The organism is Achromobacter animicus (genome assembly GCF_902859585.1).
Classification (GTDB): domain Bacteria; phylum Pseudomonadota; class Gammaproteobacteria; order Burkholderiales; family Burkholderiaceae_B; genus Achromobacter; species Achromobacter animicus.
Map to the genome: position 1 here is coordinate 172,068 of NZ_CADIJM010000005.1, position 201,545 is coordinate 373,612.

Sequence of the window (201,545 nt, forward strand, 5' to 3'; positions counted from 1 at the left end):
TTCCGCCTGAACGCGGCGACCGGCGCGCTGACGCATCTAGGCACGCTCACCGGCAGCCAGACGGTGGAGAGCATCGCACTGTCCGCGGATGGCAAGGCGCTGTTCGTGACCCTGGCCGACGGCACGCTCAACTACTACGCCACGGCAACGCTCAATCTGATCAGCTCGCAGAGCGGGCTGGCCGGGGCCGGTCAGATTGCGGTGTCGGCCGATGGCGGCGTGATCGTGGTGGGCGACGAACTGGACGTCCTGAACGCCCCGCCGGCCCCGCAGCCCGTCTACATCATCGACGGCGATGGCGTGCCGGTCGCGCCGACGCTTGCGCTCTCGGACGCCGAACTGGATGCGGCGAACAACTATCAAGGCGCCAGCGTCACCCTCGGCGGACAAGCCGGCGACCGCTTCGGCTTCCTGGCCGGCGACGGCTACACGCTCGCCGGGGACGTCATCTCGTTCAACGGCCAGCCCATCGCCACGCTGACGCAGACCGGCGACAACGCGACGCTGCGCTTCACCGGCGCCGTCGACCGCGCGCAGGCCAATGCGCTGCTGCACCGCGTGACCTACGCCAGCACCGGCGGCACGCCTGGCACGCGCAGCGTCACGATCACGCTCAACGACGGCGACATCGTCAGCGCGGGCTATGACGTGGACGTGACCGTCCGCCTGCCCAACCAGGCGCCGGTCGCGGGCGCCGACCCGTACACGCCCGAGACCGCGCTGGCCGGACGCAATTACACGGTGACCTTGCCGGAAACGCTTTTCAGTGATCCGGAAGGCGGCAAGCTGACGTGGAGCGTCAGCGGCCTGCCTGCGGGGCTGACCTTCGATCCGGCCACCCGCACGATCTCCGGCGTGCTTGCCGCGACGGGGCAATACACGATCGTCATCACCGTGACGGATCCCGAAGGCGCATCCGTGTCGCGCGACGTGATCTTCGAAGCCGTCGAGCCGCCGAACACCGCGCCCGTCGACAGCGGGATCGCGCTGACACCGGGTGTCGTCCAGGTGGGCGAGCCCTACGCATACACGTTCCCCGCCGGGCTCTTCACCGACGCCGACGGCGATGCGCTCACGTGGCGGATTGACGGCCTGCCGGAAGGACTGACCTTCGATCCGGCGACCCTGACCATCCGAGGGACTGCGACAGCCGAAGGCAGCGTTGCCGTGGTCGTGAGCGCCACCGACACGTCGGGCGCCAGCGTCTCGCGCATCATCACGCTGACGGTCGCCACCGCGCAGCCCGAGCCGAACCCGGGCACGAATCCTGGCACGGATCCTGGGTCCAATCCCGGCACGGATCCGGGCACGCAGCCCGACCCCAACGCCAACCCGAATCCCGGCAACCCCGCCGACGTGCCGCCGCCGGATCTGAGCGCGTGGCAGCGCGACCCGGTGTTTGCCTCCGGCACGACTGCCGACGACACGCGGGACGACGCGTTCCGATCGCTGCGCCAGGCGCTCGGCGGTATTCCCGCACCATCGGTCGATGCGTTCAGCGTTCCCATCCGCGACGGCCTGTCGACGCCGCCGCAATGGACATCGACGGCGCTGCTCGACGAACTGCTGGCCGACTCGCTGGAACGCCGTGACGCCGACGCGGCACGCCCGTTCACGATGGATGCGGGCGGCGGGGTCCGTTCGCCGCTCGTGGTCCTGGCCAGCCCCGACTCGCCCGGGCTCTCGTTCGCCAGCGCCGCGATTACGGGCCTCTGGCGCGCCGACGTGGCGGGCAACCGGCAGACCTACGCCTTGCCGCACGGCCTGATCCGCAGCAGCGGTCCCATCGCCTCGCTGGCGTTGCGCATGGCGGACGGCTCCGATCTGCCGCCGGGCGTGCGGCTCGATGCGGCGCGCGGCCTCATCGTGGCGCCGGGACTTGCCGACGCCCAGACGCTATCGCTGCAACTGGTGGTGCGCGCGGCCAATGGTGAAACCCGCGCCATTCCCGTCACCGTCTCCGCCGAGCGCGTGGGCGCCTGGCACGGCAGCGATGCCGTCGCCAAACGTGACGACACCCATGACGACACCCTCGCCGCCGACAAGCCCGCGCTGACCCAGCAGCTTCGCCACAGCGCCGCGCACGACGTGCTGGAAGCGGCGCGGCAGTTTCTCGCTTCCCTGGACGACGGCGCCGCGGGCGGCGCCTCCGACACGGCCGCCGGCGCCCGGCAGGCCATCACCATCAATGCAGCAAGCTGATTCCAGACATGACTCCTACCTTTGATTCCGCCACGCCCATGACACATCGCGCCCGCCGCTTCGCCCTGACCGTGCTCGCCACGGCCGTTCTCGCCGGTTGCGCCGTCACGCCGCCCGAGAAGCTGAGCACGCAGGACCTGCTGCAACTCGACCAGGCCGACCGCGGCGCCATGTTCGCGCAGCAGGAACCGGTGACGGGCCCGATTACGCTGGACGAGGCAATCGCCCGCGCCGTCAAATACAACCTGCAGCAGCGCCTGGCCCTGATGGAGCGTGCGCTGGAAGACGACCTGACCGACGTGCAAAAGCAGGGCATGCTGCCCAAGCTGACCGCCCGCGCCGGCATGCGCGCCCGCAACAACGATTACGGTTCGTCCAGCGAGTCGCTGGCCACCGGCACGCAATCGCTGGTGCCGTCCACCAGCCAGGAACGCGACACGCACACGGCCGATCTGCAACTGACGTGGAACGTGCTGGACTTCGGCCTGAGCTACTTCGGCGCCAAGGCGCAAGGCAACAAGGCGCTGGCGGCCGAAGAGCGCCGCCGCCGCGTCGTGGCCGACATCATCCGGCAGACGCGCACGGCGTACTGGAACGCCGTGACCGCGGAACGCCTGAAGGACCGCGTGTCCTCGACACTGGCCGAAGCGCGCCAGACGCTGGAATACGCGCGCCAGACGGAGCAAAAGCGTCTGGTCGCGCCCATCCTGGCGCTGCGCTACCAGCGCGATCTGCTGAACATGGTGCGCCAGACCGAGGCGCTGGACAACGAACTGGCGCAGGCTAAGGCGCGCCTCGCCACGCTGATGAACCTGCCGCCCAGCGCGGACTTCCAGCTGGCCACGCCGGACGCCGCCACCATGGCGCCGCCCGTGCTCGCTTACGAACTGCAGGACCTCGAAGCCCTGGCGATGGTCCGCCGCCCCGAACTGCGCGAAGAAAGCTACCTCGCGCGCAACGCCGTGCTGGAAACGCGCATGTCGCTGCTGCGCCTCTTGCCCAACGCGTCGCTCTTTGGCGGCCTGAACTACGACAGCAACAAGTATCTGGTCAACAACAGCTGGGCGGACGCCGGCATGCAGGTGAGCTGGAACCTGCTCAGCGTGCTGTCGTGGTCGTCGATCACCCGCGCCGGCGAGTCGCGCGAACAGGTGGCCGAACTGCGCCGCCAGGCTTTGCGCATGACCGTGCTGAGCCAGGTCCACATCGCCTGGCTGGAACGCCAGCGGGCCGAGACCGCCTTCCGCCGCGCCGATGAACTGAGCCGTTTGCAGGACGCGATTCAGGTGCAGACCGAGAACGCCGCGCGCAGCAGCGCCGAGACGCATCTGGAAGTGGTGCGCGCAAAGGTCGAGACCCTGCTCGCCACGCGTGCCCGCGACCTGAGCTATGCCGAACTCGTCAACGCGCAGAACACGATCTACCAGGCCGCCGGGATCGATCCCCTGCCCGAACGCATCTCCGATGAAAGCCTGACCAGCCTGGCGCGCGACATCGCCGAGACCAACCAGCAGATCGAACGCGGCCACGTCGACATTCCGCGTCTGGCCGTGGCGCCGCAAGCCATCGACACGAACGGACAGGCCATCGCGACACCCGTGATCGACCCCGTTGCGTCCGTGACCGAACCCGCCGCGCCGCCCGCACTGCGCACCGTCTCCGGCAATCTGTGGAGCAGCGTCGGTTCCGTCGCCAGCGCCGGCAGCGCGGACAACCAATCGGTGAAAGCGCGCTGACATGCCGATTTTGCAAGCCTCCGTATCGCGGCATGGCGCGCGCCTGCTGCTGGCAGCGGGCGTTGCCGCGTCCGCGGCCGTCCATGCCCAGACGCCGCCGCTCGTCCCCATGACCGCCCCGGCCGCCGCCGACACGGCCCGCGCCCAACTCGTGGCCGCGCGGCGCGCGGTGATTTCCAGCAGCCTGTCCGGCAAGATCGACGCGCTGCCGTTTCGGGAAGGCGACCGCTTCAAGAAGGGCGACGTGCTTGTCGCCTATGACTGCGCGCTGAACCGCGCCCGGCTGGAACGCGCCGTGCTGGCCGAATCTGCCGCGCGCAAGAAGCAGGCGGTCGCCGAGCAGCTGGAAGCGCTGCGCTCCATCAGCCGATCCGACGTCGAACAGGCGCGCGCGGCGGTCGCCGTCGCCCGTGCCGAAAGCAACGCCGAAAGGGTACTCGTGGATCGCTGCGTCATTGCCGCCCCGTTCGCGGGCCGGGTCGGCGAAACCTATGCGCGTGCATCGGAAAGCGTGGCCGAAGGCGAGAAGCTCGTCAGCATCTACGACGACTCCGCCTTCGAACTGGAAGCGATCGTGCCTTCGCGCTGGCTGGCGTGGCTCAAGCCCGGTTCGCCGCTGCGCGTCACCGTCGACGAGACGGGACGCACGTACGAGGCGTCGGTCTCGCACATCGCGGGCGCCGTGGACCCGGTCAGCCAGTCGGTCAAGATCATTGGCCGCCTCGCCGACGCGCAGAACACGGCCGCCGAACTGCTGCCCGGCATGAGCGGCAGCGTGCGCGTCGACCTGCCCGCCGCGGGAACGCCGTGACGGACATTGCTACACGAGAAAATCTGCTGGCCGCGCTGCTCCAACTGGAAAAGCGCGCACGGGCCTGCGCGGACGCGCAGGCGCTGGCGTTCCTGATGGTCAACGACACGCATGCGCTGGCGCCGTATCGGCAGGCGGCGCTGTGGCTGCCGGGCGCCGGTGGCGACGGCGTCATCTCCGCGCTGTCGGGCCTGGCGGTGCCAGACCCGAACGCGCCCTATACCGTGTGGCTGGCCGGCCTGCTGGCAAGCCGCGCGCGCGAGGGCGCAAGCGGCCCCTTTGACGCGACGTCCGACGAGCACGCGATGTGGGCGGAGCATCTGCCGCGCCACGGCCTGCTGCTGCGCCTGCCTCTGGGCCACGCGACAGCAAGCGATGGTCTGCTTGCCCTGTGGCGCGATACGCCGTGGACGGGCGCGGAGATTGCCGTGCTGGGTCTGCTGGCGGACGCCTACGCGCACGCCTGGCGCGCGTTGGCGCCCACGCAGCGCACGGGCCGCGCGGCCGGCTGGTGGGGCCGCCTGCGCCATGGCGAACGCCGCACGCGCTGGTGGCTGGCGCTGGGCGCGGCCGTCATCGCGCTGATGTTCGTGCCGGTTCGCCAATCCGTGCTTGCGCCGGCCGAGGTCGTCGCGCGCGCGCCCATGGCCGTGCGCGCGCCACTGCAGGGCGTCGTCGACGAGATCGCCGTCACGCCCAGCCAGACCGTTGAGAAAGGACAACTGCTGGCCGCGCTGGACGTGCGCGACCTGGAAGGTCGGCTGGAAAGCGCACGCCAGGCGCTGGCCGTGGCCGACGCCGAGCTGCGGCAGAACCAGCAGCAGGCGCTGGTCGATGACCGCAGCAAGGCCACGTTGGCGCTGGCGCAAGGCAAGCGCGCGCAGGCCGCGAGCGACGTGGACTTCTATGCCAAGGCGGTGGCGCGCACGCAGCTACGCGCCGAGCGCGACGGCATCGTGCTGTTCGACGACCCCGCCGATTGGATCGGCAAGCCCGTGGCACTGGGCGAACGCATCATGATGGTGGCCGACCCGGCGGACGTCGAGCTGGAAATCCACTTGTCCGTCGGTGACGCGATTGCGCTGCCGGCCGAAGCGCCGATCCGGCTCTTCCTGAACACCGCCCCCGCCGATCCCTTGCCCGCCACGCTGCTGCGGGTGGGCTACCGCGCAGCGCCCACCGCCGACGGCGCCATGGCCTATCGCGTGCGCGCACGCCTCACCGACGACGCGCTCGCCACGCAGCCGCGCGTCGGCCTGAAAGGCACCGCCAAGCTGTACGGCGAATCCACGCCGCTCTACGGCTACCTGCTGCGCAAACCCCTGGCGACGCTGCGCGTATGGCTGGGACTGTAAGCGGCGCGCTGCCCGCGCTGCGCGAAGAGCTGCTGCTGCATCGCGCGCCGTCCAACCACGACGGTTCGCCGGCCTGGACGCTGGAGGACCCCGGCCGCGGCCTGTTCTTTCAGATCGGCTGGGCGGAAGCGGAGATGCTGGCGCGCTGGCGTCTGGGCAGCGCCGACGCGATTGCGGGTGCGGCGGCCAGTGAAACCACGTTGGAGCTCAGCGCGGACGACGTCGAGGACTTTGCAAAGTTCCTGCAGCACAACAGCCTCGTGCAACTGCGCGGCCCGGACGCGATTGCCCGCTACGCCAAGGAGGCCGATGCGCGCCGCAGCAGCCACTGGTTGAAAAGCCTGATCCACCAGTACCTGTTCTTCCGCATTCCGCTGGTCCGGCCCGACGCGTTCCTGACCCGCACGCTGCCTGCCGTGCGGCGCCTGTTTCTGTCGCGCGCCTTCCTGCGGTTGACGGTGGCGGCCGGCGTACTCGGCCTGTTTCTCGCAGCGCGCCAGTGGGATCAGTTTCTCCACACGTTCCTGCACTTCTTCACCCTGGAAGGCGCACTGGCGGCCGCCGTCACGCTGGGCGCGGCCAAGGTGCTGCACGAACTCGGCCACGCCTACGCGGCCAAGCATCACGGCTGCCGCGTCGCCACCATGGGCGTGGCGTTCATGGTGATGTGGCCGGTGCTGTACACCGACAGCTCGGGCGCCTGGCGGCTGTCCAGCCGCCGCAAACGCATGTCGATCGGCGCCGCCGGCATGCTGGCCGAAACCGCGCTGGCCGCGTGGGCGACGTTGGCGTGGAGCTTCCTGCCCGACGGTGTGCTGCGCAGCGCCGCGTTCACGCTGGCAACGACCACCTGGCTGCTGACGCTGGCCGTCAATCTGAATCCGCTAATGCGCTTTGACGGATACTTTTTGCTGACCGACGCGCTGAACGTGCCCAATCTGCAGAATCGTTCCTTCGCGCTGGCCCGATGGAAGCTGCGCGAATGGCTGTTCGGACTGGGCGACGAGCGCCCCGAAGTCTTCGCGCCCTGGCGCGAACGCACCCTCATCACCTACGCCTTCTGCGTCTGGATCTACCGCTTCTTTCTGTTCCTGGGCATCGCCCTGCTGGTGTATCACATGGCTTTCAAAATGCTTGGCATCGTGCTGTTCGCCATCGAGATCGTGGCGTTCGTGCTCAAGCCCATCTACACCGAACTGCGCGCATGGCGCGAGCGCCTGACCAGCCGTCCCGGCGGCGGTTGGAACCGGCGCAGCCGCATCACCGCAGGCGTCGCGCTCGTCGGCGTCCTTGCCGCCGTGGTGCCGTGGCGCACGCGCATCGAGGCCCCCGCGCTGATGCACGCGGCGCAGCAGGCCCGCATCGTCGCGCCCGCCGGCGCCCGCATTCAGCGTATCGACGTGCACGCCGGGCAAACGGTCAGCGCCGGCGCGACGCTCTTCGTGCTGGACGCGCCCGACATGAGCCACGAGATCGACTCGCTGACGCGCCGCATCCAGGTGCTGCAATGGCAGCAGTCGTTCCAGGCCATGACCCGCGACACCGCCGCCGCCGTGCCCGTTGCCGCCGGCGAACTGCAGGCGGCGCGCGAACGCCTCGACGTGCTATCGCGCCAACGCCAGCAGCTCACCATCCGCGCGCCGTTCGACGGCATCGTCGCGGAACTGGCCGAGCCCCTCGCGGCGGGAGAGTGGATCGCCGAAGGCGAATGGCTGGGGTCGCTGGCCGATCCGTCAGAGGCGGTCGTGCAAGCCTATGCGGCCGAAGACGATCTGCACCGGCTGCGAGCGGGCGGCCACGCGCGCTTTCTGTCCGAAGATCCCGGCGAGCCCGCCGTCGCGCTGGTTGTGTCAGACATCGCCGCCACCGCGACGCGACGCCTGGCGGCCGCGCCCGAACTCAGTTCGACAAACGGTGGCGCCGTGCCCGCGACGCAGGCGCCGCGCGGCGAAGCGCGCCCCGATCCCGAATCGCAGGGCCTTGTGCCGGAACGCGCGGTGTATCGCGTGATCCTGCGCCCGGCGGATACGTCAAACGCCGCCATGCCGCGCCTGCAGGCCATGCGCGGCACGGCCATCATCGAAGGCGACGCCGAAAGCCTGTTGCTGCGCACGTGGCGCCGCGTCGCCGCGCTGCTGGTGCGCGAAACCGGCTTTTGAGGGACATGCTTCGACCGCCGCATTTCCAACGCCATCCTTTACACGCAACCGTGTACGGCATCGCTCGCACGGACACGTTTCTTAAGCATCTTTAACGTGTCATTCGGCAAGTCGTACGAAATAATAAGACTCATCATCATCCATCACCGATGGATCGCCTTCACCCATCACCCACACCGACGATGACCACCGAAACCCTCGAACGTCCCTCGCTGTCGCAGCGCCTGAAATACGAAACCGCGGCGCAGCACGAACGCATGCACCAGCTCATGGAGCGCGGCGCGCCGTTCGCAAGCCGCGATGCGTACGCCCGCTTCGTCGCCGCGCAGTATCTCTTCCAGCGCGACGTCGAATTCCTGTTCCAGGACGACGCCGTCAAGCAGGCGGTGCCTGACCTGGAAGCACGCGGCCGCGAAGACGCCTCGCTCGCCGACCTGCGCGATCTGGGCGCCGCCGCCCCCGAGGACGGCATTGCCAGCATTGGCGTGACCATGCCCGAAGCGCTGGGCTGGCTGTACGTGTCCGAAGGCTCCACGCTGGGCGCCGCCTTCCTCTTCAAGCAGGCGCAATCCGACCTGGGCCTGTCCGCCGACTTCGGTGCGCGCAACCTTGCCGCCTACCCGGATGGCCGCGCCACCGTGTGGCGCCGCTTCGTCGCCTCGCTGGACAGCGATACGCTCGACCCCGCGACGCACGATGCCGTCATCGCCGGCGCCAACGCGGCCTATGACCGTTTCGGCGCATTGCTCGAACGGCACTTCGAACTCGGCGCATGACGCCACGCAAACCGTGGGTGCGGGCGCTGTATCTGGCGCTCGCTATCGTCAGCATCGCAGTGGCCGTCGCCGGGGTCTTCATCCCCGGCCTGCCCAGCACCGAATTCGTCCTGCTGGCCTCCTGGGCCGCCGCACGCAGCTCGCCCCGCCTGCACCGCTGGCTGCATGAGCATCGCTGGTTCGGCCCGATGCTGCACAACTGGCACAACGGCCGCATGGTCACGCGCCGCGCCAAGGTCACGGCCACGGTGTCGATGACGGTCTGTATGGTCGTAATGACGCAGACCATCCCCCATCCGTGGGTCGTCTGGCCGCTGTGCCTGACGATGGTGGTGGTGCTGGTGTGGATCTGGCAGCGACCCGAGCCGCCGGGCACGCAGCGCGGCGAACCGGCTGGATCGCCGGTCCTGCGCGACGCGCATCGTTCCTGAATCGACGCGGGCGCAGCGGCCGTGTCAGCGTGCGCTGGCCACCGCTGCCAACGGCAGGTCCAGCGCCGCCCGGCGCGACAGCCACGCGCTGGGGCGATACCGGGGTTCCAGATAGCGCGCGTGCAACTGCTCGAGAATCCGCAGAATGGTGCGCGCCCCCAGCGCATCCCCCAACGCGAATGGCCCTAGCGGATAGCCCAGCGCCAGCGTCACCGTCTGGTCGATGTCCTGAGGCGTGGCGATCCCCTGCTGCGCCATGGCGCAGGCATTGTTGACGATGGTCGCCACAATGCGCTGCGCGATGAAACCCGGACTGTCCTGAATGCACGTCACCGCCACGCCATCCTCTTGCAGGATCGCGCGCGCCTGTTCCCGCATGGCCGCGGACGTCACGGGCGTCAGCATGATCGTGCATCGCGTGCGGGTGAACAGCGGGTCGACGGCGACCACGCGCCGCGCGTCCAGTTCCAACCGAACGCACGCTGCCGTCGCGTCATCGCCCACGGGCAGCACCAGACAAAGCGCCGCGTCGGACGGCGTTTCCGCGGTCTCGAGCGTGGCGCCGCTTGCGGCTACGCGCGCCGCCAGTGTGGCGCGGAAAGGAAGCGCGGACGGCGCGATCCACACGGGGATGCGCCGGTCCGCCACCACGGCCGCGCTGTCGTCGCCCTCTGCCTCCACGCGCTTTCCGTCCTCGTCGTACCGATAGAACCCCTGACCCGTCTTGCGCCCCAGCACCCCGCCCGCCAGGCGCTGCCGCGTGATGATGGACGGTTGATGCCGCGCCTCGTCGAACCATTGGCGATAGATCGATTCCCCGGCCGGATGCGACACGTCGAGCCCGGTCAGATCGAACAGTTCGAACGGCCCCATGCGAAAGCCGCACGCATCGCGCAGGATGGCGTCGATGCCGGCGAAGTCGCAGATCTGCTCGCCCGCAATGCGCAAGGCTTCGGGCTGATAGCCGCGGCTGGCATGGTTGGCGATGAAGCCCGGCGTATCGCGCGCCACGACCGGCGTGTGGCCCACGCGCCGCGTGAACGCAGCCAGGGTGTCCGCCAAGCCTGGCGCGCTGCGCAGGCCGGGAATGACCTCCGCCAGCTTCATCCGAGGCACGGGGCTGAAGAAGTGCAGACCGCCTACCCGCTCCGGCAAGTCGCATCCGCTGGCCACCTCGGTGACCAGGAGCGAAGACGTGTTGGTCGCCAGCACGCATTGCGGCGTGACGACCGCTTCCAGCTCGCGGAAGAGCGCCTGCTTGGCAGGCAGCGACTCGACAATTGCCTCGATCACCAGTTCGCAATCATGCAGATCCTGCAGCGCGTCCGCGGCGATCAGACGCGCATCGGCGCCTTCGGCCTGCTCCCGCGGAATCTTGCCGCGCGCGGCCAGCGTCGCGAGCGACGCCAGAATGTCCTGCCGCGCCTGGCTGGCGGCGCCGGCGCGCGTGTCGTGCAGGCGGACCACGTATCCCGCCTGCGCGGCCACCTGCGCGATGCCGCGGCCCATCAGGCCCGCGCCCACCACGCCTACCTTCACGCCTGGCCGGTCCAGGTCGGGAAGACCCGTCGTCGATTCGCTACCCATATGCCTCAGTCCAGTTTGATGTTTGCGTCTTGAATGACCTTCTTCCAGCGTGCCGTCTCGTCGGTCACGAAAGTCCCGAATTCGGCCGGCGTGGACGGGGTGACGATGTAGCCCAGCGGTTCAACCGTCTTGGGAAAATCGGCGCCCTTCAGCACCTCGTTCAGCGCGCTGTTCAGCTTGTCGATCACGGGCTGAGGCGTCCCCGCCGGCGCCACCAGGCCGTACCAGCCGGACACCTGGAAGCCGGGCAGGCCAGCCTCGGAGATGGTCGGCACCTCCGGCGCAAGCGACAGGCGATCCTTGCTGGCAAAGCCCAGCACGCGCACGCGGCCGCTCTGCACCATGTTGAGCGAATGCGGGCCGTCGAAGAGCCCGGACACTTCACCGCCCAGCGCGGCGGTCTGGGCCGGGCCGCCCCCCTTGTAAGGCACGTGCAGCAGATCGATGCCGGCGCTGGTCGCAAAGAGCTCGATGGCCAGATGCGTGGTGTTGCCATTGCCCGAGGAAGCCAGGGTCACCTTGCCGGGATTAGCCTTCGCATAGGCAATCAGCTCGCCCACCGTCTTGGCCGGAAACTGCGAGTTGACGTAGAGCGCCATCGGCAGGTCGGCGATCTTGCCGACCGGCGCGAAATCCTTCTCGGTGTTGTACGGCAGGTTCTTGTACAGGCTGGGATTGATGGCATGCGCCGCCAGCACCAGGCCGACGGTGTAGCCATCCGGATTGGCGCGCGCCACGGCCTGCGTGCCGATGCTGGAACCGGCGCCGGGCCGGTTCTCCACCACGATCGGCACGCCCAGCTTCTTGCCCAGCAAGACGGAAAGCGGACGCGCGACGACGTCGGCCGACCCGCCGGGCGGATAGCCCACGATGAGCTGGATGGGGCGCTCGGGGTACTCGGCGTGCGCCGTGGCCGATACGGCGGCCAAACCCAGCGTCATGGCGGCAAGAACGCCGCCCGTCTTGAACTTGTGCAACAGGGTCATGATGTCTCCTTCACTCGTTTTTATTGCGCGCGTTGCGCGTCAGGGTTCGATAAACGTCACTTCATCGGCGTAGGACAGGGGCGCGGAAGTGGCCGCCTGCAACGCTTCGCGCGTCAGGCCGCGCAACATGCGGCGCACGACGAAGCCGCGCGCCGGGTCGATGTCGATGACCGCCAGATCCGTGTAGATCACGTCGGCCACGCCTGGACCGGTCAGCGGCAGCGTGCAGGCGCTGACCAGCTTGGAATTGCCGTCGCGGTCGCAGTGCTGCATGGCCACGGCAACGCGGCGCGCGCCCGCCACGAGGTCCATCGCGCCGCCGATGCCGGGCACGTCGCCCGGCAGGCCGAGCGACCAGCTCGCCAGGTCGCCGTTGGGCGCCACCTGAAAACCGCCCAGAATGGTCAGGTCCAGATGGCCGCCGCGCATCATGGCGAACGACGTGGCCTGGTCGCAGATCGAAGATCCCGGCAGCAGTTGCACGGACACCTTGCTGGCGTTGATCAGGTCCGGGTCGGGCGTCTCGCCTTCATGCAGGCCGCGCAGGCCGAGGATGCCGTTCTCACTATGCAGGATGATCTCTTTGTCCGGCGCGATGCAGCCCGCCACCAGCGTTGGAATGCCGATGCCGACATTCACATAGCTGCCGTCGGGAATGTCGTCCGCGACAATTTGCGCCACGCGCTGGCGGGAGAGGGGTTTAACCGTCATGGCGTGCCTCCAGGCGTACGACGCTTTGAACGAAGATGCCGGGCGTATGCACGGCGTCGGCGGCGAGTGCGCCCAGCGGCACGATCTCGTTGACCTCGGCAATGGTGTGACGCGCGGCCATCGCCATGACCGGCCCGAAACCGCGCGCGGCCAGGCGATAGGTCAGGTTGCCCCAGCGGTCCGCCTGATCGCCCTTGAGCAGCGCGAAGTCGGCGGGCAGCGGGTTCTCCAGCACGTAGCCCACGCCTTCGTAGATGCGCTGCTCCTTGCCGTCGGCCACGGGAGTGCCGTAGGACGTGGGCGTGAAGAACGGTCCCAGCCCGGCGCCCGCCGCCCGCATGCGTTCCAGCAGCGTGCCCTGCGGCACGACTTCCAGTTCGATCTTGCCCGCGCGGTACAGCGCGGTGAACACGTCCGATCCCGACGACTTCGGATACGAGCAGATCACCTTGCGCACGAGGCCCGCGGACAGCAGCGCCGCCAGCCCGTAGTCGCCCGTGCCGGCGTTGTTACTCACGATGGTCAGGTTGCGCGGCCCCGCGTCCTTCAACGCGTGCAGCAGCGCGCAAGGCAGACCCGAGTCGCCGAAGCCGGCCACCATCACGGTGGCCCCGTCGCCGATCACACTGACCGCCTCTTGCAGCGAGGGAGATATCTTGTCGATCATGAACTCAGCCCGCGGCGCGCGACACGCCGCAGGACTCCAGGTTGGATGAATGGAATCAGAGCGCGGCCGCGGTGCCCAGCACGGCGGTGGACTGGCTGGACAAGGTGGCGCCGTTGCCGTGGACCAGCGCGATGTCGGCGGACCGCTGACGCGCCCCGGCCTGGCCGCGCAACTGCGCCACCGCCTCCAGCACCAGGAACACGCCGTACATGCCAGGATGGCCGAACGACAGCCCGCCCCCGTTGGTGTTGACCGGCAGCGAGCCGCCCGGACCGATGCGGCCGCCTTCGACGAACCGGCCGCCTTCGCCCTTGGGGCAGAACCCCAGGTCTTCCAGGAACAGCAGGACATTGATGGTGAACGCGTCGTACAGGCAGACGAGATCGACGTCCGGCACCTGCAGGCCGGCCTGCGCCAGCGCCCGCGGTCCCGAGCGCGAGGCCGCCGTGACGGTCAGGTCCTGCATCGAGGAGATCTGGCGGTGCCAGACTTCGGTGGCGTTGCCCAATACGTAGACGGGCGGCTGCGCCAGATCGCGCGCGCGGTCCGACCGCACCAGCACGAACGCCCCCGCGCCATCGGTCAGCAGGCAGCAGTCGCGCACCGTCAGCGGATCGCACACCGGCCGTGCGGCCAGCACCTGATCGAGGCTGAGCGGATCGCGCGACCAGGCGTCCGGATTGAGCTGCGCCCACTCGCGGGCAGACACGGCCACCTGCGCCAGCTGCTCGCGGGTGGTGCCGTATTCGTGCATGTGGCGTGCGGCGGCCAGCGCGTACGCGGTGATGGGCTGCAGCGGCTCGTACGGCGCTTCGAAGGGCTGCGGATCCAGCGCCGCGCGCATCTTGCCGACGGCAGCGCGGTTCATCGTGCCCGAGCGCTGCGTGCTGCCATAGCAGACCAGCACCGCGTTGCACTCGCCGGACATCAGCGCGTGGACGGCGGGCGCCAGATGCGCGACGAAGCTCGAGCCGCCCAGCATGGTGCTGTCGATGAACGTGGGCTTGATGCCCAGGTATTCGGCCACCGGCATCGCCCACATCGTTGCCGACGCGCTGCACGTGCAGAGGCCGTCGATGTCGCTCATGCGCAGGCCGGCATCCGCCACGGCGCGCGCGCTCGCCTGCGCCAGAATCTCCATTTCAGTGAAGCCGGCGGCGTTTCCCAGGCCTGCGTGGCCGATGCCGGCAATCGCGGCCGCGCCGCGAAATGTGTTGTCTTTCATGCTTGCTCGTCCAGACTGAACACGACGCGGTTGGCGTCGCCATGGGCGCGCACCACGGCGCGCACGGCGTCGCCAATGCAGGGCCGGGTGGCAGGGGCGTCTTCGACGCGGCTCATCATGCGAAAACCCTCTTCCAGATCAACGAGGCACACGTTGTAGTCGCCGCCCGCCTCGGGCGGACGCCGGACTGTGGTGGTCGAATGAATGACGCCGCGGCCGCTCGGCTCGAACCAGTCAAAATCCCCGCCGCCGCACTGCGGGCAGATCTGGCGCGGATAGAAGACCGCCAGACCGCAACCGCCACAGCGCGGCACGCGCCACACGCCCTGCGCCAGCGAAGTGAAGTACGTCTGTTCCACGCCGACCGGCGCGTCCGTCTTGTGCACGGTGCTCATGCGCGGGCCTCCTGATGGGGATAGCCCAGCGAGCGCGAGCGGGCGCACGCCTGGTCGGCCAGCGCGGGCGCCTGGCCCAGATAGTTGGCGGGGTCGGTGATGCGGGCCAGCGCCTCGCGGTCGAAATGCTTGCTGACCTCGGGCGAATCCAGCAGCGCTTCGGCCAGGCTGCACCCGCGCCCCAGCGCCGCGCGGCAGGCGTCATAAACGATGTGATGCGCGTTGTGCCGGCCCAGCGCGGGCGCCAGTTCCATCATGACGGCCTCGGCCACGATCAGGCCGTGTGTCAGGCCCAGATTGGCGCCCATGCGTTCCACGTCCACGCTCAGCCCGCCCAGCGCGAATCGGGCCTGATGCAGCGCGCCGGCCGTCAGGATGAAACTCTGCGGAATGGCGATCCATTCCGCATGCCAAGGCCCCGTTGCGCGTTCAAAGTCCTGCACCGCGGCATCCAGCATCAAGCCGGCATGCTGGCGCACGGCCTTGGCCGCCGCGAGCATCAGTTCGCTAGAGATGGGATTGCACTTCTGCGGCATCGTGCTGCTGGCGCCACGGCCCTTCACGAAGGGTTCGCGCAGCTCGCCGAATTCCGTGGACGCCATGATCATCACATCGGTGGCGACCTTGCCCAGTGAACTGGCGATCAATGCCAACAGGTTGACCACCTCGGCCAGCGAGTCGCGCGCAACGTGCCAGGTCGTGGCCGGGACGGCCAGGCCCAGTTCCTTGGCCAGTTCGCGCTGCACCGCCAGTCCGTGCTCGCCCATGGAAGCCAACGTGCCCGCCGCCCCGGCAAGCTGCACGCACAACACGCGCTCGCGCAGCTGCGCCAGCCGTTCCTGATGCCGGTCGAACATCGACAGCCAGACGCCCGCCTTGTAGCCGAACGTGATGGGCAGCGCATGCTGCAAATGCGTGCGCCCGGCCATCGGCGTCGCGCGGTGACGCTCGGCCAGCCCCGCCAGCACTGCGCGCACTTCGGACAAGTCTCGTTCGATCACGTCCAGGCCGGCGCGCACCTGCAGCACGATGCCGGTGTCCATGATGTCCTGCGTTGTCGCGCCCCAATGCAGATATCCGCCCGCGTCGCCGCATTGCGTGGCAAGCTGCTCGACCAGCGGGAGGATGGGGTAGCCCACGATATCGGTCTGCTGACCCAGTCCGGGCAAATCCAGTTCGCCGGGTTTTACGCGGGCGGCGATCTGGTCGGCGGCCTCGGCCGGAATCAGCCCGAGGCGGGCCTGCGCGCGGGCCAGCGCGACTTCGACCTCGACATAGCGCGCAAGCGTCGCCTGATCGGAGAAAATCTCGCGGGCTTCGGCGGTGCCGAAGGCGTCACGAAAGAGAACGGAGTCGAGAACCGTGGTGGCCCCGCCCAGCAGAGAAACCGGCATGCTAACCTCGCTGAAACTACGAACATATCAATATGTTCGAACATATTGGAAGTCTAGGCATGCTTGGCGGACCGGGATATCGGGGTATACCCGCGGGTGCTTTGGAAAAGACTAGGAGCAATCCATGACACGGATGACAGCGGCGCGCCTGACGGCGGCGCTGAGCGAGGCGATCGTCGCGGGCCATCACAAGGTCGGCGACCTGCTGCCCACTGAACTGGAATTGGCGGCGCAGTTCGACACGAGCCGGCACACGGTGCGGCTGGCGCTGCAAGAATTGCAGCAACTGGGGTTGGTATCGCGCCGCAAGAACGTCGGCACGCGTGTTGAGTCCGCGCGGCCCGCGGCCAACTACAAGCAGGCGCTGACTTCAATCGAGGGCGTGGTGCAGTTCGGCAAGGCGCACATGCGCGAGGTCATCGACGTAGCCGACGAGGTGGCCGACCTGACGCTGGCGCAGACCCTGGGCTGTGCCGGCGGCTCGCGCTGGCTGCGCATCTCCAGCCTGCGCCGCAATCGCGACGATGTGGCAAATCCCATCGGCTGGACGGACGCGTACCTGGACCCGGCCTATCGCGACATCATTCCCCGCGTGCGCGACAACCCTCAGGAATTGATCAGCAGCCTGATCGAAGCGAACTACGGTGTGAACATCGTGCAGATCCGCCAGGACATCGAAGCGGTCGCACTGCCGGCGCGCGTAGCCGGCCCCTTGAATGCCGAGGCGGGCTCGCCCGCGCTGCGCATCCTGCGCAGCTACATCGATACGACGCGCCAGACCATCGAGATCAGCGTGACGTACCACCCCGCCAGCCGCTTCCGGCTGACGATGTCGCTGGATCGGCATACCGACTAAAGCAAAAAAGGTAGGCCACGCACCGTCACGGTGGCCTACCAAGGCCGACATCGTTGCAGCCTGCGCATCGCAGGCCGCGCATTGCAGCCCTTTCCTTGCAGCCCAATTACTTCGGCATCACGACGGTGTCGATGACGTGGATGACGCCGTTATCCGCCACCACGTCCGTCTTCACGACCTTGGCGTTATCCACCATGACCGTCCCGCCATTGACCGTCACCGTCAGCGGGCTGCCTTGAACGGTTTTCACCTGGCCTGCCTTCACGTCCTTGGCCATAACCTTGCCCGGCACGACGTGATAGGTCAGGACCTTGGTCAGCGCCGCCTTGTCCTTCAACAGCGCGTCGAGCTTGTCCTTCGGCACCTTGGCGAAAGCCTCATCGGTCGGCGCAAACACGGTGAACGGCCCCGGTCCCTTCAGCGTGTCCACCAGGCCGGCCGCCTGCACGGCGGTCACCAGGGTGTTGAACGACCCCGCGGATTTGGCGGTGTCGACGATGTCGGCGGCCTGCGCCGTGCCCAGCGCCAGGGTGAGCGAAATACCTGCCAGAAGACGTTTCATGATTGACTCCTTGTCCCGTGAACATCCGCGAAAAGCGGGGTTTGCGCAAAGCGGCGTTGAGATCGAAAGTGAACCGCTTGAGGAGAAAATTTACGCGTCGGACGGCTTCTCGTCCATGTTTTGAACCGCTATTATTCAAACTTATCGGTTCAATATCGGGTCAACTAAAACCATGGAATCCAAGCAACCGGATGACGGCCGCATCACCTACCGCAGCGGCGTGGCGGCGCGGCTGGCGGGACTGTCGCCCGAAACCTTGCGCGTCTGGGAACGCCGCTACAACCTGTCGGGCGCGGAACGCTCGGCGCGTGGCCAGCGGCTCTATTCCGCCGAGCAGGTCCGCCGGCTCAGCCTGCTCAAGCAGCTGGTCGATCAAGGTCACGCCATCGGCGTGCTTGCACCCATGTCCGTGGATCAGTTGCAGGAACTGGCGGGCGCCGCCGCGCACCAGCCCAAGGCGCACGGGCCGTTGAGGCTGGGCGTGGTCGGCGCCAACCTGGCGCGGCGCATTGCCGGCAGCGGACGCGATGGCCTGGACGTGATCGTCCAACATAGCTGGCCCCACCTTGAACAGGTCGCGCTCACGCCGCAGGACACCGGCGTCGAGGTACTGGTGATCGAACAGTCCGAATTGCACGAGAGCGCCTTGCCGCTGATCGTGGCCGCCGCGCAAGCATGCGGCCAGGCGGCCGTCGTGGTGCTGTACCGGTTCTGCGCCAGCGCGACCATCCGCGCGTTGCGCGCGCACGGCTGCCTGGCCGCCCGCGTTCCCGCCGACACCGGCGAGCTGCTGCAGTTGTGCCGGTCCGCGCTGGCGGGCGAGCGGTTGCCGACCGCGCCGCAGCATCCGACGCTGGAGCTGCGCTTTGACGAGCATGCGCTCCTGACCATCATGGCGTCCGGTAGCGGCCTTGCCTGCGAATGCCCGAAGCACCTGGCCGACCTGTTGCTGATGGTGGGCAGCTTTGAACGCTATAGCGTCCAGTGCGCGTCCCGCAATGAAGACGACGCGCAACTGCACAGCGAACTCGGGCGCGCAGCCGGGCAGGCACGCGCCATCCTGGAAGTTGCGATGGAACGCCTGGCCAGAGCCGAAGGGCTGCCGTTGCCCGCCGGGATGCCGAAGACAGAAGCCCAAAAGAAAACGCGCTGAGGGCAGGGCCGTAAGACCCTGCCCTCAGCGCGTGGCGCGTGCAAAGGAACGAACCCGGATCCCAGCCCGTTGCCGTTCAGGCATCGGCATTGAACCGGCCGCGCTCCCTGCGCCTTAGAAGCGCGTCATCAGCTTGAACATGCCCGACTGCTGGCGATTGCCGCCGCCAAACTGCGCGTCGTACGCCACGCCAGCCGTCGTGTTGCGCGTGATCGCCACTTCGGCGCCCAGGCCCAGCACGGCCGCGTTCTGCGCGATGGGAACGCCCGACACCGTGAAGGTGCTGCCGCCCTCGAAAGCCAGCTTCTGCGTGGGTTTGACATCGCCCATCGCATGGCGCCAGCCCACCGTTGCCGTCAGGCGGCCCGGTGCGCTGTCCGTGCCGATCAGCATGGCGCCGCGCAAGCCCAGCGTGGTGCTCGTCACATCGTCCGTGCTGCCTTGACCGCGCAGGGCCGCGCTGCCGCCCGTTTCCTGGAAGTCGCGCGTGCGGACCTGGTTCCATGCCACGCCGGCAAAAGGTTCGATGGCGTAGGCGTCGCCCAGCGGCAGCTTGTAGCCCAGTTCCGTGAACACTTGCGTCGACGACGCGTTATACGACGACTCGAGGCGCTGGTTCAGGCTGCCGGCCGCAATATTGCGCTTGGAATCGATCTCGTGCCAAGTGTAGGCCACGCCCGCCATGAAGCGCACATGCCCGGGACCGGCTTCGAAATTCTTGCCGCCGAAGACCGTGGCCGTGTAGCTGTCCACGCTCATGCGCGACGACACGTCGGAGATCGAGTTGTGGCTGCCGGTGTACCCGACCGCGCCGCCCAGACGCCAACCGCCGCCCACGTCGCCGTCGCCGCCGACAAAGAGACCGCCCGCGGACTGATGCACGGTGGATGCGTTGCCGTCGCCACGGAAGGTGCTCCAGTTGCCGAAGGCCTGCGCCCAGATCGGCGATGCGCCGCTTTGCGGCAGGGCGTCTGACGACGACGCGCCCAATTGGGCCGTCGGCCGGCCGGCGCGCATCGGCGCGTCGAGGTTGCCGCGCAGATGCGACAGCGGCAGGGTGGTCACCGCGTCGCCCTGGGCCTGCAGCACGCTGCCGGTGCTGGCGTACGCTTCGCCGGACAGTTGCTTCAAGGCCGCGCGCGCTTGCGCGGGAGACATGGCCAGCACGGCCGCCGTCACCTGGCTTGCACCCGTCGTCTTGCCTGCGCCATTGCCGCTGGCGATCAGCGACGAGTCGGCGCCGGGCGTGACGGGCGTGGTGACGACCGGGGCGGATTCATTGCCGTTGCCGGCGCCGGTGCCTGCCGCCGCCGAGCCATTGCCCGTCGTTGCCGATCCGTTGCCCGTCGTTGCGGAACCGTTACCCGTCGACGCCGAGCCGTTGCCCGTCGACGCGGAACCATTACCCGTCGACGCCGAACCATTGCCCGTCGACGCCGAACCATTGCCCGTCGATGCGGAGCCGTTGCCCGTCGATGCGGAGCCGTTGCCCGTCGATGCCGAGCCATCGCCCGCCGCTGCCGAGCCGTTGCCCGCCGATGCAGAGCCGTCGCCAGCCGACGCCGAGCCATTGCCCGTCGACGCGGAACCGTTACCCGCCGAAGCCGAGCCATTACCGCTCGAAGGCGGCGCTTCCTGATCCAGCGCTCCACCGACGTTCGTTTCGTTCTCCGAACCGCCTACGCTGCCGATCGGCACGTCGTTACGCGAGAGCGTCATGAAAGCATTCTTCGCGTCATAGCTGAGCGACGGCGTCAGGAACGCGTAGTTGCTCGACACGCCCGTGAACCGGCCTTGAATACCGCCGTCCGCGGTCAGGATGTTGTACGTCGTGCGCGGCGCGTAGTTGCCATTGGGCCCCACATGCGCGACCGTGCCGTCCAGCGTGGCAACGCCGGTCACATGGATGCGGTCGCTCAGCGTGCTGGTCGGATCGGCGTGCACGCGATAGATCGTGTCCTGGCCGAAGTTGAGATTGCCGTTGACCGTCAGCGTGCCCATCGGCGTGCCGTCGTTACCCGGCGAAATCACCGCCGTGGGGTACAGCGTCGTGCTGCCTACTTGGCCGACACCTGCCAGCACCACTTCGCGGCCGATGTCCATCGGACCGTTCAGCTTGCCGTTGATCTCCAGCGCGCCGTCGGCGATGAAGATGGGGCCGGTCAGGTTGCTGCTGTCGCCGTTCAGGATGATCGAGCCGACGCCCGTCTTCACAAAGCCTTCCGTGCCTTGCAGCGGGTTGTCGATGATGTCGACGAACTGGCCGGCCGCATACGTGCCGTCGCCGACGACGATGACGGGCGGGTTGCCGCCCGTGCCCGCCAGCGTGATCGGCGCGCCTTGCAGGCGATAGCGATCCGTGGCGAACTGCAAGCCCGACGCACGCACCGGACCGGCGCTGCCGTCCACGGTGACCGTGCCCGCCGCGCCCGTGAAGATCGCGTAGCCGCCGCTGGGCAGGGCGCCCGTGGCGTTGGTCGGGCTGCTCCAGTTGCCGCTCGCCGCGGTCCACGTGCCGCTGCCGCCGCCCGCAGTGGCCGCGGAGGCCGCGCCATTGCCGTTCCACAGATTGGTGGTGCTGGGACCCAGGACCAGGTTGATGTGCTTGTCGCCCGTCAACGTCTGGATCGTCGCGGCCGGCGCCGAGTCGCCGGAGACCGTGCCCAGCGTCAGGCCGCTGCCGCTCAGCGTGCCGCCGTACGACATGATGCGGTAAAAGCCCGCGCTGACCCCGTGCGTGCTGACCTTCACGTTCAGCGTCGCGTTGTTCAGGGCAACATTGCCGCCCACCTTGATGTTGTCGCCCGTGCCGGGTTGCGTGATGGGCAGTCCGGCGTAGCCGGTTTCGAAATCAAAGACGCCGTTGTTGATCGACAGATTGCCGTTCACCACGAGATTGCCGTTGGAGACGCCCGTCGGCGTGTCCACCCAGTATCCCGGCGCAACGCGGGAATTTCCCGTCACGTTCAAGTCGCCACCGATCGACCCGAAACCCGCCACCGTGCCGTTCGACATGGCATTGACGTTGCCGCCGATCGCCACGCCCGCACCGCCGCCATTGCCGCCGATAACCGCCGTGCCGCCGTTGACATCAATGCCGCCGGGAAAGTTGGCCGACCCGTCAAACACTTGCGTATTACCCGACCCGATGGTCAGGTCCGCAGCGGTGACGTTCCCCACGTAGGACGCGCTCAGGGCGAGCGTCGCCGTCAGCCACTTCTTTGTGCCGTATGCCAAAACTTCAATCCTCCGGATTAATCGAGCTTCCTTTCACACATTGCCGATATGTTTAAAAAGTATCGGCAAGTAATAATGCAGCCGGCGTGAATTTAGGGTCAGCTCTCGAAAAAAGGAGGCACTGTATAACGGTTCTTTTTACGTCCCCGTTAATAAACGGGGTTATATCCCGTTAATTATCAAAATAGGTCTACGGCATACGACCGATATTTGTATAAACCACGACGTATGGGCTATCCGAAGTATTTATATTCGTTGAATGGATACCATCTCCGCGCGGCATAACGCTCGATGTGGATACCATCCTTGTCCTGCCTGTGCCAATTACCGGAACGCGATTCACATACGTTTCGGAAACAAAATGACACGACGGCGCGGTCGACCATTACCTTTTTGATTAATCCGGCCGGCGCTGCGTACCCAAGCTGAAAATGCGTTTCAGTCGGCTGATTAATGCCGCTGGTGAAGAAGCCGTACGGATTCTCACGGTTCTGGAGCCGCATTCAGGACACCGCGTGGAAGTGCCGCGCCCCGCCATCAAGCGTTCCACGGACCGCTTCAGTCCACCATTTCGCTGCTCAAGCTGCCGGATCCGCTGCAAGTCGTCCCGGTTTTGGACGGCTCGCAGATAAGCGCGCAGCCCGTCGAACGGTGGCCGTGTTTCACTGCGGCAGTCGGGCGTATCCATGTTCTCTCCACCCGCCTATTCCGCGGGTGAGGCGGCGGCCACGGCATCAGGCAGCGGAAACGTCACGCTCAAGCACACGCCACGCCCCTCGGCGCCGTCCTCCAACGTGACGCGCGCATTGTGCGAGCGGGCGATCCTTGCCACCAGGGCCAACCCCAATCCACTGCCGTGGCTTGGCGCACCGGGCCCGCGGTAGAAGGGGTCGAAGATGCGCTCGCGCAGCGGCCGTGCGATGCCCGGACCGTTGTCCGACACCGCCAACGTGACGCTGTCGGCCGCCCGCTCCACCGCTACCCGGATCGAACTGCCGTCGCCGCTGTACCGGCCTGCGTTGTCCAGCAGGTTCCGGACCAGGATGCCCAGCGCGTCGACCTGGCCCAGGATCTGGCCCGGGACGGCATCCACGGTGAGCTGCTGGCCGCGATGGACAAACGACGCCTGCATGTCCCGCAGGACAAAGCCCACGACGGCAGCGAGATTCACCGGTTCGAGCACGATGTCGTTCCTGTCGGTGCGCGCCAAGTCCAGCAGCTGCTCGACGATGCGCGCGCTGCGGCGGGTCGTCTCGGCGATCTTCTGCATCAGCATCTTCGCTTTGACGGGATCGTTGACCCGATATGCCGTGTCCGCGTACACGGCCAGCACCGCCAACGGCGTGCGCAGCTCGTGGGCGGCGTCGCCGATGAATCGCCGCTCGTTCTCGACGAGCGTCAGCACCCGCCGCTGCCGCTCGTTGATGGCGCGTATCAGGGGTCCCACTTCGGCGGGCACCGCGCGTTCGTCAACCGTCACGCCGTCGGTCACGCTGGCCTGCGCGATCTCCCGGCCGGCGCGGCCAAGCTTGCGCGTCGAACGGCAGACCACGAACATCGTGACGCTGCCGATCCCCGCAAACATCAGCAGCGTGATGATCGAGCCCAACTCGAAGCGGTCGGCAAGCCCCGCGTAGAACGCGCGCGTCGGCGTCGCGGCAACGATCTCGAAGCGGGCCGTCTCGTCCAGTCCCGCATAAACGCGCCAGGTGTCTCCGCCGAAGAGGACGCACGAGAACCCGATGGAATTGACCTGCGCCATCTGCGTGCGCGGCGCGTCCGTCGACGCCAGCACCAGCCGGTTCGTCACGCGGTCCCAGACCTGGATCTCGGTCTTGCCGATGGACTGGCGCAACAGGAAGGGGGGCACCGGCAGGTCGCGGGTGATGTCCTGCGTCACCGGCACCATCGCCAGAAAGAACGCAACGCTGTCGACCACCGCCCTCAGCTCATGATCGCGCGCCCCAGACTCGGTCCGCGTCAGGCTGTTCCAGTACAGACCGAACTGCACCAGCCACGACACCAGCAGCGCGCTGAAGATGCCCAGCAGAATCTGCGCCCGCATCGAATTCGTGACCCGGCGCATCAGCTGCTGTCCCGCGCGAGGCGATAGCCTTGGCCGTGCACATTCTCGATGGCGTCCTTGCCCAGCTTGCGCCGCAGGGCGTGAATGAACACGGCGATCGTATTGCTTTCGCCGGGCCGGTCGGCGCCGTAGAGATGCGCGCGCAGTTCTTCGGTGGACACCAGCCGGTCGGGATGCCTGAGCAGCATCTCCAGCGTGCGGAACTCCTGCTCGGACAGGCGCGTCGGCACCTCATCGACAAAGGCCTCGCGGCGCCCCGGGTCCAGCTTCACATGACGCCAGGCCAGCACCTTGTCGCCCGCCACGCCGCTGCGCCGGAGCAGCGCGCGCATGCGTGCAAAGAGCTCTGTGGGCTCGAACGGCTTGATGACGTAATCGTCGGCGCCCAGATCCAGCCCCTTGATGCGGTCGCTCAAGGCATCCCGCGCGGTGATCAGGATCACCGGCACCGCGTCGCCACGCCGGCGCAGAAAGCGCAGCACGTCCAGCCCCGACCCGCGATGCAGACCGATATCGAGCAGCACGATCGTGAAGGCATGCTCCAGAAGCAGCACCTTGGCGGCGTCGACTTCCTGCACCAGCGTCACCGCAAAGTCCAGCTCCTCGAGGGCCAGCGTCAGTGCGTCCGCGAACATCGCGTCGTCCTCGACCAACAGCACCCGCATGTCAGTTCCCCTGTGTGGGCGTTGGCAGCCTCTGCGCGGCGCGGCGGGCTTGCCGCGCATGCCGCATCATAAAGGTCTGCCGCCGGCTCAGGCGTGCGCGGGCGCGGCCAGCGCCAGCGGCTCGTAGCGCGCGCCCGGATGCGCTGCAGTGGTTCGCCGTTCCGTCTTGAAGCGCGCCACGGCCTGCAGCAGCTCCTTCGCCTGCGTGGCCATTGCGCCTGCCGCCGCGGCCGATTCCTCGACCAGCGCGGCGTTCTGCTGCGTCATCGTGTCCATCTGCGACACCGCCACGTTCACCTGTTCGATGCCGCTGGTCTGCTCCGCCGAGGCCGAGGCGATTTCCACCGTCACCTCTTTCAGGCGCGCCACCGCGTCCAGCACCTTCTGCATCTGGTCACCCGCTGTAGCCGCCAGCGACTCGCCGCCTTGCACCGCGCGCTTGGAATTCTCGATCAGGCCCTTGATCTCCTTGGCTGCCGTCGCGCTGCGTTGCGCCAGCGCGCGCACTTCGGTGGCCACCACTGCGAAGCCGCGGCCCTGTTCGCCGGCCCGCGCGGCTTCCACCGCCGCATTCAGCGCAAGAATGTTCGTCTGGAACGCGATGCTGTCGATCACCGAGACGATCTCGCCGACGCGCTCGGCATCGGTCGAGATCGCACCGATCGCCTCCACCACCTGGCCCACCACGTGGCCCGCCTCAACCGTGAGCTGGCTGCAATCCACGGCGAGACTGCTGCCGCTGGCCGCGTTGTCCTGGTTCATCCGCACGGTCGAGGTCATTTCCTCGATGCTGGCGGCCGTTTCCTCCAGCGACGCGGCCTGTTCCTCGGTGCGCTGCGACAGGTCGGCGTTGCCTTCTGCAATCTGGGCGGACGCCGTCGAGATGGACTCCGCCGCGCTGATGATGGTCCCCACCGTCGTCGCCAGTTGCATGCGCATCGTCTCCAGCGAATACATCAGGCTCGACCGGTCGCGTCCGTCCAGCGTGAGCGCCGTGGTGAGATCGCCGCTTGCAATGGCGCCTGCGAGCTTCTGCGCATCGGCAGGCTCGCCGCCAAGCTGACGCAGGATGCTGCGCGTGATCAGCCAGGCCGACAGCACACCGGCCAGTACGGCGATCGCCATGATCACGACGATTGCATTGCGCAGGCGTGCCGACGTCTGCGCGGCCTCTGCGGCCGATTCGTCACTGAGTTTGGTTTCCAGGTTGGCTAGCGCCATCAACTGGTCGAGCCAGGCGTCCTGCTTGCCGCGCAGCTCTTCACGCAGAATCCGGGCGGCTTCCTGCGCATTGTTCTGCCGTCCCGCTTCAAGGGCGCGCATGTAGATGGGCGTCGCTTCCTGCTGCGCACGGTGCGCGGCGGCCAGCAGATCGGTCTCGGCGGGCAGCGTCCCTTCGTCCTCGGCAAACATCTTTGCAAGCTGTTCGCTGGCTTGGCGATAGCGCGTCGCCATGTCTTCCGATCGGGTGATCTCATTCGCCACGGCTTGCGGGTCCGTGTACAGCACGATGTTGCGCACCACGATGGCCCGGCCCTGCACCAGCTCGCGCATCTGCAACGCCAGCTTCAACTGCTGGTTGTTCACGTTGACGATGTCGGACATCGACTTGTCCAGCGTCCGCACGGCATACAGGGACAGGACCCCAAGCACCAGCAGCGCCAGGATAAGCAAGAGGAAACCGATAGCGAGGCGAGACCTCACTTTCATGGTTGCAAGATTCATCATTCGCCTTTGTTGTGATCGGCAACCGGCTCATGACTATTCGCGCTATTGCAGCGCTGGCCCCACTTACAGGCGCCGCGCCGGCTGACGAGCGCGACTATAGCGAGGCAACAATTAATGAATCGTTAAGCCTCGCCAAGACTAGAAGCTGTGCCGCAACCCCAGCGCAATGGTCTGAGGGCTGGCGCCGGCAGTCACGCCAAGTTCATTGATGGCGAAATCGTAGGCCGCGTTCGAGCGGTTCTTGATCTTCGAGTAATACGCATACACGGACGTGCGCTTGGACAAGGGCTGCTCGTAGCCGAGCGTGTATTGGACCGCGCCGGTGTTCTCGCCGCTACGGACATAGCCCACCTGTTGCGTGGACGGCCCCGTGCCGTTGGCGGCGTAGCCGACGGACGCGTTGAGGCTGCCTGAACCCAGCTTCTGCACCAGCGACACGTAGTAACCCTTGCGGCGCAGATCGCCGGTGGGCGTCTGGTAGCGCAGCTGCTCGACGACGAGGTTGATCGTGGTGGTCGGGAACGAATACGAGGCGCCCAGCTTGATGGCATCGTCGTGCGAATCGGCCATCTGGTAGTTCCTGTGCAGCTCATAGGCCGCCACCAGCGCCAGCGGGCCTTCCTTGTAGGCCGCGGACCACGAGAAGAGCTGGGGATTGCGCGGCGTCGTCATGCGCTCCTGCGGCAGGCCCCACGTGAAGCCCGCGCTCAGGCCATGCCAGTCGGCCGAGCGGAAATGCAGCGAGTTCTTCTGGCGCCGGTCAAACGAACTGGTGTTCTCGATGTTGCCCGAACTGGAGGCCGAACCGTTGCCCATCAGCGCCATGTACCCGGCCGTCATCGGATAGTACGGGTCCATTTTCATGGTCGACTCGGTGTAGGCCGTGTGCCAATTGCCCAGGAAGAACGTGCCGTAGGGCGATGCCAGCCCGAGGCGCGTGTTCCGGCTGGCGATCTCGCCTTGCCCGGTGTTGAGCGCGATGCCGCTTTCGATCTGGAAGATTGCCGAGAGACCATTGCCCAGGTCCTCTTCGCCGCGCAGGCCGAAAACCGACCGGTTGTTCGTCATGCGCGAGCCGGAGCCGGCATTGTCGCCGCCGCTGATCCAGGCGTATTCCAGTGCGGTGTTCAGACGTCCGTATAGCGTGACGGATGACTGCGCCGTCGCGCTGCCCACTGCGCCACACAGCGCGGCCACCGCGCATCCACCAACCAGAACCCGTTTGCGCGCGTCGCGGCCAACCTTCATCTCATGCTCCTGTGCCTTCCGTGGGAATCCTGCGCGATGAACCCATGGGCACGGGATACGAGCGACCCCGGAACTGCAAGGCAGCACGCAAACCGGAAGACGATACGCGTGCATGCCGTGCCAGCGCCATTCGTCGATGGTATAGGGTGACGAACCTAATGTCGGATTGCGCCCCGGCGGGCGCCATGAAAACCTAGCCACCGCGAAATTAATCGAGGAGAGTGGCATGGCTTCGCGTCGACAAGTCCTGGGAGCGGCGTCTTCGCTGGCTTCAGCGTTTGCGCTCAACAGCATGTGGGCAGGCCGGGCGAATGCCGGGTCGCAGAACCAGACCGGCACGCCGCTGGCGGACGGCCCCCCGGAAGTGATCTTCTACAACGGCCGTTTCACCACGCTGGACCGCGCCAATCCGGAAGCGGGCGCCGTCGCCGTGAAGGCCGGCAAGTTCGTCGCGGTGGGCAGCGACCGGGAAGTCCTGCGCCTGGCGGGATCGAACACCCGGCTGGTGGACCTGAAAAAGAAAGGCGTTCTGCCCGGGCTCTACGACAACCACACGCACGTCGTGCGCGGCGGCCTGAACTACAACATGGAGCTGCGCTGGGACGGCGTGCGGTCCCTGGCGGACGCCATGGAAATGCTGCGCCGCCAGGTCGCCAACACGCCCGCGCCCCAATGGGTGCGCGTGGTGGGCGGATTCACCGAGCACCAGTTCATTGAAAAGCGCCTGCCGACCATCGAGGAAATCAATGCGGTTGCGCCGGACACCCCCGTGTTCCTGCTGCATCTGTACGACCGCGCGCTGCTGAACGCCGCGGCGCTGCGCGTGGTGGGTTACACCCGGGACACGCCCGACCCCGAAGGCGGTCAGATCATCCGCGATTCGAACGGCAATCCGACGGGCCTGCTGCTGGCCAAGCCCAATGCCACAATCCTGTATTCCACGCTGGCCAAGGGTCCGAAGCTGCCGTTCGACTACCAGTTGAACTCCACGCGCCACTTCATGCGCGAGCTGAACCGGCTGGGCGTCACGGGCGTCATCGACGCCGGCGGCGGCTATCAGAACTACCCGGACGACTATGCCGTCATCCAGAAGCTGGCCGACGACAACCAGTTGACCGTTCGCCTCGCCTACAACCTCTTCACGCAGAAGCCCAAGCACGAGAAGGAAGACTTCCTGAACTGGACGTCTTCGGTGAAGTACAAGCAGGGCGACGATTATTTCCGCCATAACGGTGCGGGCGAAATGCTGGTGTTTTCGGCCGCCGACTTCGAGGACTTCCGCGTCGAACGCCCGGACATGCCGCCGGAAATGGAAGGCGAACTGGAAGAGGTCGTGCGCGTCCTGGTCCAGAACAAATGGCCCTGGCGCCTGCACGCCACGTACGACGAAACCATCTCGCGGGCGCTGGACGTCTTCGAGAAAGTGCATCGCGACACGCCGCTCACCGGCATCAACTGGTTCTTCGATCACGCCGAGACGATCTCGGACAAGTCGATCGACCGGATCGCCGCGCTGGGCGGCGGCATTGCCGTGCAGCACCGCATGGCTTACCAGGGCGAGTACTTTGTCGAGCGCTACGGCGCGAAGGCCGCGCAGGCCACGCCGCCGGTCAAGCGCATCCTGCAAAAGGGCGTGAAGACGTCCGCCGGTACGGACGCCACGCGCGTCGCGTCCTACAACCCGTGGATCTCGCTGTCGTGGATGACCACGGGCAAGACCGTGGGCGGCATGCCGCTGTATCCGCACGAGAACCTGCTGGACCGCGAGACGGCGCTGCGCATGTGGACCGAGAACGTCGCGTGGTTCTCCAATGACGAAGGCAAGCGCGGCCGCATCCAGGTGGGCCAATTCGCCGATCTGATGGTCCCGTCCCAGGACTACTTCACGGTGGCGGACGAAGAGATCTCGTTCCTGACGTCCGACCTGACCGTGGTCGGCGGGCGCGTGGTCTACGGCGCGGGCGACTTCGCCAAGCTCGACGAGAACGCGCCGCCGCCCGCCATGCCCGACTGGTCGCCCACGCGCCTGTTCGGCGGCTATGCCGCCTGGGGCGACCCGGAAGGCGCGGGCCGCAATTCGCTGGACTACAAGCGCTTTGCCGCTGCCTGCGGTTGCGCCAGCGCGTGCGGCCTGCATGGCCACAGCCACGCCAATGCGTGGGCGTCCAGCGTGCCGGCCTCCGACCAGAAGTCGTTCTTCGGCGCCCTGGGCTGCTCGTGCTGGGCCGTGTAAGGGACTGAATCCATGTCGAGCATTTCAACCTCGCTGGCCGGCGTCGCGCGCCCCGTTCTTGGGGGCCGCGTTGCCCGCTTTGTCGCCTATCTGGGCTTGTGCGCAGCGTATCTGCAGGGCGGGCTGGTCAAGCTGACCGACTTTCCGGGCGCCATCGCGGAAATGACCCATTTCGGGCTCACGCCCGCGCCGTTCTTCGCCGTGGTCGTGATCGCGCTGGAGATCATCGCCTCGCTCATGATCCTGACCGGCTGGCACCGCTGGATCGGCGCCCTGGCGCTGGCGATCTTCACGCTCCTCGCCACCTTCGTCGCCCTGCAGTTCTGGGAAATGCCGCCCGGCCAGGCGCGCTTCTTCGCCGCCAACTCGTTCTTCGAGCACCTTGGGCTGGTCGGCGGATTCCTGCTGGTGATCTGGCAGGACCTGAACGAACGGCGGTAACGGCCTCTTTCGCAGCGCCCGCCGCGCTGGCCGCGCCGCCGGTCCAACGGGCACTGCGTCTTACACGCTTACCTTGCACATCATGGAACAGACACCCGTATCTCCCCGATTCACCGGCCTCCTGGGCTTTAACGCGGGATACGTCGATACGGCGGGGTTCCTGGCGTTGAATGGCCTTTTCACGGCGCACGTGACCGGCAACTTCGTCACGCTGGGCGCCGCCTTCGTCCACGGCACGACCGGCGCCTTTGCCAAGCTCCTGGCCTTGCCGCTCTTCTGTGCCGTCGTCGTCCTGACGCGCCTGTTTGCGTCCGGCCTCGCGGCCGCGGACACGGCCATGTCGAAACTCATGTGCGCGAAGGTGCTGCTGCTGGCTGCGGCGGCCGCCGTCCTCATCGCCTACGGCCCGTTTTCCGACAGCGACGCGCCCTTTGCCGTGATGGGCGGCATGCTGCTGGTCGCGGCCATGGGCATCCAGAATGCGATCCAGCGCATGCACCTGGGCAGCGCGCCGCCGTCCACGCTGATGACCGGCACCACCACGCAGGTGATGATCGACCTTGCCGACCTCTGCAAGGGCGTCTCCGGCGAGGCCCGCACGGCCGCCGTCGGCCGCCTGCGCAAGATGCTGCCCGCCTTGGCGGCCTTTGCGTCCGGCTGCGCCATCGCCGCGCTCTTGTACTGGGCGTCGCTCATGTGGTGTTTCGTCCTGCCGCCCGTCGTCGCCGCCCTGGCCACCCTGGGCATCAAGCGCGCCCCCGCCTGACCCTACCTGAAGGGGGGACGCGCCATACCTTCGAACAATGTCGAAATGCGAACGTTTCCCATATCCTGACGTTCTCGTTAAAGCCCGCGGCACAGCGGGCGAATGAGGCATCTTCATGCAGCCAGGCGCTATGCGTCCCCCCCCTCTGATTCAATCTTCCAGGTGATTTTCATGTCCCAAGCAAAGCTTGAAGTCCTGACCCCGCAGAACAGCCAGATCATCTTCATCGATCACCAGCCGCAAATGGCCTTCGGCGTGCAGTCGATCGACCGCCAGACGCTCAAGAACAACGTCGTGGGTCTGGCCAAGGCGGCCAAGGTCTTCGGCGTTCCGACCACCATCACCACCGTCGAAACCGAGTCGTTCTCGGGCTACACCTACCCCGAACTGCTGGACGTGTTTCCGAACCAGAAGGTCCTGGAACGCACCTCGATGAACTCGTGGGACGACCAGAAGGTGCGTGACGCGCTGGCCGCCAATGGCCGCAAGAAGGTTGTCGTCGCCGGCCTCTGGACCGAAGTCTGCAACACCACGTTCGCCCTGTGCGCCATGCTGGAAGGCGAGTACGAGATCTACATGGTTTCGGATGCGTCCGGCGGCACGTCCAAGGAAGCGCATGACATGGCCATGCAACGCATGATCCAGGCCGGCGTCGTGCCGGTCACGTGGCAGCAAGTGCTGCTGGAATGGCAGCGCGACTGGGCCCACCGTGACTCCTACGATGCCGTGATGGAAATCGTCAAGGAACACTCGGGCGCCTACGGCATGGGCGTGGACTACGCCTACACCATGGTGCACAAGGCCAAGCAGCGCACGCAGACCGCCCACGACGCCATCGCGCCCGTCGCCGCGCCCGTCATCGCCCGCTGATGCCCCAACGGGCCCGCAGCCGCTCTCGCAGCGGCCGCGGGCCTTTTTGCTGTCTTTTGCAGCCTGCCCGCCATGACGACCGCCGACATCCGACCCGCTGACCCAGCCCCGCCTTCCTCTCCCTTCGCCTACTCCGCCTTCACGGTGATCTGGGTGGCTACCGTCCTGTCGAACATCGGCACCTGGATGCACGACGTGGGCGCGGGCTGGCTCATGACCTCGCTGTCGCCATCGCCCATGTTCGTGGCGCTGGTGCAGACGGCAGGCGCGCTGCCGGTCTTCCTGCTGTCGCTCCTGGCCGGCGCGCTGGCCGACACGATGGACCGCCGCAAGCTGTTGCTGATGGTGCAGATCGCCATGGGATTCATCGCCCTGGCGCTCGGTCTGGTGGTCTGGTTCGGTCTGACCACGCCGTGGGTGCTGTTGGGCTTCACGCTGCTGATGGGCATCGGCACCGCATTGTCGGCGCCCGCGTGGCAAGCCATCGTCCCAAGCCTCGTGCCGCGTCCTTCGCTGCAGCAGGCCATCGCCACCAACAGCGTGGGCATCAACGTCAGCCGCGCCATTGGTCCGGCGCTGGCCGGCGTGCTGATCACCAGCCTGGGCGTGGCGATTCCGTTCTTTGTGAACGCGGTCAGCTTCATCGTGGTTGTGGCCGCACTGATCTGGTGGAAGCCGCCCGCGGCGGCTGAAAAGCGCCTGCCGCGCGAGCAGCTGTTTCATGCCATGCGTGCTGGCCTGCGGTTCGCGCTGCACAGCAAGCCGCTCAAATCCACGCTGGTCCGTGCCGTCGCGTTCTTCCTGTTTGCCAGCGCCTACTGGGCCCTGCTGCCGGTCATCGTGCGTCAGGTGTTGCAGGGTGGCGCCTTGCTCTACGGCATCATCCTGGGCTGCGTCGGCGCCGGTGCGGTGATCGGCGCCATCGTGCTGCCGCCGCTGCGCAAGAAGCTGGGCCCTGACCGCAGCGTCATGGCCGGCACGCTGGGCACGGCGCTTACGCTGGTGGTGTTTGCGGTGGTGCCGCATCCCGTGGTCGCCGGCGCGTTCAGCTTTCTGGCGGGCGCGTCGTGGATCATGGTGCTGACCTCGCTGAACGTGTCCGCCCAGGTGGCGCTGCCCGACTGGGTGCGCGCACGCGGGCTGGCGATCTTCGTCACGGTGTTCTTCGGCTCGATGACCGCCGGCAGCATGATCTGGGGACAGACCGCCGTGCGCGCCGGCGTTCCCACGGCCCTGCTGATCGCGGCCGCGGGCTCGGTCGTGGCGATGCTGCTGACCCGCAAGGCCAAGCTGCAGTTGGGCGCCGACCTGGACCTCGCGCCGTCGATGCACTGGCCCGAGCCCCTGATCGGCCAGCACGTCACGCATGATCGCGGCCCGGTGATGATTACCGTGGAATACCTGATCGATCCGGCACGCGGCGCGGACTTCGTGCAGGCCATGCAGCATGCCGGCGCCGAACGCCGCCGCGACGGCGCGTATGCATGGGGCATTTTTGAAGACGCCGCCCAGCCCGGCCGCTACCTGGAATACTTCCTGGTGATGTCGTGGCTGGAGCACCTGCGCCAGCACGAGCGTGTCACCCACGCCGACGAGGACCAGCAGGCGGAAGTGCGCGCCTTCCACATCGGCGACACGCCGCCGCGGGTCTCGCACTTCGTCGCCCCCATCCCGCAATAAGGGGCAGCAGGATAAGACCGCCGCTGCCCGCACACACCGTTACAAGAGAAGCATGATTCCTGACTAGAATTGCGCCGACAGGGATTTTGATGCCGCGCGCCGACAGGCGGCGGCTTAGGTGTGACATGGACAGCGCTCCTCGTTTCGAGGCAGTCAACGGAGCCCGCTTCGAGGTTCTGTGGGTGGATGGCGACCGGGTCTTCGGGCGCGGCGCCTCGAAGCTGGCCGTCTGGCTCAGGCCTAATGACAGCTCGGAATGCGCGCGGCACCTGCTGGAACAGGAATACGGCCTGCGCGACTACCTGCATCCGGGCTGGGCGGCCGTGCCGACCGAGCTGGCGCGCGTCGGCGGCTCCACCGTCCTGTATCTACAGGATCCCGGCGGACAACCGCTGGCCACGCACCACTCGCGGGCAATGGCCGCCCCGGCATTTCTGCGCTTCGCCATCGCGGTGGCGATGTCGCTGGGCAAGATGCACAACGCCGGGCTGATCCATCGGAATCTCAAGCCGGCGCACATTCTGTTCAACGAGCAGGACAGCGCCGCTCACCTGACCGGCTTTTCGTTTTCCACGCCGCTCGGCGCCTATCAGACGGCGCCCGCCTCAACGCCGGGCGACATCGTCGGCACCCCGGCCTACATGGCCCCCGAACAGTCCGGCCGCTCCGGCCACCGCGCCGACGCGCGATCCGATCTGTATTCGCTGGGCGTCGTCTTCTACGAAGCCTTGACCGGCGAGCTTCCGTTCCAAGCCGAATCGGCGCTGACCTGGCTGCACAGCCATACGGCGCGCGTTCCCGTGGCGCCCGCCGAGCGCAACCCCGGCATCTGCGCCGAGATCTCAGCCATCGTCATGAAGCTGCTCGAGAAATCGGCGGACGACCGGTACCAGACGGCGGAGGGGCTTGCCGCGGATCTGCAGTGCTGCCTGACCACGCTGACAGCCGGCCCCGGCGCCGCGCCGGACTTCGTGCTGGGCCGCTACGATCACCCCGGGCGCGTGCGCGTGCCGGCCACGCTGTACGGCCGGGGGACGGAGTTGGACATCCTGCTCGGCGCCATGGGCCGGGTGGCGGGATCGGGCCGCGCCGAAGTGGTGCTGATCTCCGGCGAACCGGGCGTCGGCAAGTCCATCCTCATCGAAGAACTGCATCGCGTCGTCGGCAGCCAGTACACCCTGCTCGCCAAGGGCAAGGGCGATCCTCACAGCCACGCCGGTCCCTACGCCGCGCTGGTCGAGGCGGCGCGAGGCCTGCTTCAGGCCGTGCTTGCCAAGAACGAAAGCGATCTGGGCGAATGGCGCGAAAAGCTGCGCGTGGTGGTCTCCGCGGGCGGCGACAGCCTGCTCGCGTTGATCCCCGAACTGGCGATGATCGTGCCGGACGCGTCGGGCCTGCTGGCCGAAGGCGACGCCAAGGCGCGGTTGCGCCTGGCCTTTCAGCATCTGTTCTGCGCGTTTTCGTCCCCAGGCCATCCGCTGATCCTGTTCCTGGACGACCTGCAGTCGACCGACGCGGCCACGCTGCGCGTCATCGAACAGCTGGCGCAGATGGATCTGCAGAACATCCTGGTCGTGGGCGTGTACCGCGCCGAAGACATGACGGCGCGCCACGCGCTCGCCGCCTTCATTGACAGCCTGCGCGCCAACACGATTCCCCTGACCGAGATTGCGCTCACCAACCTGCACGAGCGCGATTCCGCCCGCCTGATCGCCGATGCGCTGCAAAGCAAGTCGCCGTGGATCGATCCGCTGGTCAGCCTGGTGCAGGCCAAAACGGCCGGCAATCCGTGCTTCATGCTTCGCTTCCTGGCCACGCTTGCGGCCGAGGGACTGCTGCACTACGACCCGCGCCGCCAGCGCTGGATCTGGGATGCGGACGCCATCCGCGAACAGGCCTATACCGACAACGTGGTCGGCATCATCATCCAGCAGGTCGAGCGGTTGCCGGCGGACAGCCGCGAAGCCATTCAACACATGGCCTGCCTGGGACACGACACGTCGCTCGACAAGCTTGCGCTCGCGCTGGACTGGCCGCGACTCGACGTGGCCACCGCCATGCGCGAATGCGAGCGGCAGAGCCTTGTGTTCCGGACCGGCGACGTGTACCGCTTTCCGCACGACCGCGTGCAGGCGGCCAGCTATGCGCTGATTCCCGAACGGCAGCGCGCGGCCACGCACCTGGCGATCGGCCGGCGGCTTGCGCAGGACCTCGAACCCGAACAACTGAAGGCGCAGGCATTTGAACTGGTCGACCAGTTCAACCGGGCATGGCAACTGGTGCACAGCCGGGAAGAACGCGTCCGGCTTGCCCATCTGAACGCCCTGGCCGGCGCGCTGGCCAAGGACACCGCCGACTATTCCGCGGCCATCCGATATCTGGAGGCCGCCTCGGCGTTCCTGTCCGACGACGGCAGGCAGCATCAACCGGCGCTGGCCTTCACCATCGAGATCACCCGCGCGGAATGCGAGTTCCGCAGGGGCGCGGTGGCGAGCGCCAAGCATCGGCTGGCCCGGCTGGGAGAGCGCGAGGGGCCATTGCCGGAACTGGCCCGCGTGACGCAGTTGCGCGTGGAAGTGTTCATGGCGCTGGGCGAGCGGCACGAGGCCATTGACGCCGGGCTGCACTACCTGCGCCGCGCCGGCATCGACTGGACGAATAGCCCGTCCGATGAAGCCGTCTCCAGCGAGTACGCCGAGTTCAATGCGCTGCGCGACGGCCGGCCTGCGGCTGCCCTGCTCGGCCTCCCAGAGATGCAGGACGCCGACGCGGAAGGCACGATGGGCGTGCTGACCGCGCTGCTGCCCCCGGCCTGGACGCTCTTTGCGAATCTGCGCGAGCGCGTCATTCTGCGCATGGCCAACCTGAGCCTGCGCCATGGCAATACGGATGCGTCCAGCCTTGGTTATGCGTGGCTGGGCATGATCCTGGCCGCGCGCACCGGCGACTACGCAGACGGCTACGCCTTCGGCAAGCTGGGCGTCGATCTGGTCCAGCAGCGCGGGCAGGCCCGTTTCAGCGCGCGGGTCTATCAGGTGTTCGGCGGCCAGATCGTGCCGTGGTCGCAGCCCGTCAGCCAGGCGCGCGACCTGCTGCAAACCGCCTTCGAACTGGCCAGCCTGCAGGGCGACTGGACCTATGCGTCCTTCGCGCTGAACAGTATGGTCACGCACATGCTGGCCACCGGCGGCGCGCTGAACACCATCCGCGCCGACGCCGGCCGCGGCCTCGCCTTCGCGCGCAAGGCGGGTCTTGAAGTCCTGGACCGGTATACGTCGCAGCTTCAGCTGGCCAAGATGCTGCAGGGGCGCACGACCCAATTCGGCACGCTGGACGACGCCGGTTTCAGCGAGGCTGAATTCGAACGGAAGATCCAGGCCGAGCCCGGCCGGAACGTCACGGCCTGCTGGCACTACCTGCGCAAGCTTCAGGCCCGGGTTTTCGCTGGCGATTTCACCAGCGCCGTGCGCGCCAGCCAGGAAGCCTCCGCATTCGTCTGGACGTCGCTGGCGTTCATCGAGGAGATGGAATTCCACTTCTATTCCGCGTTGGCCCGCGCCTGGTGTCCCGTGCCGGCGTGTCCGTCGGAACGCGCCGCGGCGTTGGCCGCCGTAAAGGTCCATCTTGAGAAGCTGCGCCCGTGGGCCGCATCCAGCCCGTCCAACTTCCAGAGCCAGCAGCTGCTGATCGACGCCGAAGTCGCGCGACTGAATGGCGACGTGCTGGACGCGATGCAACGCTACGACGACGCCATCCACTGCGCCAGCGACCACGGCCTCGTGCACGTCGAAGGACTGGCCAATGAATGCGCCGCGCGCTTCTTCGAGAGCCGCGGCCAGCAGCGCATCGCGCACACGTATCTGCAACATGCACGCGCGTGCTACCAGCACTGGGGCGCGTCGGGCAAGGTCAGGCAGATCGACGCCCTGTATCCCACGCTTTTCGTGGACCGCCGAAGCGCCGCGCAGGGCTCCACCATCGAAACCCCGGTAGAAAGCCTGGATCTGGCCACCGTCATCGACATCTCCCGCGCGCTGGCCAGCGCGCTGGATCTGCGGACCTTGCTGGACAAACTGATGAAGATCGCGCTGGAACAAGCCGGCGCGACACGCGGCGTGCTTGTCCTGCAATCCGACGGCGAACTGTATGCGCGCGCCATTGCGACCACATCCGGCGATTCCGTGACGATCAGCCAGCGCGCCCAATCGCTGGACGAAGCCGGCCTGCCGCAGCAGATCGTGAACTACGGCTGGCGGACCGGCGAGACCATCGTCCTAGACGACGCGTGGGTGACGGGCGCATTCAACGGCGACCCGTACGTGCGCGCCGCGCGGCTGCCGTCCGTGTTGTGCCTGTCGTTGACCACCCAGTCCAAATCCATCGGCGTGCTGTACCTGGAAAACACCCTGGCGCGCGGCGTATTCGCGCCGCACCGGACCGCCGTGCTGCGCCTGCTGGCCTCGCAAGCCGCCATTGCCATCGAACGCGCGCGCCTGTATCGCGATCTGGCGCAGCGCGAAGCCCGGATACAGCGGTTGGTCGAAGCCAACATCATCGGCATCTGGTTCTGGCGCGACGACGGACAAGTGCTGGAAGCCAATGACCTGTTCCTGTCCATGACCGGCTACGACCGCGAGGACGTGGGCGCGGGCCGGCTGCGATGGACGGCGCTGGTGTCACGCAGCGGCGCGGTGTCCCTGGATGAACTGTTGCTGCGCGAGACCGCCGAGCCGGTCGAGACCGAACTGATCCGCAAGGATGGCCGCCGCGTGCCCGTGCTGCTGGGCTCCGCCCGGTTCGCCGCCGACGACAACCAGGGCGTGTCGTTTGTCCTGGACCTGTCCGAACGCAAGGCGGCAGAGGCCAAAATGCAGCAGATTCAATCGGATCTCGCGCACGTCACGCGCATGACCACCGTCAGCTCGATGACGGCATCCATCGCGCACGATGTCAGCCAGCCGGTGTCGGCCGTGTTGACCGAAGCGCAGGCGGCGCTGAACTGGATCGCGCGCACGCCGCCCAACACCGAAGAAGTCGCCGAGTCCTTGCGGCGCATCGTGCGCAGCGGCCAACGCGCCGGTTCAATCATTTCGGGGGTGCGCGCGCTGATCAAGAAGGCGCCGGCCGCCTTTGGTCCGATCGAACTGAACGGGCTCGTGAAAGAAACGCTGACGCTGCTGCGCAGCGAGCTCGATTGCAGCGACGTCCAAGTGATCCTGGACCTGGCTGATGGAGCGCTGCACACGTCCGGAGACCGCATTCAGCTGCAGCAGGTCCTGCTCAACCTGTATGTCAACGCGGTGGACGCCATGAAGCACGAGCCCTCTGCGCGGCAACTGACTGTCGTCACCCGGCTTGCCTCAGACGACGAAGTGCTTGTGGAGGTGCTGGATACCGGCAGCGGCATCGACGCGGCGTCGGTGAAGAAACTGTTCGATCCCTTCTTCACCACCAAGACCAAGGGACTGGGAATGGGTCTTGCCATCTGCCGCGAGATCATCCAGCTGCATCACGGCCAGATGTGGGCGCGGCCCAACAGCCCGGCGGGCGCGGTATTCTACTTTTCGCTGCCCGCGCAGGCTTGAGTCATTCGCCGTCGCCCGCCTCGGCATCGTCGCGCGAGGCCGGCGCGTGCGCGGCCACGCGTGGGTTGACCTTCATGATCATCTGCACCAGCTGGGCGAAGCTACGCGCCTGCATCTTCCGGTAAGCGCTGGCACGGTGCGCCTTGACCGTCACTTCACTGATCCCCAGCTGCTCGGCGACTTCCTTGTTCAGGCAGCCGGACGCGATCAACTCGATCACCTGCTGCTCGCGCGCGGTCAACGAGCGATAAAGCGCCATGACCTTTTCGAACTCCTGCTCCTTTGCGCGGCGTGCGACGTCCGACTCCAGTGCGCGGTGCACGGAATCCAGCAGCCGCTGCTCGGAAATGGGCTTTTCCAGGAAATCGATGGCGCCGGCCTTCATGGCCTTGACCGTCTGGCGGATATCGCCAAAGCCCGTGACCACCACGATAGGGATGTGATCGCCCAGTTCACGCATGCGCGCCTGCAATGCCAGGCCGTCGCCGTCCGACAATTGCAGATCCAGAATCAGACAGGAAGGCACCGGCGGCCGCGCCGCCGCCTGAAAGGCGCTGATCGAGTCGAAGGTTTCGGCGTAGATCCCGATGGACGACAGCAAGCGAAACAGCGAGTCGCTGACCTCGGCGTGATCGTCCACGATATACACAATCGCAGAGGGCACGCCGGATTTTTGAATGTTCAACGCTATGACTCCTTGCGGGGCGCGGCGCAATGCTTGCGTCGCATGCCTCATAGGGCAGCCACCAGATACAAATGCTGCGAGTTTAAGCGTTGAGATTTGTCCCCTTTATTGGGCGAACCGGCGTGCGCCAGACACCGTCCGTGCCGGCTGCCGTCAGCCGTGGGCCGTGCGCCGTGGGCCGTGGGCCGCGGCGTCAGCCTCAGCGCCCCGGCTGCATCACCGCCAGCGCCACCCCGTCGCGCTGCGGATCCGCGCCACCCTGCAGCGCACCGGTCATGCGCGAAACCACGTGCGGCGCCGCGAAGGCATAGCTCTGATGAGAGCGGTTGATCGCGTGTCCTTCCTGCTCCAGCACGTCGGTCACATAGCGCGGAATCCGGTTGGAAACGTCGATCGCGTTGCCAGTCACCGAGATGCGGGGCGCGGCCACCGCCTCGAAGGCGCTCATGCCGAAATCCACTAGGTTCACCACGGTCTGCGTCAGTGCCGAGGCAATGGCCGTGCCGCCGGGCGCACCCAGCGCGGCCTGCACCTCGCCATCGCGAAACAACAGCAAGGGGCATTGCGAACTGGTGCGGCGCTTACCTGGCCCGATCGAAGCCGCCCGGCCGGGCCGCGGGTCAAAGCCGCTGAGCAGGCCGTTGTACAGCACACCCAGGCCATCGGTGATGACGCCGGAACTCGTGCCCAGGCTGTGCGTCAGCGTGGCGGCGTTGCCATCGGCGTCGATCACGCAGACCTGCGTGGTGTCGCGCGGCTCGGTAGCGATGCCGGGCGCCAGCCGGGTGACCTCGGCAGACTGGCGCGACCGGATGCGCGCGGCGATCTCCGCCGCGTGCTCGCGCGACAGCAGGCGCGCCACCGGCACCTCCACGAACTCCGGGTCGCCGATCAGGGTGTCCTTGTCGATCGTCACCCACTTCAGCGTCTGGGCCAGCAATTCCAGATACGCCGGGCTGTTGTGGCCCAGCGCGGCCACATCGAACTGCGCCAGCACGTGAAGCGCCTGAATGAGCGTCAGGCCACCCGCCGGCGGTGGAAACCCCGCCACCTGCCAGCCGCGATAGTCGCCCCAGATCGGCGCCGCCTCGGAGACGGCATAGGCATTCAGATCGGCCAGCGTCAGCAGGCCGTCGTGTGCCCGCATGTCGTCGGCGATGCGGCCGGCGATCTCACCGCGATAAAAGTCCGCCGCGCCGGCACGCGCCAGATGTTCCAACGTCGCCGTCAGATCGGGATTGTGCAGGCGCTCGCCGGGCCGCTTGAAGTTGCCATCGGCACCCAGGTACACCGCGCGCCCGGTCGCCGTCAGCGCCAGCCTCCCGCGCGTCTCCAGCATGCCGCCGCGGGCGCGGTCGAGCGCGCCGTATTGGTACATGTGCGGGCGCACCACCACGCCGTCGCGCGCGTGCTGCAAGGCCGGCGCCAGCGCGTCGGCAAAAGACCAGGTGCCGTAGCGCGCCAACGCATGATCCAGGCCGGCCAGCGTGCCCGGCGTGCCAATCGATTGATAGCCCGCTTCGTTGACGTTGCCCTGGACCACGAAGGCGTAGCCGTCGGGCGTTTCGTTCAGCGGCAGATGGGCCCAGATATCCGGCCGCGCCGCTGCCGGCGCGCGGGCGCAGAAGTCCACGCAGGTATGCACGCCGCGCCCGGGCAACGCGACCTGCAGCGTGCCGTAGCCGGCGATGCCGGCCATCATCGGATCCACCACGCATTGGGTGAGGGCCGCCGCCACCGCGGCGTCCACCGCGTTGCCGCCATCCATGAGCACGCGCGCGCCGGCCTCGGCGGCCTCCGGCTGCGCGGCGCAGATCATGGCGCGGCGGGCGGTCATGCGACAGCCCCGGTGGCCTCGCGCAGCGCCAGGATGAAGGCGTTCAGGCCCGCATCGCGGTCGGGCTCGTTGGCGCTCAGGTAACGCGGCTCGGGGTAGGCGGCAAGCTGCACCACCGCCAGTTGCGCGCGGGGGTCAATGAAGATGCGTTGGCCAGAATGGCCCATCGCCATCATCGCGCCGTCCTCGCGCAGCCACCAGCTGTAGCCGTACGCCGTAAGGCCCAGCGCCTGGCGCTGCGCGGTGTGCAGGTCGGCCGGTATCTGGAAGGCCGGCGTGGCGGACTGCGCCACCCAGCCCTCGGGCAGGATGCGCTCGCCATTGACCACGCCGTCATCCAGCACGAACTGCGCGAAGCGGCCGATGTCGCGCAGCGTCATGCCGGCGCGGCTGCCGCCGATCTCCTGGCCGTCTTCGGATTCCAGCGTGTAGAAGCCGTCGAACTCCATCCCGCAAGGCTGCCAGATGCGGCGCGACATGTAATCGGCCAGCGTGCCGCCGGTCGCCGCGCTCAGCACGGCGCCCAAGAGGTACGTGTCGCCGGTGTTGTAGTGCCAGAAGCGCCCGGCGTCGTGGGCACGATGGCATCCGCGCAGCAGCGTCAGCACGCCGCCCGGCACCTTATCGGCCAGCGACTTGCTGTAGCGGTTCACGTCGGACGCCTTGTCCGTGTAGTTTTCTTCCCAGGCAATGCCGGACGACATGGTCAGTAGATGCCGAACCGTCACGGCGTCGTAGGCGCAGCCGGCCAGCGCCGGCACATAGGCGGTGACGGGATCGTCCAGGCTCTTGATGGCGCCGTCGTGCAGCGCCGCGCCGGTCAGCATGGCCGTCATGGATTTGACGGTCGACATGGTGGACCAGCGTTCCTGCGGCTGAAAGCCCAGGCCATAGCGCTCCAGCACGATGTGGCCGCGGTGGATCGCGATCAGGCCGGCCACGTTGTTGCGGTCCATCAGGTCGCCCACGCCAAGCGTCTCGCCATCCTGCGTATAACGCACGTCGATCTCGGGCGCGCGCGGCAAGGGCCGGGGCGTCGAGCCGCGATGGATCGTGCGGGTGGCGAACAGACGGTCGACGATGCGATAGCCATACGACTGCAGGCATGGCGGCCACAGCAGGAAATCTTCCCCGCGCGGCAGGTGTTCAACGGCCTCGGCCAGCGGCGGGGTGGGGATAGCGTTCATGAATGCCTCAAGAAAAAACCGGGCGCGAGGCCCGGCACTGATCAGTCGTTACGGATGCCTAGGCGCTTGACGATGGGGCCCCATACCTCGGCCTCGGTCTTCATCGATTGCGACACGGATTCGGCGCCAAGTTCCTTCGGCGGCGTCATGTAGATCTCGTCCATCTGCTTGCGCACCGCCGGGTCCGCCCAGAACTTGCGCGTGGCCTCAGTAAGCCGCGTCACGATTTCCGGCGGCGTGCCCTTGGGCGCCATCAGGCCGTACCAGGCATCGCCCGGAAACCCTTGCACGCCAACTTCCGCGATGGTGGGCACGTCGGGCAACTGCGCGACGCGGTCAGCGCCGAAGATCACCAGCGGCACGGCCTTGCCGGTCTTGACCTGCGGCACCGCGCCGGTCAGCGCGTCAGCCGTCAGGTCGATCTGCCCGCCGATCAGGTCCATCATGGCCGGCGCCGCGCCCTTGTAAGGCACGTGCGACATCTCGATCTTGAAGTGCTCGGCCAGAAACGCGACGTTCAGGTGCGTGGAGTTGCCGATGCCCGCCGAGCCGTAATTCAGGTGGCCTGGACTGGCCTTGGCTTTCTTGACCAGATCGTCCACCGACCGGATGCCCGTGACGGGATTGGCGACCAGCACCTGCGAGGTGCCGGCAATCTTCGTGACCGGATCGAAATCGCGCGTGGGGTTGTAGGCCAACTGCGAGTAGGTGAACGGATTCACCGACATATTGGACGTGCTGCCAAACAGCAGCGCGTAGCCGTCCGCCGGCTGCTTGGCTACGAACGCGGCGGCGATGCTGCCGTTGGCGCCGGGCTTGTTCTCCACCACCACGGTGCCCCCGATCTCCTTGCTGGCATACGCGGCCCAGGCGCGCGCCAGCGCATCGGCCGCGCCGCCGGCAGCCACCGGCACCACCACCGACACCGGCCGCGCGGGCCAGTCCGCCGCCGTGGCCGGTGCGGCAAAAGCCAGGACCAGCGAGCCGGCCGCAGCCAGGCCCATCAGCCGTTGAACGACGCGGAAATTCGACTGCGGAAAGGGCAAATCGCGGGCCATGGCCTGTGCTCCAGATGAAATCGGACGTTGAAGACCCGCATTCTGGTAGCGCTTTTTCATTACGTCCAATGCATAATTCATCATCAAACCATAATCAGCGCGTAATAAAACCGGGGGACGCGGATGAATCTTCAACAGCTCGAACACTTCCTCGTGCTGGTCGAAACCCGCTCTTTCAGCCGCGCGGCAGCCAAATTGCACCTGACGCAGCCCGCGCTCAGCCGCAGCATCCAGGCGCTTGAAGACACGCTCGGCGGACGCCTGCTGGAACGCGATAAAGGGAAAACACTGACGGCGCTGGGCGAGCTGGCCATCGTGCGGGCACGCAGAATCCGCGTGGAACTGGCCGAATTGCGCCGCAGCGCCAGCCTGCTGGCCGACTACGCGGGCGGCACACTGCGGCTGGGACTGGGCCCCACGCCCACCGCAATCCTGTCGCTGCCGCTCTTGCGCGACATGAAGGAACGCTATCCCGCGATCAAGCTGCTGCTGAGCGGCGGCACGCCCGAGATGCAGGTCCAGGAATTGCGCGAAGGCGCGGTGGACGCTCTGGTGGTGCATCGCAATCACATCCCCGCCGACCCCGACCTGCACCTGCGCTTTTTTCCGCGCACCCCGCTGGGCTTTGTCGTGCGCGCCGGCCATCCGCTGGCCGGCAAGAACGGCCTGGATTTCGACGCGCTGCGCCGCTACGCGGTGGCGGCCAGCGGCCGCGCCATGAGCGACGAGGTCATGCACCGGCTCAACGCGTATTTCGGTCCGCCGGTCCACTTCATCGACGCGATCCAATACCAGTCGAACGACATCCAGGCGCTCGTCGACCTGGTTCGCACCACCGACACCGTCTTCTTTGGCGTGCTCCGCGTGGCGCAACCGGCCATCGCGCGCGGCGAACTCGTGCATGTCGACGTGCGCCCGGCGCTGGAGCTGTCGTCGCAGTTCGTCTTCGTGACGCTCGAGGGCAAGACCTTGCCCCCGGCGCTACTGCGGCTCAGCGAGCTGTGCATGCGGTACATGTCAGGCGCCGACGACCCGCAGCCTGACTGATCATTTCTTGTTATCGCAGTCGATCACCCTACGGTTTTCCTCGTAGCCCACTGGGGCGATAAGGGGACGCCAAGGAGACGCCCTATGCCCCCCGTTAGACGTCCGGCGTCAGCATTGGCGGCATTTGCGGCCTTCGCTGCGGCAGGCTGACGCGCCATCTCGATGAACGCCCGCTGGTAATCCAGGGCGTCGTCCGCCTCGCGCGACCCCAGGAAGATCTGCTTGGGAATACCGCGCGGACCCAAGCGCACCGGCACCAGATCCATCTTGACCGCGTACTCCTCGACCAGCCAGCGCGGCAGCGCGGCCACGCCCCGCCCGCTGGCCACCATCTGCAGCATGATGTCCGTCGTTTCGATCGCCTTGTGCCGCTTGGGCGTGACGCCGGCCTTCAAGAGGAACTGGTTGTAGATGTCCAGCCGTTCGATATCGACGGGATAGCTGATGAGCACTTCCTGCGTCAGTTGCTCGGGCTTCACGTAGGAAACCGACGCCAGCGGATGCCCCTTCGCCACGACCAGCACCTGTTCGTAGTCAAACACGGGTTCGAACTTCAGGCCCGGCTTGAACAGCGGATCGGGGGTGACCAGCAGGTCGATCTCGTAGCCGAAGAGCGCGCCAATGCCGCCGAACTGGAACTTCTGTTTGACGTCCACATCCACGTCCGGCCACGCGGCCAGATACGGCGCCACCACCTTGAGCAGCCACTGATAGCACGGGTGGCATTCCATGCCGATGCGCAGCGCGCCGCGTTCGCCCTGGGCAAACTGGCCCAGCCGCTCTTCGGCCAGATCCAGTTGCGGCAGCACCCGGTTCGCCACCGCCAGCAGATATTGGCCCGCCTGCGTCAGGCGCAATCGTCTTCCTTCGCGCAGCCAGATATCGGTGCCGAGCTGCACCTCCAGCTTCTTCATGCTGTGGCTCAGCGCCGACTGGGTCAGGTTCAGGACGCCTGCGGCGGCCGTCAACGAACCTTGTTTTTCGACCTGCTGGACGATGCTCAGATGGATACGTTCAAGCATTCTTATGATCTAGATTCATGGATTTGTGAAATAAAACCATTTTACGTCATGGATTTTGATATTTAGCATTGCGTTCTTGTTTGCCGCTGTGTTCCGCACGTTGACCCGATCAACACGCACGTTCCATGGCAAGTCGACTCCCTCCGCGCCGATTGGCTTCATGGAAGCAAAGATGACACACCCCCTACGCTTGGTCGCCGTTTCCGGCGGCATGCAACGACCCTCCAGGACCACCGCCCTGGCAGAGGAACTGCTGACGCTGATCGCCAATGAAATCCCCTGCGAACCCCGCCTGGTCGAAATGGGGCGGATCGCCCCGCAGCTTGCCGGCGCGACGTGGCGCTCGAACTTGCCCGACTCGGTCGAGCGCGAGTTGACCGCGGTGGAGCAAGCCGATGTCCTGGTGGTGGCAACGCCCGTCTATCGCGGCTCTTATACCGGCCTGTTCAAGCATTTCTTCGATTTCATTCATCAGGACGCGCTGATCGACAAGCCGGTCCTCCTGGCCGCCACCGGTGGCAGCCAACGCCATGCGCTGATCATCGACCACCAGTTGCGGCCGTTGTTCAGCTTCTTTCAGGCGCGCACGCTGCCGCTGGGCATCTACGCCACCGACGAGGACTTCGTCGACTACCGGCTTAAGAACGACGCGCTGATCGAGCGTGCCGGACTGGCCGTGCAACGCGCACTGCCGCTGGTCGAACTGACCCGGCAGATGCGATCTGCAGCGGCCGTGGAAGCCATCGCGGCCTGACGCCCAGGCCCAGCGGCTTTCACAGCAAGCCACGCAGAAACGCCTCCGCGAACGCCGGCCCCGTTCACCCCGAATTCACGCCTATCGCAGTACTTTTGCATCCGACCATCATGAACAAAGACTTCACCTTCAGCATCAAAAGCCTTCGCTTCGATGAAAACTATCAGCCGTCGGACAGCACGCGCATCACGACCAACTTCGCCAATCTGGCCCGAGGCGAAAGCCGCGAGCAGAATCTGCGCAACACGCTGAAGATGATCGACAGCCGTTTCAATGACCTGGCGCATTGGGACAACCCCACGGGCGATCGCTACGCCGTCGAGCTCGACATCATCACCGCCGAGATGACGCTGGGTGCAAACGGCAACGCCAATGCGTTTCCGCTGATTGAAGTGTTGAAGACCAACATCGTCGACAAGAAGACCGGCAACCGCATCGACGGCATCGTCGGGAATAACTTCTCGTCCTACGTGCGCGACTACGACTTCAGCGTGTTGCTGCCCGAATACAACGACAACAAATCCACGTTCAGCACGCCGGAAGATTTCGGCGACCTGCACGGAAAGCTGTTCAAGCACTTCGTTGAATCCGAAGCCTACAAGGCAAACTTCAAGAAGCCGCCGGTCATCTGCATCAGCGTTTCCAGCAGCAAGACTTATCACCGCACCGACAACCACCACCCGATCCTGGGCGTGGAGTATCAGCAAAGCGAATTCTCCCCAACCGATCAGTACTTCGAAAAGATGGGGCTGCAAGTGCGCTACTTCATGCCGCCGAACAGCGTTGCGCCGCTGGCGTTTTATTTCCAGGACGACCTGCTGGGCGCCTACACCAATCTTGAGCTGATCGGCACCATCAGCACGATGGAAGCGTTCCAGCGCATCTACCGCCCCGAAATCTACAACGCCAATTCCGCGGCCGGAAAGCGCTATCAACCCAGCCTCAAGAACCAGGATTATTCGCTGACGCAGATCGTGTACGACCGCGTCGAACGCAGCCAGCTGGCCGTCAAACAGGGCAAGTTTGCCGAGGCGCACTTCATCAAGCCGTACAAGCACGTGCTTGATCAATGGGCTGCCAGCCACTCCCACTAATAAACCGAACACAGACGGACACCCGCCATGAAAAAGCTTTTGCCCACCTCGACCGCCGGCAGCCTGCCCAAACCCTCCTGGCTTGCCCAGCCCGAAAAGCTCTGGTCGCCCTGGAGCCTGCAAGACGAACAACTGACCGAAGGCAAGCAGGACGCCCTGATCCTCGCGCTGAAGGAACAGGAACTGGCCGGCATCGACATCGTCAGCGACGGCGAGCAGACGCGTCAGCACTTCGTCACCACGTTCATCGAGCATTTGGACGGCGTTGATTTCGAAAAGCGCGAAACCGTCCGCATCCGCGACCGCTACGACGCCAGCGTGCCCACCGTCGTCGGCGCCGTCAGCCGCCAGAAGCCCGTCTTCGTCGAAGACGCCAAGTTCCTGCGCCGGCAGACCAAGCAGCCGATCAAATGGGCGCTGCCCGGTCCCATGACCATGATCGACACGCTGTACGACGCCCACTACAAGAGCCGCGAAAAGCTGGCCTGGGAATTCGCGAAGATCCTGAACCAGGAGGCCCGCGAACTCGAAGCCGCCGGCGTCGACATCATCCAGTTCGACGAACCTGCGTTCAACGTCTTCTTCGACGAAGTGAACGACTGGGGCGTCGCGACGCTGGAACGCGCCATCGAAGGCCTCAAGTGCGAAACCGCCGTGCACATCTGCTACGGCTACGGCATCAAGGCCAACACCGACTGGAAGAAGACGCTGGGTTCGGAATGGCGCCAGTACGAGGAATCGTTCCCCAAGCTGCAGAAGTCCAGCATCGACATCGTCTCGCTGGAATGCCATAACTCGCATGTGCCGATCGACCTCATCGAACTCATTCGCGGCAAGAAGGTGATGGTCGGCGCCATCGACGTGGCCAACCACACCGTCGAAACGCCGGAAGAAGTCGCCAACACGCTGCGCACGGCGCTCAAGTTCGTGGACGCCGACAAGCTGTACCCGTGCACCAACTGCGGCATGGCGCCGTTGCCGCGCGCGGTGGCCAAGGGCAAGCTGAACGCGCTGAGCGCGGGTGCGGAGATCATTCGCCGGGAACTGTCCGCCTGACGTCGCAGGCGGCAAGCGGCTGGGCGGTGCCTGGCAACCTCCGATCAGTTCGCCTTCGGCCTGCGTGTTGCAATGACCAGGCCCGCGGCGACCATCGCGAGGGCGACCAGCACCGCCATCGGCGGAAGCCGTTGTGACAGGATCGACTCGATAATCGCAGCGGCCACCGGGCCAAGGGCTTGGAAGGCGGTGACCTTGCTTGCCGCCAGCTTGCCCAGCGCCCACAACCAGCAAAAATAGCCCAGACCGCTCGATAGCCCAACGAACGCGACGTTGGCCCATTCCAGCCGATTCAGCGCGGGAATCAGCGGCTGCGACGTGAGGGCGCAGAATCCCAACAAGAACACGACCGCCGAAACCATCGCCAGCCGGCAGGTCGCAAGCGCCGGATAGCGGCGCAGGTATGGCGCGTACAGAATGCTCGTCACGGCGCCGACGACGGTGGCCGAAACCAAAGCCAACACGCCCCAGCCGCTGTTCGCCATGCCTGCCGAGGACTCGGAAGGCATCAGCAGCAGATATGCAACCCCGGCAACCGCGATGCACACGCCAACCAGGCCTCGGCCACTGAATGGCTCCTTGCCTGTGAGCACCGCAAGACACATCGTCACCAGCGGCATCGTGGCAAACACAAGCGCGCACACGGTTGCCGACACTGTCAGCAGCGCATGGTTGAGCAATAGCACCAATACCGCGAACTGAAAAATGCCCAGCGCGGCGATGGCCGCGGCATCCTTGACCCTGAAGGGTGTTCGTGCGGCCGAACCAATCGGCAGCAGCAGGACTGCGGCTCCGATCAGATAGCGCAGAAACGCCAGAGTGGCGGGCGAGACGGCACTGGACACCACGCTTGTGGAAACCATCGCCGCGCCAACGAGCACCCCCACCGCCGCCGCGGCAGCGATTGCGTTGAGCTCGGTCCGCATGGAAGTTCACCCAGGTTGGTGGCTGGACGCGGGTTTAATCCTGGTGAATTGCTGCTCTGTGACGATGCTTCCCCACTGTTGGCCGTCTTCCTCGTGCACGAGCTTGAAGCCCACGGACTCATACAACTTGCGCGCTGCATCGAGGCCCTTGAAGGTCCACAACTGACACTCGGGAAAACCGAACCGGTCACAGAAATCCAGGGCAGTTCCGATCAGCTTTCGGCCGATCCCGCCGCCGCGGCATCCGTCATCCAGGATGAACCAGCGCAGATGCGCCTGGTTGTTGCCGAGGTCTTGGCCGTCTATGGCGATGGAGCCCACAATCCGGTCGTTCTGGATCGCCGTCCACACCCCATTGCACGGCTCGCCGAGCCGCCCCGTAAACTCGGCAATCCCCGCGGCCACCTGGCTTTCGAAGAATTGGCCAAAGCCCGAGTGCTTTGAATAGAAGGCCGCATGCATCTCGGCCACGCGTCCCACCAGACCGGGTCGATATCCCGACACGATCTGCACCGTATCCAGCGCGGCCGATGACTGAGTCCCGTGGCTGGCCTTGAGCGCTCTGGCGTACTCCGACAACCCTTGCGCGACCGCCTGCTGTTGCGAGGGATTCAAGTGCGCCATCGCCGTGGTGACCTGATTCCGTCCGTAGGCGTGGATACGCTTGACCAACGCCTTGCCCTTGCCGGTCAGCGTCAGTTGCTTCAGTCGCGCATCCTCCGGCGTGGCCGACTCGGCAATCTCGCCCGCGGCGATGAGTTTGGACAGCATGCGACTGACACTGGATTTCTCCAGACCAAGCGCGCTGACCAGGTGGGCCGCCGCCACCATGCCCTGGGCATCGATTTCCAGCAACGCGTGCACAGCTGAAGCGGAGTAGGCGGTGCCCGCCAAGGTCGGCCGCATGAAGCCCAGCTCGCGCACAATCGTGCGCGACGCGGCTCGGATCTCGTCTATCGATTTGGCGGGCATCTGCATGGTGCATCCCATTAAGTTGTATTGCACAACGACTATGTTGTTCAACACAACCAAACCTGTCAAGCAGATTTCCACGCCGGGATAACCCGTAATAACAAGAATCTCTCAAATCAGCGGGCATTTGTGATTACTGGCGCTTCAAACCCGCGTGCTAATTTTTCCCTGCAATTCAAAGCTCGCTTCATAACACTCAAGGGAATCACACCATGCACGCCGTGGGAAAAGCATGCCGCAAGGCAGGGATGGCATCGACCGTTCGCAGCACGTTCTTGAAGTTGATGGCGCCGGCGCTGATCGCCGGGTTGGCGCTGGGCATGACCGCCGCGCCAGTCCGGGCTGCCGACTTCCCGGGCGACAAGCCCATCAGCCTGGTCGTGCCGTTCCCCGCCGGCGGAGGCACCGACTTCATCGGCCGGCTGCTCGCCTCCGAGATGGGTAAAGCGCTCAAGACCACCATCGTGGTCGAGAACAAGGGCGGCGCCAACAGCAACATCGGCACCGCGTACGTGACCCAGGCGCGCCCCGACGGCCACACGCTGCTCGTGTCGGGTGTGGGCATCGCCACCAACCAGGGCCTCTACAGCAAGCTGCCCTACAAGCTCGATCAGCTCGACCAGATCGCAATCCTGGCCTTCGGCGCCGACGTGCTGGTGACCGCACCCGGCTTTCCGGCCAAGACGCTGGCCGAGTTCGTCGCGCTGGTGCAGAAAGAGCCCGGCAAATACTCCTACGCATCGTCGGGCAACGGCACCACCGGCCATCTGGGCATGGAAATGCTCAAGCAGCGCGCCAAGCTCGACATCATGCATGTGCCCTACAACGGCGGCTCGGCTGCCATCAACGACGTGCTGGCGGGTCGCGTGGACGTGCTGTTCGTCAATCAGGACACGGCGCTGCCGCACGTGCGCGCCGGCAAGCTGCGCGCGCTTGCCATTGGCAGCGCCAAGCGCAATCCCACCTATCCCGACACGCCCACCGTGGCGGAAAGCGGCTATCCGGGTTTCTCGTCCGAATACTGGTTTGGCCTGTCCGCCCCGGCCGGTGTGCCGGCGCCGGTGTTCCAGCAACTCTTCGAGGCCACCCGCACCGCCATGCAGTCGCCCGCCATTCAGGAAAAGCTGGGCGCCGTCGGCCTGGTGATTCCGCAGCTCACGGATCGCAAGCAATTCGTGACGCTGGTGGATGCCGAAGTGCAGAAGTGGGGCGAGGTCGTGCGGGTGTCCGGCGCGCGCATCGATTGATGCGTGACGCTGCACGGTCCGGGCGGCCCGTGCCGTGCGCGATAACATGAAGCCGGATCGGGGCCGCTAGCGCGGCCCCGTTGTCATGCCTGGCCAGCGTTCGCAGGCGCGGCGTCGATCGGCGCCAGGAAGTTCAGGCGCATGAGCGTGTCGCGCGTGATGTCCACGATCGAGTCGATGTGCGCACCATGCGAGGCGGTCAGATACGAGATATAGAAACGCGCCGGCGGAATCGGCGGATCGGCGGGCAGGGCGCGCAACACGCCCATGGTCAGCATGTCCTGCAAAAGCGGCACGGGCAGAATGCCGATGGCGTGGCCCGCCGCGATCAGGCGTGAGATCAGCGCCAGCGAATTGGTGGTGCTGGGCCCAGACATATCGACACCGCCCGACGCCAGCCAGTTTTCAACCACGGTGTAGAGCGTGGAAGGCGGCGAGTGCGTGGCGATGTGATGGCCGCGCGCGTGCTCTGCGCGGAACGGATCGGCCGTGATGTGCAGCGTGGGCGAGGCCACCCAATGGAACGTCATCCAGCCGATGAACACGTCGGTGATGGTGTCGCCCGTGGCCGGATTGGTCAGCAGCGCCATGTCCAGTTCGCCCGCGTTGAGCTTGCTGTTGAGCACCGACCCCACGTCCACCGTCATCTCCAGCGCGAGCGAGGGATAGTGTTCCTTGAGCTGTGCGATCACCGCGGTCAGGCCTACGTTCGCCGAGCACTCGTCCGCGCCCAGCCGCAACTTGCCGCCCAGGCTGCGATCCTTGCCAAAGTGTTCGAGCTGGCGCGTGCTGTGCAACGCGCTCTCGGCATGACGCAACGCCGACTGCCCCACATCGGTCAACGTCACGCGCTGGCGCGAGCGATCAAACAGCTGCACCTCCAACGCGCCTTCAAGTTCGCGGATGCGGGCCGAGACGGCCGGCTGCGTCACGTGCAAATGGCGCGCGGCCGCGTGGATGCTGCCCAGCTTGGCGGTCCAGTAAAAGGCCTCAAGCTGGCTTAGGGTTATCCGCATGATAAGAACTCTTTTTCAAACTGCGCCGAAACTTTGATTATTGGCCCGGAAAGCCCGCGTGATACCTTTTTTTCACCGGCTTCCGAGCCTTTTTCATTGTAGTGAAGACAAGCGATGTATCTGATTCATCCCATGCCCGAGGCCTTGCCGCATGAAGATCTGGCGCTGTTGCTGAAGGCGGAGCCGGCCACCATCGGGCACTTCCAGACCACCGGCTTCATGCGCGGCGACATCCGTGCGCATCAGCAGGACGTGCGCATTGCCGGACCGGCCGTGACGGTGCGCATGCCCGGCAACGACGGCGGCATTCTGCATCATGCGATGGCCTGCGTGCGTCCCGGCGACGTGCTGGTGATCGACCGGGCTGGCGAGGCCGTGACGGCTGCCTTCGGCGGCGCCATGGCCTACGCCGCCAAGCAGGCCGGCGTGGCCGGCATCATCGTGGACGGCCTTGTGACCGATCTTGGCGAATTGCGCCAGCACGGCATGCCGGTGTGGTCGCGCGGGCCTTCTCCCATCACCACGCGCTTGCTGGGTCACGAGGGCGAATTCTGCGGCACGATCCACTGCGGTGGCGTCACGGTGCGGCCCGGCGCGGCCGTCCTGGCCGACGAAAACGGCGTGCTGGTGCTTGATCGCGCCGCCGTGCGCGCCGCCGCGCAGCAGGCTATCGACTTCCAGACCCAGGAGCAGACCACGCTGGCGCGCCTGCGTGCCGGCGAGAAATTCCCCGACATCGTGGGCTCGCGCGCGCTGATCGAACGCGCCATCGCGGCAGCCCAAGGAGCAAACGCATGAGCATCGACCTCGACATCACCGACCTCGCGCAGCGGCTGCGCCGCCGCGAGCTGCGATCCGAAGCGCTGGTGAGTGACTACCTTGCGCGCATCGCCGCGCTCGACGGCTGGCTGCACGCCTACGTGGCCGTATACGCAGACGAGGCGCTGGCCGCCGCACGCGCAGCCGACCTGCAACTGGACCAGGGCATCTGGCTCGGCCCGCTGCACGGCGTGCCGATCGCACTTAAAGACCTGATCGACATCGCCGGCCAGCCCACCACCATCGGCTCGCCCATCCACGCCAACACCATTGCCTCGCACACGGCCGAACTGGTGCGGCAATTGCAGCGCGCCGGCGCCATTATCCTGGGCAAGACCCACATGGTGCAGTTTGCCATGGGCGCGTGGGGGCCCAATCAGCACATGGGCACGCCGCGCAATCCGTGGGATGACCGCGTGCACCGCATCCCCGGCGGATCGAGCAGCGGCTCCGCGGTTGCGGTCGCGGGACGCCTGGCGCCGGCCGCCATCGGCACCGATACCGGCGGCTCGGTGCGCGTGCCCGCCAGTTACTGCGGCATCACGGGCTTCAAGCCGACCGTGGGCCGCATCTCGGCGCACGGCGTGGTCACGCTGAGCCAGACGCTCGACAGCGTAGGTATCTTCGCGCACAGCGCCGCGGACGCGCGCCTGGTGTTCGACGCGCTGGTGCCGGTTGAGCCCGGCGAGTGGCGCGAGCCGCTCGACGCGTCGCGCTTTGGCATTGCCGGCGCCACGCTGGGCCGTCTGCCGGAGGCGTTCCTCAATGACGTCACGCCCGCCGTGCGACGCGCCTATGAAGCCTCCATCGCGCTGTATCAGAGCCTTGGCGCGCAGATCGTCGAAATCACACCGCCCGCCACGCTGTCCGAGTTCAAGGCCGTGACGGGCGACATCATGATGACCGAAGGCGTGGCGTCGTTCGAGCGCGAGATGACCGACCTCGACCTTCCCGTTGACGACTCGGTGCGGCCTCGCCTGCTTGCTGCCCTCGACGTGCCGGCCTTGCGCTACCTCGCCGCGCTGCGCGAGCGCGACCGCCTGCAAGCGGCGATGGAGTCGCGGCTGCAGGGCATGGCGGGACTGCTGACGCCCACCACGCTCACCACCGCGCTGCCGCTCGACGAGGTCGATCACGGCAACGCGCCCGTCCACTACACACGCATCGGCAATCTGTTGCAGATGTGCGGCGTCTCGGTGCCCAACGGCCGCGACGACGCGGATCTGCCCACCGGCCTGCAGATTCTCTGCCCGGGCGGCGAAGACCGGCTGGCGCTGTTTCTGGCCGAGGTCTTCCAGCGTCATTCCGATTGGCATCGCGTGCGCGCCGACACGCGTGCGCAAGCGACCACGGCATAACCCGATGCCGTGGCAGGGCGCGCGCAGCGCGCGTGCCCATACACAAACAGGGGGAAAAACATGAAACGAAGCATTCTGGCGGCGCTGCTGGCGGCCGCGGCAACCTCGTTCGCCGCGGCCGGGCCCGCCCGCGCGCAGACCGCCGCCTTGCCCGAAACCCACTTCGCGGTCGTCGGCGGCGGCAGTCACAACTACACCTTCGGCGCGGTTGAAAAGCCGTTTTGGGAAAAGACCCTGCCCGAAGCCTCCGGCGGCAAGGTCACGGCCGAGCTGATCGGCCTGTCCGAGAGCGGCCTGAAAGGCCCTGAGATCGTGCGCCTGATGCGCGCCGGCGCGCTTGACGTCGGCATGGGCGTGTTCGCCTTCGTCAGCGGCGACGACCCCACCTTCGAAGGCGTCGACCTGCCCGGCATGGCGACCGACTACGCCACCGCGCGCAAGATGGTGGCGGCCTACCGGCCGGTGCTGGAACAGCGCATGCTCAAGCGCCACGGTGTGCGGCTGCTGGCCACGGTGCCGTACACCGCACAGGTGTTCTTCTGCCGCGCACCGGTTAAGACCCTGGCCGATCTGAAGGGCCGCAAGGTGCGCACCCGCGGCAGCAACATGGCCGAATACGTTCGCGCGCTGGGCGCGTCGCCGGTGACCATACCGTTTGCCGAGGTCATCCCCGCGCTGCAGACCGGCGTGGTCGATTGCGCGGTGACCGGCATCGGCTCGGGCAACGCCGCGAAGTGGTACGACGTCGCCAAGAATCTTTACCTGCTTCCCATCGACTGGTCCATCGGCTTTTACGCCATCGCCGAACGCCGCTGGCAGAAGCTGGATCCCGCCGTGCAGCAGTTCATGCTCAAGGAGGCGAAGGTGCTGGAAGATCGCCTGTGGGACGAGACCGGCCGCGAGGGCGACTATGCGCTTGCCTGCAACACCGGACAGGGCGAATGCCGCATCCACACCCAGGCCGACATGCAGGCCACCGCGCCCACCGAGGCCGAGCGCGCCACATTGCGCGAGGTCGCCACCGAAATGGCGAGCCGCTGGGCGCGGCGCTGCGGCGAGGAATGCGCCGCCAATTGGAGCGCGTCCGTGGGCCAGGCCCTGGGCGTGACGCTGCGCTGAACTTCAAGGAAATCTCATGACGACAGAAACGCATGGTTCGCTACGCCTGCTCGACCGCGTGGCCCGCATCGGCGCCTGGATAGGCGGCCTCGGGCTGCTGCTCGTGTCCTGGCTCATCGTGGCCGACCTGATCGCGCGCAAGGTCGCGGGCGTCTCGCTCGGCGGCGCCGACGAGCTGGCCGGCTACACGCTGGCGGTGGCCAGCGCCTGGGCCTTTCCCATCACCTTGCTACGCCGCTCGCACATCCGGGTCGACGTGGTCTACACGCATCTTCCCGCCAAGACGCGCGTCGTGCTCGACCTGTTCGCGCTGGCTTGCCTGGGCCTGTTCGTGGGCACGCTGACGTGGCACGCATGGTTCGTGCTGGCCGACTCCATCGCCTTCCAGTCGGTGTCCAACACGCCGCTGCAGGTGCCGCAATGGATCCCGCAATCGCTCTGGTTCGCCGGCTACGCGTTCTTCCTGCTCACCATCGTGGTGCTCGGCGCCAGCGCGCTGGGCCGCGTGATGCGCGGCCGCTGGCAGGCGGTCAATGCGCTGATCGGCATCCACTCGGTGGAGGAGGGCATCGAAGAAGAAACCGCCGACGCACCCGTACCCGCGCGCACGCAACCCCAGGAGTGAGCCATGCTGATAATGACGATTTCCATGCTGCTCGGCCTCCTGGCGCTGAGCGTGACCGCGGCCGCCACCGTGGGCCTCCTGGGCATGAGCCTGGCCGGCGTCTATTCCCCGCTGAAACTGACCAACGCCATCGGTGAACTGGCCTGGGGCACCAGCGCCGAATTCCTGCTGGTCGCGATTCCGCTGTATGTGCTGATGGGCGAGCTGCTGGTGCATTCCGGCGTCGCCGGCCGCATGTATGGCGCCGTGTCCAAATGGGTGTCGTGGCTGCCGGGCGGCCTGATGAACGCCAACATCGGCGCCTCCGCCATGTTCTCGGCCACCAGCGGCTCCAGTGTGGCAACCGCCGCCACAATCGCCACGCTGGCCCTGCCGGAGCAACGCAAGTCGGGCTACAACGCGCCGCTGTTCCTGGGCTCGATCGCGGCCGGCGGCACGCTCGGCATCCTGATCCCGCCCTCGATCAACATGATCGTGTACGCGCTGATCGCCAACGTGTCGGTGCCCAAGCTCTATCTGGCCGCGACGCTGCCGGGCATCCTGCTCACCGGGCTGTTCATCGCGCTGATCGTGGGCCTGTGCCTGTTGCGTCCGGGCCTCGCCGGCAAACGCCCCGCGGTGAGCTGGTCCGAACGCATCGCCGCCCTGCCGCACCTGCTGCCGCCGCTCGCGATCTTCGCGCTGGTGATTGGCGTGATCTACGGCGGCATCGCCACCGCCAGCGAGTCGGCCGCGCTGGGTGTAGTGGCCGCCACCCTGCTGTGCGCCTACAAGCGCGTGCTGACCTGGGAAATGCTGGGCCGCGCCTTCGAAGCCACACTGCGCACCACCGGCATGATCATCCTGATCACGCTGGCCGCGTTCTTCCTGAACTTCGTGCTGTCCTCGATCGGCCTGACCACCTTGCTGGTCAATGCCGTGACCAGCCTGGACCTGCCGCCGCTGGGCATGATGCTGGCCATCATCCTGTTCTACATCCTGCTCGGCTGCTTCATGGACACGCTTGCCATGCTGGTCACCACCGCGCCGCTCACCGTACCGATCGTCATCGCGCTGGGCTATGACCCGGTGTGGTTCGGCGTGCTGCTGATCGTGCTGTGCGAAATGGGCCAGCTCACGCCGCCATTTGGCATGAATCTTTTCGTGGTGCATAGCGTGCGCGGGCAGGGGAAGTTCATGGATGTGGTGGTGGGCGTGCTGCCGTTCCTGGCGATGCTGTTGCTGATGATCGTGCTGCTGCTGGCGGTGCCGCAGCTGGCGCTGTGGTTGCCGGGGCAGATGGCTACGCTGTGAACGAGGCGCGGTGGGTGCACGCTCGAGCGGAGTACCATTTTTTCGAGCAGATGCATTAGTCCCGCCGGCAGCCCACGCCAGGCAGCCGGCCGCCTTAACCCTCACCGCGTGGAGTTGAATCGAACACACGGATGTCGCCGTTTCGCTTGGGCGGCCTGAGCACGTTGCGTTGCGGGCCGCACTGGACGTGGTTCGCGATGCTGCGCAGTTACTCGGCGATGAACACCATCAGCCCGGCGACGTGGCCCACCAGTTCCTGGACTACAACGGCACTACCGCCGCAGCGCTGCGTGCCGCGATCCACGCGGGATTCGAAGGGGCGATTCAACGGGCCGTCGACGCGGGCGCATCGACCGCTCGTGAATCCTAAAGGCGTTCCCGCAAGGCCTGAAGCCGAGGACGGGGACTGAACGCCTCGGCAACTCAGACACCGTCTGAAACCCGCCCGGCCATGTCGCCGTTGAGCAAGTCCGCCAACCGGTTCAGCCCGTGCGTCAAACGTGTCCGATCAATCGCGCCCCCCAACGACACACGGAGCGCCAAGGGACTGAACGCTCCCGTCGCAAATGATGCCGAATCCGTGACACTCACACCTTGTTCAAGCGCGGTTTGAATCAGCCGGTACAGATCGATATGACCCGGCAACTGCAGCCAGAGATGCAGCCCGTTCGGGTCGGCCTGAATCTCCCCCGGCAGGATCGACGCCGCAATGGCTTGCCGATGCTGCAGCTCACGCTTGACCTGCGCCATCCATTGCACCGCAGCGCCAGATTCGATCCACGTCGACGCCATCTCCGTCATCCAGGGCGTGGGCATCAGCGCCAGCGAGCGCAGGGCATCAAGCACGGGCGTCAACGGCTCGCCGGCAGGTACGACCAGGTATGCGGTCCGCAGGCCGGGCGCGATGCATTTCGATAGCGTCGACACGTAGTAGACCGGCGTCGACAACGTGTTGGCGGCAACCGAAAACATCGTGCTCGGCGGCTGCTCAGCCAACAGCCAATACGGATCATCTTCAATAACCGGCAGCGAAAATTTCTTGGCCACCCGCAGCAGCTCGGTTCGCCGCGCGGAGGACAGCGTCAGCGCGGTCGGGTTCTGAATCGTCGGATTCAAGTACAGCATTGCCGGACGATGTTTTCGGCACACGCGCTCGAGGTCGGCGGGGTCCATGCCGAATGCATCCGACTCCACCCCGACGGCCAAGCGCTGCAGCAGGCGGGCCGCAGCCAGGAAGCCCGGGTAGGTCAGCGCATCGCACGCAATCGCATCTCCGGCCTGGCTCCTGGCCAGAAGCAGGGCTGCGATCGCGGTTTGGGCGCCGGGGCAGACCACGATCCGGTCAGTGTCCACGCTGCCCAGCACCGGCTGCAGCCATTTCGCGCCGGCTGCACGATGCCGTGCATCCCCCGCCCCCACGTGATAGCTCATCAGATCCATCGAGCTTGCCGCGGCCTGCGTCGAGCCGCTGCCTTCTGCAAGCATCTGCGAAAACGCGGCACTGCCGAGCAACGGCGGGATGTTCATCCCCAGATCGATCGTGCCGCCTGTTGCCGACCCGGCATACGCCACATAAGTCCCGCCGGCCCCCTGTGCTTCCAGAATCCCTTTCTGGCGAACTTCCGAATACGCCCGCGTGACGGTCGTGAGATCGACGCCCAATGTCTGGGCCAGTTCACGCTGCGTGGGAAGGCGATCACCCGGCCGGAGAACTCCATCCTCCACCGCGGTGACGATCTGCGTGGCGATTTGCTGATACCGCGAGCCCGCGCCGGGGGTCAGGGGCCGCACCCACGACAGGCTTGCTTTTTTCAGACGACGCGAGAGAGCCATGTTTGATTTTTTGGGTTTTTGGCCACTTCCGCGGGTGGCAAGGAGGGTCGGGCCGGACAATTCAACTGCTTGTATGGATTTTGGCAGTAGAATTGGCAATCTTGTATGGATTTTAGCACTTGCTCCGCGCGTTCCTGATCCGGTTCAGCGTCCGCGCGTAGCGATCAAGCTGCTCAAGCAGCGTTTTGAGGAAATGATGAATTTCTGGGTCCCTTTAGCCTTCGGTACGTTCAAGCTCGGCGTGCTGGGCGTGTGCATGTTCCTCGCCATCAAGTCGCATCGCGAAGGCGCTAGAAAAGAGAAAGAGAAAAAGGAGATGGAACGCCTTGAAAGCCTCAAGGCGCTATCTCAGGAACGTTGAGCAGATCAGCTTCACCCCGAGATGATGCCCCGCATTGCATCCAGGCATAAAAAAATGCGGCTCGAGTGAGCCGCATTCGATAACAACAATGCTTAGGACTGCTGCGGTGCCACGAAGTGAGACACCTTCGGCGGCGCATCCCCGATGTGGAAACCGCGCACTTCGGCCTGCTGGTCCGCGTCGGCGTGCGTCACACGCTCGTGTTGGCGCAGGTGTTCCAGCCACGACGTCACCAGGAAGTATTCCAGGTAGCGGCCCGGCTGCGCCGCATCTTCAAAGATCCCCCAGGCGTAGGCCCCATCGCGGCGGCGTTCGGCGCCGGCATGCTGCATGGCTCGCACGAAGTCCGTGCCGCGTGCCGGATCGATCAGGTATTCCACCGTGATCATGACCGGGCCGCGGTCATGCGACACCTGCTGATCGATCAGGGGCTCGGGCCAGTGCATCGACGGTGCGAGGTCCAGGTCGGCGCCCAACTGCAGTTTGGCCTTGCGGGTCAGCAGCATCGCAATCACCGAGCCGGCGGCGGCGATAAGCATCGCGGCGGGGACGCCGGCATGCACCGCGGCTTGGCCCCAGATCATGCTGCCTGCGGTCATCGAGCCGAAGAACACCGTCACGAAGATCGCCAGGCCACGAGCACGCACCCAGTCCGGCAGGGCAACCTGCGCCGATACGTTGAGCGAGGTCAGCACCATGATCCACGACGCGCCGGCCAGGAAGCTGAACGCACCGGCCACCACGGGATGCGGGATCACCGCAAAGACCACCAGCGTGAGCGCCGTGCCCAGCGTACCCGCCATGACGCTGCGGTCAGGACCGAGCTTCTTGCGCAGCGGCGGCAGCACCATCGCGCCAATCACCGCACCCGCACCGACGCAGCCCAGGATGATCCCGTAGAGCATGGCGCCGCCATTGAGCACCTGGCGCACGATCACCGGCAGCAGGGCCCAGTAGGCGCTGGCAAACAGGAAGAACGCGACGGCACGGACCAGCGTGGACTTGAGCGGCTTGCTGTGCAGCGCAAAGCGCAGGCCGGCACGCATGGCATGAAACAGCTGCTCGCGGGGCAGACGCTTTTCGGCGGCAACCGGCGGCTTCCACCAGATCAGTGCGGCCACCACCACGATGAAGCTCAGCGCATTGACGAAGAACGGAATCGCCATGCCCAGGCTGGTGATCAGCACGCCGGCCAGCGCCGGGCCGATCGCACGGCTGACGTTGATGCCCACGCTGTTCGTCGCGATGGCCTGCTGCAGCGAAGGACGCGGCACCAGGCTGGGCACGATGGCCTGCCAAGCGGGCGCCGACAGCGCCGTGCCAATGCCCATCAGCAACGTAAAGCCCAGCAGCACCCACGGCGTGGTCAGGCCAAACCACACCACCAGGCCCAGCGCCAGGGCGATAAAGCCCATCGCGATCTGCACCATCAGCAGCAGCTTGCGGCGATCCATCGTGTCGGCCAGCGCACCGGCCAGGAGCGACAGCAGGAAGACCGGCAGCGCGCCCGCCGTCTGCACCAGCGCCACGAACATGGGCGAGGGCGACAACGACGTCATGAGCCATCCGGCGCCCACGTCATGCATCCAGGTGCCGATGTTGGACAGCACGGTGGCAACCCAGATTACGGAGAAGGCGGAATAGGCGAAAGGCGAGGACGGCTGGGCGTCGGCGGGGCGGGTGTCGGCGGTCGTCATGGGAGGCTCCGGGGCTGCCGGTCAATACGAGAAAAAAAGCCCGCGGCATCGGCCGCGGGCCTGGGGATTTAGCGAGCGATAACCGGCGCAGCGACGGGCGCGATCGCCTCATGCTTCGTCTGCGTACGTTGCGCGGCCTTGTGCACCATCGTGTAGGCGTAGTCCACGCCCATGCCGTACGCGCCCGAGTGTTCCTTGACGATTTCCATCACGGCATCGTACGAATCGCGGCGGGCCCAGTCGCGCTGCCATTCCAGCAGCACTTGCTGCCACGTCACCGGCACCACGCCAGCCTGGATCATGCGTTGCATGGCCATGTCGTGCGCTTCCTTCGACGTGCCGCCCGACGCGTCGGAAACCATGTAGATCTCGTACTCGCCTTCCAGCATGGCGCACAGGGCGAAGGTGGTGTTGCAGACTTCGGTCCACAGGCCGGCCACGATCACCTTCTTGCGGCCATTGGCGGCGAGCTGGTCGCGCACCTTCTGGTCGTCCCAGGAGTTCATCGAGGTGCGTTCCAGTACTTTCTTTTCCGGGAAGACATCAAGCAGTTCGGGGTAGGTGTAGCCGGAGAACGATTCGGTTTCGACGGTGGTGATGATGGTCGGAATGTCGAACGCCTTGGCGCCCTTGGCCAGACCCACGACGTTGTTCTTGAGCGTCTGGCGGTCAATCGACTGCACGCCGAAGGCCATTTGCGGTTGGTGATCGATGAAGATGATCTGGCTGTTTTCGGGGGTCAGAACTTCGAGCTTGGCGGTGGCGTTGGTCATTTCAGTGTCCTTGAAGAGGTAGGTTTGAGGTGTTGCTTGCAGCGCGTTGCTGCGATGAACAGAACTATATTCTTCGGGACAATCGGGCGGTAGATGGCTATTTTTGCCTTCATCGTTCTTTTTATGGAACGATGAAGGTTTGCAGGACTGTTCGGCGACGGCCATCTATGGGAACGACATGGGTATCATCCGCAGTCCTGCCGCTCAGACCGGCTTCAGCATCCCGCCTCCGATCCCATGCAATGCCCTCGCTGCAACTGGCAGAACCCGGCCGCCAATAAGGTGTGCTTCAGCTGCAAGGCCGTCTTGCCGGTTACTGCCCACGAGGCGCCCGCCCAGCGGCCCGGCCCGGGCGTCAACGCCCCCATCTTTCCCGGCATCTGGGCCCGACTGGCCGCCACGGCGTTCGACGCCATCGTCATGGTGGCCGCCATGGTCGGTCTGTCCATGGCCGCCTCATACACCTATCAGGGCCTGACTGGAGCAGACGGGCCCGCGCTGCTGGCAATCGCGGGCGGGCTGCTGGGCTTGCTGCTGCCCGCATTCATGGATGCCTGGGGCAATGGCTCCCCCGGCAAGCGCCTCTTGAAGCAGCGGGTGGTGACGCGCAAGGGCAGCTCACCGGGACTTCTGCGTTCGATCTGGCGGCATACCCTGAAGTACTCGCTGAACCTGGCGTTACCCGGCCCCTTCCACCACATACAGCAGGCGGTTTTTGGCGAGCGCGCCATGCACAACGCCCTCGCCGGCACTCACGTGGTGTCCAGCCAAGTCAATCCGCGGGTCGTGCTGCCGGCGCTGGCTCGCGTCCGTGCCGTCACGGGCGCCGGCCGGTTCTTGTTCATCGTATTCGGCATGGTGGCGCTGGTCCTGGCCGGCATGGTGATCGCGGTCGTCGCCCTCGACAAGGATGACGCGGACAGTCCGCTGCGCGCCGACGTCATCCACCTGGATCTCGTGTCGGATCCCGTGCGCCTGCTGGCGGAAAGCTACTATCAGCGCACCAAAACGTTTGCGCCCGACATGGCCGCGCTCGGCGTGACGCTGGAATCGCTGCGAACCAGCGGCTTCAGCAAGCTGGAGATGAATCCCGTCAACGGCGTGCTGCGCTTTACCATCGCGGGCGATCCGGGCACGGCGGTCCTACCGTCGTTGGGCGGCAAGCACCTGGTCTATCTGCCCGAGCTGCGGTCCGAAAAGAAGGGTGGCGGCGTGCGCCGTTGGCGATGCGGCAGCGACGACATCCCGCGCGAAGACCGCCCCTACAGTTGCCGTCACGAAGCCGGCGCCCTGGCGCGCTAGTCCGATCTTCCGAACAGAGAACCTTGCGCATGTCCAGCCTGATCGAATCCATCCACCGCGCCGATGACGGCAGCGACCTTGCCCAAATGCAGGCCTTGTGCGAGCAAGGTCTGCGCGAACAGCCCGATCTCGCCGTCATGTGGGCACTGCGCGCCCGCTATCACGACCAGCGCCGCGCGTACGCGCAGCGTGACTCGGACCTGGACCGCGCGTTGGCGCTGGATCCGCAATGCAGCGACGCCATTCGCTTGCGAGTCACCGCGCTCTACGACGCGGGCCAACAGCAGCAGGCCTGGCGCCTCCTGCGCGAGGCCCTGACACGTACGCCGTCGCACTTCGGATTGCTGATGGCCGAGGGATATCTGCTGATCAACGACCGTCAACTGGACGACGCCATTGCAAGCTGGACCCGCGCCTCGCAACTGCGCCCATTCGCCGCCGCGCCGCATTGCTACATCGGCTCCAATCTGCACAACGCAGGCCGCTACCAGGACGCGCTGCCCTACCATCAGCGCGCCGTCGCGCTGGCGCCCAACAATGGTGGCTTTCTTTATGACGCCGGCAACAACTATCGCCGTCTGGGCGACCTGAACAACGCCATCGTGATGTTCGACCGCGCCCGCGCCATCCTGGGCGAGGAGAACGCAATCCAGCACAATCGCGCCTCGTGCCTTCAGGCGCTCGGACGCCACGAAGACGCGGTGGAGGAATGGACCAGCCTGCTGCGCCGCGAACCCGACTGGGATTGGCCCCTCGAGGGCAAGGCGCGCTCCCTGCACCGCCTGGGCCGAGGCGACGAGGCGGCGCCGCTATGGCGGCGCCTGGATGCACTTTCAGACAGCGGCTGGGAAGGCCGCAAGGAGCAAGCCCGCGAGTATGTGCGCAGCGGCGACCCTGAGTTGGCGGAAGCGGCATTGCAGGGCCTGGATCCGCTGTCCAGCGGCGACGCCCAGCTGCTGTTCGTCGCCGGCAATGCGCAGCGCGACCAGCGCCGCTGGGAAGCAGCACTGACCTATTACCTGCGCGGCTACGAACTCGCGCCCGACAACGACTTCCTGCCCGGCAACGCCGCCGACATGCTGAACAGGCTGGAACGTCACGATGAAGCGTTGCCCTTGTCCGAGGTCGCGATCTCGCTGGATCCCGATTGGCTCAAGTGGCGCCGCGCACGCATCGAGGCGCTGACCCACCTGGGGCGCGCAACCGAGGCCGTGGCCGACGCGGACCAGGCGATGGCACACTGGCCCGACAGCGGCCCCCTGCACGCCGAACGCGTCAATGCGCTGATCGCCGCCAGCCGCTATGACGAGGCGCTTGCAGCGTGCGACCGCCTTATTGCGCTGGATCCCGACTACCGCAGTTGGGCGCTGTTCTCACGCGGGGAAATCTACGGCCACATGAAGCGGCATGCCGAATCGGCGCTGGCATTCCGCCAAGCGTCCGCCTCGTATCAACAGAACGGCAAGCCTCAGTACCAAGAGCTGTCGATGCAAAATGCGCTGGCTGCAGAACAGGCCGCGGCCGCGCCGCGTGGAATTCTCGGCCGACTGTTTGGCCGCAAGTGAGCGTTGAAATTCGGTGCTTCCCAGGTTGAATCCACGCGAACCTTTCGACGGCGACGGCGCAACAGAAAGAAATCGGTGCTCTCAAACGATCATCGACTGTTGCGCAAAGATTCCCGCCATCGCGCCTTGCCAGGATGCCGTGGTGACTGAATGCATGGCAGGGTTGGCAAGGTCGCCCGCGGCGTAGATGCCGGGCGTGCTGGTCTGGCGGCGCTCATCGACCTTCAGGGCGATGCCTTGGGGCGTCTCAACCGTGGCGAGGCCCAGCGATTCATGCAAGCGTGCAGAGGGCTTGTTGCGCGGATGGGCAAACACGATGTCGACTGCAACAGCAGGGCCTGCATCGAGCTTGACGGTGACGTTATGGCTTTCGTGATGGTTCAGTTCGGTGATCAGGCCATCAACGACGCGGACGCGGCGGCGTGCTAGATCATCCCGGACGTCGGGCGAGATGTCGTGACCATGAGCGAAGACCGTCAGCGTGTCAGTCCAGTCGTGGTACAGCCTGACGTAGTTGTGCGACGGCGGGCCGGACCAGATAAGGCCCCAATGCCGCCCTGCGACCTCGAAGCCGTCGCAATAGGGGCATGGAACGATGGACGTGCCCCAGCCCTCGGCGAAGCCCGGAACATCAAGCATCTGGTCAGCCACCCCATAGCTCAAAATCACGCGGCGCGCGCCAAGGCGCTCGCCATCGCCAATCAGGACAGAGAAATCGTCCAAGGCACCGAAAACGCTTTCAGCTTTTGCATTGATGATCCTGACTGAGGGGTACCGCGCGAGCTGCTCCCGCGCCTCCGTCAGGATGTCCTGCGGTGGCCTGTGGTCGTGACCGAGCAGTCCATGGGAATGGTCGGCAAAGCGATTACGCTGCAGGCCGGTGTCGAGAACGATGACCTTTCGGCGGGCACGTCCGAGTTGGAGCGCCGCGGCAAGGCCGGCAAAGCTGCCGCCGATGATGATGACGTCATTCATGGTATTGGGATCCGTGTTCTATATCGAAGGGATTGGGACTGCGCTCGGCGGTGAGCCGTGCATGCGCGAGGCGCCGGAAGGCGCCGCTACGGTTGAAGCCTATTCACCGGCGCGCACATTTCGGATACCATGAGGTATCCTAAATCCCTAATTACGATACTGTCAAGTACTGGAATACACGTGGCGGAGAAAAAAACGCAGGGGCGGCGTGGCCGCCCCGCCAATGAGGCGCTGGGCCAAGCAATAGTGAACGCGGCCAGCCAGCTATTCGTGGAACTGGGTTTTCAGGCGACGACCATGGACAAGGTCGCTCAGCGCGCGAAGATATCCAAGCTCAGCATCTATCGCCATTTCGAGAACAAGGAGGCGCTATTCAGCGCGGCCATCGCGGCGCACTGCCACCAGTTTGCACCTCAGGCACTTATCAATGGCGTCGAGGGCTCAGCCGAAGATCAGCTCATCACGGTGGGATCATTCCTGCTTCGCACGCTGTTGAGCCCGGACGTTCGCAATGTTGAAGCCATGATCATGGCTGACAAGACGAATCAAAAGTCGTTAAGCAAGCTCTATTTCGAAGCCGGCGCAGCCTATGTCATTGCCCAGATCGAGGCCCTGTTGCGTCAGTTGCACGCGAAGGCGGCGCTGAACGTGCCCGATCCTGGCCGCTCGGCCCGCTTGTTTGCCGCGCTTATCAAGGGTTGCGACCTTCTGACAATCGCGCGTTTCGATGAGGCGAAAGCAGAGGACGACGACGAAATCGAATCCTATTGCCGGTCGGCTGCCGCCATGTTCATCGCCGCGCACGTCGGCGGGCAGAAAGAGACTCCACAGACATAGCGTCAAGAGACAGGCGCCCAAAAGCCTAGATCTGCTCGGATTGCCAACCGCATCCGAAGCGCACTAAAAAGGGCTGCGAACGCAGCCCTTTTTTCAACTACGGTAAGGTCGACGGATTCGCGCCGTCGCCTGAATCACTCCACCGTCACGCTCTTCGCCAGGTTCCGCGGCTTATCCACATCCGTACCCCGCGCGCATGCCGTGTGATACGACAGCAACTGCAGCGGCACCGTGTGCAGAATCGGCGACAGCTTGCCGTAGTGTTCCGGCATGCGGATCACGTGCATGCCTTCGGCGCTTTGAATCTTGCTGTCGGCATCAGCAAAGACATACAACTCACCGCCACGCGCGCGCACTTCCTGCATGTTGGACTTCAGCTTTTCCAGCAGCTCGTCCTTGGGCGCGATGGTGACGACCGGCATGTGCTCGGTGACCAGCGCCAGCGGGCCGTGCTTCAACTCACCGGCCGGGTAGGCTTCGGCGTGGATGTAGCTGATTTCCTTGAGCTTGAGCGCGCCTTCCAGCGCGATCGGGTAGTGCATGCCGCGGCCCAGGAACAGCGCGTTTTCCTTGGAGGCGAAACGATCGGCCCAGGCCATGATCTGCGGTTCCAGCGCCAGCACCGAACCGATGGCGGACGGCAGGTGGCGCAGGGCCTTCAGGTGCTCGGCTTCCTGCTCATCCGTGAGCTTGCCGCGCGTCTGCGCCAGCGCGAGCGTCAAGAGGAACAGCGCAGTGAGCTGGGTGGTGAAGGCCTTGGTCGAGGCCACGCCGATTTCGACGCCGGCGCGCGTGATGTACGACAGCTTGCACTCGCGCACCATGGCGCTGGTGGACACGTTGCAGATGGTCAGCGTGTTTTCCATGCCCAGCGAGCGGGCGTGCTTCAGCGCGGCCAGCGTGTCGGCGGTTTCGCCGGACTGCGAGATCGTCACGACCAGCGAGCGCGGGTTCGGCACGCTGTCGCGGTAGCGGTATTCGCTGGCGATTTCGACGTTGACCGGGATCTTGGCGATGGATTCGATCCAGTACTTGGCGGTCAGGCCGGCGTAGTAGCTGGTGCCGCAGGCCAGGATCAGCAGGGAGTCGACTTCCTTGAAGATCTTGTAGGCCTCGTCGCCAAAGAGTTCGGGCGTGATGGACTCGATGTCCTGCAGGGTGTCGCCGACCGCGCGCGGCTGCTCGAAGATTTCCTTCTGCATGTAGTGGCGATAGGGGCCCAGCTCGGCGGCGCCGGTGTGCACGTGCACGGTATGCACTTCGCGATCGACGTTCTTGCCGGCGGCATCCACAATCCAGACGCGCGAGAGCTGCAGGTCAACGACGTCGCCGTCTTCCAGGTAGATGATCTGGTCGGTCGTGCCGGCCAGCGCCAGCGCGTCGGACGCAAGGAAGTTCTCGTTCTGGCCCACGCCCACCACCAGCGGCGAGCCTTGACGCGCGCCGACCACACGGTGCGGTTCGTCGCGGCAGAACACGGCAATCGCATAGGCGCCATGCAAGCGGCGAACGGCGTTCTGCACCGTTTCGAAGAGGTCACCCGAGTACAGGTGATTCACCAGGTGTGCGATGACCTCGGTGTCGGTCTGGCTTTCGAAGACGTAGCCGACGGCTTGCAGCTCGGCGCGCAGTTCGTCGTGGTTTTCAATGATGCCGTTGTGAACGAGCGCGATGCGCGGCTCGTCATTGCCCAAATGCGAGAAGTGCGGGTGGGCGTTGTGCGTGGCGGGCACGCCGTGCGTGGCCCAGCGGGTGTGGGCGATGCCGGTGAAGCCTTGGATCTTGTCCTGCGCAACCTGGTCGGCCAGCTCTGCCACGCGCTGCGTGCTGCGCGTGCGGCGCAGATGGCCGTCGGCGTAGACAGCGACGCCGCAGGAGTCATAGCCGCGGTATTCCAGGCGCTTCAGGCCTTCAACGAGGATCGGGGTGATGTCGCGCTGGGCGACGGCGCCAACAATGCCGCACATAGGAGTGACTCCGGGTAAGTTCAGTACCGACGCATTGTGCGCGACCCTTAAAGAAATTTGATTTCTTTATGTTCGACAATTTGGCAGTTAATTCCCTTACACAAATGTGATTAAATTATCTTTCGTCAAGATCGACATTTTGAATTAATCATGCAAAACACGTCCATTCCCCTACCTGAACTGGATGATCTGGACCGGCGCATTCTTGAACAGTTACAAGAAGACAGTTCGCTGACCAACCAGGATCTGGCCGCGCGGGTGCACGCATCGCCCCCGACCTGCCTGCGGCGGGTGCGGCGATTGGTGGAAGAAGGGGTGATCGACCGGCAGGTGGCCATCCTGTCGGCCGAGAAACTGGGCAGTACGCTGACGGCGATCGTGGAAATCACGCTGGACGTGCAGGCGGCTGAAAGCCTGGACGCGTTCGAACAAAGCATGCTGACGGAACCGGCGGTGCTGCAGTGCTACCGCGTATCGCCCGGTCCGGATTTTGTGGTGATCGCGCAGGTGAAGGACATGCCGGCGTATCACGCGCTCGTGCACCGCGCCTTCACCGCGCAGGCCAACGTGCGCAACGTGCGCACGTTTTTCTCTGTGCATCGCGCCAAGTTCGAGACGCGGATTGATGTGCGGGGGTGAAGTGCCGGCATGAGGTGCGGCTATCGAACAGCCGCAGAGAAACGCGGCAGATGAAGCGGCCTACTTCCGCCCCACCAGCCGCTCAAACTGCGCCAGATACCGGTTCCCCATCTTCTGCACGTCGTGCTCATTGCGCACGTACTCATACGCACGTTCCGTGACCTCGTGCCGGAACGCCGCATCATCCAGGCAGCGCGCCATGCCGGCCGCCATGGCCTGATGATCGCCCACGGCGCATAGCACGCCTCGCCCGTCGGCCAGGCTTTCCTTCAAGCCGCCGGCGTCGGTGGAAACAACGGGCACACGTTGCAGGAAGGCGTCGAGCACACTGCTGCCCAGTGCTTCTTCCTCGGAGCTCATGACGAAGACGTCGAGGATGCTGTAGAAGTCTTCCACGCCCTTGCGAAAGCCCGCGAAGCGGTAGACGTCTTCGATGCCGAGCTTGCGGGCCTCGTCCTTGGCCTGCTGTTCGCGGTCACCGCCGGCGCCGAAGTGCAGGAAGACGAAGTCGCGGCGCGTCTTGGCCAGTTCGCCGACGGCGCGCACCAGCGTAACGGGGTCCTTGTCGCGGATAAGGGCGGCGGAGGTCGCCATGACCTTCTTGCCCTCAAGGTCGAACTCGCGCACCAGGTTGGCGACGTTCTCAGTGTTGATCTGATGCGGTTCGACGGCGCTGCGGATGATGACGGGCTCGATGCCCAGTCGGCGCGGCTCGCCGGCGGCCATCTCGCTGATCGCCACAAACAGATCCGTGTGGCGCCACTTGTACCCGGTCTTCCATTCGTCGCCCGGCTTGACGACAAACGACGTGCGGCGCGAGAACACGACCGGCCGGCGGTGCAGCCATTTGGTCAGCACGGCCCACGTGATGGTGTTGGCGGTCTGCGCGTGGATGATGTCGTAGCGGCCGGCGCCTGCCAGAAACGCGAGCTGTCCGGGCACGTTGCGCACGGTGTGGGCGACGAATCCTTCCTGGCGGGCGCGCTCGGCCAGCGGCGCACCTTCGCGGCACATCACTTCGACGTCATGCCCGGCCTTGCGGAACGCGCGCATGCAATACAGCGTCTGGCGCTCGCCGCCGCGCCAGCCTTTCTCGAAGTTCAGTTGCAGGATCTTCATGCGCGGCCGATGCCTGAATACTCGAAGCCCAGGCCGCGCACGTCGGCCGGCGTGTACAGGTTGCGGCCGTCGATGATGAGCGGCGTCTTGAGCAGGGCCTTGACGCGATCGAAGTCGGGCGCGCGGAAGACCTTCCATTCGGTGGCGATGAGCAGGGCGTCCGCGCCGTCCAGCGCGTCGTACATGTCGGTGGCGAAGCTGACGCCTTGATGGCCGGCCAGCACGCGGCCGGCTTCGTGCATGGCCACCGGATCGTAGGCGCGTACCTCGGCGCCGCGGCGCGTGAGTTCGGCGATGACGGTCAGGCTGGGCGCCTCGCGCATGTCGTCGGTGTTGGGCTTGAAGGACAGGCCCCACAACGCAATCTTGCGGCCGCGCAGGTCTTCGCCGAAGCGTTCGACCAGTTTCTCGGACAGGCGGAATTTCTGCGCGTGGTTCGCGGCTTCGGCGGCTTCGATGACACGCATCGGCAGGCCGCGCTCGGACGCCGTGTTGACCAGCGCCTGCACGTCCTTCGGGAAGCACGAGCCGCCGTAGCCCGCGCCGGGATACAGGAAGTGATAGCCGATGCGCGGATCCGCGCCAATGCCGCGGCGCACCTGTTCGACGTCTGCGCCCAGGACTTCGGCCAGGTTCGCCATCTCGTTCATGAACGAGATGCGCGTGGCCAGCATGGCGTTGGCGGCGTATTTGGTCAGTTCGGCGGAGCGCACGTCCATCACCATCAGGCGGTCGTGCGTGCGCTGGAAGGGCTCGTAGATGCGGCGCATGACGCCGATCGTGTAGTCGTCGTCGGCGCCGACGATGACGCGGTCCGGGCTCATGAAGTCGTTGATGGCCGCGCCTTCCTTCAGGAATTCCGGATTGGACGCCACCGTGAACGGCAGGTCGACGCCGCGCTCGGCCAGTTCCTTGGCGACCACGGCGCGCACCTTGTCGGCCGTGCCGACGGGCACCGTGGACTTGTCCACGATCAGCTTGCGCGAGGTCATGTGGCGGGCGATATTCTGCGCGGCGGCCAGCACGTACTTGAGGTCCGCGGAACCGTCTTCGCCGGGCGGGGTGCCCACGGCGATGAACTGGACGTCGCCAAACGCCACGCTCTGGGCGACGTCATCAGTGAAATGCAGCCGGCCGGCCTGCACGTTGCGGCGCACCAGGTCTTCGAGGCCCGGCTCGTAAATGGGGATGCCGCCCTGGCGCAGCAGCGCGATCTTGGCCGCGTCCACGTCCAGGCACATGACATCGTTGCCCATGTCGGCCAGGCACGCTCCCGACACCAATCCTACGTAACCGGTACCCACGACCGTGATTTTCATGCCTGTGCGCCTTCAAATAGGTAATCTTTGCGCCCGGAAAGTGAAACCGGGCGCCGGCCGCCATTATAGAAGCGGCCCGCGCCCGGGGGTCCGAGCGGGTTCAAGCCGGCGCCAGCGGCTGCTAAGTCCGCAGCTTGTTGAAGCGGACGGTGTTGACCACCACAGCCAGCGCCGCGCACACCGTGCCCAGCACAAGCGCCAGTCCCGGCCCGTGGGCCGCGCTGACACTGAAGGCAATGGCCACCAGTGCGGTGCCGAAGCTCTGCCCGAAAACCCGGGTGGTGGCCTGCAAGCCGCCCGCCGCGCCGCTGCGCAGCCGGGGCGCGGCAGAGAGCAGCGCGCGGTTGTTCGGTGTCTGGAAGAAACCGAAGCCCACGCCGGCCACGAACATGCCGGCGATGACCGGCCAGTTCGACACCGTGGACGGCAGGAGCGCCAGCCACAGCATGCCCGCGACCATCGTGGCCGCGCCAATGCCACTGAGTGTGGCGGCGGAATAGCGGTCGGACAGGCGTCCGGCCAGCGGCGCGATGATGGCCGTGCCGACCGGCCACGCCCCCATCAGCATGCCCACTTCCAGATACGGCCGGCCGAGCACCTGCTGGAAGTAGAACGGCAGCGACACATACGAGGCCATCTGCGCGGCGAAGGTGCACGCCGACGCGCCCACCGCGAACGCCAGCGGCCGGATGCGCAGCAGATCCACCGGCACCAGCGGCGCGGTCTGCTGGCTGGCGCGGCGCACCAGCACAATACCCGCCACTGCCGAAATCGCGACCAGACCGATGCCGCGCAGCAGATCCTCGCCCATCATGTCCACGCCGGAGATGAACACGCCCAGCGTCGCCATGCAGAGCAGCGCGCTGATCCAGTCCAGCTTCACATCGTTGCGCGGCACTTCGGGCAGATGGCGCAGGCCGAACATGGCAAGCGCGCAGATCGGCAGGTTGACGGCAAAGATCCACGGCCACGGCGCGACGGACAGAATCGCCGAGCCGATGGTGGGACCGAGCACCGACATCACCGCCACCGTAGTGGCGTTGATGCTGATGCCCCGTCCCAGCATCTTGAGCGGATAGATGTTGCGCACCAGCCCGCCAAACATGCACATGAGCGTGGCGGCGCCCAGCCCCTGGAACACGCGCGCGGCGGTCAACTGCCACAGCGTGCCCGCCAGCGCGCAGCCCAGCGAGGCCAGCGTGAACAGCACCAGTCCGAACGTGAACATGCGGCGAAAGCCGATGCGCTCGGCCAGCGCGGACAGCGGCAACAGCGCCATCACGACGGCCAGGTTATAGGCGTTGACGATCCACACCGCCTGCGCGGGCAGCGCGTTCAGATCCTTGGCGATCGTGGGCAGCGCCACGTTGGCGATGGTGGTGTCCAGCACCGACAGGCTGATGCCCGTCATCACGGTGGCCGCCGCCCAGTACCGGCGCGGCGCCGGCAGGCCGTCGGGCGGCGCGGGCTTGGCCCCGCCGCCCGCGGCCGCTTCCTGTTCCTGCGTCACGACTTCTTGACCGGGCGCTGCCATCCGTCGACGGTGACCTGCTTGGGACGCGACACTGTCAGCTTGTCGGCCGGTGCGTCGCGCGTGAGGGTGGTGCCGGCGCCCAGCGTGGCGCCGCGGCCGACGCGCACGGGCGCGACGAGCTGCGTGTCAGAGCCGATGAAAGCGTCGTCTTCGATGACGGTGCGGTGCTTGTTCACGCCGTCGTAGTTGCAGGTGATGGTGCCCGCGCCCACGTTCACGCGCGCACCGATGTCCGCATCGCCGATGTAGGCCAGGTGGTTCGCCTTGCTGTCGGCGCCCAGCACGCTTTTCTTGATCTCGACAAAGTTGCCGACGTGGCTGCGGTCGCCCAGTTCGGCGCCGGGACGCAGGCGGGCATAGGGACCCACGCGCGCATCGCGGCCGACTTCGGCCTGCTGCAGGTGGCTGAAGGCTTCGATCTGCGTGCCCGCACCGACGCTGACATCACGCAGCACGCAATGCGGGCCGACGCGCACGCCGTCGGCCAGCGAGACCTGGCCTACGAACACGCAGCCCACGTCGATGAACACATCGCGGCCGCAGGTAAGCGTGCCACGCACGTCAAAGCGCGCCGGGTCGGCCAGCGTGACGCCGGCTTCGAGCTGGCGGCGGGCCTGCTCGGCCTGCCAGCGGCGCTCCAGTTCGGCCTGCTGCACGCGGCTGTTCACGCCCAGCGTTTCCCAGCCGGCGCCCGGTTGGGCGGCGCCCACGGGCACGTCGTCGACCACGGCCAGCCCGACCACGTCGGTCAGGTAGTACTCGCCCTGGGCGTTGTTGTTGTCAATGCGGGTCAGCCAGTTCTTCAGCTTCGCGGTGGGCGCGCTGAGAATGCCGGTGTTCACTTCCTTGATCTCGCGCTCGGCGTCGGATGCGTCCTTGTGTTCGACGATGCGGCACACGTTGCCGTTAGCATCGCGCACGATGCGGCCGTAGCCGGTGGAATCGGCCAGCACTTCGGTCAGCACGGCGGCGCCCTGGCCGCGCGCGTCCAGCAAACGCTGCAGCGTTTCGGGCTGCACCAGCGGCACGTCGCCATACAGCACCAGCGTGACGTCGTCCTTGCCGTCGCCTTCCAGCAGCAGCGGCACGGCCTGTTGCACGGCGTGACCCGTGCCCTGTTGCGGTTGCTGCAGCACGAAGTGCAGGTCCGGCTGGCCTTCAAACGCCTGCTTGACGCGTTCAGCGCCATGGCCGACCACCACGATGATGCGCGCGGGCTTCAGTTGGCGCGCGCTGTCCAGCACGTGCGACAGCATGGGTTTGCCGGCCAGCGTGTGCAGCACTTTGGGAAGGTCGGACTGCATGCGTTTACCCAGTCCGGCGGCAAGAATCACAACATTAAGCATAGGTTCCAGTAGGTTGAGAGACGGGCGGGCGGCCTTGCGGCCTACCCGCGTGTCGATTGAAGGATGGGTTCAGGGCTTGCCGTCGGCAGGCCCATTTTTCTTGGCGGTCTTGGCCGTGCGCTTGGCGGCGGCCGGCTTGCGCGCGGCGGCGGGTTTGGCGGGCGGCTTTCCGGTCTTGGCGTCCGGCTGGGCCGACGCCTTGGGGGCCTCAGAGTCGGACTTGGACTTGGACTTTGCGGCATCCGGCGCGCCTGCTGCGCCCGGTGCGCCGGCCGGCATGGATGCAGCGGTAGCCGCTGCGATCTGATTGAACTGCTGCTGCAGCAGGTCCCACCACGCCTTGGACGCCGACTGCGCCGCGGCGCCCATCTGTTCGCTCATGGCGGCCGCCGATTCCGGTCCGGTCCCGGCCGATGCCCCCGCGCCTTCCGGTTGAGCACCCGACTGCGCGGCGGCATTTTCCTTTTCACTTGCAGGGGTCGCATTGCTCGACTGCGCAGAAGCGGCACTGGCAGACCCCGCCGTTTTTGGCGCCGGCTTCAACCCCAGCGCAACTTCCAGCGGCGACGCCGCGGCGCCGTCCTGGCTTGCGCCCATATCCATACGCGATGCGCTGTCCACGAAGGCGCGCAGGGTGCTGATGGTGGAGCGCTGCACTTCCATGCCCTGGATGGTGCTCGAGAGCATGCTGAGATTCATGCGCAGCCAGTTTTCCACCGAGCGAAGCTCGGCGATGCGGCGGTCCAGGTCTTCCAAATTCATCGGCGGGGCCATGGGCAGGCTGCTGGCGAGGCCGCCGGGACCGGTCAACCCGGCCCACGCCTGACGCATCATCTCCATGCTGGCCAGCAGCGGGTTGCCCGACAGATCAGAGCTCTGGCCCATGCCGGGCAGGACGAACGGGTTGTTGTATTGGTCGCTCATTCCAGGTGTCTCCATAGTCGGGTGCTTGCTGCCGGCGGCCGGGGTCACCCGGGCAGCAGTTGATTGTTCTCCACGCGCACGTGGTCGCCGGAGGCGAACGCGAACGGCTGCGCGCTGCGGAACTGGCGCGTGCTGCCGTCATTCATGCGCACTGTGAGTTCATAGTGCGTCACTGTTTGTTGCTGTCTGATATTACGCTCAACTTCACGGCCTGCCAAAGCACCGCCGACCGCGCCAAGCACCGTCAACGCCGTCTTGCCGTTGCCTCCGCCAAACTGATTACCCACAACGCCGCCGGCCACGCCGCCCGCGATAGTGCCGACAAGATGGTTGCTGTCGTCCTTGGTGGGCACCTGCACCTGGCGGATGGTCTGGACCACGCCGCAGGTCGCGCAGGCCTGCTGCGCCGGCGCTGCCGCCGCACGCTGGGGCTGGGCGGGTTGCGATGGCTGCGATTGCTGCGCCTGATGCATCTGGCCGGCGGGCCTGCCCGCGCCCGGCGGTGCGCTATTCGCGGCGGTGGGCGGTTCAGCGGCTGGCGCCGGCGCCAGGTTGGCGTCCTCGGGTCCGGCCTCGGCCACGGCGGCCTCCGCGCGCGGATTGGCGGACGGCGACGGCAGCCAGCCCAGCACGGCAGCGACGCCTACCGAACACATGACGATGACGGCGATCGCCGCGGCGGCAAGCAGCGGATGCAAGCCGCGGCGCGGCGACGCGGAAGAGGTCGAGGTATTCATGACGATGCTCCATCGTAACTAACCGGCAGTGGTATAGCACCCGCGCGCGGTTTCGGCATGTTGCGATGGTGACCCTTCATTGCAGGGCAGATGGAGGGTGGACAGGGTGGGGCATTCGTGGACAATAGGCCCCATGGATTCGATCACGCTGACCCAACTGGAACAGGCAATCAACTACTGGCGCAACACGTCGCCATCAGTGGGAGAAGAGTCTCGCCTGTGCCCCGAGGCGGCCGCGCTGGCCACCCCTTACGCGCTGATGATCATCAGCCATCAACGCGAAATCGCCGCCGCCGAACTTGGCGATAAAGCGCGCGCGGCGCTGGCGGCCTGGGCGGCTGCAAAGGTCTGAGCAGGCTGGCGGCCAGTTCCGCCGCAATCAACGCCGCCTTTATCCCTTCAGCAGCGCCTGGATGTCATGCGTCAGGGCGTCAACCCCGACGTTGTTGTTGACCAGCACGCGCGACTCGCCCTTGCCGTCCAGCAGGTAGAACGCGGCCGTGTGGTCCATCGTGTAGTTGCCGTCCTTGGTGGGCGCCTTGGCGTAATACGCCTTGAACGACGCCGCCGCCTTCTTCACCTGGTCCGGCGTGCCGGTCAGCCCCAGGAACCGCGGATCAAACGCCGTGACGTACTGCTTGAGCACCTCGGGCGTATCGCGCTCAGGGTCCACCGAAATCAGCAGCACCTGCACGCGATCGGCGTCCGGACCCAGCTTTTTCATGACTTCGGTCAGTTCGGCGAGTGACGTCGGGCACACGTCTGGACACTGCGTGAAACCGAAGAACACGACCACGACCTTGCCGGAAAAGTCCGACAGCTGGCGCATCTTGCCGTTGTGATCGGGCAGTTCCATGGCGCGGCCCAACTGCGTGCCGCTGATGTCGCTGCCCTTGAACACGGGTTTGGTCTCGCCGCAGGCAGCCAGGGCGGCGGCGACGGCGGCAGCTGCGCCCAGTCGCAGGGCCAGCCGGCGGCTGGCGGAAAACACGGACATCAACAACCTCCAGGGGATCAGCGCAACAGGCCGACCCAGTGGTCCACCAGCAGCGCGCCAAACAGCAGCGCCAGGTAGAGAATGGAAAAACGGAACATGCTGCGGGCCAGCTCGTCGCTGTACGCGCGGTACAGGCGCCAGGCATAGGACACGAACATGCCGCCCAGCACCAGGGCGGACAGCAGATAAAGTTCGCCGCTCATGCGGATGGCGTAGGGCAACAGCGTGGTCGCCATCAGCGCCAGGCTGTACAACAGGATGTGCAGGCGGGTGAACTGGTTGCCGTGCGTCACCGGCAGCATGGGCAGGCCGGCCTTGGCGTAATCGTGATTGCGATAGAGCGCCAGCGCCCAGAAGTGCGGCGGGGTCCAGATGAAGATGATGAGGACCAGCACCCAGGCCTCGGCCGGCACCGAGTCCGCCACGGCGGCCCAGCCCAGCGCGGGCGGCATTGCGCCCGACAGGCCGCCGATCACGATGTTCTGCGGCGTGCGCGGCTTGAGGATGATGGTGTAGATGATGGCGTAGCCCACGAACGTGGCGAACGTCAGCCACATGGTCAGCGGGTTGACCATGTTGTAGAGCACGAACATGCCCGCGCCGCCCAACAGGCCCGACAGGCTCAGCACCTGGAATGCCGAAATGGTGCCGCGCGCCGTGGCCCGGCGCGCGGTGCGCAGCATTCGGGCGTCGACTTCCTGTTCGATCAGACAGTTGATGGCGAACGCGGCAGCGGCCAGCAGCCAGATGCCGATCGTGCCAAACAGCACACGGCGCATGTCGGGAATGCCGGGCGCCGCGAGGAACATGCCGATCACGGCGCAAAACACCGCCAGCTGCGTGACGCGCGGCTTGGTGAGAACGAGGTACTGGCGGAGCAATCCGGATTGAGGAGCGGCAAGACTGGTCATAGTGGACCTCATTTTAAACGCGCACCAAATTGGGGTCGTACCGCCCCGCCGGCTCGCGGCCGGCCGACGCCAGACGCACCATCAAAACCACCGCCGCCAGCGTCAGGCCCGCAGCGCCCCCATTGTGCAGCACGGCGATCAGCAGCGGCCACTGGAAGAAGATGGTGGTCAGTCCCGTAAACAGCTGCGCGGCCAGCAGGGCCAGCATCAGCGTGGCCGGGCCGCGCAGGCCGGGCTCGGCGGCGCGCAGCCGCCACGCCAGGATGCCCAGGTAGACGAACACCACGAAAGCGAAATTGCGGTGCACCCAGTGAATCGCCGTCAACGCGGGCTGCGAGATCATTTCGCCGGAAGGCAGCTCGCCCAGGCCCCGGATGACGGAATAGCCGCCGTGGAAGTCCATTTCCGGCACCCACACCCCGTGGCAGGTGGGAAAGTCCATGCAGGCGAGCGCCGCATAGTTGGTGCTGACCCAGCCGCCCAAGGTGACCTGCACCAGCAGAAGTCCGAATCCGACCGCCACCCACGGCTTCCAGCGCACGGCCTGCGCGCTTACCGGGAGGTGCGGACGCTCGCGCGAAGACAGCCAGGTCATCAGCGCCAGCACCGACAGGCCAAAGACCAGATGGGCCGTCACGACAGCGGGCATGAGCTTGTGGGTCACGGTCCAGGCGCCGAACGCACCCTGCACGCACACGGCGACCAGCGTCGTGATGGCCAGCGCGGGCGAACGGCCCAGTTCGCGGCGATAGCGCCACGCCATGTAGACGATGCCGATGATGAGCATGCCCAGAATGGCGCCGACATAGCGGTGGATCATCTCGATCCAGGCCTTTGACAACGTCACCGGCCCGAAGGGCATGGCCTGCGAGGCCTCGTGGATGTCGCCCATCGCGCCGATCGGCGTGACGCTGCCGTAGCAGCCGGGCCAATCCGGACAGCCCAGGCCGGAATCCGTCAGGCGCACGAAGGCGCCGAACATGATGAGGTCCAGCGTCAGGAACCAGGTAAAGAAGACGAGCTTGCGATAACGCGCTTTGATGCGTTCCATATTCAAATCAAAAACCTACATTCAACCAATGCGCGAGTTATAGACGAGCTTGCTGATGTCCTTGCGCACCCGCACGCCATCCGCCTCGGCGGGATACTGCATCATCAGGTTGCCCAGCGGATCGATCACCCAGATCGGATCCTGCAGGCCGGGCTGGCCAGCGGCCGTGTCGCGCGCCAGGAGGAACCGCGCCAGCTGATCCGGATCCACGCGCACCATCACCGTGCCCTTGTAGGCCTCCAGCACCTTGTCCGGCACCACCGCGTCATCCGTGATGAACCAGACACGTGCCAGGCGGTCCACGTTCTTGCCCTGGCTGGCGTGGCTGTTGCGCGTGATGAACAGCTTGCGCGCGCAGCTTTCGGGGCAGGCCGCGCCGTCGGCGGCCACCAGCAGCCATTTGCCCTTCAGGCTTTCCAGATCGAAGGGCTTGCCGTCCAGCGTGGTCAGACGCAGTTCGGACGCCGCGGGCATGGGCCGTTGGGGCGACAGCAGCGTACCGTAGTTGCTGGAATCGGTGGGCCACCACTGCGGGTTCAGGTAGACCACGAACGCCGCGACGATGGGCGCCAGCGAGCACAGGAACACCAGCACCATGGGCGTCAGCGAACGCTTGACTGCGGGCTTGTTGGTTGGAATGTCGCGAGCCACTTTTTATCCTGGATTAGCGTTGGTCATCTGCGCGCACGCATGCGCGCCTGGGCCTGCTGGTCCACGCGCTGGCGTGAGCGGCGGATGGCGCCCCCCAGCACCACCAGCCATGCAATGGCGGCAATTGCGCCAAAAGCGAACCACTGTACCGCGTACGACGTGTTCTGCTGGAAATCGACAGAGGGCTGGGGCCAGTCGCGCACCAGGCCATCATCCGCCTGGCCGCCTTGGCTCAGCACCGTGGGCAAAAAATTCAGTCCGGTCGCGCGGGCATAGGCGTCCAACGGCAGGTTCTGCACCTGCGGCACCGTGCCGCCCGCCACCGGCAGCGCCGCGGGCAGGGTGGAGGTTTCCGCGCCGCTCAGCGACCACAGCTCGAACATGCGCGGCACACGCACCGACAGCTCGCCCTGCACGGTCTGCACGCCCTCGGGCGTGGCGGGCAGTTGCGGCTCGCCCTGGCCCTGGATGACGCGCGGCAGCCAGCCCCGCAGCACCAGCACCGCGCGATTCGTGGCCGCGTCCAGCAGCAGCGGCGTGGCCAGCCAGTAGCCCGGCCGGCCTTCATGGTTGCGATTGTCCAGCAGTACACTGAATTGCGGCAGCCACGTGCCGCTTGCTTGCGCCACGCGCCAGGGCGTCATGTCGGCGGGCGGCGTTGACGGCGTCAACGCCAGCGGCGCTTGCTTGCGGCCCGCTTCGATCGAGGCCAGAATGGCGCGTCGCTCATCGCTGCGGCGCAACTGCCATTGCCCCAGCGACACCAGGACCATCACGGCCAGGCCAAGCAGCAATAAGGCGGCTACCGTGTAGCGGGTGGAATGCGGTCGGGACATCTGTCGTTGCTGAATCTGAATAGTCGGGAGACCACAATGCGCGTTTTCGTCGTTCTGGCCTTCATCGGGATACTGGCCAGTCTGGCATCCGCCCTGGTCTACCTGATGCGGGACAAAGGTACCACCAACCGCACGGTCAACGCGCTGACGGTCCGCATCGGCCTGTCGGTCGCCCTGTTCCTGTTCGTGCTGTTCGCCCATCACATGGGCTGGATCGAAAGCACCGGTTTTAGATAGGCTGCACGGGTCCCGGTTCCCCGGGTCCTGCACCGCATTGCCGGCGCGCGCCTCCAAATAGCCTGAAAGCGCGATGGATGCCGGCTTGCCGCCCAGCCATCCCTTCGCGCTTTCCCGTGCCGCCATCGCAGCCGGCGCCGCCGGCCGCGATCAGAACCACGACGTCAGAACCAGTACACGAACAGGTACAGGCCCAGCCACACCACGTCGACAAAGTGCCAGTACCAGGCCGCGCCTTCGAACCCGAAGTGATGGTCCGGCGTGAAATGGCCGCGGATCAGGCGGATCAGGATGACGGTGAGCATCGTGGCGCCCAGGATCACGTGGAACCCGTGAAAGCCGGTCAGCATGTAGAACAGCGACCCGTACGCGCCCGAGTTGAACTTGAGGTTCAGGTCCTGGTAGGCGTGGATGTACTCAAACGCCTGACAGGCCACGAACACAAAGCCCAGGATGACGGTGGCCGCCAGCCAGAACTTCGCCTTGCCGCGGTGGTTTTCACGCAACGCATGGTGGGCGATGGTCAGCGTGACGCCGGAGCTCAGCAGCAGGGCCGTGTTGATCGTGGGCAGCCAGAAGGGACCCACGGTCTGGAACGGTTCCACCACGCCAGCCGGACCGAAGTTCGGCCACGCGGCCTGGAAATCCGGCCACAGCATCAGGCGGTGGTCGATGTCGCCCAGCCACGGCGTCGTGATCGTGCGCGTGTACCAGAGCGCGCCAAAGAACGCCGCAAAGAACATGACCTCGGAGAAGATGAACCAGCTCATGCTCCAGCGGTACGAACCGTCGATGCGCTTGCTGTTCAGCCCGGTCTCGGACTCGTGGATGGCATCGCCGAACCAGTAATACATGACGATGACCACGCCGATGAACCCCACCAGCACGGACCACTTGCCCCAGTCCGCGCCGTTGACCCAGGCCGCGGCTCCCAGGCCCATGAAGAGCAGTGCCACGGCCATGCGCACGGGATGGCCCGAGTCGGCGGGGACAAAGTAGTACGGTGCCTCTTTACCTTGAACCGAGTGGCTTGCACTCATGGCTTTCTCCCTGGTACAGATTTAGATTTAGGTAATTCAAGTCAGGCTGGATACGGCCCAACGAACAATTAAAACCAGCACAGTCACAAAGATTGCCGCTGCCAGCAGTCCGGCCACGATCACGTGAACCGGATTGAGCTTGGCGCTGTCCTCACGGTAGCCCGCGCCCTTGCGCACGCCGAAAAACCCCCACGCCACCGCCTTCATCGTCTGAAGGAAACTCAGCTTGCGCTGAGACGTTTCGCGAAGGTCGTCGCTCATGGCCCCGGCTCCTAGCCGACGGCCTTGCCGGTCAGCAAGGCCGAACCGCGGATCACCGTCCAGGCAAACACGGCAACGACGAAAACCAGAAGAACCAGTCCTGCGATCTTGTTACGGCGGCGCTGCTCGGGTGTCATTGCTGTGCTACCTGGAACATGGATAGGGATTTACTTCACTTCGGGCGGCGTTTCGAAGGTGTGGAACGGCGCGGGCGACGGCACCGTCCATTCCAGTCCTTCGGCACCTTCCCACGGCTTGGCCGGGGCCGGTTCACCCTTGCCCATGTAGCAGCGCAGGATCGCAACCAGGAAAATCAGCTGCGACAGGCCGAACCAGAACGCGCCGATGGTGGCGAGCTGATGGAACGTCGTGAACTGCGCGGCGTAGTCGGCGTAGCGGCGCGGCATGCCGGCCAGGCCCAGGAAGTGCATCGGGAAAAAGGTCACGTTGAACGAGATCAGCGTCGACCAGAAGTGCAGCTTGCCCAGCTTTTCGCTGTACATGCGGCCCGTCCACTTGGGCACCCAGTAATAGGCGCCGGCAAACAGCGCGAACAGCGAGCCGGCCACCAGCACGTAGTGGAAGTGCGCCACCACGTAATAGGTATCGTGGACCTGGATGTCGATCGGGGCCACCGACAGGATCAGGCCGGTAAAGCCGCCCATCGTGAACACGAAGATGAAGCCGATGGAAAACAGCATCGGCGTCTCGAACGTCATGGAACCGCGCCACATCGTCGCGACCCAGTTGAACACCTTCACCCCGGTCGGAATGGAGATGAGCATGGTGGCGTACATGAAGTAGAGCTGACCGGTCACCGGCATGCCCGTCGTGAACATGTGGTGCGCCCACACGATGAACGACAGCACGGCGATGGAGGCGGTGGCGTACACCATCGAGGCGTAGCCGAAGAGCTTCTTGCGGGCGAACGCGGGCACGATGGCCGACACGATGCCGAACGCCGGCAAGATCATGATGTAGACCTCGGGGTGCCCGAAGAACCAGAACACGTGCTGGTACAGGACCGGGTCACCGCCGGCGGCGGCATTGAAGAAGCCCGTGCCGAAGTGGCGGTCGGTCAGCACCATGGTGATGGCCGCGGCCAGCACCGGCATCACGGCCAGCAGCAGGAACGCCGTGATCAGCCAGGTCCAGCAGAACAGCGGCATCTTCATCAGCGTCAGGCCGGGCGCGCGCATGTTCAGGATGGTCACGATGATGTTGATCGCGCCCATGATGGACGACGCGCCCATGATGTGGATGGCGAAGATGGCCAGGTCCATGCCGGGGCCCATCTGCAGCGACAGCGGCGCGTACAGCGTCCAGCCCGCGGCGGTGGCGCCGCCCGGCACGAAGAACGAGGCGGTCAGCATGATCGCGGCGACCGGCAGCAGCCAGAAGCTGAAGTTGTTCATCCGCGCGAACGCCATGTCGGATGCGCCGATCTGCATCGGAATCATCCAGTTCGCAAAGCCCACGAAGGCCGGCATGATCGCGCCGAACACCATGATCAGACCGTGCATCGTGGTGAACTGGTTGAACAGCTCGGGGCGGAAGAACTGCAGGCCGGGCTCGAAGAGCTCGGTGCGCAGCAGAAGGGCGAGCGTGCCGCCCTCCAGAAGCATGACGAACGAGAAGATGAGATACATCGTCCCGATGTCTTTGTGGTTCGTTGCAAAAAGCCACCGGCGCCAGCCCGTGGGCACGCCGTGGTGGTGGTCATCGTGACCGTGGCCGTGGCCCGGCGACACGTGGTCTACAGTGACGCTGCTCATGATGGACTCCTTCCTGCTGAGTGCCAGCCCCGTTCAACGGGGCGGCAGGGTATCTCTGACTAAACGGAACCGGTTCTACCGGTGAAGGAACGGCCCACGCGCAATCAGCGCGCGGGCGTGATGTCCTTCGGAAGAACCGTCGGGTCCTGCCCCTTGCCGGCGTTGCTCCAGGCATGGCGCGTATAGCTGATGACCGCTGCGATCTCGACATCGTTAAGCTGCCCGCCGAACGCCGCCATGGCGGTGCCGGGCTTGCCCTTCAGCACGGTGTTGATCTGCTCCCCCTTGGGGCCCAGAACAACCTTGTCTCCGTCGAGCGGCGGGAAGGAACCGGGAATGCCCTTGCCGTTGGCCTGGTGGCAGGCCACGCAATTTGCCGCGAAAACCTTTTCGCCGCGGGCAACCAGTTCAGCTTCCGTCCACTCTTTATTGGGATCGTCGGCGTTTGCCGCCATCTTCTTCTTTTGGTCTTCAACCCACTTATCGTAGTCGGGCTGCGCCAGGACTTCCACGACGATGGGCATGAAAGCGTGGTCCTTGCCGCACAATTCCGCGCACTGGCCGCGATAGATGCCAGGCTTTTCGGCGTTGAACCAGGTGTCGCGCAGGAACCCGGGAATGGCGTCCTGCTTCACGCCGAAGTCCGGAACCATCCACGAGTGGATGACGTCGGCCGCCGTGAGAACGATGCGGACCTTCTTGTTGGCGGGGACGACCAGGTGGTTGTCCACTTCCATCAGATAGAACTCGCCCTTGGGTTCGCGGTTCTCGATCTGGGCGCGCGGCGTGGAAAGCGTGGAGAGAAACTTGATGCCGGCGGCCGAGCCGTCCAGATATTCGTAGCCCCACTTCCATTGATAGCCGGTGACCTTGACGGTCAGGTCCGCGCTGGAAGTGTCTTTCATGGCGACGACCGTCTTGGTGGCCGGCAGCGCCATGGCGATGACGATGATGAAGGGGATGACCGTCCAGGCGACTTCGACGCCCAGGTGTTCGTGGAAGGTCGCCGCCTTGTGGCCGCGGGACTTCCGGTGCGCCCAGATGGAGTAGAACATCACTCCAAAGACGCCGATAAAAATCACAATACAGATCGTGAGCAGCAACCAATGCAGCCACATGATGTCGCGCGAAATCGCGGTGACGCCTTCATGCAGGTTCAGCTGATTGACCTTCGGACCGCCGGGCATGTTTTGCACCTGGGCACCGGCCACGCCGCCAATCAGCATCGCACAAGCCCCCAGTATCCCTCTCCACTTCTTCATGCTTACCTCGAAATACGGCGCGAAGGCCCATTTGCTGGTGGCGGAAGTCACCGGAATACGGGCAACACGCAATTATTAGATGGCAGGGCGATGCAGGGAGATAGAGCGGCCCTGTCGTTCCCTCTCGAAATCACAAAGAAACTGGCGGATTATAGCGGACGCGCAAACAGATGTAATTTAGTGCTCTTGAATTCATGCGGCCCGCCCCCATGTGCGCTCGCCCCTTGACTACGGGCCGTAAACCGGGTGGCTTAAAATCGCCCGCAACCTCATCTCCTTGGCGCCACGATGCAAAAGCAGTTGCCCGATTTGTATGCCGCCCTGTGCGCCCGCGCGCAGGAGCCCGCCCCAGAAGGCGCGCGCGCTTTATATATAGCGGGGCGCCGCTGCGGCTGGGCCACGCATGCAGCCTGCGACGCGCTGCGCGATGCGCCGCAAACGCACGCGGACGACACGGCGCTGCGCATCGGCGAAGGCCTTGCCCCCGGCAATGCGCTCGACGCCGTGCTGGAACAGGCCGCTGAACTGTTGCGCCAAGCCAACTGCCTGCGCGGCTGGCGCGATGAATTGCTGGACGTTCTGGATGGCGACGAGCCGCTGGGCGTCATCGAACGCGCCGCCGTGCGGCCGTTGGGTCTGTTGACCAAGGCCGTGCATCTGAATGCGTGGACGCCCGACGGCAAGCTGTGGGTCGCCCGGCGCTCGCTCAGCAAGTCGACCGATCCCGGTATGTGGGACACATTGGTCGGCGGACTGGCGGGAAGGGGCGAGGACCTGGAACTGGCGCTGGTGCGCGAATGCGGCGAAGAAGCCGGCCTGGACGAACCCGACCTAGCGCGCCGCATGCCGCTGCGCACGATTTTGCGCATCCACCGCCGGCTGCCCGAGGGCTATCAGGTGGAAGACGTGCTGACCAGCACGTGCATCCTTGCGCCGGACGCGCGGCCCGCCAACCGTGATGGCGAGGTCATGGAAATCGCCACCGTCGACGTCGCGACGGCCTTGCACCATATTGCCGAAGGCGAATTCACGCTGGAAGCGGCCCTGGTGCTGGTCGAAGACATCATGCGGCGCCAGGCCGCCGGCGACATCACGATCTGAATCGCTGGATCGGGCCACGCCCACGGGGTGGGCCCAGTCACCCTCAAATGAAACTGCCGGCACGCGCGCGGTGGCGCGCCCGGCAGAGTGCGGCTAGCGGGACGCAGGTTCCGGCGTTCCCAGCACGGGGTCGCTCGGCGCAGCGGCGCCCGGCGCACCGGCGCCCAACGCATCGGCGCCCGGCACCTCTCCGCCGTCAGCCGGCTCGCCGCGCAGTTCACGCGCCGCCCGCAGGTCCTCGCCTTCCGGCGGACCGCCTGCGCCGGCCGCTTCCGCCGCTTCGGCCGCCTGCGCGGAGCTAGGCCCCGCCACCGGCGCGGGCGTGGCCGCCGCCGCCGCGGAAGCCTGCGAAAACTGCTTCCAGACTTCAATCGCCCGCAGACGCTGCTTGGCCACGACCTGAATGCGATCGCGCAGGTTTTCGTCGCGGGCCAGCAGCGCATGGAAATCGCGCGAGGACAGCATCAGCAGCTTGCTGTACCCCAGCGATGTCACGTCCGGCGTCAGTTGCTCTTCGCCCAAAAGACCCAGTTCGCCAAAGAATTCGCCGCTGCCCAGCTCGATCATGGTGTTGTCGGGCAGATGGACCGCCACCGCGCCCGACGCCACAAAGCACATCTCTTCGCCGTGCCGCCCCTTGGTCAACACCCGCTGGTCGGGCAGGGCAAGGCGCGGCTTGAGCAGCTTGCTGATGGCGCGCAGGGAGTCGGGCGACAGGCCTTCAAAAAGCGGCACGCGCTTGATAAGTTCGGCCGCACTCATTTCGATGTCCAGCGGCGGATGCTTGTCGATGTGCGCCCAGCGGCTTTTCAGTTGCTCGGTCAGGTCGGCATAGACCTCTCCGCTGATCAGGAACTGCTCAAGCATGTCGCGGTAGCGGATGCGTTCAAGCTCGCGCGCCACGCGGCCCAAGTAACTTTCCTGCAGCCATTGGGCGTACGACGGATATTGCAGGTTCAGCGCCTGCATCGCGTTCTCGATCAGGTCCAGGCGGCGCTGATGCAGCGACACGATGCGCTGCGTGGCCTCTTCGCCCAGCAGCGGCGTGATCTGTTCGCGGGCAAAGCCGATCAGGCGCTGCGCGACCGACCGCTTGCTCATCAGGTTGGCAAAACGCTGGCCCAGTTCCCGCGCCAGCCAGCCCTGGAATCCAAATACGTAGTGCAGCCGAAGCGCCAGCCGGAAGCCCGTCGAATAGCGGACGTCGGCAGCAATGGCGCGCTCGAAGCCCTCCACGCCGCCCAGCCGGATGGCGTCTTCCAGCCGCTCGGCCCGCGCCAGCAGCGTTTCCGCCATGCGCCAGTCCACGATCTGCGCTTTCAGGATGTCGAAGAACATTTCCTCTTCGCGCTGCGCCACGATCGCCAAGCCCACGGCCACGCGCTGCTCGTCGGTCATCTGGCTGACCCGGCCGTCGTGCACGCTGGCCAGGCTGGCGTCGAACACCGCACGGATGCGGTCACGCACTTCGTTCCCGATATGCTCGGCCTTGGCCACTTCCTCGGTCTTGCCCTGCAGGTCTTCCAGCGCCACGGCCAGCACCTGGTTGCGGATGGTGCGCTCGACGGGCGACAACTGGTTCAGCCCCAGCATCCGGATCAGCGGCCGCAGGCTGATGCCGTTGACGAACAAGGTCATCAGCACGAAGCCCGTGGTCGCCACGGCAATGAACTGGCGCGCCTCTTCGGGCACGCCGGTCTGTTCGGTCACCGCCAGCGCCAGCGCCAGCGACACGGCGCCGCGCAGGCCGCCCCACAGCATCACCACCTTGTACGGATTGCTGACCTTGGTGCCCAGCCGCGTCAGACCCAAAAGCGGCAGCAGCCCGAACACCACAATCGCCCGCGCCACCAGCGTCACCACGAACACCACGCCCACCAGCACCAGTTCCTGCCAATCGGCCGCGGCCATCAGCTTGGGGATCAGCATGGCCGCAAACAGGAAGATGAGGGAGTTGGCCCAGAAGCCAAACTGCTCCCACGCGCTGGACAGATGCTCGAAGGTGGTCGGCGACATGCGCGTGCGGCCGGTGGAACCCACCACCAGGCCCGCGATCACCGTGGCCACCACACCCGAGACGTTCAGGTAATGCTCGGAGATGAAGAAGGACAGGTAGGCCAGCGTCAGGGTCAGCGTGATCTCGGCGGTAGGAAAGCCGCGCAGCCAGGCAAACAGGAAGCAGGCCAGACGCCCCATCGCAAAGCCGGCCACGCCGCCGCCGATGAAGTGCACGATGAAGTCGTTGAAGATGCCGCTGACGGACAATTCGCCCTTGCCGCTCAGCACCGCCAGCAGCACGGAATACAGCGCGATGGACGCCGCATCGTTGAACAGGCTCTCGCCCTCGACCAGCGTAGTCAGTCGCTTGGGCGCGCCCACTTCGCGAAAGATGCCGACCACCGCCACCGGGTCGGTCGTGGCCACGATGGCGCCGAGCAGCAGGCACACCACCAATCCATAAGGCGAGATGGCGTCCAGCGTCACGCCGACCACAACCGTGCAGACAACCACCGCCACGATGGCCATCATCAGGATCGGACCGATGTCGTCCATCAGACGCCGCACGTTCATTGACAGCGCCGTCTCAAAGAGCAGCACCGGCAGGAACACCATCAGGAAGGTCTCTGACGAGATCTCGAAGCGCTCCAGCGAATCGAGAAAGTCGCCGATCCAGGCCGGCGCCCAGCCGTGCACGTGAATCACGATCCCGAGCAGACAGCCAACGATGGCGAGCAGCACCGAATAGGGCAGCTTGACGCGGCCGGCCAGGGGCGGCATGAAGCAGACCAGCGTGAGCAGGCCCGCAAGACCAAATACAAGAAAACCAACATCCATGGGTAGCGCCGCGTCCCGATCGTAGTGCGTGTGGAAAGTTCCACAAGAATAGCGGCTTTTTTCCGGCACTCGCGGCCGGGACGTGACGGGAATCGTGGAGAATGCACGTTTCGTTACCCCAATGGACGCTTGCGAAACGTGCCGCGCCATGTTTTTTGGGTAATGTGGCATCACGCGAACTTTTGCAGGAGCGGCACGTGGCACGCATCCACACCTTGACCCGGCGCCACGACGCGCCCGCGATGCTCGTCCAGTTGACCGATAGCCATCTGTTCGGCGAGCCCGAAACGTCGATGCTGGGCGTCAATACCGACGCGAGCCTGCGCGCCGTGCTGCGCCAGATCGAGGCCGATGGCAAACATCCCGACCTGCTGCTCGCCACCGGCGACCTGTCGCAGGATGGCGAGGCCGCGGGCTACCAGCGCTTTGCGCGCATCCTGTCCGAATCGGCCGCGCTGGATCGTGCAACGATCCGTTGCCTGCCGGGCAATCACGATCAACCGTCCGTCCTGCGCCAGGAATTGTCCGACTGGTCGATGCCGGTGACTGACGTGGGCGCATGGCGCGTCGTCACGCTGGACACGACGGTGCCCGGCTCGAACGCCGGCCATCTGTGCAATAGCGAACTCGACATGCTGGAAGCGGCGCTGGCCCAGGCGCCCAACCGCCACACGCTGGTGGCGATGCACCACAACCCGATGCAGATCGACAGCCACTGGCATGACTCGATGATGATCGACAACCCGCAGGCGCTCTTCAAGCTGCTGGCGCGGTTTCCGCAGGTGCGCGTGCTGCTGTGGGGCCATGTGCACCACGAGTTCGACCGCCGCCGCCACAACCTGCGCATGCTGGCCACGCCGTCCACATGCTTTCAGTTCAGCATCCGCGACGGCAAGCACATCGTCGACAACATGGCGCCGGGCTACCGGTGGATCAAGCTTTATCAGGATGGATCGATGGCGACCGGCGTGCGTCGCGTGCAGGACGCCCTGTGGCACACCGCGCTGCAACCGCCAGACAGCGCGCGCGCGGCTTGATCTGTCCGAGGACGGCGTCGAAACAGGCGCCGTTTTTTATGGGCGCTGCGTTCCGAGCGCGCATAAAAAACGGGGCACCGATATGCTAGGTGCCCCGCAAGCATCCGTCTCATAGGGGAGGGGAAAGAGGAGAAGCCGAGACGGATGACAAGACTGCTAACCGAAGTTTGCGGTCTACATGAAGTTAGGCGGCGCCTTCCTCATTAAGTTTCTGCGAACGCAGAAAATTTGCCCCCGAATTTGTATCAATTTATTGGCCGTCCCGTTGTCATCGGCCGGCTGTTGAAAGCGGCGCGCAATGTCAGGCGCCAAAGAAAAAGGCCGCAATGAGCGGCCTTTGTCATGCGCGGGGCAGCAATCACGAGGCGAGGTTGCCGCGCATCTTCTTGAGCGCCGCCGCTTCGATCTGGCGAATGCGTTCGGCCGACACGCCGAACTCTTGCGCAAGCTCGTGCAGGGTGGCGCCGCCGTCGTCCTGCAGCCAGCGGGCTTCGACGATGCGGCGCGAGCGCGGATCCAGCGCTTCAAGCGCGGTGGTCAGGCCGGCGCTTTGCAGGTGATCGCGCGCAGCGCGCTCGAGCACGCGCGTGGGTTCCTGGCGGCCTTCGTCGGACAGGTAGGCGATCGGCGCATAGGTGTCGTCGTCGTCGTCCTGGTTTTCCAGCGACATGTCGCGGCCGGACATGCGGACTTCCATTTCGCTCACGTCTTCGTTGCGCACGTTCAGCTCGCGAGCGATGTGGTCGACCTGTTCGGGATCCAGGGTCTGGCCGTCGGGACGCATGCTGCGCAGATTGAAGAACAGTTTGCGCTGCGCCTTGGTCGTGGCCACCTTGACCAGCCGCCAGTTGCGGATGATGTATTCGTGGATTTCGGCCTTGATCCAGTGAACCGCGAACGACACCAGGCGCACGCCGCGCTCGGGGTCGAAACGCTTGACGGCCTTCATGAGGCCGACGTTGCCTTCCTGGATGAGGTCGGCGTGGGGCAGGCCGTAACCCAGATACTGTCGGGCCACGGACACCACAAGACGCAGGTGCGAAAGAATCAGCTCGCGGGCGGCGCCCAGATCTTCCTGGTCGCGCAGGCGGCGGCCGAGTTCCGTTTCGCGATCCGCGGACAACACCGGCAGGCGGTTGACCGCGGAAATATAAGCGTCGATCGTACCGAGAGCGCCCGGATTGGCGATGGCCAACGCCAGAGCGTTGCCGGAGGCGGTCAACGAGGTACTGGGTTGCTTCATAGCGGGGGTCTCCGGATGGCGAGAAAACGACATGAATTCGATGTTAGCACTCAAGTAATAGGAGTGCTAATTCGACTGTTGCGACGCGTCAAAGTTTCATTTCCGCGACGCGTCCCCGTTTATTCGGGAGCCGGGGCGGTTCACCACCCGAGGCGCTTCAGCCCTTCGGCGGTGGCTTCGCCGTCCGGACGGATGAATAGCGCGCCGCGCGGGTCCATGAAGACCTGGTAACGGGCCCCGTCGAACAGGGGCATGTAGGCGCCGCTGCCAAATTGGACATCGACAAAGGGGAACCAGTTCGGAAAACTTTTCTTCAGGGATCCGAGGTCCGGCGCGGGCCAGTCGTCCAGGGGATGCACCGAGCGCGTGGCCGTCGCTTCGCGGGCGGCATCGCTGTAGCGGCCCGACAGGCGCTCCAGCCGATACAGGGGCGGCACGCCGGCCATGAGCGCCGGCAGTTTCCAGCGCACGACCCGGGCGTCGATCTGCCACTGGTCGCCGTAGAGTACATATTGCTTGTCGCCGATGCCCGGGGCATTGGCATTAACCTGGAACTGACCCTCGGCCTGTTGGCGGATGTCGATGCGGGCGACCGGCTGGTCGGTAGTCAGCCGAACGAACTGCACCAGCGACAGCGCGAGCAGGCCCGATACGCATCCCAGGCACACCAGCAGCAGGCCGCATGCGCGGCGCACCGGCCGGAACTGGAACATGCGGCGTCCGCGTTCGTCGCGGGGACCACCCCTGCCCAGCAGCATGACGATGCCGGGCAACAGGACGATGACGGCGCCCAGCAGGATCCAGGCGAAGGGAGCAATTCCGTTGATCAAATCAGGCGTTCCTATTCAAGCCGCCGCGTCGTACAGCGCGGCGGGCGCAGGAAGCCGCCACCCGCCGCGGCAGGCTCCCCAGTATAGAAGCGCGTCTTCAGGCGCCCGGTTTTCCAAGCCGTTCGACGTGAAACCGGATGTGATCCTCGATGAATGTCGAGATGAAGTAATAGCCGTGGTCGTAGCCGGCCTGGCGGCGCAGGGTGAGCGGCTGTCCGGCGGCGGCGCAGGCCGCCTCGAATACCTCGGGATACAACTGTTCGGCCAGAAACTGGTCGGCTTCGCCCTGGTCGATGAGGATGCCGCCGGGGAAGGGCTGCTGTAGGCCGCGCATCAGGGCGGACGCGTCGTAGGCCGCCCAGTCTTCGGTTTGCGCGCCCAGGTAGGCGCCCAACGCCTTTTTGCCCCACGGGCATTGGCTGGGCGCCGCGATCGGTGCAAACGCTGACACCGAACGGAACTTGCCGGGATTGCGCAGCGCCAGCACCAGCGCGCCGTGGCCGCCCATGGAGTGTCCGAAGATGCCGGTGCGCGACGCGTCGCCCGGCAGTGCGCCGCCGGTGACGATGCCATGCAGTTCTTGCGTGACGTAGCTGTACATGCGGTAGTGATCGCGCCATGCAGCCGTGGTGGCGTCGACATAGAAGCCGGCGCCGGTGCCCAGGTCCCAGCTTTCGTCCTCGCCGGGCACGCCCGCGCCGCGGGGGCTGGTGTCGGGCGCCACCAGCATCACGCCCAGTTCCGCAGCCAGCCGCTGCGCGCCGGCCTTGATCATGAACGTTTCTTCGGTGCAGGTCAGGCCCGCCAGGTAGAAGAGCACCGGCACCGGGCCGTGCTCGGCCTGCGGCGGCACGTACACGGAAAACCGCATGGGCAGGCCGATCTCGGTCGAGTCGTGGCGGTAGTAGCGCTGCGTGCCGCCGAAGCACCGATGCTGCGAGATGAGTTCGAGGGACGCGGCCATGGGCTTGCTCCGGAAAAGAAAAAATCGAGGTGGATAAAACGTCGGCGGGTTAGGGGAATCCACGGTGCGACGTTCCGTCGCCGAATGTTAACCTGCCCCTCAATGAGCGCTCGCCACAAAAAAATACGATTCCGCGCTCAGATTGTGATCACGGCACTTGACCAGCGCCCACCGTGGCACTATTTATATACCGTGTGTGAAGACAACCCGTTCTTCCTGATACGCAAGCCCTGACACTATGGCCCGTCTGCCCCGTCTGTATGCCCCTGGGCTGCCCCAACTGGTGCAGGCCAACTTTATTCAGCCGTTGGCGGCGCCATCGCAACCCGCGCCCGCCGACATCCTGAATCAGCTCGCCACGTGGCTGGGCGAGTCGGCCCAGCGGCACCGCGTATCGGTGCATGGCTGGCTCCTCGCCAACGACCGCATCCTGCTGCTTGCCACGCCCGCAGACGAAGAAGGCCTGCCGCGGCTGATGCAGACGCTGGGCCGCAATCTTGCGGCGCGGCTGCGCGGTGGGCGGGTGTTCGCCGGCCGATACCGGTCGGCGCTGCTGGAACCCGGCGCGTGGGTGCTGCCCTCGCTGGTCTGGCTGGAAACGTATCCGGTTCGCAGCGGGGCTTCGCAGGACCCCGATTCGTGGCCCTGGTCGTCCGCGTCCAGCCATACCGGCAACACCAGCGCCGCGCCGGCCCAATGGCAGTCCGATCACGCCGACTACTGGGCTTGCGGCAACACGCCGTTCGACCGGCAGGCCAATTACCGCAAGCGGCTTCAAGATGGGCTGTCGCGCGAGGAAACCCAACGCATCGACCAAGCGGTCTCTGGCCAGTGGGCGCTGGGCGGTCCCAGCTTCATTGCCAGCCTGGCTCATACGGCCAGCCGGCGTGTGGCGCCCGGCCAGCGTGGCCGGCCCCGCAAGAAGCCGGCCGCGGCGCCCGCGGACAATGAGTCCAGCCCGCCGACGCCACCGACCACCACCCCACCGGTCAACAACTCCTGACCCCCTGACCCGCCATCACGGCGGGTTTTGTTTGTCTGCGTCCGGACATTGCGGTACCGCGCTGCCGCCCGAAGGCATTCGGGCAACCCGCGGAGTCGGCGCCGCAAGAACGGGGTCTGCACGTGCGCTTGGCGACATCTGCGCCGCAAAAGCGCGCGATCCGCGCGTGCGCTTGACTCACATCATCGCGGGACCTGCACGACGACAAGGTGCAATTCCGCCACACCTGACGTTGATCGCGCACAGAAAAAAACATCCTTTTAAATAGGGACGTATAGCGTGATTTTGCACCGCTTTGGACGCCCGAGTGACTGCGGCAAAAGACCTGCTCCGGAGACAGCCAATAACGGCGCGGCCGTTGTTATGTCCCTATATTCATGCACTATGACGGCGCATCTATTTAATTAGGGTCATACCCCGTTTGTTCCTGTTGCACCCTACTTGCGTCGGGGGTATTGTCCGACTCCTGCACTGCAACATTAGACGCAGGCCCACTGCGGAGCGCGCCATGCCCCAAATTACCCCGACCGAATCCTGTCCCACCTCCAAGGCAGTTGCCATCGATGCAACCCGCATCGGCCTGCCTTCGGCCCAGGGCCTGTACAACCCCAAGAACGAACATGATGCCTGCGGCGTCGGCTTCGTTGCCCACATCAAGGGCAAGAAAAGCCACGCGATCATCCAGCAGGGTCTGAAGATTCTTGAGAACCTGGACCACCGCGGCGCGGTTGGCGCAGACAAGCTCATGGGCGACGGCGCAGGCATCCTGATCCAGATCCCCGACACGCTGTACCGCGACGAACTCAGCCAGCAAGGCATCATCCTGCCCCCGCCCGGCGAGTACGGCGTGGCCATGGTGTTCCTGCCCAAGGAAACGGCGTCGCGCCTGGCCTGCGAACAGGAACTGGAGCGCTCCGTGCGCGCCGAGGGTCAGGTCGTGCTGGGCTGGCGCGACGTGCCGGTGGACGTCGACATGCCCATGTCGCCCACCGTCCGCGACTGCGAACCCGTGATCCGCCAGCTGTTCATCGGCCGCGGCGCCGACGTGATGGTGCCGGACGCGCTGGAACGCAAGCTCTACGTCATCCGCAAGACCGCCAGCCACGCCATCCAGAACATGCATCTGGCGCACGGCAAGGAATACTTCGTGCCCTCGGCCTCGGTGCGTACCGTGGTCTACAAGGGCCTGCTGCTGGCCGATCAGGTCGGCCGCTACTACCGCGACCTGGCCGACACCCGCACGGTGTCCGCGCTGGCGCTGGTCCACCAGCGTTTCTCGACCAACACGTTCCCCGCCTGGCCGCTGGCCCACCCGTACCGCATGATTGCCCACAACGGCGAAATCAATACGGTCAAGGGCAACTTCAACTGGCTGCGCGCCCGCGAAGGCATGATGCAGTCGGCCGTGCTGGGCGACGATCTGAAAAAGCTGTACCCCATCGTCTACGAAGGCCAGTCGGACACCGCGACGTTCGACAACTGCCTGGAACTGCTGGTGAATTCGGGCTACTCGCTGGCCCACGCCATGATGATGATGATCCCGGAAGCCTGGGAACAGCACACGCAGATGGACGAAAGCCGCCGTGCTTTCTACGAGTACCACGCCGCCATGATGGAGCCGTGGGACGGCCCCGCCGCAGTCGCGTTCACCGATGGCCGCCAGATCGGCGCCACGCTGGACCGCAACGGCCTGCGTCCTGCCCGTTACCTGGTCACCGATGACGACATGGTCATCCTGGCGTCTGAAGCCGGCACGCTGTCGATCCCCGAAAACCGCATCGTCAAGAAGTGGCGCCTGCAGCCGGGCAAGATGTTCCTGATCGACCTGGAACAAGGCCGCATCATCGACGACGCCGAGATCAAGCTGCAGTTGGCCAACAGCCGTCCGTACCGCCAGTGGATCGAGCGCCTGCAGATCAAGCTGGAATCGCTGCCCGCGCCGCGTCAGGTCGCCGTGGCCACGCAATCGGCCGTGTCGCTGCTGGACCGCCAACAGGCATTCGGCTGGACCCAGGAAGACTACAAGTTCATCCTGGAGCCCATGGCGTCGAGCGGCGAGGAAGTCATCGGCTCGATGGGCAATGATGCCCCGCTGGCCGTGCTGTCGGACCGCGCCAAGCCGTTCTACAACTATTTCCGCCAGCTGTTCGCTCAGGTCACGAACCCGCCGATCGACCCGATCCGCGAACAGCTCGTGATGTCGCTGGTGTCCTTCATCGGTCCCAAGCCGAACCTGCTGGACATCAACAACGTCAACCCGCCGCTGCGTCTGGAAGTGTCCCAGCCGGTGCTGGACTTCGCCGCCATGGCGCAGATCCGCGACATCGACCAGGTCACGGGCAAGAAATTCCGCAGCTTCGAACTGGACATCACGTACCCCGCCGCCTGGGGTCCCGAGGGCATCGAAGCCCGCGTGGCGGCCTTGTGCGCGCGCGCCGTCGACGCGGTGCGCAGCGGCTACAACATCCTGATCGTGTCGGACCGCCTGGTCGACAGCGAGCGCGTGGCCATCCCCGCGCTGCTGGCCACGTCGGCCGTGCACCAGCACCTGATCCGCGCCGGCCTGCGCACCAACACGGGTCTCGTCGTCGAAACCGGTTCGGCCCGCGAAGTGCATCACTTCGCGCTCCTGGGCGGCTACGGCGCCGAAGCCATTCACCCCTACCTGGCGCTCGAATCGCTGGGCAAGATGAATGACCCCGAAAAGGCCGTGAAGAACTACATCAAGGCGCTGGGCAAGGGCCTGAACAAGGTCATGTCCAAGATGGGCATTTCCACGTACATGTCCTACACCGGCGCGCAGATTTTCGAAGCCGTCGGCCTGCAGAGCGCCCTGGTGAACAAGTACTTCACCGGCACTGCTTCCAACATCGAAGGCATCGGCATCTTCCAGGTCGCCGAAGAAGCGCTGCGCCAGCACCGCGCCGCCTTCAGCACCGACCCCGTGCTTGCCAACGACCTGGACGCCGGCGGCGAATACGCCTACCGCGTCCGCGGCGAAGAGCACATGTGGACGCCGGATTCGATCGCCAAGCTGCAGCACGCGTCGCGCGCCAACAACTACCGCACGTACAAGGAGTACGCGCAGATCATCAACGACCAGAGCCGTCGCCACATGACGCTGCGCGGCCTGTTCGAGTTCCGCTTCGACCCGTCGCGCGCCATCCCGCTGGACGACGTCGAGCCGGCCAAGGAAATCGTCAAGCGTTTTGCCACCGGCGCCATGTCGCTGGGCTCGATCTCGACCGAAGCCCACTCGGTGCTGGCCGTTGCCATGAACCGCATCGGCGGCAAGTCCAATACCGGCGAAGGCGGCGAGGACGAACTGCGCTACCGCGCCGAAATGCGCGAAGGCAAGAGCACCATCAAGGACGGCGACACGCTGGCCTCGGTGCTGGGCACGGACCGCATCGAAGCCGACGTCGAACTCAAGCGGGGCGACTCGCTGCGTTCGAAGATCAAGCAGGTGGCGTCGGGCCGTTTCGGCGTGACCGCCGAGTACCTGTCGTCCGCCGATCAGATCCAGATCAAGATGGCGCAGGGCGCCAAGCCCGGCGAAGGCGGCCAGCTGCCCGGCCACAAGGTGTCGGAATACATCGCCAAGCTGCGCTACTCGGTGCCCGGCGTGGGCCTCATCTCGCCCCCGCCGCACCATGACATCTACTCGATCGAAGATCTGGCGCAGCTGATCCACGACCTGAAGAACGTCAATTCCAAGTCCTCGATCTCGGTCAAGCTGGTGTCCGAAGTCGGCGTGGGCACGGTGGCCGCGGGCGTGGCCAAGGCCAAGGCCGACCACGTCGTGATCGCCGGCCATGATGGCGGCACAGGCGCGTCGCCGGTGTCGTCCATCAAGCACGTGGGCACGCCCTGGGAACTGGGCCTGGCCGAAACGCAGCAGACGCTGGTGCTGAACCGCCTGCGCAGCCGCATCCGCGTGCAGGCCGACGGCCAGATGAAGACCGGCCGCGACGTCGTCATCGGCGCGCTGCTGGGCGCCGACGAATTCGGCTTCGCGACCGCGCCGCTGGTCGTCGAAGGCTGCATCATGATGCGCAAGTGCCACCTGAACACCTGCCCGGTGGGCGTGGCCACGCAGGATCCCGCGCTGCGCAAGAAGTTCCAGGGCAAGCCCGAGCACGTCGTGAACTTCTTCTTCTTCATCGCCGAAGAAGTCCGCGAAATCATGGCCCAACTGGGCATCCGCAAGTTCGACGACCTGATCGGCCGCGCCGATCTGCTGGACATGCGTTCGGGCGTTGAGCACTGGAAGGCACAAGGGCTGGACTTCACCCGCGTGTTCCACCAGACGGTGTCCGACGCCGAAGTGCACCAGACCGAAGAGCAGGATCACGGTCTGGCCGGTGCGCTGGATCACCTGCTGATCGAGCGCAGCAAGCCCGCGCTGGAGCGTGGCGAGAAGGTGTCGTTCATCGTGCCGGTGCGTAACCGCAACCGCACGATCGGCGCGATGCTGTCCGGCGCCGTGGCCTCGCGCTACGGCCATGACGGCCTGCCCGACGACACCATCCACATCCAGTGCAACGGCACCGCCGGCCAGAGCTTCGGCGCGTTCCTGGCGCACGGCATCACGATGGACCTGGTGGGCGAAGGCAACGACTACGTGGGCAAGGGTCTGTCCGGCGGCCGCATCATCGTGCGCTCGCCCAACGACTTCCGCGGCTTCGGCCCCGACCACATCATTGCCGGCAACACCGTGCTGTACGGCGCGCTGGCAGGCGAGGCGTTCTTCAACGGCGTGGCGGGCGAGCGTTTCGCGGTGCGCAACTCGGGCGCAGCAACCGTCGTGGAAGGCACCGGCGATCACGGCTGCGAATACATGACCGGCGGCACCGTCGTCGTGCTGGGTTCCACCGGCCGCAACTTCGCGGCGGGCATGTCCGGCGGCGTGGCGTACGTCTGGGATCCGGACCGCACGCTCAAGCACCGTGTGAACCTGTCGATGGTGGAACTGGAATCGGTCGTGCCGCACGCCGAGCAGCAGTCGCTGAACAACATCGACATCTGGCACAGCGCGCAGCGCGGTGGCGAACGCGAGACGGACGAGTCCATCCTGCGCCGCCTGGTGGAAGATCACTTCCGCTACACCGGCAGCTACCGTGCCCGCGAAATCCTGGGCGACTGGGAAGCCTCGCGCGGCAAATTCGTGAAGATCATGCCGACGGACTACCGCCGCGCATTGGGTGAAATGTGGCGTGCAGCCAACCCGCAACAACTGGCTGCGTGAGGGATACCATGGGAAAGATCACTGGATTTATGGAATTTCAGCGTCTGCAGGAGGCCTCCGAGGCCCCGCAGAAGCGGCTGAAGAACTGGCGCGAATTCGTGCTGCACCTGACCGACGATCAGGCCAAGCAGCAGGCGGCGCGCTGCATGGACTGCGGCATCCCGTTCTGCAACAACGGCTGCCCGGTCAACAACATCATCCCGGACTGGAATGACCTGGTGTACAAGCAGGACTGGCGCCGCGCGCTGGACGTCCTGCACTCCACCAACAACTTCCCGGAGTTCACGGGCCGCATCTGCCCGGCGCCCTGCGAAGCCGCCTGTACCTTGAACATCAACAGCGACGCCGTGGGCATCAAGTCCATCGAGCACGCGATCATCGACAAGGGTTGGGCCGAAGGCTGGGTCGCGCCGCAAGTGCCGGCGCGCAAGACGGGCAAGAAGGTCGCTGTCGTGGGCTCGGGCCCGGCCGGCATGGCATGCGCGCAGCAACTGGCGCGCGCGGGCCACTCCGTGACGTTGTTCGAGAAGAGCGACCGCATCGGCGGCCTGCTGCGCTACGGCATCCCCGACTTCAAGCTCGAAAAGCACCAGATCGACCGCCGCATCTCGCAGATGGAAGCCGAGGGCGTGGAATTCGCGCCGTCGACCTACGTCGGCGATCCGAAGGATCCCGTTGCCGATGGCCTGACGGTGCGCACCCCGAAATCGCTGATGGCCGAATTCGACGCCGTCGTGATGAGCGGTGGCTCGGAAACGCCGCGCGACCTGCCGGTGCCGGGCCGCGAGCTCGACGGCGTGTACTTCGCCATGGACTTCCTGCGCCAGCAGAACAAGGCCGTGGCGGGCGACCGCCTCACCAACCAGACGCTGGCCAAGGGCAAGCACGTGGTGGTGATCGGCGGCGGCGATACGGGTTCCGACTGCGTCGGCACCAGCAACCGCCACGGCGCCGCATCGGTCACGCAGTTCGAACTGATGCCCCAGCCGCCCGAGTCCGAAAACAAGACCATGACGTGGCCGTACTGGCCGCTGAAGATGCGCACGTCGTCCTCGCACGAGGAAGGCTGCGAGCGCGACTGGTCGGTGACCACCAAGCTGCTCAAGGGCGCCAACGGCAAGGTCGAGAAGCTGGTCGGCGCGCGCGTCGAATGGTTCAAGGACGACGCCACCGGCCAGATGAAGATGCGCGAAGTCGAAGGCTCGGAGTTCGAGATCAAGGCGGATCTGGTGCTGCTGGCCATGGGCTTCGTGTCGCCGGTGCAGAACGTGCTGGACGCGTTCGGCGTGGACCGCGATGGCCGCGGCAATGTGCGCGCCAACACCGACGACTACCGCACCAATGTGGAAAAGGTCTTCACCGCCGGCGACATGCGCCGCGGCCAGTCGCTGGTCGTGTGGGCCATCCGCGAAGGCCGCCAGTGTGCGCGCTCGGTCGACGCCTACCTGATGGGAAGCAGTGAATTGCCGCGTTGATCGTATTGCGACATATCAACGCCGCCGGTTGCCTCGCGCACCGGCGGCGTTTTTTTTGCTCTTGCGTTGCGGTTAACCGCAGTTGTTGCGACATAACCACTTTCTGAAAACGGTCTTTTCACGAATTGACACATGTCAAGAACGGGGACGGGGCGGTCTGAGAACCTGTCGTCTCACCCCACACGGAAAGATCGGAGAAGAAAATGTTTTCGCTGAACGGGCGTATCCGCGCCACCGCCATTGCCGGTTTGATCGCTGCCGGCGCCTTTGCCGCTCCCGCCCACGCCCACGAAGCGGGCGACGTGCTGTTCCGCGTCGGCGTCACGCAAGTCCGCCCCTCGCAAAACAATGGCACCGTGCTCGACGGCAGCGTCAAGCTGGACGTGAACAACAATGTGCGCCCCAGCTTCACCCTGGCCTACATGGCCACCCGCAACATCGGTATCGAACTGCTGGGCGCCTGGCCCTTCCAGCATGACGTCAGCGGCAGCGGCGGCCTGGGCAAGATCGGCTCCTCCAAGCAACTGCCCCCCACGCTCAGCCTGCAATGGCACATCCTGCCCGACAGCATGATCCAGCCGTACATCGGCGTCGGCATCAACTACACCCACTTCTTCGACACCAAGGCCGAGGGCGCGCTCAAGGGCTCGAACCTGAAGCTGGGCGATTCCTGGGGCGTGGCCGCGCAACTGGGCGCGGACATCAAGATCAATGATCGCTGGTTCATGAACGCCGACATCCGCTACATCGACATCAAGTCGAAGGTGACGCTGGACGGCGAACGTGTCGGCACCGCGCGCATCGATCCGTGGGTGGCCACGGTGGGCGTTGGTTACCGCTTCTGATCGCTGGCCTGAGATGCGCGCGGCCCCGCGCGCATCTATCAATCCTGCGGCGGCGCAAGCCGGCTGCGCAGCGCCTGCAATGCCGGCGTGTCGTCGTCGGCGCGCCAGATCAGCTGAGTAAGCGCCTGCCCATGGGACCCGGACAACGCGCCCACGCGCACCGAATGCTCCGCCCCCAGCACCGCCAGCACGGACTGCGGCACGATCGCCACCCCGGTTCCCGCTGCCACACACGCCACGATGGCGTGATACGACGCAAACTCCATCACCTTGCCGGGCGCAATGCCCTCCTGGTTCAACCACGACTCCAGGATGCGCCGGTATGAGCAGCCCGCCGCAAAGGCGATGACGCTGCGGTTGCCCAGGTCTTTCGGACTGCCGATCGGATCCCACGCCAACGGCGAGATCAGCGCCAATTCCTCCCTGAATGCATCCATCGCCGCCAGTCCCTCTGCGGGGAAGGGTTGCGCCACGAAGGCAGCCTCGATCTCGTAATTGCGCACCTTCGCGGCCAATGCGCCCGAGGTGCCGGTGACCAGCTCGATCCGCACCTGCGGCCAGGCCGCGTGATAGGCCGCCAGGATGGGGGGCAGGCGGGCGGCGGCCGTGCTTTCCATGGTGCCGATGCGCAGCACGCCCTGCAGGGCGCCTTCCCGGACGGCCGCCTGCGCCTCATCGGACAGGCGCAGCAGGCGGTCGGCGTATGACAGCAGCACGCGGCCCTGATCCGACAGCACCAGCCGGCGGTTCTGCCGCCGAAAGAGCGGCGTTCCCAGCGAGGATTCCAACTGCTTCAGGCGCGTCGACACATTGGACTGCACGCGGTTCAGATGCGCGGCGGCGCGCGCCACGCCACCCTGATCCGCGACGGTCTTGAAGATTTGCAGCGCGTCGAGATCCAAGTTTCTCATTTTGGGAACTCACGTTCTTAATAATTCACTATTCAAGATATAAGTACAGCCGTAGAGTAGGCTCCATGTCAACGCCTGCTTACCCTTCCCCCCGCCCCTCGGCCAGCGCTACAAGCCTGGCCTGGCCCGCGGCGCTTGCGCTGGCGGCGGCCATGGGCATCGGCCGCTTCGCCTTCACGCCGGTATGGCCGCTCATGGCGCAGGAGTCCGGCCTGTCGCTGACGCAGGGCGGCTGGATGGCGTCGGCCAACTACGCGGGCTATCTGTTGGGCGCACTGGCGGCGATCGTCTGGCCGGTGCGACGGCTGCGCGTCACGCTGGCGGCCAGCCTGGCCGCCGTGGCCGCGCTGACGCTGGCCATGCCAATGCTCAACAGCGTGGCGGGCTGGTCGGTGCTGCGGCTGGCGGCCGGCTATGCCAGCGCCAGTGCCTTCATCTGCGTCGTCGCATGGCGGCCGGTGCCCGCCGGCGACCCGCGCGAGGCCGCGGCTTCGGCGGTGACGTATGCAGGCGTGGGCGCGGGCATTGCGCTGACGGGATTGGCCTGTCTGGCCTTGATGGCCTCGCACGCGAGCGCCGGCGTGACCTGGACCGCGCTGGGCGGCCTGGCGCTGGCGTTGTCCGTGGCGGCGTGGCCCGGACTCAGCCGGCAATCGCCTCCCGTGCGACGGACGGCTGCTGACGCGCCGCAAACCCGCCTGCCGCGCGGCATCGCCGCGCTGTCGCTGCACTACGGTGTCTTCGGGGTCGGCTACATCATTCCCGCCACCTTTCTGCCGGCCATGGCCAAAGAGATCTTTCCCGACCCGGCGATCTTCGGCTGGGCCTGGCCGCTTTTTGGCATGGCGGCGGCGCTGTCGTGCCTGCTGGTCCCGCGGCTGGCGCGCGGCCGAGACGACCGGCAGGTGTGGCGCGGCGCGCAGGCGCTGATGGCGGCCGGCATGCTGACCGTGGCGCTGTGGCACCACATCGCCGCCGTGATCCTGGCAGCGCTGCTGGTCGGCGGCACGTTCATGGTGATCACGCAGGCGGGCATGCTGACCGCGCGCCGCCTGTCCGGCCCGGCGGCGCCGCGGGCGGCGGCCATCATGACGGCGGCGTTTGCGGCGGGGCAGATTCTGGGGCCGTTGCTGGCCTCGTGGGCGGCGCGCTGGGGCGCCGGCCTGCCGCAGGTGCTGGCGGCCAGCGCGGCGTTGCTGGCGGCGTCGGCGTGGGCGCTGGGAAAAGTCACGACAGACGGCAATGGCGCTGGGCATAATGCCATCGGCCCTTCGGGCCAACCACACAGCAATTAGAAAGCAGGTAAAGAGGAGTTCCCAGCATGAAAGCACTACGCCCCCTGATCGCCGCCCTGGCCGCCACCGCCGCCTTTGGCGGCGCTGCCCAAGCCCAGACCGGCGAATGGCCCGCCAAACCCGTGACTATGATCGTGCCCTACGCGCCGGGCGGTTTTGCCGACACCCGCGTGCGCCTCTTGGCCCGCAAGCTGGGCGAATCGCTGGGCCAGCCCATCGTTGTCGAAAACAAGGCGGGCGCAGGCGGCGTGGTCGGCACCAACCTCATCGCCAAGGCGGCCCCGGACGGCTACACGATCGGCACGGGCAACCTGGCCCCGATGGCGGTCAACCCGTCGCTGATGAAGGAAATGCCCTACAACCCGCAAAAGGATCTGGCCCCGATCATCCTGATCGAGAACAGCCCGCTGGTCCTGAGCGTGAACAACGAACTGCCGGTCAAGACGCTGGCCGACCTGATCGCACTGGCCAAGAAGGAGCCGGGCAAGCTGACCTTCGGCTCGTCCGGCGTGGGCGGCGCGCACCACTTGTCGGGCGAAATGTTCCGCGAGCAGGCCAACATCGACATCGTCCACGTGCCCTACAAGGGCGGCAGCCTGGCCGCGACCGATCTCATGGGCGGCCACATCGCGATGATGTTCGAAATGGGCTATTCCGCGCTGCCCGCCATTCAGGGCAAGAAGATCCACCCGATCGCCGTCACGTCAGCCAAGCGCCTGGACGTGCTGCCCGATGTGCCCACCATGGCCGAATCCGGCCTGCCGGGCTTCGAGTCCTACAACTGGCAGGGCATCGTGGCGCCCGCCGGTACGCCCGCGCCGATCATCGCCAAGCTCAATGCCGAATTCAACCGCATCCTGAAGGACCCGGATGTGCAGAAGGCCATTGCCGACACCGGCAGCCAGGCCGGCGGCGGCACGCCCGAAGAATTCGCCGCCTTCATCAAAACCGAAAGCGACAAGTGGGCGCACGTCATCAAGGCTGGAAACATCCAGCTCCAATAACCTCCCAGGAGTTTTCCCATGGCTACCCCTTTGATTGAACTGCTCAAGCTGACCCATCCCATCATCCAGGCGCCCATGGCGGGCGGCGCCACCACGGTGGACATGGTGGCGGAGGCATCGAAGGCGGGCGCCCTGGGATCGCTCGGCGGGGCGTACATGACGCCCGAACAGATCGAGGCGGCGGCCGAAGGGGTCCGCGCCCGCACGGATCGCCCGTTCGCCATCAACCTGTTCGCATCCGTGCCGCCAGAGCCCATGCAGGGCGATGCGAGCCGGATGCTGGCCCTGATGGCGCGCTATCACGAGCAACTTGGTCTGCCGGCGCCCGAGGCCCCCGGCCCGCAGGCCGATCCGCTGCCGGGCCAGCTCGAGGCCGTGCTGCGCATCCGGCCCGCCGTCCTCAGCTTCACCTTCGGCCGCCTGCCGGCCGAGGCGCTGGCCCGCTGCCGCGAACTAGGCATCCTGACCGTGGGCACGGCCACGACCGTCCGCGAGGCGCAAGCGCTGGAGCAGGACGGCGTTGACGCCATCGTGGCGCAGGGCGCGGAGGCAGGCGGCCACCGCGGCACGTTCCTCGACACGTTCGAGGCGTCCATGATCGGCACCATGGCGCTGGTCCCGCAGGTGGCGGACGCCGTCTCGGTACCGGTCATCGCGTCGGGCGGCATCATGGACGGGCGCGGCATCGCGGCTGCCCTGGCGCTGGGCGCCGACTTCGCCCAAATGGGGACGGCCTTCCTCACCACGGAAGAATCCGGCATCAGCGACGCCTACAAGGCGGTCGTGGCGGCCTCCCGCGCCGAACAATCCCGGATCACTCGCGGCTTCTCCGGCCGCCCGGCGCGCGGCATCGCCAATGCCTTCATGCGTGATGTGGACGCCATCGGCGGCGACATCCTGCCGTATCCGCTGCAGAACGCCCTGACCCGGCCCATGCGCACGGCGGGCGGCAAGAGCGGCAACATCAATGTCCTGTCCCTGTGGGCCGGCCAGGGCGCGCCGCTGGCACGGCGGGAGTCGACAGCGGAACTGATCCAGCGGCTGGCCCGGGAAAAGGTGGCGGCGAAGGCGCGACGTTGAGTGCTGGCGGCGGTCTGTCCGGAATGGGTGTCTGACACCCGTGTAGGAGCCGTGTGTGCCGGGCCAGTGCCTCAAGGGTGTCAGACACCCATGGAGCATCGGCAAACGCCATCAGCACCGAAACGGCGACGACCCGATTGTTCCTGAAGCCGAAAACACTGTTCCACGGGCGGCCGCTCCAATTGTGATTACACAGCGTCGGGCTACAATGGCGCCTCGCCGCCGGGAGCGAACGCTTACGCTTGCCCCGGTATCTGAGTAACAGGGCGCTTCCCGACGCAGTCTGTCTTGCCCGCGCCGGCCAGGTCCTCGGTCCCGCGTGTCGACAGGACCGCAGGGCAAGCTCCGCCGCCGAAACTCCCTTTCGTTGCCCATGCCCGCTCAAACCAGCAGCACCCCGGAATTCGCCCTGCGCCTGGAAGGTGTGGCGCTTGGCTACGGTGATTTCACCGTCTTGCGCGATATTTCCATGGACGTCCGGGCGGGCCAGGTGGTGGCAGTCATGGGCGGCTCCGGTTCCGGCAAGACCACGCTGCTGCGTGCGGCCACCGGCCAGATCACCGCCCAGCAGGGCCGCGTGCTGGCATTCGGCCAGGATATCGGCGCAGCCTCCCGCGCCGAAGTGCAATCCCTGCGCAAGCGCATGGGGGTGCTGTTCCAGCAGGGCGCGCTGTTCACCGACCTGAACGTCTTCGAGAACGTGGCGTTTCCGCTGCGCGAACACACGCGCATCAGCGAGGCCGAAGTCACCGACCGCGTGCTCGACAAGCTGGATGCCGTCGGCCTGCGCGCCGCCGCGCACCTGAAGGTCTCCGAAATATCCGGCGGCATGGCGCGGCGCGTGGCACTGGCCCGCGCCGTGGTGCTTGAGCCGGAACTCATCCTGTACGACGAACCCTTCGCGGGGCTGGACCCGATCTCGCTGGGCATCACCGCCCGCCTGATCCGCAGCCTTGCCGACCGGCTGGGCTGCGCCTCGGTGCTGATCACCCACGACGTGCAGGAATCCTTTGCCATCGCGGACCAGGTCTATCTGGTGGGCCGCGGCCAACTGGCTGCCGCCGGCACGCCGCAGATGCTGGCCGCCTCGCCGGACCCCTACGTCCAGCAATTCCTCAAGGGCCAGCCGGACGGTCCGGTCGCGTTCCAGTATCCCGAAACGCCCGCCTTCCAGAAATGGCTGTCGCAACAGAAAGGGCGCAAAGCATGAGCGCTTCCAATAACGCCGTCGCCGTACTGGGCCACTGGGTGCGCTCCCGCGTCGCCGGCATCGGCTACTTCACCCGCTTCTTCGGCGCCATGCTGGCGCGCAGCGGCATCGCGCTGTCGCGGCCGCGCCTGGTGTCTCAGCAGGTCCACTTCATCGGCAATTATTCGCTGCTGATCATTGCCGTCTCCGGCATGTTCGTGGGCTTCGTGCTGGGTCTGCAGGGTTATTACACGCTGAACCGCTACGGCTCCGAGGAGGCATTGGGCTTGCTGGTGGCCCTGTCGCTGGTACGCGAACTGGGTCCGGTGGTCACTGCACTGCTCTTTGCGGGGCGCGCCGGCACCTCGCTCACCGCCGAGATCGGGCTGATGAAAGCGGGCGAACAGCTGTCGGCCATGGAAGTCATGGCCGTCGACCCGATCCGCCGCGTGCTCGTGCCGCGCCTGTGGGGCGGCATCATCGCCATGCCCATCCTGGCGGCTGTGTTCTCCATGGTGGGCATCCTGGGCGGCTGGGTCGTGGGCGTGCTGCTCATCGGTGTGGACGCAGGCGCCTTCTGGTCGCAGATGCAGAACGGCGTCGATGTATGGAAAGACGTCGCCAACGGCGCCATCAAGAGCGTCGTCTTCGGCGTCACGGTGACGCTGGTGGCGCTTTATGAAGGCTGGCAGGCCAAGCCCACCCCCGAAGGCGTTGCCCGCGCCACCACGCGCACCGTGGTCGTGGGCTCCCTGGCGGTTCTCGGGCTGGACTTCCTGCTCACCGCCTTGATGTTTGGAAATTGATACGGATCGATCATGTCACGCGAAAAAACCGACTTCTGGGTAGGCCTGTTTGTATTGCTGGGCGCGATCGCGCTTGGGTTCCTGGCGTTGCGCGCCGGCAACTTGAGCACGTTTTCCTTTGCCCCGACCTATACCGTGACCGCCAACTTCGATAACGTAGGCGGCCTCAAGGTGCGCGCGCCGGTCAAGAGCGCCGGCGTGGTGGTGGGCCGGGTCACGGGCATTTCCTTCGACGACAAGACCTTCCAGGCGATTGTGTCGGTCGATCTGGAGACGGCCTACCAGTTCCCCAAGGACTCGTCGGCGGCCATCCTGACCTCCGGCCTTTTGGGCGAGCAATACCTGGGCCTGACCGCCGGCAGCGAGGAAGATAACTTTACCGACGGCGGAAAAATCCGCTATACACAAAGCGCCGTGGTCCTGGAGCAGCTGATCAGCCAGTTCCTGTACGGCTCGGCGGAAAAGCAAGGCACGACCGCCGCGCCGGAATCGGCCCCCAAAGCCCAGGACTAAAGGCGCGGCGCCATCAAGCTGTTACAACGCTGCGTCTCGCCGTCGCGATAACAAAAGAATTGTTGATAGGGATACCCGGAACATGAATAAGAAAGCTATTTCCCGAATTGCCACTGTCGCCGCCGCGGGCGCGCTGATGGCTGGTTGCGCCGCCCCCAAGAATCCGGATCCGCGCGACCCCTGGGAAGGCTTCAACCGCGGCGTCTACCAGTTCAACGACACCGTCGACCGCGCGGTGTTCAAGCCGGTTGCGCAGGCCTACACGTTCGTGACGCCGCAGCCGGTGCGCAGCTGCATCCACAACATCTTCAGCAACGTCGGCGACCTCTGGTCCGGCACCAACAGCTTCCTGCAGGGCCGCGGCCACGACTTCGTCAACACGCTGGGCCGCTTCCTGTTCAACACGACCATGGGCGTGGGCGGCTGCTTCGACGTCGCCTCGGCCAATGGCGCGCGCAAGATCCCCAACGACTTCGGCACCACGCTGGGCGTCTGGGGCTTCAGCCAGGGTCCGTACCTGGTGCTGCCGTTCTTCGGCGCCTCCAGCGTGCGCGACGGCGTCGGCCTGGTCGGCGACCTGTACGGCACCACCTACGGCTACATGGGCGTGGACTCGATCGACAACGTGCGCCTGCGCAACTCGCTGTGGGGCCTGCGCATCGTCGACACGCGCGCCAGCCTGCTCGACACCACCGACACCATCGACCGCGTGGCGCTCGACCCGTACAGCTTCGTGCGCGACGCCTTCCTGCAACGCCGTGCCGCCATGGTGCTGGGCCACCGCGTGGACGAGGAAGGCTCGCTGCCCAACTACGAAGACGACGGCGACGACGACACCCCCGCCGCGCCCGCGCCGGCCCCCGTGCCTGCGCCGCAACCCGCGAACAAGTAAGCTGAGGCCTTGCGCTTTCGGTATTTGAAGGAGATTTGATGCGATTTTCCATTCCCTCTCTGTTGCAGCGGCTGGTTTTCACGGGCCTCGTCGGCCTGGCGGCCGCCACGGCCGCGAACGCCAAGCCGGACCCCAACGGCCCGCCCGAGCAGTTCGTCCTGGCCGCCGCCAACGAGGCCCTCGCGGTCCTGAAGTCCGACGGCGCGCTGCGGGCCGGCAACACCGCCCGCATCAACGAAGTCGTTGACCAGCACATCCTGCCGTACGTCAATTTCCAGAAGACCACGCGCCTGGCCGCCGGCCGCTACTGGCGCCAGGCCTCCGACCAGCAGAAAACCGCGCTGGCCGACGCCTTCCGCGGCACGCTGATCCGCACGTACAGCGGCGCGCTGACCCGCGTCACGTCCAGCACCACCATCACCGGCCTGCCGTTCCGCGGCGATCCCAAGGCCGACGACGTGGTCGTGCGCACCCTGATCAGCCAGTCCAACAGCCAGCCGGTGGGCGTGGATTACCGCCTGGAAAAGACGCCCCAAGGCTGGAAGATCTACGACATGAACGTCGAAGGCATCTGGCTGATCGAGAACTACCGCAACCAGTTCGCCCAGCAGATCAACCAGAACGGTATCGACGGCCTGATCCAGGCGCTGAACCAGCGCAACAAGTAAAGATTCGCTCAGGCTTGCCTCGGCCCGGCGCGACCCCTCGGGGGTCCGCCGGGCCGATTGTTTTGGGGGACGCAACAGTGCGCCGCCCCCATCGCCACCGGGGCCATCCCCGGTTTCCGCCACATCGCGCTTATATAATGGTCAATTCGCTCTTTTCGGGCCATCTCCCCCCGTCATGTCCGCCGTCAGCCTAGAAAACGTCTCCAAGATCTACTCGCCGCGCCAGCGCGGCTGGCAGAAGCTGCTCGGGCGCACGCCCCGGCCCGGCTTCCAGGCGCTGGACAATGTCAGCCTGAATATCGAGCACGGCGAGTTCTTCGGCCTGCTCGGTCCCAACGGCGCGGGCAAGACCACGCTCATTTCCATTCTGGCGGGCCTGGCGCACGCCACCGCGGGCCGCGCCACCGTCTGTGGATACGACGTCGTGGCCGACTACAAGTCGGCACGGCGGGCGCTGGGCGTCGTGCCGCAAGAATTGGTCTATGACCCGTTCTTTACCGTGCGCGAAACGCTGCGCATCCAGTCCGGGTATTTCGGCCTGCGCAAGAATGACGACTGGATCGACGAAATCCTGTTCAACCTGGGCCTGGCCGACAAGGCCAACTCCAACATGCGCGCGCTGTCGGGCGGCATGAAGCGCCGCGTGCTGGTGGCGCAGGCGCTGGTGCACCGGCCGCCGGTCATCGTGCTGGACGAGCCGACCGCCGGCGTCGACGTGGACCTGCGCCGCACGCTGTGGGAGTTCATCTCGCGGCTGAACAAGGCCGGCCACACCATCATGCTGACCACGCACTACCTTGAAGAAGCCGAGGCGCTCTGCAATCGCATCGCCATGCTCAAGGGCGGTCGCATCGTGGCGCTGGACACCACCCAGGCGCTCCTGGCCCGCGTCGGCGGCGTGGACCTGGAAGACGCCTTCGTGCGCATCATGCATCAGGACGACGAGCCCGGCGCGCGCGCCCTGCAACCCGAAGAGATCTCATCATGACCCAGCCCGCCACGTCTGCCGGCCAGCCGCTGGTGCAGCCCCGCCTGGACGCGGGTTCCGGCTTTCCGACCCTGCTGCGCAAGGAATTGCTGCGCTTCTGGAAGGTCAGCTTCCAGACCATCGCCGCCCCCGTCATCACGGCGCTGCTGTATCTGCTGGTGTTCGCCCACGTGCTGGAAGGGCGCGTCACCGTGTACGGCACCGTGCCCTACACGTCGTTCCTGATTCCCGGGCTCATGATGATGAGCATGCTGCAGAACGCGTTCGCCAACCCGTCCTCGTCGCTCATACAAAGCCGCATCACCGGCAATCTGGTCTTCATGCTGCTGCCGCCGCTGTCGCACCGCGATATCTTCGGCGCGTACGTGCTGGCCGCCATCGCGCGCGGTCTTGCCGTCGGGCTGTGCGTGTGGGCCGTGGCGCTGTTCTTCGTGCCGCTGTCGCCCGCGCATCCGCTGTGGGTGCTGGTGTTTGCGGTGCTGGCGTGCGGCATCATGGGCACGCTGGGGTTGATCGCGGGCCTGTGGTCCGAAAAATTCGACCAGCTTGCGGCCTTTCAAAACTTCCTGATCATGCCGGCGACCTTCCTGTCCGGCGTGTTCTATTCCATCCATACGCTGCCGCCGTTCTGGCAAAGCGTCTCGCACTGGAACCCCATCTTCTACACCATCGACGGATTCCGCCACGGATTCTTCTCGGTGTCGGACGTCTCGCCCTGGCACAGCCTGGCGGTGGTGACGGCGGTGTTCCTCGCGCTCTCCGCTTACGCGCTGCGGCTTCTGTCCAGCGGCTACAAACTCAGGAACTGACGTCCATGCTTCCCACTCCCGCGCAAGTCCGCCAATATATCGCTGACGGCCTGCCCTGTGAACATCTCGACGTGCAGGGCGACGGTTCGCACTTTGACGCCGTCATCGTCAGCACCGCCTTTGAAGGCAAGCGCCTGATCCAGCGTCACCAGCTTGTCTACGCCGCGCTGGGCGACCGCATGAAGGCCGAGATCCACGCACTGTCGATGCGCACCCTGACCCCCGCCGAATACAACAAAGCGGGCGAATGATGGACAAGCTACGCATCACCGGCGGCGCGCAGCTGCACGGCGAGATCTCGATCTCCGGGGCCAAGAATTCGGCGCTGCCGATCCTGTGCGCGGGTCTGCTGACCGCCGACACGCTGGTCCTGTCCAACGTGCCGCGCCTGAACGACACCGGCACCATGCTGCGCCTCCTGGCCCGGATGGGCGTGCGCGCCGAGCGCGCCGACGACGGCGTGGTGACGCTGCAAGCCGGCAACGTCGACAGCCTGGAAGCCCCGTACGACCTCGTCAAGACGATGCGCGCCTCGATCCTGGTGCTGGGTCCGCTGGTCGCACGCTTTGGCGAAGCCCGCGTCAGCCTGCCGGGCGGCTGCACCATCGGCCAGCGGCCGGTCGACCAGCACATCAAGGGTCTGGCCGCGCTGGGCGCTGAAATCAGCATCGAACACGGCTTTGTCGTGGCGCGCGCCAAGCGCCTGAAGGGCGCCTCGATCCGCACCGACATGGTCACGGTCACCGGCACGGAAAACCTGCTGATGGCCGCCGTCCTGGCCGAAGGCCGCACCGTGCTGGAAAACGCCGCGCGCGAACCCGAGGTCGTGGACCTGGCCGAACTGCTCATCAAGATGGGCGCCCGCATCCAGGGCCACGGCACCGACCGCATCGTCATCGATGGCGTCGACCGCCTGCACGGCGCCGAACACCGCGTCATCTCCGACCGCATCGAAGCCGGCACCTTCCTGTGCGCGGTGGGCGCAGCCGGCGGCGACATCCTGCTCAAGAACGCGGATGCCGGCATCCTGGGCGCCACGCTCGACAAGCTGGCCGAAGCGGGCCTGACCATCGAGACCGGCCCGGACTGGATCCGCGGCGCGATGGACAAGCGGCCCAAGGCCGTGGGGTTTCGCACGCACGAGTACCCGGGCTTTGCCACCGACATGCAGGCCCAGCTGATGGCGTTGAACGCCGTGGCCGACGGCACGTCGGTCATCGTCGAGACCATCTTCGAAAACCGCTACATGCACGTGCAGGAACTGCGCCGCATGGGCGCCCAGATCGACATCGACGGCCACACCGCCATCGTGCGCGGCGTGCCGCGCCTGTCCGGCGCCACCGTCATGGCGACCGACCTGCGCGCCTCGGCCAGCCTGGTCATCGCCGGCCTGGCCGCCGATGGCGACACGCTGGTCGACCGCATCTATCACCTGGATCGCGGCTACGACCAGATGGAAGTGAAACTGCGCGCCCTGGGCGCGAACATCCAACGAGTTACCGGCAAGGAACAGCGATGAACGGTGCGACCGTCACCCCCCTGACCCTGGCGCTGTCCAAGGGCCGCATCTTCGAAGAAACCATGCCGCTGCTGGCGGAAGCCGGCATCGAAGTCCCGGAAAACCCGGAAAGCTCGCGCAAGCTCATCCTGCCCACCAGCGATCCCGGCCTGCGCCTGATCATCGTGCGCGCCTCCGACGTGCCCACGTACGTGCAGTACGGCGCGGCCGACCTGGGCATTGCAGGCAAGGACGTGCTGATCGAGCACGCCAAGGAACAGCCCGGCGGCCTGTACCAGCCCATCGACCTGAACATCGCCAAGTGCCGCCTGGCCGTGGCCGTGCGCAACGGCTTCGACTACGAGGCCGCCGTCCACCAGGGCGCGCGCCTGCGCGTGGCCACCAAGTACGTGCACTCAGCCCGTGAACACTTCGCGAGCAAGGGTGTGTACGTGGACATCATCAAGCTGTATGGTTCGATGGAACTCGCGCCGCTGGTCGGTCTGGCCGACTGCATCGTCGATCTGGTGTCCACCGGCGGCACGCTGCGCGCCAACGACCTGGTCGCCGTGGAAGACGTCATGCCGATCTCGTCGCGCCTGATCGTCAACCAGGCCGCCCTGAAGACCCGCGGCGACCGCCTGCAACCGCTGCTGGACGCTTTCGCAAGAGCCGCCTCCCGCAACGTCTGATTCCCGACCGTCCGCCGCGCCCGGCGTGGCGGACGTTACCGTTACCCGCTTTGCTCCATGACGCCATGGCCCTGATCAATCGTCTCGACTCCCGCGATCCCGGTTTCAAAACCGCCCTGTCCACGCTGCTGGCCTTCGAGGCCACCGAGGACGAATCCATCGACCGCGCCGCCGCCAGCATCCTGGCCGACGTGCGCACCCGCGGCGACGCCGCGCTGGTGGAATACACGCAGCGGTTCGACCGCATGCCGGACGCGGCAGCGCATACGCTGGAGATCCCCAAGGCCGATTGGCATGCGGCCCTGGCCGCGCTGCCGGCCGCCCAGCGCAATGCGCTGGAAGCCGCCGCCGACCGCGTGCGCGCCTACCACGAGCGCCAACGCGCCGAGACCTGGACCTACACCGAAGCCGACGGCACGCTGCTGGGCCAGCAGGTCACCCCGCTGGACCGCGTGGGCCTGTACGTGCCCGGCGGCAAGGCCGCCTACCCGTCGTCCGTGCTGATGAACGCCATCCCGGCCAAGGTCGCCGGCGTGCAGGAACTGGTCATGGTCACGCCCACGCCTGACGGCGTGCGCAACCCCATCGTGCTGGCCGCAGCCGCCATCAGCGGCGTGGACCGCGTGTTCGCCATCGGCGGCGCGCAGGCCGTTGGCGCGCTGGCGTATGGCACCGACACCGTGCCGGCGGTGGACAAGATCGTCGGCCCAGGCAACGCCTACGTCGCCGCCGCCAAGCGCCGCGTGTTCGGCGTCGTCGGCATCGACATGATCGCCGGCCCCAGCGAAATCCTGGTCATCTGCGACGGCAAGACGCCGGCCGACTGGATCGCCATGGACCTGTTCTCGCAGGCCGAGCACGACGAACTGGCCCAGTCCATCCTGCTCTGTCCCGACGCCGCCTTCATCGAGGAAGTCGAAGCGTCCATCGCCCGCCTCTTGCCCACCATGCCGCGCGCCGACATCCTGCGCGTCAGCCTGGCCAACCGCGGCGCGCTGATCCTTGTGCGCGACCTGGAAGAAGCCTGCCAGATCGCCAACGACATCGCCCCCGAGCATTTGGAGATCTCCACCGAGCAACCCGAAGTCTGGACCGCCCGCATCCGCCACGCCGGCGCCATCTTCATGGGCCGCTTCAGCTCGGAAGCCCTGGGCGACTACTGCGCCGGCCCGAACCACGTGCTGCCCACTTCGCGCACGGCGCGTTTCTCGTCGCCGCTGGGCGTCTACGACTTCCAGAAGCGTTCCAGCCTGATCCAGGTCTCGCACGCCGGCGCGCAGACGCTGGGCCGCATCGCCGCCGAACTGGCGCTGGGCGAGGGCCTGCAGGCGCACGCCGCCAGCGCCCAGTACCGGATCGACAAGTCATGACCGTTGGACCGGCGGACGTCGCCGGCCGCATTAAAGGCACCGTCCGGGCGGACATTCGCGGATTGGCGGCATACCCCGTCGCCCATGCCGAAGGCTGCATCAAGCTGGACGCCATGGAATGCCCGTACGAGCTGCCCGAGGCCGTGCGCGACGACATCGCGCGCGCCGTCCGCGACACGCCGCTGAACCGTTATCCGTCCGCCGACCTGTCGGCGCTCGAGGCCGCCGTCAAGATGGCCTTTGGCGTGCCGGACGCCGCAGACGTGCTGTTCGGCAACGGCTCGGACGAGCTCATCCACCTGATGGTGCAGGCGTGCTGCAACCCGGGCGACGTGGTGCTGTCGCCGTGGCCGTCGTTCGTGTACTTCGACATGGCGGCCCGCTTCGATCATGCGCGCTTCGTGGGCGTGCCGCTGACAGCGGACCTGGCCCTGGACCTGCCGGCCATGCTGGCCGCCATCCGCGAACACCAGCCCCGGCTCGTGTTCTTGGCCACGCCCAACAACCCCACCGGCGGCCTGTGGTCGCCGGAAGACGTCAACGCCATCATCCAGGCCGCGCCCGGGCTGGTGGTGATCGACGAGGCCTACCAGCCGTTCGCCGACTACACGTTCATGCCGCGCGTGCTGGATGCGCCCAACGTGGTGGTCATGCGCACCGTGTCCAAGATCGGCCTGGCCGGCTTGCGTTTCGGCTACCTGGCCGGGCATCCCGCGTGGATCGCCGAACTGAACAAGGTGCGTCCGCCCTACAACCTGAACGTACTGACCCAGGCGACGCTGCTGGCCGTGCTGCGCCACAAGGCCGTGCTGGACGACCAGGCCGCACGGCTGCGCGCGGACCGCGAACCGCTGGCCGCGGCGCTGGCGCAACTGCCCGGCGTCAGGGTATTCCCTTCCGCCGCCAACTTCATACTCGCCCGCTTTTCCGGCAAGCTCGACGGCAACGCCGTGCATCTTGCCCTGAAAGCGCGCAAAATATTGATTCGCAACTTCTCCAATGCCCACCCGCTGCTGGCCGACTGCCTGCGCATTTCGGTGGGCGCCCCGGCCGAGAACGCCGCCTTGCTGGCTGCCCTGCAAGAGATCTTGAGTGCTTAACATGCGTACCGCAGAAATCACCCGCAACACCAACGAAACCCGCATCCGCGTGGCCATCAACCTTGACGGCACCGGCAAGCAGACGATCGACACCGGCGTGCCCTTCCTGGACCACATGCTGGACCAGATCGCGCGTCACGGCCTGATCGACCTGGACATCAAGGCCGAGGGCGACCTGCACATCGACGCGCATCACACGGTGGAAGACGTGGGCATCACGCTGGGCATGGCCATCGCCAAGGCCGCGGGCACCAAGGCGGGTCTGCGCCGCTACGGTCATGCGTACGTGCCGCTGGACGAAGCCCTGTCGCGCGTCGTGATCGACTTCTCCGGCCGCCCTGGCCTGGAATATCACATCCCCTTCACGCGTTCGCACATCGGCAGCTTCGACGTGGACCTCACGCGCGAATTCTTCCAGGGCCTGGTCAATCACGCGCTGATCACCATGCACATCGACAACCTGCGGGGCTTCAACTCGCATCACCAGGCGGAAACCGTGTTCAAGGCCTGTGGCCGCGCGCTGCGCATGGCCCTCGAAGTCGACCCCCGCATGGGCGACGTCGTGCCGTCCACCAAGGGCGTGCTGTAACGCTGTAACGTACGCATTCCACCTTCGCACCGCACCAGGCAGACAGAAGTGACCACTATCGCCATCGTCGACTATGGAATGGGCAATTTCCATTCCGTCGCACGCGCCCTGAAATACGCCGCGCCTGACGCCGACATCCGCATCTGCAACCAGCCCCAGGAAATCGCCGCCGCCGACCGCGTCGTGTTCCCGGGTCAGGGCGCCATGGCGGACTGCATGCGCACCCTGAACGAATCCGGCCTGCGCGACGCCGTCGTGCGCGCCGCCCGCGAGAAGCCCCTCCTGGGCGTCTGCGTCGGCGAACAGATGCTGTTCGAATCCAGCGAAGAGGGCGGCACCGCCTGCCTCGGCCTGTTCCCGGGGGTCGTGCGCCGCTTTTCCGGCCCCGGCTTTGCCGACCTGATCCCCGCCGACGACGAGGCCTGCCTGGCCGACACGGGCGCGGCCGGCCTCGTGGACACCCGTCCCGAGCGCCTGAAGGTTCCGCACATGGGCTGGAACAAAGTCCGTCACACCCGCTCTCACCCGATCTGGGACGGCATTCCGGACGACTCGCACTTCTATTTCGTCCACAGTTATTACGCCGATCCGGCCGATCCGGGCCTGACGGTTGGTGAAACCGATTATGGCGTCGCCTTTACCTGCGCGGTGGCGGCAGCTAACATTTTCGCGGTGCAGTTCCACCCCGAAAAAAGCGCCGAGCACGGTTTGCGCCTGTATCGCAATTTTGTAGACTGGCAGCCCTAGGCCTCGAGCCGCGTGCGCCAGCCCGTTCAACCCCACTTTCTTACTCGCTGCCAACCATGCTGCTGATCCCCGCCATCGACCTCAAAGACGGGCGCTGTGTTCGCCTGCGCCAGGGTGACCTGGACGATGCAACGGTGTTCTCCGAAGACCCCGCCGCCATGGCCACCCGCTGGCTGGACCAGGGCGCCCGCCGCCTGCATCTGGTCGACCTGAACGGCGCCGTCGCCGGCAAGCCCAAGAACGAAGCCCCCATCAAGGCGATCCTGGACGCCGTCGGCGACGACATTCCCGTCCAGATCGGCGGAGGCATCCGCGACCTCGACACCATCGAACGCTACCTCGACGCCGGCATCTCGTACGTCATCATCGGCACCGCCGCGGTCAAGAACCCGGGCTTCCTGCAGGACGCCTGCGGCGCCTTCCCCGGCCAGATCATCGTCGGCCTGGACGCCCGCGACGGCAAGATCGCCACCGACGGCTGGAGCAAACTCACCCGCCACGACGTGCTGGATTTAGCCAAGAAGTTCGAAGACTACGGCTGCGAAGCCATCATCTACACCGACATCGGCCGCGACGGCATGCTGTCCGGCGTCAACGTCGAAGCCACGGTCCGCCTGGCCCAGCACGTGCGCATTCCCGTGTACGCCTCGGGCGGCATCGCCGGCATCCAGGACATCGAGGCGCTGTGCGCCGTCGAGGAAGAGGGTGTCGAAGGCGCCATCCTGGGCCGCAGCATCTACGAAGGCACGCTCGACTTCCAGGCCGCGCAGGCGCGCGCCGACGAATTGGCAAAATGACCACATCCAGCAGCACCCCCGGGGCCGGCGCGTCCGCACAGAACGCGCTGACCCGCCGCATCATTCCCTGCCTTGACGTCACGGCCGGCCGTGTCGTCAAGGGCGTGAACTTCGTCAACCTGCTCGACGCGGGCGACCCCGTCGAGATCGCCCGCCGCTACAACGAGCAGGGCGCCGACGAACTCACGTTCCTGGACATCACCGCCACCAGCGACGGCCGCGACCTGATCCTGCCCATCATCGAGCAGGTGGCCTCGCAGGTCTTCATTCCGCTGACCGTGGGCGGCGGCGTGCGCCAGGTGTCCGACATCCAGCGCCTGCTCAACGCCGGCGCCGACAAGATCAGCATCAACAGCGCCGCCGTGGCCAACCCTGAACTGGTTCGCGCCGCGTCGGACTACCACGGCTCGCAATGCGTGGTCGTGGCCATCGACGCGCGCCGCGTGTCCGCGCCCGGTGAACCGGCACGCTGGGAAGTCTTCACGCACGGCGGCCGCAAGGCCACCGGCCTGGACGCCGTGGCGTGGGCGCGCCGCATGGCCGCCTACGGCGCCGGCGAAATCCTGCTGACCAGCATGGACCGTGACGGCACCAAGTCCGGCTTTGACCTCGAACTGACCCGCACCGTCTCGGACGCCGTGCCGGTGCCCGTCATCGCCTCCGGCGGCGTGGGCAACCTGCAGCATCTGGCCGACGGCGTCACCACCGGCCGCGCCAGCGCGGTGCTGGCCGCCAGCATTTTCCATTTTGGCCAGCATACCGTCGGCGAGTGCAAGCACTTCATGGCCGAACAGGGCATCGCCGTACGATTGGACTGATTATGAGCAACGAACCCGCCTGGCTGGCCGACGTCGTCTTCGACGAAAACGGCCTGATTCCCGCCATCGCCCAAGACGCCGAAAACGGCCAGATCATGATGGTGGCCTGGATGAACCGCGAATCCCTGGCCGAAACGGCCGCCACCGGCCGCGCCGTGTACTGGTCGCGTTCGCGCCAGCGCCTGTGGCGCAAGGGCGAAGAATCCGGCCACGTCCAGGAAGTCCACGAACTGCGCCTGGATTGCGACGGCGACGTGGTGCTGCTGAAGGTGCACCAGGAAGGCGGCATCGCCTGCCATACCGGCCGCGCCAGCTGTTTCTTCCGCCGCCTGGAAGGCCAGACCGATCACGCGTCCTGGGTCACGGTGGATCCGGTGCTCAAAGATCCGGAACTCATCTACAAATGACCGATCAGACCCTGACCGCGGCCGACATCCTGGCCCGCATCGCAGACACCCTGGAAACCCGCCGCCCGCAGAATGGCGGCGACCCTGCCGCCTCCTATACGGCCAAGCTGCTGGCCAAGGGGCCGGATGCCTTCCTGAAGAAGATCGGGGAAGAAGCCACGGAACTGGTCATGGCTGCCAAGGACGGCGTGCCCGACCGCATCGTCAGCGAAACCGCCGATCTGTGGTTCCATTGCCTGGTGGCGCTGACGCATTTCAACCTGCGGCCCGAAGACGTGCTGGCTGAGCTGGCCCGCCGCGAAGGCCTGTCGGGCCTGGTGGAAAAGGCAAGCCGCCCCAAGGACTGACCACGGAAACCACCCCATGAGCGACAACTGTCTTTTCTGCAAGATCGCCGCCGGCGAGATCCCGTCCAAGAAGGTCTACGAGGACCAGGACTTTGTTGCATTTCACGATATCAATCCGGCCGCACCGGTGCATTTACTGCTGATCCCTCGACGTCATGTCACATCCATGCAGGATATTACGGGCGAGGACGCAGATTGGTTGGGTAGAATGATGTCGTTGGCGCCGCGGCTTGCCGCCGAGAACGGTTGCCGTCCGGGCCCTGATGGCGGATTTCGCATCATGATCAATTCTGGCGTCGAAGGCGGCCAGGAAGTCCCGCATCTGCATTTCCACATCATCGGCGGCTCGCGTCCCTGGAAAGGGCGCGTGGCCCCCACTGCGTAATTCGGAGAATCATCATGGGTAGTTTCAGCATTTGGCATTGGTTGGTCGTCCTGGTCATCGTTGCGCTGATTTTCGGCACCAAGAAGCTGCGCAACATCGGCGGCGATCTGGGCGGCGCGGTCAAGGGCTTCAAGGACGGCATGAAAGAAGCCAACAGCGACAAGCCCGCTGAACCGGTCACGCAGCAACGCGTCGCCGGCGACACCATCGACGTGCAGGCCAAGGAAAAGTCCAACTCCTGAGCGCCAGCCAGTCTCCCTCCGGGCCAGCCCTGAACGGGCCGGCCCTTATTGCTTCAATTCCCGAGCGGCCGTCGAATGTTTGATGTCAGCCTCACTGAACTGATGGTGATCGGCGTCGTCGCCCTGATCGTCATCGGCCCCGAACGCCTGCCCAAGGTTGCCCGCACCGTCGGCCACCTGCTCGGGCGCGCGCAGCGTTACGTCAATGACGTCAAGTCCGATATCCAGCGCGAAATCGAACTCGACGAACTCCGCAAATTCAAGACCGAAATGGAAGACGCGGCCCAGGGCGTGCAGCAATCGCTGAACGAAACCGGGGCCTCGCTGCAGGAACCCGTGCAGCAGTTCCGCGCCGAACTCGACGAAGTCGCCCGCGAAGCCAGCGGCAAGGCGACGCCGGCGGTTGCGCAGGCGCCGGTGACGGCCCAGGTGGCTGACGCTGCACAAGCGCCTGCCGCAGGATCGCCTGCCGCAGGTTCGCCTGCCGCAGGTTCGCCCACTGCCGAGGCGTCCGTCGCTGGCGCGCCCGCTCAGCCTGCGCGCACGATCGCGCCGCCCAGCCAGAACCACAATCTGGACCTGGACCTGCCTGCCGCCGAGCCCGCACCGCGTCCGGCCGCCGCCCCTCAACAACCCGCCCCGGCGCCCAGCGCGCCTGCGGCCGACGTCGCCGCGCCCGCCGCCAAGCCCGTCTCGCCCTCCGGAACTCCGTCGTGACCCAGGACGCAACCCAAGAAGAAGGCCAGCAAGAGACCTTCATCTCCCACCTGGTCGAGCTGCGCACGCGCCTCTTGCGCGCCGTCGGCGCCGTGGTGGCCGTGTTTATCGTGCTCTTCATCTATCCCGGCGCGTCGGCCATCTATGACGTGCTGGCCGCCCCGATGCTGGCCTCGCTGCCCGAAGGCACCCGCATGATCGCCACAGGCGTCATCACGCCCTTCATGGTGCCGGTCAAGGTCACGATGATGGCCGCGTTCATCCTGGCGCTGCCCGTGGTGCTGTACCAGGCGTGGGCTTTCGTCGCGCCCGGGCTGTACCGCCACGAAAAGCGCCTGGCGCTGCCGCTCATCGTGTCCAGCACCTTTCTCTTCATCGCGGGCATGGCGTTCTGCTATTTCGTGGTGTTCCGCACGGTGTTCCACTTCATCGCCACGTTCGCGCCGCAGTCCATCACCCCCGCGCCGGACATCGAGGCCTATCTCAGCTTCGTCATGACGATGTTCCTGGCGTTCGGCATCACGTTCGAAGTGCCCGTGGCCGTGGTGCTGCTGGTGAAGATGGGCGTGGTCGAATTGTCCAAGCTGAAGGCCGCGCGCGGCTACGTCGTGGTGGGCGCGTTCATCATCGCCGCCGTCGTCACCCCGCCCGACGTGGTCAGCCAGTTCATGCTGGCGGTGCCGCTGTGCCTGCTCTATGAAGTCGGGCTGATCTGCGCCCGCATGGTCACACCGAAAGAAGGTGCGTCGACAGATGACGCCGCCGACTCCCTGACCGAACGCCACTGAAATCACGCAGACGGCAGGGTAGAAGGAAACCAGAACGGTCCGCACAAAAGCGGACCGTTTTACCTTGTCGGCCCATGACTGCAGTCCTACATTGCAGTCATGTCGCTCTCACAAAGACTGCGCACCCTCATGCGGTGGCGCGGCATCCATAGCCAGAACCAGCTTTCGCGCCTGTCGGGCGTGCCGCAGTCCTGCATCCACCGCATCCTCACCCGCGAAGACCGCTATTCGCCAGCGCGCAACACGGTGGTGCGGCTGGCGCAGGCCCTGGGCACCAGCGCGTCGTGGCTGACGGATGGCGTGGTGCCCGCCACTTCCCCGGGGTCGGGGCCGCAGGACGCCGCCGCCAATGGCATCGACGGCTATTGCGCCGAAATCTGCGCGCGGCTGGCGCCGCAACCCGACAGCACCAAGCGCCTGATCCTGGCCCTGGTGCGTGAACTCTCCGACAAACCAGACACCGGCGCCACCCCCGCCGCCCGTCCAGCGGCGCGAAAATGCGCCTAGCGTGGCTTGCCCGGCCGCGTCCCCACCACCACCGCCAGTTCCGCAGGTTTGCCGCTGCGCAAGATGCCCAGCGTGGCCCGCTGGCCCGGCGGCACCTGCGCAATCTCCGACAGCAGGCCGTTTGTGTCCGCCACCCGCTTGCCATTGACCGACTGGACAATATCGCCCACGCGCAGGCCGCCGCGCGCGGCCGGGCCGTCGCGCATCACCCCGGCAATGATCACGCCCGCCGCGTCGCGCGGCAGCTCGAAGGCCCGCGCCAGTTCCGGCGTCATGTCCTGCGGCTCCACGCCCAGCCAGCCGCGCTTGACCGCCCCGGTCTTGACGATGTCGTCCATGACCTTGCGCGCAATCTCGATCGGCGTCGCAAAGCCGATACCCATCGACCCGCCCGATTCCGAATAGATTGCGGTGTTGATGCCCACCAGGTTGCCGTAGGCATCGACCAGCGCGCCGCCCGAATTGCCCGGATTGATCGCCGCGTCGGTCTGGATGAAGTTCTCGTACGTGTTCAGCCCCAGGCCGTTGCGGCCCAGCGCCGACACGATGCCCTGCGTGGTGGTCTGGCCCACGCCGAACGGATTGCCGATCGCCAGCACCACGTCGCCTACGCGCAAGCCTTTGTCGGACGCCAGCGTTGCGGCAGGCAAGTCGCGCAACTTGGACAGCTTGAGCACCGCCAGGTCCGTGTCCGGGTCCGCGCCCACCACTTTGGCGGTATCGCGCCGTCCGTCGCGCAGCGCCACCTCAATGGCATCGGCGGCCTGCACCACGTGGTAATTGGTCAGCACGTAGCCGTCCGCATTCACGATCACGCCCGAACCCAGACTGGTCGACGCCTCGCGCCGGCTCACGCCGGGCACCTGCCCGAAAAGCTGGCGCAGCACCGGATCATCGGGCAGCGGAATCAAGGGCACGTTCACGTGCTTGGTGGTGAACACATTCACCACCGACGGCGCCGCCTTCGCCACGCCGTCCGCGTACGACACAGCACCCACATCACCCGCGGGCGCGCCGCCCGCTGCGGCGGCGGCTGGCGGGACCGTGCCGGGCCCGTTCACCCGCAGCAGGTCGGGCCGCAACGTCGTCACCACGAATAGAATAGCCAGGCAGACCGTGACGGCCTGAGCAAAGATCAGCCAATATCGGCGCATGTTTCTGATAGGACTAGCAATGAATAAAGTGGACTCCCGCGTCCTGGCCAACTGGCTGGACGACACCCTGCAGGCAGCCCGTTTCAAGGACTACTGTCCCAACGGGATGCAGGTGGAAGGCCGATCCGAGGTCGGACACATTATCACCGGTGTCACGGCCAGCGAAGCATTGCTGCGCGAGGCGGTCGACCGCGGCGCCGATGCGGTGCTGGTGCACCACGGCTGGATGTGGCGCAACGAAGACCGCCGCGTCATCGGCACCCGCCGCACGCGCATGGCGTTGACCCTCAAGAACGACTTGAACCTGTTCGCCTACCATCTGCCGCTGGATGCGCACCCGACGCTGGGCAACAACGCGCAACTGGCGCGCGTGCTGGGTCTGACGCCGGCGCTACGCGACGACGGCGCCCCGCGGACCTGCGGGCAGGACGGGCTGATCTGGCTGGGCGAGGCCAGCGGCCTGCAGACGCTGGGCCAACTGGGCGACCAGGTGGCCCAACGCCTGGGCCGCCAGCCGCTCGTCGTGGGCGACCCGGACCAGCCGTTGGGGACAGTCGCGTGGTGCACCGGTGGCGCCCAAGGCATGATGGGCGACGCCGTTGACGCGGGCGCCAGCGTCTACATCACGGGCGAGGTCTCGGAGTCCACGGTACATCTGGCGCGGGAAACCGGCGTGGGCTTCATCGCCGCCGGGCACCACGCCACCGAACGCTATGGCGTTCAGGCACTGGGGCAGGCCGTGGCCGAGCGATTCGGCATCAAGGTCGAATTCGTCGACATCGACAACCCGGCCTGAATCCTTGACGCCGGCGCGCCAGAGCGCCGGACCGCCGGCCGTCGACCCGGCAGAAAACAAAAGCGCCCCGATGGGGCGCTTTGCTGTTTACGGCCGCTTCAGCAGGTCGCGAATCTCGCGCAGCAGGGCCACGTCTTCCGGCGTCTTGGCGGGCGCCGGCGCTTCCTCCTGCTTGTTGCGGGCCTTGTAGATGGCCTTGACCATCCAGAAGATCACGAACGCCAGCAAGACGAAGTTGATGATGATGGTGACGAAGTTGCCCCACGCGAACACGTTGGCGCCGGCCTTGGTGAGATCCGCGTAGGTCATCGGCCCGGCATAGCCTTCAGGCATCGACAAGACCAGGAACTTGTTCGAGAAATCGACCGATCCGCCAAGAATGAAATTGACGAGCGGCATGATGATGTCCCGGACCAGCGAGTCGACAATCCTGCCAAACGCCGCACCGATGATCACACCAACGGCCAAGTCGACCGCGTTGCCCTTGACCGCGAAATCTCGAAACTCTTTGACGAAACCAGTCGATTTGCTCATAAATCCGCTCCATTCGTGATACGCCTGGGGTAGGCTGGCCTATAATACGCGGTTGCTATGTTGTTACATATTCCCGCGAACCCGATGCCGCAGAAGTGATGCTACTCGTTGAGCGGGCGCATCAACAAGGATAGGAAGATGAGTCAGGATACGCTGGTGCATGACGATGACGGTGCGGTTGATCCCAACCTGCCACCTGATCCTTCGCGACGTTTCTGGGTTACCACCGCCTGTGCTGTGGGTGGCGTAGCAGGTGTCGCAACGGCAGTGCCGCTTGTGAGCACGTTTTCCCCCTCCGAAAAAGCCCGCGCGGCCGGAGCGCCCGTTGAAGTGGATATCGGCGACATTCCCGTCGGCGCCATGAAAACGGTCGAATGGCGCGGCAAACCGGTCTGGATCATCCACCGCTCGCCCGAGCAGCTGGCCGGACTGAAAGCGCTGGATCCCCAGCTCGCCGACCCGCAATCCAAGCGGCCCGGCTTTACCCCTCCCTATGCAGAAAACGAAGCCCGCTCGCGCAAGCCCGAGATCTTCGTCTGCGTCGGCATCTGCACCCACCTGGGCTGCTCGCCCACCGCGCATTTCGAAACGGGTGGCGGCGGCGGTCTGGGCGCGGATTGGCAAGGCGGATTCCTCTGTCCGTGCCACGGCTCCACGTTCGACCTGGCTGGCCGGGTCTTCAAGAACAAGCCTGCTCCCGATAATCTCGAAGTTCCGCCGTACCAGTACCTCACCGACACCCGCATCATCGTGGGCGTCGATGAAGACAACAAGGCCTGACGCTCGCGTCGCGCTTTTTTCCCGATCTACGTAAGTAAGAACAATACGCCACGTATAGAAGGAGCCGTTACATGGCTGGCGAGAAAACCGTCGAGACGACAGGCCTGTTGGGCTGGCTGGACCGGCGCTTTCCGGTGACCTCCACCTGGAAAGCCCATCTGTCCGAGTACTACGCACCCAAGAATTTCAACTTCTGGTATTTCTTTGGCTCGCTGGCGCTACTGGTGCTGGTGCTGCAGATCGTGACCGGCATTTTCCTGGTCATGCATTACAAGCCGGACGCCGAGCGCGCGTTCCAATCCGTCGAATACATCATGCGCGAGGTCCCGTGGGGCTGGCTGGTGCGCTACATGCACTCGACCGGCGCGTCGATGTTCTTCGTCGTCGTCTACCTGCACATGCTGCGCGGCCTGCTTTACGGTTCCTACCGCAAGCCCCGCGAACTGGTGTGGATCTTCGGCGTCGCGATCTTCCTCTGTCTGATGGCCGAAGCCTTCTTCGGCTACCTGCTGCCCTGGGGCCAGATGTCGTACTGGGGCGCCCAGGTGATCGTGAACCTGTTCGCAGCCATTCCGTTCATTGGTCCTGAACTGTCCATCTGGATCCGCGGCGACTACGTCGTGTCCGATGCCACGCTGAACCGCTTCTTCGCCTTCCACGTCATCGCCATTCCGCTGGTGCTGATCGGTCTGGTCGCGGCTCACCTGGTGGCGCTGCACGAAGTCGGCTCGAACAACCCGGACGGCATCGAAATCAAGCAGGGCCCGAAAGACAAGTACGGCCGCCCGAAAGACGGCATCCCGTTCCATCCGTTCTACTCGGTGCATGACCTGGTGGGCGTGGCGGGCTTCCTGCTGGTGTTCGCGGCCATCGTGTTCTTCGCCCCGGAAATGGGCGGGTACTTCCTCGAGTTCAACAACTTCATTCCTGCTGACTCGCTGAAGACGCCTCCGCACATCGCCCCGGTCTGGTACTTCACGCCGTTCTACTCGATGCTGCGCGCCACCACGGATGAATTCACGTGGGTGCTGGCGGGCGCGTCGGTGCTGGGCGCCATCGTGCTGTTCGCCAAGAGCAACCTGAAGGGCTTCATGCGCATCGCCGTCCCCGGCATCCTGATCGTCGTCGCCGTGCTGCTGCGCGTCATCGACGCCAAGTTCTGGGGCGTGGTGGCCATGGGCGGCACGGTCGTCATCCTGTTCTTCCTGCCCTGGCTCGATCATTCGCCGGTCAAGTCGATCCGCTACCGCCCCACGTGGCACAAGTGGATCTACGGCATCTTCATGGTCAACTTCCTGGTGCTCGGCTACATCGGTACGCAGCCGCCCAGTCCGCCGTTGAACCTGACGTCGCAGATCGGCACGCTGCTGTACCTGGCCTTCTTCTTCCTGATGCCGGTATGGAGCCGCCTGGGCACGTTCAAGCAAGTGCCCGACCGCGTCACGTTCCACGCCCACTGAGCCAACGAGAATAACGGACTAACCATGATCAAGAAGCTGATTGGTGCCGTGGCCTTGATGCTCACGTGTACCGCAACCTTTGCCGCCGGAGGCGGATTCCCGCTGGACAAGGCGCCTTACCGCGTCAACGACATGGCGTCGCTGCAAAACGGCGCCAAGCTGTTCGTCAACTACTGCCTGAACTGTCATAGCGCGTCTTCGATGCGCTACAACAAGCTCCGGGATATCGGTCTGACCGACGAACAGATCAAGGAAAGCCTGCTGTTCTCCGGCGAAAAGATCGGCGACATGATGCACGTCGCCATGACGCCGAAGGACGCCAAGGCCTGGTTTGGCACGACGCCCCCGGACTTGTCCGTGATCGCCCGCGCCAAATCCGTGAACGCCGGCCCCTCGGGATCCGACTACCTGTACACCTACCTGCGCACGTTCTACCGCGACACGTCGCGCGCCACGGGCTGGAACAACCTGGTCTTCCCGTCGGTCGGCATGCCGCACGCGCTCTGGCAGGAACAGGGTCCGCGCGAGCTCACCACCGTCGCCGTTCACGAAGTCGAAGGCAAGGAAGGCGCCCCCAAAACGTGGGAACGCGTCACAACGGTGTACGATGCACAGGGTTTTGCCACGGTGAAGGCCGAGCCGTTAGCCAATCACCATGGCCATGCCACCTTCGATGCCAAATTCAAGGCCGCCAACCCGGCCCAAACCGCAACATACGACAACGACGTCGCTGATCTGACCGCATTCATGTCCTGGATGGCCGAGCCCGTCCAGACACTGCGCGTCCGCATCGGCGTCGGCGTCATGTTGTTCCTGCTCCTGTTCTTCTTTGTTACGTGGCGCCTGAATGCCTCGTACTGGAAACACGTGCGCTAACCGTAACGCCCCGCCAGGTTCCCCAGCCACCCCGTCTATCGGGGACGGAAGAGGCGGATAGGGCTGTAAGCCTATCCTGCCTGGCAATTGGGGCCAGCGCCTGCTAGATTTAGGCGCTGGCCTTTCGTTTTTCAATAAAGGACTTACCGCCATGATGGTGCTCTATTCCGGAACCACGTGTCCGTTTTCGCAACGCTGCCGCTTCGTGTTGTTCGAAAAGGGTATGGATTTCGAGATCCGCGACATCGACCTGTACAACAAGCCCGAAGACATCTCGGTGATGAACCCGTACGGTCAAGTGCCCATTCTGGTCGAACGTGACCTGGTGCTGTACGAGTCGAACATCATCAACGAGTACATCGACGAGCGCTTCCCGCACCCGCAGCTCATGCCCGCCGACCCGGTCATGCGCGCCCGCACGCGTCTGTTCCTGTACAACTTCGAGAAGGAACTGTTCGTTCACGTCTCGACGCTGGAAGACCGCAGCGCCAAGCCCGACGAAAAGAAGCTCGCCAACGCTCGCCAGAACATCCGCGACCGCCTGGCCCAGCTGGCCCCGATGCTGCTCAAGAACAAGTACATGCTGGGCGAGGAATTCTCCATGCTCGACGTGGCCGTCGCTCCGCTGCTCTGGCGCCTGGACCACTACGGCATCGAACTGCCCAAGAATGCGGCTCCGCTGCAAAAGTACGCCGAACGCATCTTCTCGCGCCCGGCCTACATCGAAGCGCTGACGCCTTCGGAAAAAGTGATGCGTCGTTAAGGCTGGCTGTGTAATGGGTGAAACTTCGACCAAACCGTACCTGATCCGCGCGCTGCACGAATGGTGCACCGATAACGGCTACACACCGTACATCACCGTGCAGGTCGACGAGCACACCATGGTGCCCGTCGCCCACGTGCGCGACGGCCAGATCACGCTGAACGTGGGCACGCTGGCCACCAACCGCCTGGTGTTGGGCAACGAATTCATCGAATTCCAGGCCCGCTTCAGCGGAGTGACCGAAAACGTCTACGTCCCCGTGGGCGCCGTCAGCGCCATCTATGCGCGCGAAACCGGCGCCGGCATGGGCTTCGAGGTGCAGCCCTACGAGCCGCCCGAGGCAGGCGCCCAAGGCGCCACGCCGAACCCCGCCGCCCCCGAGGGTTCGGACGCCAATCCTGCCTCCGGCGACGATGACGGCGACGACGACGAACCCAAGCGCCCGCGCCTGACCATCGTCAAATAACGACCCCACAAGAGGGGCTGCATTTTTTTCATTACAATGCAGTCCCTGCGCGTGCCCCGGCACGCATCGCCGGTGTAGCTCAGTTGGTAGAGCAGCTCACTTGTAATGAGAAGGTCGAGGGTTCGATTCCTTTCACCGGCACCAAAAATCTCCACCAGTTTCATCTGGCGCAGTACGCGAAACCCGCATCCAAACTAGCGATGCGGGTTTTTTCTTGCCTGTGAAAATCGACCGTCAGATTGCGCCGGGAGACGGCACATTTGACGGCGTGCGGCGGACACTGCGGCCTGTGACTTTCATGCCACGGCAACCGCGCAATCGTTGAACCCCGATTGACGCGGCCCCGGGACATCTGCGCCGGACTCCATGATCGTGGTCGGATCGGCCGCACAAATAATAGAAATCCTATTTACCGACCTTGAGCATGGCGTCTACAAGTGGGTCGCGGAAACACCCGTCCTGGGGTAACTCAATCCACCTGTAGTCAGAACCAACAACGCGTCGGCATGAAAGTTTTCCCTCTTGTTTTTCTAGCACTCGCCTTGCTCGTGGTCCAGCTGACTAGCTGTGACGGTCGGCAGGCCAAGCAGGACACCGTGGGCACGTCCATGACCGGAATCGATCACTTGCCGGATCACGTGAGCGTGCAGAACTTCTGGGTCAATGGCGCCAGCGGACATCAAGCAGGCACTGGTGGCAGCGTCGTCTGCTGCGCGACGCTGCCGCGGAAATGGCATCCCGATCTAACGGTGGTGGTGAACTGGAACGTCACCAACTGGCGAGACTGCCAATGGGGAAGCTACGAACGGCGCGTGGCGGTGGACCGCTACGAGAAAGTGGGACATTTGTTCGTTCACTTCCTGGCCGACGGCAGCGTTCGTGTCGTTTCAGCGAACATCGGACCCGGCTACCCCGGCAACGGTTATCCGGGTCCGGAGGATTTGATTCCGAACAAGGATCCCTGGGATGTCTATGGAAGCTATCGCGGACGATGCCCACCGCAGGAGATGCCCACGGTGATAGAGCGCGCGAAATGACCTGGCTGCTCCGAGTCCTTCCGGCGACCCCAGCAGTCGGTATCCAGTCGTCTTCGACTCAATACCTTCACGCCACCGACGCTCGCATTCTTTCACCGGCGCCGCATCCCATTTCAGATTCCACTGGCGTGTTTGCTCAGAACCGCATCCAGATTATCGAGACCAGAAAGTAGCGCCCCCCCCGTTGTCTGAACCAACAAAGAGTCGGCATGAGAATTTACTCCCTCATCATCATGGCATTTGCACTGCTAGTGATCCCCTTAACTAGCTGTGACGCTCGGCAGGCCAAGCAGGACACCGTGGGCACGTCCATGACCGGAATCGATCACTTGCCGGATCACGTGAGCGTGCAGAACTTTTGGGTCAATGGCGCAAGCGGACATCAAGCAGGCACCGGTGGCCGCATCGTCTGCTGCGCGACCTTGCCGCGGAAATGGCATCCCGATCTAACGGTGGTGGTGAGCTGGAATGTCACTAACTGGCGAGATTGTGGCGGACAAAGCTACGAACGACGCGTGGCAGTGGACCCCTACGAAAAGGTGGGGCATATGTTTGTTCACTTCCTGGCAGATGGAAGCGTTCGTGTCGTTTCAGCAAACGTAGGTCCTGGTTACCCTGGCAATGGCTACCCCGGACCGGATGACTTGATTCCTAACAAGGACCCCTGGGATGTCTACGGCAGCTATCGCGAGCGCTGTTCGTGGGCAGGCGGCCCGGTCATGATGGAAAGAGCGCAGTGAATAAACTCCTTCGAGCCCATCCCGTCGGCCCTACGCCGAGTATCCAGCCGTCGTTTCCACAGTGCCTTCCCGCCTCGGAGAACTGCGAGGTGGATCTACAGATCGGCGTATTCTTTGACGGGACGGGCAACAACCAATATTGGGACGATGCGAACGAATGCGCGCCAGGCCTTGGCCCGGGGATTACCCAACTCATGGCGCGGAAAGACACAAATGTGGCTCGGCTGTTCAGGGCATACCCCGAAAAGTTCACGGAGGGTAAGCGCAGGCTATATGTTCCAGGCGTGGGTACACCCTTTCCAGAAATCGGCGAGAACGACGACGCCGCTTTCGGACCGTCGAGCGGCCAGGGCGGTGACGGACGCATCAACTTTGGCTTGCTGAGCGTGCTGGATTTTATTCATCGTGCGATCAGCGGCAATAGATTTCGCTACGCAGACGAAGTCATCATGGCGCTATGCCGCAACGGCAAGCGCATTTATTTCGAGCGCACAGACACCTATTCCCCTCTGGAGGGAGGCGTTCAGGATGTGCAGGCGCTGGATGCGGTGGGCATGCGTACGGAGGGGGGCTTGCTGTGCTTTGGAGACGGTGCTCGCCCGCACGCAGAGGCGTTTTACCGGCGTGAGGTCCAGGCGTTGGCAGACAGGATCGCCAGGACAGTCAAGCCCAAGCTGATCAGTATTTCGCTGGACGTGTTCGGTTTTTCCCGAGGAGCAGCCCAGGCCCGGGTGTTCTGCAATTGGCTGCGCGCTCTGATGGACGGTGACCGCTTGTGCGGCGTGCGGACGGAGATTCGGTTTGTCGGCCTGTTCGACACGGTGGCCTCAATCGGCATTCCGGCCAGCGCCGGTGGCGATGGGCATTTCGCTTGGGCCACGCCCGACGCACTAGCGGTGCCGGCCAACGTGCAATGCGTGCATTATGTGGCCATGCACGAGAATCGCACCTCGTTTCCGCTGGACAGCATACGCAGCCCTGATGGCAGCCTTGCGCGCAGGCACAAGGAATACGCGGTGCCTGGTGTGCATTCCGATGTGGGAGGCGGCTATCTGCCCGGAAGTCAGGGGCGCGGTCCCAGCGGACGATATGACGACATGCTGTCGCAGATTCCCTTGGAACTCATGTACGACGCCGCACGCAGCGCACAAGTCCCGCTCAACAAGAAGTTGGCTGAAGAAGGTAACTATGACCCCTTCGCCATTCACCCTAATGTCCGCAATGCCTACGACGCCTTCATGCAAGCGGTTCCAGCGGAAGCGACCGCCAGCCATTGGCTGATTTCCTACATCGCGTGGCGTTATCAGGTGCGAAACGTCTTTTCAACCAAACTAACCTGGGTGGCCCGCGCGAAGAAAGCCTTCCCCCACGACTTTCAGGACTTGGAAGGCGCCAACCAGACGCTACTGAAGGACATCTCCGCCCTGGACGGGATGACCGAAGAGGAGAGTGAGTACCTCAAACGTGCGGCCATGGTGAGTCCGTTGGCGTATGGCGGCGATGCCGTGACGAAAACATCGCGCCGATTGGTGCTGGCCGACGAAGCCGGGGACGTGCTGGAGCAAATCAAGGCGCATCCGACGTTGGCGACTCCCGAGAATCCGGAGCACTTGACGCCGCAAGCCTATTTGTTTGCCAACTACTTGCATGATTCCTACGCGGGCTTCCGTCCGCTCGATCAACCGCTTAGCCGCCTTGGCTGCGCAGATCCCGTGCCCGGCAAGTGGGAACTCCAAGGCTATCTGCGCTACCGTCGCATCTATCGAGGCACAGGCAAACCCGTGACCCAGGCGCCACCCACCGAGCAACAGCGCCAGGAAGCGGAGCAGCGCGAGTACGAAGCGACGAGGCGCGCGCTGCAGAACAGCATCGATATGAAGAAGCTGTTCAGTCTGCCACGGTGATCAATGCCGGGGACCGGGCAGATCGGCATCCTTTTACTACGCGCCCGCATAGGTAATGAGAAGGCGGCGCGCGCCCACCGCGCCTCCGCCCCCAGCCCTCGTCATCCCAGCGCCGGCAACAAGTTAAACAGCAGCACCATCGCCAACCCCACCACCGACACGATCGACTGCACGACCGAGATCGTCTTCGTGGCTTCGCCCATCGTCATGCCGAACGATTCCTTCACCATCCAGAAACCGGCGTGATTCGCGTAGTTGAAGAACAGCGAGCCGCAGCCAATCGCCAGCGCTAGCAGCGGCAGGTTCAGGTTGGGGTCCGCGCCGGCAAGCGGCGCCAGCAAACCCGCGGCGCCCACGATGCCGACCGTGGCCGAGCCTGTCGACACCGACAGCAGCATGGCGATCAGCCAGCCCAGGATCAGCGGCGGGAAAGCGAACTGGTGGGTCAGGTGCACGATGGCGTCGCCGACCTTGGCGTTCGTCAGGACCTGTTGGAAGGCGCCGCCGCCGGCGATGATCAGCATGATGCCGGCAATGGGCTTCAAGCTTTGGCCCAGCGCGCCGCGCAGCTTTTCCGGGTCGCCGCCGCGCATGAAGACCAGTGTCACTGCCGCGAACAGCACGCCCAGCAGCATGGCGACGACGGGGTTGCCCAGGAAGGCGGCCACGTGCGTCACGCTGGAGTCCTTGGGCAGCAGCATTTCGGCCACGGCATGGACCAGCATCAGCAAGGCCGGCAGCAGTGCCGCCAGCACGCCCAGGCCGACGCTGGGCGCATTCTGGCCCGCGGGGCTGTCGGTGGAGGCGGTGAACTGTTCAAGCAGCGCCTCGTCCGGCCGCGTCGTCATACGCGGGGCAATGAATGCGCCATACAGCGGTCCGCCGAAGATCATGGCCGGCAGGGCTGCGATGAAGCCGTAGATCATGGTCGGGCCGACCGTGGTCTTGAGCGTGGCGATGGCCGTCAGCGGGCCGGGATGCGGCGGCACCATGCCGTGCATGGCGGCCAGGGCCGAAATCACCGGCACGCCTACGTAGACATAGGCCGAGCCCTTGAAGCGCGCCTGGCTTTCCAGCTTGCGCGCCACGCTGAAGATCAGCGGCAGCATCACCACCAGACCCACTTCAAAGAACATGGGGATGCCGATGACGAACGCCACCAGCGTCATGGCCCAGGGAATCAGGCGCGGGGAGGTGTGGCGCAGGATTGCATTGGCCAGGCGCTCGGTGGTGCCGGAGTCCGCGAGGATCTTGCCCAGCATCGCGCCCAGCGCGATCACCACGCCCACGGCGCCCAGCGTCTTGCCGGCGCCGTCGGTCAGGCTTTTGACGATGGCACCCGGGGCCATGCCCGTTGCAAAGCCGACGCCGATCGACACGATCAAGAGCGCCAGCAGCGGATGCATGCGTATCCGCGAGACGATCAGTGCGACCAGGACCAGAACGCTCACCAGAGCGGTGAGCAGCAATTGAATGTCGAACGAAGACATATGAGAACCCAGAAAAATCGAGAGAGGTCGCGAGCCCTCTGCGCGCCATCATACGGGATCGGGTTGACGGCAAGCTTGAAAAAAAGGGCCGGTTTCGGCCGCCGAAACGCGCTTTTTCGGCCCCGCTTTGCATTCTTCCGTTTTTTTGTGCATAATTCGCCCCCTCTACCTGTTCCCCGATAGCTCAGTCGGTAGAGCGACGGACTGTTAATCCGCAGGTCGCTGGTTCGAGCCCAGCTCGGGGAGCCAAGAATTTGCAGTACCGCAGTACCCTTAAAAAAGCCCGCAACTTGTTTGCGGGCTTTTTGCATTGGGGCACGGGGTTGCAGCCATGCTGGCGCGCGAGTTGCCAACCCGCGCGCATCGCGTAGCATCACCCGGATCTGCCGCACCTTCCGTCCCTGCACACCGATGCGTTCCTCGCGATCCCTGCCGCCCCTGGTCTCCCTGCGCGCCTTCGAGGCCGCCGCGCGGCGGTTGAGCTTTTCGCAGGCCGGAGAAGAGCTGTTCGTCACACAGAGCGCGATCAGCCATCACATCCAGCGGCTGGAAAGGGAATTGGGCGTGGCGCTTTTTGAACGGCGAACGCGCGCCGTCGCGCTGACCGAGGCCGGGCAGGCCTACTACGCGCGCGTGCACGCGGCGTTCGAGTTGCTGCGCCAGGGCACCGACGAACTGCGCGCACCCGAGCCCGCGCGCCATACGCTGCGGATCGGCTTGCTGGCGTCGTTCGCCACGCGCTGGCTGGCGACGCGCCTGCCCGCCTTTGCCGCTGCGCATCCCCACATCGATCTGCAGTTGCAGCCCGACATCGCGCTGGCGGATGTGGCGGGTGGCGAGGTTGACGCCGCGATCCGCTATGGTCGCGGTGGCTGGCCCGGCGTGCGCAGCACATTGTTGATGACGGAACGCCTGTCAGTCGTGTGCGCGCCCGCGCTGGTGGCGGGCAGGAAGCGGCCGAAAACGCCCGCAGACCTGCTGCGCCACCCGCTGCTGGTCTCGCACGCGCGGCAGCAGTTCGAATGGGACGCCTGGGCGCACCGGTACGGGCTGGATCTGGGCGCCGCGCGCACGGTGCGCCTGCACGACTACAACATCGTCGTCGAGGCCGCGCTTGCAGGGCAGGGCCTGGCGATGGGCCGGGAACGGCTGATCGGCGCGCACCTGGCGAGCGGCGCGCTGGTCGAGGCGCTGCCCGGTGCGGTGCTGGAAGATCCGCGCATCGGCTGGTGGTTCGTCACGCCGCGCGGCGCATTCAGCGAACCCGTCCAGGCGTTGCACGACTGGCTGGCGCAGACCGCGGCCCCATCCACCGGCGTCTGACACGTATTAGTTTTACTCATACGTACCAAGCAAGAATTGATTGGTCATGCCGCCCCGCGGCCGATAGCATCGGGGAAGCGTCAAGACGCGCTTTCCCTTTCTTCATAGGTGATCCGATATGACCCAAAGCATTTCCGCCCGCGTTGCCGAACTTGGCCTGGTCCTGGAAGCAGCCGCCGCGCCGGCCGCCAACTACGTGCCCTTCGTCCAGGAAGGCAACCTGCTCTATATCTCTGGCCAGATCTCGCGCAAGGACGGCAAGGCGGCCTATCTGGGCCAATTGGGCCATCAGGTGTCGGACGCCGACGGCGTCCAGGCGGCACGGGCCAGCGCATTGGGCATCCTGTCGCAGATTGCCGCCGCCACGGGCGACCGCCTGGATCGCGTGGCGCGCGTCGTCAAGCTGGGCGTGTTCGTTGCCAGCGCGCCGGACTTCAACCGCCAGAGCGCCATCGCCAATGGCGCTTCGGACCTGATGGTCGACGTGTTCGGCGACGCGGGACGCCATGCCCGCAGCGCCGTCGGCGTCGCCGCGTTGCCGCAAGGCGTGTCGGTGGAAGTCGAGGCCGTGATCGCGCTGACCCCGGCCTGATGCCGGCCGACTGAAAGCCACGACAGGAACCGCCATGACCGCCCCCCTGACCCCGAGCGCCGTCCAGGCGCTGCGCGCCCTCACGCCCGGCGCGCAAAGCACGGTGCACTTCAATCACGCCGGCGCGTCGCTGCCGTCAGAAGCCACGCTGCTGGCCATTCATGCGCATCTGAAGCGCGAAGCGGCGCAGGGTCCGATGGAGGCGGGCGTGGCGGCGCGCGACCTGACCGAAGCGGCCCGTTCGTTGGCGGCGCAGCTACTGAACGCGCACGTGGACGAAATCGCGTTGACCGGCGGCAACTCGCCGGGCTGGGGCGCCGCGTTTGCGGCGCTGCCGGTGTGGCGGCCCGGAGACCGCATTCTGGTCGGCCGTCACGAATGGGGCGGCAATCTGGCCGCCATGCGCCTGATTGCGCAGCGCGCGGGCGCAACGCTGGAAACCATCCCGTCCGACGACAGCGGCTGCGTGGACGCGCAGGCGCTGGAAGCCATGCTGGACGACCGGGTGCGACTGATCGCGCTGACCTGGCTGCCCGCCAACGGCGGCCTCATCAACCCCGCCGCCGCCATCGGACGCGTGGCGCGCAAGCATGGCATTCCGTACTTTGTGGACGGCGCGCAGGCGGTGGGTCAGTTTTCCATCGACGTGCGCGAGATCGGCTGCGATGTGCTGAGCGGCGCCGGCCGCAAGGCCTTGCGCGGACCGCGCGGCACGGGGTTGCTGTACGTGCGGCGCGACTTCCTGGATCGGCTCACGCCCGCCTTCGTGGACACGCATTCCGCGCCGCTGGGCGCTGACGGCGAGCCCATGTTGCGTGCCGATGCCGCGCGTCTGGAATCCGCGGAGAACTCGCTGGCGCTGCGCTGCGGCCTTGCCAATGCCCTGCGCGAAGCACTGGATGTGGGCCTGGACTCGATCCGCGCGACCATCGACGCCAACGCCCAGGCGCTGCGCGCCGAACTGGCGGCCATTCCCGGCGTGTCGGTGCTGGACCAGGGCCGCGACAAATCCGGGCTGGTCGCCTTCAACCTCGCCGGACACGACGCGGCCGACGTGCAACGCGCGCTGGCCGCGCAGGGCATCACGATCGGCAGCAATGGCGTGCCCTACACCCCGCTGGACATGCAGGCCCGCGGCCTGGACCGGGTCGCACGCGCATCGGTGAGCTATCTGACGAGCGGCAACGAGATCGACCGGCTGCTGGAAGCCCTGCGCAAGCTGGCCTCATAACGGGTGCTGGATCGAGCCGCCCGCGTATGACTGCGCGGCGGCGCCTCCGGCCCGCATTACGCGATCCTGCCCGCCACGCCCCGCTTCGAAAACGGCGACCATTTCGTGAACACGAGCAGGTTGCCCAGCATCACCAGCGCCAGGCCGGCGAACGCGTAGGGCGTCCAGCGGTAGCCTTCGACGACGGTCGATATGCTCAGCGCCACGACCGGAAACAGCACCGTGCAGTAGGCGGCCCGCGCCGGTCCCATGCGGCCGACCAGCGTCAGATACGCGGTAAAACCCACGACCGACCCCAGCACGGCCAGATAGAGCAACGCGCCCACATAGGCCGGCGAGGAATCAAAGCCGAACGGCAGTCCGGCAACCACGCAGCCCGCCAGAAGAATCGCCGCGCCATAAAGCATGCTGTACGCATTGCCTGTCAGCGGCCGGATGCCGGCGCGCTGCTGCAGGGACGACAGCATGTTGCCCGTGGAAAAGCAGAGCGTGCCGAGCAGCGCAAAGCCCAGCCCCAGCAGCGTCTCGTGACTGGCCTCCTGGCCCGCCAGTTCCGGCCAGAACAGCAGCACCAGGCCGCAGAATCCCAGCGCGCCGGCCACCATGATGCGCGGCGAGATGCGGGTGCCGAACCAGATCCGCGCGTTAAGCGCGTTCCACAGCGTGGCAGCCGAAAACACGACTGACACCAGGCCGCTCGGAATCCATTGCGTGGCCGAATAGAAGCACAGGAAGTTCAGGCAGAACAGGCACAGGCCCTGACCCACGCACAGCCAGTGGCCGCGCCGGTCCAGCTTCTGCAGCTTGCGCATCGCCAGCAGCGTCACGAACAGCAGCAGCCCCGCCAGCGCGAAACGGTAGAAGATCGACACGGGAATGGCCACCACGCCAAGCTGCAGCTTGATGGCGATCCAGGTCGTGCCCCAGATCAGGACGGTGAGCAGATACAGGAAAAGATTCATGATGCGAGGGGTGCGGTAAAGCGGCCCTGAGAGCCGATTCGGACACCGGCGGCCACCTGGCGCACCGGGCATCCAGTGTGCGCCCCCGAGCCGCTCCGCAATTGCCGTTTCTTGCGCTTTTGTCCGGATCGGGCGCGTCACGCGCGCGCGAACGCAGTAGCATTCCTTCCCATGGGCAACACCGCTACGGCCCCGGCCGATTTCTCCGTATTCCGCACGCTGTCGCGCTCGACCGCGACGCTGCAGCGCGCCACGTCGCTGGGCGAGGGCATGGCGATCTCGCAGTGGTCGCGCACCGCCCGCGAAACCCTGGGCTACGAAACGCCCGGCCACCACACGCTGTCGCTGTACCTGCATGGCGGCGACCGGTCGTTTCGCGTGGGCCAGGACTCGCTGCATGGCGGTGCGGGCAAATTCTGCGTGCTGCCCGCCGAGCACCATTCCCGCTGGAGCATGAACGACAACGTGCGCTTCCTGCACCTGTACATCGCTCCGCAGCGGCTGGCGCGCGAAGCCGTCATGCGGCTGGACTGCGAACCGCGCACCCTCGAACTGCGCGACCGCACCTACATCCAGGACGACTCGCTGATCGACGTCTGCCGCCGCCTGCTGGGCGCGGACTGGAACGAACCCGCCGACCGGCTGGCCGCCAGCAGCGCGGCCGAGACCGTGTTGCACCATCTGCTGATGCAGGGCGTGGCGCGCAAAACGCCGCAGCCCGCGCGCGGCGGCCTGGCGCCGGGCGTGCGCCGCCGCGTGATGGACTACGTGGACGCGCATCTGGCCGATCCGCTGACGCTCGACGAGCTGGCTGGCGTCGCCGCGCTGTCCACGTATCACTTCGCCCGCATGTTCCACGCCTCATTCGGCGAGCCGCCCCACGGTTGGGTACGGGGCAGGCGTCTGGCCCGCGCCCAACACCTGCTGGCGGCCGGCAAGGGCGACCTCGCCCGCATTGCGCAGGCCTGCGGCTTTGGCAGCGCCAGCCACCTCGCCCGCGTCTTCCGGGACGCCATCGGCGTCACGCCGGGCCAGTACCGCAGTGCGCACGCCGGACACTGACACCGCCCATCCGGCATCATGCCGGCCGCAGCGCGCGGTCTACAATGGCGCATCGCCCTAGCGGCTCACCCGGCCACCTCCCGCCTGCTCCGACGCGATGCCGCTTCCGACCTCTCGCGATACTTCCCCCCTCATCGACAGCGCCGGTCAGCGCCCCTTGCGCGCGCACTGGCTGGCCGAACTCATCCGGTTGCGCGAAACGCACTGGGGGCCGCTCGAAGACGCGCAGGCGGTGCGCCAGGTGCGCCAACTTGATGCCGACCTGCCGTCGCGCATCCTGGCCCGCGCCGCGCTGCTGGCGCAACGCGAAAACCTCAATCCCCTCGTCGACGCCTGGCGCCGCAGCGCCACGGCCATGCTGGCCGCCCTGTTTGTGCTGGCGCTGGTTTCCGGCGCCGCGGCTGCCATGGGCGCGCTGGGCGATGGCACGCGGCCCGTCAACGTGCTGTGGGCCGTGGGTGCCCTGCTGGGGCTGCATGCGCTGACCTTCCTGCTGTGGCTGGCTAGCTTTCTACTGCGGCCCGGGGCCGTAACCGGCTTTGGGCGGCTTTGGTTATGGGCAACGCGCAAGCTGGCGCGCGGACCCGATGGCGCGTTGGTGCCGCAGGCCTTCCTGAATCTGCTGTCACGCGCCGGCGCCTTGCGCGGCCTGTTCGGCAGCATCAGCCATCTGCTGTGGCTGACCGCGCTGTGCGCCGCGCTCGCGACGCTGCTGGCCGTGCTGTCCACCGCCAGCTACCGCTTCATCTGGGCCACCACGTTGCTCGCGCCAGACACCTTCGTCTGGCTGACGCAGGTCATCGGCTGGCTGCCCGCGCATCTGGGCTTTCCCATGCCCGACGCCGAAACGATCCGCGCCAGCGACGGCACGCAGGTCCTGCCGGCCGGCGCGCAGGCGCAATGGTCGCTCTGGCTGATCGGTGTGCTCGTGGTCTACGGCATCGTGCCGCGCCTGATCGCAGGCGCGCTGTGCGTCGCCGCCACGCTGCGCGCGCTGCGTCGCGTGCGCATCGATCCCGCGCTGGCAGGTTTCTCCCCCCTGCGCGACCGGCTTGAACCGCCCGCGCTGTCCACCGGCATCGACCGCCCCGTCGATCCGCTGCACGAACCGCGGGTGCGTACCCCGGCGCTGGACGGCCTGGGCGGGCAGCCCGTGCTGCTGGCGCTGGAGCTGCCCGCGGACCTGACATGGCCGCCCGCGGATGTGCCCGGCACCATCCGCCAGGCCGGCAACCTGGATACCCGCGAAGAACGCAACCGCGTGCTCGATGCGCTGGCCCAATCGGCGGCCTCGCGTCTTTTGATTGCCTGCGACGCGCGCCAGACGCCCGACCGGGGCACGCTGTCGCTGGTGGCGGACCTGTCGGCCCACGCGGGACAGACGCGCGTCTGGCTGATCACGCCGCGCGCCGGCGACGACACGTCTGCCGAAACCCGCGCCGGCCTCTGGCGCGACCGCCTGCTGGCGCTGGGCCTGCCCGCCGACGCAATCCTGCAGGCGCCCATTGCACCGCTCACCTGGCTGGAGTCCGGTCATGGCTGATCCGCTCATCAAGATCGCGCTCGTCGGCCACACCAACACCGGCAAGACGTCGCTCTTGCGCACGCTGACCCGCGACACGACGTTTGGTGAAGTGGCCGACCGCCCCGGCACCACGCGTCACGTCGAAGGCGCGCGCCTGCGCCTGGACGGGCGGCCCGTGCTGGAATGGTTCGACACGCCCGGCATGGAAGACAGCATCGCCTTGCTGGAGTACCTGGAACGGCTGGACCGCCCCGGCGAAAGGCTGGACGGCCCGGCGCGCATCCGCCGTTTCCTGGACACGCCCGAAGCGCACGGCCGCTACGAACAGGAGGCGCGCGTCCTGACCAAGATGCTCGATTGCGATGCCGCGTTGTACGTCATCGACGCCCGCGATCCGGTGCTGGGCAAGCATCGCGATGAACTCGCCATCCTGGCCGCGTGCGGCCGGCCCCTGCTGCCGGTCCTCAATTTCGTCAACGCACCCGCGCACCGCGCCGACGAATGGCGCGATGCCATGGCACGACTGGGCCTGCACGCCGTGGTGGAGTTCGACACCGTCGCGCCGCCGCTTGATGGCGAACAGCAGTTGTACGCCAAGCTCGGCGTGCTGCTGGATCGCTACGCCGGCGCGCTGGCCCGTCTCTCGGACAGCCTGGCCGCCCAGCGCCGCGAACGCCACGCCGCCGCCTACGAGCTGGTCGCGGACCTGCTCATCGACGTGGCTGCGCTGCACCTGTCGAGTCCAAGCGATGAAGCCGCGCTGGCCGCGGCGTCCAACCAGCTACGCGATCAGGTGCGCCAGCGCGAACAGACCTGCGTCAACGCGCTGCTCGCGCTGTACAACTTCCGCGCCACCGATTACACCGACGACGCGTTGCCCCTGCAGGGCGAACGCTGGGGCATGGATCTCTTTCATCCGCAGGCACTCAAGGACATGGGCGTGCAGGTCGGCATGGGCGCGGCCGCAGGCGCCATGGCCGGCGCCGCCGTGGACCTGATGAGCGCGGGTCTGAGCCTGGGCACCGGCATGCTGATCGGCGCGGCCGCGGGCGGCTTGTGGCAAGGCGTCGAAAAGCTGGGCAAGCGGGTCGCGGGCAAGCTGCGCGGCTATCGCGAGATCAGCGTCGACGATGCCGTGCTTCGCCTGCTCGCCTTGCGCCAACGGCAGCTGATCGAGGCACTGGAGCGCCGTGGCCACGCGGCCCGCGATCCATTGCGCCTGGACCTTCCCGCCGATGATGCATGGCGCAAGGGCCCGTTGCCCGACGCGTTGAAGGAAGCGCGCAGCCGGCCCGAATGGTCGGCCCTGGGTAAACACTATGAAGACAGCGACCGCCGCAAGCGCATGCTGCACGAATTGGCGAAAACCCTAGCATCCACGCCGCTCCCGGCCGAATGACCGCCGGCCCGCGTGCCCCGCAGGACGCACCATTCACGGCATCCGGCAAGCGCGTGATAACCCCAACCCAAAGCAATTGACGCTTAAACGAATGCGTCGATAAGATTCGATCTGCATCGGCGCGGGTCCGTCCCCGTCATGCCAATCACAAGGGGTCGGTCTATCGTGAAGTCGAAGTCCTGCGCAGTGATTACCGGCATCGCCAACCACGGCCTGCGCGCAGTTCGCGCCGCGCGCCGCCCGGCCCCCATCCTTCCATCGTCGTAAGCAGCAACGCCATGCCCCGGATCCCCTTGGGGCCGGGGCCCTGTCACTTCTGTCGCGCGATCCGCGCACCACACGGAGCATGAGGGCTATGCGTACTTTTCCCCACTTCAAGCAGGCGGCGCTGGCCGCTGCCGTGGCCGCCTCGCTGGCCTTCAGCGCCGGCGCAGCCGCCAAAACGCTGCACTGGTCGTATCAGGGCGACGCCACGTCGATGGATCCGATGGCCCTGAACGAGACCTTCACGCTGGGTTTCCAGGGCAACATCTACGAAACGCTGGCCGGATACGACGGCAATTTGAAACTCACGCCGCTGCTCGCGGAAAGCTGGGAGAACCCCGAGCCCACCAAATGGGTCTTCAAGCTGCGCAAGGATGTGAAGTTCCATGACGGTTCGCCGTTCACCGCCGACGACGTGATCTTCTCGTGGAAGCGCAGCCTGACGCCCGGCTCGGACATGAAGGGCTACGGCGCCAAGGCCAGCGACATCAAGAAGGTGGACGACTACACCATCGAAGTCACCACCCCGACGCCCAACCCCATCCTGCCGCGCGAATGGGTTTTCCTGTACATCATGAGCAAGAACTGGGCGGAAAAGAACAAGACCACCGAGGCCACCAACGTCAAGGGCGACAACCAGGGCAACTACGCCAACCTGCACGCCAACGGCACCGGCCCGTTCATGCTTACCGAGCGCCAGCCCGACGTGAAGACGGTGCTCAAGCGCTACGGCGGCTACTGGAACAAGAACATCAAGACCAACATCGACGAAGTCGTCTTCCAGCCGATCACGCAGGAAGCCACGCGCGTGGCCGCGCTGATCTCGGGCGAGATGGACGTCGTGCAGCCCGTCCCGGTGCAGGACTGGAAGCGCCTGGAAGACGCCAAGGGCGTCAAGCCGCTGACCGCGCCCGAAGCCCGCGCCATCTTCATCGGCATGGACCAGGACCGCGACGAGCTGCTGTTCTCCGACGTGAAGGGCAAGAACCCGTTCAAGGACGTGCGCGTGCGCGAGGCCGTCGTGCTGGCCGTGGACACCAAGGCCATCAACGAGAAGATCATGCGCGGCGCGGCCAAGCCGCTGGGCTCGCTGATCGCCACGTCGATCAACGGCTACGACGAATCCTTTGGCGCGCCGTACAAGCCTGATCCGGAGCGCGCCAAGAAGCTGTTGGCCGAAGCCGGCTACCCCAAGGGCTTCACCGTGACGATGGACTGCCCGAACGACCGCTACGTCAACGACGAAAAGGTCTGCCAGGCCGTGGCCGGCATGCTGGCGCGCGTGGGCATCAAGATCAACCTGCTGGCGCAGACCAAGTCCAAGTACTTCGGCAAGATCCTGCTGCAGGCCGGCAACCAGACCAGCATGTACATGCTGGGTTGGACGCCCAGCTCCACCGACGCGCACAACACGCTGCTGAACCTGACCTCGTGCCGCGACGCCAAGACGGCCGCGGGCCAGTTCAACCTGGGCGGCTACTGCAACAAGAAGGTGGACGAGCTGACCAACAAGATCGGCGTTGAAACCGATCAGGCCAAGCGCAACGCGATGATCAAGGAAGCCTTCGGCATCGTGCGCAGCGACTTCGGCTACCTGCCGCTGCACCAGCAGCCCATGTCGTGGGGCGTGAAGGAAAACGTCACCGTCACCCAGCGCGCCGACGACGTGCTGGACCTGCGCGACGTCGTGCTGCCGTAAGCGGCGCGTGATGCAACCCCGGGCGGCACACGCCGCCCGGCCGCGCCCGGCCCAGCCCCCATTTCCGCGCGGCGCGCGGAACGCGGCCCGGCGCCGTCCGAACCAGAGGGCTTCCTGACATGCTTTCCTTTATTGCGCAGCGGCTGTTTCAGTCGGTGCTCGTGATGTTGACGGTGGCGCTGATCGCGTTCTCCATGTTCCGCTACGTGGGCGATCCGGTCGCCAGCATGGTGGGTCAGGACACGACGCCCGAACAGCGCGCCCAGTTGCGCGAACAGCTCGGCCTGGATGATCCCTTCGTCGTGCAGTACGCGCATTTCGTCATCAATGCAGTGCAGGGCGACTTCGGCATGTCGTACCGGCACCGCCGCCCGGTCAGCGACCTGCTTGAAGAGCGCATGCCGGCCACACTGGAACTGTCGTTCGTGTCCGCCGTCATGGCGCTGGCGCTCGGCATTCCCATGGGCATCTACACCGCGCTCAAGCGCCACGGCGTGCTGTCCAAGGCGTTCATGGCGATTTCGCTGGCAGGCATCTCGCTGCCCACGTTCCTGATCGGCATCCTGCTCATTCTGTTCTTCGGCGTGCAGCTGCGATGGCTGCCCAGCTTTGGGCGCGGCGATGTCGTCAGCCTGGGATGGTGGACCACGGGCTTCCTCACCAAATCCGGATGGCTGGCGCTCATCATGCCCGCCATCACGCTGGCGCTCTTTCAGATGACCCTCATCATGCGCCTGGTTCGTGCCGAGATGCTGGAAGTGCTGCGCGCCGACTTCATCAAATTTGCTCGGGCACGCGGGCTGCCTGAACGGCTTATCAATTTTCGCCATGCTTTGAAGAACACGATGGTGCCCGTCATCACCATCACCGGGCTACAGCTCGGTTCCATCATCGCGTTCGCCATCATCACCGAGACGGTGTTTCAGTGGCCGGGCATGGGTCTCCTGTTCATCCAAGCCATCAGCATGGTGGACATCCCGGTCATGGCCGCGTATCTGGTTTTGATCGCCTTCATGTTCGTGGTGATCAACCTGGTCGTTGACCTGCTGTACTTCGCCGTGGACCCGCGTCTGCGCGTGCAGAGCAAATAAAGGAATAACGCATGATTGCTCGCATCGCTCCCTTCTTCACACGCGCCGCCGACAGCGACCTGTGGCACAGCTTCAAACGCTCGCCCGGCGCGATCATCGCTGCGGCCGTCACGCTGGTCATCGTGCTGGGCGCGTTGTTCGCGCCGCTCGTGGCGCCGCACAATCCATTCGATCTCGCGTCCTTGAGCATCATGGACGCCAACACGCCGCCGGCTTGGGAAGAAGGCGGCAGCCCCGACTTTCTGCTGGGCACGGACGACCAGGGCCGCGACATCCTATCGGCCGTCATGTACGGCTCGCGCGTGTCGCTGCTGGTCGGCTTTGCCTCGGTGCTGTTCTCGATGGTGCTTGGCGTGACACTTGGCCTCATCAGCGGCTACGCGGGCGGGCGCGTCGACAGCTTCATCATGCGCATCGCCGACGTGCAACTCTCGTTCCCGGCAATCCTGGTCGCGCTGCTGATCGACGGCGTCGCGCGCGGTTTGTTGCCGCGGGACATGCACGATCAGCTCGCGCTCTATGTGCTGATCTTCGCCATCGGCATTTCCGGCTGGGTGCAGTACGCGCGCACGGTGCGCGGCTCGACGCTGGTCGAACGCAACAAGGAATACGTGCAGGCGGCCAAGCTGATCGGCATCGGCCCTATCACCATCCTGCGCCGCCACATCCTGCCCAACGTCATGGGGCCGGTGCTGGTCATCGCCACCATCCACCTGGCGATCGCCATCATCACCGAGGCCACGCTGTCGTTCCTGGGCGTGGGCGTGCCGCCCACCGCGCCGTCGCTCGGCACGTTGATCCGCATCGGCAACAGCTATCTGTTTTCGGGCATGTGGTGGATCTCGATCTTCCCCGGCATCGCGCTGGTGGCGCTGGTCCTGTCGGTCAACCTGCTGGGCGACTGGCTGCGCGACGCGCTCAACCCCAAGCTGCGCTGAGGACGTCATGGCCCTGCTGAACATTGAAGACATCCGCATCGAGTTCCCAAGCCGCCGCGGCACGCTGGTGGCGGTGGACGGCGTTTCCCTGTCGCTGGAAAAAGGCGAGATCCTGGGCGTGGTGGGCGAATCGGGCGCGGGCAAATCCACCATCGGCAACGCCGTCATCGGCCTCTTGGAAGCGCCCGGACGGCTGGCCGGGGGCTCGGTGCTACTCAACGGCGAACGCATCGACACGCTGACGCCTGCGCAGAAACGCAAAGTGCGCGGCCGCCGCATCGGCATGATCTTCCAGGATCCGCTGACGTCGCTGGACCCGCTACAGACGGTCGAGAGCCAGCTTGTCGAAACGATGCTGGTGCATCTGGACCTGACGCACGATGCGGCAAAAAAGCGCGCCGTGCAGCTGCTGGCGCAGGTCGGCATCGACCAGCCCGAACTGCGCGTGCAGCAATATCCTCATCAGTTCTCGGGCGGCATGCGCCAGCGTGTCGTGATCGCGCTGGCGCTGTGCTGCGAACCCGAAGTCATCATTGCCGACGAGCCCACCACCGCGCTGGACGTGTCGATCCAGGCGCAGATCCTGGACCTGCTTAGAAAGCTTTGCCGCGAAGAGCAGGTGGGCATGATCATCATCACGCACGACATGGGCGTGATTGCGGATGTGACCGACCGCGTGGCAGTGCTGTATCGCGGCAAGCTGGTCGAGCAGGGCCCCACGGCCAAGATTCTTGGCGACCCCGACCACGCCTACACGCGCAGCCTGATCTCGGCCGTGCCGCGCCCGGATATCAAGCTCAAGCGCTTTCCGCTGGTGACCTATATCGAATCCGTGCGCACGCCCGCGCAGCCGCTGGACCTGGCCACACACTGGCTGGGCCAGCGCCGCGACTTCGGTAAGCGCACGGAGGGCCCACTGGTCCAGGCGCGCGACCTGTCCATGCGGTTCGTGCTCAAGAGCGCGTTCTTCAAGCGCAACCAGCGCACGCTGGACGCGGTCAAGCGCGTAAACCTGTCCATCGGCGAAGGCGAGGTCTTTGGCCTGGTCGGTGAATCGGGTTCGGGCAAATCGACCGTGGCGCGGCTGATCTCGGGGCTTTACACGCCCAGCGAAGGCTCCGTGACATTTGGCGGCACCGACCTCACGGCGCTCAAGGGCGAGAAGGAACTCAACCCGTTCCGGCGGCAGATCCAGATGATCTTCCAGGATCCGTTCTCGTCGCTGAACCCGCGCATGCGCGTGCTGGACATCGTGGCCGAGCCCATCCGCTTCCACAAGCTTGCCGCCAGCGAAGCCGAGACGCGCCGCATCGTGGCCGACCTGCTGGACGTGGTGGGCCTCGCAGACCGCGCCGCGGAGCGCTTTCCGCACGAGTTCTCCGGCGGTCAGCGGCAGCGCATCTGCATCGCACGGGCGCTGGCCACGCGGCCGCGTTTTCTGATCTGCGACGAGCCCACGTCGGCGCTGGACGTCTCCATCCAGGCACAGATCCTGAACCTGCTGAAAGACCTGCAGGAAGAGCTTGGCCTGACCATGCTGTTCATCAGCCACGACCTGCCGGTGATCCGGCAGATGTGCGATCGCGTCGGCGTGATGCGCCACGGCGAACTGCTGGAAGTCGCTGAGACCGAAACCCTGTTCGAACACCCGCAGCATCCCTACAGCCAACATCTGCTCGGCCTGATGCCCCGCTTGCAATCCATGTCCCGCGAAGGGCTGGACGTGGTGGGCTGAGACCGCGCGCCAACGGAGTCCACTGACATGAGCGAGTCACGGCAAACCCTCTTCATCGGCGGCAAGGTATTCGATGGCGAGGGGCGAACGTTGCCCAACCACGGCGTGCTGGTCGAGGGCGCGCGCGTGGCCCGCGTGGCGCCTGCGGGCGAATTCTCGGGCTACGCGGGCGCAAGGGTCGACACCACCGGCATGACGCTCATGCCCAGCCTGGCGGATTGCCACGTGCATCTGGTCTACACGGGCGGCGCAGATCCCAATGCGCAATTGAGCAAGCAGGGCCCGGCGCAGATCACGCTGACCGCGCTGGAAAACGCACAGGCCAGCCTGCGCGGCGGCGTCACGGCGCTGCGCGACTGCGGCGGCAAGGACTATCTGGAATTCGGCGTGCGCGATGCCATCGCGCGCGGCGTGTTTCCCGGCCCCACCATCAAGGCCTCGGGCCGCATCATCTGCATGACGGGCGGCCACGGCAACCGAATCGGCCGCGTGGCCGACGGTTGCGAGGAAGTGGTCAAGGCTGTGCGCGAACAGGTCCACGCCGGCTGCGACCTGGTCAAGATCATGGCCACGGGCGGCGTCATGACCCCGGGCGTCAGTCCCATGGATGCGCACTACAGCTTTGACGAAATGAAGGCGGGCGTGCACGAGGCCAAGCGCTTTCGAAAAAGCACCGCCAGCCACGCGCAAGGCACGCAAGGCATCCTGAACGCGGTGCGCGCGGGCATCGATTCGATCGAGCACGGCATCTTCATGGACGACGACTGTCTGCGCGAGATGCTGGAGGCCGAGACGTATCTGGTGCCGACCATCGCCGCCGTGCGCAACATCATCGCCAACGCCGACAACGGCATACCCGCCTACGCGGTGGAAAAGGCCCGCGCGGTGGAGCAGCGCCATCGCGAGTCGTTCCAGATGTACTACAAGGCCGGCGGCCGTATCGCGCTGGGCACTGACGCGGGCACGCCGTTCAACCTGCACGGCGAGAACGCCATGGAACTGGCGTACATGGTGGAGTTCGGCATGACGCCGGTGGACGCGCTGATCGCCGGCACGTCACGCGGCCATGACCTGATGGGCATGACCGATCACGGCGTGATTGCAGAGGGCAAGGTGGCCGACCTGCTGCTGGTGCAGGGTGACCCGGCTGAAGACATCATGAAGGCCGCCGACAAGCGCTTTCACGTCGCCGTGCTGCGCAACGGCGAACTTGCGGCGGGGGCCTTGCCGTTCTGAACCTCAGGGCGCCGGCGCGGCGCCCGGCGAATTGCGCATGAACATCTGGCCCAGGAACATCTCGATGGGGATGCGCTTGCCGTTGATGTCGACTTGACCATCGCGGTAGTCCGCCTCGAACTGGATCACGCCGTCCTCGATACGGGCCCAGGTCGTTGCGGCGACCAGGCCGCGCAGCCCTGCGGCTTCCCGCTCGGCCGCCGACCGGGCCGCCTCGCGCGTGGCGCCCTTCAGTTCCGCCCGCGCCGCAATCACGTCGGCCAGGTTCTCCGGCGACAGCTTCAGTCGCACGCTCAGGTTCCGCACGACCTCCTTGGCGACGGCGATAGGGTCGCTTTTCCAGAATGACGGCGAGTCCAGGCCGATATCCAGGCTGAGCGACGACGTGCCACGCGCCGTATCGACCTGCAGCGTCGACAGCGTGAAGCTGGGACGGGCCAGAAGAAACTTCAACATTTGCGACGCGGCAAGCATCCCGTCGCCCGAAAGCGGATCGGCCTTTTTCGCGTTCAACGGCGTGCTTGTGGTGGCGTCCTGAAACGCCTTGAGCGCCGCCACGTCCATGTCCTTGCCGCTCGCCGCCATCCGCAGCTTGGCCACATGCAAGTGGCGCACGCTGATGCTGCCGACATCGAGCGTCATTTTGCCGGCCATGCGCTCACGTGTCCCTTCCGAACCCAGCGTCAGCACAATGTCCTTCAGGCCCAGCGGCAGCTTGTCCATATCGGACGCCCATTGCTTGACCGTCAGCGTCGAACTGCTCGTGGAGGACGCCGCGGTACCGGACAATTCGTGCGACACCGCCAGATCATCCAGGGTCAGCGTGTTGGGATTGCCCCTGATCACTTCGGTCAGCGAGGCCTTGTTGACGGCGAGTGACACCGTGTCGTGCGTGCCGTCGCCGGCATGTTTGACCTGCATCTGCAAGCCCGAGAAGTCGAACGTGATCGGAGCGTCGGCATACTTCACCGGCGCCAGCGCCAGATCGCCGGAAAAGTCGCGGTCATACGCGATCAGGAAGTTTGCCGTCACCGGCCCCGATCCGCCCGCCGCCGCGAACCAGGCGGCTGCGTCGGGCGTCTCCGTCATATGCAGCCGGCCCGCCGCCATCACGGGCGCGATGTCGCCTGACAAAAGCCGAGAGGCGGGAAACGGACCGTGCTCGATCTTGCTCGTGAACGCGAATGTCTTTTCGGCCGGCTTGCGTCCGGACTGCACGTTGACCTTCACCCCGAACCGCGCATCGGAAGAAAACACGCCGCGTTCGAACGATTGCAGTTCGAGCGTCACGGGCACACCCAGCTTTGCGCTCAGGCGCTGCGCCTCTGCATTCAACGCCTGCACATCCTGCGCCAGCCGGGCTTCGATCTGCTTGCCGGTGTACCACGCGGTGCCGACCCACGCCGCGGCCACCACCGCCACCACCACGCCACCCGCCACGATCCGCTTGTTCATGATGCCTCTGTCCGTTTGAGATACGCCGAGATTGCCGCAAGGGGCGATCATAAAGAAAAACGGGCTGTCGCAAGGACAGCCCGTCGCAGGCGACGCCGAGAAGATCGCGGCGTGCCAATCGTGTTGCGGCAGCTTAGCGCATGCCGCCCAGCACGCCACCCATCGCCATCATCAGGAACTGCTGCAGCGGCATCTTCTTGCCGTTGAAGTCGACCTGGCCGTCGGCGTAGTTCAGGTACGAGACGATGTTGTTGTTTTCGATCTTGCCCAGACCCATTGCCGTGGCCATGGTGCCGACCATTTCAACCTGGCCCTTGGCGGTCTGCGCGGCCTGCTCGGCCGCCACACCGCGCATTTGCGGTTCGATGGCCATCAGGTCCGCCAGGTTGCCCTTGGACAGCACGAGCTTGGCATCCAGCTTCTTCAGGGCCTTCACCGCCATGTCGGACGCGTCGCCTTCCAGCTCGGCCGGCTTGACCAGCGCCATGTCCAGGTTGAACGTCGACGTACCGTTAGCGGTGCGCACTTCCAGCGGCGCGACGGCCAGCGTGGGGTTGCCGGCCAGCAGTTGCTCGACGTTGGTCTGGATCAAGGCCTTTTCTTCGTCCGTGAATTGCGGCGTCTGCTCTTCGCCCTTGCTTTGCAGCATGCGGCGCGAGGCGGCCTCATAGATGTCGTTCAGCGACTTCAGTGCCTTGGAGTCCATGTTCTGCGCGTCGATGACCACCTTCAGGCCGGCCATGTCCTTGGCCTGCACGTTGATCATGCCGAAGTCGACGGCCATCTTGGCGCCCATGGCCGCACCGTTCTCGGTCATGTCCACGGCGATCGACGTGTCCTTGAGCTGGACGGGCGGCTTTTCGCGCGACGTGATCGTCCAGTCCTTGAGCGTCACCTTCTGGCTGCCCACGTACATTTCGTTGGCGGCCGGCTTCAGGTCGCTGGTCAGGGTGATGCCCTTGACCGCCATGGCGGTGATGTCGCTGGTGTCGGACGGGCCCGACAGCTCCAGGCTGTCGACGGCCACATCGAAGATGCCGCGCTTGGTGGAAGTGGCGTAATCGAAGTCGCCCTTCATGCCCGAGAACACGAGCTTGGTGGTGTCCTTGGCGACTTCGACCGGGGCCATGTTGAACGTGCCGGTGATGTCCTTGCCGTAGCTGACGCTGTAGTGGCCCGACAGCGGCACCGCGCCCTTGGCGGCGGCGAACCACTCCTTGACCGTCTCGCTTTCTTCCAGCGCGAAGTCGCTGGCCACCATGGCCGGCATGAACTTGCCCGACTTCAGGTTGGAGAACGGCAGGGGGCCGTGGCTCAGATGCTCGATGAAGACCACGTCGCGCTCTTGCGCGGGCTTGCCTTCGGCGGCGGGCGTGGTGAACTTGATGCGGTAGCGGGACGTCGAGGTGAAGACGCCGCGGTCGAACGAGACCAGCTCGGCGACGGCATTGATGCCCCATTTGTCGGCGACCTTCTTGAGCTCGACGTTCGAGTCCTCGATGGCCTGCTTGACGAATGCTTCGGCCTTTTGGCCCGTGTACCAAGCCGTGCCGGTCCAGACCGCGCCCAGCGCGACGACGATGCCAACCAATGCCGATTTCTTCATTGCATCCCTTTTATTTTGAATAGATGAAAGCCGACGGATTATAGGGAGGGCCGACTAGGGAAAACACTTATTTTGTTCTAATTTAATTCAAAATATTGCTGAATGATTCTATAGAGGCCTTTTGAGCGCTTGCTGCGCCGCCACATCAGCTACAATCCGTTCCGTGCGCCAAGCCAATCTGCGCACGTCCGCTCGGCCCTTCGCCGCCAAGCTTCGCCCTGATGGGCGCTTCCCCTTTTCTCCTTATTCGACCGCCTGGATTGGAGTCTCTCAAATAGAGCGACAGGCTGCCGCTGGAGCTGTTTTGACTACCACTTCCCCTTTCGCCGACCTCGGGCTGGCTGATTCGCTGTTGCGCGCCATTGCCGACACCGGCTACACCGCGCCCACGCCCATTCAAGCCCAGGCCATTCCCCAAGTGCTGAAAGGCGGCGACCTGCTTGCAGCCGCCCAGACCGGCACCGGCAAGACCGCCGGTTTCACGCTGCCGATCCTGCACCTGCTGTCGCAGAAAAAGCCCGAGGCCCGCAAGCCCGGCCGCCCGCGTTGCCTGATCCTGACCCCGACGCGTGAACTGACCGCGCAGGTCGCCGAATCGGTGCAGACCTATGGCAAGTACACCTCGCTGTCGTCCATGGTGATGTTCGGCGGCGTCAACATTAACCCCCAGATCTCCGCGCTGCGCAAGCCGCTGGACATCCTGGTCGCCACCCCCGGCCGCCTGCTGGACCATTGCGGCCAGAAGACGGTCGACCTGTCGGGCGTCGAAATCCTGGTGCTGGACGAAGCCGACCGCATGCTGGACATGGGCTTCATCCGCGACATCCGCAAGATTCTCGCGCTGCTGCCCAAGCAACGTCAGAACCTGCTGTTCTCGGCCACGTTCTCCGACGAGATCCGCACCCTGGCGCGCGGCGTGCTGAACAATCCGGGCGAAGTCTCGGTCACCCCGCGCAACACCGCCACCGAGCTGGTCACGCAGACGGTGCACATCGTCGAGCAACACCACAAGCGCGACCTGATCAGCCACATCATCCGTGAAAGCGGCTGGCACCAGGTGCTGGTCTTCACGCGCACCAAGCACGGCGCCAACCGCCTGGCCGAAAAGCTGGTGAAGGACGGCCTGACCGCCGCCGCCATCCACGGCAACAAGAGCCAATCGGCCCGCACGCGCGCGCTGGCCGGCTTCAAGGACAGCAGCGTGACCGTGCTGGTCGCCACCGACATCGCCGCCCGAGGCCTGGACATCGACCAGTTGCCGCAGGTCGTGAACTTCGAGCTGCCCAACGTGCCGGAAGACTACGTGCATCGCATCGGCCGCACGGGCCGCGCGGGCGCCACGGGCGCCGCGGTCTCGCTGGTCGACAACAGCGAGATCAAGCTGCTCAAGGACATCGAGCGCCTCATCAAGAAGACGATCGAACGCAAGCCCGTGGAAGGCTGGACGCCGCCCGCCACCAGCGCAGCCGCCTTCGAACGCCAGGAACGCGACGAAGACTCGCGCAGCATGCGCGGCGGTCCCCGTAATGGTGGCCGCGGCGGCAACGGCGGCTCGGGCCGCTCCTCGCGCCCCGCCCAAGGCCAGCCGCGCGCAGCGGCCGGTGGCCGTGCCCCCGCACCGGCCCGTGCCGGCGAAGGCCGGGGCAACGGCGGATCGCGCGATGGCAAGCCCGCCGACCGTCCGGCTCACGCCGGCCGCAACGAGGGCCGTCCGCAACAGAATCGCCGTCCCGAAGGGTCGTCGCGTCCGGCCGGCAATGCTGGTTCGGGCCGCCCGGCCGAAGGACGCGCCGGCCAAGGCCGTCCGAGCGGCGCGCCGCGTGCCGCGTTGCTGAGCAAGTAATATCTCCCGCAACCCCGACACTGCGATCCACGGACCCGCGCCATCATGCCCTTATCCACCTGGTTGACGTTCTTCCTGGCCTCCTGGGCCATTTCGTTCTCACCGGGCGCCGGCGCCATCTCGGCCATGTCGTCCGGCCTGAAATACGGCTTTGCGCGCGGCTACTGGAACACGGCAGGCCTGATTCTGGGCATCCTGTTCCAGTTCGTCGTGGTCGCCGTGGGGTTGGGCGCTGTGCTGGCGACGTCGGAAATGGCGTTCAACGTGGTCAAGTACCTGGGCGTTGCCTACCTGATCTACCTGGGCGTGCGCCAGATCCGCACGGATGCCGCGCCGGTCGCGGTGGACGCCGGCGATCCGCGTCAGGCGTCCATTCGTGACCTGGTCCTGCGCGGGTTCCTGATCAACACCATGAACCCCAAGGGCACCGTGTTCCTGCTGGCCGTGGTGCCGCAGTTCGTGGATCCGGCGCTGTCGCTGACGCCGCAGTACGCGGCCTTGGCGGCCACGCTGGCGTTCACCGACCTGGTGGCGATGGGCGTGTACACGCTGCTGGCGGCGCGCGTATTGCGCCTCTTGCGCGACGCCAAGCACATCCGCTGGATGAACCGCACCTTCGGATCGCTCTTCATCCTGGCAGGCGTGTTCCTGGCAACCTTCCGCCGCCACAACTGAAATTAAAAGCGTGGGGCACGGGCCGGCAACGGCGCGTGCCCCACATGTTTTCGTGCATGACACCGGACCGCACCGGCCTGAAAAGCGGCGTTAAGTAGAATCCTCCGATCATGAGCATTTCCAACGAAGTCGCACGGCGCCGTACGTTCGCCATCATTTCCCACCCTGACGCGGGCAAGACCACGCTGACGGAAAAACTGCTGCTGTTCGCAGGCGCCATTCAGATCGCCGGCAGCGTCAAGGCGCGCAAGGCGTCGCGCCACGCCTCGTCCGACTGGATGGAAATCGAAAAGCAGCGCGGCATTTCCGTGGCGTCCTCGGTGATGCAGATGGAGTACCGCGACTGCGTCATCAACCTGCTCGACACCCCGGGCCACCAGGACTTCTCCGAAGACACGTATCGCGTGCTGACGGCGGTGGACGCCGCGCTGATGGTGATCGACGCGGCCAACGGCGTCGAGCCGCAGACCATCCGCCTGCTGCAGGTCTGCCGCGCACGCAACACGCCGATCATCACGTTCATCAACAAGATGGACCGCGAAGTGCGCGAGCCGCTGGAACTGCTGTCCGAAATCGAAGGCCACCTGGGCATGGACGCCGTGCCGTTCTCGTGGCCGGTGGGCATGGGCAAGTCGTTCGGCGGCGTGTTCGACATCCGCCGCGACCGCATGCGCGTGTTCCGTCCCGGCCAGGAGCGCCGTTCCGACAACGACGACTTCATCGAAGGCCTGACCAACCCCGAGATCGCCAAGCGCTTCGGCGGGGCGTTCGACCAGGCCAGCGGCGAGATCGAGCTCATCAACGAGGCGGCGCCCGCCTTCGACCGCGACCAGTTCCTGGCCGGCAAGCAGACGCCCGTGTTCTTTGGTTCGGCCATCAACAACTTCGGCGTGCAGGAAGTGCTGGACGCCCTGGTCGATCAGGCGCCGCCCCCGGGCGCACGCATGGCGCTGCAACGCGAAGTGAAGCCCGAAGAGCCCAAGTTCACCGGCGTCGTGTTCAAGGTGCAGGCCAACATGGACCCCGCCCACCGCGACCGCGTCGCCTTCGTACGCGTGAGCTCCGGCCGCTTCGAGCGTGGCATGCGCCTGAAGGTCGCGCGCACCAACAAGGAAATGCGCCCCAACAACGTGGTGTCCTTCCTGTCGCAACGCCGCGAACTGCTGGACGAAGCCTATGCGGGCGACGTCATCGGCATTCCGAACCACGGCGTGCTGCAACTGGGCGACGTGCTGACCGAAGGCGAGACGCTGCAGTTCACGGGCCTGCCGTTCTTCGCGCCGGAACTGTTCCAGGCGGTCGAAGTGAAAGACCCGCTGCGCACGAAGCAATTGCGCACGGGCCTCACCCAATTGGGCGAGGAAGGGGCCATTCAGGTGTTCCGTCCCGAAGTCGCCGGCGGCTCGCTGCTGCTGGGCGCGGTCGGGCAGCTGCAGTTCGAAGTGGTCGCGCACCGCCTGAAGACGGAGTACGGCGTGGATGCCCGCATGCTGCCTTCGCGCTACACAATGGCACGTTGGATTACGTCTGAAAACCCCAAGGCGCTGCGCAAGTTCATGGATGCCAATGCCGCCCATATCGCCTATGATGTCGTCGATGCTGCGGCGTTTTTGATCGGTTCTCCCGCGCAGTTGCGCGTCGCCGAGGAACTGTATCCCGATGTGAAATTCCACGCCATGCGGGAGCACGGCGGCAAGGTTTTCGGAGACAAGGCGTAGACCCGTTCGGGTTCCGCACGGCAGATTGAGGGTAGCAATGTCTTGGCGTTTTTTATTCGCAACGCTCCTTATCGCGCTCGGCGCGTCGGCTTGGGGCGGAATTCAACTGGGTGACTGGCTGGTGGCGCATGCGCCGGCGGCCGCGCCCGCTCCTGGGCAGGACGCAGCCGCGTCCCAGCAGCCCGTGCTGGACGCCAATGGCCGTCCGTATGTGGCACAGCCGCCGCAGCCACGCATCGACGGCACGTTGGGCGTGCCTGACAAACCGTCCGATCGCGAATGGCAGGTCAACACGGTGTCGCTGTTCGACACTGTCAGCGATCCCGCCGTCCAGATCTCGCGTGAACGCATCAGCCCCGAACAGGCGCGCGAAATCGCCGCCTCGTCTCAGGTGCCCCTGCCGTCGGGCAATTCCGACGTCAGCACGATGGACCTGCTGGTGCCCGGCACCTCCACCGCCATCAACGGTGGCGTAGCCGCTGGCGGCAGCTACGGCACGCCGCAGATGGTGCAGGCGCCCCCGCCGCCGCCCAACACGGCGCCGGCAGCCGGCGCGCAAGGCTGGCAGGACGCGCTGCGGCGCGAACTGGCCCAATGCGCCACGCAAGGCTTCTTCGAACGCCCCTCGTGTTCCTGGAACGCCCGCAACAAGTACTGCGCGCCGAACCGCGCCTGGGGCACGATGGCCGAATGCCCGGCCCGTCCGCAGTAAGACGTCTGCAATAAAGACGTCACCTCGCCACCTGCACGTGCAGGGGCAAGACAAGAAAAATGGCGCCCCGCGGGGCGCCATTTCTTTTGCAGCCAGCAGCCTTATTCAGGCACGGACATCTGGCTTTGCAGGTAGTTCTGGATGCCGACCTTGTCGATCAGGTCGATCTGGGTTTCCAGATAGTCGATGTGCTCTTCGGTGTCGTCCAAGATGTCCTGGAACAGATCGCGCGACACGTAGTCCCGCACCGATTCGCAATACGCAATGGCTTCCTTGACGGTCGCCTGAGCGGCCGTTTCCAGCTTCAGATCACAGGCCAGCAGTTCCGGCACGTCTTCGCCGATCAGCAGCTTGTGCAGGTCCTGCAGGTTGGGCAGGCCGTCCAGCATGAAGATGCGGGCGATCAGACGATCGGCGTGCTTCATTTCGCCGATGGATTCTTCGTACTCGTGCTTGCCCAGCTTGTCGAAGCCCCAATGGTTCAGCATGCGGGCATGCAGGAAATATTGGTTGATGGCCGTCAGTTCGTTGGTCAGTTGCTTGTTGAGAAACTGGATGACGGTTTTGTCGCCTTTCATGATGGACTCCTTGCAGTCAGGCGCGACGCGAGCGCATCGCGACAAAGGAGCGCACGATGCCGCGCGTACGCAACCCATGCAGACTACCATTGGCCGCCGGGCCGCGCCTAGCCTTGCTCTGCATTTGGTAAACGGCTTTAGGAGCGCAACAAGAAAGCGACAAGCTAATGAGAATGAGTATGTGTGTCTGAGGCCTTGCATGCGTGGCGACGCAACGGCGCGGGCTGCAGACTCGGGACGCGCTGGAATGGCTTCGCGATTGTCCCCATATATGTTGCGCGGCGGCCCCTGCGCCGCGTCATTCTGCGCTGCCAACGCGTCACCCCGGCTCGTTGCATATCAGCAACCGGATCAGGCCGCGTTGACCGTCCTCAATTCACGCGGTGCGCCGCGTCGCAAGCCAGATGCCGAATGCGATGGGCACGATGCCCAGCAGGTCCAGCCACGAGACGGGCTCACGTAGCACCACCCAACCGAACAACAGGCCCAGCGGCGGCATCAGAAAATGCAGTGCGCTGGCCGAGGTGGCGCTGGCCCGGCCCAGGATCATGAACCACAGGTAATAACCGCCCATCGACACCGCGACGATCATGTAGGCCATGCTCCAGATCAGGCTGGACGTCAGACGCGCATCGCCGAGGTTTTCCGTGGCCAGGGCGAACGGCAGCAATGCCGCGGCGCCTGCCAGCGACTGGATGCCCGTCGACGTCCACAGACCGGAGGTGGGTTTGAGCATCTTGTAGAGCAGGGTGCCGGCCACCAACGCAATCAGGCCCCCGGTCACAAGCAGCGTGCCGTGCAGGTCTTCCTGCATGCCGGTCAGCCGCGATCGCAACACCAACGCCACGCCCGCCAACCCCAGGCACAGCCCCAGCAGTTTGCGCCAGCTCAGCCGCTCGCCCAGCAACGGACCCGCCAGCACGCCGATGAGCAGCGGGTTGGTGCTGATGAGCACAGCGGTGAACGCCGACGACACGGTGGTCATGCCCGACCAGCTCAAGCCCAGGTACAGCGCGTTGTTGAGCGCCCCCAGCAGGACCAGCGCGGCCAGGTCGCGGCCCGAAGGCAGCTTCCAGCGACCGCTGGCCGCCGCCAGGCCCAGCATCAACGCGCCCGCGATCAGGAACCGGATCGTCAGCAGGGTCAGCGGCGGACAGTCGCGCACGGCGATCTTGGCTGCGGCAAACGCCGAACTCCATAGAAAGCAGAACGCGGCGATCGGCAGGAGGCTGATGCCCGGGCTGTCGGATGCGGGCAAGGCAGGGGCAGGGGTCGAAAGGGCCTTCATGGTTGATCCGGCTTCGTAGATCTGCAACCGCATGCGCGGCGGGATGGGAGGCATTCTGCGCGCCGGGCCATCCATTGACAAACTCTTTATTCGGATCGAAAGTATTTGAAATTCGAATGCTTGAAGGCGCCGTCATGCTCGATCTCGATCTCCTGCACAGCTTTGTCTCGGTCGTGGACGCTGGCGGCTTCACCGCCGCAGGCGAACGCGTGCACCGCAGCCAGTCCACCGTCAGCCAACAGATCCGCAAGCTGGAAGAGACGCTGGAATGCCCGCTCTTCCTGCGCGAGGGCCGGCAGGTCCAGCTGACCGAGGAAGGCGAACGCCTTCTGGGCTACGCGCGCCGGATGCTGGCGTTGTCTACCGAAGTCCGTGAGGCCGTCAGCGGCCGCAAGCGCGTGGACGTGATCCGCCTGGGCATTCCGGACGACTTTGCGGTGGACGCGCTGACTGCCGTCGTCGCCGCCTTCGCCAGAACGAGGCCCGCGGTGCAGCTGTCGGTACGTTGTGACCTGACGGCGGTCCTGACGCGCAGCCTGGAGCGGGGGGATCTGGACGTGGCGCTGCTCAAGCGCGAGCCGGGCGCGGGCACGGCGCTGGCCGCGTGGCCCGAGCGGCTGCACTGGATCGGCAGCGCGTCAGAGCAGGCGCCGCTGACGCCGGAGGCGCCCGTGCCGCTAGTGGCGTTTCCGCAGGGCTGCATCTACCGCAACCGCGCCATCCATGCGCTGGAGGCCGCCGGACGCCGCTGGCGCATCGCCTACGAAAGCCCGAACCTGTCCGGCGTGCAGGCCGCGCTGGCGGGCGGGTTGGGTATCGCGCTGCTGGAACGCCGCTGCATCGCGGACGGGCACCGGATCCTGGACGTGGGCCTGCCCGCCGTCCCGCCGTCCGAATTGGCGCTATGCGTGGCCGGCAACGTGCGCGAAGCGGCACGTCAACTGGCGATGGATATCAGGGAATTTTGCGAGAAGGAAATGACGCGGCTCGCCGCATGAAGGCAGCGAGCCGGAATTGACACCAATGCTCAGGCGATGGCGACCAGCGGAATCGGGAAGCTGCTGTTGGCAGCCGGCGTGTCCGATTCGACGAGGGCGGGAGCATTGACCGGAACTGCGATGGAGCGCACGTCGCACACGCTGGAGCAGCGGCCGCCCGGCAGGTATTCGGCGGCGGTTGCCGCGCAGCAGCCGCAGCACGTGGCCACGCCCAGCTCGAACTGCAGGTCGGAAAGCGTCGTCGCGCCCGCGTCCACGCTGGCGCGGACTTGGCGTTCGGTGATGGCATTACATACGCAAATGTACATGCGAATGATTATCGAAAATTATTTAGGCCCTGGCAAGCCCTTCAAGCAAATAATTTTGCAACCGAAGTGTCACGCAAGCCATTGAAAATAGGGACAATTTTGCCGAAGCTTGTCCCTTATTTCAACGCGCGGCGGCTTGCGCCTTGCGCAGCGCGGCCGGGGCAATCCGCAGCGCTTCGCGGTACTTTGCCACCGTCCGGCGGGCGATCACTATCCCCTGATCGGCCAGTTTTTGCATGATCTGGCTGTCCGACAACGGCTTGGCGCGATTCTCGTCGGCCACCATCTGGCGGATGTAGGTCTGCACCGCCGTCGCCGACGTGGCGTCGCCGCCTTCGGTCGAAACGCCCGTGCCGAAGAAGCGCTTGAGCTCCAGAGTGCCGAACGGAGTGAGCATGTACTTCTGCGTCGTGGCGCGCGAAATGGTCGATTCGTGAAGACCGAGTTCGCCGGCGATGTCTTTCAGGATCAGCGGGCGCATGGCCGCCGGGCCCTGGCTGAAGAATGCCGTCTGGCGTTCGACGATGGCCTGCGACACGCGCAGGATGGTGTCGAAACGCTGCTCCACGTTCCGGATCATCCATTTGGCCTGCTGCAATTGCGCCTGCAGCCCGGCGTGCGCCGATTCCTTCTGGTTGCCCAGCATCTGCGCATACAGGCCGTTGATCTGCAAGCGCGGCACCGCGGCGCTGTTGAGCGTGGCCTGCCAGCCGCGCCGCGTCTTGCGCACAATGACGTCCGGCACCGCGTATTCAGCCGCCGGCACGGTCCACGCCCGTCCGGGGCGGGGCTCCAGGCGCAGGATCAACGCATGCGCCGCGCGGAACGTGGGTTCGTCGCAACCCAGCGCCGCGCATACGCGCGCAGCGTTGCCGGTTGCCAGCAGCGGCAGGTGTTCGGCGCAGATCCGCCGCGCACAGGCCAGCACGGCGGGATCGGCCGCCTCGGGCAGCCGACTGAGGTCAGGATTGCGCAACTGCAGGTGCAGGCACTCGGCCATGTCGCGCGCGCCGATACCCACGGGATCGAACGACTGCAGCAGCGACAGCGCCGCGCGCAGCTCGTCCATGTCCGGCTCCATCTCTGCCGGGAGCCAACTAAGAATCTCGTCCAGCGGCGATCCGAGGTATCCGTTTTCGTCCAGTTCGTCGATCAGCAGGGACGCCAGCGCGGCATCGCGCGGCGCCGCCCGGGTCAAGGCAAGCTGGCCCAGCAGATGCTCGCGCAAGGTGTCCGGACGCGCCGCCTCGGGCAGGCTGGCGTCGTCATCGGGGTACACGCCGCCCGAACCCGGCATCTCGTCGATGGGTGTCTCGCGCTCGGCCGCCGGCTCGTCGTCCTGCACCGAGGACTCGCGTTCGGACTCTGCCCGCGACTCCGCCTCGGCCGACGACGGCTCGTCCTCCCGGTCCAGCAGGGGATTTTCGGCCAGCACTTGTGAGATTTCCGCTTCAAGGTCGAGCGTCGACAGCTGCAACAACCGGATCGATTGCTGAAGTTGTGGGGTCAGCGTCAGGTGCTGGCCAGGCCGCAGTTCTAAAATTGGACGGGTCATAGGTACAATATTTTGCATGATGAATCTGACTTCGCCCGCAAGCGTTCGCCAGGACTGCCGACTGATCGGCCAGACCCTGCTCAAACTGGCGCTTCCCCGACTCGTTTTGCGCGCGATCGTCATCGCTGTCGCGATCGTTGTCTGGTATCTGGTTGCCTCCTGGATACTCGATTTCGGCAAGCGCATGAACTACGACTTCCTGCACACGCTAGGCCAGCCCACCCAGGACATGGCGCAGCGGATCAATCCCTACCTCTGGTGGGTGGTTGCCGGCATCTGGACCCTGATCGTCTTCTTTTCGGTGCGCGCCTGGTTCTACGCCAGTCTGGCCTCGGGCGCCGCGACGCCGGTCGGCACGGATACGCTGGCCGAACTGGCGCCCAATCTGTCTGAAGAATCGCTAGGCGTGCTGCGCTGGACCTGGGGCGACCGGCAGGAACCCTTCACCGTCGGCGACCTGCGCCGCTCGCTGTCGGAATTGCGCCACAACCGCATTGGCAAGATCGACATGGTGGCCGAGCAGGCCCGGATCCTGGAAGCGGGCGCCAACCGCCCCGGCCGCGATCCGCGCGACGACGGCCGGCGTGACGACGTCCGCCGCGACGCGCCGCGCGAACCGCGCTATGTCGAACCCCGCATCGGCCCGGCCCGCTAGGCCGCATCCAGACTGCCAAAAGGCCGCCGCAAGGCGGCCTTGCTGTTTCCAAAGGCCCATTCGTCAGCCTTCGGAAAAGGCCACGGTCTGATCCGTCCCTTGCTCTTTCCGTTTGCGCTTCCCGAAAAAGTGTGTTTGACTAGCACCCCATGGCCGCTTACCGCCCCCCCCTCGCGATTGCCACCGGACGCTCCGCCGCTCCGGTCGCCGGCCTGCGCGTTCAATCCTCCTTCATCGCGCTATCGCTATTGCTACCGATCGGTTGCCGGGCCTAGTGTCCCCGTGGTAGCTCGGCAGCCACGTTTGCCACACGCGATTTCCCCTTTTTATCTCTGAATCCTGCCGGCCATCCCGGCAACCCCTGGCACAAGACCGTCATCCGGTTGCGATGCCGACGAGCGCAAAAGGCGCCGGGATTCAAAAGAAACCGATCGAGGTGTAGTGATGATGCTTGCCAACCCCGCCACCAAATACGTCCCCTTCGCGCCCTTTACCCGCGATTTCTCCGAACGCACCTGGCCCAGCCGCCGCATCACGAAGGCGCCGATCTGGATGAGCACGGACCTGCGCGACGGCAACCAGGCGCTGATCGAGCCGATGAGCGTGGAACGCAAGGTCCGCTTCTTCGAACAGCTCGTGAAGATCGGCTTCAAGGAAATCGAAGTCGGCTTCCCGTCCGCGTCGCAGACCGACTTCGACTTTGTGCGCAAGCTCATCGACGAGAAGCGCATTCCCGATGACGTGACGATCATCGTGCTGACCCAGTCGCGCGAAGACCTGATCAGCCGCACCGTGGAAGCCGCCGCGGGCGCCAAGCAAGCCATCGTCCACATGTACAACGCTTGCGCACCGGCCTTCCGCAAGGTCGTGTTCAACATGTCCAAGGACGAGATCAAGAACATCGCCACCACCGGCACGCGCCTCATCAAGCAGTACACGTCGCAGCGTCCCGAAACCAAGTGGGGCTACGAATACTCGCCCGAAGTCTTCAGCACGACCGAACCCGAATTCGCGCTGGAAGTCTCGGACGCCGTTGCCGAGGTGTGGCAGCCCACGCCCGACAACAAGATGGTGCTGAACCTGCCCGCCACCATCGAGGCGACCACGCCCAATCTGTACGCCGACCAGATCGAGTGGATGCACAAGAATCTGGCCCGCCGCGACAGCATCGTGCTCAGCGTCCATCCGCACAATGATCGCGGCACCGCCGTGGCCGCCGCCGAGTTTGCGGTGATGGCCGGCGCCGATCGCATCGAAGGCTGCCTCTTCGGCAGCGGCGAGCGCACCGGCAACGTCGACCTCGTCACGCTGGCGCTCAACCTCTACACGCAAGGCGTGCACCCCGGCCTGGACTTCTCGGACATCGACGAAGTGCGCCGCTGCGCCGAGTACTGCAACCAGTTGCCGGTCCATCCGCGCCATCCGTACGCGGGCGACCTTGTATTTACCGCGTTCTCGGGCTCGCACCAGGATGCGATCAAGAAGGGTTTTGCGTTGCAGAAGGCGGACGCCGTCTGGGAAGTGCCGTACTTGCCCATCGACCCCGCCGACCTCGGCCGCAGCTACGACGCCGTCATCCGCGTGAATAGCCAATCGGGCAAGGGCGGCGTGTCGTACCTGCTTGAGCAGGAGCACGGCCTGGTGTTGCCGCGCCGCTTGCAGATCGAATTCAGCCGCGCCATCCAGCGCGTCACCGACGAGACGGGCCGCGAAGTCACCGCCGACGACGTGCACACGATCTTCAATCGCGAATACCTCGAGCAGAAGGCGCCGTGGAAGCTGATCCGCCATCGCATCGACGGCGATCCGTCGGCCGGTGAAGGCCAGCACTTCAGCATCGAAGCCGAACTTGAATTCAACGGCGAACGCCGCATCGTGAGCGGCAAGGGCGACGGCGCGATCTCCGCCTTCGTGGCCGCGCTGGATGTGCCCGTGCGCATCATGGACTACCACGAGCACGCCATCGGCACCGGCACCGGCACGCGCGCCGCGTCCTATGTCGAACTGCGCGTCGGCGAATCCGCCACGGGCTTTGGCGTGGGCATCGACCGCGACATCGTGACGGCCTCGTTCCAGGCCGTGCTGAGCGCCGTGAACCGCCACATCAATTCCGGCGCCGTCACCGCCGAACAGGAAGCCGCCGAAGCCGTGTGATCCACGACCAGGCCTGAAGCCCCCGACAACGGGGCACAAAATGAAGCCCGCCTTATCCGGCGGGCTTTTTCATTGGGGGTGATTGCAATCAGCCGCGCGGCCACATGTCGGACGCGCCGATATCCGGCGCATTGGCGGCCAGCAGCCGCGCATGAATCCATGCGCCGATGGCGAGCAGGCGGTGGTCCTCATATCGCGCGCCAACGAGCTGCAAGCCCACCGGCAGGCCCTGCGGCCCCGTCGCAAAGGGCAGGTTCAGGCAAGGCAGGCCGAACAGCGTCCACGCGCGCGAGAACTGCGGATCGCCCGTGCCCAGGTCGGCAAACGGCGCCTCGCCGCTGGCGCTGGGGGCAATCAGCACGTCGTATTGGTCGAACCACGTGTCGACCCGCGCGCGCGATTCGGCGGCGCGTTCCAGGTTCTTGATGTGCTGCTCCGCGCTGATCTGCGCGCCGGATTCCAGGATGGCCTGCAGCTTGGGACTGAGCTGCGCGGCATGTTCCACGCGTTCGTACGCCAGCGCCTGCGAGGCCTCGAACGCCATGATGTCCGAATGCAGCTGCACCAGCACGCAATGCTCCGGCGGCAGCGGCACTTCTTCGACCTTGGCGCCTGCGCGCGAAAGGATCGCCGCGGCCTGCGCGAAGGCCTCTTTGGTTTCGGGCTGCGCGTGACGCCATTGCAGGCTGCGGTACATGCCCACGCGCGGGGTGTCGTGATAAGACAGATCAAGCATGCGCGGATCGCGCATCAGGACCGACGAGAACAACGCCACGTCTTCCACCGAGCGCGCGAATCCGCCCACCGTATCCAGCGATTCGGCCAGGCTTTTCACGCCGGCGCGGGAGATCCCGCCGAACGTGGGCTTGAAGCCGACCACGCCGCAATAGGACGCGGGCCGGATGATGGAACCCGCGGTCTGCGAACCCAGCGCAAAAGGCACCATGTCGTCGGCCACCGCAGCGGCCGAGCCGCTGGACGAGCCGCCGGGCGTGTAGGCCTCGTTGCGCGGATTGCGCGTGGGGCCGGCCTGATACGTAGCGAATTCAGTGGTGACGGTCTTGCCGATGACGATGGCGCCCGCGCCACGGCACAGCGCCACCGAGGCGGCGTCCAGTCCGGGATGATGGCGGTCGTAGATGGGAGAGCCGTATCGGGTGGGCAGGTCGGCGGTATCGAACAGGTCTTTCACGCCGATGGGCAGGCCGTGCAGCGGACCGCGCAATGCGCCGCGGTCGAGGGTTTCGGCGTGGTCGAGCGCAACCTGCTTCTGCAGGGCCGTCCAGGCATGGACGGTGTTCTCGCGCTGTTCGATGCGCGCGAAGCAGGCGCGCACCAATTGCACTGCGGTCAATTCACGCCGTTGCAGCTTGCGCGCGGCTTCGACCGCGCCCAGTCTGTTCAAGGCAGTAGACATGATTCTTTCCTCTTTGCCGGTGCCGCGACGAGCGCGGAAAAACATACTGCGCACCCGGTCCCCTTGACCGAGGGTATGCCCGGCGTGGCTGCCTGCCTGTGAAAGCAAGCGTCATGCCCGGCACACCGACCCCGCCGTTGTGCGTGTTGCGTCAATTGGGAAAAACACCGAAAGAACGGGATTTCCGCCGAAAAACGCGCTGCGCCATGGCTTTGTGTTGTTGCGTTCGCACCAGCATAGCGCAAACCCGTGCAATACAAAGTTCATATTCCTCAAGTAAAGTGAAATCGTTTTCAGCAAACTTGCAGCGATTCCATCAATGGCTACGCGCCCGTCGCCCCGCTTTTCCATCATCGAAGTGGCTCGCAAGGCGGGAGTGTCGCCGGCGACGGTGTCGCGCGCGTTCAACCAGCCGGAGATCGTGCATCCCGACACGCTGGCGCACATCCGCAACATTGCCAAGCGCGCGGGCTTTCGGCCCAACCGCGTGGGCCGCAGCCTGCGTTCGGGCAGCACGCGCACCATCGGGTTGATCCTGCCCACGCTATCGAATCCCGTGTTTGCCGAGTGCTTCGAAGGCGCCGAACGCCGCGCCCGTGAGTCGGGCTACAGCGTCATGCTGACCGCCACCGGCTACGACCCCGCCGTGGAGTCCGCGGCCGTGCAGGGCCTGATCGACCATCAGGTCGATGGCCTCATCCTGACCGTGGCGGACGTCAGCAAGAGCGCCACGCTGGACGACCTGGACCGCAGCGGCATTCCTTACGTGCTGGTCTACAACGAATCCAACGATCATCCGTTTGCCTCGGTCGACAATCGCGCCGCGGCAAGCGACATGGTGGCGCATCTGGCCGCGATGGGGCACAAGCGCATAGCGCTGGTGACCGGCCCGCTGACCGCCTCCGACCGCGCGCGCCGTCGCCTGATGGGCGCGCGCGCCAGCGCCAAGAAGCTGGGCCTCGATGCCATCCAGCACATTTCCATGAGTTCACATACCGGCAGCGACGTGGACGCGCTGAAGGCCGCGCTTCGCGGCAAGCAGGCGCCCACCGCGCTCTTCTGTTCCAACGACCTGCTGGCCACCGCCGTCATCGCCGACCTGGTGGGACTGGGGCTGTCGGTGCCCGCTGACATCTCCGTGTGCGGCTTTGACGGCATGCGCTTTGGCGCGTTGCTGACCCCGCCGCTGACCACCGTCGCGCAACCCAGCGACGGCATCGGCCAGACCGCGTGCTCGAACCTGCTGGCGCAGATTCATGGCCAGCCACCGCAATCGAACCGCCTGCCGCATTGCATCGTCGTCGGCGGCACTGCGGCATCCGTGCGCCGCTAAGCCCGCTCCCCACCATTCAGACAACTTCCAGATCGCCATGCTCATCGCACAAATCACCGACCTCCACATGCGCACCCCGGGAGACAAGGCCTACGGCATCATCGATCCGGCGGCGTTTCTGGCGCCGGCGGTGCGCGCCCTGAACGCGCTGACGCCGCGCCCCGACTGCGTGCTGATCACAGGCGACCTGACAGACCTGGGCAAGCCCATCGAATACCAGACGCTGCGTGAACATCTGCAGGCGCTGGAGATTCCGTATTTCCTGCTGCCCGGCAATCACGACGACCGCGCCCAGTTGCGCGCCGCGTTTCCGGACCACGCGTATCTGCAGGACGGCGGCCAGTTCGTGCAGTACGCCATCGAGACCTATCCGCTGCGCCTGCTGGCGCTGGACACCGTGGTGCCGATGAAGAGCCACGGCGAACTCTGCCAGACGCGCCTGGATTGGCTGGCAGAGCGCCTGGCCGAACAGCCCGGCCGGCCCACGCTGGTCCTGATGCACCACCCGCCATTCCTGACCGGCATCGAGCACATGGACGACATCGGCCTGCTGGCCGGCGCACCGGAACTGGAACGCATCGTCGCGCGCTATCCCAACGTCGAACGCGTGCTGTGCGGCCACCTCCATCGCACGATCTTCCAGCGCTTTGGCGGCACGATCGCATCGACCTGTCCGGGCACCGCGCACCAGCTTGCGCTGGAACTCGGTCCGCGCCCGACGCTGCAATACATCATGGAACCGCCCGGCTATCAGCTGCATTGGTGGCAGGGCGGCAACCTGGTCACACATCACGCCGTCATCGGGGATTACCCCGGTCCGTATCCATTTGGTTGAAACCGGCGCGGGGAACCCGCGCATTGCCACATATCCGTCATGTTTGCGCTGCACAATGAAAAGGTTTTCATAACAGGCAACAATGCGGATCTAACAATTAGATCTTCGAGACAGCATGTCATCCATCGTTCTGGATAACCTCACCAAACAGTACGCCGGCGCGGCGGCGATCCAATGCGTGAGCTTCACGGTTCCGGCCGGCAGCTTCACCGTTCTGCTGGGTCCGTCCGGTTGCGGCAAGTCGACGACGCTGCGCATGATCGCCGGCCTGGATACGCCCACGTCGGGCACCATCCGCATCGGCGACCGCGACGTCACGCAACTGCCGCCGGCCAAGCGCCGCATCTCGATGGTGTTCCAGTCGTATGCGCTGTTTCCGCACCTGTCGGTGCGCGAGAACATCCTGTTCGGCCTGAAGGTGCGCAAGGAACCGGCAAAGGACTTCGACCGGCGCTTGAAGCGCGTGGCCGACCTGCTGGGCCTGTCGCACCTGCTGGACCGCAAGCCGTCGCAACTGTCCGGCGGCCAGCAGCAGCGCGTGGCGCTGGGCCGCGCCGTGATTTCCGAAGCGCCGGTCTGCCTGATGGACGAGCCCCTTTCCAACCTGGACGCCCAACTGCGCCACGAGATGCGCCGCGAGATCCGCGCATTGCAGCAGAGCCTGGGCATCACCATGGTCTACGTCACGCATGATCAGACCGAAGCCATGAGCATGGCCGATCAGGTGGTGCTGCTGCGCGGCGGCCAGATCGAACAGCACGACACGCCTGATGGCCTGTATGCGCGTCCGGCGAGCGAGTTCGCGGCGCGCTTCATCGGCACGCCGCCCATGAACCTGATCAACCTGACGCCGCAAGCAGGCGCCACGGTGATCGCCGGCACGCAGGGTCCCGCCATCGCGAATGCGCCCGCGGGCGCCGTGAAGCTGGGCGTGCGGCCTGAACATATACGCATCGACGGCGACGGCATCGCGGCCACCGTCGAGAGCGTGGAGTACTTCGGCGCGGACTCCATCGTGGTGTGCCGCATCGGCGACACGGGCGGCGTGGCCGTCCGGGTCGGCGGCCATCTGCGCGCAAGCGCAGGTGAGTCGCTGCGCCTGTCCTGGCCGGACGGGCAACAGCATTTCTTTGCCGCCGATTCGGCGGTCATCAACACCGACGGGCGCTAGAAAAAATAGCCCACACACAGGAAAGGAACATCCCATGCGACGCATCGTACTCAAGACCCTGGCCGCCAGCCTGGCCGCCGCCTGCCTGTCTCTGCCTGTGCAGGCGCAGAACAAGCCCGTCGAGGTCGAGTTCTACTACCCGGTTGCCGTCGGCGGCCCGATCACCAAGATCGTCGACGACATGGTGACGGATTTCCAGAAGGAAAATCCCAATATCAAGATCAAGCCGATCTACGCCGGTTCGTATCAGGACTCCATCGCCAAGGCGCTGACCGCGCTCAAGGGCGGCACCCCGCCGCAACTGGCCGTGCTGCTGTCCACCGACATGTTCACGCTGATCGACGAGGACGCCATCGTTTCGATCGACAGCCTGGCCAAGACCGACGCCGACAAGAAGTGGCTGGGCGGCTTCTATGACGCCTTCATGCAGAACAGCCGCACCGGCGGCCACACCTGGGGCGTGCCGTTCCAGCGTTCGACGATCGTCATGTACTACAACAAGGATCTCTTCAAGGCCGCCGGCCTGGATCCCGAAAAGCCGCCCAAGACCTGGGCCGAGCTGGTCGACTACGGCAAGAAGCTGACCAAGCAGGACGCCTCGGGCAACACGACGCAGTGGGGCATCGAGATCCCGTCGGGCGGCGCGTTCGCGTACTGGCTGTTCCAGGCGCTGACCACGCCCAACGGCGCGATCCTGATGAACGAAGCCGGCAACGAGGTCTACCTGGACAAGCCGGCGGTGGTCGAAGCCGCGCAGTTCTGGCGTGACCTGTCGGCCAAGCACAAGATCATGCCGACCGGCACGATCGATTGGGGTACCACGCCCAAGGACTTCCTGGAAAAGAAGGCGGCGATGGTGTGGACCACCACCGGCAACCTGACCAACATCCGCAAGAACGCGGACTTCCCGTTCGGCGTGGCGATGATGCCGCAGCAAAAGCGCGGTGGCAGCCCCACGGGCGGCGGCAACTTCTACATCTTCAAGAGCGGCACGCCGGAGCAGCAGGCCGCAGCGCTGAAGTTCGCGCAGTGGGCCACCACGCCCGAGCGCGCGGCCGACTGGAGCATCGCTACGGGCTACGTAGCCGTGACGCCGGCCGCCTGGGAAACCGAGAAGATGAAGAAGTACGCGCAGGAAGTGCCGGCCGCCACGGTCGCGCGCGACCAGCTGGAAGTCAGCGTGGCGGAATTCTCGACGCATGAGAACCAGCGCGTCACCAAGACCCTGAACGACGCCCTGCAGGCGGCGCTGACGGGCTCGAAGACCCCGCAGCAGGCCCTGACCGACGCGCAGCGCGAGTCCGATCGCATACTGCGTTCCTACAAGTAAACCGACCGCACGCACGATGAGCCGCTCTTTGAATGCGCTTTATGGCTGGCTGCTTCTGCTGCCAGCCATCGTGCTGCTCGCCGCCTTCACGCATTACCCGGCGGTGGCGACGCTTTGGCACAGCTTTTTCTCCACCCCAAAGGGCGCGCGCCCGGCCCGCTTCGTCGGGCTGGACAACTACGCGGTCATGCGCGACGACCCCGTGTTCTGGCAGTCGCTGTGGAACAACCTGTGGTTTGCGCTGGGCACCATTCCCACCTCGATCGGCATCGCGCTGATCATGGCGCTATGGGTCAACCGCAACCTCGCCGGGCGCGGGTTCCTGCGCATGGCGTACTTCACGCCGACCGTGCTGCCCATGGTGGCAGTCGCCAACATCTGGCTGTTCTTCTACACGCCGCAGTACGGGCTGATCGCGCAGGTGATGGGCTGGTTCGGCGCGCCGGGTCCCAACTGGCTGGGCAACCGCGAGACCGCGCTGCCCGCGCTGATGCTGGTGACCGTCTGGAAAGAGGCCGGCTTTTTCATGATCTTCTATCTGGCCGCGCTGCAGACGGTGTCGCCGTCGCTGCGTGAAGCGGCCATGCTGGAAGGCGCCTCGCGCTGGCAGTACTTCCGCCGCATCCTGTGGCCGCTGCTGATGCCCACCACGCTTTTCGTGCTGATCAATGCGCTGATCAACGCGTTCCGGCTGGTCGACCACGTGGTCGTGATGACGCGCGGCGGACCGGACAACGCCAGCACCTTGCTGCTCTATTACATCTACCAGGTGGGATTCAGCTTCTGGGACACGGCTTACGCCGCGACCCTGACCGTCGTGTTGCTGGTGGTGCTGGCGCTGACCGCGCTGATCAAGTTCCGCTGGCTGGACCGCAGGACGCACTACCAATGAAAGACAAGCTCGATACCCTGGGCGCATGGGCGCTGGGCCTGTTGTGGATTTTGCCGCTGGCCTACGCGATGTGGGCGGCGTTTCATCCGCCGGCCTACGCCACCCGCTTCGATCTCTTCGCGCCGCTGACGCTGGATAACTTCGTCCGTGCCTGGAATGCAGCGCCGTTTCCGCGCTACTTCCTGAACACGTTCGTGCTGGTCACGATGGTGCTGGCCGCGCAGCTGGTGCTGTCGACGCTGGCGGGCTATGCGTTCGCGCGTTTCGAATTCCGCGGCCGCGATTTCGTGTTCATGCTGGTGCTGCTGCAGCTGATGATCATGCCCGACGTGCTGCTGGTGGAAAACTACCGGTCGATGAGCCTTCTGGGCGTACGCGATACGGTGTTTGCAATCGGACTGCCGTACTTCGCCTCGGCCTTCGGCATCTTCCTGTTGCGCCAGACCTTCAAAACGGTTCCGCGCGAACTGGAAGAGGCGGCCCGCATGGAAGGCGCGAACGCGCTGCAGGTGCTCTGGAAGGTGTACGTGCCGCTGGCCAAGCCGATCTACGTGGCTTACGGGCTGGTGTCGGTGAGCCACCACTGGAACAACTTCCTGTGGCCGCTGATCATCACCAACTCGGTGGAATCCCGGCCGCTGACGGTGGGCCTGCAGGTGTTCTCGTCCACCGACCAGGGCATCGACTGGTCCGTGATCACCGCCGCGACGCTGATGTCGGCCGCGCCGCTGCTGATCGCGTTCCTGCTGTTCCAGCGCCAGTTCGTGCAGTCGTTCATGCGGGCGGGAATCCGGTAGGAATCCGTTAGCACGGCGCGCCGCACACATCGCGCCGCCGTAAACGCAGCGCACAAAAAACCCCGCCCAGGCGGGGTTTTTCACGGGTGGCGGGATGTTCGGCCGTTCAATACCCGACAGTCAGGCCCGGCAGATCCACGGTGATGCGCGGACGCTCCAGCGCCAACGCCAGGTGCTCGGCGAACTCGCGGGCTTCCTTTTCGTCGGTGGACAGCGTGTCGTAGCCCAGCGCGTCGGCCACGCCCAGCACCTTGTCCAGCAACAGGACCTTGCCGCTGGGCCGCAGGGGCTCGCAGCCCAGGGTTTCCCAGGCGCTGTCAAACCAGTCGCGCGCATCGGCCTGGCGTTGCGGGGAGGTTTCGACGTTCGCGGAGAGGTCCAGCGAACGCCGGGAGTCGAAAACGATGGTGATGTCGCTGCGCATGGGAATAAGGCTCCGTCAGAGGGCGTCAGGCCAACAGGGTAGGCAAAAAAAGCCGGACAGATTGTCCGTCGGGCGACATAGTCTTACCAGCCCCGCGAGACTTCCCAAGTGACCTCGGCGCCTGCGGCCTGCGACTGGCGCATCATGTCCAGCAGGGGGAAGGCACGCTCCTTCAGACCGACCGCGCGCGCCATCGGGGCGACGGGCGCCTTGTCTTCGTCGTCCTCGTCCGGGCTTTCGTGGGCGTGCTGGTACTCGTCGATCGCGCGTTCGATGCCGCTGATGGCCGGTCCAAGCTGCTCCACGGTGAAGACGCCGCGCTCGGGGATCTTGTCGCCGACCGGCTTGCCGGCCGCCTGCAACAGGGCGCCCGCGTGGTCGGTCAGCATCAGGACTTCGGCCACGACCTTGGAGTGAAAAGTGATCAGCATATTCCGGTCTCCTACATTGATTACCTTAGCTCCGTACACTACCCCAACGCCCCCATGATGCCAACTGGCGCCCCCAAATCAACTATGATTCAGGGGTTTCCCGTGACAGCAGGCGCCGCGCCGGCCCCCAGATTTCCGGCACATGCGCGCCGGCTTGCCCGCCGCCGCCGGACAGAACCGCGAGCCAGCCTGCGGGCACGGCGCGGATCGCCGGCAGGCCGCAAGCGCCGTGCCGCCATCGTCACTCACTCAGAACCACGCCAGACGCCCATGCTCCTCGAGCAACAAAAACAGCTTATCTCCCTGATCCAGGCCGCCGTCGCGCAGAGCCTGCCCGACGCCCAGCCCAACGTGCTGCTGGAGCGCCCCAAGGTTGCCGCCCATGGCGACGTCGCCACCAACGTGGCCATGCAGCTGGCCAAGCCGGCCCGCCGCAATCCCCGCGAACTGGCCCAGGGCATCGTCGACGCCGTGATGGCCAATCCCGACGCCGCCGCGCTGGTCGAAAGTGCTGAAGTGGCCGGTCCTGGCTTCATCAACCTGCGCATCACGCCGGCTGCCCGCCAGGCCGTGATCGCCGCGGTGGCTGAGCAGGGCGATGCCTACGGCCGCGCCGCGCGCCTGGGCGAAAAGATTTTGGTCGAATTCGTGTCGGCCAACCCCACCGGTCCGCTGCACGTGGGCCATGCCCGCCAGGCCGCGCTGGGCGACGCGCTGTGCCGTCTGTACGACGCCGTGGGCTGGGACGTCACACGCGAGTTCTATTACAACGACGCCGGCAACCAGATCCAGAACCTGGCGATCAGCGTGCAGGCCCGCGCCCGCGGCCTGACCACCGATTCCCCCGACTGGCCCGAAGACGGCTACAAGGGCGACTACATCGCCGACATCGCCCGCGACTTCCAGGACGGCAAGACCATCCAGGCGTCCGACGGCGAGCCCGTCACCGCCACCGGCAACATCGACGACCTGGACGACATCCGCGCCTTTGCCGTGGCCTACCTGCGCCGCGAGCAGGACCTGGACCTGCAGGCCTTCGGCCTGGCGTTCGACAATTACTACCTGGAAAGCTCGCTCTACACGTCCGGCCGCGTCGAAGCGACGGTCAAGGCGCTGATCGCCGGCGGCCATACCTACGAGGAAGGCGGCGCGCTGTGGCTGCGCACCACCGAGCTGGGCACGGGCGACGACAAAGATCGCGTGATGCGCAAAAGCGAGGGCGGCTACACCTATTTCGTCCCCGACGTGGCCTACCACAAGGCCAAATGGGAGCGCGGCTTCCATCGCGCCGTGAACATCCAGGGCAGCGACCACCACGGCACCGTGGCTCGCGTGCGCGCCGGCCTGCAGGCGCTGGAAGAGGGCATCCCGAAGGACTACCCGTCCTACGTGCTGCACAAGATGGTCAAGGTGATGCGCGGCGGCGAAGAGGTCAAGATCTCCAAGCGCGCCGGCAGCTACGTCACCATGCGCGACCTGATCGACTGGGTCGGCCGCGACGCCGTCCGCTACTTCCTGATCCAGCGCCGCGCCGACACGGAATTCGTGTTCGACGTGGACCTGGCCCTGTCCAAGAGCGACGAGAACCCCGTCTACTACATCCAGTACGCCCACGCGCGCATCTGCTCGGTCATCAACAACGCGGGCATGCCCGCCGCCGACGTGGCCCAGGCCGACGCCGCGCTGCTGACGGCCCCGACCGAATTCGCGCTGATGCAGCGCCTGGCCGAGTTCCCCCAGGTGGTGGCGCTGGCCGCCCAGGACCTGTCGCCGCACCACATCGCCTTCTGGCTGCGCGACTGCGCGTCGGACTTCCACGGCTGGTACAACGCCGAACGCGTGCTGGTCGACGACACCGCCGTGAAGCTGGCCCGCTTGCGCCTGGCCGCCACGACCCGCCAGGTGCTGGCCAACGGCCTCGCGCTGTTGGGCGTTTCCGCGCCCGAGCGGATGTAACATCGGTTCATGGCAACCAAGCGCAAATCCACCCGCCGTTCCTCCGGCGAAAGCGGCAGCACCCTGTACGGGGCGCTGGCCGGTCTGCTGATCGGGCTGATCGTCGCCGCCGTCGTCGCGTTCTATGTCACCAAGGCGCCCGTTCCCTTCGTGGACCGGGCCAGCCGCCAGGGCGATACGGGCAAGCTGCCCGATCCACGCTCGGCGCCGGACCCCAACGCCGGCCTGTATGGCCGCGACGGGGCTGCAGGCGCGCCGCCTACCGGTCCCACCGCCACCGCGCCGGCCCCGCTGCCGGGTGCGGGCGCACCGTCCAAGGGCGATGAAACGCCCGCCAAGCTGGACGACCTGGGCGCGCTGATCGCCACGCTGCCCACCTCCCGGGCGCCGGCTGCTGCGCCGTCGGCGCCCCCCGCCACGGCGTCCACGCCCACGCCCATCTCCAAGGCCGCCCCCACGGCGACGGCATCCGCCAAACCGTCCGCGCCCGCCGCCAACGGCACGTACTACCTGCAAGCCGGCGCCTTCCGCGGCGAGAACGACGCCGAATCGCTCAAGGCGCGCATCATCCTTTTGGGTCTGCCGGTCGCGGTACAGAAGGCGGAATTGAACGGCAAGCCCATCAACCGCGTCCGGGTCGGTCCGTTTGCCCGCCTGGACGACATGAACCGGGCGCGCGGACGCCTGGGCGAGAACAAGATCGAAACCGCCGTGGTGCGCCAATAGCGCTACGCGGCGGATCGTTTTGCATTGAACTAATCCGGCCCCGGGCCTGTCTGTAGCCTTTTATTCAGGAACCTCACCCATGCTGTCCCCCAAGCTCATCCGCATCCTGGCAGCCGCCGCGCTGACCGCCACGGCGTTCTTCAGCCCGGCCAGCCACGCGCAAGGCGCCCAGCAGTACGTGCCGATCAACCCGCCGCTGCCGTCGGACACCCCGGGCAAGGTCGAGGTCCTGGAATTCTTCGCCTACACCTGCCCGCACTGCGCCGCCATGGAACCCATGGTCGAAGACTGGGCCAAGACCGCGCCGTCCGACGTCGTCTTGAAGCAGGTTCCCATCGCCTTCAATGCCGGCATGAAGCCGCTGCAGCAGCTGTACTACACGCTGCTGGCGCTGGACCGTCCCGACCTGCACCCCAAGGTCTTCACGGCCATCCACGGCGAACACAAGCGCCTGTTCGACAAGAAGGCCATGGGTGAATGGATTGCGACCCAGGGCGTGGACCGCGCCAAGTTCGACTCGGTGTTCGATTCGTTCAGCGTGCAGACGCAGGTGCAACGCGCCAACCAGCTGGCCGAGGCCTATCGCATCGAAGGCACCCCGTCGTTTGCCGTGGGCGGCAAGTTCATGACCTCGCCGGTCATGGCGGGCAACAGCTACGAAGGCGCGCTGAAGGAAGTCAACGCGCTGATTCCGATGGCGCGCGCGAAGTAATCCGCGCCAAGCGCTGCAATGAAAACGCCCCGAGCCTTTCCAGGCCGGGGCGTTTTTCTTCAGGCGTATCGCAGCCGCGTGGCTATTCCTTGACCGCCGCAGCCTGCTCAAACGCCTGCGTCAGGTCCGCAATGATGTCCTCGGGCGACTCCAGCCCGATGTGCAGGCGTACGACCGGGTTCTCGCCTTCGCCCCAATAGCCGTGCTTGGACAGATCCTTCGGCGACACGAGCTGCACCAGGCTTTCATAGCCGCCCCACGAGAAACCGATGCCAAAGAGCGTCAGCGCATCGACAAAGCGGCGCGCGGCGGCCGGGGACAGGGCCAGTTCGGCCGACAGCATGCCGTTCGAACCCGTGCAATCGCGTTTCCACAATTCGTGGCCGGGATCCTTGGGCCAGGCCGGATGGAACAAGCGCACGGTTTCGGGACGGGAATTCAGGAACTCGCACACCTGCATCGCGTGGCGCGCATGCTGCGCCATGCGGATGGGCATGGTGCGCACGCCGCGCAGCGCCAGCCACGCGTCGTCGGCGCTGATCGAATACCCCATCGCATACTGCGTGCGGTTCAGCTTGCGGGCGATGCCTTCGTCGTTGGTGACCACCGCGCCCAGCATCAGGTCGGAGTGTCCGCCCACGTACTTGGTGCCGGCAATGACCGAGACCTGCGCGCCCAGCGTCAGCGGCCGATAGATATAGCCGGAACCCCAAGTGTTGTCGGTGGCCAGCACCAGCCCGTGGCGCTGCGCGACGGCAGCCATGGCGCCCATGTCCAGCATCTCGAACAGCAGCGAGCCGGGCGATTCCACATACAGCAGCTTAGTGTTGGGCCGCACCAGCGCATCGACGTCTTCGCCGGCGGCAAAGTACGTGATCTCGATGTTCATGCGCTTGAGCACCGCATCGTCCAGCTCGCGCATCGGGCCGTACACGCTGTCGGAGATCAGCGCATGGTCGCCGGCCGAGCACAGCGCCATCATCACCATCGTCATGGCCGACAGCCCCGAGGACGCCAGATAGCAATGCGTGCCGCCTTCCAGCTGCGTGAAGACCTCTTCCAGCGCGGCATGGGTGTCCATGCCCATGCGCCCGTACGTGGACGCGCGGCCGCCAGCCGCCTTGCTGCGCTGCGCGTTTTCCAGCGCGGCGATATTGGCAAAGCGCACCGTGCTGGCCCGCATGGGCGGCAGCGGCACCGGCGCCGTGCCGGTCTCGGGGTTGAACGGGGCGGTGCCCGCGTGCTGGAGAACCGTATCGATGTGTTTGGTAGGCATCTTGTGGAGGTGCGTCAAAACCTGGAAAACCAAACCATATCAGGACGCGGCCGGAATTTCAGCCGATCCATTGGACCGTCTCGGACAAATCCGCGCGCCGGGTGCGATAGCTGTTGGCCGGATGCGCCGTGTCTTCGAAGCCGAACGAGATGCCGCAGACTACGCGCCGGCCGGGCGCGATGCCCAGCACTTCACGCAAGACCTCGGGATACATCGCCAGCGAGGCTTGCGCCACGGTTGCGACGCCGTTGGCCTGGGCGGCGAGCAGGAAGTTGGCGACATAGCCGCCGCAGTCCATCGCGCCGTACTCGCCCAGCGCCTCGTCGATCGTGATGATCGCGACGTGCGGCGCGTCAAAGAGCGCGAAGTTGCGCATCTCCTGGCGCCGGTAGGCCTCGCGGTCGCCGCGCGGCACGCCGACGGCGCCGTACAGCTGGAAACCGGACTCGCGGCGGCGGGCCAGGTATTCGTCCCGGTATTCGCGCGGGAACGGAAAGTCGGGCGTGAAACCCTCGACCTGCGCGCGGCGCTCCAGTGCATCGCGCAGGCGCCGCGTGCCGTCGCCTTCAGTGATCGCCACCTGCCACGGCTGGCAGTTGCACCAGGACGCCGTGCGCTGCGCCAGCGTCAATATGCGTTCGACGGTCACGCGAGGCACAGGCTTCGGCAGAAAGGCGCGGCAGCTGTGGCGGGCAAGCAGCCAGTCCTCGAGCGCGGTATCGGGCAGGGCGTTGTTGGCGTTATCGGTGTTATTGGCGTTCTGAGCGGCAACGGTCATGATCGGTCTGTCTCCTGTCGTGGTCGGCTTTGCCCTTATCATGCCACTTGCTGTCCGCCACCGTCCCGCCCGTCGCATCCGCTGCTCTGTTACCGAAGAGACTCCATGCTGCCCCTCGACACCCTCATCGCATTCTTTGGCATTGCCGTGCTGCTGGCGCTGACGCCGGGGCCGGACAACCTATTTGTGCTGATGCAGTCCGCCATCTGGGGACGCAAGGCGGGCATGTTCGTGGTGCTCGGGTTGTGCACGGGACTGCTGGGACACACGGCGGCGGTTGCGGTTGGCTTGGCCGCAGTATTTGCCGCGTCGCCCGTGGCGTTTACGGTGCTAAAGCTGGCGGGCGCGGCCTATCTGGCGTATCTGGCTTGGCAGATCCTGCGCGCCCCCGTCGAATCCGAAGACGGCAAACGTCCCGAACCCATGCGGCCCGGCGCGTTGTACCGCCGCGGCATCGTCATGAACCTTACCAATCCGAAAGTGCTGCTGTTCTTCTTCGCCTTCCTGCCGCAGTTCACGTCTCCGCGGCTCGGGCCGGTCGGATTGCAGACCATGCAACTGGGCGCGGTGTTCATCGTGTCGACGCTGCTGGTGTTCGGGGCGATCGCATTCTTCTCGGGTGCGTTCGGGGAATTGCTGCAGCGTTCGGTCACGGCCAAGCGCTGGTTGAATCGCATTGCCGCGCTGGTGTTCGTCGGGCTGGCGGTCAGGCTGGCGACGGCTTCCCGCTAGACACCGCTAATCGTCGCGCTGGCACTGATCACCAGCGGCGGCACGCGATCAGCGGGACACCGGCAGCCGGACACGAGCAGCGACGCTCGCATCCCCCAGCCGCCCACCATGCCAATCAAACCGCCTTGAACCGCACGATGCCATCGGCATCCTGCACACGCGTCAGCTTGCCTTCGAAGTACAACGCATGCAGATGCGCCAGCGCCTCGCCCATCGCGAACGTCAGCTGGTGCAGATCCAGCTTGCGCTTGAACAGCACCGGCACGATGTCGGATGTCGATTGCGGCTTCACGGCACAGGCTTCCAGCACCTCGGACAGCCGATCACGATGATGCTCGTGCTGCTGAGTAATGCGCTCATGCAGCCCCTTGAACGGGCGGCCGTGCGACGGCAGCACCAGCGTGTCGCGGGGCAGGCCGTCATAGCCATGGAGCGACCGCAGATACAAAGGCAGGGGATTCGCGTCAGGTTCGTAATCGAACACGCTGACGTTGGTGGAAATGCGCGGCAGCACCATGTCGCCGGAAATCAGCACGCCCAGGTCGGGCGAGAACAGCGACGCGTGTTCCGGCGCATGACCGTAGCCCACGATGACGCGCCAATCGCGCCCGCCGATGCGCACCTGATCGCCGTCCATGATGCGCGTATAGCGCGACGGGACGGCAGGCACCAGGTTGGGGAAATAGCTGGCGCGCTGGCGGATCTGTTCCTGCGCGTCCGGGTCCGTCAGGCCGTGCCGGGCGAAGTGCTCGACCGCCGATTGGCCGCCCGGACCCGCGCCGGCATCCGTGCGACGCGACGACCACAGCGACGCCACCATGTAGTCCGTCATCGTCATCCACAGCCGCGCGTTCCAGCGCTCGCACAGCCAGTAGGCCAGACCGATGTGGTCCGGATGCATGTGGGTGACCAGCACCCGCAGCACGGGCAGGCCGTCCAGTTCGTTCTTGAACACGTCTTCCCACAGCGTCTTCACTTCGTCGCGCGAAATACCGCAGTCAACGACCGTCCAGCCCTCCTGGCCGTCGATGTTGTCGCGCAGCAGCCAGAGGTTGATATGATCCAGCGCGAACGGCAGCGGCATCCGGATCCATTTGACGCCCTCCGCCACCGCATGCGCGCGGCCGGCCTCGGGCTGGAAATCGGCCCAGGGATACTGAAGCTTCTGTTCGTTGGGGTTCATTGCCTCTCGCTCCACGCTTGACGATCACGTCAAGTCATCATAATTTACGTTTACGTAAACTGCCACACGTCGCATGTCCCCGTCAACCTGGACCATCTCCGAGCTCGCCCGCGAGTTCGACGTCACGCCCCGCACGATCCGCTTCTACGAAGACCAGGGGATCGTCAGCCCGGCGCGCGAGGGCCGCAACCGCATCTTCGGACCGCGCGACCGCACGCGCCTGAAACTGGCCCTTCGCGGAAAGCGGCTGGGCCTGCAACTGTCCGAGATCCTGACGCTGATCGACATGTACGACGGACCCGGCGACACCGAGGTGCAGTTGCGCCAGTATCTGTCCGTGCTGGAACAGCATCGCGTCACGCTCGAGCAGCAGCGTCGCGACATCGACGATACCCTTCAGGAAATCAGCGAGCAGGAACGCCAGTGCCGCGTCCTGTTGGCGCAGAAGCCGTAGTCCGCATGGCCGTTTTTCAAACCATCGGGCTTTTCGTCCTGACCGCTCTGGCCGAGATCATCGGCTGCTATCTGCCCTATCTGTGGCTGCGCAAGGGCCACTCCATCTGGCTGCTTGCGCCCGCCGCGCTGAGCCTGGCGCTGTTCGCGTGGCTGTTGACGCTTCACCCGACGGCGTCCGGCCGCGTCTATGCCGCGTACGGCGGCGTGTATATCGGCATGGCGCTTCTGTGGCTGTGGGCGGTCGATGGCGTGCGGCCCAGCGCGAGCGACTGGATCGGCGTGGGCCTGTGCCTGGCCGGCATGCTGGTGATCATGTTCGGGCCGCGCGGAACCTGAACCGGCCTGCCGGACGGGCAAGAAAAAAGCGCGCGTTCCCGTGACGGGCCGCGCGCTTTGCATTGGTGCCGGTCTTTTGACGCAGGCTGCGTCTCGGCGCATCTCGCGCGGCGGATCGACCGCCGCCACGCTCAATGGCCATCACAAACCGCCGGTCACTCCGCCTTGATATTGCTTTCCTTGATGATGCGGGCGTTGTTCGTGAACTCGGCTTGCACCTGCTTGGCAAACGCCTCGCCCGATGCCGTACCCGGCTGCAGGAACGACTTGGCCAGCAGTTCCTGGAACTCGGCGCTGGCCACCGCCTTGGTCAACGCTGCCTGCAACGGCTGCGCCACCGTGGGCGGCAGATTGGCCGGCGCGAAGATGCCGAAGTTCGAGTAGTACTGCGCCTGCGGCAGCTTCAGCTCGGCCATCGTCGGCACGTCGGGCCACGCGGCCAGACGTTGCGGCGCCATCACCGCCAGCGGCTTGAGCGCGCCGTTGGCCACGTGCGGCAGCACGACGTCGCTGTTGACCACCAGCAGCTCCACCACGCCGCCCAGGCCGTCGGTCAGCGCCTGACTGTTGCCGCGATACGGCACGTGCAGCATCTTGGTGCCGGTCTGCGCGGTGACCGCCGCCATGCCGATGTGCGCGACCGTGCCCTGGCCCGGCGTGCCGTAGCGCACGCCTTCGGGATGCGACTTGGCGTATTCCACGAGGCCCGCAAAATCCTTCACCGGCAACGCCTTGGTCGCCACGATGGCCACCGGCGCCACGGCCACGCTGGCCACCGGCGTCAGGTCCTTCATCGGGTCATAGTTGGTCTTGGCCAGATGCGGGAAGATGGTCAACGGGCTGGTCGAGGCCAAGAGCAGCGTGGTGCCGTCCGGCTGCGCGCGCGCCACGTAGTCCGTGCCCACCGAGGCGCCCGCGCCCGGCTTGTTTTCCACGATGACCGTGATGTTGGCTTCCTTGCGCAGCGCATCGCCCAGGCGGCGTGCGATCGCATCGGCGCTGCCGCCGGCCGTGTACGGCACGACCACGGTGACCGGCTTGGCCGGCCAGGTCTGCGCCATCGCGCCGCTTGCCATGAATGCCAGGGCCGCCCCCGCGGCCTTGATGAACAACGTCTTCTTTTTCATATCGTCCTGGTGATGTTGCGTAGCACTGCGTGGGTGAAACGGATTGCGGTAAAGCACATCAGGCAAGGTAGCGTTGCGCCAGGCGAACCCAGTACGACGCCCCCGCCGGAATCAAGGAATCATTGAAGTCATAGCTGGCGTTGTGCAGCATGCACGGGCCCAGGCCGTGGCCCGCCATGCGATGCTCGCCATCGCCGTTGCCCAGGAACACGTAGCACCCCGGCTTTTCCTGCAGCAGGAAGGCAAAGTCTTCCGACGCCATCGCCGGTTCGATGGTCAGCGCGCGATCCTCGCCCACGACCTCGCGCATCACGCCCATGCAGAATTCCGTTTCGGCCACGGTGTTGACCAGCGCCGGGTAACGGCGCTCGAAGTACACCTCGGCCTCGCAGCCATGCGCCGCGGCGATGCTGGGCGCGATCTCCTGCATGCGCCGCTCGATCAAATCCACCACATCGGTGCTGTACGCGCGCACCGACCCGCCCAGCCACGCGGTATTGGGAATCACGTTGATGACGCTGCCGCCCGCCTGAACCTGCGTAATCGACAGCACCGCCGCATCCAGCGGACGCTTGCTGCGCGTCAGGATCGTCTGCAGCGACTGGCCGATGGCAAAGAGCGCTGGCACCGGGTCGTTGCAGTCCTGCGGCGCGGCGGCGTGGCCGCCCTTGCCCTTGACCGTGATCTTGAAGCCGTTGGCCGCCGCCATCATGGGACCGGCACAGACGCCGAACGCGCCGGCCGGCAATCCCGGCCAGTTATGCATGCCAAACACGGCCTCGCACGGAAAGCGCGTGAACAGGCCATCCTGGATCATCGCCCGGCCGCCCGCACCGCCTTCCTCGGCCGGCTGAAAGCACAGGTACACCGTGCCGTCGAAGCCGCCCGCCGTCTGCAAATGCTGCGCCGCAGCCAGCAGCATCGCGGTGTGACCGTCGTGGCCGCAGCCGTGCATCTTGCCGTCGTGGCGAGAGCGGTGCTCGAACTGGTTTTCTTCCTGCATGGGCAGCGCATCCATGTCGGCGCGCAGCATGATGGCCCGGTCCGACGTGCCCCGCTTGATCACGCCGACCACGCCCGTCTTGGCGATGCCCGTATGCGTTTCGATGCCCCAGCCGCGCAGCGTGTCGGCCACCACCTTGGCCGTGCGGTGCTCTTCGTAGCAAAGCTCCGGGTGCATATGAATGTCACGGCGCAACGCCACGATGTCGTCCAGATTGGAAAGTTCGAGCACAGCTGACTCCGTCGGATATTTCAGGATTAAAGGGTCATATCAAGTATTGCCCATCGTCCCTGTCGCAGCGGTGCGCAACGCGCTAGGGATAACCCTCATCCAATTTACGTTTACGTAAACGTAATATTTGCACTGCATCATTGCGCAGCGCCGGATGAACGGCGCATCATGGATCACCCCCGCGACGGCGGCCAAGACACGTCCGCGCAGGTTCATGAATGTAAGCACCTACTATCACGGAGACACTGATGAATCTTCCCGGCCTGAACTTCGACCTGGGCGAAGACCTGGACATGCTGCGCGACGCCGTACGCAATTTCGCGCAGGCCGAGATTGCGCCGCGCGCCGCGGAAGTCGATCGCAGCGACCAATTCCCCATGGACCTGTGGCGCAAATTCGGTGACCTCGGCGTGCTGGGCATGACCGCCGACGAGGAATACGGCGGCGCCAACATGGGCTACCTGGCCCACATGGTCGTCATGGAGGAAATCTCCCGCGCCAGCGCCTCCATTGGCCTGTCGTACGGCGCGCACTCGAACCTGTGCGTGAACCAGATCAACCGCAACGGCACCGCCGCCCAGAAGGCCAAGTACCTGCCCAAGCTGATCTCCGGCGAACACGTGGGCGCGCTGGCCATGAGCGAACCGGGCGCAGGCTCCGACGTCGTCAGCATGAAGCTGCGCGCCGACAAAAAGGGCGACCGCTACGTGCTGAACGGCACCAAAATGTGGATCACCAATGGCCCGGACGCCGACACCCTCGTCGTCTACGCCAAGACCGACCCCGAGGCCCACCAGCGCGGCATCACCGCCTTTCTCGTCGAAAAGGGCTTCAAAGGCTTTTCCGTGGCGCAGAAGCTGGACAAGCTGGGCATGCGCGGCAGCCACACCGGCGAGCTGGTGTTCCAGGACTGCGAGATCCCCGAGGAAAACGTGCTGGGCCAGGTCAACGGCGGCGTGAAGGTCCTGATGAGCGGCCTGGACTACGAACGCGCCGTGCTGTCCGGCGGCCCGCTGGGCATCATGCAGGCCGTGATGGACGTGGTGGTGCCCTACATCCATGACCGCAAGCAGTTCGGCCAGGCCATCGGCGAATTCCAGCTCATCCAGGGCAAGGTCGCAGACCTGTACACCACGCTGCAAGCCAGCCGCGCCTTCTGCTATCAGGTCGGCAAGAACCTGGACAAACTGGGGTCCGACCACGTGCGCCAGGTGCGCAAGGACTGCGCCGCGCTCATTCTGTACACCGCCGAAAAAGCCACCTGGATGGCGGGCGAGGGCGTGCAGATCCTGGGTGGCAACGGCTACATCAACGAATACCCGGTCGGCCGCCTGTGGCGCGACGCCAAGCTGTACGAAATTGGCGCCGGCACCAGCGAAATCCGGCGCATGCTGATCGGCCGCGAACTCTTCAACGAAACCGCCTGACGCCTTATCCACAGCCCTCGCCATGATCCGCACGTCCGACATCCAGCACATCGAGCAGGCTCCCGCCCCGGGCCCCTCGCCGCTGGACGTCGCGCGCCTGATCCTGGCCGGCTTTGACCGGCACTACGCGCTGTTTCGCTACAGCGCGCAGCGCGCCAAGGCGCTGTTCGAATCCGGCGACTGGCACGGCATCCAGCACCTGTCGCGTGAACGCATCGAGTACTACGACATGCGCGTGCGCGAATGCGCCACGCAACTGGAAGGCGTGCTGCGCGGGCGGCCAGAGGGTGCGGTCGGCGGCATGGGCAACGGCGCCGAGTACGCCGCCAAGAACGGCAACGGCGCCGCCGCCCCGTCCCTGACCGACGCGCAGACGGCGTACTGGCAGCAGATCAAGCAGGAGTTCGTCGGCCTCTTGGGCGAACACCGCCAGCCCGAATGCGCCGAGACCTTCTTCAACTCGGTCTCGTGCCGTCTGCTGCACCGCGATTACTTCCACAACGATTTCCTGTTCGTCAGGCCGGCGGTCGCCACCGACTACCTGGACAGCAGCGTGCCTTCCTACCGCGTGTACTACCCGGTGACCGACGGCCTGGAAAAAAGCCTGATCCGCATGGTGGCCGACTTCGGTCTGGCGCTGCCTTTTGAAGACCTGCCGCGCGACACCCGCCTGCTGGCGCGCGCCGCCGTCTCCAAGCTGCGCGCGGTGCTGCCGCGCCACGTCGGCCGGCGCATCGCCACCGACTGCCAGCTTCATGCGCTGGGATCGCTGTTCTTTCGCAACAAGGGCGCCTACATCGTCGGCCGCCTGATCAACCAGACTACCGTCTATCCCTTTGCCATCGCGCTGACGCGCAATCCGGCCGGGCAGGTGACGCTGGACGCGCTGCTGCTGGGCGCGGACGACCTGAGCACGCTGTTCAGCTTTACCCGCGCGTATTTCCTGGTGGACATGGAAACGCCCGCGGCGGTGGTGAATTTTCTGTCGAGCCTGTTGCCGCGCAAGCCCAAGGCCGAGCTCTACACCATGATCGGCCTGCAAAAGCAGGGCAAGACGCTGTTCTACCGCGACTTCCTGCATCACCTGGCCCACTCGCGCGACGCCTTCGACATCGCGCCCGGCATCAAGGGCATGGTGATGTGCGTGTTCACGTTGCCGTCCTACCCGTACGTGTTCAAGCTCATCAAGGACCGTATCGACAAGGACGGCATGGATCACGCCACCGTGCGGCGCAAGTACCAGATGGTCAAGCTGCACGACCGCGTCGGCCGCATGGCCGACACCTGGGAATATTCGCAGGTGGCCCTGCCGCGCGCCCGCTTTGCGCCCGCGCTGCTGGACGAACTGCGGCGCCTGGTGCCCAGCCTTATCGAGGAAACCGGCGACACCGTCGTCATCCGCCACGTCTACATCGAACGCCGGATGACGCCGCTGAACCTGTATCTGCAGCAGGCGCCGGACGCGCTGCTGGACCACGCCGTGCGCGAATACGGGGACGCCATCCGGCAACTGGCCGCGGCCAACATCTTCCCCGGCGACATGCTTTACAAGAATTTCGGCGTCACGCGCCTGGGCCGCGTCGTCTTTTATGACTACGACGAAATCCAGCGCATGACCGAGATGAACTTCCGGCGCATCCCGCCGGCCCCGAACGAAGAAGCGGAGATGGCTTCCGGACCCTGGTACGCCATCGGCCCGAACGACGTCTTCCCCGAGGAATTCGGCCGCTTCCTGCTGGGCGACGCGCGCGTGCGCGGCGCCTTCATGCGTCACCATGCCGACCTCCTGGAACCGGACTGGTGGCAGGCCTGCCGCGCCCATGTGGCGCAAGGCCGGATCGAAGAATTTTTCCCTTACGATAAGGACAGACGCCTGCGTGCAGACCGCCCTTCAAACGGCAACGCGGTGTTGTAACCCAATCGCTGTCCCGACCCTCACAGGAGCAAGTCATGTCAGATCCCATCGTCATCGTTTCCGTCGCCCGCACGCCCATGGGCGGCATGCTGGGCAACCTGTCCGGCCTGGCCGCGCACGAGCTGGGCTCGGTCGCCATCAAGGCCGCCGTCGAACGCGCCGGCATCAAGCCCGAGCAGGTCGACGAAGTCATCATGGGCAACGTGCTGCAAGCCGGCCAGGGCCAGGCGCCTGCCCGCCAGGCCGCGCTGGGCGCCGGCCTGCCGCTGGGCGTGGCGTGCACCACCATTCACAAAGTCTGCGGCTCGGGCCTGAAGGCCGCGATGTTCGGCCACGACCTGCTGGCCTCGGGCAGCGCCGAGATCGTCGTCGCCGGCGGCCAGGAAAGCATGAGCAACGCGCCGTACCTGCTGCTCAAGGGCCGCCAGGGCTACCGCTACGGCCACAACACCGTGTACGACCACATGGCGCTGGATGGCCTGGAAGACGCGTACGACAAGGGCAAGGCCATGGGCGTCTTCGCCGAAGACTGCGCCGCCAAGTACTCGTTCACGCGCGAACAGCAGGACGCGTTCTCGCTGGAATCGCTGCGCCGCGCGCGTGCCGCTTCGGAAGACGGCAGCTTCAAGTGGGAAATCGCGCCCGTCACCGTGGCGGGCCGCAAGGGCGATACCGTGGTCGACACCGACGAAGCCCCCACCAAGGCCATGCCGGAAAAGATCCCGACGCTCAAGCCCGCCTTCAAGAAAGACGGCACGGTCACCGCCGCGAACTCGTCGTCGATCTCCGACGGCGCCGCCGCCATGGTGCTGATGCGCGCGTCCACCGCCGAAAAGCTCGGCGTCAAACCGCTGGCCCGCATCGTCGCGCACTCGCAGCACTCGCAGGAACCCAACTGGTTCACCACCGCCCCCGTCGGCGCGCTGAAGAACCTGTTCAAGAAGACCGGCTGGACGGCCGAGGACGTGGACCTGTACGAGATCAACGAAGCCTTCGCGGTGGTCACCATGGCCGCCATGACCGACTTCAAGCTCCCGCATGACAAGGTCAACATCCACGGCGGCGCCACCGCGCTGGGCCACCCGATCGGCGCTTCGGGCGCGCGCCTGATGGCCACCCTGATCGGCGCGCTGCGCAAGACCGGCGGCAAGCGCGGCGTGGCCACGCTGTGCATCGGCGGCGGCGAAGCCGTCGCGATGGCCATCGAAATGGTCTAAGCGTCTGCCTGCTCCGGGAAGGGTTTCGTCCCTCCCCCGAGCAGGATTCCGCTGCGCCTTTCTGGCAGGGCAATCACCGCGACGGGTCGGTCGCGGGCCAGGCAGGAAAGGCGCAACGAAATCCTGATTTTCCAAATCGACAAGAATGCCCGGCCCACCGGGCAGCGAGACAACCCGCTCTTATCGAGCGCCTTCAAATTCCAATCAAGCAGGACGGGTGGTACCCCATGCCCATCATCGAATCCCGCATCAATCCGCGGTCGCAGGACTACATCGACAACGCCAGCGCCATGCAGGCGCAACTGGACGATCTGAACCAGCAACTGGCGCAGACGGCCTTGGGCGGCAGCGAATCCGCTCGCGCCAAGCACACGGCGCGCGGCAAGCTCCTGCCGCGCGACCGCGTGGAGAACCTGATCGATCCGGGCACCCCGTTCCTGGAACTGTCGCCGATGGCGGCGCACGGCATGTATGACGGCGACGCGCCCGGCGCGGGCGTCATCACCGGCATCGGCCGCGTGTCCGGCACCGAGTGCGTGATCGTCTGCAACGACGCCACGGTCAAGGGCGGCACCTACTATCCGATGACGGTCAAAAAGCACTTGCGCGCGCAAGAGATCGCCGCGCAGAACAACCTGCCGTGCGTGTATCTGGTGGACTCGGGCGGCGCCAACCTGCCGCAGCAGGACGAGGTCTTTCCCGACCGCGACCACTTCGGCCGCATCTTCTACAACCAGGCGCAGATGTCGGCGCAAGGCATCGCGCAGATCGCCGTGGTGATGGGTTCGTGCACCGCCGGCGGCGCCTATGTGCCCGCCATGAGCGACGAGTCCATCATCGTGCGCAACCAGGGCACCATCTTTCTGGGCGGCCCGCCGCTGGTCAAGGCCGCCACCGGCGAAGAAGTCAGCGCCGAAGACCTGGGCGGCGGCGACGTGCACACGCGCCTGTCCGGCGTGGTCGACCACCTGGCCGCCAACGACATGCACGCGCTGCAACTGGCTCGCAATGCGGTAGCGCGCCTGAACCGCAAAAAGCCGCAGCCGCTGGCCACGATTCCCGTGCGCGAGCCGCGCTTCGATCCCAGCGAACTGAACGGCATCATTCCCGCCGACACCCGCAAGCCCTACGACGTGCGCGAAGTCATCGCGCGCATCGTCGACGGCTCCGAGTTCGACGAGTTCAAGGCGCGCTTCGGCCCCACGCTGGTCACCGGCTTTGCGCACATCCACGGCATGCCCGTCGGCATCGTCGCCAACAACGGCATCCTGTTCTCCGAGTCCGCGCAGAAGGGCGCGCACTTCATCGAACTGTGCGCGCAACGCAAGATCCCGCTGGTCTTCCTGCAGAACATCACCGGCTTCATGGTCGGCCGCAAGTACGAAAACGAAGGCATCGCGCGCCACGGCGCCAAGATGGTGACGGCCGTGGCCACCGCCAACGTGCCCAAGTTCACCGTGCTGATCGGCGGCTCGTTCGGCGCCGGCAACTACGGCATGTGCGGCCGCGCGTATTCGCCGCGCATGCTCTTCATGTGGCCCAACGCCCGCATCTCGGTCATGGGCGGCGAGCAGGCGGCCAGCGTGCTGGCGACGGTGAAGCGCGACGGCATCGAAGCGCGCGGCGGGCAATGGTCGGCGGATGAAGAGACGGCGTTCAAGGCCCCGATTCGCGAACAGTATGAGCGCGAAGGCCATCCGTATTACGCGACTGCGCGGTTGTGGGATGACGGCATCATCGCCCCCGCCGACACGCGCCGCGTGCTGGGACTGGCGTTGTCCGCCGCGCTGAACGCGCCCATTGAAGACACGAAGTTCGGTGTCTTCCGGATGTAGGTCGCACGCATAGGCCGCACCCCACTTCTACGCGCTTCGCGCCCTTTCCGAACACTTCAGCTTGGATAACGCAATGTTCGATACTGTGCTGATTGCCAACCGCGGCGAAATCGCCTGCCGCGTCGCCGCCACCGCCCGCCGCATGGGCCTGCGCACCGTCGCCGTCTATTCCGATGCGGACGCCAACTCGCGCCACGTCGCGGCCTGCGACCAGGCCGTCTACATCGGCGGCTCCGAGCCGCGCGCCAGCTACCTGCGCGCCGACGCCATCCTGCAAGCCGCGCGCGACACCGGCGCCGGCGCCATCCACCCCGGCTACGGCTTCCTGTCCGAGAACGAAGCCTTCGCCCAGGCCGCGCAAGATGCCGGCATCGCCTTCGTCGGCCCGCCGGCATCGGCCATCGCCGCGATGGGCAGCAAGTCCGCCGCCAAGACCCTCATGGAAAAAGCCGGCGTGCCGCTCGTGCCCGGCTATCACGGCGACAACCAGGACCCGCAGTTCCTCAAGTCGCAGGCCGACGCCATCGGCTATCCCGTGCTCATCAAAGCCAGCGCGGGCGGCGGCGGCAAAGGCATGCGCATTGTTGAATCGTCCGGCGCATTTCTTGATGCACTGGCCTCGTGCCAGCGCGAAGCCGCCTCCAGCTTCGGCGACGACCGCGTCCTGATCGAACGCTATCTGCAAAAGCCGCGCCACATCGAAATCCAGGTGTTCGCCGACACGCACGGCAACTGCGTCTACCTGTTCGAGCGCGACTGCTCCGTGCAGCGCCGCCACCAGAAGGTCATCGAAGAAGCGCCGGCCCCCGGCATGACCGAAGAACGCCGCCGCGCCATGGGCGAGGCCGCCGTCGCCGCCGCGCGCGCCGTCGGCTACGTGGGCGCGGGCACCGTCGAGTTCATCGCCGAGCCCGACGGCCGCTTCTACTTCATGGAAATGAACACGCGCCTGCAGGTCGAGCACCCGGTCACCGAAATGATCACCGGCCACGACCTCGTCGAATGGCAACTGCGCGTCGCCGCCGGCCAGCCGCTGCCCGCGCGCCAGGAAGACCTGCGCATCAACGGCCACGCCATCGAGGCCCGCATCTACGCCGAGAACCCCGAGAAGGGCTTTTTGCCGTCCATCGGCACGCTCGCCTACCTGGGCCTGCCGCCGCACACCGCGTTTGCCAATGGCGACATCCGCGTCGACGGCGGCGTGCGCATGGGCGACACCATCACGCCGTTCTACGACCCGATGATCGCCAAGCTCATCGTGCACGGCGCCGACCGCGACCAGGCCCGCGCCCGCATGCTGCAGGCCTTGGCGCAGACGCAGGCCGTGGGCGTGCAGACCAACGTCGCGTTCCTGGCACGGCTGATGAAGGACAGCGCCTTTGCGGCTGCTGATCTGGATACGGGTCTCATCGAACGCCAGCGCGCCACGTTGCTGCCTGACCCGAAGCCCGCCGACGCCGACGCACTGGCCCTTGCCACCGCGGCCGTGTTGGTTCGCCAAGGCCTCGCACAGCCGGGCGCGCAAGGCGCAGGCAAAGGCCCCACCGACCCGTGGGACGCGCGCGACGGCTGGCGTCTGGGCGGCCAGTATCGGCGCCAACTGCAATGGACCGACAACGGCGAAGCCCGTCACGTCACCGTCGCCCGTCAGGGCGGCGCGTGGACGCTGGACACCGGCGACGGCGCGCGCCCCTTCCTGTGGCGCTCGCACGCCAGTGCCAACCCCAACCTGACCTACGGTCTGCGGATCACCCTGCAAGGACATGAGAGCGCCGGCACGGTCGTTCTGCACGGCGACCGCGCCTATGTCTTCCGCGAGGACGGCTCGCACGTCCTGGAGCTGTACGACGCGCTGACGCACTCGCAGGACACGCAGGGAGAGCACGGCGCGGGTCTGGCCGCGCCCATGCCGGGCAAGATCATCTCGATCTCGGTCAAGGCCGGCGACAAGGTCGAGAAGGGCCAGCCGCTGCTTGTGATGGAAGCGATGAAGATGGAGCACACCATTTCTGCCACCGCCGACGGTACGGTGGGCGAAGTGTTCTACGGGGTGGGGGATCAGGTGACCGAAGGCGCCGAACTGGTGTCGATCGAGTAAGGCTGTTTGCGCTTGCCTGACGGCTTCCGGCGGTAACGCCGGGAGCCGTTTTGGTTTTGGGGCCCGCCGCGGTTTAGCTCTCCGTCAGCGCCCCTCGCCTAGAATCGGCGCTTCCCCCCGCGCCACGCCCACCATGTCCGCCGCCGACAAGCCCAGTCCGCTTTCCCGTCCGCCGTTCCTGCATTTCCTCTGCGGCCGCGTCGCTGCATCGCTGGCATTTCAGATCGTCTCCGTCGCCGTTGGCTGGCAGATCTATGCGCTCTCCGGCAGCGCGCTCGACCTGGGCCTCATCGGCCTTGCCCAGTTCCTCCCGATGGCCGCACTCACGCTCGTCGTCGGCCACGTCGCCGACCGCTACGACCGCCGCAAGATCGTCGCCCTCTGCATGGCGCTCGAAGCCCTGGCCACGCTGGTCCTCGCCATTGCGGCGCTGCACGGCGTCGGCGGCAAGACGCTCATCTACGCCACCATCATCATCATGAGCTCGGCGCGCGCCTTCGAAGCGCCGACCCTCTCCACGCTCATCCCCGCCGTCGTCCCCCGCGAATGGCTCCCGCGCGCCACCGCGCTGTCCTCCTCCGGCGGTCAGATCGCCCAGATCGCCGGCCCCGCGCTGGGCGGCGTCGGATACAGCCTCGGAGCAGGGTGGATCTACTGCGTCGCCGCCGCGTTGTATCTGACGGCCTTCATCGCCATTGCCACCCTCGTCATCGAACGCGCGCCGCCGCGCAAAGAGCCCACGACGTGGCACACGCTGTTTGGCGGCATCACCTTCATATTCCAGCGCCGGTTGCTGCTGGGCACGCTGTCGCTGGACCTCTTTGCGGTGCTGCTGGGCGGAGCGACGGCGCTGCTGCCGATCTTTGCGAAGGACATTCTCAATGCGGGGCCGTGGGCGCTTGGTGCTTTGCGTGCTGCTCCGGCTTGCGGTGCGGCGTTGATGTCGCTGACGCTGGCGCGATTGAGCCTGGGTGAGAACGTTGGCCGGCTGCTGTTCGGGTCGCTCATCGTATTCGGCCTGGCGACCACGGTGTTCGGGCTGTCGACGTCGATCCCGCTATCGATCGCCGCGCTGGTGGTGCTTGGCGCGGCCGATGCGGTCAGCGTTGTCGTGCGGTCATCGCTGGTGCAGTTGAATACGCCCGATCACATGCTGGGCCGGGTCAGCGCGGTGAACACCTTGTTCGTCGGCGCGTCGAATCAGCTTGGAGAATTTGAGTCGGGGCTGACTGCGCAATTGTTCGGCGCGGTGCCCGCCGTGGTGATTGGCGGGGTGGGGACGATTGCGGTCGCAGCGCTTTGGATGCGGTGGTTTCCAGAGTTGAGGCGGCTTCGGACGTTGAATGGGAATGAGGTGGCGCAGACCTAGGCGCTATTTCCAGCTTTCCTTACTCATCTCAAACCGATTAGGTACCCCAGCCGCCGGTTCGAAATAGTACTTAGGTTCCCGATAAACCAGCTCCTTCAACGCGGCATCCAGCTTCGGCAGCTGGAAACTGGCAGCACTACGCGCCTTCCGAAAATCCTCGATGCTGGCGGGCAGACGTTCGAGCGTCATCGACTCCAGCAAACACACCCATTCCCTGGCCAACACCCCGCACGAATCCTTGACCATGACCGGCTGGTCGTCCGGCAGCTTGAATCCATCCATCAGCACCACGTCGCCCGCCTTCAGCGTGATCGTGGCCAACGGCGTGAAGAGCAGCTCGGTGTCAACGCCCGCAACCGGCACCATCTCCGCCGTGCGTTCGTGGAATGCGCGTTTGGCGTCCTCGACCCAGCGATACTCCCGCGCGGCCTCATTGCAGCCTTCCCCGAAGCGCAACATGACCTGGCAGCCTTCGCCCAGCCCATCCTCGCCGGGTGCAAGCGGCGTCCAGGGTCCTGTCTTCTTGAAGTCGACATCCGCCGTCTCCGTCAGCGTTGCCATGCCCAGATCTTTCTGAAAATCCATCGACTTGGCGCGCGCGTCCGTGTCCGGCAAGGCCGTACGCGGCTGGTGATAGGTAATGCGGTTGAGCCGGTATTCGCCGGGCCAGACCGGAATCACCTGATACGTCAACCCGCCGCGCGTCGTCTGAAACATCGGCCCGAGGTCGGCGGCATCGAACTTGTGCTTACCTTGCCCCACCGTCATCGCGTATCCCTTTTCGGTCACATGCTGCCAATGCAAAAGCGTGCTGCTCTGGCGCGTGAATTGGTCCCGCGTGGCGGCATCATCAAAATCGCGCTGCGGCTGCGCATCGAAATTGACGGTCGGCATCACCACCAGCGCCATGTCCTCGCGGGCTTGATCCAGCAGCTTGTCGGTGTTCGCGCGATGTCGCTCCCTCAGGGCTGCGGCCTCGGCGTCCAGCGCGCGATCCGTTGGCGACTGTGCCAACGCAGCGAGCGGGGCGAACAGGGCAGACATGCATACAAGGGCAACCACGCGGCGAAACAGGGTCATCGGTCTTCGTTCCTCTGTGATTTCGGGTGTTGAACAAACGGGCGCCTGCCACCATCGGGCTGAATCCTGCCAGCGCGAAATCGGGCGAGACGGCCAGGGCATCATATCGCGGCAAGTGTCGGGGAATGCGCCAAGCCGCATCGCGCTATGGGCCGCGCCGCACACGCGCCCGTGCCCGTGCCCGTGCCGCCGCACAGAGTAGACTGGCAGCCTCTCTCAACATTCCGAGTCCCCCTTCATGCTCGTTAAAGCCCTACGTGTCGGCCTGGGTCAAATCATTGTCCTGGGCGACGCACTGACCCGTCCGCGTCCGCAGAAGCGCTCGCCGCAAGGCCAGGCCGCCGTCAACGCCGACGCGGCCGAGCTCTCGCTGTATCAATTCCAAGCCTGCCCCTTCTGCGTGAAGACGCGCCGCGCCATGCATCGGCTCAACGTGCCGGTTGCATTGAAGGATGCCAAGCACGACCCCGACGCGCGCGCCGCGTTGCAGGCGGGCGGCGGCAAGGTGAAGGTGCCTTGCTTGCGCATCGAAGACGCCGAGGGCACGCGCTGGATGTACGAGTCCAACGACATCATCGCTTACCTGGAAAAGCGGTTTGCCCACGTTGCCTGATCGCACATAAAGCAACGGCCCGCCAAAAAATCCGGCAGGCCGCTTTCAGGCGTATAAAGAACGCACCAGGAACTTCCCCGCAGCGTCAGCATCCTTCATCACCGCTTTTGGGGTGGTTTTGCGCATACTCCGGGATCGTGCTTGACCAATAGACCTTCTCCGCAGAAGGCTTAACAGAATTCGCCCTCTGCCTGCGGCTCGGGTGGACAAGATAATTTGGGTATGACTCGGGTGCTGATGAATAAACGCGTTCTACATCCCCGTGCGCGACTCGACGTCCATATCCGCCGGCCACTCCACCTTCGGCGCTAGACGCAGGGCTAAGTGGTAGGGCGGCACATCGTTGTTCCAATCACGAGGCGGGTTTGGATACTGGGGTAACGCCTCCGGTCCACGGTTCATGAACGCACGCGCCATTGCCCACATGTGTTCGCCGTTGGCGTTGCTGCCGGCTAGTTGGAAGCGGTCAATGACGTGATTGGTGCCCGGCGCCACCACAGCGATATCCACGCCCCACGCGAAAATCGGCACACCGCTGGGGGTCGGCGCCTTGCGACTCCAGGCTTCGGCTCGGAGGTCCTTCCAGTCGAATGCCTCCGGGCGAACACCCCAACCCTTTCGACAGATCGGTCCGCCGCTGTGAAATCGGTACACGTAAACTTTGCCTCGCTTGCGGTTGAAACGAATGGGCTCGTCTCGAGGGGCGGCTATACCTGTGCGTAACATGCCTATTCCCAGGACGAAACTGACCATTATTGCTCCCAATAAAGAGACATAAGCCAATGGATTTGATTTAAATGCATATGCTCCGTCTGCAAGCTCAAGCAACAACATTACGAGCATTAGAAACGCGATCGTGAGAATAAAGATGCCACAAGCGCAAACCACCGTTCGATTCAATATTTTGGCGGTATGCAACTCAAGGTAGATTTCGTCCACGTAATTTGGTGCGACGCCGATTGGATGAAAAATATGATCCGGTGGTGCCCATGGAAGCGGAAGATCAGCTTTCCATCCAGCAGTCGGAATGTCCAAGAGAGCTTTCGGAGACGTTGTCATTTGGCCTCCGAAACGTCCACGATTGCGATCATCTCTGAGTCGTGAATGTTTGGTAGGTACTCTAGAACGATTCGTGCCTCATCGATATCGTGACTAACTTTGAGTTCGATCGAGCCTTCCACAATAAGGAAGGTTTCCTTTCCTTCCTCTACTGCAGTAACCGTGCGCTCGCGGCTAGTCGGCGCATTACTTTCAGGCACATAATCCAGCCGCTGTAGCGGGATGCTATGTTCACTTGACTTGGGATCACCGAGTGGGTGCATACCGGACGCCATAATCTGCTCGCCGGAATACCGCTTTACGATAAGTCGCCACTTAAAGGCTACGCGGGAGACATCGTAGCGAGGCATGACTATTTGATATTGCAATTTCGGTATAACCGCCGGCCCTCCCTCCGCCCCACCCATGGCGGCAGCCTTCCCTTCGTAGTGGACGGCTCGCACTATAGAACCAAACACCACCTGCGCATCGACCCCAAGAACCGCCGCATTCAATGCGGAAACTGCCGAATTCGCGTCGTCAAACTTATCACTTTCCGATAGTCCAAAGTGACTACGATACGCCCATCGTTCTAAGGGAGACGACTCAGCCTCCCCACCAAGCTGCAGAAAGACAAACGCACTAATTCCAGCAAGAATTGCCCACCCGACAGGCCCAAGCACCCAGGTTGCACTCAATATTGTCGTCGAGGCGGAATAGAGGGCGTACACCGCAAAGCCCGCGCTTGTGACGGATAATCCTGCAGCACCGAAGTACCAAGATCTTGCTGATTTACCGCCAGCATCACCGGCACGACCAGCTGCAGCTAAAGCCGCAACAGCGTCAAAAGCCCCAGACACCGCGCCAAGTATTCCCCCAAAGCGCGCCAGTGCTTTACCAGCGTCCGCGAGCTGACTGATGGCACCGACACTCGACGCATGCGCGCGGAGAACTTTCCTCGCTTGCTCAGCGCTGGCCCTCATCGTCATTCCCGCCACCTCAATACTTCCCCCCAACACCCCGATTGAGGCCGAGTACACCGCCAGCACGGCTTCCTCGTGTTTGGCTCCGAAAGTGGCATCCACGGCTTCAACCGATTTGCGCAAACCCTGCGATAGTAGGTACGTGCCGCCAACGGCAATCAGCAATTCAGCGCTCCCGACCGTTCCGCGGGCGATGGATGCAGCACTGCGCGCGCCCCTCAATCCGGACCGCGCGAGCTCGGCAGCCCGCGACGCGCTGAGCTGAAGACCGGCTAACGCCTTGCGTGCCCCCGGCTCCAGCGTGCCAGCGAGCACCTTGAGTTCGCTTAGCGCTTCGCCGGCTCGGCGCGCGGCGTCTCCGATAACCTCCCCTGTTTGCTGGGTGGCATCCTTGACGACGTCGCCGAACCGCTTTCGCAGGTCATTCGCGTTGCCTTCGACCCAGAGCACCACTTCAACCATCTGTTCCGCGAGTTTGGGGTCACTTAAGGCAAGACTGAGGACACCGGCAGTCAGCACCGACCGCACCTGCTTGTGCGCCTTTCCGGTCGCCTGCGCGATGGCAGCAGCAAGCCTGTTGCGGTCTTCCCCGATCTGCTTGCACATCAATGTGTAAAACTCGCCCAGCTTCATCTGAACGGCGACCTGGGTCATGTACGTCCGCGAATACAGCAGGAGCGATGCGCTGTTCACGCGCGTGGCGACGTTGCGCACGCCGGCATCAACCTTCAGTTCCAGTCGGCTCACCGCACTGTTGTAAGCCGCCAGCACACTGGCGATCGCGTCCTGGACGTTGGGCCAGATGAGTTTTTCACCCAGGTCGTTACTGTTGATGATCTTGGTAACCGGGGCATAGAGCTTCCCGAAGTCGTTCCAATCCAGTTCGCCCTGATTGCTGAACGTGGGAACCAGGCTTCGCATCAGGTTTTTGTCGAGCGCGAGCAGCGTTTTGAAGACGATGCTTTCACCATCCTTGATCCAGGCTTCCCAAGCGCGCGCCGACGGGCCGGTGACGGGTCGAATGTTGCCCTTGGAGTCTGGTTTAGGCGTTGCTTCGGTGATGCCGCCGCTCAGGCACAGCTCCATAGTGCGGATGTAACCCAATACTGAGTACGCGTTTTGCGCATCGTAGTCATGGTGCTCCGCCACACGGAACATCGCGTTGTTGAGGATCTGGTCTGTGTAGAGTTCGGCCAGCTTATCCACTTGCGTCTGCAACCGCGCCTTGTGCGCTTCGAACGCCCTCTCCCAACTGGCGCGCGCAGCTTCGTCATATCGCTCGTCAAGACGTGCAAGCAGCTTTTCAGCCTTGTGCTCCACCTGTTCGGCTCGCTCGAGAGCGGGATCGCGGTATACCGGCGGCCCCGGCGTTCCATTGTGGGCAGCATAGGGACTGTGGGCAATGGCGTTGTCCGCGGCCACCTTGCAAAGTTCACGCAGGCGCTTCAGGCTTTCGGACGTGAAGAATTTATAGTTGTTGAGCGGGTCAACCTCATAAGCCTGCCGCTCCCTTAGCCAGCCCAGGCGCTGATGATTGATTTCCTGGACCAACCCGACCGGGTCGGGCAGGACCAGCGCCAACACGCCATTCGGCAATTGCTCGCGCTGTGTCTGAGTTCGGACGAAACCCTCCAGGGCGTTCAAGCGATGATTGCGCGAGCAAAAGCCGTGCACGCTGACAAAATCCCCAATGGTCGGGGTCGCATATTCCAGCACATGCTGATCGACCTGAAGGCTCTGCTCCGTCATCGCGATGCCTACGCTCGCGGGATCGTTCCGCGCAGTCTGCAAGTCAAGCTCGTAAAACCTGATGGCCATTGGCGACTTTTCGCCCGCGAAACTGTGGAGATAGCGATTCAATACGCTGTCGGAC

Annotated in this window: 181 protein-coding genes and 2 tRNA genes (1 of these 183 only partly in view); 114 read left to right on the forward strand and 69 right to left on the reverse strand. The window is 65.6% G+C overall.

Annotated features, from left to right (window positions below):
* From HV681_RS15010 to HV681_RS15040, 7 genes are all read left to right on the forward strand, one after another.
* Positions 1-2,202, forward strand: partial view of a putative Ig domain-containing protein gene (locus tag HV681_RS15010; RefSeq protein WP_175123822.1) — the 3' end only. The gene continues 7,938 nt to the left of window position 1, outside the view; only the last 2,202 of its 10,140 coding nucleotides appear in the window; its start codon lies beyond the left edge, outside the window; its stop codon occupies positions 2,200-2,202.
* A gap of 8 nt (positions 2,203-2,210) precedes the next feature.
* A complete protein-coding gene (locus HV681_RS15015; protein ID WP_254594978.1) occupies positions 2,211-3,938 on the forward strand; it encodes a TolC family protein in 1,728 nt (575 codons plus the stop codon).
* Between the two features lies 1 nt (position 3,939).
* Positions 3,940-4,749: an efflux RND transporter periplasmic adaptor subunit gene (locus tag HV681_RS15020; protein WP_175123823.1), complete on the forward strand. Its 810-nt coding sequence runs from the start codon at positions 3,940-3,942 to the stop codon at positions 4,747-4,749.
* On the forward strand, positions 4,746-6,104 hold the full coding sequence (locus HV681_RS15025) for an efflux RND transporter periplasmic adaptor subunit (protein WP_175123824.1): 1,359 nt from the start codon (positions 4,746-4,748) through the stop codon (positions 6,102-6,104). The genes HV681_RS15020 and HV681_RS15025 overlap by 4 nt, the downstream gene beginning before the upstream one ends.
* On the forward strand, positions 6,089-8,263 hold the full coding sequence (locus HV681_RS15030; RefSeq protein ID WP_175123825.1) for a site-2 protease family protein: 2,175 nt from the start codon (positions 6,089-6,091) through the stop codon (positions 8,261-8,263). The genes HV681_RS15025 and HV681_RS15030 overlap by 16 nt, the downstream gene beginning before the upstream one ends.
* Positions 8,264-8,445: 182 nt before the next feature.
* On the forward strand, positions 8,446-9,039 hold the full coding sequence (locus tag HV681_RS15035; RefSeq protein ID WP_175123826.1) for a biliverdin-producing heme oxygenase: 594 nt from the start codon (positions 8,446-8,448) through the stop codon (positions 9,037-9,039).
* Positions 9,036-9,470 carry a YbaN family protein gene (locus HV681_RS15040; RefSeq protein ID WP_175123827.1) on the forward strand — a complete coding sequence of 145 codons (435 nt, stop codon included), beginning with the start codon at positions 9,036-9,038 and terminating at the stop codon, positions 9,468-9,470. The genes HV681_RS15035 and HV681_RS15040 overlap by 4 nt, the downstream gene beginning before the upstream one ends.
* Positions 9,471-9,494: 24 nt before the next feature.
* Here HV681_RS15040 and HV681_RS15045 read toward each other — a convergent pair whose 3' ends face one another.
* The 7 genes from HV681_RS15045 to HV681_RS15075 are packed head-to-tail and all read right to left on the reverse strand — an operon-like array spanning position 9,495 to position 16,435.
* The gene (locus HV681_RS15045; protein WP_175123828.1) at positions 9,495-11,057 is read right to left on the reverse strand and encodes a 3-hydroxyacyl-CoA dehydrogenase; all 1,563 of its coding nucleotides are present in this window, start codon (positions 11,055-11,057) and stop codon (positions 9,495-9,497) included.
* 5 nt (positions 11,058-11,062) lie between these two features.
* On the reverse strand, positions 11,063-12,043 hold the full coding sequence (locus HV681_RS15050) for a Bug family tripartite tricarboxylate transporter substrate binding protein (protein ID WP_175123829.1): 981 nt from the start codon (positions 12,041-12,043) through the stop codon (positions 11,063-11,065).
* 39 nt (positions 12,044-12,082) lie between these two features.
* Positions 12,083-12,754 (reverse strand): 3-oxoacid CoA-transferase subunit B, encoded by a 672-nt coding sequence (locus HV681_RS15055; protein WP_175123830.1) that lies wholly within the window; start codon positions 12,752-12,754, stop codon positions 12,083-12,085.
* Positions 12,744-13,421, reverse strand: a complete 678-nt coding sequence (locus HV681_RS15060; protein ID WP_175123831.1) for a 3-oxoacid CoA-transferase subunit A — start codon at positions 13,419-13,421, stop codon at positions 12,744-12,746. The genes HV681_RS15055 and HV681_RS15060 overlap by 11 nt, the downstream gene beginning before the upstream one ends.
* 55 nt (positions 13,422-13,476) lie before the next feature.
* On the reverse strand, positions 13,477-14,646 hold the full coding sequence (locus HV681_RS15065; RefSeq protein ID WP_175123832.1) for a thiolase family protein: 1,170 nt from the start codon (positions 14,644-14,646) through the stop codon (positions 13,477-13,479).
* Positions 14,643-15,041: a Zn-ribbon domain-containing OB-fold protein gene (locus HV681_RS15070; RefSeq protein WP_175123833.1), complete on the reverse strand. Its 399-nt coding sequence runs from the start codon at positions 15,039-15,041 to the stop codon at positions 14,643-14,645. Before HV681_RS15070 ends, HV681_RS15065 begins: the two co-directional genes overlap by 4 nt.
* Positions 15,038-16,435: a class-II fumarase/aspartase family protein gene (locus HV681_RS15075; protein WP_175123834.1), complete on the reverse strand. Its 1,398-nt coding sequence runs from the start codon at positions 16,433-16,435 to the stop codon at positions 15,038-15,040. The genes HV681_RS15070 and HV681_RS15075 overlap by 4 nt, the downstream gene beginning before the upstream one ends.
* Positions 16,436-16,559: 124 nt before the next feature.
* On the opposite strand from HV681_RS15075, the gene HV681_RS15080 reads away from it, so the two are divergent.
* On the forward strand, positions 16,560-17,291 hold the full coding sequence (locus HV681_RS15080; protein WP_175123835.1) for a GntR family transcriptional regulator: 732 nt from the start codon (positions 16,560-16,562) through the stop codon (positions 17,289-17,291).
* 106 nt (positions 17,292-17,397) lie between these two features.
* Here HV681_RS15080 and HV681_RS15085 read toward each other — a convergent pair whose 3' ends face one another.
* Positions 17,398-17,853, reverse strand: coding sequence for a fasciclin domain-containing protein (locus tag HV681_RS15085; RefSeq protein ID WP_175123836.1), 456 nt, complete (start codon positions 17,851-17,853; stop codon positions 17,398-17,400).
* On the opposite strand from HV681_RS15085, the gene HV681_RS28035 reads away from it, so the two are divergent.
* A complete protein-coding gene (locus HV681_RS28035; RefSeq protein ID WP_263597313.1) occupies positions 17,852-17,977 on the forward strand; it encodes a hypothetical protein in 126 nt (41 codons plus the stop codon). The genes HV681_RS15085 and HV681_RS28035 overlap by 2 nt on opposite strands.
* Before the next feature lie 48 nt (positions 17,978-18,025).
* Positions 18,026-19,006, forward strand: coding sequence for a MerR family transcriptional regulator (locus tag HV681_RS15090; RefSeq protein ID WP_175123837.1), 981 nt, complete (start codon positions 18,026-18,028; stop codon positions 19,004-19,006).
* A 114-nt stretch (positions 19,007-19,120) separates the two neighbouring features.
* On the opposite strand, the gene HV681_RS15095 is transcribed toward HV681_RS15090, so the two are convergent.
* The 6 genes from HV681_RS15095 to HV681_RS15120 form a co-directional block, all read right to left on the reverse strand.
* Positions 19,121-22,243 (reverse strand): autotransporter family protein, encoded by a 3,123-nt coding sequence (locus HV681_RS15095; protein WP_175123838.1) that lies wholly within the window; start codon positions 22,241-22,243, stop codon positions 19,121-19,123.
* Positions 22,244-22,640: 397 nt separating this feature from the next.
* Positions 22,641-22,931 carry a hypothetical protein gene (locus tag HV681_RS15100; protein ID WP_175123839.1) on the reverse strand — a complete coding sequence of 97 codons (291 nt, stop codon included), beginning with the start codon at positions 22,929-22,931 and terminating at the stop codon, positions 22,641-22,643.
* Positions 22,932-22,946: 15 nt separating this feature from the next.
* Positions 22,947-24,329 (reverse strand): sensor histidine kinase, encoded by a 1,383-nt coding sequence (locus HV681_RS15105; RefSeq protein ID WP_175123840.1) that lies wholly within the window; start codon positions 24,327-24,329, stop codon positions 22,947-22,949.
* On the reverse strand, positions 24,329-24,994 hold the full coding sequence (locus tag HV681_RS15110; RefSeq protein WP_175123841.1) for a response regulator transcription factor: 666 nt from the start codon (positions 24,992-24,994) through the stop codon (positions 24,329-24,331). Before HV681_RS15110 ends, HV681_RS15105 begins: the two co-directional genes overlap by 1 nt.
* A gap of 87 nt (positions 24,995-25,081) precedes the next feature.
* Entirely contained in the window at positions 25,082-26,704 is a 1,623-nt protein-coding gene (locus tag HV681_RS15115) for a methyl-accepting chemotaxis protein (protein ID WP_175123842.1), read from the reverse strand.
* 156 nt (positions 26,705-26,860) lie between these two features.
* Positions 26,861-27,970 (reverse strand): porin, encoded by a 1,110-nt coding sequence (locus HV681_RS15120; protein WP_175123843.1) that lies wholly within the window; start codon positions 27,968-27,970, stop codon positions 26,861-26,863.
* A gap of 343 nt (positions 27,971-28,313) precedes the next feature.
* Between HV681_RS15120 and HV681_RS15125 the strand changes: the two genes are divergently transcribed.
* The 6 genes from HV681_RS15125 to HV681_RS15150 all read left to right on the forward strand — a co-directional run bounded on the left by HV681_RS15125 (position 28,314) and on the right by HV681_RS15150 (position 39,545).
* Positions 28,314-30,203 carry an amidohydrolase gene (locus HV681_RS15125; RefSeq protein ID WP_254594989.1) on the forward strand — a complete coding sequence of 630 codons (1,890 nt, stop codon included), beginning with the start codon at positions 28,314-28,316 and terminating at the stop codon, positions 30,201-30,203.
* 12 nt (positions 30,204-30,215) lie between these two features.
* Entirely contained in the window at positions 30,216-30,644 is a 429-nt protein-coding gene (locus HV681_RS15130; protein ID WP_175123845.1) for a DoxX family protein, read from the forward strand.
* Between the two features lie 82 nt (positions 30,645-30,726).
* On the forward strand, positions 30,727-31,410 hold the full coding sequence (locus HV681_RS15135; RefSeq protein ID WP_175123846.1) for a YoaK family protein: 684 nt from the start codon (positions 30,727-30,729) through the stop codon (positions 31,408-31,410).
* A gap of 171 nt (positions 31,411-31,581) precedes the next feature.
* The gene (locus tag HV681_RS15140; RefSeq protein WP_175123847.1) at positions 31,582-32,280 is read left to right on the forward strand and encodes a hydrolase; all 699 of its coding nucleotides are present in this window, start codon (positions 31,582-31,584) and stop codon (positions 32,278-32,280) included.
* A 72-nt stretch (positions 32,281-32,352) separates the two neighbouring features.
* Positions 32,353-33,960 (forward strand): MFS transporter, encoded by a 1,608-nt coding sequence (locus HV681_RS15145; RefSeq protein WP_175123848.1) that lies wholly within the window; start codon positions 32,353-32,355, stop codon positions 33,958-33,960.
* A 125-nt stretch (positions 33,961-34,085) separates the two neighbouring features.
* Positions 34,086-39,545 carry an AAA family ATPase gene (locus HV681_RS15150; RefSeq protein ID WP_175123849.1) on the forward strand — a complete coding sequence of 1,820 codons (5,460 nt, stop codon included), beginning with the start codon at positions 34,086-34,088 and terminating at the stop codon, positions 39,543-39,545.
* Between the two features lies 1 nt (position 39,546).
* On the opposite strand, the gene HV681_RS15155 is transcribed toward HV681_RS15150, so the two are convergent.
* The 4 genes from HV681_RS15155 to HV681_RS15170 all read right to left on the reverse strand — a co-directional run bounded on the left by HV681_RS15155 (position 39,547) and on the right by HV681_RS15170 (position 44,312).
* Positions 39,547-40,230, reverse strand: a complete 684-nt coding sequence (locus HV681_RS15155; protein ID WP_254594293.1) for a response regulator transcription factor — start codon at positions 40,228-40,230, stop codon at positions 39,547-39,549.
* A gap of 199 nt (positions 40,231-40,429) precedes the next feature.
* Complete coding sequence (locus tag HV681_RS15160) at positions 40,430-42,067, reverse strand: gamma-glutamyltransferase family protein (RefSeq protein ID WP_254594979.1); 1,638 nt, start codon at positions 42,065-42,067, stop codon at positions 40,430-40,432.
* Complete coding sequence (locus HV681_RS15165) at positions 42,064-43,254, reverse strand: serine hydrolase domain-containing protein (RefSeq protein WP_175123851.1); 1,191 nt, start codon at positions 43,252-43,254, stop codon at positions 42,064-42,066. Before HV681_RS15165 ends, HV681_RS15160 begins: the two co-directional genes overlap by 4 nt.
* 41 nt (positions 43,255-43,295) lie before the next feature.
* A complete protein-coding gene (locus HV681_RS15170) occupies positions 43,296-44,312 on the reverse strand; it encodes a Bug family tripartite tricarboxylate transporter substrate binding protein (RefSeq protein ID WP_254594980.1) in 1,017 nt (338 codons plus the stop codon).
* A 123-nt stretch (positions 44,313-44,435) separates the two neighbouring features.
* Between HV681_RS15170 and HV681_RS15175 the strand changes: the two genes are divergently transcribed.
* Entirely contained in the window at positions 44,436-45,359 is a 924-nt protein-coding gene (locus HV681_RS15175; protein ID WP_175123852.1) for a LysR family transcriptional regulator, read from the forward strand.
* 23 nt (positions 45,360-45,382) lie between these two features.
* On the opposite strand, the gene HV681_RS15180 is transcribed toward HV681_RS15175, so the two are convergent.
* Positions 45,383-46,381, reverse strand: coding sequence for a LysR family transcriptional regulator (locus tag HV681_RS15180; RefSeq protein ID WP_254594981.1), 999 nt, complete (start codon positions 46,379-46,381; stop codon positions 45,383-45,385).
* A 172-nt stretch (positions 46,382-46,553) separates the two neighbouring features.
* Here HV681_RS15180 and msuE point away from each other — a divergent pair, with 172 nt between their 5' ends.
* The 3 genes from msuE (at position 46,554) to HV681_RS15195 (ending at position 49,285) form a co-directional block, all read left to right on the forward strand.
* Positions 46,554-47,135, forward strand: a complete 582-nt coding sequence (gene msuE, locus HV681_RS15185) for an FMN reductase (RefSeq protein WP_175123853.1) — start codon at positions 46,554-46,556, stop codon at positions 47,133-47,135.
* A gap of 110 nt (positions 47,136-47,245) precedes the next feature.
* The gene (locus tag HV681_RS15190) at positions 47,246-48,229 is read left to right on the forward strand and encodes a DUF1852 domain-containing protein (RefSeq protein ID WP_175123854.1); all 984 of its coding nucleotides are present in this window, start codon (positions 47,246-47,248) and stop codon (positions 48,227-48,229) included.
* 27 nt (positions 48,230-48,256) lie between these two features.
* Complete coding sequence (locus tag HV681_RS15195) at positions 48,257-49,285, forward strand: methionine synthase (protein WP_175123855.1); 1,029 nt, start codon at positions 48,257-48,259, stop codon at positions 49,283-49,285.
* Between the two features lie 44 nt (positions 49,286-49,329).
* On the opposite strand, the gene HV681_RS15200 is transcribed toward HV681_RS15195, so the two are convergent.
* Together HV681_RS15200 and HV681_RS15205 are read right to left on the reverse strand one after the other, a co-directional pair.
* Positions 49,330-50,211, reverse strand: a complete 882-nt coding sequence (locus HV681_RS15200) for a DMT family transporter (RefSeq protein WP_175123856.1) — start codon at positions 50,209-50,211, stop codon at positions 49,330-49,332.
* Between the two features lie 6 nt (positions 50,212-50,217).
* A complete protein-coding gene (locus tag HV681_RS15205) occupies positions 50,218-51,189 on the reverse strand; it encodes a bifunctional helix-turn-helix transcriptional regulator/GNAT family N-acetyltransferase (protein ID WP_175123857.1) in 972 nt (323 codons plus the stop codon).
* 242 nt (positions 51,190-51,431) lie between these two features.
* Here HV681_RS15205 and HV681_RS15210 point away from each other — a divergent pair, with 242 nt between their 5' ends.
* The gene (locus HV681_RS15210) at positions 51,432-52,430 is read left to right on the forward strand and encodes a Bug family tripartite tricarboxylate transporter substrate binding protein (protein WP_254594982.1); all 999 of its coding nucleotides are present in this window, start codon (positions 51,432-51,434) and stop codon (positions 52,428-52,430) included.
* A gap of 83 nt (positions 52,431-52,513) precedes the next feature.
* On the opposite strand, the gene HV681_RS15215 is transcribed toward HV681_RS15210, so the two are convergent.
* Entirely contained in the window at positions 52,514-53,446 is a 933-nt protein-coding gene (locus tag HV681_RS15215) for a LysR family transcriptional regulator (protein WP_175123859.1), read from the reverse strand.
* A 114-nt stretch (positions 53,447-53,560) separates the two neighbouring features.
* Between HV681_RS15215 and HV681_RS15220 the strand changes: the two genes are divergently transcribed.
* The 6 genes from HV681_RS15220 (at position 53,561) to HV681_RS28125 (ending at position 59,030) form a co-directional block, all read left to right on the forward strand.
* Complete coding sequence (locus HV681_RS15220) at positions 53,561-54,244, forward strand: RraA family protein (RefSeq protein ID WP_175123860.1); 684 nt, start codon at positions 53,561-53,563, stop codon at positions 54,242-54,244.
* Positions 54,241-55,623, forward strand: coding sequence for an amidase (locus HV681_RS15225; protein ID WP_175123861.1), 1,383 nt, complete (start codon positions 54,241-54,243; stop codon positions 55,621-55,623). The genes HV681_RS15220 and HV681_RS15225 overlap by 4 nt, the downstream gene beginning before the upstream one ends.
* A gap of 60 nt (positions 55,624-55,683) precedes the next feature.
* Positions 55,684-56,742, forward strand: coding sequence for a TRAP transporter substrate-binding protein (locus HV681_RS15230; RefSeq protein ID WP_175123862.1), 1,059 nt, complete (start codon positions 55,684-55,686; stop codon positions 56,740-56,742).
* A 16-nt stretch (positions 56,743-56,758) separates the two neighbouring features.
* Positions 56,759-57,367, forward strand: a complete 609-nt coding sequence (locus tag HV681_RS15235; protein WP_175123863.1) for a TRAP transporter small permease subunit — start codon at positions 56,759-56,761, stop codon at positions 57,365-57,367.
* A gap of 3 nt (positions 57,368-57,370) precedes the next feature.
* Positions 57,371-58,660 carry a TRAP transporter large permease gene (locus tag HV681_RS15240; protein ID WP_175123864.1) on the forward strand — a complete coding sequence of 430 codons (1,290 nt, stop codon included), beginning with the start codon at positions 57,371-57,373 and terminating at the stop codon, positions 58,658-58,660.
* A gap of 187 nt (positions 58,661-58,847) precedes the next feature.
* A complete protein-coding gene (locus HV681_RS28125) occupies positions 58,848-59,030 on the forward strand; it encodes a pyrroline-5-carboxylate reductase dimerization domain-containing protein (protein WP_239216544.1) in 183 nt (60 codons plus the stop codon).
* Between the two features lie 53 nt (positions 59,031-59,083).
* On the opposite strand, the gene HV681_RS15250 is transcribed toward HV681_RS28125, so the two are convergent.
* Positions 59,084-60,493 carry an aminotransferase-like domain-containing protein gene (locus HV681_RS15250; RefSeq protein ID WP_175123865.1) on the reverse strand — a complete coding sequence of 470 codons (1,410 nt, stop codon included), beginning with the start codon at positions 60,491-60,493 and terminating at the stop codon, positions 59,084-59,086.
* Here HV681_RS15250 and HV681_RS15255 point away from each other — a divergent pair.
* On the forward strand, positions 60,492-60,854 hold the full coding sequence (locus HV681_RS15255; RefSeq protein ID WP_175123709.1) for a hypothetical protein: 363 nt from the start codon (positions 60,492-60,494) through the stop codon (positions 60,852-60,854). The two genes, HV681_RS15250 and HV681_RS15255, sit on opposite strands and share 2 nt — an antisense overlap.
* Positions 60,855-60,946: 92 nt before the next feature.
* On the opposite strand, the gene HV681_RS15260 is transcribed toward HV681_RS15255, so the two are convergent.
* Together HV681_RS15260 and HV681_RS15265 are read right to left on the reverse strand one after the other, a co-directional pair.
* A complete protein-coding gene (locus tag HV681_RS15260; RefSeq protein WP_175123866.1) occupies positions 60,947-62,551 on the reverse strand; it encodes an MFS transporter in 1,605 nt (534 codons plus the stop codon).
* 68 nt (positions 62,552-62,619) lie between these two features.
* On the reverse strand, positions 62,620-63,324 hold the full coding sequence (locus tag HV681_RS15265) for a hydrolase (protein WP_175123867.1): 705 nt from the start codon (positions 63,322-63,324) through the stop codon (positions 62,620-62,622).
* Between the two features lie 306 nt (positions 63,325-63,630).
* Between HV681_RS15265 and HV681_RS15270 the strand changes: the two genes are divergently transcribed.
* Together HV681_RS15270 and HV681_RS15275 are read left to right on the forward strand one after the other, a co-directional pair.
* The gene (locus HV681_RS15270; RefSeq protein WP_254594983.1) at positions 63,631-64,626 is read left to right on the forward strand and encodes an RDD family protein; all 996 of its coding nucleotides are present in this window, start codon (positions 63,631-63,633) and stop codon (positions 64,624-64,626) included.
* Between the two features lie 29 nt (positions 64,627-64,655).
* Entirely contained in the window at positions 64,656-66,191 is a 1,536-nt protein-coding gene (locus HV681_RS15275) for a tetratricopeptide repeat protein (RefSeq protein WP_175123869.1), read from the forward strand.
* Between the two features lie 81 nt (positions 66,192-66,272).
* Here the strand turns inward: HV681_RS15275 and HV681_RS15280 are convergent, their stop codons facing one another.
* Entirely contained in the window at positions 66,273-67,166 is an 894-nt protein-coding gene (locus HV681_RS15280; RefSeq protein WP_175123870.1) for an NAD(P)/FAD-dependent oxidoreductase, read from the reverse strand.
* A gap of 180 nt (positions 67,167-67,346) precedes the next feature.
* Here HV681_RS15280 and HV681_RS15285 point away from each other — a divergent pair, with 180 nt between their 5' ends.
* Positions 67,347-68,003 (forward strand): TetR/AcrR family transcriptional regulator, encoded by a 657-nt coding sequence (locus HV681_RS15285; RefSeq protein WP_254594984.1) that lies wholly within the window; start codon positions 67,347-67,349, stop codon positions 68,001-68,003.
* 134 nt (positions 68,004-68,137) lie between these two features.
* Here the strand turns inward: HV681_RS15285 and glmS are convergent, their stop codons facing one another.
* Complete coding sequence (glmS, locus tag HV681_RS15290) at positions 68,138-69,970, reverse strand: glutamine--fructose-6-phosphate transaminase (isomerizing) (RefSeq protein ID WP_175123872.1); 1,833 nt, start codon at positions 69,968-69,970, stop codon at positions 68,138-68,140.
* Positions 69,971-70,120: 150 nt separating this feature from the next.
* Here glmS and HV681_RS15295 point away from each other — a divergent pair, with 150 nt between their 5' ends.
* The gene (locus HV681_RS15295) at positions 70,121-70,609 is read left to right on the forward strand and encodes an Lrp/AsnC family transcriptional regulator (protein WP_175123873.1); all 489 of its coding nucleotides are present in this window, start codon (positions 70,121-70,123) and stop codon (positions 70,607-70,609) included.
* Positions 70,610-70,669: 60 nt separating this feature from the next.
* Here the strand turns inward: HV681_RS15295 and HV681_RS15300 are convergent, their stop codons facing one another.
* The 6 genes from HV681_RS15300 to HV681_RS15325 all read right to left on the reverse strand — a co-directional run bounded on the left by HV681_RS15300 (position 70,670) and on the right by HV681_RS15325 (position 77,588).
* The gene (locus tag HV681_RS15300; protein ID WP_175123874.1) at positions 70,670-71,728 is read right to left on the reverse strand and encodes a glycosyltransferase family 4 protein; all 1,059 of its coding nucleotides are present in this window, start codon (positions 71,726-71,728) and stop codon (positions 70,670-70,672) included.
* Positions 71,725-73,047 (reverse strand): UDP-glucose dehydrogenase family protein, encoded by a 1,323-nt coding sequence (locus tag HV681_RS15305; RefSeq protein WP_175123875.1) that lies wholly within the window; start codon positions 73,045-73,047, stop codon positions 71,725-71,727. Before HV681_RS15305 ends, HV681_RS15300 begins: the two co-directional genes overlap by 4 nt.
* 121 nt (positions 73,048-73,168) lie before the next feature.
* Positions 73,169-74,557, reverse strand: a complete 1,389-nt coding sequence (locus HV681_RS15310) for an MFS transporter (protein WP_254594985.1) — start codon at positions 74,555-74,557, stop codon at positions 73,169-73,171.
* Complete coding sequence (gene glmU / locus HV681_RS15315) at positions 74,554-75,927, reverse strand: bifunctional UDP-N-acetylglucosamine diphosphorylase/glucosamine-1-phosphate N-acetyltransferase GlmU (protein WP_175123877.1); 1,374 nt, start codon at positions 75,925-75,927, stop codon at positions 74,554-74,556. The genes HV681_RS15310 and glmU overlap by 4 nt, the downstream gene beginning before the upstream one ends.
* A gap of 69 nt (positions 75,928-75,996) precedes the next feature.
* Entirely contained in the window at positions 75,997-76,851 is an 855-nt protein-coding gene (locus HV681_RS15320; protein ID WP_175123878.1) for a PhaM family polyhydroxyalkanoate granule multifunctional regulatory protein, read from the reverse strand.
* A gap of 44 nt (positions 76,852-76,895) precedes the next feature.
* Positions 76,896-77,588, reverse strand: coding sequence for an outer membrane lipoprotein (locus tag HV681_RS15325; protein ID WP_175123879.1), 693 nt, complete (start codon positions 77,586-77,588; stop codon positions 76,896-76,898).
* 133 nt (positions 77,589-77,721) lie between these two features.
* Between HV681_RS15325 and HV681_RS15330 the strand changes: the two genes are divergently transcribed.
* Complete coding sequence (locus HV681_RS15330; protein WP_175123880.1) at positions 77,722-77,940, forward strand: DUF3717 domain-containing protein; 219 nt, start codon at positions 77,722-77,724, stop codon at positions 77,938-77,940.
* Between the two features lie 39 nt (positions 77,941-77,979).
* Here HV681_RS15330 and HV681_RS15335 read toward each other — a convergent pair whose 3' ends face one another.
* The 5 genes from HV681_RS15335 to HV681_RS15355 form a co-directional block, all read right to left on the reverse strand.
* Complete coding sequence (locus HV681_RS15335; protein ID WP_175123881.1) at positions 77,980-78,585, reverse strand: SCO family protein; 606 nt, start codon at positions 78,583-78,585, stop codon at positions 77,980-77,982.
* A gap of 17 nt (positions 78,586-78,602) precedes the next feature.
* Complete coding sequence (cyoE, locus tag HV681_RS15340; RefSeq protein ID WP_175123882.1) at positions 78,603-79,496, reverse strand: heme o synthase; 894 nt, start codon at positions 79,494-79,496, stop codon at positions 78,603-78,605.
* A gap of 13 nt (positions 79,497-79,509) precedes the next feature.
* On the reverse strand, positions 79,510-80,547 hold the full coding sequence (locus HV681_RS15345) for a COX15/CtaA family protein (RefSeq protein WP_175123883.1): 1,038 nt from the start codon (positions 80,545-80,547) through the stop codon (positions 79,510-79,512).
* Positions 80,548-80,568: 21 nt separating this feature from the next.
* Positions 80,569-81,144, reverse strand: a complete 576-nt coding sequence (locus HV681_RS15350; protein ID WP_175123983.1) for an SCO family protein — start codon at positions 81,142-81,144, stop codon at positions 80,569-80,571.
* 77 nt (positions 81,145-81,221) lie between these two features.
* The gene (locus tag HV681_RS15355; protein ID WP_175123884.1) at positions 81,222-82,034 is read right to left on the reverse strand and encodes an SURF1 family protein; all 813 of its coding nucleotides are present in this window, start codon (positions 82,032-82,034) and stop codon (positions 81,222-81,224) included.
* Positions 82,035-82,070: 36 nt separating this feature from the next.
* Between HV681_RS15355 and HV681_RS15360 the strand changes: the two genes are divergently transcribed.
* Positions 82,071-82,271, forward strand: coding sequence for a twin transmembrane helix small protein (locus HV681_RS15360; RefSeq protein ID WP_105236947.1), 201 nt, complete (start codon positions 82,071-82,073; stop codon positions 82,269-82,271).
* Positions 82,272-82,435: 164 nt separating this feature from the next.
* Here the strand turns inward: HV681_RS15360 and HV681_RS15365 are convergent, their stop codons facing one another.
* The 5 genes from HV681_RS15365 to coxB all read right to left on the reverse strand — a co-directional run bounded on the left by HV681_RS15365 (position 82,436) and on the right by coxB (position 86,609).
* Complete coding sequence (locus tag HV681_RS15365; RefSeq protein WP_175123885.1) at positions 82,436-83,311, reverse strand: cytochrome c oxidase subunit 3; 876 nt, start codon at positions 83,309-83,311, stop codon at positions 82,436-82,438.
* 36 nt (positions 83,312-83,347) lie between these two features.
* Positions 83,348-83,572, reverse strand: coding sequence for a DUF2970 domain-containing protein (locus HV681_RS15370; RefSeq protein ID WP_056565538.1), 225 nt, complete (start codon positions 83,570-83,572; stop codon positions 83,348-83,350).
* Between the two features lie 11 nt (positions 83,573-83,583).
* Positions 83,584-83,709 carry a cytochrome oxidase small assembly protein gene (locus tag HV681_RS27745; RefSeq protein ID WP_217467855.1) on the reverse strand — a complete coding sequence of 42 codons (126 nt, stop codon included), beginning with the start codon at positions 83,707-83,709 and terminating at the stop codon, positions 83,584-83,586.
* Positions 83,710-83,739: 30 nt separating this feature from the next.
* Positions 83,740-85,347 carry a cytochrome c oxidase subunit I gene (ctaD, locus tag HV681_RS15375; protein WP_175123886.1) on the reverse strand — a complete coding sequence of 536 codons (1,608 nt, stop codon included), beginning with the start codon at positions 85,345-85,347 and terminating at the stop codon, positions 83,740-83,742.
* A 104-nt stretch (positions 85,348-85,451) separates the two neighbouring features.
* Positions 85,452-86,609, reverse strand: a complete 1,158-nt coding sequence (gene coxB, locus HV681_RS15380; RefSeq protein WP_056565543.1) for a cytochrome c oxidase subunit II — start codon at positions 86,607-86,609, stop codon at positions 85,452-85,454.
* A gap of 288 nt (positions 86,610-86,897) precedes the next feature.
* Here coxB and HV681_RS15385 point away from each other — a divergent pair, with 288 nt between their 5' ends.
* A complete protein-coding gene (locus HV681_RS15385) occupies positions 86,898-87,710 on the forward strand; it encodes an NUDIX hydrolase (RefSeq protein WP_175123887.1) in 813 nt (270 codons plus the stop codon).
* 93 nt (positions 87,711-87,803) lie between these two features.
* Here the strand turns inward: HV681_RS15385 and HV681_RS15390 are convergent, their stop codons facing one another.
* Positions 87,804-90,545, reverse strand: a complete 2,742-nt coding sequence (locus HV681_RS15390) for a cation:proton antiporter (RefSeq protein WP_175123888.1) — start codon at positions 90,543-90,545, stop codon at positions 87,804-87,806.
* Between the two features lie 197 nt (positions 90,546-90,742).
* Here HV681_RS15390 and cpdA point away from each other — a divergent pair, with 197 nt between their 5' ends.
* The gene (gene cpdA / locus HV681_RS15395; protein WP_175123889.1) at positions 90,743-91,582 is read left to right on the forward strand and encodes a 3',5'-cyclic-AMP phosphodiesterase; all 840 of its coding nucleotides are present in this window, start codon (positions 90,743-90,745) and stop codon (positions 91,580-91,582) included.
* Between the two features lie 358 nt (positions 91,583-91,940).
* On the opposite strand, the gene rpoH is transcribed toward cpdA, so the two are convergent.
* From rpoH to fghA, 3 genes are all read right to left on the reverse strand, one after another.
* Positions 91,941-92,825 carry an RNA polymerase sigma factor RpoH gene (rpoH, locus tag HV681_RS15400; RefSeq protein ID WP_175123890.1) on the reverse strand — a complete coding sequence of 295 codons (885 nt, stop codon included), beginning with the start codon at positions 92,823-92,825 and terminating at the stop codon, positions 91,941-91,943.
* 140 nt (positions 92,826-92,965) lie between these two features.
* Positions 92,966-93,655: a hypothetical protein gene (locus HV681_RS15405; protein WP_105236942.1), complete on the reverse strand. Its 690-nt coding sequence runs from the start codon at positions 93,653-93,655 to the stop codon at positions 92,966-92,968.
* A gap of 97 nt (positions 93,656-93,752) precedes the next feature.
* The gene (gene fghA, locus HV681_RS15410; protein ID WP_175123891.1) at positions 93,753-94,619 is read right to left on the reverse strand and encodes an S-formylglutathione hydrolase; all 867 of its coding nucleotides are present in this window, start codon (positions 94,617-94,619) and stop codon (positions 93,753-93,755) included.
* 238 nt (positions 94,620-94,857) lie between these two features.
* Here fghA and HV681_RS15415 point away from each other — a divergent pair, with 238 nt between their 5' ends.
* The 4 genes from HV681_RS15415 (at position 94,858) to HV681_RS15430 (ending at position 103,190) form a co-directional block, all read left to right on the forward strand.
* Positions 94,858-95,622, forward strand: a complete 765-nt coding sequence (locus HV681_RS15415) for a hypothetical protein (protein WP_175123892.1) — start codon at positions 94,858-94,860, stop codon at positions 95,620-95,622.
* Positions 95,623-96,130: 508 nt separating this feature from the next.
* The gene (locus HV681_RS15420) at positions 96,131-100,870 is read left to right on the forward strand and encodes a glutamate synthase-related protein (RefSeq protein ID WP_175123893.1); all 4,740 of its coding nucleotides are present in this window, start codon (positions 96,131-96,133) and stop codon (positions 100,868-100,870) included.
* 8 nt (positions 100,871-100,878) lie between these two features.
* Complete coding sequence (locus HV681_RS15425; protein WP_175123894.1) at positions 100,879-102,345, forward strand: glutamate synthase subunit beta; 1,467 nt, start codon at positions 100,879-100,881, stop codon at positions 102,343-102,345.
* A 203-nt stretch (positions 102,346-102,548) separates the two neighbouring features.
* Complete coding sequence (locus HV681_RS15430; RefSeq protein ID WP_175123895.1) at positions 102,549-103,190, forward strand: OmpW/AlkL family protein; 642 nt, start codon at positions 102,549-102,551, stop codon at positions 103,188-103,190.
* A gap of 38 nt (positions 103,191-103,228) precedes the next feature.
* On the opposite strand, the gene HV681_RS15435 is transcribed toward HV681_RS15430, so the two are convergent.
* Entirely contained in the window at positions 103,229-104,101 is an 873-nt protein-coding gene (locus HV681_RS15435) for a LysR family transcriptional regulator (protein ID WP_175123896.1), read from the reverse strand.
* Between the two features lie 65 nt (positions 104,102-104,166).
* Here HV681_RS15435 and HV681_RS15440 point away from each other — a divergent pair, with 65 nt between their 5' ends.
* The 26 genes from HV681_RS15440 to HV681_RS15565 all read left to right on the forward strand — a co-directional run bounded on the left by HV681_RS15440 (position 104,167) and on the right by HV681_RS15565 (position 124,349).
* Positions 104,167-105,396, forward strand: coding sequence for a YbfB/YjiJ family MFS transporter (locus HV681_RS15440; RefSeq protein WP_175123897.1), 1,230 nt, complete (start codon positions 104,167-104,169; stop codon positions 105,394-105,396).
* 26 nt (positions 105,397-105,422) lie between these two features.
* Positions 105,423-106,400 carry a Bug family tripartite tricarboxylate transporter substrate binding protein gene (locus tag HV681_RS15445; RefSeq protein ID WP_175123898.1) on the forward strand — a complete coding sequence of 326 codons (978 nt, stop codon included), beginning with the start codon at positions 105,423-105,425 and terminating at the stop codon, positions 106,398-106,400.
* Positions 106,401-106,418: 18 nt separating this feature from the next.
* Complete coding sequence (locus HV681_RS15450) at positions 106,419-107,480, forward strand: NAD(P)H-dependent flavin oxidoreductase (protein WP_175123899.1); 1,062 nt, start codon at positions 106,419-106,421, stop codon at positions 107,478-107,480.
* A gap of 373 nt (positions 107,481-107,853) precedes the next feature.
* Positions 107,854-108,690, forward strand: a complete 837-nt coding sequence (locus tag HV681_RS15455) for an ABC transporter ATP-binding protein (RefSeq protein WP_175123900.1) — start codon at positions 107,854-107,856, stop codon at positions 108,688-108,690.
* A complete protein-coding gene (gene mlaE / locus HV681_RS15460) occupies positions 108,687-109,475 on the forward strand; it encodes a lipid asymmetry maintenance ABC transporter permease subunit MlaE (protein WP_175123901.1) in 789 nt (262 codons plus the stop codon). The genes HV681_RS15455 and mlaE overlap by 4 nt, the downstream gene beginning before the upstream one ends.
* Before the next feature lie 12 nt (positions 109,476-109,487).
* Positions 109,488-109,988: an outer membrane lipid asymmetry maintenance protein MlaD gene (mlaD, locus tag HV681_RS15465; protein ID WP_175123902.1), complete on the forward strand. Its 501-nt coding sequence runs from the start codon at positions 109,488-109,490 to the stop codon at positions 109,986-109,988.
* Between the two features lie 82 nt (positions 109,989-110,070).
* The gene (locus tag HV681_RS15470) at positions 110,071-110,880 is read left to right on the forward strand and encodes an MlaA family lipoprotein (protein ID WP_175123903.1); all 810 of its coding nucleotides are present in this window, start codon (positions 110,071-110,073) and stop codon (positions 110,878-110,880) included.
* Between the two features lie 38 nt (positions 110,881-110,918).
* Positions 110,919-111,548, forward strand: coding sequence for an MlaC/ttg2D family ABC transporter substrate-binding protein (locus tag HV681_RS15475; protein WP_175123904.1), 630 nt, complete (start codon positions 110,919-110,921; stop codon positions 111,546-111,548).
* Positions 111,549-111,723: 175 nt separating this feature from the next.
* Complete coding sequence (locus HV681_RS15480) at positions 111,724-112,536, forward strand: ABC transporter ATP-binding protein (protein WP_175123905.1); 813 nt, start codon at positions 111,724-111,726, stop codon at positions 112,534-112,536.
* Positions 112,533-113,345, forward strand: coding sequence for an ABC transporter permease (locus HV681_RS15485; protein WP_175123906.1), 813 nt, complete (start codon positions 112,533-112,535; stop codon positions 113,343-113,345). Before HV681_RS15480 ends, HV681_RS15485 begins: the two co-directional genes overlap by 4 nt.
* Before the next feature lie 5 nt (positions 113,346-113,350).
* Entirely contained in the window at positions 113,351-113,596 is a 246-nt protein-coding gene (locus HV681_RS15490) for a BolA family protein (RefSeq protein ID WP_175123907.1), read from the forward strand.
* Complete coding sequence (murA, locus tag HV681_RS15495) at positions 113,596-114,864, forward strand: UDP-N-acetylglucosamine 1-carboxyvinyltransferase (protein ID WP_175123984.1); 1,269 nt, start codon at positions 113,596-113,598, stop codon at positions 114,862-114,864. The genes HV681_RS15490 and murA overlap by 1 nt, the downstream gene beginning before the upstream one ends.
* A complete protein-coding gene (gene hisG, locus HV681_RS15500) occupies positions 114,861-115,535 on the forward strand; it encodes an ATP phosphoribosyltransferase (RefSeq protein ID WP_175123908.1) in 675 nt (224 codons plus the stop codon). The genes murA and hisG overlap by 4 nt, the downstream gene beginning before the upstream one ends.
* A gap of 65 nt (positions 115,536-115,600) precedes the next feature.
* Positions 115,601-116,905 (forward strand): histidinol dehydrogenase, encoded by a 1,305-nt coding sequence (gene hisD / locus HV681_RS15505; protein ID WP_175123909.1) that lies wholly within the window; start codon positions 115,601-115,603, stop codon positions 116,903-116,905.
* Complete coding sequence (hisC, locus tag HV681_RS15510) at positions 116,902-118,005, forward strand: histidinol-phosphate transaminase (RefSeq protein ID WP_175123910.1); 1,104 nt, start codon at positions 116,902-116,904, stop codon at positions 118,003-118,005. The genes hisD and hisC overlap by 4 nt, the downstream gene beginning before the upstream one ends.
* Position 118,006: 1 nt before the next feature.
* Positions 118,007-118,594, forward strand: a complete 588-nt coding sequence (gene hisB / locus HV681_RS15515) for an imidazoleglycerol-phosphate dehydratase HisB (protein ID WP_105236925.1) — start codon at positions 118,007-118,009, stop codon at positions 118,592-118,594.
* Positions 118,595-118,642: 48 nt separating this feature from the next.
* Complete coding sequence (hisH, locus tag HV681_RS15520; RefSeq protein WP_175123911.1) at positions 118,643-119,341, forward strand: imidazole glycerol phosphate synthase subunit HisH; 699 nt, start codon at positions 118,643-118,645, stop codon at positions 119,339-119,341.
* Positions 119,342-119,397: 56 nt separating this feature from the next.
* Complete coding sequence (hisA, locus tag HV681_RS15525) at positions 119,398-120,138, forward strand: 1-(5-phosphoribosyl)-5-[(5-phosphoribosylamino)methylideneamino]imidazole-4-carboxamide isomerase (RefSeq protein ID WP_006224535.1); 741 nt, start codon at positions 119,398-119,400, stop codon at positions 120,136-120,138.
* Positions 120,135-120,956, forward strand: a complete 822-nt coding sequence (gene hisF / locus HV681_RS15530) for an imidazole glycerol phosphate synthase subunit HisF (RefSeq protein WP_175123912.1) — start codon at positions 120,135-120,137, stop codon at positions 120,954-120,956. The genes hisA and hisF overlap by 4 nt, the downstream gene beginning before the upstream one ends.
* A gap of 2 nt (positions 120,957-120,958) precedes the next feature.
* A complete protein-coding gene (hisI, locus tag HV681_RS15535; RefSeq protein ID WP_175123913.1) occupies positions 120,959-121,363 on the forward strand; it encodes a phosphoribosyl-AMP cyclohydrolase in 405 nt (134 codons plus the stop codon).
* A complete protein-coding gene (locus HV681_RS15540; RefSeq protein WP_175123914.1) occupies positions 121,360-121,710 on the forward strand; it encodes a phosphoribosyl-ATP diphosphatase in 351 nt (116 codons plus the stop codon). The genes hisI and HV681_RS15540 overlap by 4 nt, the downstream gene beginning before the upstream one ends.
* A gap of 16 nt (positions 121,711-121,726) precedes the next feature.
* Positions 121,727-122,095, forward strand: a complete 369-nt coding sequence (locus tag HV681_RS15545) for a histidine triad nucleotide-binding protein (protein WP_175123915.1) — start codon at positions 121,727-121,729, stop codon at positions 122,093-122,095.
* Positions 122,096-122,109: 14 nt separating this feature from the next.
* On the forward strand, positions 122,110-122,337 hold the full coding sequence (tatA, locus tag HV681_RS15550; protein ID WP_056320404.1) for a Sec-independent protein translocase subunit TatA: 228 nt from the start codon (positions 122,110-122,112) through the stop codon (positions 122,335-122,337).
* Positions 122,338-122,412: 75 nt separating this feature from the next.
* Positions 122,413-123,054: a Sec-independent protein translocase protein TatB gene (tatB, locus tag HV681_RS15555; protein WP_175123916.1), complete on the forward strand. Its 642-nt coding sequence runs from the start codon at positions 122,413-122,415 to the stop codon at positions 123,052-123,054.
* Positions 123,051-123,842, forward strand: coding sequence for a twin-arginine translocase subunit TatC (gene tatC, locus HV681_RS15560; protein ID WP_175123917.1), 792 nt, complete (start codon positions 123,051-123,053; stop codon positions 123,840-123,842). Before tatB ends, tatC begins: the two co-directional genes overlap by 4 nt.
* A 99-nt stretch (positions 123,843-123,941) precedes the next feature.
* Positions 123,942-124,349 (forward strand): helix-turn-helix domain-containing protein, encoded by a 408-nt coding sequence (locus HV681_RS15565; RefSeq protein WP_175123918.1) that lies wholly within the window; start codon positions 123,942-123,944, stop codon positions 124,347-124,349.
* On the opposite strand, the gene HV681_RS15570 is transcribed toward HV681_RS15565, so the two are convergent.
* Positions 124,346-125,503, reverse strand: a complete 1,158-nt coding sequence (locus tag HV681_RS15570) for a trypsin-like peptidase domain-containing protein (RefSeq protein ID WP_175123919.1) — start codon at positions 125,501-125,503, stop codon at positions 124,346-124,348. The two genes, HV681_RS15565 and HV681_RS15570, sit on opposite strands and share 4 nt — an antisense overlap.
* 19 nt (positions 125,504-125,522) lie before the next feature.
* Here HV681_RS15570 and HV681_RS15575 point away from each other — a divergent pair, with 19 nt between their 5' ends.
* A complete protein-coding gene (locus HV681_RS15575) occupies positions 125,523-126,299 on the forward strand; it encodes a Nif3-like dinuclear metal center hexameric protein (RefSeq protein ID WP_105236918.1) in 777 nt (258 codons plus the stop codon).
* Positions 126,300-126,386: 87 nt separating this feature from the next.
* On the opposite strand, the gene mscL is transcribed toward HV681_RS15575, so the two are convergent.
* Entirely contained in the window at positions 126,387-126,833 is a 447-nt protein-coding gene (gene mscL / locus HV681_RS15580) for a large conductance mechanosensitive channel protein MscL (protein ID WP_105236917.1), read from the reverse strand.
* 138 nt (positions 126,834-126,971) lie between these two features.
* Between mscL and petA the strand changes: the two genes are divergently transcribed.
* The 9 genes from petA to HV681_RS15625 all read left to right on the forward strand — a co-directional run bounded on the left by petA (position 126,972) and on the right by HV681_RS15625 (position 134,859).
* Positions 126,972-127,613, forward strand: a complete 642-nt coding sequence (gene petA / locus HV681_RS15585) for a ubiquinol-cytochrome c reductase iron-sulfur subunit (RefSeq protein ID WP_063954111.1) — start codon at positions 126,972-126,974, stop codon at positions 127,611-127,613.
* A gap of 71 nt (positions 127,614-127,684) precedes the next feature.
* A complete protein-coding gene (locus tag HV681_RS15590) occupies positions 127,685-129,073 on the forward strand; it encodes a cytochrome b (RefSeq protein WP_105236915.1) in 1,389 nt (462 codons plus the stop codon).
* Positions 129,074-129,097: 24 nt separating this feature from the next.
* Positions 129,098-129,949 (forward strand): cytochrome c1, encoded by an 852-nt coding sequence (locus HV681_RS15595; RefSeq protein WP_175123920.1) that lies wholly within the window; start codon positions 129,098-129,100, stop codon positions 129,947-129,949.
* A gap of 151 nt (positions 129,950-130,100) precedes the next feature.
* Positions 130,101-130,712, forward strand: coding sequence for a glutathione S-transferase N-terminal domain-containing protein (locus HV681_RS15600; protein ID WP_006388039.1), 612 nt, complete (start codon positions 130,101-130,103; stop codon positions 130,710-130,712).
* 13 nt (positions 130,713-130,725) lie between these two features.
* Positions 130,726-131,178 carry a ClpXP protease specificity-enhancing factor gene (locus HV681_RS15605; protein WP_175123921.1) on the forward strand — a complete coding sequence of 151 codons (453 nt, stop codon included), beginning with the start codon at positions 130,726-130,728 and terminating at the stop codon, positions 131,176-131,178.
* Between the two features lie 68 nt (positions 131,179-131,246).
* Positions 131,247-131,322: transfer RNA gene (locus tag HV681_RS15610), tRNA-Thr, on the forward strand.
* A 362-nt stretch (positions 131,323-131,684) separates the two neighbouring features.
* Positions 131,685-132,215, forward strand: a complete 531-nt coding sequence (locus HV681_RS15615) for a DUF3304 domain-containing protein (RefSeq protein WP_175123922.1) — start codon at positions 131,685-131,687, stop codon at positions 132,213-132,215.
* Between the two features lie 209 nt (positions 132,216-132,424).
* Positions 132,425-132,955 (forward strand): DUF3304 domain-containing protein, encoded by a 531-nt coding sequence (locus HV681_RS15620; protein ID WP_254594986.1) that lies wholly within the window; start codon positions 132,425-132,427, stop codon positions 132,953-132,955.
* Between the two features lie 89 nt (positions 132,956-133,044).
* Positions 133,045-134,859, forward strand: coding sequence for a T6SS phospholipase effector Tle1-like catalytic domain-containing protein (locus HV681_RS15625; protein ID WP_254594987.1), 1,815 nt, complete (start codon positions 133,045-133,047; stop codon positions 134,857-134,859).
* Positions 134,860-134,960: 101 nt separating this feature from the next.
* On the opposite strand, the gene HV681_RS15630 is transcribed toward HV681_RS15625, so the two are convergent.
* Entirely contained in the window at positions 134,961-136,349 is a 1,389-nt protein-coding gene (locus tag HV681_RS15630) for a GntP family permease (protein ID WP_175123924.1), read from the reverse strand.
* Between the two features lie 173 nt (positions 136,350-136,522).
* Here HV681_RS15630 and HV681_RS15635 point away from each other — a divergent pair.
* The 4 genes from HV681_RS15635 to HV681_RS15650 all read left to right on the forward strand — a co-directional run bounded on the left by HV681_RS15635 (position 136,523) and on the right by HV681_RS15650 (position 139,495).
* A tRNA-Asn gene (locus HV681_RS15635) sits at positions 136,523-136,598 on the forward strand.
* A gap of 162 nt (positions 136,599-136,760) precedes the next feature.
* The gene (gcvA, locus tag HV681_RS15640) at positions 136,761-137,672 is read left to right on the forward strand and encodes a transcriptional regulator GcvA (protein WP_175123925.1); all 912 of its coding nucleotides are present in this window, start codon (positions 136,761-136,763) and stop codon (positions 137,670-137,672) included.
* A gap of 118 nt (positions 137,673-137,790) precedes the next feature.
* Complete coding sequence (locus HV681_RS15645) at positions 137,791-138,264, forward strand: RidA family protein (RefSeq protein WP_175123926.1); 474 nt, start codon at positions 137,791-137,793, stop codon at positions 138,262-138,264.
* Between the two features lie 34 nt (positions 138,265-138,298).
* Positions 138,299-139,495 (forward strand): aminotransferase class V-fold PLP-dependent enzyme, encoded by a 1,197-nt coding sequence (locus tag HV681_RS15650; protein WP_175123927.1) that lies wholly within the window; start codon positions 138,299-138,301, stop codon positions 139,493-139,495.
* A gap of 56 nt (positions 139,496-139,551) precedes the next feature.
* Here HV681_RS15650 and HV681_RS15655 read toward each other — a convergent pair whose 3' ends face one another.
* The gene (locus HV681_RS15655) at positions 139,552-140,457 is read right to left on the reverse strand and encodes a DMT family transporter (protein ID WP_175123928.1); all 906 of its coding nucleotides are present in this window, start codon (positions 140,455-140,457) and stop codon (positions 139,552-139,554) included.
* A 171-nt stretch (positions 140,458-140,628) separates the two neighbouring features.
* On the opposite strand from HV681_RS15655, the gene HV681_RS15660 reads away from it, so the two are divergent.
* The 8 genes from HV681_RS15660 (at position 140,629) to HV681_RS15695 (ending at position 151,406) form a co-directional block, all read left to right on the forward strand.
* Entirely contained in the window at positions 140,629-141,519 is an 891-nt protein-coding gene (locus HV681_RS15660; protein ID WP_175123929.1) for a helix-turn-helix domain-containing protein, read from the forward strand.
* Positions 141,520-141,616: 97 nt separating this feature from the next.
* Positions 141,617-143,062 (forward strand): DUF2868 domain-containing protein, encoded by a 1,446-nt coding sequence (locus HV681_RS15665; protein ID WP_175123930.1) that lies wholly within the window; start codon positions 141,617-141,619, stop codon positions 143,060-143,062.
* Positions 143,055-144,443 carry a GTPase/DUF3482 domain-containing protein gene (locus HV681_RS15670; RefSeq protein ID WP_175123931.1) on the forward strand — a complete coding sequence of 463 codons (1,389 nt, stop codon included), beginning with the start codon at positions 143,055-143,057 and terminating at the stop codon, positions 144,441-144,443. Before HV681_RS15665 ends, HV681_RS15670 begins: the two co-directional genes overlap by 8 nt.
* Positions 144,444-144,798: 355 nt before the next feature.
* Positions 144,799-146,406 carry an ABC transporter substrate-binding protein gene (locus HV681_RS15675; RefSeq protein ID WP_175123932.1) on the forward strand — a complete coding sequence of 536 codons (1,608 nt, stop codon included), beginning with the start codon at positions 144,799-144,801 and terminating at the stop codon, positions 146,404-146,406.
* Positions 146,407-146,525: 119 nt separating this feature from the next.
* Positions 146,526-147,497 carry an ABC transporter permease gene (locus HV681_RS15680; protein ID WP_056565682.1) on the forward strand — a complete coding sequence of 324 codons (972 nt, stop codon included), beginning with the start codon at positions 146,526-146,528 and terminating at the stop codon, positions 147,495-147,497.
* A gap of 11 nt (positions 147,498-147,508) precedes the next feature.
* Positions 147,509-148,435: an ABC transporter permease gene (locus HV681_RS15685; RefSeq protein WP_175123933.1), complete on the forward strand. Its 927-nt coding sequence runs from the start codon at positions 147,509-147,511 to the stop codon at positions 148,433-148,435.
* 7 nt (positions 148,436-148,442) lie between these two features.
* Positions 148,443-150,170 carry a dipeptide ABC transporter ATP-binding protein gene (locus tag HV681_RS15690; RefSeq protein ID WP_175123934.1) on the forward strand — a complete coding sequence of 576 codons (1,728 nt, stop codon included), beginning with the start codon at positions 148,443-148,445 and terminating at the stop codon, positions 150,168-150,170.
* A gap of 27 nt (positions 150,171-150,197) precedes the next feature.
* Positions 150,198-151,406 carry a metal-dependent hydrolase family protein gene (locus HV681_RS15695; RefSeq protein ID WP_105236901.1) on the forward strand — a complete coding sequence of 403 codons (1,209 nt, stop codon included), beginning with the start codon at positions 150,198-150,200 and terminating at the stop codon, positions 151,404-151,406.
* Between the two features lie 3 nt (positions 151,407-151,409).
* Here the strand turns inward: HV681_RS15695 and HV681_RS15700 are convergent, their stop codons facing one another.
* Both HV681_RS15700 and HV681_RS15705 read right to left on the reverse strand, forming a co-directional pair.
* A complete protein-coding gene (locus HV681_RS15700) occupies positions 151,410-152,861 on the reverse strand; it encodes a YdgA family protein (RefSeq protein WP_175123935.1) in 1,452 nt (483 codons plus the stop codon).
* A 133-nt stretch (positions 152,862-152,994) separates the two neighbouring features.
* Positions 152,995-154,467 carry a YdgA family protein gene (locus HV681_RS15705; RefSeq protein ID WP_175123936.1) on the reverse strand — a complete coding sequence of 491 codons (1,473 nt, stop codon included), beginning with the start codon at positions 154,465-154,467 and terminating at the stop codon, positions 152,995-152,997.
* Positions 154,468-154,771: 304 nt separating this feature from the next.
* On the opposite strand from HV681_RS15705, the gene HV681_RS15710 reads away from it, so the two are divergent.
* The 4 genes from HV681_RS15710 (at position 154,772) to HV681_RS15725 (ending at position 159,415) form a co-directional block, all read left to right on the forward strand.
* Positions 154,772-156,310: a DEAD/DEAH box helicase gene (locus HV681_RS15710; protein ID WP_175123937.1), complete on the forward strand. Its 1,539-nt coding sequence runs from the start codon at positions 154,772-154,774 to the stop codon at positions 156,308-156,310.
* Positions 156,311-156,355: 45 nt separating this feature from the next.
* Entirely contained in the window at positions 156,356-156,985 is a 630-nt protein-coding gene (locus HV681_RS15715; RefSeq protein WP_175123938.1) for a LysE family translocator, read from the forward strand.
* Positions 156,986-157,095: 110 nt separating this feature from the next.
* Positions 157,096-158,703, forward strand: a complete 1,608-nt coding sequence (locus HV681_RS15720; protein ID WP_056565700.1) for a peptide chain release factor 3 — start codon at positions 157,096-157,098, stop codon at positions 158,701-158,703.
* A gap of 37 nt (positions 158,704-158,740) precedes the next feature.
* The gene (locus HV681_RS15725) at positions 158,741-159,415 is read left to right on the forward strand and encodes a hypothetical protein (RefSeq protein WP_056565702.1); all 675 of its coding nucleotides are present in this window, start codon (positions 158,741-158,743) and stop codon (positions 159,413-159,415) included.
* A gap of 101 nt (positions 159,416-159,516) precedes the next feature.
* On the opposite strand, the gene bfr is transcribed toward HV681_RS15725, so the two are convergent.
* Both bfr and HV681_RS15735 read right to left on the reverse strand, forming a co-directional pair.
* Complete coding sequence (bfr, locus tag HV681_RS15730) at positions 159,517-159,993, reverse strand: bacterioferritin (protein ID WP_056327755.1); 477 nt, start codon at positions 159,991-159,993, stop codon at positions 159,517-159,519.
* A 376-nt stretch (positions 159,994-160,369) separates the two neighbouring features.
* The gene (locus tag HV681_RS15735) at positions 160,370-161,281 is read right to left on the reverse strand and encodes a DMT family transporter (RefSeq protein WP_175123939.1); all 912 of its coding nucleotides are present in this window, start codon (positions 161,279-161,281) and stop codon (positions 160,370-160,372) included.
* Positions 161,282-161,415: 134 nt separating this feature from the next.
* Between HV681_RS15735 and HV681_RS15740 the strand changes: the two genes are divergently transcribed.
* Positions 161,416-162,279: a LysR substrate-binding domain-containing protein gene (locus HV681_RS15740; RefSeq protein ID WP_175123986.1), complete on the forward strand. Its 864-nt coding sequence runs from the start codon at positions 161,416-161,418 to the stop codon at positions 162,277-162,279.
* A 29-nt stretch (positions 162,280-162,308) separates the two neighbouring features.
* Here the strand turns inward: HV681_RS15740 and HV681_RS15745 are convergent, their stop codons facing one another.
* Positions 162,309-162,587: a (2Fe-2S)-binding protein gene (locus tag HV681_RS15745; protein ID WP_056327752.1), complete on the reverse strand. Its 279-nt coding sequence runs from the start codon at positions 162,585-162,587 to the stop codon at positions 162,309-162,311.
* A gap of 121 nt (positions 162,588-162,708) precedes the next feature.
* Positions 162,709-164,142 carry an RNA polymerase factor sigma-54 gene (gene rpoN, locus HV681_RS15750; protein WP_496349918.1) on the reverse strand — a complete coding sequence of 478 codons (1,434 nt, stop codon included), beginning with the start codon at positions 164,140-164,142 and terminating at the stop codon, positions 162,709-162,711.
* A gap of 16 nt (positions 164,143-164,158) precedes the next feature.
* Between rpoN and HV681_RS15755 the strand changes: the two genes are divergently transcribed.
* The gene (locus HV681_RS15755) at positions 164,159-164,797 is read left to right on the forward strand and encodes a hypothetical protein (RefSeq protein ID WP_175123941.1); all 639 of its coding nucleotides are present in this window, start codon (positions 164,159-164,161) and stop codon (positions 164,795-164,797) included.
* Positions 164,798-165,241: 444 nt separating this feature from the next.
* The gene (gene leuA / locus HV681_RS15760; RefSeq protein ID WP_175123942.1) at positions 165,242-166,951 is read left to right on the forward strand and encodes a 2-isopropylmalate synthase; all 1,710 of its coding nucleotides are present in this window, start codon (positions 165,242-165,244) and stop codon (positions 166,949-166,951) included.
* Between the two features lie 88 nt (positions 166,952-167,039).
* On the opposite strand, the gene HV681_RS15765 is transcribed toward leuA, so the two are convergent.
* Positions 167,040-168,368 (reverse strand): amidase, encoded by a 1,329-nt coding sequence (locus HV681_RS15765; RefSeq protein ID WP_175123943.1) that lies wholly within the window; start codon positions 168,366-168,368, stop codon positions 167,040-167,042.
* Between the two features lie 319 nt (positions 168,369-168,687).
* Here HV681_RS15765 and HV681_RS15770 point away from each other — a divergent pair, with 319 nt between their 5' ends.
* The 6 genes from HV681_RS15770 to HV681_RS15795 all read left to right on the forward strand — a co-directional run bounded on the left by HV681_RS15770 (position 168,688) and on the right by HV681_RS15795 (position 174,726).
* Entirely contained in the window at positions 168,688-169,701 is a 1,014-nt protein-coding gene (locus HV681_RS15770) for a LacI family DNA-binding transcriptional regulator (protein ID WP_175123944.1), read from the forward strand.
* A gap of 37 nt (positions 169,702-169,738) precedes the next feature.
* Entirely contained in the window at positions 169,739-170,536 is a 798-nt protein-coding gene (locus HV681_RS15775; protein ID WP_175123945.1) for a phosphodiesterase, read from the forward strand.
* Between the two features lie 115 nt (positions 170,537-170,651).
* Entirely contained in the window at positions 170,652-171,707 is a 1,056-nt protein-coding gene (locus HV681_RS15780) for an ABC transporter ATP-binding protein (protein WP_175123946.1), read from the forward strand.
* A gap of 34 nt (positions 171,708-171,741) precedes the next feature.
* Positions 171,742-173,037 (forward strand): ABC transporter substrate-binding protein, encoded by a 1,296-nt coding sequence (locus HV681_RS15785; RefSeq protein WP_175123947.1) that lies wholly within the window; start codon positions 171,742-171,744, stop codon positions 173,035-173,037.
* Positions 173,038-173,053: 16 nt separating this feature from the next.
* Positions 173,054-173,929: a carbohydrate ABC transporter permease gene (locus HV681_RS15790; RefSeq protein ID WP_056565734.1), complete on the forward strand. Its 876-nt coding sequence runs from the start codon at positions 173,054-173,056 to the stop codon at positions 173,927-173,929.
* The gene (locus HV681_RS15795; protein ID WP_076518055.1) at positions 173,926-174,726 is read left to right on the forward strand and encodes a carbohydrate ABC transporter permease; all 801 of its coding nucleotides are present in this window, start codon (positions 173,926-173,928) and stop codon (positions 174,724-174,726) included. Before HV681_RS15790 ends, HV681_RS15795 begins: the two co-directional genes overlap by 4 nt.
* A gap of 106 nt (positions 174,727-174,832) precedes the next feature.
* Here the strand turns inward: HV681_RS15795 and HV681_RS15800 are convergent, their stop codons facing one another.
* Together HV681_RS15800 and HV681_RS15805 are read right to left on the reverse strand one after the other, a co-directional pair.
* Complete coding sequence (locus HV681_RS15800; RefSeq protein ID WP_175123948.1) at positions 174,833-175,150, reverse strand: hypothetical protein; 318 nt, start codon at positions 175,148-175,150, stop codon at positions 174,833-174,835.
* A gap of 83 nt (positions 175,151-175,233) precedes the next feature.
* Positions 175,234-175,581, reverse strand: a complete 348-nt coding sequence (locus tag HV681_RS15805; RefSeq protein WP_175123949.1) for a DUF1840 domain-containing protein — start codon at positions 175,579-175,581, stop codon at positions 175,234-175,236.
* A gap of 270 nt (positions 175,582-175,851) precedes the next feature.
* On the opposite strand from HV681_RS15805, the gene argS reads away from it, so the two are divergent.
* The 3 genes from argS (at position 175,852) to HV681_RS15820 (ending at position 178,975) form a co-directional block, all read left to right on the forward strand.
* Complete coding sequence (gene argS, locus HV681_RS15810) at positions 175,852-177,537, forward strand: arginine--tRNA ligase (RefSeq protein WP_175123950.1); 1,686 nt, start codon at positions 175,852-175,854, stop codon at positions 177,535-177,537.
* 9 nt (positions 177,538-177,546) lie between these two features.
* Complete coding sequence (locus tag HV681_RS15815; RefSeq protein WP_175123951.1) at positions 177,547-178,263, forward strand: SPOR domain-containing protein; 717 nt, start codon at positions 177,547-177,549, stop codon at positions 178,261-178,263.
* Between the two features lie 79 nt (positions 178,264-178,342).
* Positions 178,343-178,975 carry a thiol:disulfide interchange protein DsbA/DsbL gene (locus tag HV681_RS15820; protein ID WP_056565750.1) on the forward strand — a complete coding sequence of 211 codons (633 nt, stop codon included), beginning with the start codon at positions 178,343-178,345 and terminating at the stop codon, positions 178,973-178,975.
* An 82-nt stretch (positions 178,976-179,057) separates the two neighbouring features.
* Here HV681_RS15820 and metC read toward each other — a convergent pair whose 3' ends face one another.
* Together metC and HV681_RS15830 are read right to left on the reverse strand one after the other, a co-directional pair.
* Positions 179,058-180,251, reverse strand: coding sequence for a cystathionine beta-lyase (gene metC, locus HV681_RS15825; protein WP_175123952.1), 1,194 nt, complete (start codon positions 180,249-180,251; stop codon positions 179,058-179,060).
* A 58-nt stretch (positions 180,252-180,309) separates the two neighbouring features.
* Entirely contained in the window at positions 180,310-181,029 is a 720-nt protein-coding gene (locus HV681_RS15830; protein WP_175123953.1) for a nitroreductase, read from the reverse strand.
* 105 nt (positions 181,030-181,134) lie between these two features.
* Between HV681_RS15830 and HV681_RS15835 the strand changes: the two genes are divergently transcribed.
* Complete coding sequence (locus tag HV681_RS15835) at positions 181,135-181,761, forward strand: LysE family translocator (protein WP_175123954.1); 627 nt, start codon at positions 181,135-181,137, stop codon at positions 181,759-181,761.
* A 115-nt stretch (positions 181,762-181,876) separates the two neighbouring features.
* Here the strand turns inward: HV681_RS15835 and HV681_RS15840 are convergent, their stop codons facing one another.
* Entirely contained in the window at positions 181,877-182,944 is a 1,068-nt protein-coding gene (locus tag HV681_RS15840; RefSeq protein WP_175123955.1) for an MBL fold metallo-hydrolase, read from the reverse strand.
* Positions 182,945-183,017: 73 nt separating this feature from the next.
* On the opposite strand from HV681_RS15840, the gene HV681_RS15845 reads away from it, so the two are divergent.
* Positions 183,018-183,398 (forward strand): MerR family transcriptional regulator, encoded by a 381-nt coding sequence (locus tag HV681_RS15845; RefSeq protein WP_175123956.1) that lies wholly within the window; start codon positions 183,018-183,020, stop codon positions 183,396-183,398.
* A 5-nt stretch (positions 183,399-183,403) separates the two neighbouring features.
* Positions 183,404-183,736, forward strand: coding sequence for a YnfA family protein (locus tag HV681_RS15850; RefSeq protein ID WP_175123957.1), 333 nt, complete (start codon positions 183,404-183,406; stop codon positions 183,734-183,736).
* A 155-nt stretch (positions 183,737-183,891) separates the two neighbouring features.
* On the opposite strand, the gene HV681_RS15855 is transcribed toward HV681_RS15850, so the two are convergent.
* The gene (locus HV681_RS15855) at positions 183,892-184,863 is read right to left on the reverse strand and encodes a Bug family tripartite tricarboxylate transporter substrate binding protein (RefSeq protein WP_175123958.1); all 972 of its coding nucleotides are present in this window, start codon (positions 184,861-184,863) and stop codon (positions 183,892-183,894) included.
* Positions 184,864-184,921: 58 nt separating this feature from the next.
* On the reverse strand, positions 184,922-186,097 hold the full coding sequence (locus HV681_RS15860; RefSeq protein WP_082578974.1) for a M20 aminoacylase family protein: 1,176 nt from the start codon (positions 186,095-186,097) through the stop codon (positions 184,922-184,924).
* Between the two features lie 248 nt (positions 186,098-186,345).
* Here HV681_RS15860 and HV681_RS15865 point away from each other — a divergent pair, with 248 nt between their 5' ends.
* The 6 genes from HV681_RS15865 to HV681_RS15890 all read left to right on the forward strand — a co-directional run bounded on the left by HV681_RS15865 (position 186,346) and on the right by HV681_RS15890 (position 195,958).
* The gene (locus HV681_RS15865) at positions 186,346-187,524 is read left to right on the forward strand and encodes an isovaleryl-CoA dehydrogenase (protein WP_056327730.1); all 1,179 of its coding nucleotides are present in this window, start codon (positions 186,346-186,348) and stop codon (positions 187,522-187,524) included.
* A 22-nt stretch (positions 187,525-187,546) separates the two neighbouring features.
* A complete protein-coding gene (gene aceK, locus HV681_RS15870; RefSeq protein WP_175123959.1) occupies positions 187,547-189,439 on the forward strand; it encodes a bifunctional isocitrate dehydrogenase kinase/phosphatase in 1,893 nt (630 codons plus the stop codon).
* Positions 189,440-189,474: 35 nt separating this feature from the next.
* On the forward strand, positions 189,475-190,656 hold the full coding sequence (locus HV681_RS15875; RefSeq protein WP_175123960.1) for an acetyl-CoA C-acetyltransferase: 1,182 nt from the start codon (positions 189,475-189,477) through the stop codon (positions 190,654-190,656).
* Positions 190,657-190,883: 227 nt separating this feature from the next.
* Positions 190,884-192,491, forward strand: a complete 1,608-nt coding sequence (locus HV681_RS15880) for a carboxyl transferase domain-containing protein (protein WP_175123961.1) — start codon at positions 190,884-190,886, stop codon at positions 192,489-192,491.
* A gap of 73 nt (positions 192,492-192,564) precedes the next feature.
* The gene (locus tag HV681_RS15885) at positions 192,565-194,589 is read left to right on the forward strand and encodes an acetyl/propionyl/methylcrotonyl-CoA carboxylase subunit alpha (RefSeq protein ID WP_175123962.1); all 2,025 of its coding nucleotides are present in this window, start codon (positions 192,565-192,567) and stop codon (positions 194,587-194,589) included.
* Between the two features lie 133 nt (positions 194,590-194,722).
* Positions 194,723-195,958, forward strand: a complete 1,236-nt coding sequence (locus HV681_RS15890; RefSeq protein WP_175123963.1) for an MFS transporter — start codon at positions 194,723-194,725, stop codon at positions 195,956-195,958.
* A gap of 3 nt (positions 195,959-195,961) precedes the next feature.
* Here the strand turns inward: HV681_RS15890 and HV681_RS15895 are convergent, their stop codons facing one another.
* Complete coding sequence (locus HV681_RS15895; protein ID WP_175123964.1) at positions 195,962-197,038, reverse strand: hypothetical protein; 1,077 nt, start codon at positions 197,036-197,038, stop codon at positions 195,962-195,964.
* Between the two features lie 238 nt (positions 197,039-197,276).
* Here HV681_RS15895 and HV681_RS15900 point away from each other — a divergent pair, with 238 nt between their 5' ends.
* The gene (locus HV681_RS15900; protein ID WP_175123965.1) at positions 197,277-197,651 is read left to right on the forward strand and encodes a glutaredoxin family protein; all 375 of its coding nucleotides are present in this window, start codon (positions 197,277-197,279) and stop codon (positions 197,649-197,651) included.
* A 252-nt stretch (positions 197,652-197,903) separates the two neighbouring features.
* Here HV681_RS15900 and HV681_RS27840 read toward each other — a convergent pair whose 3' ends face one another.
* Together HV681_RS27840 and HV681_RS15910 are read right to left on the reverse strand one after the other, a co-directional pair.
* Positions 197,904-198,686, reverse strand: coding sequence for a DUF6708 domain-containing protein (locus HV681_RS27840; protein WP_254594988.1), 783 nt, complete (start codon positions 198,684-198,686; stop codon positions 197,904-197,906).
* A 20-nt stretch (positions 198,687-198,706) separates the two neighbouring features.
* Positions 198,707-201,532, reverse strand: a complete 2,826-nt coding sequence (locus HV681_RS15910) for a T6SS effector BTH_I2691 family protein (RefSeq protein WP_175123966.1) — start codon at positions 201,530-201,532, stop codon at positions 198,707-198,709.
* Between the last annotated feature and the right edge of the window lie 13 nt (positions 201,533-201,545).

Excerpts from the sequence above, each read along its gene's own strand:
- HV681_RS15085 (WP_175123836.1), bottom strand. The coding sequence starts at position 17,853 with ATGAAACGTCTTCTGGCAGGTATTTCGCTCACCCTGGCGCTGGGCACG.
- HV681_RS15220 (WP_175123860.1), top strand. The coding sequence starts at position 53,561 with ATGTATCTGATTCATCCCATGCCCGAGGCCTTGCCGCATGAAGATCTG.
- HV681_RS15695 (WP_105236901.1), top strand. The coding sequence starts at position 150,198 with ATGAGCGAGTCACGGCAAACCCTCTTCATCGGCGGCAAGGTATTCGAT.
- HV681_RS27745 (WP_217467855.1), bottom strand. The coding sequence starts at position 83,709 with ATGACACCCGAGCAGCGCCGCCGTAACAAGATCGCAGGACTGGTTCTT.
- HV681_RS15330 (WP_175123880.1), top strand. The coding sequence starts at position 77,722 with ATGGATTCGATCACGCTGACCCAACTGGAACAGGCAATCAACTACTGG.
- HV681_RS15385 (WP_175123887.1), top strand. The coding sequence starts at position 86,898 with ATGCAAAAGCAGTTGCCCGATTTGTATGCCGCCCTGTGCGCCCGCGCG.
- HV681_RS15590 (WP_105236915.1), top strand. The coding sequence starts at position 127,685 with ATGGCTGGCGAGAAAACCGTCGAGACGACAGGCCTGTTGGGCTGGCTG.
- HV681_RS15755 (WP_175123941.1), top strand. The coding sequence starts at position 164,159 with ATGATGAATCTGACTTCGCCCGCAAGCGTTCGCCAGGACTGCCGACTG.
- ctaD (WP_175123886.1), bottom strand. The coding sequence starts at position 85,347 with ATGAGCAGCGTCACTGTAGACCACGTGTCGCCGGGCCACGGCCACGGT.
- HV681_RS15840 (WP_175123955.1), bottom strand. The coding sequence starts at position 182,944 with ATGAACCCCAACGAACAGAAGCTTCAGTATCCCTGGGCCGATTTCCAG.
- HV681_RS15115 (WP_175123842.1), bottom strand. The coding sequence starts at position 26,704 with ATGAAAGTGAGGTCTCGCCTCGCTATCGGTTTCCTCTTGCTTATCCTG.
- aceK (WP_175123959.1), top strand. The coding sequence starts at position 187,547 with ATGATCCGCACGTCCGACATCCAGCACATCGAGCAGGCTCCCGCCCCG.
- HV681_RS15255 (WP_175123709.1), top strand. The coding sequence starts at position 60,492 with ATGTTTGATTTTTTGGGTTTTTGGCCACTTCCGCGGGTGGCAAGGAGG.
- HV681_RS15425 (WP_175123894.1), top strand. The coding sequence starts at position 100,879 with ATGGGAAAGATCACTGGATTTATGGAATTTCAGCGTCTGCAGGAGGCC.
- HV681_RS15815 (WP_175123951.1), top strand. The coding sequence starts at position 177,547 with ATGGCAACCAAGCGCAAATCCACCCGCCGTTCCTCCGGCGAAAGCGGC.
- HV681_RS15850 (WP_175123957.1), top strand. The coding sequence starts at position 183,404 with ATGGCCGTTTTTCAAACCATCGGGCTTTTCGTCCTGACCGCTCTGGCC.
- HV681_RS15050 (WP_175123829.1), bottom strand. The coding sequence starts at position 12,043 with ATGACCCTGTTGCACAAGTTCAAGACGGGCGGCGTTCTTGCCGCCATG.
- HV681_RS15090 (WP_175123837.1), top strand. The coding sequence starts at position 18,026 with ATGGAATCCAAGCAACCGGATGACGGCCGCATCACCTACCGCAGCGGC.
- HV681_RS15820 (WP_056565750.1), top strand. The coding sequence starts at position 178,343 with ATGCTGTCCCCCAAGCTCATCCGCATCCTGGCAGCCGCCGCGCTGACC.
- HV681_RS15785 (WP_175123947.1), top strand. The coding sequence starts at position 171,742 with ATGCGACGCATCGTACTCAAGACCCTGGCCGCCAGCCTGGCCGCCGCC.
- HV681_RS15190 (WP_175123854.1), top strand. The coding sequence starts at position 47,246 with ATGAACAAAGACTTCACCTTCAGCATCAAAAGCCTTCGCTTCGATGAA.
- HV681_RS15435 (WP_175123896.1), bottom strand. The coding sequence starts at position 104,101 with ATGAGAAACTTGGATCTCGACGCGCTGCAAATCTTCAAGACCGTCGCG.
- HV681_RS15650 (WP_175123927.1), top strand. The coding sequence starts at position 138,299 with ATGACCGCCCCCCTGACCCCGAGCGCCGTCCAGGCGCTGCGCGCCCTC.
- HV681_RS15295 (WP_175123873.1), top strand. The coding sequence starts at position 70,121 with ATGCAAAACACGTCCATTCCCCTACCTGAACTGGATGATCTGGACCGG.
- HV681_RS15655 (WP_175123928.1), bottom strand. The coding sequence starts at position 140,457 with ATGAATCTTTTCCTGTATCTGCTCACCGTCCTGATCTGGGGCACGACC.
- HV681_RS15615 (WP_175123922.1), top strand. The coding sequence starts at position 131,685 with ATGAAAGTTTTCCCTCTTGTTTTTCTAGCACTCGCCTTGCTCGTGGTC.
- HV681_RS15450 (WP_175123899.1), top strand. The coding sequence starts at position 106,419 with ATGGCTACCCCTTTGATTGAACTGCTCAAGCTGACCCATCCCATCATC.
- HV681_RS15765 (WP_175123943.1), bottom strand. The coding sequence starts at position 168,368 with ATGTCTACTGCCTTGAACAGACTGGGCGCGGTCGAAGCCGCGCGCAAG.
- HV681_RS15345 (WP_175123883.1), bottom strand. The coding sequence starts at position 80,547 with ATGGAACGCATCAAAGCGCGTTATCGCAAGCTCGTCTTCTTTACCTGG.
- HV681_RS15700 (WP_175123935.1), bottom strand. The coding sequence starts at position 152,861 with ATGAACAAGCGGATCGTGGCGGGTGGCGTGGTGGTGGCGGTGGTGGCC.
- HV681_RS15440 (WP_175123897.1), top strand. The coding sequence starts at position 104,167 with ATGTCAACGCCTGCTTACCCTTCCCCCCGCCCCTCGGCCAGCGCTACA.
- HV681_RS28035 (WP_263597313.1), top strand. The coding sequence starts at position 17,852 with ATGATTGACTCCTTGTCCCGTGAACATCCGCGAAAAGCGGGGTTTGCG.
- HV681_RS15250 (WP_175123865.1), bottom strand. The coding sequence starts at position 60,493 with ATGGCTCTCTCGCGTCGTCTGAAAAAAGCAAGCCTGTCGTGGGTGCGG.
- HV681_RS15485 (WP_175123906.1), top strand. The coding sequence starts at position 112,533 with ATGACCCAGCCCGCCACGTCTGCCGGCCAGCCGCTGGTGCAGCCCCGC.
- HV681_RS15455 (WP_175123900.1), top strand. The coding sequence starts at position 107,854 with ATGCCCGCTCAAACCAGCAGCACCCCGGAATTCGCCCTGCGCCTGGAA.
- HV681_RS15235 (WP_175123863.1), top strand. The coding sequence starts at position 56,759 with ATGACGACAGAAACGCATGGTTCGCTACGCCTGCTCGACCGCGTGGCC.
- HV681_RS15600 (WP_006388039.1), top strand. The coding sequence starts at position 130,101 with ATGATGGTGCTCTATTCCGGAACCACGTGTCCGTTTTCGCAACGCTGC.
- HV681_RS15470 (WP_175123903.1), top strand. The coding sequence starts at position 110,071 with ATGAATAAGAAAGCTATTTCCCGAATTGCCACTGTCGCCGCCGCGGGC.
- HV681_RS15680 (WP_056565682.1), top strand. The coding sequence starts at position 146,526 with ATGCTTTCCTTTATTGCGCAGCGGCTGTTTCAGTCGGTGCTCGTGATG.
- HV681_RS15045 (WP_175123828.1), bottom strand. The coding sequence starts at position 11,057 with ATGGGTAGCGAATCGACGACGGGTCTTCCCGACCTGGACCGGCCAGGC.
- HV681_RS15370 (WP_056565538.1), bottom strand. The coding sequence starts at position 83,572 with ATGAGCGACGACCTTCGCGAAACGTCTCAGCGCAAGCTGAGTTTCCTT.
- HV681_RS15800 (WP_175123948.1), bottom strand. The coding sequence starts at position 175,150 with ATGCGCAGCGACATCACCATCGTTTTCGACTCCCGGCGTTCGCTGGAC.
- HV681_RS15120 (WP_175123843.1), bottom strand. The coding sequence starts at position 27,970 with ATGAAGGTTGGCCGCGACGCGCGCAAACGGGTTCTGGTTGGTGGATGC.
- hisI (WP_175123913.1), top strand. The coding sequence starts at position 120,959 with ATGAGCAACGAACCCGCCTGGCTGGCCGACGTCGTCTTCGACGAAAAC.
- HV681_RS15445 (WP_175123898.1), top strand. The coding sequence starts at position 105,423 with ATGAAAGCACTACGCCCCCTGATCGCCGCCCTGGCCGCCACCGCCGCC.
- HV681_RS15855 (WP_175123958.1), bottom strand. The coding sequence starts at position 184,863 with ATGAAAAAGAAGACGTTGTTCATCAAGGCCGCGGGGGCGGCCCTGGCA.
- HV681_RS15040 (WP_175123827.1), top strand. The coding sequence starts at position 9,036 with ATGACGCCACGCAAACCGTGGGTGCGGGCGCTGTATCTGGCGCTCGCT.
- HV681_RS15670 (WP_175123931.1), top strand. The coding sequence starts at position 143,055 with ATGGCTGATCCGCTCATCAAGATCGCGCTCGTCGGCCACACCAACACC.
- argS (WP_175123950.1), top strand. The coding sequence starts at position 175,852 with ATGCTCCTCGAGCAACAAAAACAGCTTATCTCCCTGATCCAGGCCGCC.
- HV681_RS15100 (WP_175123839.1), bottom strand. The coding sequence starts at position 22,931 with ATGGATACGCCCGACTGCCGCAGTGAAACACGGCCACCGTTCGACGGG.
- HV681_RS15075 (WP_175123834.1), bottom strand. The coding sequence starts at position 16,435 with ATGCCGGTTTCTCTGCTGGGCGGGGCCACCACGGTTCTCGACTCCGTT.
- HV681_RS15645 (WP_175123926.1), top strand. The coding sequence starts at position 137,791 with ATGACCCAAAGCATTTCCGCCCGCGTTGCCGAACTTGGCCTGGTCCTG.
- HV681_RS15325 (WP_175123879.1), bottom strand. The coding sequence starts at position 77,588 with ATGAATACCTCGACCTCTTCCGCGTCGCCGCGCCGCGGCTTGCATCCG.
- HV681_RS15230 (WP_175123862.1), top strand. The coding sequence starts at position 55,684 with ATGAAACGAAGCATTCTGGCGGCGCTGCTGGCGGCCGCGGCAACCTCG.
- HV681_RS15630 (WP_175123924.1), bottom strand. The coding sequence starts at position 136,349 with ATGTCTTCGTTCGACATTCAATTGCTGCTCACCGCTCTGGTGAGCGTT.
- glmU (WP_175123877.1), bottom strand. The coding sequence starts at position 75,927 with ATGCTTAATGTTGTGATTCTTGCCGCCGGACTGGGTAAACGCATGCAG.
- HV681_RS15225 (WP_175123861.1), top strand. The coding sequence starts at position 54,241 with ATGAGCATCGACCTCGACATCACCGACCTCGCGCAGCGGCTGCGCCGC.
- hisA (WP_006224535.1), top strand. The coding sequence starts at position 119,398 with ATGCTGCTGATCCCCGCCATCGACCTCAAAGACGGGCGCTGTGTTCGC.
- HV681_RS15070 (WP_175123833.1), bottom strand. The coding sequence starts at position 15,041 with ATGAGCACCGTGCACAAGACGGACGCGCCGGTCGGCGTGGAACAGACG.
- HV681_RS15145 (WP_175123848.1), top strand. The coding sequence starts at position 32,353 with ATGACGACCGCCGACATCCGACCCGCTGACCCAGCCCCGCCTTCCTCT.
- HV681_RS15080 (WP_175123835.1), top strand. The coding sequence starts at position 16,560 with ATGACACGGATGACAGCGGCGCGCCTGACGGCGGCGCTGAGCGAGGCG.
- HV681_RS15020 (WP_175123823.1), top strand. The coding sequence starts at position 3,940 with ATGCCGATTTTGCAAGCCTCCGTATCGCGGCATGGCGCGCGCCTGCTG.
- HV681_RS15540 (WP_175123914.1), top strand. The coding sequence starts at position 121,360 with ATGACCGATCAGACCCTGACCGCGGCCGACATCCTGGCCCGCATCGCA.
- HV681_RS15475 (WP_175123904.1), top strand. The coding sequence starts at position 110,919 with ATGCGATTTTCCATTCCCTCTCTGTTGCAGCGGCTGGTTTTCACGGGC.
- HV681_RS15620 (WP_254594986.1), top strand. The coding sequence starts at position 132,425 with ATGAGAATTTACTCCCTCATCATCATGGCATTTGCACTGCTAGTGATC.
- HV681_RS15790 (WP_056565734.1), top strand. The coding sequence starts at position 173,054 with ATGAGCCGCTCTTTGAATGCGCTTTATGGCTGGCTGCTTCTGCTGCCA.
- HV681_RS15055 (WP_175123830.1), bottom strand. The coding sequence starts at position 12,754 with ATGACGGTTAAACCCCTCTCCCGCCAGCGCGTGGCGCAAATTGTCGCG.
- msuE (WP_175123853.1), top strand. The coding sequence starts at position 46,554 with ATGACACACCCCCTACGCTTGGTCGCCGTTTCCGGCGGCATGCAACGA.
- HV681_RS15430 (WP_175123895.1), top strand. The coding sequence starts at position 102,549 with ATGTTTTCGCTGAACGGGCGTATCCGCGCCACCGCCATTGCCGGTTTG.
- mlaE (WP_175123901.1), top strand. The coding sequence starts at position 108,687 with ATGAGCGCTTCCAATAACGCCGTCGCCGTACTGGGCCACTGGGTGCGC.
- HV681_RS15705 (WP_175123936.1), bottom strand. The coding sequence starts at position 154,467 with ATGAAGAAATCGGCATTGGTTGGCATCGTCGTCGCGCTGGGCGCGGTC.
- HV681_RS15675 (WP_175123932.1), top strand. The coding sequence starts at position 144,799 with ATGCGTACTTTTCCCCACTTCAAGCAGGCGGCGCTGGCCGCTGCCGTG.
- HV681_RS15480 (WP_175123905.1), top strand. The coding sequence starts at position 111,724 with ATGTCCGCCGTCAGCCTAGAAAACGTCTCCAAGATCTACTCGCCGCGC.
- HV681_RS15665 (WP_175123930.1), top strand. The coding sequence starts at position 141,617 with ATGCCGCTTCCGACCTCTCGCGATACTTCCCCCCTCATCGACAGCGCC.
- hisB (WP_105236925.1), top strand. The coding sequence starts at position 118,007 with ATGCGTACCGCAGAAATCACCCGCAACACCAACGAAACCCGCATCCGC.
- HV681_RS15745 (WP_056327752.1), bottom strand. The coding sequence starts at position 162,587 with ATGTACATTTGCGTATGTAATGCCATCACCGAACGCCAAGTCCGCGCC.
- HV681_RS15415 (WP_175123892.1), top strand. The coding sequence starts at position 94,858 with ATGGCCCGTCTGCCCCGTCTGTATGCCCCTGGGCTGCCCCAACTGGTG.
- mscL (WP_105236917.1), bottom strand. The coding sequence starts at position 126,833 with ATGAGCAAATCGACTGGTTTCGTCAAAGAGTTTCGAGATTTCGCGGTC.
- HV681_RS15360 (WP_105236947.1), top strand. The coding sequence starts at position 82,071 with ATGCGCGTTTTCGTCGTTCTGGCCTTCATCGGGATACTGGCCAGTCTG.
- HV681_RS15060 (WP_175123831.1), bottom strand. The coding sequence starts at position 13,421 with ATGATCGACAAGATATCTCCCTCGCTGCAAGAGGCGGTCAGTGTGATC.
- HV681_RS15685 (WP_175123933.1), top strand. The coding sequence starts at position 147,509 with ATGATTGCTCGCATCGCTCCCTTCTTCACACGCGCCGCCGACAGCGAC.
- HV681_RS15215 (WP_175123859.1), bottom strand. The coding sequence starts at position 53,446 with ATGCGGATAACCCTAAGCCAGCTTGAGGCCTTTTACTGGACCGCCAAG.
- HV681_RS15605 (WP_175123921.1), top strand. The coding sequence starts at position 130,726 with ATGGGTGAAACTTCGACCAAACCGTACCTGATCCGCGCGCTGCACGAA.
- tatA (WP_056320404.1), top strand. The coding sequence starts at position 122,110 with ATGGGTAGTTTCAGCATTTGGCATTGGTTGGTCGTCCTGGTCATCGTT.
- HV681_RS15265 (WP_175123867.1), bottom strand. The coding sequence starts at position 63,324 with ATGACCAACGCCACCGCCAAGCTCGAAGTTCTGACCCCCGAAAACAGC.
- HV681_RS15030 (WP_175123825.1), top strand. The coding sequence starts at position 6,089 with ATGGCTGGGACTGTAAGCGGCGCGCTGCCCGCGCTGCGCGAAGAGCTG.
- HV681_RS15365 (WP_175123885.1), bottom strand. The coding sequence starts at position 83,311 with ATGAGTGCAAGCCACTCGGTTCAAGGTAAAGAGGCACCGTACTACTTT.
- HV681_RS15715 (WP_175123938.1), top strand. The coding sequence starts at position 156,356 with ATGCCCTTATCCACCTGGTTGACGTTCTTCCTGGCCTCCTGGGCCATT.
- HV681_RS15305 (WP_175123875.1), bottom strand. The coding sequence starts at position 73,047 with ATGAAAATCACGGTCGTGGGTACCGGTTACGTAGGATTGGTGTCGGGA.
- bfr (WP_056327755.1), bottom strand. The coding sequence starts at position 159,993 with ATGAAAGGCGACAAAACCGTCATCCAGTTTCTCAACAAGCAACTGACC.
- HV681_RS15880 (WP_175123961.1), top strand. The coding sequence starts at position 190,884 with ATGCCCATCATCGAATCCCGCATCAATCCGCGGTCGCAGGACTACATC.
- HV681_RS15660 (WP_175123929.1), top strand. The coding sequence starts at position 140,629 with ATGGGCAACACCGCTACGGCCCCGGCCGATTTCTCCGTATTCCGCACG.
- HV681_RS15175 (WP_175123852.1), top strand. The coding sequence starts at position 44,436 with ATGAATCTTCAACAGCTCGAACACTTCCTCGTGCTGGTCGAAACCCGC.
- HV681_RS15830 (WP_175123953.1), bottom strand. The coding sequence starts at position 181,029 with ATGACCGTTGCCGCTCAGAACGCCAATAACACCGATAACGCCAACAAC.
- HV681_RS15150 (WP_175123849.1), top strand. The coding sequence starts at position 34,086 with ATGGACAGCGCTCCTCGTTTCGAGGCAGTCAACGGAGCCCGCTTCGAG.
- HV681_RS15900 (WP_175123965.1), top strand. The coding sequence starts at position 197,277 with ATGCTCGTTAAAGCCCTACGTGTCGGCCTGGGTCAAATCATTGTCCTG.
- HV681_RS15740 (WP_175123986.1), top strand. The coding sequence starts at position 161,416 with ATGCTCGATCTCGATCTCCTGCACAGCTTTGTCTCGGTCGTGGACGCT.
- HV681_RS15280 (WP_175123870.1), bottom strand. The coding sequence starts at position 67,166 with ATGAATGACGTCATCATCATCGGCGGCAGCTTTGCCGGCCTTGCCGCG.
- HV681_RS15110 (WP_175123841.1), bottom strand. The coding sequence starts at position 24,994 with ATGCGGGTGCTGTTGGTCGAGGACGACGCGATGTTCGCGGACGCACTG.
- HV681_RS15490 (WP_175123907.1), top strand. The coding sequence starts at position 113,351 with ATGCTTCCCACTCCCGCGCAAGTCCGCCAATATATCGCTGACGGCCTG.
- HV681_RS15545 (WP_175123915.1), top strand. The coding sequence starts at position 121,727 with ATGAGCGACAACTGTCTTTTCTGCAAGATCGCCGCCGGCGAGATCCCG.
- murA (WP_175123984.1), top strand. The coding sequence starts at position 113,596 with ATGGACAAGCTACGCATCACCGGCGGCGCGCAGCTGCACGGCGAGATC.
- glmS (WP_175123872.1), bottom strand. The coding sequence starts at position 69,970 with ATGTGCGGCATTGTTGGCGCCGTCGCCCAGCGCGACATCACCCCGATC.
- hisC (WP_175123910.1), top strand. The coding sequence starts at position 116,902 with ATGACCGTTGGACCGGCGGACGTCGCCGGCCGCATTAAAGGCACCGTC.
- mlaD (WP_175123902.1), top strand. The coding sequence starts at position 109,488 with ATGTCACGCGAAAAAACCGACTTCTGGGTAGGCCTGTTTGTATTGCTG.
- HV681_RS15835 (WP_175123954.1), top strand. The coding sequence starts at position 181,135 with ATGCTGCCCCTCGACACCCTCATCGCATTCTTTGGCATTGCCGTGCTG.
- HV681_RS15895 (WP_175123964.1), bottom strand. The coding sequence starts at position 197,038 with ATGACCCTGTTTCGCCGCGTGGTTGCCCTTGTATGCATGTCTGCCCTG.
- HV681_RS15205 (WP_175123857.1), bottom strand. The coding sequence starts at position 51,189 with ATGCAGATGCCCGCCAAATCGATAGACGAGATCCGAGCCGCGTCGCGC.
- HV681_RS15890 (WP_175123963.1), top strand. The coding sequence starts at position 194,723 with ATGTCCGCCGCCGACAAGCCCAGTCCGCTTTCCCGTCCGCCGTTCCTG.
- HV681_RS15690 (WP_175123934.1), top strand. The coding sequence starts at position 148,443 with ATGGCCCTGCTGAACATTGAAGACATCCGCATCGAGTTCCCAAGCCGC.
- cyoE (WP_175123882.1), bottom strand. The coding sequence starts at position 79,496 with ATGACCAGTCTTGCCGCTCCTCAATCCGGATTGCTCCGCCAGTACCTC.
- HV681_RS15805 (WP_175123949.1), bottom strand. The coding sequence starts at position 175,581 with ATGCTGATCACTTTTCACTCCAAGGTCGTGGCCGAAGTCCTGATGCTG.
- metC (WP_175123952.1), bottom strand. The coding sequence starts at position 180,251 with ATGCCTACCAAACACATCGATACGGTTCTCCAGCACGCGGGCACCGCC.
- HV681_RS15165 (WP_175123851.1), bottom strand. The coding sequence starts at position 43,254 with ATGAACGCTATCCCCACCCCGCCGCTGGCCGAGGCCGTTGAACACCTG.
- HV681_RS15420 (WP_175123893.1), top strand. The coding sequence starts at position 96,131 with ATGCCCCAAATTACCCCGACCGAATCCTGTCCCACCTCCAAGGCAGTT.
- tatB (WP_175123916.1), top strand. The coding sequence starts at position 122,413 with ATGTTTGATGTCAGCCTCACTGAACTGATGGTGATCGGCGTCGTCGCC.
- coxB (WP_056565543.1), bottom strand. The coding sequence starts at position 86,609 with ATGAAGAAGTGGAGAGGGATACTGGGGGCTTGTGCGATGCTGATTGGC.
- HV681_RS15200 (WP_175123856.1), bottom strand. The coding sequence starts at position 50,211 with ATGCGGACCGAGCTCAACGCAATCGCTGCCGCGGCGGCGGTGGGGGTG.
- HV681_RS15275 (WP_175123869.1), top strand. The coding sequence starts at position 64,656 with ATGTCCAGCCTGATCGAATCCATCCACCGCGCCGATGACGGCAGCGAC.
- rpoN (WP_496349918.1), bottom strand. The coding sequence starts at position 164,142 with ATGACCCGTCCAATTTTAGAACTGCGGCCTGGCCAGCACCTGACGCTG.
- HV681_RS15570 (WP_175123919.1), bottom strand. The coding sequence starts at position 125,503 with ATGCGCCGATATTGGCTGATCTTTGCTCAGGCCGTCACGGTCTGCCTG.
- HV681_RS15130 (WP_175123845.1), top strand. The coding sequence starts at position 30,216 with ATGTCGAGCATTTCAACCTCGCTGGCCGGCGTCGCGCGCCCCGTTCTT.
- HV681_RS15195 (WP_175123855.1), top strand. The coding sequence starts at position 48,257 with ATGAAAAAGCTTTTGCCCACCTCGACCGCCGGCAGCCTGCCCAAACCC.
- HV681_RS15320 (WP_175123878.1), bottom strand. The coding sequence starts at position 76,851 with ATGAGCGACCAATACAACAACCCGTTCGTCCTGCCCGGCATGGGCCAG.
- HV681_RS15300 (WP_175123874.1), bottom strand. The coding sequence starts at position 71,728 with ATGAAGATCCTGCAACTGAACTTCGAGAAAGGCTGGCGCGGCGGCGAG.
- HV681_RS15240 (WP_175123864.1), top strand. The coding sequence starts at position 57,371 with ATGCTGATAATGACGATTTCCATGCTGCTCGGCCTCCTGGCGCTGAGC.
- HV681_RS15775 (WP_175123945.1), top strand. The coding sequence starts at position 169,739 with ATGCTCATCGCACAAATCACCGACCTCCACATGCGCACCCCGGGAGAC.
- hisF (WP_175123912.1), top strand. The coding sequence starts at position 120,135 with ATGACCACATCCAGCAGCACCCCCGGGGCCGGCGCGTCCGCACAGAAC.
- HV681_RS15725 (WP_056565702.1), top strand. The coding sequence starts at position 158,741 with ATGTCTTGGCGTTTTTTATTCGCAACGCTCCTTATCGCGCTCGGCGCG.
- HV681_RS15845 (WP_175123956.1), top strand. The coding sequence starts at position 183,018 with ATGTCCCCGTCAACCTGGACCATCTCCGAGCTCGCCCGCGAGTTCGAC.
- HV681_RS15565 (WP_175123918.1), top strand. The coding sequence starts at position 123,942 with ATGTCGCTCTCACAAAGACTGCGCACCCTCATGCGGTGGCGCGGCATC.
- HV681_RS15390 (WP_175123888.1), bottom strand. The coding sequence starts at position 90,545 with ATGGATGTTGGTTTTCTTGTATTTGGTCTTGCGGGCCTGCTCACGCTG.
- leuA (WP_175123942.1), top strand. The coding sequence starts at position 165,242 with ATGATGCTTGCCAACCCCGCCACCAAATACGTCCCCTTCGCGCCCTTT.
- rpoH (WP_175123890.1), bottom strand. The coding sequence starts at position 92,825 with ATGAAGCAACCCAGTACCTCGTTGACCGCCTCCGGCAACGCTCTGGCG.
- HV681_RS15160 (WP_254594979.1), bottom strand. The coding sequence starts at position 42,067 with ATGACCGCCCGCCGCGCCATGATCTGCGCCGCGCAGCCGGAGGCCGCC.
- petA (WP_063954111.1), top strand. The coding sequence starts at position 126,972 with ATGAGTCAGGATACGCTGGTGCATGACGATGACGGTGCGGTTGATCCC.
- HV681_RS15875 (WP_175123960.1), top strand. The coding sequence starts at position 189,475 with ATGTCAGATCCCATCGTCATCGTTTCCGTCGCCCGCACGCCCATGGGC.
- HV681_RS15135 (WP_175123846.1), top strand. The coding sequence starts at position 30,727 with ATGGAACAGACACCCGTATCTCCCCGATTCACCGGCCTCCTGGGCTTT.
- HV681_RS15595 (WP_175123920.1), top strand. The coding sequence starts at position 129,098 with ATGATCAAGAAGCTGATTGGTGCCGTGGCCTTGATGCTCACGTGTACC.
- HV681_RS15170 (WP_254594980.1), bottom strand. The coding sequence starts at position 44,312 with ATGGCCCGCGATTTGCCCTTTCCGCAGTCGAATTTCCGCGTCGTTCAA.
- HV681_RS15575 (WP_105236918.1), top strand. The coding sequence starts at position 125,523 with ATGAATAAAGTGGACTCCCGCGTCCTGGCCAACTGGCTGGACGACACC.
- hisG (WP_175123908.1), top strand. The coding sequence starts at position 114,861 with ATGAACGGTGCGACCGTCACCCCCCTGACCCTGGCGCTGTCCAAGGGC.
- HV681_RS15770 (WP_175123944.1), top strand. The coding sequence starts at position 168,688 with ATGGCTACGCGCCCGTCGCCCCGCTTTTCCATCATCGAAGTGGCTCGC.
- HV681_RS15140 (WP_175123847.1), top strand. The coding sequence starts at position 31,582 with ATGTCCCAAGCAAAGCTTGAAGTCCTGACCCCGCAGAACAGCCAGATC.
- HV681_RS15035 (WP_175123826.1), top strand. The coding sequence starts at position 8,446 with ATGACCACCGAAACCCTCGAACGTCCCTCGCTGTCGCAGCGCCTGAAA.
- HV681_RS15865 (WP_056327730.1), top strand. The coding sequence starts at position 186,346 with ATGAATCTTCCCGGCCTGAACTTCGACCTGGGCGAAGACCTGGACATG.
- HV681_RS15260 (WP_175123866.1), bottom strand. The coding sequence starts at position 62,551 with ATGACGACCGCCGACACCCGCCCCGCCGACGCCCAGCCGTCCTCGCCT.
- HV681_RS15350 (WP_175123983.1), bottom strand. The coding sequence starts at position 81,144 with ATGGTGCTGGTGTTCCTGTGCTCGCTGGCGCCCATCGTCGCGGCGTTC.
- HV681_RS15885 (WP_175123962.1), top strand. The coding sequence starts at position 192,565 with ATGTTCGATACTGTGCTGATTGCCAACCGCGGCGAAATCGCCTGCCGC.
- fghA (WP_175123891.1), bottom strand. The coding sequence starts at position 94,619 with ATGGCCGCGTCCCTCGAACTCATCTCGCAGCATCGGTGCTTCGGCGGC.
- HV681_RS15180 (WP_254594981.1), bottom strand. The coding sequence starts at position 46,381 with ATGCTTGAACGTATCCATCTGAGCATCGTCCAGCAGGTCGAAAAACAA.
- HV681_RS15780 (WP_175123946.1), top strand. The coding sequence starts at position 170,652 with ATGTCATCCATCGTTCTGGATAACCTCACCAAACAGTACGCCGGCGCG.
- HV681_RS15105 (WP_175123840.1), bottom strand. The coding sequence starts at position 24,329 with ATGCGCCGGGTCACGAATTCGATGCGGGCGCAGATTCTGCTGGGCATC.
- HV681_RS15795 (WP_076518055.1), top strand. The coding sequence starts at position 173,926 with ATGAAAGACAAGCTCGATACCCTGGGCGCATGGGCGCTGGGCCTGTTG.
- HV681_RS15015 (WP_254594978.1), top strand. The coding sequence starts at position 2,211 with ATGACTCCTACCTTTGATTCCGCCACGCCCATGACACATCGCGCCCGC.
- HV681_RS15335 (WP_175123881.1), bottom strand. The coding sequence starts at position 78,585 with ATGTCCGTGTTTTCCGCCAGCCGCCGGCTGGCCCTGCGACTGGGCGCA.
- HV681_RS15065 (WP_175123832.1), bottom strand. The coding sequence starts at position 14,646 with ATGAAAGACAACACATTTCGCGGCGCGGCCGCGATTGCCGGCATCGGC.
- gcvA (WP_175123925.1), top strand. The coding sequence starts at position 136,761 with ATGCGTTCCTCGCGATCCCTGCCGCCCCTGGTCTCCCTGCGCGCCTTC.
- HV681_RS15210 (WP_254594982.1), top strand. The coding sequence starts at position 51,432 with ATGGCATCGACCGTTCGCAGCACGTTCTTGAAGTTGATGGCGCCGGCG.
- hisD (WP_175123909.1), top strand. The coding sequence starts at position 115,601 with ATGGCCCTGATCAATCGTCTCGACTCCCGCGATCCCGGTTTCAAAACC.
- HV681_RS15735 (WP_175123939.1), bottom strand. The coding sequence starts at position 161,281 with ATGAAGGCCCTTTCGACCCCTGCCCCTGCCTTGCCCGCATCCGACAGC.
- HV681_RS15720 (WP_056565700.1), top strand. The coding sequence starts at position 157,096 with ATGAGCATTTCCAACGAAGTCGCACGGCGCCGTACGTTCGCCATCATT.
- HV681_RS15355 (WP_175123884.1), bottom strand. The coding sequence starts at position 82,034 with ATGTCCCGACCGCATTCCACCCGCTACACGGTAGCCGCCTTATTGCTG.